At 35.6% G+C, this 197583-nt stretch carries 170 protein-coding genes, 7 tRNA genes, 2 rRNA genes, 1 other RNA gene and 3 pseudogenes; 75 read left to right on the forward strand and 108 right to left on the reverse strand.

Annotated elements, in window-relative coordinates; genetic code table 11:
- The coding region (locus tag A9G11_RS14355) for a DUF6216 family protein (RefSeq protein WP_218056052.1) at positions 1 to 496 on the forward strand (496 nt) is incomplete at its 5' end.
- 114 nt (positions 497 to 610) lie between these two features.
- Here A9G11_RS14355 and A9G11_RS04725 read toward each other — a convergent pair.
- Both A9G11_RS04725 and A9G11_RS04730 read right to left on the reverse strand, forming a co-directional pair.
- Positions 611 to 1348: a carbonic anhydrase gene (locus A9G11_RS04725; protein WP_065618364.1), complete on the reverse strand. Its 738-nt coding sequence runs from the start codon at positions 1346 to 1348 to the stop codon at positions 611 to 613.
- A gap of 289 nt (positions 1349 to 1637) precedes the next feature.
- Positions 1638 to 1713 (reverse strand) — tRNA-Asn (locus A9G11_RS04730).
- A gap of 150 nt (positions 1714 to 1863) precedes the next feature.
- Between A9G11_RS04730 and A9G11_RS04735 the strand changes: the two genes are divergently transcribed.
- Positions 1864 to 2439, forward strand: coding sequence for a TIGR00730 family Rossman fold protein (locus tag A9G11_RS04735; RefSeq protein WP_065618365.1), 576 nt, complete (start codon positions 1864 to 1866; stop codon positions 2437 to 2439).
- A 64-nt stretch (positions 2440 to 2503) separates the two neighbouring features.
- On the opposite strand, the gene fruA is transcribed toward A9G11_RS04735, so the two are convergent.
- From fruA to A9G11_RS04795, 12 genes are all read right to left on the reverse strand, one after another.
- Entirely contained in the window at positions 2504 to 4234 is a 1731-nt protein-coding gene (gene fruA / locus A9G11_RS04740; protein ID WP_065618366.1) for a PTS fructose transporter subunit IIBC, read from the reverse strand.
- An 8-nt stretch (positions 4235 to 4242) separates the two neighbouring features.
- On the reverse strand, positions 4243 to 5178 hold the full coding sequence (gene fruK / locus A9G11_RS04745) for a 1-phosphofructokinase (RefSeq protein WP_065618367.1): 936 nt from the start codon (positions 5176 to 5178) through the stop codon (positions 4243 to 4245).
- On the reverse strand, positions 5178 to 6374 hold the full coding sequence (gene fruB / locus A9G11_RS04750; RefSeq protein WP_065618368.1) for a fused PTS fructose transporter subunit IIA/HPr protein: 1197 nt from the start codon (positions 6372 to 6374) through the stop codon (positions 5178 to 5180). Before fruB ends, fruK begins: the two co-directional genes overlap by 1 nt.
- A gap of 210 nt (positions 6375 to 6584) precedes the next feature.
- Positions 6585 to 7607, reverse strand: a complete 1023-nt coding sequence (cra, locus tag A9G11_RS04755; RefSeq protein ID WP_065618369.1) for a catabolite repressor/activator — start codon at positions 7605 to 7607, stop codon at positions 6585 to 6587.
- 207 nt (positions 7608 to 7814) lie between these two features.
- Positions 7815 to 8570 (reverse strand): iron ABC transporter ATP-binding protein, encoded by a 756-nt coding sequence (locus A9G11_RS04760; protein WP_065618370.1) that lies wholly within the window; start codon positions 8568 to 8570, stop codon positions 7815 to 7817.
- Positions 8567 to 9538 (reverse strand): iron chelate uptake ABC transporter family permease subunit, encoded by a 972-nt coding sequence (locus A9G11_RS04765; RefSeq protein WP_065618371.1) that lies wholly within the window; start codon positions 9536 to 9538, stop codon positions 8567 to 8569. The genes A9G11_RS04760 and A9G11_RS04765 overlap by 4 nt, the downstream gene beginning before the upstream one ends.
- Positions 9528 to 10484 carry an ABC transporter permease gene (locus tag A9G11_RS04770; RefSeq protein WP_065618518.1) on the reverse strand — a complete coding sequence of 319 codons (957 nt, stop codon included), beginning with the start codon at positions 10482 to 10484 and terminating at the stop codon, positions 9528 to 9530. The genes A9G11_RS04765 and A9G11_RS04770 overlap by 11 nt, the downstream gene beginning before the upstream one ends.
- An 11-nt stretch (positions 10485 to 10495) precedes the next feature.
- A complete protein-coding gene (locus tag A9G11_RS04775; protein WP_141674347.1) occupies positions 10496 to 11449 on the reverse strand; it encodes a siderophore ABC transporter substrate-binding protein in 954 nt (317 codons plus the stop codon).
- A gap of 369 nt (positions 11450 to 11818) precedes the next feature.
- On the reverse strand, positions 11819 to 13261 hold the full coding sequence (gene glnG, locus A9G11_RS04780; RefSeq protein ID WP_065618372.1) for a nitrogen regulation protein NR(I): 1443 nt from the start codon (positions 13259 to 13261) through the stop codon (positions 11819 to 11821).
- A 12-nt stretch (positions 13262 to 13273) separates the two neighbouring features.
- A complete protein-coding gene (gene glnL / locus A9G11_RS04785) occupies positions 13274 to 14323 on the reverse strand; it encodes a nitrogen regulation protein NR(II) (RefSeq protein WP_065618373.1) in 1050 nt (349 codons plus the stop codon).
- A 78-nt stretch (positions 14324 to 14401) separates the two neighbouring features.
- The gene (gene glnA / locus A9G11_RS04790; RefSeq protein WP_065618374.1) at positions 14402 to 15811 is read right to left on the reverse strand and encodes a glutamate--ammonia ligase; all 1410 of its coding nucleotides are present in this window, start codon (positions 15809 to 15811) and stop codon (positions 14402 to 14404) included.
- A 308-nt stretch (positions 15812 to 16119) separates the two neighbouring features.
- Positions 16120 to 17580, reverse strand: a complete 1461-nt coding sequence (locus A9G11_RS04795; RefSeq protein WP_065618375.1) for an SEL1-like repeat protein — start codon at positions 17578 to 17580, stop codon at positions 16120 to 16122.
- Positions 17581 to 17710: 130 nt separating this feature from the next.
- On the opposite strand from A9G11_RS04795, the gene A9G11_RS04800 reads away from it, so the two are divergent.
- The 3 genes from A9G11_RS04800 to gpsA are packed head-to-tail and all read left to right on the forward strand — an operon-like array spanning position 17711 to position 19709.
- A complete protein-coding gene (locus A9G11_RS04800) occupies positions 17711 to 18151 on the forward strand; it encodes a rhodanese-like domain-containing protein (protein WP_065618376.1) in 441 nt (146 codons plus the stop codon).
- A 24-nt stretch (positions 18152 to 18175) separates the two neighbouring features.
- Positions 18176 to 18658, forward strand: coding sequence for a protein-export chaperone SecB (secB, locus tag A9G11_RS04805; RefSeq protein WP_065618377.1), 483 nt, complete (start codon positions 18176 to 18178; stop codon positions 18656 to 18658).
- A gap of 37 nt (positions 18659 to 18695) precedes the next feature.
- A complete protein-coding gene (gene gpsA / locus A9G11_RS04810; protein ID WP_065618378.1) occupies positions 18696 to 19709 on the forward strand; it encodes an NAD(P)H-dependent glycerol-3-phosphate dehydrogenase in 1014 nt (337 codons plus the stop codon).
- Positions 19710 to 19791: 82 nt separating this feature from the next.
- Here the strand turns inward: gpsA and A9G11_RS04815 are convergent, their stop codons facing one another.
- Positions 19792 to 20766 (reverse strand): ornithine cyclodeaminase family protein, encoded by a 975-nt coding sequence (locus A9G11_RS04815; protein WP_065618379.1) that lies wholly within the window; start codon positions 20764 to 20766, stop codon positions 19792 to 19794.
- Between the two features lie 198 nt (positions 20767 to 20964).
- Between A9G11_RS04815 and aas the strand changes: the two genes are divergently transcribed.
- The 8 genes and pseudogenes from aas (at position 20965) to A9G11_RS04850 (ending at position 29179) form a co-directional block, all read left to right on the forward strand.
- Positions 20965 to 23106: a bifunctional acyl-ACP--phospholipid O-acyltransferase/long-chain-fatty-acid--ACP ligase gene (aas, locus tag A9G11_RS04820; protein ID WP_065618380.1), complete on the forward strand. Its 2142-nt coding sequence runs from the start codon at positions 20965 to 20967 to the stop codon at positions 23104 to 23106.
- 15 nt (positions 23107 to 23121) lie between these two features.
- Positions 23122 to 24309 (forward strand): lysophospholipid transporter LplT, encoded by a 1188-nt coding sequence (lplT, locus tag A9G11_RS04825; protein ID WP_065618381.1) that lies wholly within the window; start codon positions 23122 to 23124, stop codon positions 24307 to 24309.
- A complete protein-coding gene (murQ, locus tag A9G11_RS04830; RefSeq protein ID WP_065618382.1) occupies positions 24296 to 25204 on the forward strand; it encodes an N-acetylmuramic acid 6-phosphate etherase in 909 nt (302 codons plus the stop codon). The genes lplT and murQ overlap by 14 nt, the downstream gene beginning before the upstream one ends.
- 709 nt (positions 25205 to 25913) lie before the next feature.
- Positions 25914 to 26292, forward strand: a pseudogene (locus tag A9G11_RS14750) (PTS sugar transporter subunit IIA); the annotation flags it as partial.
- A 53-nt stretch (positions 26293 to 26345) separates the two neighbouring features.
- Positions 26346 to 26888 (forward strand): annotated as a pseudogene (locus A9G11_RS14755) (PTS system mannose/fructose/N-acetylgalactosamine-transporter subunit IIB); the annotation flags it as partial.
- A gap of 22 nt (positions 26889 to 26910) precedes the next feature.
- On the forward strand, positions 26911 to 27711 hold the full coding sequence (locus A9G11_RS04840; protein WP_065618384.1) for a PTS mannose/fructose/sorbose transporter subunit IIC: 801 nt from the start codon (positions 26911 to 26913) through the stop codon (positions 27709 to 27711).
- 16 nt (positions 27712 to 27727) lie between these two features.
- Positions 27728 to 28639 carry a PTS system mannose/fructose/sorbose family transporter subunit IID gene (locus tag A9G11_RS04845; RefSeq protein ID WP_065618385.1) on the forward strand — a complete coding sequence of 304 codons (912 nt, stop codon included), beginning with the start codon at positions 27728 to 27730 and terminating at the stop codon, positions 28637 to 28639.
- Between the two features lie 165 nt (positions 28640 to 28804).
- Positions 28805 to 29179, forward strand: coding sequence for a DUF956 family protein (locus A9G11_RS04850; protein ID WP_065618386.1), 375 nt, complete (start codon positions 28805 to 28807; stop codon positions 29177 to 29179).
- Between the two features lie 27 nt (positions 29180 to 29206).
- Here the strand turns inward: A9G11_RS04850 and A9G11_RS04855 are convergent, their stop codons facing one another.
- Positions 29207 to 30094 (reverse strand): LysR family transcriptional regulator, encoded by an 888-nt coding sequence (locus tag A9G11_RS04855; RefSeq protein WP_065618387.1) that lies wholly within the window; start codon positions 30092 to 30094, stop codon positions 29207 to 29209.
- Between the two features lie 379 nt (positions 30095 to 30473).
- On the opposite strand from A9G11_RS04855, the gene A9G11_RS04860 reads away from it, so the two are divergent.
- The 8 genes from A9G11_RS04860 (at position 30474) to A9G11_RS04895 (ending at position 36362) form a co-directional block, all read left to right on the forward strand.
- Entirely contained in the window at positions 30474 to 31784 is a 1311-nt protein-coding gene (locus A9G11_RS04860; RefSeq protein WP_065618388.1) for a CitMHS family transporter, read from the forward strand.
- A gap of 21 nt (positions 31785 to 31805) precedes the next feature.
- A complete protein-coding gene (locus tag A9G11_RS04865; RefSeq protein ID WP_065618389.1) occupies positions 31806 to 33143 on the forward strand; it encodes an acyclic terpene utilization AtuA family protein in 1338 nt (445 codons plus the stop codon).
- Position 33144: 1 nt separating this feature from the next.
- Complete coding sequence (locus A9G11_RS04870; protein ID WP_065618390.1) at positions 33145 to 33447, forward strand: AtuA-related protein; 303 nt, start codon at positions 33145 to 33147, stop codon at positions 33445 to 33447.
- Between the two features lie 211 nt (positions 33448 to 33658).
- Positions 33659 to 33907, forward strand: a complete 249-nt coding sequence (gene rpsP / locus A9G11_RS04875; RefSeq protein ID WP_034900786.1) for a 30S ribosomal protein S16 — start codon at positions 33659 to 33661, stop codon at positions 33905 to 33907.
- Between the two features lie 23 nt (positions 33908 to 33930).
- Positions 33931 to 34461, forward strand: coding sequence for a ribosome maturation factor RimM (gene rimM, locus A9G11_RS04880; RefSeq protein ID WP_065618391.1), 531 nt, complete (start codon positions 33931 to 33933; stop codon positions 34459 to 34461).
- A 17-nt stretch (positions 34462 to 34478) separates the two neighbouring features.
- Positions 34479 to 35231, forward strand: a complete 753-nt coding sequence (gene trmD / locus A9G11_RS04885) for a tRNA (guanosine(37)-N1)-methyltransferase TrmD (RefSeq protein ID WP_065618392.1) — start codon at positions 34479 to 34481, stop codon at positions 35229 to 35231.
- 32 nt (positions 35232 to 35263) lie between these two features.
- The gene (rplS, locus tag A9G11_RS04890; RefSeq protein ID WP_034913735.1) at positions 35264 to 35614 is read left to right on the forward strand and encodes a 50S ribosomal protein L19; all 351 of its coding nucleotides are present in this window, start codon (positions 35264 to 35266) and stop codon (positions 35612 to 35614) included.
- 145 nt (positions 35615 to 35759) lie between these two features.
- Positions 35760 to 36362 carry a MarC family protein gene (locus A9G11_RS04895; protein ID WP_065618393.1) on the forward strand — a complete coding sequence of 201 codons (603 nt, stop codon included), beginning with the start codon at positions 35760 to 35762 and terminating at the stop codon, positions 36360 to 36362.
- 201 nt (positions 36363 to 36563) lie between these two features.
- Here the strand turns inward: A9G11_RS04895 and A9G11_RS04900 are convergent, their stop codons facing one another.
- Genes A9G11_RS04900 through lysA form a run of 4 tightly spaced genes read right to left on the reverse strand, consistent with a single transcriptional unit; the run spans position 36564 to position 42012 of the window.
- Entirely contained in the window at positions 36564 to 37967 is a 1404-nt protein-coding gene (locus A9G11_RS04900) for an amino acid permease (protein WP_065618394.1), read from the reverse strand.
- Positions 37968 to 38021: 54 nt separating this feature from the next.
- Positions 38022 to 39128, reverse strand: a complete 1107-nt coding sequence (locus A9G11_RS04905) for an alanine/ornithine racemase family PLP-dependent enzyme (RefSeq protein WP_065618395.1) — start codon at positions 39126 to 39128, stop codon at positions 38022 to 38024.
- A 19-nt stretch (positions 39129 to 39147) separates the two neighbouring features.
- Positions 39148 to 40560: an APC family permease gene (locus A9G11_RS04910; protein ID WP_065618396.1), complete on the reverse strand. Its 1413-nt coding sequence runs from the start codon at positions 40558 to 40560 to the stop codon at positions 39148 to 39150.
- Positions 40561 to 40614: 54 nt separating this feature from the next.
- Positions 40615 to 42012 carry a diaminopimelate decarboxylase gene (lysA, locus tag A9G11_RS04915; RefSeq protein ID WP_065618397.1) on the reverse strand — a complete coding sequence of 466 codons (1398 nt, stop codon included), beginning with the start codon at positions 42010 to 42012 and terminating at the stop codon, positions 40615 to 40617.
- 260 nt (positions 42013 to 42272) lie between these two features.
- On the opposite strand from lysA, the gene A9G11_RS04920 reads away from it, so the two are divergent.
- On the forward strand, positions 42273 to 43709 hold the full coding sequence (locus A9G11_RS04920; protein WP_065618398.1) for a sigma-54 interaction domain-containing protein: 1437 nt from the start codon (positions 42273 to 42275) through the stop codon (positions 43707 to 43709).
- Positions 43710 to 43726: 17 nt separating this feature from the next.
- On the opposite strand, the gene A9G11_RS04925 is transcribed toward A9G11_RS04920, so the two are convergent.
- Both A9G11_RS04925 and A9G11_RS04930 read right to left on the reverse strand, forming a co-directional pair.
- Positions 43727 to 44914 (reverse strand): NAD(P)/FAD-dependent oxidoreductase, encoded by a 1188-nt coding sequence (locus tag A9G11_RS04925; RefSeq protein ID WP_442902969.1) that lies wholly within the window; start codon positions 44912 to 44914, stop codon positions 43727 to 43729.
- Between the two features lie 169 nt (positions 44915 to 45083).
- A complete protein-coding gene (locus A9G11_RS04930) occupies positions 45084 to 45533 on the reverse strand; it encodes a DUF2846 domain-containing protein (protein WP_065618400.1) in 450 nt (149 codons plus the stop codon).
- A 334-nt stretch (positions 45534 to 45867) separates the two neighbouring features.
- On the opposite strand from A9G11_RS04930, the gene gltB reads away from it, so the two are divergent.
- Together gltB and A9G11_RS04940 are read left to right on the forward strand one after the other, a co-directional pair.
- A complete protein-coding gene (gene gltB, locus A9G11_RS04935) occupies positions 45868 to 50325 on the forward strand; it encodes a glutamate synthase large subunit (RefSeq protein ID WP_065618401.1) in 4458 nt (1485 codons plus the stop codon).
- 13 nt (positions 50326 to 50338) lie between these two features.
- Positions 50339 to 51751 carry an FAD-dependent oxidoreductase gene (locus A9G11_RS04940; RefSeq protein WP_065618402.1) on the forward strand — a complete coding sequence of 471 codons (1413 nt, stop codon included), beginning with the start codon at positions 50339 to 50341 and terminating at the stop codon, positions 51749 to 51751.
- 71 nt (positions 51752 to 51822) lie between these two features.
- On the opposite strand, the gene A9G11_RS04945 is transcribed toward A9G11_RS04940, so the two are convergent.
- From A9G11_RS04945 to mazG, 3 genes are read right to left on the reverse strand one after another with little or no spacing between them, the layout of a single operon-like run.
- Positions 51823 to 52515 carry a glutathione S-transferase family protein gene (locus A9G11_RS04945; protein ID WP_065618403.1) on the reverse strand — a complete coding sequence of 231 codons (693 nt, stop codon included), beginning with the start codon at positions 52513 to 52515 and terminating at the stop codon, positions 51823 to 51825.
- A gap of 43 nt (positions 52516 to 52558) precedes the next feature.
- On the reverse strand, positions 52559 to 52999 hold the full coding sequence (locus A9G11_RS04950) for a hypothetical protein (protein WP_065618404.1): 441 nt from the start codon (positions 52997 to 52999) through the stop codon (positions 52559 to 52561).
- Positions 52992 to 53795, reverse strand: coding sequence for a nucleoside triphosphate pyrophosphohydrolase (mazG, locus tag A9G11_RS04955; protein WP_065618405.1), 804 nt, complete (start codon positions 53793 to 53795; stop codon positions 52992 to 52994). Before mazG ends, A9G11_RS04950 begins: the two co-directional genes overlap by 8 nt.
- A gap of 161 nt (positions 53796 to 53956) precedes the next feature.
- Here mazG and A9G11_RS04960 point away from each other — a divergent pair, with 161 nt between their 5' ends.
- On the forward strand, positions 53957 to 55960 hold the full coding sequence (locus A9G11_RS04960; protein WP_065618406.1) for an OPT family oligopeptide transporter: 2004 nt from the start codon (positions 53957 to 53959) through the stop codon (positions 55958 to 55960).
- Between the two features lie 52 nt (positions 55961 to 56012).
- Here the strand turns inward: A9G11_RS04960 and A9G11_RS04965 are convergent, their stop codons facing one another.
- The 6 genes from A9G11_RS04965 to A9G11_RS04990 form a co-directional block, all read right to left on the reverse strand.
- Positions 56013 to 57170, reverse strand: coding sequence for a glycerate kinase (locus A9G11_RS04965; RefSeq protein WP_065618407.1), 1158 nt, complete (start codon positions 57168 to 57170; stop codon positions 56013 to 56015).
- A gap of 63 nt (positions 57171 to 57233) precedes the next feature.
- Entirely contained in the window at positions 57234 to 58115 is an 882-nt protein-coding gene (gene garR, locus A9G11_RS04970) for a 2-hydroxy-3-oxopropionate reductase (RefSeq protein WP_065618408.1), read from the reverse strand.
- Positions 58116 to 58153: 38 nt separating this feature from the next.
- A complete protein-coding gene (gene garL / locus A9G11_RS04975) occupies positions 58154 to 58924 on the reverse strand; it encodes a 2-dehydro-3-deoxyglucarate aldolase (RefSeq protein ID WP_065618409.1) in 771 nt (256 codons plus the stop codon).
- A 49-nt stretch (positions 58925 to 58973) separates the two neighbouring features.
- On the reverse strand, positions 58974 to 60308 hold the full coding sequence (gudD, locus tag A9G11_RS04980; RefSeq protein WP_065618410.1) for a glucarate dehydratase: 1335 nt from the start codon (positions 60306 to 60308) through the stop codon (positions 58974 to 58976).
- A 41-nt stretch (positions 60309 to 60349) separates the two neighbouring features.
- A complete protein-coding gene (locus A9G11_RS04985) occupies positions 60350 to 61687 on the reverse strand; it encodes an enolase C-terminal domain-like protein (protein WP_065618411.1) in 1338 nt (445 codons plus the stop codon).
- Positions 61688 to 61722: 35 nt separating this feature from the next.
- Entirely contained in the window at positions 61723 to 63054 is a 1332-nt protein-coding gene (locus A9G11_RS04990) for an MFS transporter (protein WP_065618412.1), read from the reverse strand.
- Positions 63055 to 63435: 381 nt separating this feature from the next.
- On the opposite strand from A9G11_RS04990, the gene garD reads away from it, so the two are divergent.
- On the forward strand, positions 63436 to 64974 hold the full coding sequence (gene garD / locus A9G11_RS04995; RefSeq protein WP_176701236.1) for a galactarate dehydratase: 1539 nt from the start codon (positions 63436 to 63438) through the stop codon (positions 64972 to 64974).
- Between the two features lie 91 nt (positions 64975 to 65065).
- Here garD and A9G11_RS05000 read toward each other — a convergent pair whose 3' ends face one another.
- On the reverse strand, positions 65066 to 66223 hold the full coding sequence (locus A9G11_RS05000; RefSeq protein WP_065618520.1) for a sugar diacid recognition domain-containing protein: 1158 nt from the start codon (positions 66221 to 66223) through the stop codon (positions 65066 to 65068).
- A gap of 95 nt (positions 66224 to 66318) precedes the next feature.
- On the opposite strand from A9G11_RS05000, the gene A9G11_RS05005 reads away from it, so the two are divergent.
- Positions 66319 to 68241 carry an ABC transporter ATP-binding protein gene (locus A9G11_RS05005; RefSeq protein WP_065618414.1) on the forward strand — a complete coding sequence of 641 codons (1923 nt, stop codon included), beginning with the start codon at positions 66319 to 66321 and terminating at the stop codon, positions 68239 to 68241.
- A 295-nt stretch (positions 68242 to 68536) separates the two neighbouring features.
- Here the strand turns inward: A9G11_RS05005 and A9G11_RS05010 are convergent, their stop codons facing one another.
- Positions 68537 to 69829 carry an MFS transporter gene (locus A9G11_RS05010; protein WP_065618415.1) on the reverse strand — a complete coding sequence of 431 codons (1293 nt, stop codon included), beginning with the start codon at positions 69827 to 69829 and terminating at the stop codon, positions 68537 to 68539.
- Positions 69830 to 69972: 143 nt separating this feature from the next.
- Positions 69973 to 71169 (reverse strand): L-talarate/galactarate dehydratase, encoded by a 1197-nt coding sequence (locus A9G11_RS05015; RefSeq protein WP_065618416.1) that lies wholly within the window; start codon positions 71167 to 71169, stop codon positions 69973 to 69975.
- A gap of 265 nt (positions 71170 to 71434) precedes the next feature.
- Here A9G11_RS05015 and A9G11_RS05020 point away from each other — a divergent pair, with 265 nt between their 5' ends.
- Positions 71435 to 72463 carry a LacI family DNA-binding transcriptional regulator gene (locus A9G11_RS05020; RefSeq protein WP_065618417.1) on the forward strand — a complete coding sequence of 343 codons (1029 nt, stop codon included), beginning with the start codon at positions 71435 to 71437 and terminating at the stop codon, positions 72461 to 72463.
- A 297-nt stretch (positions 72464 to 72760) separates the two neighbouring features.
- Here the strand turns inward: A9G11_RS05020 and nusG are convergent, their stop codons facing one another.
- The 11 genes from nusG to A9G11_RS05075 form a co-directional block, all read right to left on the reverse strand.
- Positions 72761 to 73306, reverse strand: a complete 546-nt coding sequence (nusG, locus tag A9G11_RS05025) for a transcription termination/antitermination protein NusG (RefSeq protein ID WP_065563741.1) — start codon at positions 73304 to 73306, stop codon at positions 72761 to 72763.
- Between the two features lies 1 nt (position 73307).
- Positions 73308 to 73709, reverse strand: a complete 402-nt coding sequence (secE, locus tag A9G11_RS05030; RefSeq protein WP_065618418.1) for a preprotein translocase subunit SecE — start codon at positions 73707 to 73709, stop codon at positions 73308 to 73310.
- Positions 73710 to 73844: 135 nt separating this feature from the next.
- Positions 73845 to 75029, reverse strand: coding sequence for an elongation factor Tu (tuf, locus tag A9G11_RS05035; protein WP_065618419.1), 1185 nt, complete (start codon positions 75027 to 75029; stop codon positions 73845 to 73847).
- Positions 75030 to 75214: 185 nt separating this feature from the next.
- Positions 75215 to 75290 (reverse strand) — tRNA-Thr (locus A9G11_RS05040).
- 3 nt (positions 75291 to 75293) lie between these two features.
- Positions 75294 to 75368: transfer RNA gene (locus tag A9G11_RS05045), tRNA-Gly, on the reverse strand.
- Positions 75369 to 75424: 56 nt separating this feature from the next.
- Positions 75425 to 75509: transfer RNA gene (locus tag A9G11_RS05050), tRNA-Tyr, on the reverse strand.
- Between the two features lie 32 nt (positions 75510 to 75541).
- A tRNA-Thr gene (locus A9G11_RS05055) sits at positions 75542 to 75617 on the reverse strand.
- Positions 75618 to 75782: 165 nt separating this feature from the next.
- The gene (gene adhE / locus A9G11_RS05060) at positions 75783 to 78479 is read right to left on the reverse strand and encodes a bifunctional acetaldehyde-CoA/alcohol dehydrogenase (RefSeq protein ID WP_065618420.1); all 2697 of its coding nucleotides are present in this window, start codon (positions 78477 to 78479) and stop codon (positions 75783 to 75785) included.
- Between the two features lie 309 nt (positions 78480 to 78788).
- On the reverse strand, positions 78789 to 79583 hold the full coding sequence (tcdA, locus tag A9G11_RS05065) for a tRNA cyclic N6-threonylcarbamoyladenosine(37) synthase TcdA (protein WP_065618421.1): 795 nt from the start codon (positions 79581 to 79583) through the stop codon (positions 78789 to 78791).
- 198 nt (positions 79584 to 79781) lie between these two features.
- Positions 79782 to 81137 carry a PFL family protein gene (locus A9G11_RS05070; RefSeq protein WP_065618422.1) on the reverse strand — a complete coding sequence of 452 codons (1356 nt, stop codon included), beginning with the start codon at positions 81135 to 81137 and terminating at the stop codon, positions 79782 to 79784.
- Positions 81138 to 81173: 36 nt separating this feature from the next.
- Positions 81174 to 81443: an ACT domain-containing protein gene (locus A9G11_RS05075; RefSeq protein WP_065618423.1), complete on the reverse strand. Its 270-nt coding sequence runs from the start codon at positions 81441 to 81443 to the stop codon at positions 81174 to 81176.
- 147 nt (positions 81444 to 81590) lie between these two features.
- Here A9G11_RS05075 and A9G11_RS05080 point away from each other — a divergent pair, with 147 nt between their 5' ends.
- The gene (locus A9G11_RS05080; RefSeq protein ID WP_065618424.1) at positions 81591 to 82805 is read left to right on the forward strand and encodes a pyridoxal phosphate-dependent aminotransferase; all 1215 of its coding nucleotides are present in this window, start codon (positions 81591 to 81593) and stop codon (positions 82803 to 82805) included.
- Between the two features lie 75 nt (positions 82806 to 82880).
- Here the strand turns inward: A9G11_RS05080 and A9G11_RS05085 are convergent, their stop codons facing one another.
- Together A9G11_RS05085 and A9G11_RS05090 are read right to left on the reverse strand one after the other, a co-directional pair.
- Positions 82881 to 83444: a hypothetical protein gene (locus A9G11_RS05085; protein ID WP_065618425.1), complete on the reverse strand. Its 564-nt coding sequence runs from the start codon at positions 83442 to 83444 to the stop codon at positions 82881 to 82883.
- Positions 83445 to 83556: 112 nt separating this feature from the next.
- Positions 83557 to 84315 carry a M48 family metalloprotease gene (locus tag A9G11_RS05090; RefSeq protein WP_065618426.1) on the reverse strand — a complete coding sequence of 253 codons (759 nt, stop codon included), beginning with the start codon at positions 84313 to 84315 and terminating at the stop codon, positions 83557 to 83559.
- A gap of 156 nt (positions 84316 to 84471) precedes the next feature.
- Between A9G11_RS05090 and queA the strand changes: the two genes are divergently transcribed.
- On the forward strand, positions 84472 to 85503 hold the full coding sequence (gene queA / locus A9G11_RS05095) for a tRNA preQ1(34) S-adenosylmethionine ribosyltransferase-isomerase QueA (RefSeq protein WP_065618427.1): 1032 nt from the start codon (positions 84472 to 84474) through the stop codon (positions 85501 to 85503).
- A 119-nt stretch (positions 85504 to 85622) separates the two neighbouring features.
- Here queA and A9G11_RS05100 read toward each other — a convergent pair whose 3' ends face one another.
- Complete coding sequence (locus A9G11_RS05100; protein ID WP_065618428.1) at positions 85623 to 86297, reverse strand: M48 family metalloprotease; 675 nt, start codon at positions 86295 to 86297, stop codon at positions 85623 to 85625.
- A gap of 140 nt (positions 86298 to 86437) precedes the next feature.
- On the opposite strand from A9G11_RS05100, the gene tgt reads away from it, so the two are divergent.
- From tgt to A9G11_RS05115, 3 genes are all read left to right on the forward strand, one after another.
- Positions 86438 to 87574, forward strand: coding sequence for a tRNA guanosine(34) transglycosylase Tgt (tgt, locus tag A9G11_RS05105; protein ID WP_065618429.1), 1137 nt, complete (start codon positions 86438 to 86440; stop codon positions 87572 to 87574).
- A 72-nt stretch (positions 87575 to 87646) separates the two neighbouring features.
- Positions 87647 to 87723, forward strand: a tRNA-Pro gene (locus tag A9G11_RS05110).
- A 40-nt stretch (positions 87724 to 87763) separates the two neighbouring features.
- Positions 87764 to 87885, forward strand: a non-coding RNA gene (locus A9G11_RS05115) — RtT sRNA.
- Between the two features lie 82 nt (positions 87886 to 87967).
- On the opposite strand, the gene A9G11_RS05120 is transcribed toward A9G11_RS05115, so the two are convergent.
- Positions 87968 to 88285 (reverse strand): MerR family transcriptional regulator, encoded by a 318-nt coding sequence (locus A9G11_RS05120; protein WP_065618430.1) that lies wholly within the window; start codon positions 88283 to 88285, stop codon positions 87968 to 87970.
- Between the two features lie 156 nt (positions 88286 to 88441).
- Here A9G11_RS05120 and A9G11_RS05125 point away from each other — a divergent pair, with 156 nt between their 5' ends.
- From A9G11_RS05125 to A9G11_RS05140, 3 genes are all read left to right on the forward strand, one after another.
- Entirely contained in the window at positions 88442 to 89632 is a 1191-nt protein-coding gene (locus tag A9G11_RS05125) for an MFS transporter (protein ID WP_065618431.1), read from the forward strand.
- Positions 89633 to 89708: 76 nt separating this feature from the next.
- Positions 89709 to 90374 carry a hypothetical protein gene (locus A9G11_RS05130; protein ID WP_081298424.1) on the forward strand — a complete coding sequence of 222 codons (666 nt, stop codon included), beginning with the start codon at positions 89709 to 89711 and terminating at the stop codon, positions 90372 to 90374.
- 58 nt (positions 90375 to 90432) lie between these two features.
- Positions 90433 to 91514 (forward strand): IS3 family transposase gene (locus tag A9G11_RS05140; protein WP_442902965.1). Its coding sequence is split into 2 segments (ribosomal slippage): positions 90433 to 90676 and positions 90676 to 91514, totalling 1083 coding nucleotides; the frame shifts between segments, so codons are not numbered across the junction.
- Positions 91515 to 91723: 209 nt separating this feature from the next.
- Here A9G11_RS05140 and A9G11_RS05145 read toward each other — a convergent pair.
- Positions 91724 to 92755, reverse strand: a complete 1032-nt coding sequence (locus A9G11_RS05145) for a LacI family DNA-binding transcriptional regulator (RefSeq protein ID WP_065618433.1) — start codon at positions 92753 to 92755, stop codon at positions 91724 to 91726.
- A gap of 306 nt (positions 92756 to 93061) precedes the next feature.
- Between A9G11_RS05145 and A9G11_RS05150 the strand changes: the two genes are divergently transcribed.
- From A9G11_RS05150 to rimL, 4 genes are all read left to right on the forward strand, one after another.
- Positions 93062 to 93505: a PTS sugar transporter subunit IIA gene (locus A9G11_RS05150; RefSeq protein ID WP_065618434.1), complete on the forward strand. Its 444-nt coding sequence runs from the start codon at positions 93062 to 93064 to the stop codon at positions 93503 to 93505.
- A 33-nt stretch (positions 93506 to 93538) separates the two neighbouring features.
- Entirely contained in the window at positions 93539 to 93811 is a 273-nt protein-coding gene (locus A9G11_RS05155; protein ID WP_065618435.1) for a PTS sugar transporter subunit IIB, read from the forward strand.
- Positions 93812 to 93831: 20 nt separating this feature from the next.
- Complete coding sequence (locus tag A9G11_RS05160) at positions 93832 to 95193, forward strand: PTS ascorbate transporter subunit IIC (protein WP_065618436.1); 1362 nt, start codon at positions 93832 to 93834, stop codon at positions 95191 to 95193.
- A gap of 327 nt (positions 95194 to 95520) precedes the next feature.
- Positions 95521 to 96072 (forward strand): 50S ribosomal protein L7/L12-serine acetyltransferase, encoded by a 552-nt coding sequence (rimL, locus tag A9G11_RS05165; protein ID WP_065618437.1) that lies wholly within the window; start codon positions 95521 to 95523, stop codon positions 96070 to 96072.
- A 602-nt stretch (positions 96073 to 96674) separates the two neighbouring features.
- Here rimL and yedE read toward each other — a convergent pair.
- The 14 genes from yedE to A9G11_RS05240 form a co-directional block, all read right to left on the reverse strand.
- A complete protein-coding gene (gene yedE, locus A9G11_RS05170) occupies positions 96675 to 97751 on the reverse strand; it encodes a YedE family putative selenium transporter (protein WP_065618438.1) in 1077 nt (358 codons plus the stop codon).
- 406 nt (positions 97752 to 98157) lie between these two features.
- Positions 98158 to 100371, reverse strand: coding sequence for a formate dehydrogenase subunit alpha (gene fdhF, locus A9G11_RS05175; RefSeq protein WP_081298425.1), 2214 nt, complete (start codon positions 100369 to 100371; stop codon positions 98158 to 98160).
- Between the two features lie 102 nt (positions 100372 to 100473).
- Entirely contained in the window at positions 100474 to 100974 is a 501-nt protein-coding gene (locus A9G11_RS05185; RefSeq protein ID WP_065618440.1) for a 4Fe-4S dicluster domain-containing protein, read from the reverse strand.
- A 10-nt stretch (positions 100975 to 100984) separates the two neighbouring features.
- Complete coding sequence (gene hycI, locus A9G11_RS05190; RefSeq protein WP_065618441.1) at positions 100985 to 101461, reverse strand: hydrogenase maturation peptidase HycI; 477 nt, start codon at positions 101459 to 101461, stop codon at positions 100985 to 100987.
- A gap of 1 nt (position 101462) precedes the next feature.
- Positions 101463 to 101870, reverse strand: a complete 408-nt coding sequence (locus tag A9G11_RS05195; RefSeq protein ID WP_065618442.1) for a formate hydrogenlyase maturation HycH family protein — start codon at positions 101868 to 101870, stop codon at positions 101463 to 101465.
- A complete protein-coding gene (locus tag A9G11_RS05200) occupies positions 101863 to 102663 on the reverse strand; it encodes an NADH-quinone oxidoreductase subunit B family protein (RefSeq protein WP_065618443.1) in 801 nt (266 codons plus the stop codon). Before A9G11_RS05200 ends, A9G11_RS05195 begins: the two co-directional genes overlap by 8 nt.
- Positions 102650 to 103213 (reverse strand): hydrogenase 4 subunit H, encoded by a 564-nt coding sequence (gene hyfH, locus A9G11_RS05205; protein ID WP_065618444.1) that lies wholly within the window; start codon positions 103211 to 103213, stop codon positions 102650 to 102652. Before hyfH ends, A9G11_RS05200 begins: the two co-directional genes overlap by 14 nt.
- Before the next feature lie 11 nt (positions 103214 to 103224).
- Positions 103225 to 104922, reverse strand: a complete 1698-nt coding sequence (locus A9G11_RS05210) for a hydrogenase large subunit (protein ID WP_442902970.1) — start codon at positions 104920 to 104922, stop codon at positions 103225 to 103227.
- A 44-nt stretch (positions 104923 to 104966) separates the two neighbouring features.
- Complete coding sequence (locus A9G11_RS05215) at positions 104967 to 106589, reverse strand: hydrogenase 4 subunit F (RefSeq protein WP_081298431.1); 1623 nt, start codon at positions 106587 to 106589, stop codon at positions 104967 to 104969.
- A 6-nt stretch (positions 106590 to 106595) separates the two neighbouring features.
- Positions 106596 to 107246 (reverse strand): hydrogenase 4 membrane subunit, encoded by a 651-nt coding sequence (hyfE, locus tag A9G11_RS05220; protein ID WP_065618447.1) that lies wholly within the window; start codon positions 107244 to 107246, stop codon positions 106596 to 106598.
- Positions 107247 to 107257: 11 nt separating this feature from the next.
- Positions 107258 to 108712 (reverse strand): hydrogenase 4 subunit D, encoded by a 1455-nt coding sequence (locus A9G11_RS05225; RefSeq protein ID WP_065618448.1) that lies wholly within the window; start codon positions 108710 to 108712, stop codon positions 107258 to 107260.
- A 17-nt stretch (positions 108713 to 108729) separates the two neighbouring features.
- Positions 108730 to 109668, reverse strand: a complete 939-nt coding sequence (locus A9G11_RS05230; protein WP_065618449.1) for a respiratory chain complex I subunit 1 family protein — start codon at positions 109666 to 109668, stop codon at positions 108730 to 108732.
- 9 nt (positions 109669 to 109677) lie between these two features.
- Positions 109678 to 111708: a hydrogenase 4 subunit B gene (gene hyfB / locus A9G11_RS05235; RefSeq protein ID WP_176701235.1), complete on the reverse strand. Its 2031-nt coding sequence runs from the start codon at positions 111706 to 111708 to the stop codon at positions 109678 to 109680.
- On the reverse strand, positions 111708 to 112322 hold the full coding sequence (locus A9G11_RS05240; RefSeq protein ID WP_065618450.1) for a 4Fe-4S dicluster domain-containing protein: 615 nt from the start codon (positions 112320 to 112322) through the stop codon (positions 111708 to 111710). The genes hyfB and A9G11_RS05240 overlap by 1 nt, the downstream gene beginning before the upstream one ends.
- A gap of 627 nt (positions 112323 to 112949) precedes the next feature.
- Between A9G11_RS05240 and hypA the strand changes: the two genes are divergently transcribed.
- The 10 genes from hypA (at position 112950) to selB (ending at position 125967) form a co-directional block, all read left to right on the forward strand.
- Positions 112950 to 113294 carry a hydrogenase maturation nickel metallochaperone HypA gene (gene hypA / locus A9G11_RS05245; RefSeq protein WP_065618451.1) on the forward strand — a complete coding sequence of 115 codons (345 nt, stop codon included), beginning with the start codon at positions 112950 to 112952 and terminating at the stop codon, positions 113292 to 113294.
- A gap of 222 nt (positions 113295 to 113516) precedes the next feature.
- Entirely contained in the window at positions 113517 to 114398 is an 882-nt protein-coding gene (gene hypB, locus A9G11_RS05250) for a hydrogenase nickel incorporation protein HypB (RefSeq protein ID WP_065618452.1), read from the forward strand.
- Positions 114389 to 114667, forward strand: coding sequence for a HypC/HybG/HupF family hydrogenase formation chaperone (locus tag A9G11_RS05255; protein ID WP_065618453.1), 279 nt, complete (start codon positions 114389 to 114391; stop codon positions 114665 to 114667). The genes hypB and A9G11_RS05255 overlap by 10 nt, the downstream gene beginning before the upstream one ends.
- Before the next feature lie 3 nt (positions 114668 to 114670).
- Positions 114671 to 115783, forward strand: coding sequence for a hydrogenase formation protein HypD (hypD, locus tag A9G11_RS05260; RefSeq protein WP_065618454.1), 1113 nt, complete (start codon positions 114671 to 114673; stop codon positions 115781 to 115783).
- A 5-nt stretch (positions 115784 to 115788) separates the two neighbouring features.
- A complete protein-coding gene (gene hypE / locus A9G11_RS05265; protein WP_065618523.1) occupies positions 115789 to 116799 on the forward strand; it encodes a hydrogenase expression/formation protein HypE in 1011 nt (336 codons plus the stop codon).
- A 31-nt stretch (positions 116800 to 116830) separates the two neighbouring features.
- Positions 116831 to 119122, forward strand: coding sequence for a carbamoyltransferase HypF (gene hypF / locus A9G11_RS05270; protein WP_065618455.1), 2292 nt, complete (start codon positions 116831 to 116833; stop codon positions 119120 to 119122).
- A 454-nt stretch (positions 119123 to 119576) separates the two neighbouring features.
- On the forward strand, positions 119577 to 121667 hold the full coding sequence (locus A9G11_RS05275) for a sigma 54-interacting transcriptional regulator (RefSeq protein ID WP_065618456.1): 2091 nt from the start codon (positions 119577 to 119579) through the stop codon (positions 121665 to 121667).
- A gap of 13 nt (positions 121668 to 121680) precedes the next feature.
- Positions 121681 to 123033, forward strand: a complete 1353-nt coding sequence (gene selA, locus A9G11_RS05280; RefSeq protein ID WP_081298426.1) for an L-seryl-tRNA(Sec) selenium transferase — start codon at positions 121681 to 121683, stop codon at positions 123031 to 123033.
- A 48-nt stretch (positions 123034 to 123081) separates the two neighbouring features.
- Positions 123082 to 124131, forward strand: a complete 1050-nt coding sequence (gene selD / locus A9G11_RS05285) for a selenide, water dikinase SelD (RefSeq protein ID WP_065618457.1) — start codon at positions 123082 to 123084, stop codon at positions 124129 to 124131.
- Between the two features lie 48 nt (positions 124132 to 124179).
- Positions 124180 to 125967 (forward strand): selenocysteine-specific translation elongation factor, encoded by a 1788-nt coding sequence (selB, locus tag A9G11_RS05290; RefSeq protein ID WP_065618458.1) that lies wholly within the window; start codon positions 124180 to 124182, stop codon positions 125965 to 125967.
- Between the two features lie 32 nt (positions 125968 to 125999).
- Here the strand turns inward: selB and A9G11_RS05295 are convergent, their stop codons facing one another.
- Positions 126000 to 126878 (reverse strand): LysR family transcriptional regulator, encoded by an 879-nt coding sequence (locus tag A9G11_RS05295; RefSeq protein WP_065618459.1) that lies wholly within the window; start codon positions 126876 to 126878, stop codon positions 126000 to 126002.
- 132 nt (positions 126879 to 127010) lie between these two features.
- Here A9G11_RS05295 and A9G11_RS05300 point away from each other — a divergent pair, with 132 nt between their 5' ends.
- On the forward strand, positions 127011 to 128321 hold the full coding sequence (locus tag A9G11_RS05300; protein WP_065618460.1) for a serine hydrolase domain-containing protein: 1311 nt from the start codon (positions 127011 to 127013) through the stop codon (positions 128319 to 128321).
- Positions 128322 to 129104: 783 nt separating this feature from the next.
- Here A9G11_RS05300 and A9G11_RS05305 read toward each other — a convergent pair.
- From A9G11_RS05305 to A9G11_RS05330, 7 genes are all read right to left on the reverse strand, one after another.
- Entirely contained in the window at positions 129105 to 129419 is a 315-nt protein-coding gene (locus A9G11_RS05305) for a type II toxin-antitoxin system RelE/ParE family toxin (RefSeq protein WP_218056056.1), read from the reverse strand.
- Between the two features lie 8 nt (positions 129420 to 129427).
- Positions 129428 to 129655, reverse strand: coding sequence for a type II toxin-antitoxin system ParD family antitoxin (locus A9G11_RS05310; protein WP_065618462.1), 228 nt, complete (start codon positions 129653 to 129655; stop codon positions 129428 to 129430).
- A 1024-nt stretch (positions 129656 to 130679) separates the two neighbouring features.
- Positions 130680 to 130770, reverse strand: a tRNA-Sec gene (locus A9G11_RS14360).
- A gap of 107 nt (positions 130771 to 130877) precedes the next feature.
- On the reverse strand, positions 130878 to 131654 hold the full coding sequence (locus A9G11_RS05315; RefSeq protein ID WP_218056057.1) for a class I SAM-dependent methyltransferase: 777 nt from the start codon (positions 131652 to 131654) through the stop codon (positions 130878 to 130880).
- Between the two features lie 870 nt (positions 131655 to 132524).
- A complete protein-coding gene (locus A9G11_RS05320) occupies positions 132525 to 133973 on the reverse strand; it encodes an APC family permease (protein ID WP_065618463.1) in 1449 nt (482 codons plus the stop codon).
- A 195-nt stretch (positions 133974 to 134168) separates the two neighbouring features.
- Positions 134169 to 135203: an alcohol dehydrogenase AdhP gene (gene adhP / locus A9G11_RS05325; protein ID WP_065618464.1), complete on the reverse strand. Its 1035-nt coding sequence runs from the start codon at positions 135201 to 135203 to the stop codon at positions 134169 to 134171.
- A 342-nt stretch (positions 135204 to 135545) separates the two neighbouring features.
- Positions 135546 to 136865 carry an MFS transporter gene (locus A9G11_RS05330; RefSeq protein ID WP_065618465.1) on the reverse strand — a complete coding sequence of 440 codons (1320 nt, stop codon included), beginning with the start codon at positions 136863 to 136865 and terminating at the stop codon, positions 135546 to 135548.
- Positions 136866 to 137161: 296 nt separating this feature from the next.
- Between A9G11_RS05330 and A9G11_RS05335 the strand changes: the two genes are divergently transcribed.
- Entirely contained in the window at positions 137162 to 138196 is a 1035-nt protein-coding gene (locus A9G11_RS05335; RefSeq protein ID WP_081298432.1) for a tagatose 1,6-diphosphate aldolase, read from the forward strand.
- 159 nt (positions 138197 to 138355) lie between these two features.
- On the opposite strand, the gene grxB is transcribed toward A9G11_RS05335, so the two are convergent.
- Together grxB and A9G11_RS05345 are read right to left on the reverse strand one after the other, a co-directional pair.
- Positions 138356 to 139006: a glutaredoxin 2 gene (gene grxB, locus A9G11_RS05340; RefSeq protein ID WP_065618467.1), complete on the reverse strand. Its 651-nt coding sequence runs from the start codon at positions 139004 to 139006 to the stop codon at positions 138356 to 138358.
- A complete protein-coding gene (locus A9G11_RS05345) occupies positions 139003 to 139629 on the reverse strand; it encodes a Pr6Pr family membrane protein (RefSeq protein ID WP_065618468.1) in 627 nt (208 codons plus the stop codon). Before A9G11_RS05345 ends, grxB begins: the two co-directional genes overlap by 4 nt.
- A gap of 293 nt (positions 139630 to 139922) precedes the next feature.
- Here A9G11_RS05345 and xerD point away from each other — a divergent pair, with 293 nt between their 5' ends.
- The 5 genes from xerD to A9G11_RS05370 all read left to right on the forward strand — a co-directional run bounded on the left by xerD (position 139923) and on the right by A9G11_RS05370 (position 146452).
- Positions 139923 to 140837, forward strand: coding sequence for a site-specific tyrosine recombinase XerD (xerD, locus tag A9G11_RS05350; RefSeq protein ID WP_065618469.1), 915 nt, complete (start codon positions 139923 to 139925; stop codon positions 140835 to 140837).
- A 26-nt stretch (positions 140838 to 140863) separates the two neighbouring features.
- Positions 140864 to 141562, forward strand: a complete 699-nt coding sequence (dsbC, locus tag A9G11_RS05355) for a bifunctional protein-disulfide isomerase/oxidoreductase DsbC (RefSeq protein WP_065618470.1) — start codon at positions 140864 to 140866, stop codon at positions 141560 to 141562.
- 75 nt (positions 141563 to 141637) lie between these two features.
- Positions 141638 to 143374 carry a single-stranded-DNA-specific exonuclease RecJ gene (gene recJ / locus A9G11_RS05360; RefSeq protein ID WP_065618471.1) on the forward strand — a complete coding sequence of 579 codons (1737 nt, stop codon included), beginning with the start codon at positions 141638 to 141640 and terminating at the stop codon, positions 143372 to 143374.
- Positions 143375 to 143490: 116 nt separating this feature from the next.
- Complete coding sequence (mpl, locus tag A9G11_RS05365; protein ID WP_065618472.1) at positions 143491 to 144885, forward strand: UDP-N-acetylmuramate:L-alanyl-gamma-D-glutamyl-meso-diaminopimelate ligase; 1395 nt, start codon at positions 143491 to 143493, stop codon at positions 144883 to 144885.
- A 70-nt stretch (positions 144886 to 144955) separates the two neighbouring features.
- Complete coding sequence (locus A9G11_RS05370) at positions 144956 to 146452, forward strand: bifunctional ADP-dependent NAD(P)H-hydrate dehydratase/NAD(P)H-hydrate epimerase (RefSeq protein ID WP_065618473.1); 1497 nt, start codon at positions 144956 to 144958, stop codon at positions 146450 to 146452.
- Between the two features lie 255 nt (positions 146453 to 146707).
- Here A9G11_RS05370 and A9G11_RS05375 read toward each other — a convergent pair whose 3' ends face one another.
- Positions 146708 to 148066: an L-serine ammonia-lyase gene (locus A9G11_RS05375; RefSeq protein ID WP_065618474.1), complete on the reverse strand. Its 1359-nt coding sequence runs from the start codon at positions 148064 to 148066 to the stop codon at positions 146708 to 146710.
- Positions 148067 to 148178: 112 nt separating this feature from the next.
- Positions 148179 to 148568, reverse strand: coding sequence for a hypothetical protein (locus A9G11_RS05380; RefSeq protein ID WP_065618475.1), 390 nt, complete (start codon positions 148566 to 148568; stop codon positions 148179 to 148181).
- 159 nt (positions 148569 to 148727) lie between these two features.
- Here A9G11_RS05380 and proS point away from each other — a divergent pair, with 159 nt between their 5' ends.
- The 3 genes from proS (at position 148728) to A9G11_RS05395 (ending at position 152693) form a co-directional block, all read left to right on the forward strand.
- On the forward strand, positions 148728 to 150449 hold the full coding sequence (gene proS / locus A9G11_RS05385; protein WP_065618476.1) for a proline--tRNA ligase: 1722 nt from the start codon (positions 148728 to 148730) through the stop codon (positions 150447 to 150449).
- 29 nt (positions 150450 to 150478) lie between these two features.
- Entirely contained in the window at positions 150479 to 151069 is a 591-nt protein-coding gene (locus A9G11_RS05390; RefSeq protein WP_081298427.1) for a dual specificity protein phosphatase family protein, read from the forward strand.
- A 160-nt stretch (positions 151070 to 151229) separates the two neighbouring features.
- Complete coding sequence (locus A9G11_RS05395) at positions 151230 to 152693, forward strand: beta-barrel assembly-enhancing protease (RefSeq protein WP_442902968.1); 1464 nt, start codon at positions 151230 to 151232, stop codon at positions 152691 to 152693.
- A 75-nt stretch (positions 152694 to 152768) separates the two neighbouring features.
- Here A9G11_RS05395 and A9G11_RS05400 read toward each other — a convergent pair whose 3' ends face one another.
- Together A9G11_RS05400 and rluC are read right to left on the reverse strand one after the other, a co-directional pair.
- A complete protein-coding gene (locus tag A9G11_RS05400; protein WP_065618478.1) occupies positions 152769 to 153431 on the reverse strand; it encodes a histidine phosphatase family protein in 663 nt (220 codons plus the stop codon).
- A gap of 23 nt (positions 153432 to 153454) precedes the next feature.
- Complete coding sequence (gene rluC / locus A9G11_RS05405) at positions 153455 to 154438, reverse strand: 23S rRNA pseudouridine(955/2504/2580) synthase RluC (RefSeq protein ID WP_065618479.1); 984 nt, start codon at positions 154436 to 154438, stop codon at positions 153455 to 153457.
- A gap of 146 nt (positions 154439 to 154584) precedes the next feature.
- Between rluC and dsbB the strand changes: the two genes are divergently transcribed.
- The 4 genes from dsbB to rapZ all read left to right on the forward strand — a co-directional run bounded on the left by dsbB (position 154585) and on the right by rapZ (position 157461).
- On the forward strand, positions 154585 to 155118 hold the full coding sequence (dsbB, locus tag A9G11_RS05410) for a disulfide bond formation protein DsbB (protein WP_065618480.1): 534 nt from the start codon (positions 154585 to 154587) through the stop codon (positions 155116 to 155118).
- A gap of 61 nt (positions 155119 to 155179) precedes the next feature.
- Positions 155180 to 155836: a bifunctional tRNA pseudouridine(32) synthase/23S rRNA pseudouridine(746) synthase RluA gene (gene rluA / locus A9G11_RS05415; RefSeq protein ID WP_065618481.1), complete on the forward strand. Its 657-nt coding sequence runs from the start codon at positions 155180 to 155182 to the stop codon at positions 155834 to 155836.
- Positions 155837 to 155916: 80 nt separating this feature from the next.
- Positions 155917 to 156513 (forward strand): XTP/dITP diphosphatase, encoded by a 597-nt coding sequence (locus A9G11_RS05420; protein ID WP_065618482.1) that lies wholly within the window; start codon positions 155917 to 155919, stop codon positions 156511 to 156513.
- A gap of 99 nt (positions 156514 to 156612) precedes the next feature.
- Entirely contained in the window at positions 156613 to 157461 is an 849-nt protein-coding gene (rapZ, locus tag A9G11_RS05425; protein WP_065618483.1) for an RNase adapter RapZ, read from the forward strand.
- A 3-nt stretch (positions 157462 to 157464) separates the two neighbouring features.
- Here rapZ and A9G11_RS05430 read toward each other — a convergent pair whose 3' ends face one another.
- Both A9G11_RS05430 and envC read right to left on the reverse strand, forming a co-directional pair.
- The gene (locus A9G11_RS05430; RefSeq protein ID WP_065618484.1) at positions 157465 to 158280 is read right to left on the reverse strand and encodes a divergent polysaccharide deacetylase family protein; all 816 of its coding nucleotides are present in this window, start codon (positions 158278 to 158280) and stop codon (positions 157465 to 157467) included.
- A pseudogene (envC, locus tag A9G11_RS05435) lies at positions 158277 to 159407 on the reverse strand (murein hydrolase activator EnvC); the annotation flags it as partial. The gene A9G11_RS05430 and the pseudogene envC, both read right to left, overlap by 4 nt.
- A 625-nt stretch (positions 159408 to 160032) precedes the next feature.
- Here envC and glyQ point away from each other — a divergent pair.
- From glyQ to ybaK, 4 genes are all read left to right on the forward strand, one after another.
- Entirely contained in the window at positions 160033 to 160965 is a 933-nt protein-coding gene (glyQ, locus tag A9G11_RS05440) for a glycine--tRNA ligase subunit alpha (RefSeq protein ID WP_065618486.1), read from the forward strand.
- Between the two features lie 10 nt (positions 160966 to 160975).
- Positions 160976 to 163054, forward strand: coding sequence for a glycine--tRNA ligase subunit beta (gene glyS / locus A9G11_RS05445; protein WP_065618527.1), 2079 nt, complete (start codon positions 160976 to 160978; stop codon positions 163052 to 163054).
- Between the two features lie 64 nt (positions 163055 to 163118).
- Entirely contained in the window at positions 163119 to 163943 is an 825-nt protein-coding gene (locus A9G11_RS05450) for a hypothetical protein (RefSeq protein WP_065618487.1), read from the forward strand.
- A 103-nt stretch (positions 163944 to 164046) separates the two neighbouring features.
- On the forward strand, positions 164047 to 164532 hold the full coding sequence (gene ybaK / locus A9G11_RS05455) for a Cys-tRNA(Pro) deacylase (protein ID WP_065618488.1): 486 nt from the start codon (positions 164047 to 164049) through the stop codon (positions 164530 to 164532).
- Positions 164533 to 164694: 162 nt separating this feature from the next.
- On the opposite strand, the gene A9G11_RS05460 is transcribed toward ybaK, so the two are convergent.
- The 4 genes from A9G11_RS05460 to A9G11_RS05475 all read right to left on the reverse strand — a co-directional run bounded on the left by A9G11_RS05460 (position 164695) and on the right by A9G11_RS05475 (position 167795).
- A complete protein-coding gene (locus A9G11_RS05460; RefSeq protein ID WP_065618489.1) occupies positions 164695 to 164967 on the reverse strand; it encodes an HU family DNA-binding protein in 273 nt (90 codons plus the stop codon).
- A gap of 173 nt (positions 164968 to 165140) precedes the next feature.
- Positions 165141 to 165734: a YjaG family protein gene (locus tag A9G11_RS05465; RefSeq protein WP_065618490.1), complete on the reverse strand. Its 594-nt coding sequence runs from the start codon at positions 165732 to 165734 to the stop codon at positions 165141 to 165143.
- Positions 165727 to 166800, reverse strand: a complete 1074-nt coding sequence (gene hemE, locus A9G11_RS05470; RefSeq protein ID WP_065618491.1) for a uroporphyrinogen decarboxylase — start codon at positions 166798 to 166800, stop codon at positions 165727 to 165729. The genes A9G11_RS05465 and hemE overlap by 8 nt, the downstream gene beginning before the upstream one ends.
- An 89-nt stretch (positions 166801 to 166889) precedes the next feature.
- Entirely contained in the window at positions 166890 to 167795 is a 906-nt protein-coding gene (locus A9G11_RS05475; RefSeq protein WP_065618492.1) for a LysR family transcriptional regulator ArgP, read from the reverse strand.
- Positions 167796 to 168001: 206 nt separating this feature from the next.
- On the opposite strand from A9G11_RS05475, the gene rpiA reads away from it, so the two are divergent.
- The gene (gene rpiA / locus A9G11_RS05480; protein WP_065618493.1) at positions 168002 to 168658 is read left to right on the forward strand and encodes a ribose-5-phosphate isomerase RpiA; all 657 of its coding nucleotides are present in this window, start codon (positions 168002 to 168004) and stop codon (positions 168656 to 168658) included.
- A gap of 80 nt (positions 168659 to 168738) precedes the next feature.
- Positions 168739 to 169980 (forward strand): phosphoglycerate dehydrogenase, encoded by a 1242-nt coding sequence (gene serA / locus A9G11_RS05485; protein WP_065618494.1) that lies wholly within the window; start codon positions 168739 to 168741, stop codon positions 169978 to 169980.
- Positions 169981 to 170156: 176 nt separating this feature from the next.
- Here serA and srlR read toward each other — a convergent pair whose 3' ends face one another.
- From srlR to srlA, 6 genes are all read right to left on the reverse strand, one after another.
- On the reverse strand, positions 170157 to 170936 hold the full coding sequence (srlR, locus tag A9G11_RS05490; protein WP_065618495.1) for a glucitol operon DNA-binding transcriptional repressor SrlR: 780 nt from the start codon (positions 170934 to 170936) through the stop codon (positions 170157 to 170159).
- A 102-nt stretch (positions 170937 to 171038) separates the two neighbouring features.
- Complete coding sequence (gene gutM / locus A9G11_RS05495; protein WP_065618496.1) at positions 171039 to 171404, reverse strand: transcriptional regulator GutM; 366 nt, start codon at positions 171402 to 171404, stop codon at positions 171039 to 171041.
- Between the two features lie 85 nt (positions 171405 to 171489).
- Entirely contained in the window at positions 171490 to 172269 is a 780-nt protein-coding gene (gene srlD, locus A9G11_RS05500; RefSeq protein ID WP_065618497.1) for a sorbitol-6-phosphate dehydrogenase, read from the reverse strand.
- Positions 172270 to 172279: 10 nt separating this feature from the next.
- Positions 172280 to 172648 (reverse strand): PTS glucitol/sorbitol transporter subunit IIA, encoded by a 369-nt coding sequence (locus A9G11_RS05505; protein WP_065618498.1) that lies wholly within the window; start codon positions 172646 to 172648, stop codon positions 172280 to 172282.
- A gap of 108 nt (positions 172649 to 172756) precedes the next feature.
- A complete protein-coding gene (srlE, locus tag A9G11_RS05510) occupies positions 172757 to 173761 on the reverse strand; it encodes a PTS glucitol/sorbitol transporter subunit IIB (protein ID WP_065618499.1) in 1005 nt (334 codons plus the stop codon).
- Between the two features lie 19 nt (positions 173762 to 173780).
- Complete coding sequence (gene srlA, locus A9G11_RS05515; RefSeq protein ID WP_065618500.1) at positions 173781 to 174329, reverse strand: PTS glucitol/sorbitol transporter subunit IIC; 549 nt, start codon at positions 174327 to 174329, stop codon at positions 173781 to 173783.
- A gap of 267 nt (positions 174330 to 174596) precedes the next feature.
- Here srlA and A9G11_RS05520 point away from each other — a divergent pair, with 267 nt between their 5' ends.
- From A9G11_RS05520 to mutH, 3 genes are all read left to right on the forward strand, one after another.
- On the forward strand, positions 174597 to 175133 hold the full coding sequence (locus A9G11_RS05520) for a Dps family protein (protein ID WP_065618501.1): 537 nt from the start codon (positions 174597 to 174599) through the stop codon (positions 175131 to 175133).
- 82 nt (positions 175134 to 175215) lie between these two features.
- Positions 175216 to 175764, forward strand: a complete 549-nt coding sequence (locus A9G11_RS05525) for an NADPH-dependent FMN reductase (RefSeq protein ID WP_065618502.1) — start codon at positions 175216 to 175218, stop codon at positions 175762 to 175764.
- A gap of 78 nt (positions 175765 to 175842) precedes the next feature.
- A complete protein-coding gene (mutH, locus tag A9G11_RS05530; RefSeq protein WP_065618503.1) occupies positions 175843 to 176511 on the forward strand; it encodes a DNA mismatch repair endonuclease MutH in 669 nt (222 codons plus the stop codon).
- A gap of 699 nt (positions 176512 to 177210) precedes the next feature.
- Here mutH and argA read toward each other — a convergent pair.
- The 5 genes from argA to aroE form a co-directional block, all read right to left on the reverse strand.
- On the reverse strand, positions 177211 to 178539 hold the full coding sequence (gene argA, locus A9G11_RS05535; RefSeq protein WP_065618504.1) for an amino-acid N-acetyltransferase: 1329 nt from the start codon (positions 178537 to 178539) through the stop codon (positions 177211 to 177213).
- Between the two features lie 1046 nt (positions 178540 to 179585).
- Entirely contained in the window at positions 179586 to 180785 is a 1200-nt protein-coding gene (locus tag A9G11_RS05540) for an MFS transporter (protein WP_065618505.1), read from the reverse strand.
- A gap of 282 nt (positions 180786 to 181067) precedes the next feature.
- A complete protein-coding gene (aroL, locus tag A9G11_RS05545; RefSeq protein WP_065618506.1) occupies positions 181068 to 181583 on the reverse strand; it encodes a shikimate kinase AroL in 516 nt (171 codons plus the stop codon).
- Between the two features lie 212 nt (positions 181584 to 181795).
- Entirely contained in the window at positions 181796 to 182149 is a 354-nt protein-coding gene (locus A9G11_RS05550) for an Aca2/YdiL-like domain-containing protein (RefSeq protein ID WP_065618507.1), read from the reverse strand.
- Positions 182150 to 182287: 138 nt separating this feature from the next.
- A complete protein-coding gene (aroE, locus tag A9G11_RS05555; RefSeq protein ID WP_065618508.1) occupies positions 182288 to 183118 on the reverse strand; it encodes a shikimate dehydrogenase in 831 nt (276 codons plus the stop codon).
- Positions 183119 to 183708: 590 nt separating this feature from the next.
- Here aroE and rpmB point away from each other — a divergent pair.
- Both rpmB and rpmG read left to right on the forward strand, forming a co-directional pair.
- Positions 183709 to 183945 carry a 50S ribosomal protein L28 gene (gene rpmB / locus A9G11_RS05560; protein ID WP_065557406.1) on the forward strand — a complete coding sequence of 79 codons (237 nt, stop codon included), beginning with the start codon at positions 183709 to 183711 and terminating at the stop codon, positions 183943 to 183945.
- Positions 183946 to 183960: 15 nt separating this feature from the next.
- Entirely contained in the window at positions 183961 to 184128 is a 168-nt protein-coding gene (rpmG, locus tag A9G11_RS05565) for a 50S ribosomal protein L33 (RefSeq protein WP_025314526.1), read from the forward strand.
- A gap of 457 nt (positions 184129 to 184585) precedes the next feature.
- Here rpmG and gltP read toward each other — a convergent pair whose 3' ends face one another.
- From gltP to A9G11_RS05630, 13 genes are all read right to left on the reverse strand, one after another.
- Positions 184586 to 185896: a glutamate/aspartate:proton symporter GltP gene (gltP, locus tag A9G11_RS05570; RefSeq protein WP_065618528.1), complete on the reverse strand. Its 1311-nt coding sequence runs from the start codon at positions 185894 to 185896 to the stop codon at positions 184586 to 184588.
- A gap of 90 nt (positions 185897 to 185986) precedes the next feature.
- Complete coding sequence (gene gyrA / locus A9G11_RS05575) at positions 185987 to 188680, reverse strand: DNA topoisomerase (ATP-hydrolyzing) subunit A (protein WP_065618509.1); 2694 nt, start codon at positions 188678 to 188680, stop codon at positions 185987 to 185989.
- Positions 188681 to 188778: 98 nt separating this feature from the next.
- The gene (locus A9G11_RS05580) at positions 188779 to 189357 is read right to left on the reverse strand and encodes an SIS domain-containing protein (protein ID WP_065618510.1); all 579 of its coding nucleotides are present in this window, start codon (positions 189355 to 189357) and stop codon (positions 188779 to 188781) included.
- 17 nt (positions 189358 to 189374) lie between these two features.
- Positions 189375 to 189746 carry a YraN family protein gene (locus A9G11_RS05585; RefSeq protein WP_065618511.1) on the reverse strand — a complete coding sequence of 124 codons (372 nt, stop codon included), beginning with the start codon at positions 189744 to 189746 and terminating at the stop codon, positions 189375 to 189377.
- Positions 189712 to 191577: a penicillin-binding protein activator gene (locus tag A9G11_RS05590; protein ID WP_065618512.1), complete on the reverse strand. Its 1866-nt coding sequence runs from the start codon at positions 191575 to 191577 to the stop codon at positions 189712 to 189714. Before A9G11_RS05590 ends, A9G11_RS05585 begins: the two co-directional genes overlap by 35 nt.
- Positions 191578 to 191597: 20 nt before the next feature.
- Complete coding sequence (rlmM, locus tag A9G11_RS05595) at positions 191598 to 192680, reverse strand: 23S rRNA (cytidine(2498)-2'-O)-methyltransferase RlmM (RefSeq protein ID WP_065618513.1); 1083 nt, start codon at positions 192678 to 192680, stop codon at positions 191598 to 191600.
- 46 nt (positions 192681 to 192726) lie between these two features.
- Complete coding sequence (locus A9G11_RS05600; RefSeq protein ID WP_065618514.1) at positions 192727 to 193677, reverse strand: Kdo(2)-lipid IV(A) acyltransferase; 951 nt, start codon at positions 193675 to 193677, stop codon at positions 192727 to 192729.
- A gap of 247 nt (positions 193678 to 193924) precedes the next feature.
- A complete protein-coding gene (gene thyA / locus A9G11_RS05605) occupies positions 193925 to 194719 on the reverse strand; it encodes a thymidylate synthase (protein ID WP_065618515.1) in 795 nt (264 codons plus the stop codon).
- Positions 194716 to 195585 carry a prolipoprotein diacylglyceryl transferase gene (gene lgt, locus A9G11_RS05610; RefSeq protein WP_065618516.1) on the reverse strand — a complete coding sequence of 290 codons (870 nt, stop codon included), beginning with the start codon at positions 195583 to 195585 and terminating at the stop codon, positions 194716 to 194718. Before lgt ends, thyA begins: the two co-directional genes overlap by 4 nt.
- Positions 195582 to 196154, reverse strand: coding sequence for an RNA pyrophosphohydrolase (rppH, locus tag A9G11_RS05615; protein WP_065618517.1), 573 nt, complete (start codon positions 196152 to 196154; stop codon positions 195582 to 195584). Before rppH ends, lgt begins: the two co-directional genes overlap by 4 nt.
- 115 nt (positions 196155 to 196269) lie before the next feature.
- Positions 196270 to 196824 carry a YgjV family protein gene (locus tag A9G11_RS05620; RefSeq protein ID WP_081298429.1) on the reverse strand — a complete coding sequence of 185 codons (555 nt, stop codon included), beginning with the start codon at positions 196822 to 196824 and terminating at the stop codon, positions 196270 to 196272.
- Positions 196825 to 197122: 298 nt separating this feature from the next.
- A 5S ribosomal RNA gene (gene rrf, locus A9G11_RS05625) occupies positions 197123 to 197238 on the reverse strand.
- A 132-nt stretch (positions 197239 to 197370) separates the two neighbouring features.
- Positions 197371 to 197583: ribosomal RNA gene (locus tag A9G11_RS05630) — 23S ribosomal RNA — on the reverse strand; the annotation flags it as partial.

The following is a 197583-nucleotide window of genomic DNA, read 5'->3' on the forward strand; positions in this document are numbered from 1 at the left end:
TATATCTATAATAATCAAAGCTATTTCATTTATAATCTTATTTATTATGTTTTTTGTTTGTTTAAATTTTATCTTCAAATCTTCAGCTTTAATTAAAGTTGGAGAAGATCAACCATGGTTTTGGGTCAACAATAGCAGTGCAAAAAGCTCTCAATTTGCTTGGATACCTTCTACTAATACGGATTGGTCATTAAATAAATCTATGTGTGAATCACATAAATTTGATATAAAGGAATGGTCTTATAAAGTAAATATGCCACTACAAACGGCAAAAATGATCTGTTCTCATTTTTCTAATGAAAGATCACAAAAAGACATATCAAAAATAATTAAAGAGCAAAATCACTTTTTTATTCCTACAAGCATAATACTTGTAATCATAATGCTTCTATTAATCAATGATTTTTGGAAATTGGTTAAAGTTGATGATCTAAAACAACAAATAAAAACTCAGAGAAAAAAACACAGAAAGAAACTTAAAAAGGAATTTTTTTAAACGTAAAATTTAAAAAATTTTTTATAACAATAAAGAAAATTAATTCACTTGAATTTAACTCATTCATCACTGGCTCTATAGAAAATTACTGCTTCAGAGCCAGTTAACAAATCATCAATCAATAATAACACGTCCGTTTAGAGGTTGTACCGGGCGGTTGTTGTCGTGGTGCATGATTGAGTGGAATTTTTCAATTTGTTCAGCAGATGCGTTGCCTTGTTGTTCTAATACTATCCATCTCACTCCTTCAGTACAAGGAGGCGTGGTCAAAGATCCACTAAATCGATAATAATCTAGTTTATTGGGTAATAACGCTTTTATATCAACGGATTGATTTAATGCTACGGTGCTTTCTGCTTCTGTTGGAATTTGTTGCCAAGCTTTTGCTAATTCAGCATTAGTTTTACCTTGATTGAACATAAGTGCTACAACTGTAAGCTCGCCATCTTTGTTTTTATAAACAAAATGGGCTTCAAATGGATAGCTTTTACCATGAATTTGGTTTTCACTTGGTGAATGGAAATGGAATTGTTGTAAAACAAATTTTTCATTATCCAATTCTAATGTATTATCTTGATTAACATTAATTTGAATAGTATGACCATTATTAATAATCTGTTGATTTCCCGATTTAAAACTTAATTTAAGTGGTTCGTGATTAGTTTTAAATGCATGGTCAATGTTAACAGGAGATTGGTTTTTACCATTTTCACAAGTTGAAAATTCAGGTGAAAGCTTACCCCAATATTCCGGTGCGCTTTGTCCTTCATAACCCCAATGTGAATCATGTTCAGCAGCTAAACAAGGTAGACTTGTTACCATTAACGCCATAATCAGTGTTTTTAGTTTCATTTTATCTCCGAAATACTCCGTACAATTTAGGTGGTTGAATTATACGCTTTTCATATAAACATTACTATATGGCCGTCTTTTATTATTAATCAAATAAATCAATTGGTTAAAATTTAAAGATAACAAACATTTGCCGTTAGAATATTTTTAAATGGGCTGCATTCAAGAGGTCAAAAAGTAGTTTTAATAGTGAGTAAAATAAGCGACGTTGTGTGAAGCAATGAAGAAAAATAATCTGTTAAATAGATATAAAAAAACCTGCCATAAGCAGGTTTTAAATAACTGAGATTGGCTCCTCCAACAGGACTTGAACCTGTGACATACGGATTAACAGTCCGCCGTTCTACCGACTGAACTATGGAGGAACACTTAACGGACGAAATATTATCGATTTATGACGATAATGTCAATTCGAAAAGCATTAATCCTACTCAATTGCTCAGCTTGTAAACAAAATGCATGCTGGATATGTTAAAATAAATAATAATATTATATGAAAGGTAAAAATAACGTTTATGAAAAAAAATATTTGTGTTTTTTGTGGTGCCAGTGAAGGCAATCGAGTGGAATATAAAACCCAAGCTGAACAACTTGGTGAGATATTGGCTAAGCAAAATCGACGATTAATCTATGGTGGAGGTAATAAAGGTTTAATGGGCGTGATTGCCAATGCAGTATTAGCGCATGGTGGTGAAGTGATCGGTATTATTCCTGAACGTTTAGTTAAAGCCGAAACGGCGCATCATGGGATCACTCGTTTAGAAGTTGTTGAAAATATGCATCAGCGTAAAGCAAGGCTCTCTGAGCTTGCTGACGGTTTTGTGGCAATGCCCGGAGGAACCGGAACATTAGAAGAGGTTTTTGAAATGTGGACAGCCATGCAAATTGGTTATCACGAAAAACCGGTCGCACTATTTGATACACTTGATTTCTGGCAACCTATGCTCGCTTTTTTACAGCACTCAGTCAATGAAGGATTTATCAGAGAGAGTTTTTATAATACCTTAATCGTTTCTGATAAAGCGGAATCGTTGCTACAAAAAATGGATGATTTTGTTCCGAGAGATCTACAGCGTTGGGTAAAAAAATAGTAGTCATTACATAAAAAAATCGCCATCTTACGATGGCGAAAAGCTTACTAGGCTAACCTTTTTTTCACACAACATTCTCAGGCTTTTTAATCATTGCGTAAGCAACACCTGCTATAACTGATCCGATTAGAATTGATAATAAATATCCACCAATAGGTTTTACAACACCAGGAATAGCTAAGGCAAATAATCCACCATGTGGGGTCATTAATTGCGATCCACAAGCCAGTGCGATACCCCCTGTAATGGCACCACCGATGATACAACAAGGGATAACACGCAATGGATCACGTGCTGCAAATGGAATCGCACCTTCTGAGATAAAGCATAAACCTAATACCAGTGAAGCTTTTCCACTTTCTTGTTCCGGTTTAGCAAACTTTTTACGTGCAACTAGTGTTGCAAGACCCATTGCTAAAGGTGGTACCATACCGCCAGCCATAACAGCTGCCATTGGTGCATAAACTTGAGAAGAGATTAAGCTAGTACCAAATGCGTAAGCGGCTTTGTTAATCGGTCCACCCATATCAACACACATCATACCACCTAATATAGCACCTAAAATAACCGCATTTGCTGTTCCCATTGAATTTAGCCATATTGTCACAACGTTCATTAACCATGCTATTGGGCTACCAACAATAAATTGCATTACAAGCCCTGTAACTAATGTAGCTAGTAATGGCACAATCAGAATCGGTTTTAAGGCTTCCATACTTTTTGGTAGTGGTAATTTTTTGGTAATTAATAGTGCTAAGTAACCAGCAAAATAACCAATAATAATACCGCCCAAGAAGCCAGCTTTGGTTGATACGGCTAGCAAACCACCTACAAGTCCTGGAGTGAGGCCAGGTCTATCGGCTATTGAAAAGGCAATATAACCCGCTAAGAGTGGTACCATAAGAGAAAATGCCAAGTCACCAATCTGTTTTAAGTGAGGTTCACCTACCAATTCTTGAACTAAGGCCTGTTTTACAACTTCAACACCATTTTCTATCACTGTTACCGTTTTTAATACTTCTTTAAACTCACCAAACGCAAACGAAAGTGCAATAATTAATCCACCAGCCACAACCATTGGTAGCATATACGAAACACCTGTTAATAGATGTTGGTAAAGACCTTTCTTCTCTTTGGCTGAACTAGCAACTGAATTACTGGAAGTTGGCTGATATACAGTTGCTTCTTGAAACGCTTTATCCAACTCTTGTGCGGTCTTTTTAAGCGCTGGACCTGTTTTGGTGCGGTAAAGTTTTTTGCCGGCAAATTTACTTAAATCGACATCAATATCACATGCAACAATAACCACATCGGCTGATGCCACTTCTTCAGGGGTTATTTCATTACCTACACCAACTGAGCCACGAGTTTCAACTTTACACCACCAACCACGTTTTTTAGCTTCCTCTTCAATGGCTTCTGCTGCCATAAAAGTATGTGCTACCCCTGTTGGACAGGCTGTAACGGCGACGATACGTTTTACATTATTTTCTGGGGTTGATGATGATCCACTTTCAGCAGTTTGTTCATAAACCACTGCTTTGCTTGGAGCATCAGTTAAGATCTGTTTTGGATTGGTAAAAAGATCATCTAACTCTTTTACAACATAGACTTTTTTACCAACAACGGCTTTGTCATTGATTGTTCCAGAACCAACAGCAATAATAATGTCTGCTGATGTTGCACTGTCAACTATATTGAGATTTAATGATTTAGCGACTAAAGCTAATTCTGCTTTAGCTAAACGCCCATTAACTGGACCAATATTACTACCTTCAACAATATATATATTCATGAATACTCCTATCCAGCAATTATTTCAATTTTATCTAGCATGTTGGTTACCGCTTGACGATCAGATATTCCTACACCAGCTTGACCGACCGATAAGGTTGCCACACTCGATGCAAAAACTAATGTGTCTTTAATAGATTGATTAGTCAGTAAACCATACATTAAGCCAGCTACCATTGAGTCCCCAGCACCTACCGTACTAACTACTTTCGATTTTGGTGGTTTAGCTAGCCATACTTCATTTTTCGTTACCCATAAAGCACCTTTACTACCGAGTGAAATGATGACGTTTTCAACACCTTCATTCACGAGTTCTTTGGCTGCAGCTTTGATCTCATTTAGCGTTGATAATTTTCGTCCAACCCACATTTCAAGTTCTTTATCATTAGGTTTAATTAACCATGGTTTAGCTTTTAAGCCTGCTACTAAAGCATCTCTGCTACTATCAAATACAATTTTTGGACAAATTGTTTTAACTTGTTTCATCCATTGAGTGAAGTTATCAAGCGATAAACCAGCGGGAAGACTGCCACTAATTGCCACCATATCCATCTCTTTTAACCATTCAAGTGAACTTTTAACGAAATTTTGCCAATCTTGATCACTAATGTTGAAACCGGAAAAATTAAGGTCAGTCACCTCGCTATTTTGTTCGGTCAATTTGACATTAATCCGTGTTTGTCCTTTAATAGTTTGGAATTTATCCACCACCCCTAAAGATTTAAACAGCAAATTGTAACCATCACGATTTTCTTTTCCTAAAAATCCTCCTACAGTTATTGGCATATCTAAATCAGATAATACCTTAGCAACATTGATACCTTTACCGGCTGGTAATAAGGCATTTGTTTGTACTAGATTTACTTCACCAAGTTCAACTTTTGGACAAAAGCCTAAAAGATCATAAGCTGGATTTAAAGTTATAGTTGTAACACGATAAGCCATTATTCCTTCCCCTCACCTAAACCACTTTCAATAGCTTTACCAATTGCATCAAGAGCTTGTTCGGCATCACTTCCTTCAGCAGTGAATTGTAATCGACTACCTTTTTTCGCGCCTAGAGCGACAATTTTCATCAAACTTGTTGCACTAACAGGTTCACCTTTACCATCTAAATTAGCCACTGTTACTTTACTGTTAAACTCTTTTACTAATTTCACAAGTACTGAAGAAGGGCGTGTATGTAGGCCATTTTCATTTAGAATGATAAATTCACGACTCAAACTATTGTTGCCTGATGAAGTATCTACCGTTTTAGTTGAGGTATTTTCTTCAATTTCAGGTTGATTAGAAGCTGATGATGCGTAGCCGGGTATAAGTAAATTAATCAGCATTTTTGAGTTAGCAGTAAGTAATTCCTCTAATTTTTGATTAACAACTAATGTGGCAATATGATTAACAATTTCTGCTATTGAATCATCTATTGCTGACATAGTAATCAGTAATTTAACCGGTTTACCATTTTCACTAATGTTACTTATCGTGCGACTGATAGCCATAGCATTTTTTAAATTACCTTCTTTGCTATCATTAAGCCAAACGCCATTACCTAAATAACTTGGTTTGTTATCTAGTACATTAACGATAAAATTGGAATTTACTGCATCTTGCTGTTTTAAACGTGAAGCATTGAGTGCTTGTAAAGTTGCTAACCCATCAGCTGGAATATCAAGTAAAATGGATGATTCTTTAATAGTGAACTGTTCATCTGCCTTACCTGTTAATATCGCTATCGCTTCATCAGCAGTTTTGATATTTTTTATTTTTTCTTCAACACCGTCTGCACCGAGTACATGAGTCAGTTGACGAAGGAGTTCTAAATGTTCATCAGAACTTGCAGCAATACCAATTGCTACATAGGCTTTTTCACCATCATCGCCCCATTCAACCCCAATTGGGAAACAAAAAACCTGTACACCGGTTTTTTTTACTAAATGGCGAGTTTTGGTGGTGCCATGTGGAATAGCCAAACCAATACCCAAATACGTCGCAGCTTGAGCTTCACGTTCCAGCATGCCATTGACATATCCATCCTCAACAAATCCGGCGTCAGTTAAGGCTGCCGCAACTTTTTTTATCGCTTCTGTTTTGTTGTCAGCTTGTTCATTTAAATGAATATTCTCTTTAACTAAATGAAACATAAAATAATTACCTCTGGGTTAAAATGTTGGGTCTTCTAAAATGACTCAGCAATTGTTAATCATTGATTGAATTTTATTGAATCGTTTCAGCAATAATGAATAGAAATAGCTTAATGATCAAATAAATTATTTCTATTAATAAGTAATATGTGATCTAGATCTGATTTTTAATTAATTTACCTTGAGGTTTTTCAAAATTAGCATTAATGACTATACTTGCTGTTTACGTTCACGACTTAAACTACCTCGATAAATTAATCGTCTTGGAATAACACTGGTTCCGGGATCGTAATTTTTATTATGTAAACAATTGAATAATAATTCTATCGCGACCTCTGCTATGACTTTGTGATCTTGAGAAAGTGAAATGACTTTACAAGGTAAAAAATCAAGTAACTCATTGTCACCAAACGTGGCAATAGTGAGTTTTTCAGGTAATTGACCGAATTTTTTCAATATGGCATCAATCGTTCCTTGTAATAGAGAAAATGATGTTGTGAAAATTCCGTCAGGAATATCATGCGTTTCTAACCATTGACTAAAAGCTATTTCAGCATCATGACGACTGTAATTATTGGCATATAAAAAATCAACTTTATTATTACTTTCCTTTGCCACTTCTTTAAATCCGTCTATTCGTAGCTGACTGACCGAAAGATTAGGTAAAGCACCTATATAAGTGACCGAACCCTTAACAAATTCGTTAAACACTCGCGTTAATTCCTTAGCATCTTGTTTATCTGCGCCAACAATATTGCGAAATTCGGTCGTCGATAATGTTCTATCTAATGCAAATAAAGGAATTTTATGATTTTCCCAATCATTATAAAAAGCATAGTCTTTAGCAGATTCAAATGAGGAAGATATAATCAGTGCATCTACCCTACGTTGTTTTAAATGTTTAACACACTCTTTTTCAATCTCTGGGTTATCTTCAGAACATGAGAGTAATAGTTGATATCCCTCTTTCCTGACTAATTGTTCTAAATAGTTAGCAATACGCGTATAACTGATATTTTCTAAATCAGGTATGATAATACCGATGGATCGAGTTTTACCGGCTCTAAGCCCTGCCGCAACTGCATTCGGTTGAAAATTATACTCTCTCACCACTGCCATCACTTTTTCGATAGTGTTATCACTAACTCGATATTCTTTGGCTTTGCCATTAACTACATAACTTGCCGTAGTTCTAGATACACCGGCTAAAAGCGCGATTTCTTCCAATTTCATAACTATTTTCTCGCAAAAAATACTGTCGGATATTTAACATGAATGGGAATAAATTGTAAACATTCATCTAGTTTTTACTTAATAAACAATGGTTAATTAAATCATGATTGATTAAAAATACCACATAATAAACCTTACCTTTACTCATATCGGCATAAATTAAAAAAGGTTTAGTCAACATTTAACGGATAATTGGCAATTTGATTATTAATAATAAATCGCAATTTTTTGATCGTGAATATTCTCTATTTTTACTGGGGTATCAAATATATCTTCTAGAATTTGAGAATTCATAATCTGTTCAGGTTGTCCTTGATAGGCTAATTCACCATTTTTCATAGCCAGAATATAATCAGAATAAACCGATGCAAAATTAATATCGTGAATCACTATTACAATGGTTTTACCAAGTTCATCAGCAGCTCGGCGTAATTGTTTCATCATTACAACAGCATGTTTCATATCAAGATTATTGAGTGGTTCGTCAAGTAATACATACTGTGTATCTTGACATAATATCATTGCCACATAAGCTCTTTGCCGTTGACCACCTGATAATTCATCTAAAAAGCGATCTTTAAATTCAGTCAAATTTAAAAAATCAAGTGCTTGCTTAATATGTTGATGATCATCTGCATTTAAGCGTCCTTTAGTATATGGGTAACGTCCAAATCCTACTAATTCAAAAACAGTTAGTCGGCTGGTAAACTGATTTTCTTGTCTTAGTACCGAAAGATAAGTGGCTAATTTATCACTAGGTGTAGTAACTACATCCATATTATGAATTCTAACTTGTCCCTCATCCGGTAGTAATAATCGGCTTATAATAGAGAGTAAGGTAGATTTTCCAGCTCCGTTAGCACCTATAATGGCAGTAATTCCCCCTTGCGAAATAGTCGCATTGACATTTTTTAATACCGAGATCGTTTGGTATTTTTTACTGATATTATCAATCTCTATCACATCGAAACCTTTTTCAATAATAAGAAAATAAATAACGCGCCACCTATAAATTCAATCACAATAGATAAAGCACCAACATGGTTGAGTATATGTGTAAGAAGTAATTGTCCACCAACAAGAAATATAATACCAAGCAAAAAGGCTGTTGGTAATAAAAAGCGGTGCTGACTGGATCCACTAATACTATAAGCTAAATTGGCAATTAATAATCCCAGAAATGTAAACGGTCCAACTAAAGCTGTTGATATCGCCACTAACACAGAGACGAGAAGTAAAATAATGGTAATACTTTTTTGATAATCGACGCCGAGGTTAATGGCATTATCTCGTCCTAACGCCAGTACATCAAAACGATATCGCATGCGCCATAAAAACAGACCAATAATAGTAGCTATTGCTAATGAAAATATAATTAATATCGGCTCTGCGCGCGTGAAGGTAGCAAAAATTCGACTTTGTAATATAGCAAATTCACTCGGTGACATTAAGCGTTGAAGTAAGTTTGAAAAGCTACGAAAAAGTGTACCTAAAATAATGCCGATCAGTAATACTAAATGTAAATTTTGCTTAAGTGCAGTAAATAATCCACGATATAAAAAGAGAGAAAACAATATCAGTAATAGTGATTCAAATAAGAATTTTCCGATGACTCCAACATTAACCATATCTTGTGCATCAATAAAAAAAATGACAATTGTTTGAATCAAAACAAATAAGGCCTCAAAGCCCATAATCGAAGGCGTTAAGATGCGGTTATTTGTGACTGTTTGAAAAAGTAAGGTAGATGTGGCAGAGGCAAAAGCAACTAAGATCATAGTCAATACAATCCACATGCGATGGAGTAAAATATAACTAATATTACCTTTTAAATTAAACATGATAAAACCAGTGATACACACAAGCGATACCAGTAACAATATTAATAATCTTTTTTGACTAGGAATATGGCGATGATGATTAATTAACATGACGTCTTTTACTCAACAATATTAAAAAAATAATCGCGCCAAGCACGCCGAGAATAACACTGACAGGAATTTCAAACGGATAACGGATAATGCGTCCAATAATATCGCAAACTAACACTAATCCAGCGCCAAAAAGACAAACCCAAGGAATGGTTTTTCGAACATTATCGCCGAATAATAAACTTACCATGTTCGGCACAATTAATCCTAAAAAAGGTAAAACGCCAACTACCACGACAACAATACCACCAATTAAAGCAATCACTACCAATCCTTGTAACATTACCCGACGATAATTTAGTCCAACATTAACCGAAAAGTCACGACCTAATCCCGCTACAGTAAACTGATCTGCACTCCAACAAGCAAGTATTGTCAATCCTCCGACTAACCATAATAGTTCATAACGTCCTTGTAAAATCCCTGAAAAATCACCCGATTCCCAGCCACTGAGTGATTGTAATAGATCATAGTACATTGCAAAAAATGTAGTAACTGCACTAATTACTGCTCCTAACATGATTCCAACCAGTGGGACAATAAGTGCTGATTTGAAGACTATTTTGCGTGAGATCGCCATAAAGAGCATAGTGCCTATCATAGCAAATATGCTAGCTACCACCATTTTAGTCATGACACTGACATCTGGGACTAAAACCATCACAACTAATAATCCTAAACTTGCCGATTGCGTAGTACCAACTAAAGAAGGTTCAACAAATCGATTTTGGGTTAAAAGTTGCATAATTAAGCCGGCAACACTCATTGCACTGCCGGCTAATAATAGGGCTAAGGTTCTAGGGATGCGACTTACAAAGAAAATTTGTTGCATGTTTTCATCAGTCAAAAGTCCTGATAAAGTCACATGCCCTGCTCCGATCGATAAACTTATTGCAGTCATTAGCAATAAAATAGTAATGCCTGCAATAAAATAAAATGATTTAATCATGCTCTACATCAATTAGATGATGTTTTTTGTAAAACTTCATTGAGTTGATCGAGCAAACGACTATAGGTTTGTATACCGCCTGCTATATACATAGAAGTAGAGTCTAGATAAATAACATGATTATGTTGCCAAGCAGCGGTTTTCTGGATTAGTTCATTATCTAATACTTGCTGTGCTGATTGAGCTTCTTTATTACCGATAGCATTATCTCTATCGAGAACAAATAGCCATTCTGGGTTGACACTTAGAATAAATTCAGAAGTCACTGCATTACCATGACGTCCGGCATCTTGAAAGGTCGTTGCTGGTTCAAAACCAAGCTGATCAAAGACAAAACCAAATCGTGATTTTGAACTATAAGCCGACATTTTGCCCCCATTAACCATTATCACTAATGCAGTACCAGCAGTACTGGTTTTAGGTTTAAGTTGAGCAATTTTCTGATTAAAATCATCTATTAACTTTTTAGCTTCATCTTCTTTATGAAAAATGGTGCCTAACTGCTGTGTTCGCTGAGTTAAACTGGTTAAAAAGTCTGTTGAATCAATATCTAAGGATATTGTCGGAGCAATTTCACTTAATTTATTATAGACATCTGTTGTACGTCCGCCGGCAACGATTAAATCAGGCTGTATCGAACTTAACACTTCATAATTTGGTTCAAAAAGAGTACCAACATTCGTATAGCTATTATTACTGTATTTGGATAAAAAATCAGGTAAGTGAACATCAGATTGAGGAACAGCAGTCACAGGGATATTTAATGCATCAATAATATCAAGCGTTGCAATATTGAAAACAACCACTTTTTGGGGATTATCAGGTACTTCCGTTTTACCTTGACTATGCTCAATAGTTATAGTTTTTACAGGCGTCTGTTTTTCTGCTTTATTATCACATGCGACTAAAGCTAGTAGTACGGTCAGTAATACTAAAAATCTAACTTTGATAAATGAATACATTTGATCTCCTCATTATCAGTTCTGAATGAAAACAGTATAAATGATAAATATAATTGTTATCATTTGCACTAAATTGTAACGAAAATCTTTGCTGTCTTCAATGAACTTTAACTATTTAGAAGAATGAATATAAACTTGGCGTTAATGATTTTGGTAGTGGCATTTTATCATCGATAATAATGGCACTAAACAGAATAAATTCACAATAATATAATATGCAGACAATCTCACCTATTTAATTAAAAAATTAAAAATGACATGTTAACCTAATTACTTTTTTGATAACCATTAAATAACTCCATGCCCTTTATTCATAAATGCGAGATATTTCGATTTCCTGTAATAAGTGAGCAAAACAGTAAGATGAAATTATATTGTCTCTTTTGCTAGCTCTTTAATTTTGCGCGTTAAGGTATTACGTCCCCACCCTAATAAATGGGCAGCATCTTGTTTATGACCACGAGTAAAATTAAGCGCACAATTTAATAAAATACGTTCAACATCAGTTACCGCCTCGGTCAATATGTCGGTTTTACCCGAAATTAGCGCCTGTTTCGCCCACTGTTCTAGTAAAGTTTGCCAATTGATTTCGGGTTGAATCGGATCGGCAATGGTTGTATTTATTTCATGCCTAACTGAAAACTTAGAGGCTGATAATTGTAGTAATTCAGGAGGGAGATCTTGAACTAAAATTTCTTTACTTGAAGACATGACGGTTACCCAGCGACACGTATTTTCCAGTTGTCTAACATTGCCCGGCCAATTGAACATACACAAAATATTTAATGCCTCAGGACTGAACACTTTACTTTCTACCCCTAATTCTTTGGCTGTCGTATGTAAAAAATGTTCAGCCAGTTTTGGGATATCTTGCGCACGATCTCGTAATGGTGGTAATAAAATACGTATAACGTTTAAACGGTGAAATAAATCTTCTCTAAATTTACCTTCCCGCACTCTGGATTCTAAATTTTGGTGAGTTGCAGCTATAATACGAACATCAACTTTAACCGGAGAATAACCCCCAATACGATAGAATTGACCGTCAGCAAGTACGCGTAATAATCGTGTTTGAACATCAAGTGGCATATCACCAATTTCATCGAGAAAAAGGGTTCCACCATTAGCCTGTTCAAAACGACCATGTCTAATGTGAGCAGCACCAGTAAAAGCACCTTTTTCATGACCAAAAAGTTCTGATTCAATAAGATCTTTAGGAATAGCAGCCATATTAAGCGCAATAAAAGGCGCGTTACAACGTGGGCTATGAGTATGTAATGCTTTAGCAACTAGCTCTTTGCCGGTTCCGGATTCACCATTAATTAGTACGCTAATTGATGATTTAGATAATCGCCCAATAATTCGAAATACCTCTTGCATTGAGGGAGCTTCACCAATGATCCCTGTCGAGGCTTTTGCTGTTGTATAATCATTTGGTTTTTGATTTTGACTTTGTAAGATAGCTCGTTCAACGAGTTGGATCATCTCATCAACATCAAAAGGCTTAGGGATATAATCATATGCGCCTCTTTGGTAGGCATTGACTGCTGCATCAAGATCCGAATGCGCAGTCATAATAATAACCGGTAGATTGGGTATCTGCTCTTTCACATAATGGAGTAAAGTAAATCCATCAAGACCCGGCATTTTAATATCTGAGATTAATACTGCTGGTTTTTGGGTATGGCTTGTTAATGCATCAATGACGTCTTGCCCACTGGCAAAACTGACACAGTTAAAATTAGCGTTAGTCAGTGCTTTTTCTAATACCCAGCGTATAGAACTATCATCATCAACAATCCAAACATTCATTCTAAATTCACCTCACTGCTTTATTGGCAAATAGACAGAAAATTCCGTATGTCCCGGCCAACTATTAAATTCAATTTTCCCATGATGCTGATCAACAATATTGCGTGCAATTGAAAGTCCAATCCCAGTACCTCCTTCATAACCACTGACCATTGGATAAAACAGTGTATCTTGTAAATGTACTGGCACACCCGGCCCATTATCTTCAATATCAATTCGGGCGCATAGTCGATAGCGCTGACCATGTAAGGTAACTTGAAAGGCTGTTCTTGTTCTAATAGTAATCGTGCCAGTATTAGAACCAATTGCCTGCAAAGCATTACGAATTATATTCAAAATCACCTGTTCTATTTGTTCAGAGTCATGAATAAGATCAGGTAAGCTTGGATCATAATCACGTACAATTTGAATATTGACTGGCTTTTCTAAACACAACAAAGCATAAATTCTTTCAATTGACCTATGAATATTTTGTACTTTTTGCTGTAAGCGTTGTTGTGGTCCAAGCAATCTATCTACCAGATTTCTTAATCTATCAGCTTGTTCAATAATAATTTGTGTATAATCTTGTAATTCGTTTTTAGGTAACTCTCGTGATAATAATTGCGCTGCACCTCGTAATCCCCCAAGTGGATTTTTTATTTCGTGAGCAAGACCGCGTATCAACTCACGAGCAGCACTTTGTTGAGCTTGTTGTAACTGTTCTTGACTTAGGCGTTTATGATTATTTAATGGCACCATTTCAATTAAAATACGACCTTTTTCTAACGACTGCGCGGTTAAAGATAGAATATGTAATTCGTTGTTGATGACTAAATTGACTTCATTATCTGTAAAACCTTGATTTTTTGATAATGCACTTTGCATTAATTCAATATCAAGCGAAAAATAATTCAGTAGATCCGGAAGATAACTTCCCAATATTTTTTTAGAACTTTGTGCAAATAGTTGCTGTGCCGCTGTATTGACATAATAAATATTGAGATTTTTATCAAGTAATAAAATACTTGTAATCATGGAATCGAGAACCAGATTAGCATCAGATTCATTATCAAATGTCATCGTAGGATTTCCGTCCTCATTAGAAACCACCGCCAATTAGCGGTGGATAAGGCTTTAAAGTTTTAAAATAATAGTTACCTAAAGGCTATAGTACAATTCAAATTCAACTGGATGTGGAGTCATTCTTACACGATCAACATCTTGACGTTTTAATTCAATGTAAGCATCAATAGTATCATTAGTAAAGACGTTACCACGCGTTAAGAATTCGCGATCTGCATCTAATGCATTTAATGCTTCTTCAAGTGAACCTGCAACTTGAGGGATAAGTTTAGATTCTTCTGGTGGTAAATCGTATAAGTTCTTATCCATTGCATCTCCCGGATGAATCTTATTAATAATTCCATCCAGACCAGCCATCAATTGAGCTGCAAAAGATAAATAAGGATTACCGGCAGGATCTGGGAATCGAACTTCAACACGACGAGCTTTCGGACTGGTTACCACTGGAATACGAATAGATGCAGAACGGTTACGAGCAGAATAAGCTAGCATAACAGGGGCTTCATAGCCTGGTACTAAACGTTTATAAGAGTTAGTGGCCGGATTAGTAAAGGCATTAATCGCTTTAGCGTGTTTGATAATACCACCGATATAAAATAATGCCATTTCAGAAAGACCAGCATATTTATCGCCAGCAAATAAGTTCACACCATCTTTAGATAATGATTGGTGGCAGTGCATTCCTGAACCATTATCACCAAACATTGGTTTTGGCATAAAAGTAGCGGTTTTACCATAAGCATGAGCAACATTTTGTACCACATATTTATAGATTTGTACTTCATCAGCTTTTTTAGTCAAAGTATTAAAACGACAAGCGATCTCATTTTGGCCTGCAGTAGCAACTTCGTGATGATGTGCTTCTACAACTAAACCTAGTTGCTCCATAATCATACACATTTCAGAACGAATATCTTGTGAAGAATCAACTGGAGGAAGTGGGAAATAACCACCTTTAACACCCGGACGATGACCTTTATTGCCTTCTTCGTATTTAGTACCTGAATTCCAAGCCGCTTCAATATCATCAATATGAACAAAGCTACCCGACATTGGTGAACCAAAACGGACATCATCAAATAAGAAAAATTCAGGTTCAGGTCCAAAGATAACCGTATCAGCAATACCAGATGATTTTAAAAACTCTTCAGCACGTTTAGCAATAGAACGAGGGTCACGATCGTAACCTTGTAATGTTGCAGGTTCTAAAACGTCACAACGGAGATTTAATGTCATATCTTCAAAGAAGGGATCGATAACTGCGCTTGAAATATCAGGCATCAATACCATATCTGATTCATTAATACCTTTCCAACCAGCGATTGATGAACCGTCAAACATTTTACCGTCTTCAAAAAAATCAGCATCAATTTGACTGACAGGAATAGTGACATGTTGTTCTTTACCTTTAGTATCAGTAAAACGTAAGTCAACAAACTTAACTTCATTTTCTTTAATTAGCGTTAAAACTTTTTGTATAGACATGAATCTTCTCCATTAAGGACAAATAATTGTTCAATTTAAAAGGCTATGTTTGCCAAGTATTTTGTTTAATGCAAATATGATGCCACTTTTTAACCATGATTTTTTAGTGGAATTATTGAACTGATAATAGCACAGTTATTGTCTTTGCACCAAAATAAAGCGCCAAGCACTAAAGCAACGCACCAAAATAGTTCAATGTTCTGCAAATTATTATTTTAATACCCTAAATTAGGAAGATATTATCCAATAATAGTCTATCTTAGCGATCTACCTGCTAAATTCAACAATAGCTACTAATAAAAATCTGATTATACGCTTTCCCTATCCCCCGAGATCGTTAGATAAAAGGTAGTTTTATCCCAATCATATTCGAGAGTTTCTTCTGAACCAAATACCACCATATAATTTAAATTATCTTTAGGATTAATAAAATAGGTTGACGGATAACCATTTGTTCCCCAATAACAACATATAAAACGGAGTTCACCTATCCCCATTGTTTCTGCGATATATTTATGCGCCTGTTTGGCATATTTTCCTTCGATTTTGTAAGTCACTTTAACCGGCCTGGTTTGTCCTTTATCATCGACTTCACAGCTAAGATATTGAAAAAAATCTGGGGCATTAGCATCAAATTCATGTAAAAAATCGCGACAAGTTAAATCGGGATCGTATTGAAAAGGACTAAAGAACTCAGGATGTTTAATTTTTAAATCACGCGGTGTTAATTTCTTCAATTGAGCAATTTGTTCATTAAATTGGGTTAAAGCCGCTGGCTTATCAGAAAATAAAGAGGAAAATAATGTTGTTTTTTGATTATTAGTTATATGATGACTACCAGAAACAACATCAACAAACATTAAATCCCATTGTTTTTGTTGCTGATTAATATACTCTTTTTTGTTTATTCCACTATCTATCATATCAGGATTATTACTATTAAAATCGAGATAACATTCATAATAGAGATCAATCGCTAAAGCGATGTTTTGTTCAGTACCCAGACCATTTAAAATAAGCCAAGCTAAGGTCGTTTGTATATAAAATTGGGATGACAACCCAAGTTCTTTTTTCATTAACTCCATACACAAAGTATAAGCGTTATGATAATCCCTCTTTTTTATATAATAATTAACTAATAGCGTTTGAGCACTTTTAGTATCATCGCTAAATGGCATTATTTTTTTCATTTTTTCGATGACTTTTAATGCCGATTGCATTTGATCCAACTTAACTAAATAGAGGTAGGTCAACTTTCTTAATGCTGGCAAATACTCTTGCTGTGCAGCTTTGAGAAACCAATCTTCGGCTCGTTGATAAAAATGTTGATTTAAGAAAATATTACCTAAATTGTATTGGGCTTTTACCACATTGGCTTCAGCAGCCTGAAAATAATATTCTATGGCTAAATCTAAATTTTTCCCCTTTGTTCCCAAATAACCGTTTTCATAGCAAAATCCGATATTATTTAATTCATTAAACACATTTTGATCTCCAGCATGATCTATCACTTGCTTAGTCCAATAACAAAAATCTTTATAATTTGTTGTTTGACATTGGTTATTTGCAAAAAATTGATTAGATGCACAGTTATTTTCTTTATCTTCTAGCCAGTAATGGGGATGAAATAGTCCGGCTAATTTTTTTTGTGCTTCTAGATCGCCTGCATGTGCTTGTTGCCAAATAACATCATATTCATTATTGGCAAAGGCTAAATTTGTTGAAAAATATAGAAATAAAAAAAAGAGTAGGAATTGCTTAATTTCCATTTTATTTTCCCTTATATCGAATAATCGCTATTACTATAAAACAAGATTTCTTATGTTGGTACTATATTTCATCGCGCAATATCGTTATAATCTCAACTTAAATTGAAAAAAATCAGGTAATCATTTAAGTATGGATTTTATTACTCTCGAAATTATACCTTTTATTAAAAATCACATGATCCTTTCTTTAGGTTGGATCGTTTTATTTATCGCTATTATCGTGATAACTATCAAAAGTAAATTATCAAAGGTTCAAATTATTAGTAATGCACAAGCTATCAACATGATCAATAAACAAGATGCTGTAATTGTTGATATCCGTTCGGCCGATAACTTCAAAAAAGGACATATCACCGAAGCTCATAATATCTTACCTATTGACATTAAAAATGCGAGTGCAAAAACTATTGAAAAGTTTAAAGAAAATCTCATTATTGTAATTGACGACAATGGATTAACCTCAGGTGGTATTGGTGAGATCCTCGTTAAACAAGGTTTTTTGCATGTTTTTGCATTAAAAGATGGTATTGCAGGATGGAATGGCGAGAATTTACCGCTAGTTAGAAAATAATATTATATAAGATAAGGTTTTATTATGACAGAACAAAACAATACACAACAAACCGAAACAGAATTTGCTATTCAACGAATCTATATTAAAGATGTTTCATTTGAAACAAATAACGTGCCAGAGATCTTCACTAAACAATGGCAACCTGAAATGAATATAGAATTAAATTCTGCATCACAAATATTAAACGAAAATGTATATGAAGTTGCACTACGTGTAACGCTAACAGTGAAATCACATGATGAAGTTGTGTATATTTGTGAAGTAACTCAAGCCGGCATTTTCTCAGCAGCAGGCTTTAATGAAGGACAACTTCAACACTGCTTAGGCGCATATTGTCCTAATATTTTATTCCCATATGCCCGTGAAGTGATTTCTAACTTAGTCAGTAAGGGAACTTTCCCACCGGTTAATTTAGAACCTGTTAATTTTGATGCCCTATTTATGAACTATATTCAACAACAGCAGCAACAAAAACAAACTGAATCAAGCGATACAATACAATAGTCATCGTTTAGTTCACGATAAATTAATTGGGTTATTTATGAAAAAAAATGCTGTAGTAACGGTAATTGGAGCAGGCTCTTACGGAACCTCTTTAGCTATCTTATTGGCTCGCAATGGTCACCCTACTTTGTTGTGGGGTCATGATCCTGATAAAATAGCGACCCTACAGCAAGATAGGCAAAATAAACAGTTTTTGCCTGATATCCAATTTCCAGCGCTTCTTGAAATTGAAGGTGATTTACAAACGGCTGTTTCAGCGGCACCTATTTTACTTATCGTGGTGCCTAGTCATGCCTTTGCTAGTGTGTTAACCCAAATTAAACCATTTTTACGTAAAGACAGTAAAATAGTATGGGCAACGAAAGGACTTGAAGTCGATACCGGTCGATTATTGCAAGATGTGGCACGAGAGATCCTTGGTGATAAAATTCCATTAGCGGTAATCTCTGGTCCAACTTTTGCTAAAGAGGTAGCATCGGGTTTACCTACAGCAATAACGGTTGCTTCAACCGATGAACACTTCTTAACCGAATTACAAAATCTATTTCATTGCAGTAAAAGCTTTCGTGTTTATAGCAGTAAAGACTTTGTTGGTGTACAACTTGGTGGTGCAATTAAAAATGTTATTGCAATTGGTGCCGGTTTATCCGATGGACTTGGTTTTGGTGCAAACGCTAGAACAGCTTTAATTACCCGAGGATTGGCTGAAATGATGCGATTGGGTGCAGTGCTTGGCGCCGATACTGCAACTTTTATGGGTATGGCTGGACTAGGTGATCTGGTGTTAACTTGCACAGATAATCAATCTCGTAACCGTCGTTTCGGTATATTACTTGGTCAGAACAAATCTATTCAAGAGGCGCAAGCAATTATTGCCCAAGTGGTTGAAGGTTGTAAAAATACCAAAGAAGTATGGATGCTTGCTCAGAAATACCATGTTGATATGCCAATCACAGAGCAAATTTATAAAATCTTATATGAACATAAAGATCCTAAACAAGCTGCAATGGCATTACTTGGGCGTTCACAAAAAGAGGAACTAAAAAGTTAGCTTTTATACGGAAACGTATAGTTAACCTGAAACATCTTTACAAAATTCTTTATTTGGCAATATGAATAATTAACAACCTATTTTATATATTAATGCCAATCCCTCTTTCTTTCGCTTTAAGGTAGATGTCATAACCTACATACACATCTAAAACGGCAGTACCAACGGTTTTAAATAAAGTTATTTGCTTGGCGTTTTGCCGACAAAGTTGGGGTTGTATAACTAAATCACCTAATTCTAAAAAATCACTTTGAGACACCAATTTTTGCTTAATTGGATCAATAATATCGCCAGCCTCTGCAAAAACTCCGTCTTTGGTATCAAGTACGCGAATATCTGCTTTTTTTACGATACTAGCTGGTATTTCATGCATTTCAGGTGTATAAGCACCCACGCCATTAATATGTGTACCGGATTTTACTTTATCTCCATTAAATGTCACAACTTTTGATGTTGTCACTGACGTGATAATATCAGCCTGACAAATATCATCATCTAAATGTTGTGAAAAATAGAGGTTTGCAGAGAAATGAGCAAAACGTATTTTCATTTGTTGAGTGAATTGCTTACCTTTCTCACTATCAATATCAAAAATGGCAACATCAGTTAATGGGCGAACCGTTAACATCGCTTCTAATTGTGAAATTGCTTGCCCACCAGTGCCAATTAAAACTGCTCGTTTAGCATCTTTACGAGCCAAAAGATCAGTCGCAGCGCCTTGCACTGCACCGGTTCGTAATTGGGTTACGAAAGTACCGTCAAGCATAGCACAAACTTCACCTGTTAGTGGATCTAACATCAACACTTGCGCAGGTACTGAAGGTTTTCCCAATTGTGGATTATCGGGAAAAACTGACACAATTTTAATTCCGACTATATCACTTCCTTTGATATGAGCTGGCATAAATAAACTTTGTCCTTTTTGCATATCAAAATTAATTCGCAGCGGAACATCACTATCACCTTGAGTATAAATTTTTAATGCTTGTTTATCAGCAGCTATCGCATCTTGCATACTATAAACTTTTTCGATCTCTTTCGCGGTTAAGATTAACATGTTAGCTCTCCATTTTTATTGAATGGTTATTTTACTTTTTTACTATTAATTGTCTATTTTTTAATATAATGCAAATTCCTAATGATTTAACCATTTGTTTAATATTAATAAAATACATAAAATTCACATAGCTTGTATATTTTGCATATTTTCACTATTATTAATTGGTGCAATTTTGCACGGAAATTGAGAAATAAGATGTTATTTAAAGTATTAAGATTTTTCTTAAAGATTTTATTTCATGTTAAAATTCATGGTAATCTCGATAATTTAAAACAAGATAGACTTCTAATCACTCCTAATCATGTTTCTTTCCTAGACGGTGTTTTAATTGGTGTATTTTTACCTGTTCGTCCAGTTTTTGCTATTTATGCAGGTTATATCAATCACTGGTTAGTTCGCTTAGCCAAACGTTATGCCGATTTTGTGCCTATGGATCCATTGAGTCCTATGGCAATTAAAAGTTTAGTTAGAGAGGTAGAGAAAGGTCGCCCAATTGTAATCTTCCCTGAAGGTCGAATCACCATAACCGGTTCATTAATGAAAATTTATGACGGTGCTGCTTTTGTGGCCGCTCGTTCTAAAGCCACGATTGTACCAGTTTGGATTGAAGGTGCTGAATTTACCCTCACAAGTCGTTTGAAAGGACTATTTAAACGTCATTTATTTCCTAAGATCACTATTAATGTCCTTGAACCCACTTCAATCCCTATGCCTAATGCAAGTAAAGCCAATGAACGTCGATATATTGCAGGAGAAATGCTTCATCAAATTATGATGAATGCACGCATGGCCAGTCGTCCTAAATTAACACTATTTGAAGCACTGCTAGAAGCACAAGTTCGCTATGGTGTTAAATCTCGTATGGTACAAGACCCAACAACCACCGAAGCGTCTTATCGTAATTTGTTAAAACAAATTATTGGGGTTAGCTGTATCATTGCTAAAATCACCAAAAGAAAAGAAAGGGTTGGGGTATTACTGCCAAATGCAACAATTACAGTTGCAACTATTTTTGGATTATCGGTTAAAAATCGTATTCCCGCGATGCTCAATTATACCGCGGGAACAAAAGGCATCATGTGTGCAGTGACTGCTGCAGAAATTAAAACCATTATTACCTCACGTAAATTCATACAAAAAGGTAAACTTGATTATTTACTTGACGAAATTAAAGGTGTTAAGTGGTATTTTCTTGAAGATCTTCGTAGCAGTTTAACTTTTGTCGACAAACTCTATGTTGTAGTTCATCAATATATACCTCGTTTAGTGCAACAATATCAATCAAGTGATGATGAAGCTTTGATACTCTTTACTTCTGGTTCTGAAGGTAACCCTAAAGGCGTAGTACATAGCCATGGTAGCTTACTTGCCAATGTTGAGCAAATTCGAACCGTCATTGATCCAACACCAGCAGATCGGTTTATGTCTGCATTACCACTATTTCATGCTTTTGGTATTACCGCCGGACTATTTTTACCACTATTTTCTGGTAGTCGAACTTTTTTATATCCTAATCCTCTACATTACCGCATGGTACCAGAAATTATTTACGACCAAAACTGTACTATATTATTTGGTACACCTACTTTCTTAGCCAACTATGCGCGTTATGCACATCCTTATGATTTCATGCGCTTACGTTATGTTGTTGCTGGTGCAGAAAAACTATCCGAAGCAGTACGTGAGCAATGGAAAGATAAATACGGTATCCGTATTTTAGAAGGTTATGGTGTGACAGAATGTGCGCCCGTTGTCGCTCTCAATGTACCAATGGCGTTTAAAAATGGTACAGTTGGTCGATTATTGCCGGGGATGATCTCCCGATTAATACCAATATCAGGCATTAGCAATGGTGGTGAGTTACAGCTCAAAGGTCCAAATGTAATGAAAGGTTATTTACGTGTTGAAGCACCCGGTAAACTCGAACCACCTGAAGCTATGGATGAAAATGGTCATTTAGAACGTGGCTGGTATGATACTGGAGATATTGTAGCAATCGATACAGAAGGCTTTATAACTATCAAAGGACGTTTAAAACGATTCGCTAAAATTGCTGGTGAAATGGTTTCTTTAGAAAGTGTTGAAGCTCTTGCTAAAAAAGTCGATCCTGATGCAATGCATGGTGCTACAGTCAAATCTGATGCATCAAAAGGAGAAGCTATTGTACTATTTACGACATCTAAACAGTTAAGTCGGGAACAACTTAATCAAGTAGCCCAAGAGCTTGGCATACCAGCTTTAGCCGTTCCTCGTGATATTCGTACCGTAAAAGAGTTACCATTACTCGGAACCGGTAAAATTGATTTTATCACATTACGAAAAATGGCAGACGAATAAACAAAAGGATGCCGTATGAATCAACATTCACTTTTTAGCAAAGGCATGGTAGCAACCATGCTGGCGCAATTTTTTTCAGCCTTTGCTGACAATGCACTGTTTTTTGCCATATTGGCCTTCATCAAGAATCTTCATTATCCGGAGTGGAGCCAATCAGTATTACAAATCGGTTTTGTTATCCCTTTTATTTTACTTTCTCCTTTTGTTGGCCAATTTGCCGATAGTATGTCAAAAGGTAAGGTTATGATGATCTCAAACTGCATAAAATTAGTCGGTGCAGGTTGTATCTGTATTAATATCAGTCCTTTTTTAGGCTATTTTTTAGTTGGGATTGGCGCTGCAGGTTATTCACCTGCCAAATATGGGATTTTAGGTGAACTAACTTCGGGCGATAATTTGGTTAAGGCCAATGGCTTAATCGAAGCTTCAACGATCGCAGCAATTTTACTAGGCTCATTAGCCGGTGGTCATATTGCCGATCTTAACATAGTTGCTTCTTTACTGGCTTGTGTAGTAATGTATGGATTGGCTGTGATTGCTAATCTTTTTATTCCTAAATTACCGATCGCAAGACAAGATATTAAGTGGAAATTTACCAGTATGATTAAAGACTTTGCTCATACAGTCAAAGTCATTTTCATGCATAAACAAGCTCGTTTCACCTTATTTGGTACAAGCTTATTTTGGGGTGCAGGTATTACATTGCGCTTTTTATTAATCAGTTGGGTTCCTATCGTGTTAGGGATCACCGATAATTCTACTCCAACCAACCTCAACGCAGTTGTTGCTATCGGGATAGTTATTGGTGCTGGGCTGGCAAGTACATTGATCTCAATGAATAACACCTTACGGTGTATTCCTGCCGGAATAATGATGGGTATTGCCGTTATTGCTTTTACTTTGCAAAGTCACATTGTCTCATCTTACATTTTATTAATTGTAATTGGTGCTTTAGGCGGATTCTTTTTAGTACCTTTAAATGCATTGATCCAAAAGATTGGTAGAGAGCTTGTGGGAGCAGGTAGTGTTATTTCAGTACAAAATCTAAGTGAATATGGCGCAATGATGATCATGCTTGGACTTTATTCTTTAGCTATTGCGCTTAATATCTCAGTTATTACCATTGGTGTTGGTTTTGGCTGTTTATTCGCTCTTGTTATCTTTTTATTATGGTTAGGATTAAAAAATAATGCAGCATCTTAATTTATCAAATATGTTAACCGAAAGTCGTAATCCGAACAGTGAGAAAATTGATAACTGTTCAACGCTTGAGATTCTGAAAATTATCAATCATGAAGATAAACAAGTTGCGTTAGCAGTTGAAAAACAAATTCCACAAATTGCCAAAGCGGTCGATATTATTAGTCATGCCTTTTCTAATCAAGGTAGATTAATCTATATCGGTGCTGGTACCTCTGGTCGATTAGGTATTTTAGATGCCAGTGAATGCCCTCCAACTTATGGCACACCGCCAGAACAAGTCATAGGATTAATAGCAGGTGGTCAGCCTGCTATTTTCAAAGCAGTGGAAAATGCAGAAGATAATCCACAATTAGCCATTAGTGATTTAAAAAATATCAATTTAACAGCCAAAGATGTGCTAGTTGGTATCGCTGCAAGTGGCCGTACTCCTTATGTAATAGGAGGAATGGAGTTTGCTAAAGCAATTGGTGCAACCGTCATTAGCTTATGCTGTAATCCAAATGCACCGATGATAACAACCGCTGATATTGCAATCACACCTGTTGTTGGCGCTGAAGTTATCACTGGTTCATCAAGAATGAAAGCCGGTACAGCACAAAAGTTGATCCTCAATATGCTAACCACCGCGAGTATGATTAAAATTGGTAAAGTTTATGGCAATTTAATGGTCGATGTTGAAGCAACAAATGCAAAACTAATTGAGCGACAAATCACCATTGTCATGCAGGCGACTGATTGCGACCGAAATACGGCAATTTTAGCACTTGAGCAAAGTAGCAGGCACTGCAAAACGGCAATTTTAATGATCCTTGCCAATCTCAATGCTGAACAAGCTAAACAAACGCTTAACCAACAAAATGGTTTCATACGCCAAGCACTCAAGCACAATGCTTAAGTGATTAGAATAACGCCGATTTACCAACTATATTTAATAGGTAAGCGGCATTGTATAAATTGATATCATATTAATTATTCACTATAAATTTTAATTAAACATCTTTTTTAATAAGCAAACAATAACAAATAAAGGTTAATATACAATCAATAAGGTAGAATGTAATTATCATTTAAGGTCAATTAAACCCCACCCTACCTAAAATCCCTTTCAATAAAATCTTATTATACAATTGATTATTAATAATAAAACATAACTGCCTTTCTAAACCAAACCGATCACCAGCAAAATTCTCCTTACTGTAAAAAAATAGTATGCATTATCAAATGAATGATCAATAATTAACAATATGTATAACATTATGTAATATTAAATAGAACACGATTATATTTTATATATTTCTAAACCATTTATGCAAATGCGTAACTAATTAAAAATTAACAATTTAATTATATTTTAGTTTCTGGTTTCGTTATGGTTTGATAATTAAATTTATAAAAAAATGGCATAGAAACATTTTTTACGGATTTAATTATGTCGGTATTTTCATTTGATATTTTTGCAAAATTAATGGAGGTTTAACTTTTTAGCTGAATAAAAATAGGCATTTATTTTATTTTATAAAATAACTAAGCAGAACTAATTTTGTCGATTCATTTTATAATAATTTTATATTATTCAATAATATAAATATTGGGAGGAAAATGGTATGGTAGGGATAATTCTGGCGACTCATGGCGAGTTTGCAGAAGGTATTCTACAATCAGGAACGATGATATTTGGAGAACAAGAGAATGTAAAAGCCGTTACCTTGCATCCAAGTGATAGTCCTGAGAGTTTGAAGGAGAGAATGTTAGCCGCAATAGCCACATTCGATAATCAAGATGAAGTCCTATTTTTAGTCGATTTATGGGGTGGTACTCCATTTAATCAAGCAAATAATTTATGTGGTTCACACAGTAATTGGGCAATTGTTGCAGGTTTAAATCTACCTATGTTAATTGAAGCTTATTCTTCACGTTTGTCAATGGAGAGTGCCAAAGAGATTGCTGGTGAAATTTTAGCTTCCGCTAAAGAAGGGATAAAAGCCACAGTTGAAACAACCTCTTCCAACCAAGCGACAAATCGAGCCGCTAATACGATCCCAGAAGGAACCGTGTTAGGTGACGGTAAAATGAAAATTGTACTTGCTCGTGTAGATTCACGCTTATTACACGGACAAGTTGCAACCTCATGGACTAAATCTACCAATCCAAATCGTATTATTGTTGTCTCTGATTCTGTTGCTAAAGATGATTTAAGAAAAAAACTCATCCAAGAAGCGGCCCCTCCCGGTGTGAAAGCCAATGTTGTACCTATTAAAAAGATTATTGAAGTTTCACGCGATCCACGTTTTGGTAATACGAAAGCATTACTTTTGTTTGAAAACCCACAAGATGTTTTACGAGCAATTGAAGGTGGTGTTGATATTGATGTTCTCAATGTTGGTTCCATGGCTCATTCGGTCGGTAAAGTGATGGTCAACAAAGTACTGTCAATGAATGCGGATGACGTAGATACTTTTGAAAAACTAAAAGCCAAAAATGTGAAATTTGATGTTCGCAAAGTTCCTAATGACTCTAAAGATAATATGGATGAGTTATTGAAAAAAGCGAAACAAGAATTAGCTGAACAAAAAAATTAGTTTTTAATTGAGGGATTATATTATGACGTTATCGATTATTTCTATCATTTTGGTGATAGTTATTGCTTTTCTAGCAGGTATGGAAGGCATTTTAGATCAGTTTCAGTTTCATCAACCTTTAGTTGCTTGTACATTGATTGGACTGGTAACCGGTAATTTAGAAGCTGGAATCGTATTAGGCGGTGCATTACAAATGGTTGCTCTAGGTTGGGCAAATATCGGAGCAGCAGTTGCACCTGATGCCGCGCTTGCTTCTGTCGCCTCTGCAATTATTTTAGTACTAGGTGGACAAGGTGTAGCCGGTGTGTCTACCGCTATCGCCATTGCGATTCCTCTTAGTGTTGCAGGGTTATTCTTAACCATGATTGTACGAACTATCGCCGTTCCTATTGTGCATATGATGGATGCCGCAGCCGAACATGGCAATATTCGTCGTATTGAATGGTTACAAATTCTAGGTATCTGCTTGCAAGGATTAAGAATCGCTATCCCAGCAGCAGCCTTACTATTTATTCCTGCACAAACCGTTCAAGAGATATTAAGGTCTATGCCTAAGTGGTTAAACGATGGTATGGCCATCGGTGGAGGTATGGTGGTTGCAGTAGGTTATGGAATGGTAATCAATATGATGGCAAGTCGTGAAGTTTGGCCATTTTTTATCATCGGTTTTGTAGTTGCAGCGCTAACACAATTAACCTTAATTGCTCTTGGTGCATTGGGTATAGCATTAGCAATAATTTATTTAAACCTCTCAGAACGAGGCAATTCATCAAATGGTGGCAATAAAGGTGATCCACTTGATGACATTTTGAATGATTACTAAGAGTTTGGAGAAAAAAATGACAAATAGAATTCATTTAAGCAAAAAAGATCGTTTAGTCGTAGCTTGGCGTTCAACTTTTCTTCAAGGTTCTTGGAACTACGAACGTATGCAAAATGGTGGTTGGGTTTACTCCATGATCCCAGCGATTAAAAAGTTATATACCACAAAAGAAGATCGTTCCGCGGCACTTAAGCGCCACCTCGAATTTTTTAATACCCACCCTTATTTAGCTTCACCAGTACTTGGTGTGACACTTGCTCTGGAAGAAGAGCGTGCTAATGGTGCTGCGGTTGATGATGTAGCCATTCAAGGTGTTAAAGTCGGTATGATGGGACCTTTAGCTGGTGTGGGAGACCCTGTGTTCTGGGTTACCGTTCGTCCTATGCTCGGCGCACTTGGCGCATCATTAGCATTAAGTGGTAACATTCTCGGTCCAATCTTATTCTTCTTATTATGGAATATTATCCGTTGGGGCTTTATGTGGTATACCCAAGAGTTTGGTTATCACGCGGGTGCTAAAATTACTGATAACCTTTCAGGTGGTTTACTACAAAAAATTACCAAAGGTGCTTCTATATTGGGGATGTTTGTACTAGCTGCTTTAATACCAAGGTGGGTATCAATTAAATTTCAACCCGTCGTTTCAACAGTTAAATTAGATAATGGTGCATTTATTGATTGGAATACTTTACCTGCTGGTGCTCAAGGTATAAAACAAGCGTTAACACAATTGCAAAATGGCTTAGCACTTTCTCAAGAAAAGGTTACAACATTACAAAATATTTTAGATCAGCTCATTCCTGGATTAATACCTTTATTGTTAACTTTTTTATGTATGTGGTTATTACGTAAAAAAGTTTCACCAATTACTATTATCCTCGCATTATTTATCGTTGGAATTGTTGGTCATGTGATTGGTCTGTTATAACCTTAACATCTTGTTAAGATATTTGGAAAGCATAGAGTTTCTGTAAAAACTATGCTTTCTAACTTTATCAAAAATAGCATCAATAATTATTAGCCATTTTTCATTACTTAACCGTTTTGTAAATGGCTATATCATGGATCACATCATAAACATGGAAATAAAAAGATGATTCAGTCATTAAATACCAAGATAGATTTAACGGTAAAAGCCACTGCTTTCACTGGCTTTACCGAGTATGGCAGTATTATGATTGGTGATAAAGCCTTTGAATTTTATCATCAACAAGATAGCCGAAAATATATTCAAATCCCTTGGGAAGAAGTTGATTATGTTATTGCATCGGTTTTATTTGGTGGAAAATGGATCCCTCGTTATTCAATTCAAACTAAACAAAATGGCACTTTTTCCTTTGCATCAAAAGATCCCAAAAAAGTATTAAAAGCAATCCGTGTTTATATTGATGGACAAAAAATGGTTAGATCATTAGTTTTTTTTGATGTTTTAAAGCGTGCTTTTTTTCATAAAAAAAAGAAAAGTTAGGGGTGATTACCCTAACCACAAAAGAACTTAATTTATATTGTAGTTACTTCTAATGAATTGATAAAATTTTTGAGCTTGTTTCGACAATTGCCTCTCTTTTTTCTTAATTAAATAGACCGCTCGTTTTAATGAAATATCTTTGAAAGGAATAATAGCAATATTATCGTGTTCAAATTGAAATAAGGTTAAACCAGTGGTAATACTTACTCCTTGATTAACAGAAATTAAACCCATCATTGAAGTTAATTGCCTCACTTCCATCGCATATTGGATATTGTATAATTGTGTAAGTTGATCAGTGTAAATTCGAATACTGGTTCCTTTTGAAAAAGCAATAAAATTTTGCCCTTCTAACTCTTTTAATTCTACAGATTTTTTCTGTGCCAGTTCATTATCTTTATGGCAAATTAAATAAAAATCATCTGAAAACAGTAGTTCAGCATGAATATCTTTTACTGTAGGGGTTCCTGCTGCAACTGCAATATCGGCAGAATTATCAATAATAGAGTGCAAACAACTATCCCATTGTGTATCTAAGATATCGACTCTAATTTTAGGATTTTCGGTATTAAATTTGGCGATCATTTGTGGCAACCATTTAACCGCTAATGAGGGTAAAACCGCTACAGTTACACTCCCTTCCTCGCCACTGGAATAACGCTTTATTTCACGAATAGTATTATCGTAGTTATGCATAAGATTTCTGGCTAATTCAATAAAATGTAAACCATCAATATTAAGTTGAACTTTCCGAGTATCGCGGTCAAACAATCTAAAGCCTACTTCTTGTTCTAAAGTTGCAATCAATGCGCTAAATGCAGGTTGAGATAAATTAACAATTTCCGATGCACGAGTAAAATTCTCTGTTTCAGCTAATGCGAGAAATGCACGTAATTGCTTAATAGAAATATTCATAATACAACTGATCTCTAAGTCTTTTCTAAATAGTAAAAATAGCAATTTTCATAAAATTAATCTGTACAGCCAATCTCTTAGCGTTATTGAACTGTATCATATTTTTTATTTATTTGAGCTAGTTATCAAAATCGATTTTTATTTTTTGTGACATTGGTACGGTCAAATAACACTCTATTTTTGATTATTATTATAACTAATTGAAAATATGCTTATTTTTTAACTAAAGATCTATAGAATTAAACAATTTATTTATCTGTAATGCAAATAAATAGCTTCTTATCATAACCACAAATAAATTCATTCCTTATTCAAATAATTGCCTTGATTTTACTTGTATATCATACGGTAAGTATTCATTTAATTAAGGAGATTATCTATGTTAGCACTCACCGGCATTTTAACAATTGTCGTTATGTTGTACTGCATAATGTCAAAACGAATGTCCCCTATTGTTGCATTAATTGTCATTCCCACGATCGGGGCATTAGTCGCCGGATGTGGTTTAGAAACGCCAAAATATATTGTAGCTGGCATTACAAAACTTGCCCCAATGGCTGCAATGTTTGTTTTTGCTATAACATTTTTTGGTGTTGTAACAGATGCAGGTATGTTTGACCCTATTATCAAACGCATTTTACGTTTTGTTGGTGCCAATCCTGTGAGGATCTTGATTGGTACAGGTATCTTAGCGCTAATTGCCCATTTAGACGGCAATGGTGCAGTAACCTTCCTAGTTACCGTACCAACTATGTTACCTCTGTTTGAAAAATTAGGAATGGATAAACGCATGCTAATCGGTATTACCGCATTAAGTGCAGGTGTTAACTTCCTACCATGGACAGGCCCAATGATTCGTGCAGCTAGTGCATTAAATATTTCCACTCATGATCTTTTTACTCCACTTATCCCCGCTCAAATTGCCGGGCTAACATTCATGATTTTCATGGGCTATTACTGGGGTAAAAAAGAGCAAAAACGCTTAGGACTAACCAAAGAAGCAATTCTTGCAAGTGGTGGTATTCAACACCATGAAAAAGAGTTAACTGAAGAAGAAAAGAAACTTCGTCGTCCACATCTGTTTTGGGTAAATATTGCTTTAGTTATTGCCATTTTATGCACTATGGTATTTACCCGTATTTCACCAACCGTCGCATTTATGATCGCTCTCACACTTGCATTAATGATCAACTACCCTAATGTTAAAATGCAGTCTGAACGAATTAATGCGCACGCTAAAGCAGCATTAATGATGGCAAGTATTTTATTTGCTGCGGGTGCTTTTACTGGGATCATGACTGGTTCAGGTATGTTAAAAGCTATGTCAGAAGCTGCGGTTCATTTCATTCCAGAGCATTTTGCCAGCCATGTGCCATTTATCACGGGTATTGTTTCTATGCCATTAAGCCTTATTTTTGACCCTGATTCATACTATTTTGGCATTATGCCTGTTGTTGCCAATACGGTTGAAATGCTAGGCGTACCTGGTATTCAAGTTGCTCAAGCATCAATTATGGGGCAAATGACGACTGGTTTCCCAGTTAGTCCACTAACACCAGCGACCTTCTTACTTGTTAGTCTTGCTGGAGTTGAATTAGCTGATCATCAAAAATTCAGTATCCCTATTTTATGGTTAGCAAGCATCATTATGACCGTTGCTTGTGTTGTTACTGGTGTGTTCCCGATTTAAATTTAACAGAGGTATTTAATTATGAAAACAATAAGAATTGGTTGTGGAGCGGGTTATGGCGGAGATCGTATTGAGCCAGCAGTAGAACTCGCACAAAAAGGGCAAATTCAATATTTAGTCTTTGAATGTTTAGCTGAAAGAACGATTGCAATAGGTCAAAAACAAAAACAGAGTAATCCTAATGCAGGTTTCAACGAATTATTAGAAGCAAGAATGCGTGCCGTTTTACCATTATGCGTTGAAAATAAAATAAAAATCATTACTAACATGGGGTCCGCAAACCCACAAGCTGCAGGTAAGGCTATTCAATCTATCGCTAAATCACTCGGTTTATCGGGACTAAAAATTGCTGTAGTTGAAGGTGATGATGTTTATCAATCTGTAGTTGATCAAGATCTTAAACTTGATGATATTGGCAAAAAGATTTCTGAATCTGATAAAAAAATTGTTTCAGCTAATGCTTATTTAGGTTGTGAAACATTAGTTGAAGCGCTCAAAGCTGGTGCTGATATTGTTATTACTGGACGTGTTGCTGATCCTTCACTATTTTTATCGCCAATGGTGTATGAATTTGGTTGGTCATTATCAGATTGGGATAAACTAGGTAAAGGCACTGTTGTTGGTCATTTACTCGAATGTGCAGGTCAAATAACTGGTGGATACTTTGCCGATCCAGGTTACAAAGATGTTCAAGGACTTGCTCGATTAGGTTTCCCGATTGCTGAAATCAATGAAAATGGTGAAGCTATTATTACTAAAGTTGCTGAAGCTGGTGGTTGTGTCACCGTTGATACATGTAAAGAACAGATGCTCTACGAAATCCATAATCCTCAATTATATATTACGCCTGATGTTGTAGCTGATTTTTCAAATGTCACTTTCAAACAAGAAGCTAAAGATCGTGTTGCCGTATCAGGAGCCACAGGTAAACAGCGAACAGATACCTTAAAAGTTTCTGTGGGTTATTTAGACGGTTTTATTGGTGAAGGTGAAATGAGTTATGCTGGACCGGGGGCAATAGAGCGAGGACAGTTAGCGCTAGACATAGTTAAAGAACGTTTATCTATTATTAACGCCAAAGCTGACGAATTGCGTTTCGATTTAATTGGCGTAAATTCGCTACACGGCAACAAATTATCACAAGATAGTAAACCGTATGAAGTAAGAGTGCGCGTTGCAGGTCGCTTTAAAAACAAAGCTGATGCATCATCAATCGGTAATGAAGTTGAAGCGCTGTACACCAATGGTCCTGCCGCCGGTGGTGGTGCGTTCAAATCTGTAAAAGAAATTGTGGCTATGGATTCAACTTTGATTGAACGTAAATCGGTCAAACCAGTTATCAATTATTTGGAGGTATAAGATGAAATTAAGAGAACTTGCACATTCACGCACCGGAGATAAAGGCAATATCTCAAATATTTCAGTTATTGCTTATGATATAAACAATTATGAAAAATTAAAGGCTGCTATTACCGCAGAAAAAGTAAAGGATTTCTTTTCAGACATTGTTAAAGGCAATGTTGTTCGTTACGAACTCCCTAATATTGGTGCCTTAAACTTTGTCATGTATGAAGCATTAGGAGGTGGCGTTACACGCACCTTAGCGCTTGATATGCATGGAAAAGGCCTTAGTGCAGCACTAATGGATATGGATATAGAATAAACACAACTTTTTCATTACCACTTTTTACCTTTCCAATCCCATCAATTACCATTGATGGGATTTCTCATTTTTTACAGTGTTAGATAACTATTTTACTTGCTATCACCTAGAAACAGCCATTGCACTTTTTGCCAGAAAGAGTATAATTCTGGGGCTTTGATTTTGTCCATGTTGGGCAGAAGAAAGATTATTTTTAATTTAAGAGGATGTTATGGTAACTATTCGTTTAGCTCGTGGTGGCTCTAAAAAGCGCCCTTTTTATCAAGTAGTTGTCACTGATAGCCGTAACCCACGTGATGGTCGTTTTATTGAGCGCGTTGGCTTTTTTAATCCAATTGCACAAGGTAAAGCAGAAGAATTACGTTTAGATCTAGATCGCGTAAATCATTGGGTTGGTTTAGGTGCAACCGTTTCTGATCGTGTTAATGCATTGATCAAACAAGCACAAAAAGCTGCTTAATTAAGTAATAAATAGTCACTGTAATGATGAATACTGAGAATCTAATTGTTGTAGGTAAACTTGGTTCAAGCTATGGCATTCGTGGATGGCTCAGGATTTTTTCGTTTACAGAATATCCAGATAGTATTTTTGATTACAAACCTTGGTATATTCAGCGTGCTGGAAAATGGCAAGAAGTAATCGTAGAAAGTTTTAAACCGCATAATCAAGATATGATTGTGAAGCTTGACGGTATCGATGATCGTGACCAAGCAAATGCATTAACTAATGCTGAAGTTTATGTTGATGCACAAAAGTTACCACCACTTAATGAGGGTGATTTTTATTGGAAAGATCTGATTGGTTGCCAAGTAAAAACAATCAACGGTTATAATTTAGGTCAAGTTACTGATTTAATGGAAACCGGATCTAATGATGTTTTGGTGGTTAAAGCAAATCTAAAAGATGCATTTGGTGCAACAGAACGTTTAATCCCTTTTGTTGAAGAGCAATTTATTAAACAAGTTGATTTAACAACAAAAATGATTGTGGTCGATTGGGATCCAGCTTTTTAATTAGTAAAGGTAAGAATATGTGGATTGGCGTTATTAGCCTTTTTCCCGAAATGTTTCAAGCTATTACTGGTTATGGTGTAACTGGTCGAGCCGTTAAAAACGGGCTGTTAACAGTAAATTATTGGAACCCGCGCGACTTTGCGCATGATAAGCATAAGACTGTCGATGATAGACCTTATGGCGGTGGCCCCGGAATGCTAATGATGGTGCAACCCCTTAAAGATGCAATTCATGCTGCAAAAGCAGTAGCTGGAAACGATACAAAAGTAATTTATCTTTCTCCACAAGGGCGCAAATTAAACCAACAAGGTGTTTGCGAATTGTCTCAAAGTGAAAAGTTAATTTTAATTTGTGGACGATACGAAGGAATAGATGAACGCGTGATCCAAACCGAAATTGATGAAGAGTGGTCAATTGGGGATTACGTACTGAGTGGTGGTGAATTACCGGCGATGACTATGATTGATGCACTAGCTAGATTTATTCCTGGCGTGCTACATCATCAATCATCAGCAGAAGAAGACTCTTTTGCAAACGGTTTACTTGATTGCCCTCACTATACCAGGCCTGAGGTGTTAGATGGTATGGCGGTGCCTGATGTATTAATGTCTGGTCACCATGAAGCGATTCGTCGTTGGCGATTAAAACAATCACTAGGACGAACTTGGTTAAGAAGAGAAGATCTTCTTGCAAATCTAGCTCTGACTGATGAGGAGCAATGTTTACTTACTGAGTTCCAACAGGAATACAGTAATAAGCAAAGTGATTAAAATTTCAGTATAACTAGTAAAGAGACAATATTATGAAAAATGCTATTATTCAGCAATTAGAACAAGAACAAATGAAAAAAGACATCCCGTCTTTTCGTCCGGGTGATACGGTTGAAGTAAAAGTATGGGTTGTTGAAGGTAATAAAAAACGTCTTCAAGCTTATGAAGGTGTGGTTATTGGAATTCGCAATCGTGGTTTACACTCTGCATTTACAGTGCGTAAAATTTCGAATGGCGAAGGTGTTGAACGAGTATTCCAAACTCACTCACCAATTGTTGATTCAATTACTGTGAAACGTCGTGGCCAAGTACGTCAAGCTAAGCTTTACTACTTACGCGAACTTCGAGGTAAAGCAGCTCGTATTAAAGAGCGTCTTAACTAATTTTTATCGGTTAGCGATAAAAAAACAATTACACTATATCAAATTAAATATGGTCACCTTTTAGGTGACCGTTTTTATATCTATTTAATGCCAACAATCGTTGACAAATTAAAGTAAATCCTAATATAAGCATAAAGGCGATACTATGGGTGATTATGTTATTGATATTCTTGCCACAACGTTAAAATTGTTTGCATTAATGACACCTCCTGCGGTGTTAAGTGCTTTTTTAAGTGGTACCAAGCAATATGATGAACAGCAAAGACGTAAAACTGCGCTTAAGACATCATGTGCAGTTTTCATTATCGGCATTATTTTGTTTTTCATGGGTAACGCCATGTTTAGCGTTTTTGGTTTTACACTTGATGCATTTAGAATCGGATCTGGTGCATTATTATTCTTAACAGCCGTATCTCTGATGAATGATTCACCTGAAAAAAATAAAATCAATAGCGATGAAGATATTAGCGTTGTACCTTTAGCGATTCCTCTTTGTATGGGTCCTGCCTCAATTGGTACTATTATAGTGCTAGGTACTGGTTCGATTGGTTTTGTACAAAATATGATTGGCGCATTTTCATTGTTGATTGCCTCTGCGGGGATCTATGCGATGTTGTTATGTGCTAAAAGTATTGCCAAAGTATTAAAAAATACCGGAATTGCTATTCTCGCCAAATTAACAGGATTATTACTTTCAGCCATTGCTGCTCAAGTAATTTTTACCGGTGTTGCTGCATTTTTAAAATGATTAATCTTACTTATCTTCTTGATATGGCATATTTACCATAATAAAGGTGACAAACTACATTACGTAATATTCAGCATCAATAAACAGTATTTTATTTGGCTAAATACACAAACAATATTAAAACGTAATAATGACATTAACTATTACGTTAGCACTAACAATACCAGATTGTTAGTGCTTGATACATGACCTACAAAATGATTAGTTGAAATTATTATTTATAATAATATTCTTTTTTTTATAAAAGAAATACGAAATCAAAATAACAACAACTAATATTAATTCAGATAATAAAATAAAATGCCCCGATTCACCAAACCAAACACCAATAATAATTACAATATTGACAATGATTGAAATGGCCGCTAACCATGGAAATAGTGGCGATTTAAATTTTATCATCTCCTTAGGATACTTACCGTTATTGACACCTTTACGGAATTGATACTGACACCAAGCGATAATGATCCACGCAAAACAGCCCACTTGACCAGTACTTGCCACTAAATAGATATAAAGCCTGTCAGCTGCAATATATTTAGAAAACAGTGAAACCAGTGCAATGGTTGAAATAAATAATATCCCTTTCGTTGGTACACCACGTTTGTTTACTTTGGAAAAAGATTTTGGTGCAAGATTATCTTGAGCCATAGACCATAACATTCTCGAACTAGCATAAATTGCTGAGTTTGCCGCTGATATTGCCGCACAAAAAATCACAAACAGCATCACATAGGAAGCAAAAGTGATCCCTGCTTTATTGAAAACCCAAACAAATGGACTAATTTCATTATGTTCTGTTCCATATGGATAAACAAGCGCTAATACAGCAATGGCTAATACATAAAATAGAATAATCCGAAAAGCAACACCGATAATAATTTTCGGTAACACTGATTGTGGTGACTGCGCTTCACCAGCTGCTGATCCAATTAATTCCACTCCCTGAAATGAATAAGTAACAATGGTCATGCAGATAAATATCGACAAAAAGCCATTAGGAAACCATCCATGTTCAGTTTTAAATGTAGGCAAGATATGTGTATCTTGATATTGCTGATAGAGTAAGTAAACACCTATACCAATAAAAGCAATAATCGCCAAAACCTTAATTGTTGAAAACCAATATTCACTTTCGCCAAAAGCGCGAACCGAAGTCAAATGCACTGAGGTTATAACAATTAATATAAGGAGACTAAAAAGATATATGGGAATTGAAGGAAAAACTTGATGAGCTATCATTGACGCAGCAGTTAAATCCGCAGCCATAGATAGAACCCAACTAAGCCAATATAACCAACCTATTGTATAACTCCAGATAGGATTGGGTATAAACATTAATGCATAGTGTTGAAAAGAACCGGCATGAGGGAATGCGCAAGAAAGTTCTCCTAAACATAACATCGTCGAAAGCATGATGCTTCCTGCCAATAAATAAGCAATAATTGTTCCTAAAGGTCCAACTGTGCTTAGTGGTGCTGCAATACCTATAAATAATCCTGTCCCGATAGATCCACCTAACGAAATCATCAATAGATGACGATTTTTTAGATTTTTCTTTAAATTACTGGGATAAGGACTTTCTTGAGATTCTGAGGTTGCCATGTAACCCGCCTAATGATCAATAAAAACTGCTGGTTTCCCAGCAGTTAACACGAATTAATAAATAAACCGTTTTTCTACACCACTTGTTTGACATGCCATTAGTAATGCAGTGTAATCAAGCTCAAAACCAATGATATCGCCAACACGCAATGTCTGAGTAACATCCTCAATATCGACTAAGGTATGATCACTAGTTTGACCTAAAATAGTAATGTTATCATCGATAGGAACACAATTTTCTACCGGAACATCTTGACGCCCAAAGGCAAGAAGCGCTCGTTTACGTGTACCGTGATCAACAAATGTTTTACTATTTAAAAAAGCATCTACACCTAATTCACCAACGGGAACAGTTGGTTTACTATTGAGTTCAATGATTTGGGCATATAATTTATAAAGATTACTACATGCTTTATCAACTGGTTTTTTAGAATGATGAAATTCATCTAAATATTTCATATCAACATACTCAATACCAAACTCATGTAAACCACCAATTCTCAAATGATTCAATCCTTTCGGCCAAATACCTTTGTCTAATAGATGATAACTAGTACAATTACCGGCCGATAGATATTTTATCTTAATATTGCAGGATTCTTCTACTTTACGAGCTATATGTAAGAAATCTTCACCATTTTTGACAGTAGGTAACACTGTACCATAGCAGTTAAAGTTAGTGCCAAGCCCATAAAGCTCAACACCAGGTAAAGATAGTATTAGTTTAACAGTATCAATAATTTCATCAATATGTTCAAACCAAATACCTTCACGTAAATCACCCATATCGACCATTAATAGCACTTGATGGATCTTTTGCTGTTTTACGGCTTCATCTGAAAGAGCCTGTATAACTTCTTTTTCACTATTTAAGCTAATATCAGCATATTTAACCACATCACTGATTTCACTTAAACAAGGGCTACGTAATAAACAGGTTTTACAATTTAATGCATCTTTCAGTTTCTTTAAATTGTAAGTTCTTGATTCAGCAATTACATCAATTCCACCGTCAAGAACCGCTTTGGCAGTTTCAACACAACCGTCAAATACCTTATTTACCGCCATCACTTCAATGCCGTGTTTCGCTAATAGATCTTTCTCAACACGAGCATTATTTTTTAATTTACGTAGATCAATTTCTAATATAGGTTTGTACATTCTATTACTCCTCTATATTTTATCGTTGTGCAAGACGATTACGTCGTTGCGCTCGATGATATATCCATTCAGCTAATACAATCGCTAATACTGCACCACCTACAATTTTAGCTATATACTCTACATAACCACCCATATCAATTTGAGCAGGTGGAATGAACACTAAAATCACTGCAAATAGCGTTGATAAAAAGCCTAAACCAGGTAAAACAATCGGCATTACTTTTCCAGGAATTTTAAAACTACGTGGTACATCTGGTTGAGTAATACGTAAACGATAATAAGCAATAAACATCACTAAGTATGGAATAAAATAACATATTGTTGTTAACGCAGTTAACATCCAATAAGCGGCTGCAATACTTGGTGATACAAAAGTTGAAAAACATAAAACCGTTACAATAATTGCTTGGATAATTAACGCAAATGCTGGTGTTTTATAGACTGGATGTAAACGACCAATGCGTTCTCCAAGTAAATTATCTTCTTTTGATGCTTCTTGTAACATATAGATAGGGCCAACTAACCATGAATTAATTTGTCCTAATGCACCAAAGAATAAACAAATAGCCATAACAGGTAATAACCAAGGCATATGTAATTCACCAGCCGCTGCTTCCATCGCCTGCATAACACCCGCAACAATATCAGTATCTTGAGCAGGTAACAAGGTATTAATCGCCCATGAACCAATCATATAAATACCCACAATTACCACAGCTGAAACTGCCATTGCTTTAGGGAAATCACGTTGTGGATTTCGGGTACGTCCTGCAATCATCGGTGCAACTTCAAGACCAGCAAAAGCAAACATCATACTTGATAAAAAGACAATTGTATCCCAACTGCTTAAATCAGGTAACCAATCACTTACGTGACTATAATCGGTTGCCATTGGATGACCAGTTAATAACCATACTATAGCTAATACAATAATAATCGCTGCCGGAATAAATACCCCAAGCCAAGCGCTTACACTATTGATAATCTTAGTCCATTGCATGCCTTTAATATTCATCAGCGTCAAAATCCAAAAGACAATCATGGAACCAACACCAATAAATACTTGATTCTGCGCTAACTCCGCACTAAACATATAACCAATTGCAGTAAAACCAAATTGCAACATTAGCGGGAAGAAAAGCACACAAGAAAACAGGAAGCAAACAACGACTATCCAGCCAATACGCTTACCAAAAGCTTCTTTAACCCAGACAAAAATCCCACCATCTTTCGGCCAGCCAGTTGAAAGCTCACCACAAACCATGGCTAATGGGAAGAAAAGACAAAACGCAGCAATTAGCCAAAGCAACATTGCCGACGCTCCATAAGGAGCAACATTAGGAATTTGACGTAAACTTAGTATTGCAATGACATTCATAAATACAATGTCTTTAATACCAAGTAAACTTGAATCTTTAGAATCACTCATAAATAACCTCAGATTATAATATCTGGAGCATTAAATGCCCCAGATAGTTCATGATTAATACAGGTCGTATCCAACCATATCTTCGTAAGTATCTTCACGGCGAATCAATCGATCTTTACCATCTTTATCTATCATAACTACAGATGTTCTTGGACGATTGTTATACACTGTTTGACTTTCAATGGTATAAGCACCTGCATCTAGGAAAGCAACAATATCACCAATTTGCGTATCTTTTGGCATTAAGAACTCTTCACCTTTAACACCTACATGGTAATAGTCACCACCATCACATAAAGGCCCAGCTAATTTGATGTATTCATCATGAGCTTCATTAATTTTAGAAGCATTGTAGACATAGAAGAACCAATCAAAATGTTGACTATCAGATAATACGCTGTAACCTGCATCAACAAATTTCCATTCAACATGCTCTTCAACGTTTCCGTCTAAATCGTAATTAGTTTTACGTTTTTCACAAGCAACTTCAGTAACTAAAACGCCAGCTGAACCTGTTACTTTTCGACCTGGTTCAATACAGATTTCAACATCAGTTCGCCATTTATGTACTTCACGGATTACTGCATCTGCGAAGTCTTGCGCGGTAATACCTGCATACATGTTATCTTGTAATGGATCACCATTTTCTTCATCATATTTATATGGAACTGGGATACCGCCACCTACGTTGATTAAATCAAATTTAATACCTAATACTTCTTCTAAACGACGTGATTCATCAACTAATACTTTGGTTGCTTTGGCAAAAGGTTCTGATTCAGGAACCTGATCCCCAACATGCATGTGCAAGCCACGTAAATGCACATAAGGCATTTTAAGAATACGGCGGCAAGTCTCTTCCGCTTGTTCTAAATCAATACCAGATTTGGCATGATATGCAGTAACTAACTCAGCATGAGTTGCTGATGGCACATTCGGTTCAACACGAACACAAACATTAGCAACTTTTTTCAAGCGGGTCGAAATTTCATCAATAATATCAAGCTCATATAAGCTATCTACGTTAATAATGTAAAGATCATTTTGGATTGCAAATTCTAAATCAACTGGTTTTTTAACGACGCCGTTGAAAACGATTTGACTACCACTAAAACCAATTTCTAAACATTTGCGTACTTCAAACATTGAGTTTGCTTCTGCGTAGATACCTGTATCTTTGATTGCTTTTAATACACCCATAACTGAACAAGTTTTTGAAGCATAGAAAATCTTAGTATTTGGATGTGCTTTAAAAGCCTCTTTTATTTCTTGAACATTACGGTCAATTTCTTTTTCAGAGAAAACATAAAAAGGAGTTGGATATTTTTTTGCTAACTCTTCCAAATTAACGCCATCAAAACATAATTTACCGTTGTCAGCACTGAAACGGCGATCTTTTGTTACAAGATCTGTGCGTAATTTGTTATAATTTGACATAATTGTGTCGGACATATGACCTCCAGTTAATTAGTACATTAAAAAGATATGTAAAAAGGTTTCTCACTTACAATGCAATCAGCATGCCAACTTATAAAACACTAATAATCAATTAGTTAACAAAATAATTACAAAAACAATATTAGTCATTAAGTATAAATTTTGTTTTTATGACGGAAATTTGTCGTTCTTGTTAGTGATGGTTGAAAGATATTTAAATACAAAAATCAAACTACATTGAGTAAATAATTCGAATTTCAAAAGGTACCAATATCATGATAATTGATCCTGAGTTATTACAAGCATTGGAAATTTTTAAACATTTCTTTGACTTAATACATCAGCCAATGGCCATTATCGATAAAGAAGGTAAATATATTTATTATAATCAGGAAAGCGCAGATCTTGACGGTTTTCCTAAAGAACAAGCAATAGGCAAACCACTGCTCAAAGTTTATCCTAATTTGAAAAAAGAAGATAGTACTATGTTGCAATCTTTGCTACAGGGGAAAGAGTATCAAGATACTTATCAATCTTATTATAATCATGTGGGTAAATTAGTCGATTATCTACATACTACTGTACCTCTTTATAACAACAAACAAGAGATCGTTGGTGCAGTCGAAATTGGACGCGATTTATCTACCGTTCGACAACTTCAAGATCAAGTATTTAATCTAAATAGTAAGTTATACCAAAATACCGAACAACCTCTACCAGAAATTATCTTTGCATCTAAAAAAATGCAAGAAGTTATCGATCAGACCAATATTTTAGGCGCGAATGATGTGCCTGTGTTAATTGTTGGCGAAACCGGTACGGGAAAAGAGTTATTTGCTCGCTTAATTCATCAAACCAGTCATCGTCGTGATAAGGCATTTATTTCTCTAAATTGTGGCGCTTTACCTACGACATTAATTGAAAGTACTTTATTTGGTACCGTTAAAGGTGCGTTTACCGGCGCTGAAAATCGTCAAGGGTATTTAGAATTAGCCAATGGTGGTACTTTATTTCTTGATGAACTCAACGCAATGCCACTGGATATGCAAAGTAAATTACTACGATTTTTACAAGAAAAAACCTATTGGCAATTAGGTGGCAATAAAGAAAAACACTCTGATGTCCGTATTGTTGCAGCCATGAATGAATCGCCTGCGGATCTATTAAATAGTGGTAAATTGCGCAGCGATCTGTTTTATCGTTTAAATGTCGGTTTGATCAAGTTACCTGCATTACGGGAAAGAACTGAAGACATACCTGTATTAGCAAGGTATTTTATTGATAAACATAAAAATGATGTAAATGTAGTCATTAGCGGAATTAGTGAACATGCACTGCAACAATTAATATCCGCACCTTGGCCGGGTAATGTGCGTATGTTAGAAAATGCCATTGTCAGAAGTATGGTACTGCAAAATGAACCGGGTGAATTACAACACATTACGCTCGATGATGAGTTATTTGATATCAATACTCCTTATCCACAAAATGAAGTTAATAGTAAACCTGAAAAAGCGGTAATAAATTATAGTGGCGAAAATAATAGTTTAACAGAACAAGTTGAAAGTTATGAGCGACAACTTATTGTTAATGCTTTAAATCAAGCTAATGGTAAAATCATTATCGCCGCTAAATTATTGAATATTTCTCGTACAACTTTGCAATATAAAGTAAAAAAATACAATATTCAGTTAGGTGTGCTTGATAGCTAGCAAAATAATGTTAGAAATTATAAATCAATAGCCTCAGCACAAGCAAAAGCACTGCTCCAGGCCCATTGAAAATTGTAACCACCTAACCACCCAGACACATCTACAACCTCACCAATAAAATAGAGGTTGGGTTGTGTTTTTGCTTGCATCGTTTTTGATGATAAGGCATCTGTACTCACGCCACCTAATGTCACTTCAGCAGTACGATACCCCTCTGTACCATTAGGAGTAATACACCATTGAGATAAAGCCTGATAAAGTGCTTGTTGTTGCTTACTATTAAGTTGTTTTACAGGTAGATCAGGGATAATGTTAAGTTGAATTAACACATCAACAAGCCGTTTAGGTAAAATTTGTCCTAAACAATTTTTAAGCGTCTGTTTTCGATTGTTTTCAAGTAACGGTTGAAACTGAACTGCAAATGACCAATCCGGCAACAAATTAATAATAATTGGTTCACCAGCTTGCCAATAACTAGAAATTTGTAAAATTGCAGGCCCGGAAAGTCCACGATGAGTAAACAGTAGATTTTCTTTAAAACTCATTTTTGTGTTAGAAACTTCAACAGGGATTGCTATTCCAGATAAAGTCGATAAAACATCTAACAATGGCTTATGTAAAGTAAACGGAACCAAACCCGCTTTTACTGGTACAACAGGTATAGCAAATTTTTCAGCTATTTTATAACCAATTGACGTCATACCGAGTGCAGGCATAGATAAACCACCGGTTGCCACGATAACCTTATCACTCTCAATAACACCTTGAGAAGTATGTAATTTGAATTGTTGATTATAGGACTCGATATTTTCAACTTGAGTTTGCAGCTTAAATTTAACAGAACCTTTTTGACACTCGTTAACTAACATATCAACAATATCTTGTGCTGAATTATCACAAAATAATTGACCATGATCTTTTTCATGATAAGCAATATGATATTGATTGACTAATTGAATAAAATCCCACTGCGTAAAACGCTTTAAGGCAGATTTACAAAAATGTGGATTTTGAGATAAATAATTTACCGACTCAATATTAAGATTAGTAAAATTACATTTACCACCACCGGACATTAAAATTTTTCGTCCGGTTTTTTTACCATTATCAACGACTGTAACATCATAACCTTTTTGCCCAAGTAACCCAGCACAAAAAAGCCCTGCCGCACCGGCACCAATAATAGTGATTTTAGTTTGCATAATGATTAATTATATTAATAGATAGGTAAAATTATAGCAGGAATAAAGATAATTATGTAAAACTTATATTTGAACAAAAAAGCTTAATCCCACTAGCTACTACCTGCGGAATTAAGCTGTTTATTATTTAAATTTCTCGCATAACTGTATACATTAAAAAGATAAAGTACAACTATTCTGTTTTGATTAACTTACTTTTCATTATGCTTTTTTTGCCGACACTTTCATCAACCTGTTCAAGGTCAGCCCCACCTACAAACACACCCATTTTTATAAATTGTCTAATAAAATAATTTTTTCCACCACTGGTCAAAATGTTCATACTATTATTACTAAACTCAGACTCTGTCTCAATAAGATGGGAACCTGATGGAACAACTTTATAAAAATAGGTTTTATCCGCTGTTTCACCTAAACGTACGCCATCAAGAAAAATAGCTTTCTTAAGAGCTTTACCAACAAAACTGTCTCTAAAAATATAAATTCCTGCAGAGTTATTATCAGGCAAAGCAAATTCTTTCGCTTCACTGTCTAATTTAGGATCAGCTAAATCTACTTTGGCAGAACACCCAATAAATAATAAACTTGCACCTAATAAAATTAGTATTTTAAAAAATTTCATAATATAAATAATTCCTTTTTAATCATGGTCAATTTCAATTTTTCGATATGAATAAAATTTATCTTACTAAAAAAACAAACATAATTATCATTAATAGCATTGAATATTAATAATCTGTATAACTTTAAATCAGATGATTACGAAATTCAACTAAGATAAAAACAATTTTGGCTCATTAGTTTCATTAATAACTTTAGTAAAAGTTATGAAAAGATTGACTTATAAGTAATATTTATTTGACCAAAATACTATTTTTCTTTAATTTCTCTGCCTATATAGGATAAAACCCTATACCTTCTCAAATTATAAAAAACGATTAATTAGAGGCAATGCTATGTTATATAACCAGCATCATGAAAAAGATAACTGCGGATTTGGTTTAATTGCACATATCGAAGGGCAACCAAGTCATAAAGTGGTGCGAACTGCAATTCATGGGTTAGCGAGAATGCAACACCGTGGAGCAATTTTGTCTGATGGCAAAACTGGCGATGGCTGTGGACTATTATTACAAAAACCAGATCGATTTTTTAGACTCATCGCACAAGATGCAGGATGGCGTTTAGCAACCAACTATGCCGTTGGTATGCTATTTTTAAGTCAAGATGAAAAAGAAGCACAAGCTAGCCGTGATATTGTCGAAGAAGAACTAGCAGAAGAAACGTTATCTATTTTAGGTTGGCGAGAAGTACCAATTGATAAAAGTGTCCTTGGTGAAATAGCCTTATCATCACTACCTAAAATAGAACAAGTATTTGTTAATGCTCCTGCTGGCTGGACTAAGATTGATTTAGAACGACGTTTATATATGGTACGTCGACGTATTGAAAAGCGAGTACAAGACGATACATTTTATGTTTGCAGTTTTTCTAATCAGGTAAATATTTACAAAGGGTTGTGTATGCCTAAAGATTTACCTAGATTTTACTTGGATTTAGCTGATCTACGCATGGAAACTGCCATATGTTTATTTCATCAACGTTTTTCAACCAATACTGTACCGCGTTGGCCTCTTGCTCAACCATTTCGTCATTTAGCCCATAATGGTGAAATCAATACCATTGAAGGTAATCGTCAATGGGCAAAAGCGCGTTCATATAAATTTAAAACTCCACTCATACCTGATTTACAAGATGCTGCGCCTTTTGTCAATGTGACTGGATCTGACTCTAGCTCATTAGATAATATGCTCGAACTATTCCTCGTTGGTGGTATGGACATTGTACGAGCTATGCGTTTACTGGTTCCGCCTGCATGGCAAAATAATCCTGATATGAACGAAGATCTACGTGCCTTTTTTGATTTTAATTCAATGCATATGGAACCATGGGATGGGCCTGCTGGGATTGTTCTATCAGATGGACGTTATGCCGCATGTAATTTAGACCGTAATGGATTACGACCTGCTCGCTATGTGATAACAACCGATAAACTTATCACTTGTGCATCTGAAATCGGTATTTGGGATTACCAACCCGATGAAGTAGTTTCTAAAGGACGTGTAGGTCCTGGTGAGTTACTGGTTATTGACACTGAAGAAGGACGTATTTTACAGTCTAGCGAAACTGATAACGACTTACAAAAACGTCATCCTTATAAAGAATGGATGACCAAAAACGTCAAACAATTAGTTCCGTTTGAAAGTTTACCCGATGATAATATTGGTTCTCGCGATTTCAACGATGCCACATTAGCCACCTATCAAAAACAGTTTGGTTATAGCTTTGAGGAGCTAGATCAATGCATTCGTGTTTTAGGTGAAAATGGTCAAGAAGCAACCGGATCAATGGGCGATGATACACCATTCGCAGTATTATCTAGTCGACCGCGCCTGATTTATGATTACTTCCGGCAAAAATTTGCTCAGGTAACTAACCCTCCTATTGATCCACTACGTGAAGCACATGTGATGTCGCTTTCTACTAGCATTGGGCGTGAAATGAACGTATTTGCCGAAGCGGAAGGACAAGCGCATCGTGTTTCCTTTAAATACCCTGTACTCGTTTATTCAGATTTACAACAACTAACAGCACTAGAATCACGTTACTACAAGTCAGAAACACTTGATATCACCTATGATATCGACGGTAGTTTACGTGATGCCATTGAACAGTTATGTGGTGATGCTGAAACCAAAGTACGTAATGGTACCGTATTAATTATCTTGTCAGATAAAAATATCGCGGCCGATCGATTACCTATTCCTGCACCAATGGCACTTGGAGCCGTACAACAACGATTAGTTGAGAAGAACTTACGCTGTGATGCCAATATTATTGTCGAAACAGGTAGTTGCCGCGATCCTCATCAATTTGCGGTACTTATCGGTTTTGGTGCAACGGCAATTTATCCTTATTTAGCTTATGAAACCATAGCGCAGCTGGTGGATAATGGTACGATTAAAAAGTCTTACCGCGAAGCGATCCTCAATTATCGTAACGGTATCAATAAAGGCTTATATAAAATTATATCAAAAATGGGCATTTCAACGATAGCCTCTTACCGTTGTTCAAAACTGTTTGAAGCAGTGGGTATTCATAATGAAGTCATTGAGCTTTGTTTTAAAGGGGTCTCAAGTCGCATTAATGGTGCTAATTTTGAAGATTTTGCCCAAGACCAATTTAATTTATCTAAAAGAGCTTGGCTACGTCGAAAACCATTAGAGCAAGGTGGATTACTAAAATTCGTCCATGGTGGTGAATATCATGCTTATAATCCAGATGTTGTACAATCACTACAAAAAGCTGTTAATAATGGAAGTTATGACGACTATAAATGTTATGCCGATATTGTAAACAATCGACCGATTGCAACATTACGCGATTTATTAAAATTAAATCCACCTGAAAATGTCGCCATTCCATTGGAGCAAGTTGAAAGTGAAGAATCACTATTCAAACGCTTTGACTCAGCAGCAATGTCAATCGGTGCGCTTAGTCCAGAAGCACATGAATCTCTTGCCGAAGCAATGAACACATTAGGCGGCTTTTCCAACTCTGGTGAAGGCGGTGAAGATCCTGCTCGTTATAACACCATAAAGGTATCGCGTATTAAACAAGTTGCTTCCGGACGTTTTGGTGTTACTCCTGGATATTTAATGAGTGCTGATGTGATTCAAATCAAAGTTGCTCAAGGTGCAAAACCAGGTGAAGGTGGTCAACTACCGGGAGACAAAGTCACACCATATATAGCTAAACTACGTTATTCAGTACCTGGCGTGACATTAATTTCGCCACCACCTCACCATGATATCTACTCAATAGAGGATTTAGCACAACTTATTTTCGATCTTAAACAGATTAATCAAAAAGCGATGATCTCGGTAAAATTAGTTTCTGAGCCGGGAGTCGGTACCATTGCAACAGGTGTTGCCAAAGCTTATGCAGATCTTATCACTATTTCTGGTTATGACGGCGGCACAGGCGCAAGTCCATTAACTTCGGTAAAATACGCTGGTTCACCTTGGGAACTTGGATTAGTTGAAACACAGCAATCATTAGTAGCCAATGGATTACGCCATAAAATTCGCTTACAAGTCGATGGTGGTTTAAAAACCGGTACTGATATTGTCAAAGCAGCCATTTTAGGAGCAGAGAGTTTTGGTTTTGGAACCGGTCCAATGGTCGCGCTAGGTTGCAAATACCTACGTATTTGTCACTTAAATAACTGTGCAACCGGTGTTGCAACCCAAGATGATAAATTGCGTAGTGAGCATTATCATGGCTTACCAGAAAAAGCGATGAACTACTTCCGCTTTATAGCTCGTAATACTCGTGAAATAATGGCTGAACTTGGTGTAAGTCGGATTGTCGATTTAATCGGTCGTACTGATTTATTGTTAGAGTTAGACGGAATTACCGCTAAACAACAAAAATTGAATTTATCAGGATTACTGGAAACGGCTACACCAGTTGAAGGCAAACCTGTTTACTGCATTGAAGATAATAAACCGTTTGATAAAGGTGTGCTTAACAAAGAAATTATAACCCAAACACAAGAGTGTGTTGATAATCGTCAAAGTAAGAGTTTTTACTTTGATATTCAAAATACCGATCGTTCCGTTGGCACTAGCTTATCTGGCTATATTGCTAAAAAATATGGTGATCAAGGTTTGGCTTCAGATCCAATCTCACTCAACTTTAACGGCACTGCTGGACAAAGTTTTGGCGTTTGGAATGCCAGTGGTGTTGATTTAACACTAACCGGCGATGCCAATGATTATGTTGGTAAAGGTATGGCCGGCGGACGAATAGTTATTCGACCACCTTTGGGATCTGCTTTCCTAAGCCACCAAGCAACTATTGCAGGAAATACCTGTTTATATGGTGCAACTGGTGGGAAATTATTTATGGCAGGTCGAGCAGGTGAACGTTTTGCTGTACGAAACTCTGGTGCAATTAGCGTTGTTGAAGGTATTGGCGATAATGGTTGCGAATATATGACAGGCGGAATTATTTGCGTATTAGGCAAAACTGGGGTGAACTTCGGTGCCGGCATGACAGGTGGATTTGCGTATATATTAGATGAAGATAGTGATTTCCATAAACGTATTAATAAAGAGTTAGTTGAAATATTAAATGTTGCCGATCACTCAATTCACGAAGAACATTTACGTGGTTTAATTATGGAGCATGCTCAACTTACGCACTCATCACGCGCTGAAGAAATTTTGGCTAACTGGCAAGATTTTGCTAAAAAGTTTGTTTTAGTCAAACCTAAATCAAGTGATGTAAAAGCATTATTAGGTCACCGTAGCCGCTCAACAGCCGAACTACGCGTTCAAGCACAGTAAGGAGAACACGAAAATGAGTCAAAATGTTTATCAGTTTATCGATTTACAACGTGTTGATCCGCCTAAAAAATCGTTAAACATTCGAAGAATAGAATTTGTTGAAATTTATGAAGGATTTTCAGCATCACAATCCCAAGCACAAGCCGATCGTTGTCTTGCCTGTGGTAATCCTTATTGTGAATGGCGATGTCCGGTTCACAACTATATTCCTAATTGGCTGAAATTAGTTAATGAAGGTAAAATTTTAGAAGCCGTTGAATTATCCCACCAAACCAATAGCTTACCAGAAGTATGTGGTCGTGTTTGTCCACAAGATCGCCTTTGTGAAGGATCTTGTACTTTAAATGCTGAATTTGGCGCAGTTACCATTGGCAATATTGAACGCTATATTACCGATGAGGCATTTAAAATGGGCTGGAAACCTAATTTATTAAATGTTGAAAAAACCGGTTTAAAAGTGGCTATTATTGGGGCAGGTCCAGCTGGTCTTGCATGCGCTGATGTATTAGTTCGTAATGGAATTACACCAGTTGTATATGATCGCCATCCTGAAATTGGTGGACTATTAACTTTCGGTATACCAGCATTCAAATTAGATAAAGAAGTCTTAATTAATCGTCGACATATATTTACTGAAATGGGTGTAGAGTTTCACCTTAATACAGAGATTGGTAAAACAGTACAATTAGCTGAATTAATCAATGAATTTGATGCTATTTTTGTCGGCACAGGTACTTATCAATCTATGCGAGCAGGTCTTGAAAATGAAAATGCTAATGGAGTATACGACGCCTTACCATTTTTAATTGCCAATACCAAACATATTATGAAACATGAACAAACCCAAGATGCACCTTACATTGACATGAAAAATAAACGTGTTGTAGTGTTAGGTGGTGGCGATACCGCCATGGACTGTGTTCGTACTTCTATTCGACAAGGTGCTACTGAGGTTACTTGTGCTTATCGTCGTGACGAAGCTAACATGCCAGGTTCAAAACGTGAAGTCAAAAATGCCAAAGAGGAAGGGGTACAATTCCAATTTAATGTACAACCCCTTAGCATCGAAATTAACAGCAATGGACAAGTCACTGGAGTAAAAATGGTACGAACAGAGCTTGGTGAACCTGATGCTAAAGGTCGGCGATCTCCAGTAGTGATTGAAGGTTCTGAGTTTGTGTTACCGGCCGATGCGGTGATAATGGCGTTTGGTTTTAAACCTCACGCAATGCCTTGGTTAGCAGAACAAGGGGTTGATTTTGATCAGCGAGGTCGAATCATTGCACCAGAAATTAATGGTTTCCAAACCACAAACCCTAAAATCTTTGCCGGAGGCGATGCAGTACGAGGCTCTGATTTAGTAGTTACAGCAATTAGTGAAGGTCGTAAAGCAGCTGAAGGGATTTTAGATTATTTAGAAGTATAATTCACAAATTAGATTAAATCTGAACACTCGCCCCATCTAACCTCAAGTGGGGCGATTTTTTATATCAATATTTATCTGTGTAAACGATAAGGTTCATCCATAACAACAAAATATTGTTCTTTCAATGCTTCACTTATCCAATCTTTAATCCCTTTTGTATGACAAATGGTATCAATATAATCAGCTAAAATTGAGCTTGTCTTTATATGATAGTTTTTCAATCTTAGACACATAGGCGCATAAAATCCGTCTGCTATGCTAAAATCACCAAACAAATAGTTTTGATTTGATGTGTTCGAGATCAACAACGAGGATAATAGATCATCTAATAACATGATTTCATTTTTTACTTCAGAATGATCGCGTAATATTATTTGCCCTACTTCAGGAAACTCAGCTTCAATATTCATTGGCAAATAATTTCTGATAGCTGGAAAACCTGAATGCATTTTAGCAACTAAACTTCGTGCCATTGCTCTGCGTTTAATATCAGTAGGCCATAAAGCTAAATCAGGATGTTTTTCAGCTAAGTATTCGCAAATAGCTAAAGAATCAGTGATCACAAAATCATCATCCATTAAAATCGGTACAGTTCCATACTTTGAAATTGAAGATAGCGTTGTTTTAAACAAAGAGCCTGCATCAAAGCTATCAAACTTAACTAGCTTTTCGTTAAAAGGAATATCAAAATACTTCATCACAATCCAAGGTCGCATTGACCAAGTTGAGTAATTTTTGTTACCAATATAAAGTGTATAATTCATGTTTGCTCTCCATTAACCAACACGTATTACTCTCATTGGTTTATTATAAATACACCACATGAGTACCTTTTTCCGGTTGGAAAGTGGATTTGCCAAATTCATCTAAGAAATAGGCAATATGATCCGCTTTATCGCCGAGCAAACGCCCTTTCACTTTGTTCCAGGTCATCAACACAATCATCGCATCAGGTTCACAGCAAATTAACATAGGTTGTTGAAACTCTTCATTCCAATAAAACTCACCACCATATATTTTATGTGCAGTAAGTAATAGATAACAACCATACTCTTGGGCGATCATATTGAGTTGTTCTTCAGGAAGACTAAAGTTTTTTTCGGCTAACTCGCTAACAATCATTTCAACAACAGTTATACTTTTTTCAGAATAATCAAGCTGATTAATACTCCAGGTTGGGCTGTGTAAAATAGCATTTTGCGCCCAGGCTTCTATTTCTTGATACAGTTCATTTTTCGGTTCAGTCATTTTTATTTACTTCGCTATTTGATTTAATCTGTTCGAGTTGTTTAACACTTTGCCACGCATCTTCCATTTCTTCAAGTGTTGCATCCATTAAAGTGCAACCTTTTTCTTTTAACAGGCATTCAACCTTCTTAAAGCGACGGATAAACTTTTGATTTGCTTTTTGTAAACAGAGTTCAGACTTAACTTTTAAGTGCCTTGCTAAATTAACCGTAGCAAAAAACAGATCGCCGAGTTCTTCTTCGATTTTATGTTGCTTTTGCACTGTTTGATTAATTTCCTGCTCTACTTCGCTAAGCTCTTCTTTTACTTTATCTAAAACAGGCTCTAATTCATACCAATCAAAACCAGCAGCCACACAACGTTTTTGTATTTTTTCAGCTTTCATCAAGGCAGGTATGGCATTGGGGATATCATCGAGTATGGAGTATTGTTCGCGCTCATCACGCTCTTTTTGTTTAAGCTGTTCCCAATTAGGTTTTTTAGTGCAACTTTCCGTAAATATATGAGGATGACGGCTGACTAACTTATCTGCAACAGCTTGGCATATGTCATCGAAATTAAAAAGACCTTGATCATTAGTTATATCTGCATAAAAAACAATTTGAAATAACAGATCACCCAGTTCTTTTTTAAGCTCATCATTATCTTGCTTATCAATCGCATCTAACACTTCATAAGTCTCTTCTAATGTATAAGGCTTAAGTGATTCAATAGTTTGTATACGATCCCATTCACAGCCATGTATCGGATCGCGGAGCTGTTTAACAATAGCTTGTAAGCGTTGTAGTGCGTTCACAATGCGTCTCTCTAGGTTAGATAATAAACATTATTATACTCAGTTTTGCGAAATACCGAGAAATTATGTTATTCAACAAATCATAATAATCGTAACACCTAACACTTAAAAGCTAATTAGGTATATAATGGCTATTTGGATTATTAACCTCATTAAATAATATGAATAATTTACGTGAACTGACATTACGTGGTACGATACTTGGTGCATTTATAACCATAATTTTTACTGCATCAAATGTCTATCTTGGTTTAAAAGTAGGATTAACTTTTTCTTCAGCTATTCCAGCCGCTGTAATTTCAATGGCGATTTTAAGACTATTCTCTGGATCAACAATTTTAGAAAATAATATGGTACAAACTCAAGCTTCTGCAGCAGGTACCTTATCTTCTATCATTTTTGTTCTACCGGGACTATTAATGATCGGCTACTGGCAAAATTTCCCATTTTGGTTAACTTTTGCCGTATGTGCAGCCGGCGGAATGCTTGGAGTGTTATTTTCAATTCCTTTGCGCCATGTAATGGTAGTCAAAAGTAACTTACCTTATCCTGAAGGTGTCGCTGCAGCTGAAATATTAAAAGCTGGCTCAAAAACAGATAATAATGACTCAAATGAAGGACTAAAAGACATTTTATTTGGTGGTGTTATTGCATCTCTAGTCAGTCTTTTTACTAATGGGTTTCGCGTTTTATCTGATAGTACTGCCTATTGGTTTACTGGTGGAAAGTCAATATTTCAACTGCCTGTAGGTTTTTCATTAGCTTTACTTAGTGCTGGCTATTTGATTGGTATTATCTCTGGTATCGCTGTATTGATTGGAACGATTATTGCTTGGGGATTTGGCATTCCAATTCTTAGCGCAATAAGCGATTATGATACTAGCTTACCTTTAGCTAAAGTAGCAATGGGCTTTTGGGCAAAAGATATTCGCTTTATTGGTGCAGGGACAATAGCTATCGCTGCTATTTGGACACTATTTACTTTAATTAAACCAGTAATAGAAGGATTAAAAACATCATTTAAAACCTTACGTTCTAATGTATCAAATAATGATATTGAACCAACAGAACGTGATTTACCACCTAAATCAATTTTCTTAATTATGGGTGGTATGCTAATTATTTTATTAGTTACTTTCTATTCCTTTATCTCTGATAGTGGTTTATCAGCTGGAGTTGCTTGGACTTTAGTTTTTTGTTCCGTTTTATTTGCCTTCATAATGGGCTTTTTAGTGGCAGCTGCTTGCGGATATATGGCGGGCTTAGTTGGCTCATCAGCAAGCCCTATATCAGGAATTGCTATTGTAGCCGTGATTGTGATTTCACTTATCTTGGTTGGTCTTGGTGAAACTAACGGCATGTTATCGTCGATTGAAGGAAGCAATTTTGCAACAGCACTAGCACTTTTTACCACCAGTACGGTATTAGCTGTTGCCTGTATTTCAAATGATAACTTGCAAGATCTTAAAACTGGTTACTTAGTACACGCAACCCCATGGAAACAGCAAGTTGCATTATTGATTGGTTGTGTGGTCGGAGCAATTGTTATTGCCCCTATTTTAGAGATCCTATATAACGCATATGGCTTTACTGGTGCCTTACCTCGTCCTGATATGGATCAATCACAAGTATTAGCTGCACCTCAAGCCACATTAATGACGACCATTACTAAAGGTATTTTTGCGCATCAGTTAGATTGGACAATGATTTTAATTGGGCTGGTTTTAGGTGCGATTATTATCATGATTGACCTCATGTTGACAAAAGCACATTGTAAATTCCGTTTACCTGCTTTGGCTGTAGGTTTAGGTATTTACTTGCCACCAAGTATTACCATGCCTATCTTTATAGGTTCATTGCTATCATGGATTATAAAACGTTATTCGTATTCAAACGCGAAAAAACAAAATATGAACCCAGAAGTAGAATACAAAAAAGTGGATCGTAAAGCGGCTTTAATTGCCTCAGGTTTAATTGTAGGTGAAAGCCTAGTCGGCGTTATTTTAGCAGTAATAATTGTCATTAGTATTACCAGTGGTGGCAGTGATGCTCCTCTTGCAATATCCGCTGATTTAGGTATGTTACCACAATATCTAGGTCTATCTGTTTTTGTAATAATTTGCTTGTTATTTATTCGCAGAGCTTTAACTGCAATTAAGAAGTAAAATTAATCAATTAATAAGTTAAATCCCTTTACCAATGGTAAAGGGATTTTTATTAATGATCATCTTTAAGGCTATGACCTAACTTTAATGTTAAAGCAATATTCATTGCTGAATTATAAAGATTAGCTTTTGCTGTTTGTGGATCTAGGGCTTCGGATAATGTTGAAATTTTAGATAAAATACTAAACATTGCAGTAATACCATAAGGATAAACCGCTTCTGCTTTATCCCCTATACTACCGACGATAGCAATAACTGGCTTATTATATTTTTTGGCAATTTGAGCAACGCCTACCGGTACTTTACCATTAACACTTTGATAATCCAAACGACCTTCACCGGTGATCACTAAATCAGCTTGTTTTACTAAAGTATCAAGATTGAGTAGATTGGTAATAATTTCAATTCCTGGTCGTAATTTTGCGTTTAAAAATGCTAATAGTGCGGCGCCCATACCTCCCGCAGCACCCGTGCCGGGGATCTGCTCAATATCGACATGAAGAGCTTGTTTTATCATACTAGCAAAATGTTTTAAATTCGAATCCAGTAATATCACATCTTCTGGAGAAGCTCCCTTTTGAGGACCAAAAATAGCCGAAGCACCATTTTCACCCGTTAATGGATTTGTTACATCACATGCGACCTCAAATTCACATGCCTTTAAACGATTATCCATTTGGCTTATATCAATTTTATCGAGTGCTTTTAACGATTCTCCACCATAACCAATCTGATTTCCAAATTTATCTAAAAGTTTAATCCCTAGCGCTTGTAGCATCCCAGCTCCACCATCATTTGTGGCACTTCCACCTATTCCTATGATAAATTTAGTACAACCTTGATCTAGTGCATCTTTAATTAATTCCCCGGTACCATATGAAGTAGTAATTTTTGCATTTCGCCTGTTTAGTGGTACTCGCTCTAATCCGCTAGCAGCTGCCATTTCAATAATAGCTGTATGTCCATCACCCGATATACCATAAAAAGCATTACCTTTTTCACCTAATGGATCGGTAATTGTTACGGTAACTTTACGTCCTTTTAATGCATCAACCATTGCATCTACTGTCCCTTCCCCACCATCAGCAACTGGTACTAGTGTATATTTTGCATGAGCATAAACTTGCGAAAATCCAGCTTTTATAATGTTAGCAACATCCGTGGCACTTAAACTTTCCTTAAAAGAATCAGGTGCAATGACAATCTTCATACTTTTCCTTACAAAATCAGCCAATGTTATTGAGTATGTTTCCATACTCAATATAATCAATAATTATTTAATTTCTATTTTTGCTAATGTTTCGTAGTAACGAGCTAAAGCACTATGATCACATCCTCCCATGCCATCAGTTTTAAGTGCTTGCATCATTTCCATTACAATTGCAGTAAGTGGTAATGAAGTTCCGACACCATGAGAAGTATCAAGTGCATTTTGCAGATCTTTTATGTGTAAATCAATTTTAAATCCTGGTTTAAAATTGCGATTTAATACCATTGGTGCTTTAGCATCTAAAACGGTACTACCTGCAAGCCCTCCACGAATAGCTTGATAAACCAATTCCGGATCTACGCCTGCTTTAGTTGCCAGTACTAATGCTTCGGACATGGCCGCAATATTTAGTGCCACAATAACTTGATTAGCGAGTTTTGTAACATTACCTGCTCCAATATCACCAGTATAAACCACAGAGCCTGCCATCGCTTTCATCAAATCGTAATGTTTATCGAAAATAGCTTTATCACCACCAACCATAACGGATAATGTTCCGTCAATTGCTTTAGGTTCACCACCACTCACTGGGGCATCTAACATATTTAAACCTTTTTTCGCTAATTCATCATGAATTTCACGACTGGCTAACGGCGCTATAGAACTCATATCAATAAGAGTCGTACCTGCTTTAGCACCTTCAACCACGCTATTTTCACCTAAAACAACTTCTTTAACATGAGGTGAATTAGGTAACATTGTAATAATCACATCACAAAGTTTAGCCACTTCTTTTGCATTTGGCGCACTTTGCGCACCTGCTGCAACGACTTCGTCAACTGAAGCTTGATTTTTATCACATACTACGAGTGAATAACCTGCTTTTAACAAGTTTTTACTCATCGGTTTACCCATGATACCTAAACCAATAAAACCAATTTTCATTTTATTCTCCTTTATTATTGCGATTAAAATAATATTAATTATTTTAGAAATTTATCTGCTAGTGCTTGTGTAGAACTTCTTAATAAACCTAGATCATTGCCTACTGCCACAAATGTTGCACCCATTTCGATATATTGACGTGCATCCGCTTCAATTGGAGCCAAAATACCACAAGCTTTACCTTTGTTTTTAGCAACATCGAAAACACGTTTTATTGCTTTTTGGACTTCAGGATGTTTTGGATCACCAAAATGACCTAATGAGGCGGATAAATCACTTGGTCCAACAAAAATACCATCAACTCCTTCAACTGAGGCAATGGCTTCTACATTATCAACGGATTGTTGGGTCTCAATTTGCACCATGACACAGATATTTTGATTAATTTTGGTGAAATAATCGGTAATCGTTCCAAAAGCATTACTGCGATGAGAAACAGAAACTCCTCTTACGCCTTCTGGCGGATAACGTGTATAAGATACTGCAAGTTTTGCTTGCTCAACAGTTTCAACATAAGGGATTAAAAAATTATAAAAGCCAATATCTAATAACCGTTTAATCAATACCTGATCATTCCATGCGGGACGAACAACAGGAGCGCTAACACTATCTTTTAATGCCATTAATTGAGGAATAAACGACAATACATCATTAGTGGCATGCTCCCCATCAAGTAATAACCAATCGAAACCTGCTAGGCCTAATATCTCTGTAGAGAGAGGATTGCCCAAAGCAGCCCAACAACCTATTAGTTTTTTCCTTGCCAACATATCTTGTTTGAATTGATTGTGGCATGTTGTTCTTTTCATAATTTACCTTCGTATTTTTTACTCAATCTATTATAGTAATCATTAAAGATTATCTAACCAAACATGGTTTTTTATTATCAAATTTCCATCCCGGAATCAAATATTGCATTGCAACAGCATCATTACGATTACCAAGTCCCATACCTTTGAATAATTCATGAGCCTTCATGACTTGATCCATATCGATTTCAATACCTAATCCTGGTTTTTCAGGAACTTTGATTTTACCACCCACAATTTGTAAAGGTTCTTTGGTTAATCGTTGGTTACCTTCTTGCCAAATCCAATGTGTATCAAGAGCCGTTGGATTGCCTGGTGCGGCAGCACCAACATGAGTAAACATAGCAAGTGAGATATCAAAATGGTTATTAGAATGCGATCCCCAAGTTAAACCAAACTCATGACACATTTGCGCGACACGAACCGAACCATTCATCGTCCAAAAATGAGGATCAGCTAATGGAATATCGACAGATTGTAGTGATAATGTATGCCCCATTTGACGCCAATCTGTAGCAATCATATTTGTAGCTGTAGGTAAACCCGTTGCTCGACGAAATTCAGACATAATTTCACGACCAGAATACCCTTGTTCAGCACCGCAAGGATCTTCAGCATACGTCAACGTATCTTTTAAATATTTACCTATTCGGATTGCTTCATCTAACAACCATCCACCATTAGGATCAAGCGTTACACGGGCATTAGGGAATTTTTTCTTAATAGCAATGACCGCTTCGGCTTCATCTTCTGCCGATAATACGCCGCCTTTTAATTTAAAGTCACGGAAACCATATTTTTCATATGTAGCTTCAGCTAAACGAGCAACGGTTTCAGGTGTTAATGCTTCTTCATGGCGTAAGCGGTACCAATCGCACTGATCATTAGGTTGGCTTTGATACGGTAGATCGGTTTTATTTCGATCACCTACATAAAATAAGTAACCAAGCATTTCAACTTCATCGCGCTGTTGGCCATCACCAAGAAGTGATGCAACTGTTACACCTAAATACTTACCTAATAAATCTAGCATTGCTGCTTCAATAGCTGTGACAACATGAATAGTAGAACGCTGATCAAAAGTTTGATTTCCTCTTCCTCCTACATCACGATCAGCAAATTGAGTGCGAACACGATTCATCACGTTTTTATATTGACCAATTGATTGACCAATAACCAGTGGTTTAGCATCTTCTAGTGTTTGTGTAACTGTACCAACACAAGGAACTTCACCTACTCCGGTATTACCCGAATTATCCTTAAGAATAACGATATTACGCGTGAAATAAGGCGCATGCGCACCACTTAAATTTAATAACATACTATCATAACCAGCAACCGGATAGACATGCATTTCCGTGATAATCGGTGTTGACGAACTCATAATAATTTACCTCTTTAATTTCCAATTTTTTTAAATCAATACTAACGAACCATACACGGACGTTTACGATCAAACTTCCATCCCGGAATCAAATATTGCATGGCAATACCATCGTTACGAGCGCCACTTGGTAATTTTTTATATAATTCATGAGCTTTAGTAACTTGTTCCATATCTAATTCAATACCTAAACCAGGTTTATCATGTAATTTAATCTTACCGTTGATAATTTGTAGGGGATTTTTAGTTAAATGCTCTTGTCCTTCTTGCCAAATCCAATGTGTATCAAGTGCGGTAGGTTTTCCTGGAGCAGAAGCACCAACATGACTAAACATTGCTAATGAAATATCAAAATGATTATTAGAATGACATCCCCAAGTTAATCCCCATTCATCACAAAGTTGAGCCACTCGACTTGCTCCCGTTAATGTCCAAAAGTGTGGATCGGCAAGCGGAATATCAACAGCCTGTAACATAATTGAGTGGCACATTTCACGCCAATTGGTTGCAACCATATTTGTTGCGGTTGGTAATCCGGTTGCACGACGGAATTCAGCCATGATTTCACGACCTGAATAACCATTTTCAGCCCCACAAGGATCTTCTGCATAAGTTAATACGCCATTTAATCCTTTACATAACCTTATAGCGTCGTCCAGCAACCAACCGCCATTAGGATCTAAGGTAATTCTTGCATCAGGGAAATGTTTTTTTAGCGCAGTAACTGTCTCTATTTCGTTCTCACCCGCTAAAACTCCACCTTTCATTTTGAAATCTTTAAATCCATAACGATCTTTAGCTGCCATTGCTAATTCCACAACAGATTGTGTTGTCATAGCTTGTTGCCGACGCAATTTATACCAATCATGCCCTTGTTTAGCAGGCTGATCATAAGGTAGATCTGTTTTCTTATCATCACCAATATAAAACAGATACCCTAAAACAGTTACCTCATCCCGTTGTTTACCCGGACCAAGCAACTCAGCAACAGGGACATTTAAAAACTGTCCCATAAGATCTAATAAAGCCGCTTCTAAAGCTGCTACAGCATTAACGCGTAATTCAAAAGTCCAAGCTCCTTTACCAAAAGTATCGTAATCAGTATCAAGATAACCTTGATGCATATCATTAACAATACGGTTAAGAATGGAAATAGGGCGACCTTCTACATGAGCGATAGCATCTTTTAATGCATTTTCAATTACTGTGCCACCAGGTGCTTCACCAACGCCTATATGACCAGCATTGTCTTGTAAAATAACTATATTTCGTGTGAAATAAGGTCCATGAGCGCCACCAATATTCATTAGCATACTGTCATAACCCGCAACCGGTATGACTTGCATTGAAGTAATAGTAGGAACTGATTGTGTACTCATAACATATTTCCTTTTAATATTTATAGGATATAAAATTAATCCTTTTTCTTTAATTCCATACGTTTAATTGGACCGACAATGATTAAATAACTAAATGCAGCAACAAAAGCATGACCTGCAACAAAAACTAAAGCCCATTCAAAACGACCTGTCCATGCAACGATATAACCGATAATAATAGGTGAAACAATACTTGATGCATTACCAAACATGTTAAACAATCCACCTGCAAGTCCACTCATTTCTTTAGGTGCTGTATCTGCCATTACCGCCCAGCCTAATGCACCAACACCTTTACCAAAGAATGCCATGGACATAAATAGGATAACAAGCGCAATAGAATCAACATAATTACAGAAAATCATGGTCATTGAGAATAACATACCCATTATAATTGGTGTTTTACGCGCAAAAGAAAGTGAACCAGTTTTTCTCATTAAAAAGTCCGAGAAAACCCCGCCTGTAATACCACCAACAAAACCACAAATTGCAGGTATAGCAGCAGCAAAACCAACTTCTTTAATATTCATACCTCGCTGAGTTGCAAGATAAATCGGGAACCAAGTAATAAAAAAGAAGGTTAAACAGTTGATACAATATTGACCTAAATAAACACCAAGTAACATTCTATTGGTTAGCAATTGAATTAAATAACTTAACTTTGGACCTTCCTTTTTCCCATTTGATTTTTTTTGATCCATATCAACTAAGGCACCGCCTTCAGTAATGTATTCAATTTCAGCTTGATTTGCCCATGGATGATCCTTAGGATTACGGATAATAACTAAAGTAACAATACTAATAAGAATACCAATACCACCCATGAAGAAGAAGACTGATTGCCAGCCATATTCATGAGTTAACCAACCCATAATAGGAGCAAAAATAACTGTAGCAAAATATTGAGCTGAATTAAAAATAGCTACTGCGGTTGCTCTTTCTTTTGCAGGAAACCAAGCGGCGGTAATTCGGCTATTACCAGGAAAGGAAGGAGCTTCAGCAAGTCCCATTAAAAAACGGAAGGTAAAGAGCATGATAATTGCCCAAGCGCCGATAAAAAAATGTACGGTGCCTTGCAATAAAGTAAAAATAGACCAGAAGAAAATACTACAAAAGTAAACGCGTTTTGAACCAAATCTGTCAAGCAACCATCCGCCAGGTAATTGCCCAATTACATATGCAATTCCGAAGGATGACATAACCCAACCCATTGCAGCAGCATCAAAGCCCAGTTCTCCTGACATTGCTTTACCTGCAATACCCAGCGTAGCTCTATCACCATAATTTATGGCGGTAACTATAAATAAAAAAACGACTGTCAGCCATCTGGCGTTAGTCTTTTTTGGTTTTATTTCATTTAGTTCCATGTTTTAACTCCTAACTGATTATTAATTGTGAGTTAGTATGGTTATTTAACATGAAAATATCATTGGGAAATAAAACAAAATAATAAATAAAAATCTATTTTTTTTTGTGCAAATAAACAAAATAATGTTATATCCTTCACAAAATTTTATAAAACCCTATTAATTTTGTGATATAAACCACTTTTTTTTGGTCAAATTCATAAATTTACTCTTTTTAAAAGATAAATAATTATGAATATTCACAATGCTATTTGTTTTATTCAGATTTAATATATTAATCAATAAACTTATAGAAACATCATTAATAATATTAATAAAGAGATGTTAGTAGATAAGTGTAGAATAATAGAATCTAATGGGAGCCAAGCAATGGAGCATCATATTACCAAACCACTCTACATTAAAATAAAAGAGATCGATAATGTAGCTATTGTGGTTAATGACAACGGATTACCTAAAGGTACTGTTTTTTCTGACGGATTAGAATTAATTGAAAATGTACCCCAAGGACATAAAGTTGCTTTAAAAGATATCGATCAGGGTCAAGAAATCATCCGTTATGGTGAAGTCATTGGTTATGCCAAAGTAGATATTAAAAAAGGAGGTTGGATCAATGAGTCTGTGACCCAAATGCCCACCGCTCCCGAACTACATGAATTAGCTATAGCAACTAAAAAAGTCGCGCCACTTCCACCTTTAGAGGGTTATACCTTTGAAGGTTATCGAAACAAAGATGGTTCAGTTGGTACTCGTAATTTATTGGGTATTACAATGAGTGTTAACTGTGTATCGGGTGTCGTGGAATATGTAGCAAAGATTATAGAACGTGACTTGTTACCAAAATATCCAAATGTGGATGGTGTTGTTCCTCTTATGCATCTCTATGGTTGTGGTGTAGCAATAGATGCACCAGCTGCTATTGTTCCAATTCGCTCCATTCACAATTTAGCTAAAAATCCTAATTTTGGTGGCGAAATTATGGTTGTAAGTTTAGGTTGTGAAAAACTTCAACCGGAACGACTTTTAAAAGGCACACCTGACACAATTCCGATCAAAATTCAAGATGATGATCTGGTGACCTTACAAGATGAGCATGGCTTTAAAGCAATGGTTGATCACATTTTAACAATCGCTGAAAAGCATTTACAACGTTTGAACCAACGGAAACGTGAAACGGTACCTGCATCAGAATTAGTGGTAGGTATGCAATGTGGTGGTAGTGATGCCTTTTCAGGTGTTACTTCAAATCCGTCCGTTGGCTATGCATCTGATCTATTAGTTAGATGTGGTGCGACAGTTATGTTTTCCGAAGTCACCGAAGTGCGAGACGGCATTCATTTACTTACACCAAGAGCCGCTGATGAAGAAGTCGGTAAAGCGTTAATTCGTGAAATGCAATGGTACGATGAATACCTCGCAGCAGGAAAAGTTGATCGAAGTGCCAATACGACGCCGGGTAATAAAAAAGGTGGACTAAATAACATTGTCGAAAAAGCCATGGGATCGATTGCCAAATCAGGAACAAGTACCATTGTAGAAGTATTATCTCCCGGACAACGTCCCTCTAAAAGAGGTTTGATTTTTGCCGCTACCCCTGCAAGTGATTTTGTTTGTGGCGCTCAACAAGTTGCTTCAGGTATTACCTTACAAGTTTTTACAACAGGACGAGGAACCCCTTATGGGCTAGCAATGGTACCTGTTATTAAGATGTCTAGTCGCAATATTGTCGCTGAACAATGGTTCGATTTAATTGATATTAGTGCTGGGGATATTGCCCTTGGTAAAGCAACAATTGAAGACATAGGTTGGCGTCTATTTCATTTAATTTTAGATGTTGCAAGTGGTCGTAAAAAGCCTTGGTCAGATCATTGGAAATTATATAATCCATTAGCTATTTTCAATCCTGCACCAATAACTTGATTTAAAATAGGCAATATAACTGTTGAGTCATTATCTCGTTTTCTATTTATAACAATCTTCTTAGTAAATTAAGGGGATTGTTAAAATTAGATCAGTTTCTATCTAATTGTAAGCCAATATATAAAAGTAACCTATCATCAAATTTATCTAGATTTAATCCAGTTAATCCAGCTATTTTATTTAATCGATATTCTAAAGTATTGCGATGTATAAATAGCTCTTTAGCGGTATTACCGCTATGTACATTATTTTTAAACCATGTTTGTAATGTTTTTTGTAACACACCATTATTATCACCCATTCTTAACTTTTTTAAGGGTAATAATAACTCTTCGGCTTGCCAATCATAACTTAATCCATGCAAAAGCACAGGTAAAATTAATTGCTGATAATAGTAATTTCGAATATCAGGCATTCTTTGCTTACCAATTATCATAGTCGTATGGGCGGTTTGATAGGATTTAACCAACGGATAAGGATGTTGATCAAAGTAATTTCCTAACGAAATTCGAATATCTAATTGAGTGGTATTTTTTATGTCTATAACAAGTTGTTCCAACTTTTTCTTATGTTCCAATAAATCCCAACGTCCATAACGGTTAAGTGCTGGGATCAAAACAACCAATTCAGTAATAGATTTAATTGCCACTAAATTATGTTTACTTAATATTTGTACTTGTGTTTGCAAATTTTGTAGCTCACTCATAGCGGTATCTATACCCAATTGCCCGCTGTCTACTTCTATCATGCCAACCACTCTAGGTAAATTTAGGTCGATATCTAAACGTTTGACCCATTGCACCATACTGTCTGGCAAAATTTCTTTATCGATTAATGTCAAAATAAGTTCTTCTTTTAAACGATTATCATAAGAAAGCTCTTGTAATAATTGCGTTTGTTCCATCATCATTTCAGCAGACATGCAGACCAGTTCGCCAAATTGACGTATATCTGAAGGTTCACCGGTTAAGCCTATTACTCCAACAATATGATCATTCAATTTTAATGGCAGATTAATACCGGGTTTTACTCCTTGCAGACGTTTTACCATGGTACTGTCAATTGAGACTATTCGTTTTTGTGAGATTGCCAGCATCGCGCCTTCGTGAATTTCACCAATGCGTTCTAAATCACCACTACCAATAATACAACCATTAGCATCCATCACATTGATATTGCAGTCGATGATTTTCATTGTTCTTTCAACAATTTGTTGCGCAATTTTTGGAGTAAGACTATAAGGACTCATTACCATATTGATGATCTTATTTTGATTTTGCATAAAGACAATTTTTTGTTAGCATAGCATATTTTATTTTATTTTGAATAATAGATAACAATATCATGATAGTCTTTGATTCCATCCAAGTACGTCGAGGTGCTAATTTACTTTTAGATAATGCATCTGCAACCATAAATCCCAAACAAAAAGTAGGATTAGTTGGTAAAAATGGTTGTGGTAAATCCACTCTTTTTTCGCTCATAAAAAGAGAAATACAAGCAGATGCAGGAACGTTAAGTATTCCTTCTCAGTGGCAACTTGCTTGGGTAAATCAAGAAACCCCTGCACTAGATACCCCTGCCATTGAATATGCTATTGACGGTGATCGTGAGTATCGACAATTAGAACAGCAATTAGACATAGCTAATCAACAAAATAATGGACAGCAAATTGCGTTAGTACATGAAAAACTTGATAACATTGATGCATGGACGATTCGTTCACGAGCTGCCACCCTTTTGCATGGGTTAGGGTTTTCTAATGAGCAATTGCTTCTACCTGTTAAATCTTATTCAGGTGGTTGGCGTATGCGATTGAATCTAGCACAGGCATTAATGTGCCGTTCTGATTTATTACTCCTTGATGAACCAACCAATCACCTTGATTTAGATGCCGTAATTTGGCTTGAAAAGTGGTTGACTAATTATCAAGGAACATTAATTTTAATTTCACACGATAGAGATTTTTTAGATCCGTTAGTTAATAAAATTATTCATATTGAACAAAAAAGCTTGTTTGAATATACCGGCAACTACTCTTCGTTTGAAATTCAGCGTTCTACAAAATTGGCACAACAACAGTCTCTTTATGAAAGCCAACAGCTTAAAGTTGCTCACCTGCAAAGTTATATTGATCGTTTTAGAGCTAAAGCAACCAAAGCTAAACAAGCACAAAGTAGAATTAAGATGTTGGAAAAAATGGAACTTATCGCTCCAGCTCATGTAGATAACCCATTTCATTTTAGTTTTCGACCATCTGAATTCCTGCCTAGCCCACTATTAATGATGGAAAAAGTCGTTGCCGGTTATGCTGATAAAATTGTATTAGAAAAAATTAAACTTAATTTAGTTCCAGGTTCAAGAATAGGTTTATTAGGTCGCAATGGTGCGGGTAAGTCCACTTTGATTAAACTCTTAGCTGGTGAACTCTTACCTAAAGAAGGACATATTAATTTAGCTAAAGGGGTACAATTAGGTTACTTTGCTCAACATCAATTAGAATATCTACGTGCCGATGAATCACCACTTTGGCATTTGACACAACTTGCCGATCCTAACATTACCGAACAAGAATTACGTAATTATTTAGGTGGTTTTGATTTCCATGGTGATAAAGTTAATGAGCCTGTGAATACATTTTCTGGCGGTGAAAAAGCGCGTTTAGTTTTAGCGCTAATCGTCTGGCAAAAACCTAATCTACTTTTATTAGACGAACCTACCAACCATTTGGATTTAGATATGCGTCAAGCATTGACCGAAGCGCTAATTGATTTTGAAGGGGCGTTAGTTGTTGTTTCACATGATCGCCATTTATTGCGTTCTACAACTGATGAGTTTTATCTGGTACATGATCATAAAGTAGAGCCATTTGCAGGAGACCTTGATGATTACCAAAAATGGCTTGCCGAAGAACAGAAAATTGAAAACCAATCTTCTGGGGATAATAACATTAGCAAAAATGAAACTGTCCAAAATATTTCAGCTCAAGATCGCAAAGAACAAAAACGTAAAGAAGCCGAATTACGCGCACAAATGCAACCCATTAAAAAGCAATTATTAAAAGAGGAACAAACAATAGAGCGTTTAACCGGGCAATTACAACTTATCGAACAACAATTAGCAGATCCTACCATGTATGAAATGGATAAAAAAACGGAATTAACTGCATTATTACTTAACCAGAGTCAATTAAAAAATGAGTTAGAAGAGTCTGAATTTAAATGGTTAGAGCTGCAACAACAATTAGAAGATTTCAATACCATTTAAAATGAGTTAGTAAGTCATAATCTTTCAAAGATTTTAATCAATTTAATATCAAGGTGACTTAACTAATAAGTATGAAACTGTTAATGGAATAATGTTATTTTCTTACTAAAAACAAATTGATTATTACTCTCTATTATCAAAATAAAAAATCACAGATCGCACTCTGTGATTTTCTTCTAAATTTGCCATGACCAACAAATATCTCAAATATTTAAAAAGTTAGAAGTAAATATACGCTGTTTAATGAGTTGTGGTGTATTGTTTTTAATTGTCGGTATTTTCATTAAAATTGATATTATCTTAAACTCAGTCGATTGAGGGGGCCGACAATAAATACATAAGAAATGACACCAATAATGCCCATTGAACCTACATATAAAATAGCCATATCAAAAGAGCCTGTAGCCGATAGAATAAAACCAATTACCAGTGGTGTGACAATACTTGCGCAATTACCACACATATTAAATACTCCACCTGCCATACCAAGAACTTCTTTCGGCGAGGTATCACTTAATACACACCAACCTAAATTACCAAAACCTTTGGCAAAAAAGGCAACACTCATCGCGGTAATAACTACCACATCAGAATCAGTATAATTAGCCATAATAATAGTACTTGAAAGTAACATTCCACAGATAATTGGTAGCTTTCTTGCAATCGTTAAATTATAGCCTTTTCTAATTAATAAATCAGAAAATGCGCCACCAGTTATTCCACCAATAAAACCCACAATGGCGGGAATTGCAGCCACAAAACCAACTTTTATAATTGACATGCCTTTAGCTTGATAAAGATAAGTTGGGAACCATGTTAAAAAAAACCAAGTAATTGATGTTAAACAAAACTGTCCGATGTAAACACCAATCATCATTCTATTAACACATACTTGTTTTAACTGTAATAATGAAATTTTGGTTTTTTTACTTTCTGAACCTAATTCAGGAATACCTCCCCCTTCTTTGATATAATCAATTTCAGCTTGATTACATTTTTTATGATGCATAGGATCTCTAATGTACCATAGCCAAACTAGACCTAAGAACACTCCTATGCCACCAATATAATAAAATACATAATGCCAACTCCATGTATGAAGTATAATTGTCATTAATGGTGTCACTACACCCAGAGAGATATATTGAGCTGCTTGATAGACAGAAGTAGCAAATCCTCTTTCTTTATTTGGGAACCACTGGACTGATAAACGACTGTTAGCAGGAAAGGCCGGAGCCTCAACTGCACCCATCAGAAATCTTAATACCAGTAATGTAATAAAGGGAAAGGCAAATAGATAGATTGTTCCTTGAAATACAGTGATAATTGACCACACAATCAGTGCAACACCATATACAATTCTAGAACCAAATTTATCCAGTATATAACCTCCCGGAATTTGCATTATTACATAAGCCCAGCCAAACGCAGAAAAAGCTAATCCCATCATAGCAGGATCAAACCCAAGCTCTTTACTCATAAATGGGGCTGCGACTGAAAGAGTAGCTCTGTCAGCATAATTGAACACTGTTGCTACAAATAAGAATATCAAAATAATATATCTAACATTAGTCTTTGTCTGTTTCATGTTTTCTCCTCCGGAGAATAGAATATTAACCATTCAATATTGGTAATTAATGTTGAAATGGTAATATTCTTTACCATAAGATTTTTTATCCTAAAGACCTAAAACCTTATTAAAACTAAATAAAAAACCAATAAACCAGAGTGTTATGGTTTTTTCCCAAACTCACACTTATCTACTGTCCATGCAAGTGCCTGTTCACTTAGGGTGAAACCGAGACCTAATCTATCAGAGACCCACATACGACCATCCTTTAATTCAAGTTGTTCATTAAATAACGGATTTAACCACTCAAAATGCTCTAACCATGGTTCTTGTGGGTAAGTTGCAGCTAAATGCAAATGAATTTCCATTGCAAAATGAGGTGCTAATTTTCTTCCATGTTTATGAGCTAGAGCCATAATTTGTAAGAATGGTGTAATACCACCAACACGAGGAGCATCGGGTTGAACAAAATCACTGGCATTACCTAAAATAAGTTGTTCATGTTCTCGATAACTTGTTAACATTTCACCGGTGGCTATAGGAGTGTCTAGTGAGGCTGTTAATGCGGCATGACCTTCAATATCATAGGCATCTAATGGTTCTTCAATCCAGACAAGATTAAATTCTTCCATTTTACGTCCCATACGTATTGCTGTTTCTCTGTCCCATTGTTGATTGGCATCAACCATTAACGGAAAATCGTCACCGAGTTCTTTGCGTACGGCGGTTAATCTTCGAATATCTTCTGCGGTATTGGGTTGACCTACTTTTATTTTTATACCGCCAATACCACTCTCTCGTGAGATCGCAACGTTTTTTATAACTTGATCTAAAGGAGTATGTAGAAAACCACCAGAAGTGTTATAACATTGTACCGAATCACGGTGAGCGCCAAGTAATTTAGCTAAAGGTAACTTCGCTCTTTTAGCTTTCATGTCCCATAATGCAACATCAAAAGGAGATATGGCTTGCACAGTCATACCACTACGGCCTACTGATGCTCCAGCCCAAAGTAATTTGGTATAAATTTTATCAATATCATTCGGATCTTCACCCAGTAGGTTATCAGCTAACTCTTTGGCATGAGCATATATACCCGGTCCTCCTGCGCGCTTAGAGTAACTAAAACCTATACCTTCATATCCATCTCGACTTCTAATTTCAGCAAAAATTATTGCTACCTCAGTTAATGGTTTTTGCCGTCCAGTTAGGACTTTAGCATCGCTTACCGGCGTAGCTAGTGGTAAAAAAGCTAAAGAAACTTTAACCCATTCAATACGGTCTGCCGTATCCGCAGCGGTTTTAGAATTAATGACTTTCGCGTATGAAACCGCATCAGAATTAGATTTTATTGACATACAAACTCCTTCTTTAATGATATAAAAATTATTGAGATTAATTTTACAAAATGATAACGCAATCATTTCATAAAATAATCATAACAAAAAGATAATTCATCAATTATTAAGATCTAGATCACAAAATTTAAAACTAACAATTAGTATCAAAATGATAACGCTGTCATTTTTTTTAATGTAAAGGAGTAACTCATAAAATGGATAAGATGTGATAAAATGAAGAGAATTTATCATGATTTACTTTTTTTGAAAGGTATCAAGAGTAATGTCTAAAAATAATAATTCGAATATTCTAAATGTGAAAATAAAAGCACCAACTCTTGAAGACGTTGCTCGCGTCTCTGGGTTATCACCTATTACCGTTTCAAGAGCTTTAAATAATCCACAAAAAGTGAAAAAACAAACTATAGAGAAAGTGAAAAATGCCGTAGAGTTAACTGGGTATATACCTAATATGTTAGCTGGTGGGTTAGTTTCAAAACGTAGTAAGTTAATTGCTGCTGCTGTGCCTCAAATAAATAACACTATGTTTGCTGATACAATGCAAGCAATCAGCGATCAGTTATCTCAACGTGGTTATCATATGTTACTGTGTCTAACCAGTTATTCAAAAAAAATGGAAGAGGAATTTGTTTCAGCTGTTCTTAGTCGGCGGCCTGATGGTATTGTTTTAACCGGTATTAATCACTCTCCTAGTTTAAAAAAGAAGCTATTAATCGCCAATATTCCAATTATTGAAACATGGGATTTTACGCCAACGCCTTTAGATATGTTGGTTGGGTTTTCGCATGAAAAAATCGGTGAGCATATAGGTGATTTTTTGTTAAACAAGGGTTATAAACAATTTGCAATGATTTGGGGAGATGATGAGCGAGCGGCATTAAGATTAAGAGGGATTATGCATAGTTTATCTAAAAGAAATATTAATGATATTTCTACTCATTTGATCCCAATGCCAGCAACTTATGAATCAGGTAGAAAAGGATTACAATACTTATTAAGTTTAAATAAAAAATTTGATGCTATTATTTGTAGTTCTGATGTATTGGCACAAGGTGCGATTTCAGAAGCAACTAAACGTAAAATTATTATTCCTCAAGAACTTGCTATCATGGGTTTTGGTGATCTAAATTTTGCCAAGCAAAATTCCCCTGCTATTTCAACGGTGTTTATCGATAAAGTATATATCGGTAAGCTCGCAGCCGATATGTTAGTGGACAGTATCGAGGGGAAAACCATAGCAAATAAAATAATCGATGTCGGGTTTAAAATTATCGAGAGAGAAACAACTTAGTTTCTATAAATAAGTTAAGTTATAAAGAATGGGGCTGTTTTGTATGTTTTTGGCTGTTTATAAGTTTATCTGTTAGTATTTTAATAAGCACATATATGCAAGTAAGTTAATTCTAATTATTAATAAAGCTGATTTCAGTTATTACATGTTTAGCAACAATCATTTAAGTATCCTAATAAGATTATTTTATTAAAGCTATTCACAATATTTAGAGTTATCAGATAACAGCTATTTCGCTAAAATGACTGAAAAAATGTCAAAAAAATCACAGAAATAATTCTGTGATTTTTTAACAATTTAGCTCTTTTCTACCTGGCTGAAATCTAATTCAACTGGTGTTGAACGACCAAAAATAGATACAGAAACTTTTAAACGACTCTTTTCGTAATCAACTTCTTCTACGACACCATTAAAGTCAGCAAATGGACCTTCATTGACTCGTACAAGTTCACCTGGTTCAAATAATGTTTTCGGACGTGGTTTATCTCCAACTTGTTGTAAACGGTTCATTATTGCATCAACTTCGCGTTGGCTAATTGGTGCTGGTCTGTCAGAGGTTCCTCCAATAAATCCTAGTGTTCTTGGCACACTTTTAACTAAATGCCAAGTTGCGTCATTCATCATCATTTCAACTAAAACATAACCAGGGAAAAATTTGCGTTCGCTTTTACGACGCTGACCACTTTTCATTTCAACGACTTCTTCAGTTGGAACTAATACTTCACCAAATGAATCTTCCATATTATGTAATTTGATATATTCACGTAATGATTGTGCAACACGCGCTTCATAGCCTGAATAAGCTTGAATGACATACCATCTTTTTTGTTGCGTTTCACTCATATTAACGTCCTATTGAGGTTAAATAAAAGACTATTGAACGGAATACAGAGTCCATTCCCCAAAGCGCTAAACCAACAATTATAGTAATAGCAGCAACGAGTAAAGTTGTTTGTACCGTTTCTTTACGCGAAGGCCATACAACTTTTCTTAGTTCTTTTCTTGACTCTTGTAAAAAAACATAAAATGTTTTCCCTTTTTTGGTTGTAAACGCAATCAATATCGTCAAAAGTGAAACTATAACAACCGCAATAATCCGGACGATTGTGTTAGGTTGATATATATCATTAGGTCCAGCAAAATAAAAATTCCCCCAGACAATAAACGCAATTAATACTAGAACCAAACCCCATTTGAATTTGTCTAGAATCGTGTTTGTATCTTGACTCTCGTTACTTACTAGCATATAAAACCTATGATTATGTTAATTACAATAATATCTATTTTCCAAAATGCTCTTTCGTTAAAAACATTTTGCTAAACAGACCAATAAGAAAGGGCATCGAACGATACCCTTTCTCTGAGTAGCAACTATTTTAAATTATTTAATAACCTTAGCAACCACACCAGCACCAACAGTACGACCACCTTCACGAATCGCGAAACGTAAGCCGTCTGCCATTGCGATTGGGTGAATTAATGATACTGTCATTTTGATGTTATCACCTGGCATTACCATTTCTACGCCTTCTGGTAACGCGATTGTGCCTGTTACGTCTGTTGTACGGAAGTAGAACTGTGGACGGTAACCTTTGAAGAATGGAGTATGACGACCACCTTCATCTTTGCTTAAGATATATACTTCTGATTCAAAATCTGTATGTGGTGTGATTGAACCTGGTTTTGCTAATACTTGACCACGTTCGATTTCTTCACGTTTTGTACCACGTAGTAATACACCTACGTTTTCACCAGCACGACCTTCGTCTAGTAATTTACGGAACATTTCTACACCAGTACAAGTTGTTTTTGTAGTTGGTTTAATACCTACAATTTCTACTTCTTCACCAACTTTGATTACACCACTTTCTACACGTCCTGTTACCACTGTACCACGACCTGAAATTGAGAATACATCTTCAATTGGAAGTAGGAATGGTTTATCAATGTCACGTTTTGGCTCTGGAATGTAGCTGTCTAATGCTTCTGCTAATTCTACAATTTTATCTTCCCATGCTGCTTCGCCTTCTAACGCTTTTAACGCTGAACCACGAATTACTGGTGTATCATCACCTGGGAAATCGTATTGAGATAGAAGTTCACGTACTTCCATTTCAACTAATTCTAATAACTCTTCGTCATCAACCATATCACATTTGTTTAAAAATACGATAATGTAAGGAACACCTACTTGACGACCTAATAGAATATGCTCACGTGTTTGTGGCATAGGACCATCTGTTGCTGCTACTACTAAAATAGCGCCGTCCATTTGTGCTGCACCAGTGATCATGTTTTTAACATAGTCAGCATGGCCTGGGCAGTCTACGTGTGCGTAGTGACGAGTTGGTGTGTCATATTCTACGTGTGAAGTATTAATGGTGATACCACGAGCTTTTTCTTCTGGTGCATTATCGATTTGGTCGAATGCACGAGCTTGACCGCCATATTTTTTAGCAAGTACAGAAGTAATTGCTGCGGTTAAAGTTGTTTTACCGTGGTCAACGTGGCCGATTGTACCAACGTTAACGTGGGGTTTTGTACGTTCAAATTTTTCTTTAGACATTTATCGTCCCTCAAATGTAATACAAATCGGTGGTGAATCACCACATTAACCAAGTATTATATTCTTAATGTCAATATAATACTAACTTAAAATTAGCTTTGAATGATAACAGATAAAGCTATCTAGTGACAAGCTTTATAGCAGTTAAATTCGATATTTTTAGAAGTTTAGGAGAGTAACAAGAATGGTGCTGATAGGCAGATTTGAACTGCCGACCTCACCCTTACCAAGGGTGCGCTCTACCAACTGAGCTATATCAGCAATTGGAGCGGGCAGCGGGAATCGAACCCGCATCATCAGCTTGGAAGGCTGAGGTAATAGCCATTATACGATGCCCGCATGTTCAAACTCGGCTACCTAAATGCTTCAATTAGCTATTGCTAATATTAGATATATGGTGGTGGGGGAAGGATTCGAACCTTCGAAGTGTGACACGGCAGATTTACAGTCTGCTCCCTTTGGCCGCTCGGGAACCCCACCCCGAATCTTTATAATTTTGTTTACTTAGGAAATGGTGCCGGCTGCCGGAATCGAACTGGCGACCTACTGATTACAAGTCAGTTGCTCTACCTACTGAGCTAAGCCGGCCTAAGTGGTGCGCATTATGGACTAGAATGTTTAACCTTGCAAGCAAAAAAAACAAATTTTATTTTGTTTGCTTAAAAAAAAATCAAAACTATAAAAAAACCCCGAAATAGGTAGCTATTTCGGGGTTTTGTTTGGTATATAACTAAGTAAATAAATTACCTTATATTATTTCTTTTTAGCTGTTTTTGATTTGCTGTTGGCAGCACCTTTAGCCGCTGTATGCACAGCAACATCTTCGCTAATATCCCCTTTATCTTCATAAACGCGTCCATAGTATGAATCTAAATAGATTTGTTTTAATTCAGCAATAAGTGGATAACGTGGGTTTGCACCTGTACATTGGTCATCAAATGCATCAACAGATAATTGATCAACCGCTGCTAAGAATTCTTTTTCAGGAACCCCATATTCTTTAATTGATGAAGGAATATTTAGGTCTTTCTTAAGTGCTTCTAACCAATTAATAAGTTTTTCAACTTTTTTCTCATCTTTGTCTGATGCTGCAGTTAATCCTAAGTGATCGGCAACTTCAGCATAACGTTGGATCGCTTTAGGATAACCATATTGGCTAAATGTACCTTGTTTAGTTGGTTTATTTGTTGCATTAAAACGTACTACGTTACACATTAACATGGCATTAGCAAGACCATGAGGCACATGGAATGCCGCACCTAATTTATGCGCTAATGAGTGACAAACACCTAAGAATGCTTGAGCAAATGCAACACCAGCTAAAGTTGCAGCACTATGCACTTTTTCACGAGCGACTGGATTTTTAGCACCTTCTTTATAACTTGCAGGTAAATACGCTTTTAACATACTTAATGCTTGTAATGCTTGACCATCAGAAAATTCATTCGCCATAATTGAAACATAAGCTTCTAATGAGTGAACCACTGCGTCATAACCACCAAATGCACAAAGTGATTTTGGCATATTCATCACTAAATCAGCATCAACGATCGCCATGTTAGGTGTAATTGCATAATCTGCTAATGGATATTTTTGTCCGGTTGCATCATCAGTAACCACAGCAAATGGTGTTACTTCAGAACCGGTACCAGATGTTGTTGTAACGCAGATAAGTTTGGCTTTTTCACCCATATGCGGGAAATGACATGTACGTTTACGAATATCCATAAAACGTAATGCTAATTCATCAAATTTAGTTTCCGGATGTTCATATAAAACCCACATGATTTTTGCCGCATCCATTGGTGAACCACCACCGACTGCGATAATAGTATCAGGTCTGAATGCAATCATTGCTTCGGTACCTTTACGAACAATACTTAAAGTAGGATCGGCTGCTACATCAAAGAAGGTTTCACAAAGAGCCCCTCTAGCTTCAAGTTGATCAGTGATTTGTTTAGTATAACCATTGTCAAATAAGAATTTATCTGTTACAACAAATACACGTTTTGCACCTTGATCAACAACTTCATTAAGTGCTACAGGTAATGAACCACGACGGAAATAGATAGAACTTGGTAATTTATGCCATAACATGTTTTCTGCTCTCTTAGCAATTGTTTTCTTGTTGATTAAGTGTTTCGGACCGACATTTTCAGATACCGAGTTACCGCCCCAAGAACCACATCCTAGTGTTAAAGATGGTGCTAAATCAAAGTTATACAAATCACCAATACCACCGTGAGCAGCTGGTTGATTAATTAAAATACGACAAGTTTTCATTTTACTGCCGAAGTAATCAATACGATCACGGTTACTATCTTGATCAGTGTAAAGTACAGATGTATGCCCCATACCACCCATTTCCACTAATTTTTCAGCTTTCTCAACAGCTTCAGCAAAATCTTTTGCTTTAAACATTGCCAAAGTAGGTGAAAGTTTTTCATGCGCAAATGGTTCAGATAAATCAACTTTAGTTACTTCACCAACAAGTACTTTTGCTGATGGTGGTACTTTAATACCAGCCATTTCAGCAATTTTAGCTGCAGGTTGACCTACAATATTGGCATTTAAAGCACCTTTATCGTTTAAAATAATACCTTGTACCGCTTTGGTTTCTTTAGCATCAAGTACATAAGCCCCGTATTCACCAAGCAATTGGCGCACTTCATTGTACACAGACTCAACCACAACAATTGCTTGTTCTGACGCACAAATCATACCGTTATCAAAGGTTTTAGACATAAGTACTGAAGCAACAGCACGTTTTAAATCAGCGCTTTCATCAATAATAACTGGCGTATTACCTGCTCCAACACCCAATGCAGGTTTACCTGAACTGTACGCGGCTTTAACCATACCCGGACCACCTGTTGCCAAAATAGCAGCGATATCAGGGTGATGCATTAAGCTATTGGATAATTCAATTGTTGGTTCATCAACCCAGCCTATAATATCTTTTGGTGCGCCAGCTTTTACGGCTGCGTCAAGTACTATACGAGCGGCTTCAATAGTTGATTTTTTAGCACGCGGATGAGGCGAAAAAACAATCGCATTACGCGTTTTTAAACTAATCAATGATTTGAAAATAGCAGTTGATGTTGGGTTAGTTGTAGGAACAATACCACAAATGATACCTAAAGGTTCAGCTAAAGTAATTGTGCCATATTGTTCATTTTCAGCCACTACGCCACAAGTTTTATCATGACGATATTTATTTAAGATGTACTCAGCTGCAAAAAGATTTTTTATAACCTTATCCTCAACAATTCCCATTCCTGACTCTGCAACCGCTTGCTGTGCAAGAGGGATTCGAGCTGCGGCTGCGGCTGTTGCAGCCGCTACGAAGATTTTGTCTACCTGTTCTTGTGTATAAGTTGAATAAGTTTCCTGAGCTTTTTTTACTCGTACCATTAACTCATTTAACTCATTCATATTAGTTACTGCCATAGATTTCTCCTTGAAATTAAAAAATAAATCTGGATCGTTTGGCGTTTTTGAATTTTTCTAATACTTATGTGTAACATCAAAACGAAATTGACGATATCCTAAATCAGTTTTTTACTTTATACAATAAGATATGAACAAAAAATAATGTTATTGGTGAAAACAAATGTTTTATTTTTCAGAAGTAGAAAAAAAATCTTGATCATTGCTTTTTAAATAAAAAAAATAGTATTCAATATAAAAAAAGCCATAATTGAACATGGCTTTTAATAAAATAGTGAAATATTTAACTGCTAAAATAGAAGAAACCGATTATGTGTGACATAATTTTGCTAACACATAACTAACAGCGACAAAACCAAATGTTGCGGTGACTGTGGTAATCGCACCGAATCCAGATTCACAATCCATTTTTTTGGGACCGTCTGCAGAACTTTTCGAATAACAGATCTGACCATTCTTAGCTGGGTAAGTCAGCTGTTCACTTGAATATACACATGGTATAGAGTATTTACCTTTACTGTCTTTATTAAGCTTAAAATCATTTTTTAACCTTTCACGTAATTTAGCCGCTAAAGGATCTTGAATGGTTTTCGCTAAATCAGAAATTTGAATTTTTGTCGGATCTTTTTTTCCTCCCGCACCGCCAATTGTAATCACTTTTAACTTTTGTCGCTTACAATAAGCTAATACGGCCGCTTTATCACGAACACTGTCAATTGCATCAATAATGTAGTGATAACGGGGCATTAGTTTTGAGCCTAAATAATCACTGACATTGGTGGCATTGATAAAATCATCAATTTGAGTCACAACACAATCTGGATTAATTTGTAAAATTCGTTCAGCCATAACAGCTGTTTTCGCTTTACCGATATTGGATTTTAAAGCATGAATCTGGCGATTAGTATTAGTAACACATACATCATCCATATCCAGCAATGTAATATGACCAATGCCACTACGTGCAAGAGATTCAGCAATCCACGATCCTACACCACCAATACCAATCACACAGATATGGGCTTGTGAAAAACTTTGGAGTGCTGATTCACCATAAAGTCTTGCTATACCACTAAAACGTTGAAAATAAGATTCTGAATTCATAAGTGATTATTGATAGTATTTATACTTAAACACCATCTTCTCCTGAAACTTTTTTACAAAAAATAATTGCGTGTAATTATGTCTAATTTTATTTTACTTGACTAGAACACAATTGAATATGTAGACAATCAATTTTGTGCCTAAAATAAGAGTAGTATTTAAAAAGATGCTACCAAAATAAGTAGCATCAATGGTAAATTAGTTTTTAAACGAATGAATCGGTGCAGGAATTCTACCACCTCGGTGAATAAAATCGTAAGAACTGAATTGGTTAACAGGCATCACAGGTGCATGACCAAGTAATCCACCAAATTCAATATTATCACCTACGCTAAGACCTACTGCCGGAATTATGCGTACCGCGGTAGTTTTATGATTAATAACACCAATTGCCGCTTCATCAGCAATAATAGCCGAAATAGTTTCAGCAGGAGTATCGCCAGGAATGGCAATCATATCAAGCCCAACGGAACATACACAAGTCATAGCCTCGAGTTTTTCAAGATTTAATGCACCATTATTTACTGCATCAATCATTCCCGCATCTTCAGAAACAGGAATAAATGCACCGCTTAAACCACCAACATGACCACACGCCATAACGCCACCTTTTTTAACGGCATCATTAAGCATAGCTAGTGCCGCAGTGGTTCCATGGGTACCGACTGCTTCAAGTCCCATTTCTTCTAAAATATGAGCAACAGAATCACCTATCGCTGGTGTTGGTGCTAAAGATAAATCAACAATACCAAATTTTACGCCTAAGCGTTCAGAGGCTTCTTTACCCACTAATTGCCCCATACGGGTAATTTTAAATGCTGTTTTCTTAATAGTTTCAGCGACAATGTCAAAAGATTGACCTTTAACTTTTTCCAATGCGCGCTTAACGACTCCTGGACCGCTAACACCAACATTGATGACACAATCAGCTTCACCTACCCCGTGAAATGCACCAGCCATAAATGGATTATCTTCAACTGCATTAGCAAACACGACTAATTTTGCACAAGCCATACTACTATTATCGGCAGTCAACTCAGCAGCTTCTTTAATAATTAGCCCCATCTGTTTTACGGCATCCATATTAATACCAGTCTGTGTTGATCCTACATTAACTGACGCACATACTCGTTCTGTCTGAGCCAGTGCTGCTGGGATTGATCTGATCAGGATTTCATCGCCTTTATGATAACCTTTTTGCACCAGAGCTGAAAATCCACCAATAAAATTGACTCCAACAGCTTTTGCCGCTACATCAAGAGTTTTAGCAAATTCAACATAATCTTTATCATCACTCGCACCGGCAATTAATGAAATAGGAGTGACAGAAATACGCTTATTGATAATAGGAATGCCAAATTCAGAAGAGATATCTTCCCCGACTTTGACAAGATTTTTTGCCAATCGCGTAATTTTTTCATAAATTTTTTGACGTGCTTTTTTACCATCACTATCAATACAATCAAGGAGTGATATACCCATAGTTATTGTGCGGATATCGAGTTTTTCTTCCTCGATCATTTTAATCGTTTCGAGGATCTGCTTAGTTTCCATCAATACTATCCTTTTTTAAAAGTATAAAATATCAAATTATAAACGATGCATTGCATCAAAAATTTCTTCACGTTGAATATTCACTTTTACCTTCAATTTATCGCCAGTTTGCGTTAATGCCGTTTTAACTTCATCAAACGATACTTTAATTTTTGATAAATCAAGTAACATAATCATGGTAAAATACTCATCCATAATGGTTTGAGAAACATCCAAAATATTAATATCTAATTCATATAATCTTTGACTAATACCAGCTATAATCCCCGTTTGATCTTTACCAATTACCGTTAAAATGGTTTTCATAACACTCTCCGCACATATTTCATACAATTAAAAAATATTTATTAAGCTAGATATAATAACATCTTCAAAAATTATCGAAATAGGAGTAGATTGTTTTTTCCACAAAAATTTTAAAAATTATTACGATAAACCAGAAGGGCGATATATATGATAAATTTTCAAAAATCCAATAAATTGGATCATGTTTGTTATGACATTCGTGGACCAATTCTTGAGCATGCAAAAAAATTAGAAGAAGAAGGCCAAACAATTCTTAAACTCAACATTGGAAACCCCGCCCCGTTTGGTTTTACTGCACCCGATGAATTACTTGCTGATATCATTCGCAATTTGCCATTTTCACAAGGATATTCTGATTCCAAAGGAATTTATTCTGCGCGTAAAGCGATTATGCAACATTATCAAGCTAGAGGAATTACTAGCTTAGATGTTGAGGATATTTATATTGGTAATGGGGTATCGGAACTTATTGTGCAATCTATGCAGGCTTTACTAAACAGTGGCGATGAAGTACTAGTTCCTATGCCGGATTACCCTTTATGGACGGCAGCTGTAAGTTTATCAGGTGGTAATGCTATTCATTATGTTTGTGACGAAGAAGCAAACTGGTCTCCAGATATAGACGATATAAAAAGTAAAATCACACCAAAAACCAAAGGATTAGTGATTATTAATCCCAATAACCCAACAGGAGCAGTTTATAGTAAAGAAGTGTTACTAGAAATAGCTGAAATTGCTCGCCAAAATAATTTAATTATTTTTGCTGACGAAGTTTACGATAAAATTCTATATGATGACGCAGTACATTACTCAATTGCAGCACTCGCCCCTGATTTATTTGTGGTTACGATGAGTGGTTTATCCAAAACCTACCGAGCTGCTGGATTTAGGCAAGGTTGGATGGCGCTTTGTGGACCAAAGCACCATGTGAAAGGCTATATTGAAGGCTTGAATATGTTAGCTTCAATGCGTCTATGTGCTAATGTACCAATGCAACATGCTATTCAAGGCGCACTTGGTGGTTACCAGAGTATTAATGAATTTATAGTTCCTGGTGGACGACTTTACGATCAGTGTATGTTAGCTTGGCGTTTACTTAATGACATTCCTGGTGTTTCCTGTACCAAGCCACAAGGTGCTTTGTATTTATTCCCTAAAATTGACCAACAAAAATTTAATCTTCATAACGATCAAAAACTAGTTTTAGACTTTTTATTACAAGAGAAGGTACTATTGGTTCAAGGCACAGGTTTTAACTGGCACAAACCAGATCATGTCCGAATTGTTGCCCTACCACACACGGGAGAATTGCAGGATGCTATCCAACGTTTTGGGAATTTTTTATCTAGCTATAAACAATAAAAAAATAAATTGTTAACAATAATGATTAAAAATAAAAAACCGATAATATCGGTTTTTTTATTATCTGGTTTTATTTTATAAAACGACATCCGTACCTTCTAAGATTTTTTCAATTTTTTTGGTACTAGAATCTAACGCAGGTAAAAGCTCTTTTTCAATATGATCTATCTGCTCTTGTAGTTGAGTGACACCGACGGATATCGCGATATTACCTTTGGCTATTTCATTATGAATACGATCCACTTCACGATAAAAACGCTGTGCATCACGTAGTAATTCTGGTGGTGTGCCTAATGTGGTAGATGAAAATTTCATATTTTCCCACACCAATGTATAAAAACTTAACGGATCAGTTCGAGCGCCGAAATAATTACTGTCTTGACATTTAACCAGATAGGCTTTCAAGATACTTATATTATCTGTCAATTCATACTGTAACGATTTTTGCAGATAATAGTTATCTTTGTAGCTTTTCATATTGTCAAATTGAACAGCTTGTTTATAACCTTGATTAGCAGCTAAATAAACCCCAATCACAGTTGCAAGAAGAATAAAAATTTGACTTATCCAAAAGCTAGCTTTTTTTATTTCCTCATTCGCATCCGACTTTACTTTTGATTCTAATTTATCAGATCCCATTATTTGCTCCTGATATTTATTTACTATTCGTAGTTTATAATCTTTCAATAATACAAAAAAAGCGCCACTGATTGTGTCGCTTTTTATCATTTATCACACATGTGATGTTATTTTATTTCTTTAAATTTGCAATTTTATTACGGATATTCTTCGCACGATCTGATGAAGACGGATGACTACTTAATATTGAAGCATCACCACCACCTAATTTATCAAATGCAGTTGCTAATCCTTCTGGATTGATCTTCTTATTAACTAAGAAATCAAAAGAGTAGTTATCAGCATCTTTTTCTTGGCTTTGTGAGAATTGAGAATTGATTACTGCTGATGCTAAAGCACCTAATTGAGATTTAGATACAGAAGCTACTGCCGCATTTCCTGATGCAGCTGCTGCATCACGAGCAATTTCTGTTGCATAAGCAATTTGCATTGCTTTTTTACTATGACCTAAAGCAACATGACCTAATTCGTGACCTAAAACACCTTGAATTTCATTGTCAGTCATCATATCCATTAAGCCTGTATAGACACGGACACAACCGTTAGCCATAGCCCAAGCATTAACATCTTTAGTGATGTATACTTTATATGAAATTGGAGTACCATTTAAATTATGGCCGAGAGATTTAGCAATTTTATTTAAACGTTTGGTATAAGCACTATTTGCTGGTGCAACTTTTGATTGAGCATCCATTTGCGCGCAAGATTTTGCACTTAATGATTTCACATCAGCATCACTTAATGTTAGAGCATCAATAGATTTCATGCCAAGATTAGTTATACTGTCAGCACTCATGCCTTTACAACCAACTAGTGACATTGCAGCAACTATAGGTAATGCAACTAACAATGTTTTTTGATGTTTTTTCATACTATTTTCCTTATATCAATAATAATTCGTTTCACGCTAACTTCTGTTAGACAGTTGAAATTTTAGCGCAACTTAAATAATAATCAACAAATAATTACTTGCGAACTCATTAGGTGAGCTTTAGACTAGTGCCTCATTTTTGAATGGTAACCAATTATGCAACTATCTGATTTTAATTTCACATTACCCAAAGAGCTGATTGCCAAGCATCCATCACCCACCAGAAGCGCCTGTCGACTTTTATCCCTTGATGGTAATACTGGCAAAATTGAACACGGAATATTTACCGATATTATCGATAAAATAAATCCAGGTGATTTGCTTGTTTTTAATAATACTAAAGTGATCCCTGCTCGTTTATATGGAAAAAAAGCATCGGGTGGAAAAGTTGAAATTCTGATCGAACGTTTATTAGACAACAACCGAGTGCTTGCTCACATTAAAGCATCAAAAGCCCCTAAAGCAGGTACAGAACTATTTTTAGGTGAAGATGAATCCATTAATTTAGTTATGCTAACAAGGCATGATGCTTTATTTGAACTACAGTTCCCAGACGATGTACTAACTATTTTGGACAAAATAGGACATATACCATTACCTCCTTATATAGATCGTCCCGATGATGATGCTGATAAAGAGCTTTACCAAACTGTCTATAGCGAAAAACCGGGTGCGGTCGCAGCACCAACAGCAGGTCTTCATTTTGATGAACCTTTATTAGAAGAACTCAAACGTAAAGGTGTTGAAATGGCATTTGTTACTTTGCATGTTGGGGCTGGTACATTTCAACCTGTAAGGGTTGAAAATATTGCAACTCACATTATGCATGCTGAATATGCCGAAGTCCCTGAATCTGTAGTTAATGCAGTAGTCGCTTGCAAAGCGCGTGGTAATAAAGTTATTGCTGTCGGTACAACTTCTGTAAGAGCGTTAGAAAGTGCTGCAAAAAAAACCGGAAAAATAGCACCCTTTTTTGCCGACACACAAATTTTTATCTATCCAGGCTATCATTTTAATGTAATAGATTCATTGATCACTAACTTTCATCTACCTGAATCTACGTTAATTATGCTAGTTTCTGCCTTTGCCGGTTATGAAAATACGATGAACGCCTATCAACAAGCTGTCAAAGAACAATATCGATTCTTCAGTTATGGTGATGCAATGTTTATCACTGGTAGAAAATAAGACGAATATCACAACGTCATATGCAATAAAACCTTTAAATATAAAAAACCAATCAAGCTTATCTAAAATTTAGACTTGATTGGTCTTTACATAACTAACCTTATTTTTAGTAACTACTATTAATTCAATTTTTGCAGAATATTATTAATTCTTCTTAGTGTTGATGGATGTGATGTCGGATATTCTGTTGAGTGAATTGGTATTTTTACTAACATATTAATTAATCCTGTTGGATCTATTCCGGCTTCCTTTAACAGCGCTAATGCGTAATTATCTGCTTCAATTTCATATTGCTGAGCAACCTCTTCTTTCATAATAATAACCGTTTCATTGGCTTTGTTGGTGATCTCAATATAAGGAGCCTGCTGAAACGAGCTGACTGTATGTTTTAGTGCTATATGTGCTTGTTCATGTGCCAATACAGCTTGCAACTCATTATCAGATAATAGCTTAATTAAGCCACTATTGACTCTGATACAACCATTTGCTGTAGACCATGCATTAGGTTCTGAATCCAGATAAACTTTATAATTTAATTCAATATCGTTTACCGTTTTAGGTAAAGTTTGCGCAATTGAACTTAACCGTTGGCTAAGCGTGTGATGATAATCCGGAATCATAGCCAGCTTATCAACTTCAATGCAAGCTTTTTCGCTGATTGCCAAAATATCTTGTTCAGATAAATTCTGAATCTGTTCAGAAGTAACGAGTAAAGGTTTGCTTTTATGCTTATGTTGACAACCAACTAATAACGATAAAAGCAAACATATTAATGTTAAAGGAATATAATTCAAAATATTCAAAACCCCATAAGATATTGTCTATTCATGTGTGTCGCGATAAACTAAGCGCCGCAATTAATAATACGATTGCGTATTATAACAACAATTGGCGCCAAACTGTTTATTTGGTCGCATGAGGTTAACATAAAAAAATGAAATTTGAACTAGATAATATTGACGGATTAGCGCGTCGAGGACGAATGAAGTTTGATCGTCGAGGCATTGAATATACTGTTGAAACTCCAGCTTTTATGCCTGTTGGTACTTATGGTACCGTCAAAGGTATGACGCCAGAAGAGGTTGCAGCAACGGGCGCTCAAATCTTACTGGGTAATACTTTCCATTTATGGTTACGTCCTGGACAAGAAATCATGCGTAAACATGGTGATTTACATGATTTTATGGGTTGGCATGGACCTATTTTAACAGACTCTGGGGGATTCCAAGTTTTTAGTTTGGGCGAAATTCGTAAAATTAAAGAAGAAGGTGTTCATTTCCGTAATCCAATTAATGGTGATGCAATTTTCTTATCACCTGAAATCTCCATGGAAATTCAATATGACCTTGGTTCTGATATTGTTATGATTTTTGATGAATGCGCACCTTTTCCAGCCGAATGGGATTATGTTAAAAAATCAATGGAAATGTCATTACGTTGGGCTAAACGTAGTCGTCAACGATTTGATGAATTAGGTAACAAAAATGCCCTATTTGGTATTGTTCAAGGAGGAATACATCAAGAACTGCGTGATATCTCAATTAAAGGATTAACTGAAATAGGTTTTGATGGCTATGCAGTAGGTGGATTAGCCGTTGGCGAACCTAAAGCAGATATGCACCGCATATTAGAAGGAACATGTCCACAATTACCGGCAGATAAACCTCGTTATTTAATGGGTGTTGGTAAACCAGAAGATTTAGTCGAAGGCGTTCGACGTGGTATTGATATGTTTGACTGCGTCATGCCAACCCGTAACGCACGTAATGGTCACCTATTTGTCACTAACGGTATAATCAAAATCCGTAATGCCAAATACAAAGATGATACTACACCACTTGATCCACATTGTGACTGCTATACCTGTAAAAATTACACCAAAGCTTATCTTCATCATTTAGATAAATGTGGAGAAATTTTAGGTGCAAGATTAAATACAATCCATAATTTACGTTATTACCAACGTTTAATGGCTGAAATTCGCGATGCAGTCGCAAACCAACGTTATGAAGCGTTTGTTAGCGAATTTTATCAACGAATTGGAAAATCTTCAGCACCTTTATCTAAATAGGCTATTAATCACATAATTTTTAATAGTAACTATTGACACCTTACTTTTAGCGCAGTATTATGCGCTACCTAACGGCGAGTAGCGCAGCTTGGTAGCGCAACTGGTTTGGGACCAGTGGGTCGGAGGTTCGAATCCTCTCTCGCCGACCAATTTTAAATAAAAAGCCTGCTCTAGTGAGTAGGCTTTTTTTGTTTAGATTACTTTAAACAGATCCGAACCAACAGAAGGTTCGAGCCGAGCGCAGCGAGACAATGTTGCTTTAGCAACAACCCGTAAGGTGATCCTCGCCAATACTCCGCTATTTCACACAATTTCAATGATATTCAAAAAACCTTTGATATCAGAAATTAGTTAACTACTATTGTGCTACTTTTATTTAGTATCAAACATTGTTCACTGCTCTATTAATTTCAAATCGATTAAGTCCATTAAAGAATTTATGTTTTTAAGACGCTTTTCAACTTTTGCTGCTGCACCATCAAGAGAATAACCATCGTCGATAAGTTCTTTAATTAATATCGCTTTCTTTATATCAGCTAAAGTAAATTTGCGTATAGCTGAATTCGGGTCAACGGATGTAATTATTTTCTTTTCTTCCCAATATCTCAGTTGTCTAACTGAAATTCCCGTCATATCAGATACTTCTCTAATGCCTACTTTCACTTGAGAAAGAAAATCATTGTAAGAATTCGATAATGTTGTTTTTTTCAAAGCTAATGACCCTCTTATTTAAGACTGTTTATATTTTATCACAGATCTCATTTTTTCTGAAGCAAATCACCATTTATTGACATAATGAAGCATTAATTGTAGTATAACTACAATTATAGTGTTTTTACACCAATCAATGCGTTTTTAGGTGATACCATGGGTAATGAAAAAATAGCAAAAAGTACAAGCTTTATTAGCTTAAGCCTTATTCCTTTTACTGCACTGTGTGTTGTTACACTTCTCTATATATTTCTTCCCGTTGCAGTTAATTTAGCTAGTTTTTTATCTGTATCACAAGAGAGTATTGCTCCACTGACAACTTGTTTTGGTATTTTCTATGCTTTAGGTTTTCTTTTTTGGGGAGCTTTATCTGATAAATTTGGTAGAGAAAATATCATACAAGGAGGACTTTTATCACTTTCTATAATTACTTTTATACTTCCTTTATATCCAAACTATAGCTATTTACTTTTAATGCGGTGTTTACAAGGTTTTTTTGCATCATCTTTTCCACCTGTAATATTAGCGTGGTTAGCTGAGAATCTGAAAGAAAAATATCGTAAACGTGCAGTATCATTAATTAGTTGTTCTTTTCTTTTAGCTGGAACGCTTGGACAGTGGTTTGGAGCAATTATGATACAAACTTCTATTAATTTATCTATGTATATTTTAGGAACTATTTATATACTCAGTGGCATTATGTTCTATTTTTTGAGTAAAAAAATAATTAAAAATAGAGTTAGTCAATCATCAAAAAAAGTTTCTTTGATTAAAATATTATGTCAAATTCCTAGTGTATTGTTTGATATACAATTACTAAAAATTTATGGTAGTGCTTTATTGGTACTAATGAGTTTTGTTTCTTTATATGTTTATTTAAATACTTCTAAAGGTGATATATCAATCAGTATTGCTCAATTAAGACTAATTGCCACTATGGGAATGCTTGTCTCATTATTATCATCATGGTTATTTTCAAAAATGGCTGTCACAAAAGTACTAGCGATTTCTTTGTTATTAATGTCTGTTACATTTGCTATGCATTTTTTAATTATCTATAGGTTCATTTTTTCTATAAATTCTTTACTACCTTTAGTTCATTTAATTTATGTTGCATCTATTGCGTTAGCTATTCCATCAATGATTACTTGCTCATCATTATTCTCAGCACAACAAAATAGAGGAGTGGCTGTTTCACTTTATACGTGCATCTTATTTGTTGGTGCTAGTCTAGGATCGCTACTCCCAAACTACATCAATATGAATTTTTCAGTCTTATTCATTACCGCTATGTTATTCATTATAGGACTTAGTGTATCAAAAATTAAACAAAGCATTTGTTCTTAAAAATAGTATTTGAGTTAATCGAATATGTTTACCTAATAATTTCTTATGAAAAAAAATTAATATGAGGATTATTAATATGTCATTCCATAATTTCGTAACCTATCTAATAAAAACAACCTTTCTGGGTTTAGTCGTAACATCATTTACTGCAAATGCTCAAGATCTGCAAATTAAGTCTATTAATTTAAGTCAGGATAATATGAATACAGAATTTAAAATTTTACTGCCTCCTAATGAATACAATTTTCTTCCAACGCTACACAAAAAAGGATTGCATAACGGAATTGATGTGACTCTTTATAGATATCAACCAGAAGGAAAATTTGTTTTGGATCACCAGCATGTTTCTATTTTACAGAATGATAAAGGTAAGTTGGAAGGGTTTGTAAGATTACTTCCTCAATATAAAGTATCTGGTAAACAGGTAAGTAAAGATAAGGCAAAAAATATTGCTATGAATTTTCTTCAACGTTTCGCCCCAGATCTTGTAGACAAATACAAAGTTAATTGGATTGATGAACACACAGAAGAAATTTTGGTTAACAATGAAAAAACCATTATTTCTGGTATGAAGGTTAAATGTCGAAATGAAAGAGATGGTTTATATTTTTGGGTTGTGATAGCTCCAGATGAATCAGTCATGATTTTTGAACGTGATATTGAATGGGATTTTTTGCGAACCGGGAGAAAAACTGAAAAATGGTTACATGATAATTGGTTAGTTAATGTAAATATCCCCTAAAATAATACAGCAAACAAGTAGAAAATTCTCTATGATAAAAGCAAAAGAGGATTTGTATATGAAAAAAATGACTGAACACCAAATTGTATCTATTTTAAAAGAAGCTGAAGCCGGCATTCCGGTTAAAGAGCTTTGCCGAAAATATGCCATAGGTAACTCAACTTTTTATAAATGGCGAGAAAAATACGGCGGTATGGAAACCTCGGATATCAAGCGATTAAAGGAATTAGAAGCAGAAAATCGTAAGCTTAAACAAATGTTTGCCGAATTGAGTTTAAAATCACAGTTGCAGGAAGAAATCATAAAAAAGCTGTAGTGCCAACTGAGGCTCGTAAGGCATGGGCAAAGAAATTACAAACCACTAAATGCCTTACTATAGCCCTGAGTTGTGCCATTGTTGGCTTAAGTCGCTGTGCTTATTATTATCAACCTAAGTTACAGGATGATTCGATGATTATTTCAATACTCAATACGATTACCGACCAACATTTACGTTGGGGTTTTCCTAAATGTTTTAACCACATCAGAAAGCTTGGTTATAAATGGAATCATAAACGAGTATATCGGGTTTATTGTGAATTAAAACTGAATATCAGGATAAAGCGGAAAAAACGTATTCCACCACGAAGTTCGGAAAAGTTATCCGTTGCCGATAAACAAGGTAAATGTTGGTCAATGGATTTTATGAGTGACAGCAGTCAAAATCAACATAGATTTAGAACTTTCAATGTTATTGATGACTTTAACCGAGAAGCATTAGGTATAGATATAGCGGTGTGTTTACCGGCGAAAAGAGTGACCCGTTATCTCGATAAACTGGCTGAGTATTATGGTTATCCATTAAAAGTAAGAGTAGATAATGGACCAGAATTTACCGGAAACGTATTCAATAATTGGGCTGACGCACACGGCATAACTATAGATTACATCAATCCGGGGTGTCCTTATCAAAATGGCTATATTGAACGATTTAATCGTACTTATCGAACAGAAGTATTGGATTTATATCTTTTTAACAACCTGAAACAAGTAAGGAAAATAACGGAGGAGAGGTTAACCATTTATAATACAGAAAGACCCCATGAGGCATTAAACAATATGACGCCGATTGAATATAAAACACTAAAACACCCAGAGTAATTTTCTACGTCAATTGTGTACTAAGAATGGGGTATTTACATTAAAAATTTATAAGAAATTATTATGTTAATAAATAAGGAGTTTTAGCAAATAAATTTATTATCACATAGTGAAGTTTTATCAAATCTCTATTCAATTTAAGCTAAGATAATGTATTTAAAATAAGAAATCTTCTAATAAATATAAGTTACCTTAACTTTAATAAGAAGCTATAAACTAGCTCGTGATTTAATTTCAGGAGATAACTGCGATAAATCCGTTTCATTATAGTCGATATCTGCTTCCAGCTGATTTAACAGTAAAGTAGCGGTATATTCACCAATTTGTTTAGATGGAAGAGAGACGGTTGTTAATGGAGGAAAACTCACCTGACTAAATTCATTATCACCAAATCCACAAACAGCTAATTGATATGGCACGCGAATATGTCGCCGTTGACACTCATAAAGCACACCACATGCTAATTCATCTGTAGTACAAATTAACGCATCAAGTTCAGGCCAATTTAAAAGTATATCCGGAAGCAATTCACTACCTGTACTAAAATTAGCCGGTTTAGCTGCATTTATGATCCGATCTGTGGGTAAATGATAAGCCAACATAGCTTTATGCCAACCATGTAAACGTTGTTGAAAAAGGTGATGTTGTTGATTAGCACAGAGCAAACCAATATGTCGATAACCTTTTTTAATCACGTGTTCGGTCAGCATATGCATTGCCCGACTATCATCCAATCCCACATCAGTATTGGTTAATTCTTCTGACTGTATACCAATATTCATTATTGGTATTGTTTTATGATGTACTATTTGTCGAATAAGTTCATCATTTTCAACATAAAAAAGGAGTACAGCAACCAGATTATGACTATATAATGTATCTAATAATTGTGATTCACGCTTATAATAATGATATGACTCGATAATCAAGGTTGTATAACCTTGTTTTGCTAAAGTTGTTTGCAAAGTATTAAGCAAGATCTTTGCTGAGTGATCATAAATTTTACTGGTTATAACGGCAATCAATCGATTTGAGGAAGCTGACGCCAATAAACTTGCAGCAACATTGGGTCTATATCCTAATGCATCTACTGCCGATTGAATTTTTGTGCGAAGCTTATCGGAAACTCTTTCCGGTGTACGTAAAGCACGTGATACCGTCATCGTACCCACGCCTGCATATTTGGCAACATCAAATAAGGTTATCTGTCCTGTACTCCTGCGTTTTTTTGTATCCTGCATCTCTCTTCCCGATTGAATTTAACCTAAGCATTCATTTTTATAAATCTTACATCAAGTGTTATAAGGCGTCCCATTATTACGCTTAAACACATGTAATAGAATAAATTTACTCTTCTTATAATATTATTATGTCAAAATAATTATTTTCTAATCAATTCATAAAAATGTTACCTTCGTCACAAAATTAATCAAATTTTAAATAATTTTGATAGCGCTATCACATTTCTTGTATTTTTTGATTTTTATTATTTCACAATATGGTAATTTCTCCGCAAGTCTTAAAACAACTGGTTTGATGGAGGATAAATGTTAGGTAAATGGTTAACTAACCAAACAGTTAATATTGTTGATTCAGTTAATGATTGGAAAGAAGCAATACAGCTTTGTGCGGCGCCTTTATTAAAAAATAAGGCTATTACCCCAAATTATATTGATGCTATTTTTCAGCTACATGAATCAATAGGACCTTACTATGTGTTGGCGCCAGGAATTGCTATGCCACATGCAAGACCTGAACAAGGGGTCAATCAATTAGGTTTATCGATGTTGTTAGTAAAACAAGGTGTTAAATTTAATTCAGAAGATAATGATCCAGTCTATTTAATCACTTTATTAGCTGCAAGTGATAGTACTAGCCATATTGATATGTTAACTCAATTGGCAACGCTATTCGGAAACACTGATGATATGCAGACAATTTTTAATGCTCAACATAGTGATCAAATTTTGTCTGTGATCAATCGTTATTAAAATTTAATAGAAATTAGTATAAGGATAATCAAAATGAAAATTATGGCAGTTTGTGGTTCAGGTCTTGGTAGTAGTTTTATGGTAGAGATGAACATTAAAAAGGTACTTAAAAAATTAAATATTAATGCTGAAGTAACACATGCCGATCTTGCTTCAGCAACACCAGATCAAGCCGATCTATTTGTTATGACTAAAGATTTGGCTGCCAGTTCAGGTATTCCAGCAGATAAATTAGTTGTTTTAAATAACATTATTGATATCAACGATTTAGAAGCAAAACTCGTTGAATATTTTGCTAAGCACTAATCTAATAATGAGGTAATGCTATGATTCAAGGAATCGTTTATTTTGTCGTTGATATTTTAAAAGTACCAGCGGTATTAGTTGGGGTCATTGCAATGGTCGGGCTTATTGCCCAACATAAATCATTTGCTGATACCGTGAAAGGAACCATCAAAACCATTTTAGGTTTTTTAGTATTAAGTGGTGGTGCAACTGTTGTAATAAGTGCAATTACTCCATTAGGTATGATGTTTGAAGAAGCGTTTAAATTACAAGGTATTATTCCTAATAATGAAGCGATTGTTTCTATGGCATTAAATGAGTATGGTGCAGCAACAGCATTAATTATGGCATTTGGTATGGTCGCAAATATTGTGGTTGCTCGTTTTACTCGTTTGAAATTCATTTTCCTAACTGGTCACCATACATTTTATATGGCTTGTATGATCAGTATTATTCTTACAGTAGCCGGTTTTAAAGGTTGGCAATTAGTGTTCACTGGCTCTTTAGTTCTAGGATTAATCATGGCGTTCTTCCCTGCATTAGCTCAGCCACAAATGCGTAAAATTACCGGTAATGATGATGTAGCATTCGGTCACTTTGGTACTTTGGGTTATGTATTGGCTGGTTGGCTTGGACAACTTGCAGGTAAAGGCTCTCGTTCGACAGAAGAGATGAATTTACCTAAAAATCTGAGCTTTTTGCGAGACAGTTCGATCTCAATCTCTTTAACGATGATGATCATTTACCTTATTTTAGCAATATTTGCCGGTGCTGATTATGTTGAAACCAATTTAAGTAAGCATGACAATTATTTAGTTTACGCAATTATAGAAGCAATTACTTTTGCTGCTGGTGTATTTATTATTTTACAAGGTGTGCGATTAATTTTAGCAGAAATTGTTCCAGCATTTACGGGGTTCTCAGAAAAACTAGTGCCTAATGCTAAACCTGCGCTTGATTGCCCGGTCGTATTCCCTTACGCACCTAATGCAGTCTTAATTGGTTTCTTATTTAGTTTTATTGGTGGATTAGTTGGTTTATTTGTTTTAGGACAATTAGATTTAGTGTTAATTTTACCGGGTGTTGTTCCACATTTCTTCTGCGGTGCAACAGCGGGAGTTTTTGGTAATGCCATGGGTGGTCGTCGTGGTGCAATGCTAGGAGCTTTTGCCAATGGTTTATTAGTCACCTTCTTACCTGTCATGTTACTACCGGTATTAGGATCACTTGGCTTTTCAAACACAACTTTCTCAGATGTCGATTTTTGTGGTATTGGTATTATCTTAGGAAATATGGCGAAATGGTTTAATAAAGATATCATTATGCTTATTATTATCGCAATTTTTGCCTTACTGGTTATATATAACTACGCAGCCAAGCCTCGGGAGAAAAATGATGACTAGATTTTAACAGATAGTTATTAGGTTATTAAAATAAAATATTTTGCCAGACACATTCGTCTGGCTTTTTTTATCACTATAGCTTTTCTTATTTTCTTCGGTTAACTTTAAGAGTTTCTATCAATTAGTGTTGTATCATTTTACACTATTACCATTGTGAAATAGCTTATAAGATATTGCTATACCTAATTGTTTACATAAATACATTAAGACAACTATAGGGTTAAAGATGTTATTATTTGGCTTTGCGTATAATCATTGCACAATATTAAACTATTTTATTACCTAATAAATTAATAATGGTTTTTTGTTTTTTTAAAGGGATGAACAATGGAGACTAACGAACAAGAGAACCTGTATGTTAATAAACATATTTACTTAAAATCACCCATTAGAGAATACGCTGGTAAGCTATATAATATTATCAACGTTAATCGGGACTATTTTAGTCAATTTATGGCTTGGCCTAAGTTTGTGACTAATGAAACGGATACCGCAAATTTCTTAGATAAATGTGTAGCCGAACATCAAAAGAACATTGCCAAAACCTATGTGATTCTACACGATGATGATCCTGTTGGATTACTTTCGTTTAATCAAATTGATAAAGCCAATAAAACGGCTTATATCGGTTATTGGTTAGATAGCCGAGTGCAAGGGAAAGGGATTATGACACAGGCAATTAAGGTTCTCACTAACTTTTATGCAGAACATCGGATTATTAAACGTTTTGTAATTAAATGTTCTGTAGATAATAGCAAAAGTAATCAAGTTGCGAAAAGATGTGGTTTTAGCTATGAAGGAACGCTTAAACAAGCTGAGTATTTAAATGGAATTTACCATGATCAGAATATTTACGGTTTAATATCCTCTTATTTATGAATTATCTATCTAATCAATAGTGTGATCATTCATTGATGCCAATTCATTTAGATAATACTATTTAAATGATTTTAGAATAAACGGTAACGACTATTACTTGGGTTTCTAGCTCTGATAATACTATTTTCATCTTAATGCACAACTTTAATTTCTCTTTTGAATTCAGGCTCGTTTTTATACTAAAACGTATAGCTGACCTGAAACATCTTTACAAAGTTTAATCCATATTATATGAGCTATTGCATGAATATCTATATTGAATAAATTACAGTTATCACAAGACTTTCCCGTAAAATTAGGTAATTAACATAAATATCATAAAATTATTAACCCTGATCGTGTACTTTTTATCTTTAATGTTAGGCTAATACACACTATCTTCGACAACAACATAGAAAAAATAATCAAGATAGTTGGTAACACAAAGTTATTTCGCCATAAAAAATGCTTAATTTTCAATAAGGGCGCTTGTTTGTTAAGCATCAGTTGTATTTTTATTTATGATAAAGATGTTACTATCTGAAAGGACGATAATTAAGATATCAATAAAAAAACCTGCTCAAAGCAGGTTTCTTTATTAAGTATTACTAAGTTATTTCAACTTAAGCAGTTGCTTTCAAACTACTAAATAATTTACAGTTAGCAGCACCAATAAGTGATAGTACGACAAAGCCAATTATAACAGCTATCTGACCATTAACCGGAACCCCTGCTGGTGATGCAGCAATACCAAAGTTATGTGCTGTGGCACCGGCAACTAAAAAGCCTAATACCGCAATAGCTGCATCTGAATTCCCTTCACCCGCCATAACTAACTGTCGCAATGGACAACCACCAATTAATATTGAACCATATCCGACCAACGCCATACCCAAAAAGTTCCAAACAAAATCAGTATGTGCTATCGGTTGATTTTCAAATCCTAAATTAAAGTTACCCACCACTAAATTAGCAATGAGTGCAACAACAAATATTGCAATATAGCCTGATAATAGAGTTCCACTTCTGAGTAATATCACATTACGAATACCACCAGACATACATAAACGACTTCGTTGTACAAATGCGCCAATAACCAAACCTGATACTAACGAAATCCATATTGGTGCATGTAAGGCGCCCGGACCTTTACTACTAAATAAAATGAAAGCAGGTCGAACTAACAGAAAGACTAACAACATTACAGCTATAACAGGCATAACCAAACCATTAGCCTTAGATTGACTAACTGATGCACCTAGAGAATAACCTTTAGTCAAAAATAAGCAACCAATACCAATACCAACAATAAATCCCGCTAAACCAACAAGTGCATTAAGATCTCCCGCTGCTAAACGTAATACCATACGTAATGGACAACCTAAAAAAACTAATGCACCAATCATAACAAAAAAGGCAATAACAAAACGTAATAATGGCGCACTACCACCACTAGCCTGAAATTCTCTTCTTCCCATGGTCAATATAAAAGATCCTAATATAAATCCAATAATTTCAGGTCGTATATACTGAACTGCTGCCGCATTATCTAACCCTAGCGCACCAGCAGTATCACGTAAAAAACAAGCGGCACAAATCCCCATATTTGGCGGATTTCCGAGTTTCATTAAAATAATTGCAATAAGACCAATTAGTCCACCTGTAATTATTAAAAGTAATAAACTTTTTTTATTTTCCATATAAATAATCCTATACCTACAGATTGTTAATAATAATTGAATATAAAATTTCAATAATATTCGTCACTGTGTAGTTAATCTTTTCATCATATTATTAAATTATATTTATAACTTAATAAATTAGAAATATACAAAGCATAGGAAAAGAGAATATTAACCCCAAAACTAAACTTTATTTAACTAGCAATTAAAACTACATTTTGCTGATCGCATATCAATCAACAAAGGACGATTAATTACACTTTAACTTCAATGGTTGTTTGTATCAGGAGATGACAATAGATAGAGAAAGGAAGTGAACTAAGTAGTAATAAAACATTACTACTTAGTTAGATTTCATCACGACATGAATATGAGTGATGCTATTTTAATATCACTTAATTAACAATTTAATCTTGTCTCCGAACTATTTGGCATTAATCATTGCTGCCGGAGAAAGGTTAGTTGTTAATGTGCCATTCTCTGTTTCCTGACGTAAACGATATTTAAGTTGACTATACTCCTCTTTTACATAGCGTTCTGCCGAAAGTTGATCTTCAATGGCCATAACCCGTACTGGTACATATTTATACTCTGGTGTTTTGGTTATCTTACTAAGATTTTCACCAACTAACTCATTACAAGCACCAATCCACCATTGGTAGGTCATATAAACAGCGCCTTTATTGGTTCTATCACTCACTGAAGCCCGTGTAATTACTTTACCGTGATGAGATTCAACCCAAACCAATTCGTCATTTTCTATATTCAGTTCTCTTGCATCAGCAGTATTCATCTGAATATAACCCGGTTCATCGGCAAGTGCAGCTAAAGCACGGCAGTTACCCGTCATTGAACGACAAGAATAATGACCAACTTCACGAACTGTTGCCAATACCAGTGGGAAGTCACTGCTGGTTTTTTCAACCGGCGGCGCCCAATCACAGGTAAAGAGTTGTCCTTTGCCATTCGGTGTATCAAATTTCACTCCTCCTTGACCATCGTCATATAAGTAAGGAGATCCCGGTGAATCTAAAGTTGGACAAGGCCATTGTATATATCCTAAGCCACCATTAGCATCGAGTTTTTCATAAGTTGCACCATAATATTTTGGACATAATTCCCGCAATTCATCCCAAATTTCTTGTGTATTGTTATAATGCATCGGATAACCTAGTTCTGTTGCTAACAGGCTAATTATTTGCCAGTCAACTTTAACATCACCTTCTGGTTCAACCGCTTTATAGAAGCGCTGGAATCCACGATCCGCTGCAGAATAGACACCTTCATGTTCACCCCAAGTTGTTGCCGGTAAAATAACATCGGCAGTAGCAGCTGTTTTGGTCATAAAGACATCTTGCACAATAAACAGTTCAAGTTCACTAAATCCACGCCTTACTGCTGATAAATCAGGTTCGGTTTGTAGTGGATCTTCACCCATACAATAAAATGCTTTTAATTTCCCTTTTTCAGCATTCATGGCAACTTCACTTAAATAAGCGCCTACTTTATTTGGTAGTGATTCAACTCCCCAAGCTTTAGCAAATTTTGCTCTAATTTCATCATCAGTAACATTTTGATAACCCGGGAATTGATTTGGTAATGCTCCCATATCACAAGCACCTTGTACGTTATTTTGACCACGTACCGGAGCTACCCCTGTATTAGGACGTCCAATTTGACCGGTTAATAATGCTAAACTGGCCAATGCGCGAACCGTTTCAACCCCTTGATAGAATTGACAAACACCCATTCCCCAGAATATTCCTGATGCTGGTGAGGTGGCATACATTCGTGCGACCTGTCGAATAACATCCGGCTCTATTCCTGTTACCTCTTGTACCGATTCCGGCGTATAACTTGCTACAATTTGTTTAAGTTCGTCAAAACCATCGGTATATTTTTCAATAAAACTATGGTTAATCAGATCTTCTTCTATAAGTACGTGAGCTACTGCATTTAAGAAAGCAATATTACTTCCATTTTTTAATGGTACGTAAAGATCAGCAATACGTGCTGTTTCAATCTTTCTTGGATCACATACTATTACTTTCGCCCCTTTCTCTTTTGCACGGACAATACGACGCGCAATAATTGGATGAGACGTTGCTGGATTCCAGCCAAAAACAAAAATACATTTAGTATCCTCAATCTCAACGATTGAGTTACTCATGGCACCGCCACCTACTGAAAGTTGCAGACCTGCAACAGAAGGACCATGTCAGACCCTAGCACAGCAGTCAACGTTATTAGTACCAATTACCGCTCGAGCAAACTTTTGCATCACGTAATTGGTTTCATTACCAGTACTACGCGATGAACCAGAACACATAATTGAGTCTGAACCATATTTTTCTTTAATCGCTTTTAATTTACTGGCAGTAAAACTGATTGCTTCTTGCCATGATACAGGCTCAAGTTTGCCACCTTTTTCACGGCGTATCATTGGATTACGTAAACGAGGGGTTAAAATTTTAGTATCATGAATAAAATCCCAACCATATAACCCTTTCAAACATAATTCGCCTTCATTTGTTAACCCATTAGCGCCTTCCGCGCCTATTACACGGCCATTTTGGACATGCAAATTAATTTTGCATCCCGATGCGCAATATGGGCAAACCTCTATTACTTTTTTCATGTTAGACTCCTTAAACATTATTACGACCTAACAAAACCTTAACTTAACATCTTATTATGGCCTAATAGATTATTTAACAGAGTGTATAATTGTCGATTAACGTCAATTGACACGCTCTTGTAATTCTTCCAATTTATTCACTGTATTAAGCGATAATGCTTTAGTCGGACATGCTTTCACACATGCTGGACCTGTAGCATTACTACTACATAGATCACACTTCATAATTTCAGCTTTATATTTTACTCCAAATGGGTAACCATTTATGGTAAGAGGTACTTGTCGCATTTTAATTTCTATAGCACCATATGGACAAGCAAGTACACAGGTTTTGCAACCAATACACTTATTTTGTAATACCCTGACACTATTATCTTGCTCAACTAAAGCACCATTCGGGCAAGCTGCAACACATGCAGCATCTTCACATTGACGACACATAACTGGGACCGTCACCTTATCTGTAATGGTTATTTTTATGCGCGCATTAAAATGAGCAGATTCTAGCGTAGTTAACTCTTCATTATGGGAAAGCACGCACGCCACTTCACAAGTTTTACAACCGATACAAGCATCAATATTAGCACTGATAAACTGATTCATAATTATCTCCCTAATTTAATGCAGTAAATTCAGTCTTTAAACAATTGGATTTGAGTGCTTCATAAATCTTGTCAACGCCTTGTTTCACCTTTTCGGTCATCGGATAGTAAAAACCAACTATATCCGGCTGTATACCTAAAAAATGAATCACTGGTATATCTTCTTTTAATTGATCTACTAAGAAAGTTAGTGGCATATTGTGCGTATTCATCAAAAACATCTCGGCAATTAAATCAATATCTACAAAACGGATCTCACCAGGAGTTAAGCCCATTTCGGTTGCATCAACAATCAATAGTTGTTCCGGTTTTAGTTGTCGAATTTGATGCACCACATTTTCGGGCGCACTACCTCCGTCAATAACAAGCCATTGGTTAATTGGTTGCTGTTGTAGCTTTTCAGCTAAAAGTGGCCCTGCACCATCATCTCCCATCATACTATTACCAACGGTCAGGATAACGCCTGTAAATTGATGATTGATATTCATACTATACCACTCTTTTAATCATTAAATACATAGCTGGCTCTTTAGTTATTGCTTGCAATAACTGTAGTAATGTTTCAGTCCACTCTTTATAAGGTGATACCATTTTGTCGCGTTGTTGGATGAAAGCATTCGCTAATAAATTTACATGGGTAATATCAACCGTGATTTCACCAAACTTTATTAATCTGGCCAGCTTAGCATGTGCTTCAAGATCTGCTGAGATATAATCAATCCAGCGCATATATTCATCAGTTGGACAGGTTAATACACTTTTTAAACAATCTATTACACCGACATGATGACCTATTGCTAAAGAGTAATACATCACCTGTTCAGCTTGCGGAGGAATATCCGTTTCTTGTTCAACAAATTTCTGATTAAGTGAATAAAATAACACCTGATCAGCCATGATATTCTCCTTTTAGCATGCTAAAAAATACAGTTTGTAAATGATTAACCACTTCAGTTAAACGAGGATCTCCTTCCGCATCGAGCCACTGTTTTAAATTTGCTTCGAATTCTGTCGGTGAATTATTTTCGAGCAAAGACATAATTTTATCGCTAATCAGTTTTCCTTGATAATAACCAACCAGTTTTCTCGCTTCACGCTCAACAACCACACGCGTCTCGACAGGTATATTAGGATGAAGGACTTTAACTTGTTCATTACTGGTTTGATCATAAGATTGACCTTTCAATTTTTGCTCTAATAAACCAAGCGCCACAGCAAAACCATAAATGGTAGCCGCAGGTGTTGGTGGGCATCCGGGTATATAGACATCAATTGGTACAATCTTATCACTCCCTCCCCAAACACAATACAAATCATGGAATATGCCGCCACCACAACCACACGCACCATAAGAGATACAAATTTTAGGATCTGGCGCACTATGGTAGGCACGTAAAGCCGGCATACGCATTGATCGAGTTACTGCTCCGGTAAAGAGTAAAATATCTGCATGGCGTGGAGAAGGAACAACTTTGATTCCGAAACGTTCAGCATCAAAAAGCGGGGTAATAGCAGCAAAAATCTCGATTTCACAACCATTACATCCACCACAGTCAACACGATAAACATAGGCAGAGCGCTTAATTTTTTTAAGTAATGTCTCTTTAAGTTTACTGATCTGTTCATCAACCACAATAGGTTTTGGCGTATAGTGCAAATGACTATTATCGTCAATATTATTCAGATTCATGTTTTACTCCTGATTGGACATACTTACCTAATTGCACATCACTTTTATTAACAATGTTTTGGCGACGTTTACACTCCGGACAAGTTTCAAACTGTTCTTGCCTAGATAATACTTCTTGTTCATCTAACCCAGCATGAACTAATAAAGCCATGACATAATCGATCTCTTTTTGAGGTGCAAAAAAACGCTGACAAACACGGCATTTAGCCAATGAAAAGGTAGCGCGTTCATATAAATCGGCTTTATTCATCACCGCTAATTCAAACTCTTGCGATAATTCAATTGCTCGTGTAGGACATACTTCTTCACATCGCCCACAAAAAATACATCGTCCAACAAATAATTGCCATTCTCGCTTACCGATTTTTGTATTTGTTTGCATAGTTAACGCATTAGCAGGACAAGCTGCGGTACAAGCTCCACAAGCAATACACTGATCGGGGTCATAATGAGGTTTCCCTCGAAAACCGAGGGGAACATCAAGTGGTTTAAACGGATATTTAACCGTTGTATCACCTACTTTACGTATTATCTTCAACAGTTTTAACATCTTCATATCCTCTATGGTTTTACTGGCGAATTAACACGCTCAATACCATAACGCTCAATCTCTTTATAAGGTACGGTAACAGATTTTTGTTTACGCACATCGACCAATGTCACCCGGTCAGTACAGGAATAACAAGGATCTAAACTGCCGATAATCAATGGCGCATCGGACACGGTATTACCTCGCAACATATATCGTAAAACAGGCCAATTAGCATATGTTGCCGCTCTACAACGCCATCGAAATAGTTTTTGATTATTGCCCGTCATACTCCAATGGACATCTTCACCACGCGGAGCTTCAGTAAAACCAAGAGCAAATTTATGTGGTTGATAGGTAAATCCTTCAACTAATAAAGGGCCACTTGGTAAATTATCTAGTGCATACTCGCACATCGCTATCGAATCGAGTGTTTCCCCAACACGAACCATTACACGGGCTGCCACATCGCATGAATCATAACTAATCAAACTTTTAGGTAATAAATTATAACCTGCAAAAGGGTGGTCAAATCTGACATCTCGTTTGAAACCACTTGCACGAATCATAGGACCTACCGGACTAAAATCTCTGGCAATTTTCTTATCTAAAATACCAACCCCTTTAGTACGTTGTTCAAAATTAGGTGTCCCAACTAACATTTCGACAAGTTCTATCACCTCTTTACGCATCTCTTGTAATACTTGTATTGTTTTAATACGTGCATCTTTAAGGATATCTCGTCTGATACCACCAATCAGATTCATACCATAGGTTTTTCTTGCTCCAGTTAGCAGTTCGGCTAACATCATAGCTTTTTCTCGCACCCTGAAGAATTGCTGAAATCCACCATCAAACCCCGTGAAGTGGCAACTTAACCCTAAATTTAATAAATGACTATGTAGACGTTCTATTTCTAGCAATATACAGCGGATCATCTGTCCACGGGCTGGCACTTCAATACCTAAAGCATTTTCAACAGAATTAGCATAAGCAACACTATGAGCATAACCACAAATACCACAAACCCTATCAGCCAAAAAAGTCACTTCGTTATAACCCATACGATTTTCAGCTACTTTTTCCATACCTCGATGCACATAGAACAATCGATAGTCAGCATCAATAATCTGTTCACCGTCAACAAATAATCTAAAATGTCCAGGTTCATCTGAAGTAATATGCATAGGACCAATTGGCACTATACGATTTTCTTTATCACCCAACTCATTTAAGAAAGGATAAGTGTCATTATTGGTTGTTGGAGCAGGACGTTGGCGATAATCCATTGTATCTTTGCGTAATGGATATAGGTCATCTGGCCAATCATCGGGTAACACAAGACGGCGAGCGTCGGGAATACCAACTGGCGTTAAACCATACATATCTCGAACTTCACGTTCTCCCCAAACTGCCGCAGGCACTAATGGCGTCACAGAAGGAAATTCGGCGCTAACTGGATCAACTAACGCTTTGACAACCACCCAACATTTTTCACCTTCTTCCATTGATAACGCATAATAAATGGCAAAATGACCATTCAAAGATCGTTCATCATTACCAAAAAGTACAGGTAACCATCCACCTAATTCATAATAAAGATAAGCCACAATTTGCGGTAAACTATTTAAATCAATCGTCACAGTTAACTGATTATAAGTTTGGCGCTCTACCTCTTTTACCGCATGAGGGAAACGATTCCTAACCTGAGTAATATAATTATCACCCAGCAACTGTTGATTTTTAGACTGATTATTTAATACCGTTTCTAGCGTCACTTTATACTCTCCTGTTGTAATGAGTCTAAAACAATTCCTGATGTTTGAATGATATCCCTTGACTGATAAGATAAATGTTGTTTTCCGGGTGATACCTCTTTTTTGTGAGGTGAAGGAGATTGCTGATTATGAGTAAGTACAATTGTTGTTGCGTTATTGATTAGCTGCTGAACTGGTTTAGGTATACATATACCCATTACTAACATCATAATCAGTAGCAAAGCCATTGGTAATGTAGTTAATATTCCTAATTCCCCTTTTACCACTTGTTCTGGAGCTTTGAAAAATGTTACTTTAGCGACCATACGCACTAATCCGGCTAACACGACCGTTAATAACAACAATAATAATAATGCTAACCAAATAGAACTGGTTTTAAGTGTTGCAACAATCAACATAAACTCACTAACAAATACATTAAATGGAGGCATGCCACCTAATGCTAAAGCGCCTCCAGCAAATAACACAGCGGTAAACGGCGCTACTTTTAATAAACCTTTTACGGTGAAAATATCTCGAGTCCCATACTTCAATAACACATTACCTGAACCACAGAATAATAGTGTTTTTGCTAAACTATGATTAAGGGTATGTAACAATCCGGCAAAGATACCAAATGGTCCACCAATACCAATAGCAATAGCGACAATACCCATATTTTCAACACTTGAATAAGCGAGTAAACGTTTCATATCACGCTGAACAATAATAAAAAATGCCGAGACGCCAACTGATAAGAAACCAAAAATTAATAATAAGTTACGTGGGAAACTGCCATCAATTGAACCACTAATGATAATGTAATAGCGTAAAATCACTAATAATGCACAGTTTAGTAATACCGCAGAAAGTAAAGCACTGGTAGGACTTGGAGCTTCACTATGCGCATCGGGTAACCAAGCATGCATAGGAAATAAGCCCATTTTGGTACCGAAACCAAGTAGAACAAACACAAAGGCAAGATGCATCAAGGTATCATCTAATATGTGAGGCAGTTTGACCACTTCAGTCCAATAAATAGCCATACTTGGATCTACCATTACATTAGCGGCATTTGCATAAACAAGTATGGTGCCATACAGACCGAAGGCAACGCCGATAGTACAAACTATAATATATTTCCAAGCCGCTTCAAGAGATGATTTTTGACCATATAAGCCAACAAGAAAAGTAGAGCTTAGCGTTGTTGCCTCTATTGCAACCCACATCAAAATCAAGTTATTTGTGGTAATAGCAATGAGCATCGTAAATAAAAACAGATGGAAAAAACCATAGTAATAACAAAGTGTTTTAGCAGAAACTTCGCCATATTTAACTTCATGGCTCATATAACCTACAGAATACAATCCTGTTATAAAACCAATGATAGCTAAAATAGCTAAAAAGAGTCCTCCAAGTGTATCAACATGCCACCATAAATTATCCGATAAAATTTGACCTTCAAGATGTATTTTATATAGTACACAAGCTGACATTGACACTAAGGCTATCAAACCTAGCACATTAATACCGTGTACTACTTTAACAAGACTGTTACTTGCTAAACTGCACATAAAACAGATCATTGAAAAACATAACGGTATAATTAACAGTGAATATAACATTAATGTATCATTCATCATGATCTATCCTTTCAATGTATTAAGTTTATTGGCATCAAGTGTATGAAGTACACAATAAATACGCCTTGCAAAATAACACATCACAACCACGGCAAAAATTGCATCGGTTGTAATTCCAATTTCCACGAGCTTTGGTACTCTATTTGCAAGTAACGCTAACGTTAAACTCGCTCCATTTTCCATAAGGCAGTAACCAAAAATTTGTTTCAGAATATTACGTTGGCTAATAATACACATTAATCCAATTAAAAAATGACCTAATGAAACGGCTAAAACTGGCTTTAATTCGCTGACTAAAGGCAGTTTTACTGGTTGGACCACAAAATGACAAGCCAACATAATTAAAGCGGCAAAAATGACAATAACTGGTACAGGTAAAATTCCACCTTCAATATTCGCTTTTTTCATTTTCCGATATGTCAAAAACACTATCAAAGGTACCAATATGACCTTGGTTACGATTGCTGTGAGCGCCCAACTATAAAGTTCACTGGCTGCAAAATAATTACCAATGGCAAACATTATCATTACTAAAACTAATGACTGTAAACCATACATTACAATGGTGGTGGATATCGGTCGTACAATAATGATCAATATAGAAGTAACTACTAGTAAACCAGCAAGATTATTGATAATAAAAGATCCCGTCATAGTAAACTCCATTAATTAAGCCAGAGAACAGCAATTACACTGGAACATAGTGACATTATTATTAGGATCACTAATACTATTTTCATAGCCAGTGGTACAGATGTCGCATTAGCAACTTCTTCCGATGGTTTACCTAATACGCTTTTACCAAACCAATGCAAAAACCAAGCAAAGCTCGCCACAGATTCTATTACGACAATGACAACGAGTGTCATAATTAGCCAATTATCAGAGGACAATGCAAAACCAGCAGCAAAAATTGGATATTTACTGAAAAAACCATTAAATGGCGGTACACCAGTAATAGCTAACGCGGCAACACAAAATCCTATTCCCAATAACGGCAACGTGCTTAATATCCCTTTTAGTTTTGGTAACATTCTGGTACCACAGGTATAACTGAGTGCGCCAGCAACTAAGAAGAACAAGCTTTTCGCAAAAGCATGGTTAAAGATATAAGCGATACCCGCTTCAAAAGACATTGAGCCATATACTGTTCCAAATCCGTAGATCGCCAGTGATAACGCAAAAAAGATATAAGATAATTGGGTAATGGTTGAATAAGCCAGCAAGCGTTTTAAATCAGTCTGAGGTAAATACATAACAAAACCGTATATCAAGGTAATTACCGCCATTATCATTCCTATTTCACCAATGATAATTGGGATATTTCCCGCTGACATAATTGAACGAGCAAAAATATAAACACCAACTTTTACCATTGAAGCGGCATGTAAATAAGCACTCACAGGCGTTGGCGCCTCCATTGCATCTGGCAACCAAACATGCAATGGAAGTTGTGCAGATTTGCCCCATGCGGCAAATAATACACCGCACAAAATCACGATTTTAGCTTCTGCACTTAAATCAGATAAGGCATTCAGTGAGAACGTACCCGATTCAAGAAATAACCAAGCCGCTGCTACGTATAACCCTAAAGAAGCGACATGAGTTACTAATAGTGCTTTCATCGCTGAATGTTGTGATTTAGGTGTTTGATAATAACCAATCAATGCCCATGAACAACCACCGGTAATTTCAAAGAATAACAATTGCCCTAATAGCGTAGAAGATAATACTAAGCCGGCCATTGCTCCGATAAATACCATTAAAAAAGCATAGTAACGGGTCGATCCTTCATGAGGATGTTCACGATTATTTTTGGTTAAATAGGCGGTTGAGTAGAGACTGATGAGAAAACCTAAAAAGACAACGGCAAAACATATCAATGTACTGACTTTATCAATTACTACTCCAAAGATAGCTGTTTCACCGATGTTTAAAAAAGTATAGGTTTGCGTCATTTGACCGGCTTGAAAAAACTGCCAACCGAGCCACACCGTACCACAAGAAGCGAGCAATGAGACAAACACACTAAAAATGCGTGCAAATGAGTAAGGTGAACATGCAATAATTAATGCACCAATAAAAGGAATCAGGATTGTCGCTAAGGCAATATATTCCATCATATTTCCCGTTCTCCCTATAAACCTGTTAAATAAAACACATAGGCTAATACTGATATACCAAACCCAGCCCATGTTACGTTAGATGTCAATAAGAATCGCCCACGACATAAACAGTTTTCAAATATACTGGCTAATACAAATACTATGACCAATTTGACCAAATAACACAGTATTGCAAGTAAATAATTATCAGGTGAAAAAGGAATAAAGACGACAATAAATAAACTAGCAAATACGACTTGCTTAAGGCTGATACTCAATTTAATTAAGGCAAAACCAACACCTGAATATTCAGAGAGAGGACCTTCTTGTAGTTCTTGTTCCGCTTCTGCATAATCGAAAGGAATTTTGCCCATTTCAATAAATACCGCAAACGCACAGGCTAACATGGCTAATATCGCAGCGGTTGGGGTTGCTCCACCCCATTGTGAGATAAATTTTATCCCCATAAAACTGATATTCGTTGAACCAGCGATCAAAGCAATAACAATCAAACCTAAAATTAAAATAGGTTCAACCAAAATACCTAACATAAGTTCACGACTAGCACCTAGACCAGCAAAAGGACTACCTGAATCAATACCTGAGAGTGAAAAGAAAAAGCGGAATAAGGCAAATAAGTAGATAATGACTATTAAATCACCCACCATAGACATTAATGAATCATACGCCATTATCGGTATAATCATGGCAACAAGTAGCATAGTCCCAATTAATATAAGCGGAGTTACCCTAAAGATAATCCCTGCATTAGCCGGTGACATCTCTTGCCGACTAAATAGTTTTATAATATCGCGATAATCCTGAAAAATACCTGCACCACGACGAGACTGCATACGCGCACGGATCTGGCGAGAAATCCCCGACATTAATGGCGCCAGTAATAGTAAAAAAATAGCTTGCAACAATCCTATAACTGCCCAGAATGGAGATAACGCATCAATACTTGGCATTTTTTTCTCCTATATTACGGTCACGAAAAGCAAAATGATTAAGGTAACAATCACATATAAGGCATAAATCCGATAATCACCTTGTTGAATTCGTTGAACATTTCGACCAATAATTTGTACAACATTAACAATATTATTCACAATTTTTACATCCCATATTGGTTCAATTCGTTGTGCCAATACAGTTGTTTTTTGCACCATAGCTTGCATATATTTACCAATACTTAATTTTCTTCTTAAGGTATAAAGTGGTGCAAACATAAATCGTAGTGGTTGTGTGAAATTACCCGCTGTTTGAGCCATATCAATTTCATATTGATAACCACAAGCCCAAGGATCGTCATTATTTCTAAACGGTAAGCGTTGAGGCTTAGTAAATATGTAAATCAATAAAGGCAAAATTATTAGCGCTATTAACAATATAAATATAAGAATAGGAGAAACAGTCGCCTGATAAGCATCGCCAGCAACTAACATTGTTCCATTACTTGTAATGTGATCTAAAACGGAGGTATTTAACTTAGCCAATTGATTAGCTATAGATGACATCAAAGGGATCATTAAAAAAGCCCCAGCACCAAGAAAAATACATAAAAGTGCCAAAGCTAACATTGGAATAGTCATTAATAATGAAACTTCTTTAGCTTGCTCTGCTTGAGGACTTCGAGCTTTACCACAAAAACAAATACCATAAACTTTGACAAAACACATGGCTGCGAGCGCACCAGTAATAGCTAACATAACAATAGCAATTGGCCCTGCTAAGCGTAGAACAATACCTTCATTCATACTCATAGAGAATAAAGATTGATAGGTATACCATTCACTGATAAAACCATTTAATGGAGGTAACGCTGATATCGCCATACAACCAATTAAGAAAGCCATAGCCGTTAATGGCATTACCTTAGCGAGTCCACCCATTTTATCCATATCTTTAGTATGCATACGGTAGATAACCGCGCCAGCACCTAAAAAGAGCAATCCCTTAAATACAGCATGATTTAACAAGTGATAAAGCGCACCAACAAAACCCAATACCGTTAATAGCGGTAAGTTGGTGGCAATACCTATCATTCCGGCGCCAACACCCATTAAAATAATACCAACATTTTCAACCGTATGATAAGCAAGTAACCGTTTGATATCATGTTCTGCCAGAGCATATAGCACACCTAGAACAGCAGAAACCGCACCAAACGCTAACACTAAAACACCCCACCATAGTTGCGTGGCACCAAGCAAATCAACCGAAACTTTGATAATACCAAAAACCCCTATTTTAACCATGACGCCAGACATTAGGGCTGAGGCATGAGACGGAGCTGCTGGATGTGCTTTAGGCAACCATCCATGAAGCGGAATCATACCGGCTTTAGCGCCAAAGCCAAAGAAGGCCAATAAGAACACCAGTGACGCCATTAATGGCGATACAGGGCTGGTTCTAAACGATTCAAAATCAAGACTTTTGGTTTGTAAATAGAGTAAGAAAAAGGCAACCATAATCAGAACAGAACCGATATGTGCAATTAAAAAGTAAAGTAAACCTGCATTAACGGCTTTTTCATCTTGTTCAGTAATAACTAAGAAGTAAGAGGCTAGAGACATAATCTCAAAGAAGATAATAAAATAAAAGGCATTATCCACAACCATTAGTACTACCATTGCAGCAATAAATAGGTTAGTAAAAAAGCCAATACCATAAGCGCCTTTACCGCGATATTCTTGAACATAAGCAAATGAGTAACAAGATGAAGCCATAGCCAATAATGAGATCACCGCTATCATAAATGCAGAAAGACCATCTATTCTTAGTGTACAATTAGCAAAAGTAAAAGGAGTCCATAAGGTATAAAGATGAATTCCCCCTTCAATTAACACCGGAATGATTACTACCAAACCAAGTAACCCGGCTAATACCCCAGCAATACCTGAAACAATAATTGCTGCACGCTCTTGTTTTGCTAATAATAAGGATAATAAACCACCAACAACGTAGATTAGGATTGAGATTAACAGCATATTAAAAGGATATGGCATTACAACTCTCCTTCCGGCAAACCTGCATTGGCAGTGTTAATTAATGAATCTTCAAAGGCTTCGCGTTTTAGCCGAGATGCTACATTCAACGTTTTATCTGCAATTAAATACAGTGCATCAGTTGGACAACTTCTGATGCAAGCAGGTCCTGCTGGATCAAAAGAACAAAGATCACATTTTACGGCAATCATTTTTCGACCAGCATTCCAGGCTAAAAATGGATTCATTGAAGGTGCGCTAGCAGGTAAATCACTTAATTGTGACTCTGGGACATAATTTTCATAACATTCAGGTAAAGCTTCTGGTTCACTAGCTGCCGGCGTAATAGCACCAAAAGGACATGCTAATCCACAGAGTTTACAGCCAATACAAGTACTCTCATTGAGCATGATTGAATTATCTATTTTAACAATGGCATTAACCGGGCATACTTTAGCACATGGTGCATCTTCACAATGGCGACATAACACTGGCGCAGTACCATTATCATCACGCATTACGGTTAACCGTGCATGGGCAACTAAACCAACCTTTTCATGAGTCTGAATACAAGCAGCCATGCAAGTATTACATCCAATACATTTTGTGGGTTCTGCGATCACAAAACGATTCATGAATATTCTCCCTGCGATAACATTAATATTAATACTAGGTTATCTAATGCAAGAATCATACCAAGATAGCTCTATTAATTTATAATAGCAATAAAATACGCAAAATCAATTAGTTACCCGGATAAAACAAAATAGAAAGGCAGTTAAATCATCACAAATACATTAAAACCCTCAACATGGTCTAATCCCTTTTTTTTATGTGGTTATAGCCCAAAATACCCTTATAAAAAGTGTCGATATTATTTCGTCACTTCATTGTCGATTTCGTCAAAAATGTCGAAATCTGCTTAAAGCAAATTGTTGAAACAGATATCATTTAAAAAAACAAGATTAGTTAGTTACAGCGAATAACCAAAAATAGGCGAAATGTAATAATATTATTTATCTAATTAATTAAACAAAACAAACAAGGTTTGACAAATTTAAGATGAAGTCTTAATAAAATAAAATTGGCAAATTTTATCGATTGCTAAAAAACGGTAATCAATAACATAAATAATAAATCTATCAATTTATTTAAATGGTATATTTATTGCATAAATTTAATTAAACAATTACTACAGCCAGACGATAACTAAATAGTTATTAAAAGTGTTACTGACTAGGAATAATAAACAGAGTTAACCAATGCATGAACTAACTTTATGTTATCAAACTCATGAACTAATAATGCAAGAAGCTAAATTACAAAAAGCGAAAAGTATCACTGCGATTTGGATTGAAATAGGAGCTTTATCTTGTATTGAACCAGAAGCAATGCGCTTTTGTTTTGATTTAGTTTGTCAAGGAAGTATAGCTGAGGGCTGTCAATTACACCTTGAACAAAAAACGGCTACAGCTTGGTGTACATCATGTCAAAAACTTATTTCCGTGAAAAATGCTTTTATTGCTGTTTGTTCAGAGTGTAATTCGCCACTATCGAAGGTTGATGCCGATGATAAAGTATGGGTGAAAAGCATACAAATTAAGTAGTACATTGTGCAATTTCAAGCTGATTGGGTATATACTCGTGAGCGTTAACCATACTTTTATCAATACCGGTTATCTGTAGATTTGCTTTTGAAGTTGCTTTTTTAATGCTGATGTTTAACTAAAAGTGACCAAACTAAAAAATCAGCTTGGTAATTCAACAATCACTTAAGTATCCAAAAATGGCTTGAGTGTAGATCCTAAGATGAGAAATAAGGAGAATTTATGTGTATCACTTGTGGATGTGAATCTCATAACTCGCCTGTGAGCGAAGAGCCAAATCACGCACATCACCATGAACAACATACCCACCACGAACCTCAGGTTATTCACCACCATTACTATCATAATGGTGATGTTCATCATCATTATCATATTACCGCTGACGAACATACTGCTAAACTATTCATTCCGCACAACGATCAAGATCACGAAGATAAACAGAACAATAACCAGCAACGTTTAGTTGAAATTGAAAAACATGTCTTAGCTAAGAATGATCAGATTGCCGAACATAATCGACAACACTTTGCTGAACGACATATTATTGCACTTAATCTGGTATCAAGTCCTGGATCAGGAAAAACCACACTATTAACCGAAACGTTAGGCTATCTATCAACTAAATATCCTTGTGCGGTAATTGAAGGTGATCAGCAAACTTCAAATGATGCAGATCGTATTGCCCAAACTGGGGTACCTGTTATTCAGGTTAATACGGGTAAAGGTTGCCACCTTGATGCTGACATGGTACATAAAGCAGCACATAAACTACCGCTACCTGAAAATGGTTTTTTATTCATTGAAAATGTGGGTAATTTAGTTTGTCCAGCCAGCTTTGATCTTGGGGAAAAACTAAAAGTAGTGGTGATGTCAGTCACTGAAGGTGATGATAAACCCCTTAAATATCCCCATATGTTTGCCGCAGCTGGCTTGATGATCATTAATAAAATTGATTTAATCAATTACGTTAATTTTGATATACAACAATGTATTACCAATGCCCGACGGATTAATCCTAATTTAGCTGTGATATGTTTATCTTGCATTGGTGGCGAAGGTTTATCAGATTGGTTTGAATGGTTGGAGACTCAACAATGTGTATAGGTGTGCCTTGTTGTATTAAAACGATTGATCCCGATCATCCTAATCAAGCAGAAGCAGAAGTTAATGGTATTATTTGTAATATTGATATATCACTTATTAGCCATGAACAAGACCAAAGTTTAATTGGTCAATGGGTGCTGGTGCATACTGGTTTTGCCATGAGTAAACTAGATGAAGAAGAAGCACAAAACACGCTTTTAATGCTAAATGCAATGCAAGAAGAAGAAGCCGATGTAGCTGTCTTATTCCAAGCGCAAGACAGGTTTTAAATTATGCAATTTATTGATGAATATCGTGATCCTCAGCAGGTTAAACAGCTCTTAATCAGGATTAACACATTAATCAATCAAACTCATTACTCAGCAGAAAGACCATTACAAATAATGGAAGTATGCGGTGGTCACACTCATGCAATTTATAAATTTGGATTAGAAAAACTCTTACCATCACAAATCGAATTTATCCATGGACCAGGTTGTCCTGTTTGTGTATTACCAATGGGGCGCATCGATAGTTGCATTGAAATTGCTAAAAAACCAGAAGTCATCTTTTGTACATTTGGTGACGCAATTCGCGTTCCCGGACGTAATGGCTCATTATTACAAGCCAGAAAAGAAGGTGCCGATATCCGACTAATCTACTCCCCGCTTGATGCATTAAAGCTAGCTAAACAACATATTGATAAACAAATTGTACTTTTTGGATTAGGTTTTGAAACAACGATGCCCGGCATGGCATTAACCTTAAAACAAGCCAAACAGCAACAGCTGAAAAATTTTAGTCTATTTTGCCAACATATAACTATTATGCCTACACTGCGCGCCCTATTACAGCAACCAGATATATTAATTGATGCATTTTTAGCTCCCGGCCATGTCAGTATGGTTATTGGCATACAACCCTATGATTTTATCAGTGACAAATATCATAAGCCCGTTGTTGTTAGTGGTTTTGAACCGGTAGATATTTTACAAAGTATTGTCATGATATTAGAACAGATTATAGAACAGAGCATCAGAGTGGAAAATCAATACCGTCGAGTAGTGCATGATAATGGCAATGCACTTGCCAAAGAGGTAATGAATGAGGTATTTACCTTACAAGGTGATGATGAATGGCGTGGACTTGGTATTATCGCTAATTCAGGCGTAAGGCTTAATCAAGACTATATCGAATTTGATGCCGAGCAACGCTTTGGTTTACAAAGAAAAAAAGTTGCCGACAACCCACAATCTCGTTGTGGTGAAGTGTTAACAGGACGTTGTAAACCGATAAATTGTCCACTTTTTGGCAAACAGTGTACCCCTGATTCAGCATATGGGGCGTTAATGGTTTCATCGGAAGGGGCTTGTGCCGCTTATTATCAATATCGACAAGGTGAATGATGACAATAAACACAATTTCGCTTATGCATGGTAGCGGTGGTTTAGCTAGCCAACAACTTATAGATAATTTGTTTATGCAAGCTTTTAATAATGAAAAATTAGCAAAGCGAGAAGATCAAGCTCGCCTGTCATTAAGCGATTTAAATCTAACCGGAGATAAGCTAGCATTTAGTACCGACAGTTATGTTATTGATCCAATAATTTTCCCGGGTGGAGATATCGGCAAATTAGCAATTTGTGGCACAGTCAATGATTTAGCTGTGAGTGGAGCATATCCTCGTTATTTATCTTGCGGATTTATTATTGAAGAAGGCCTACCTATTGAATTATTGAAACAAATTGTCACAAGCATGGCTGAAACAGCTAAAATTGCCGATGTTGAAATAGTGACTGGTGATACCAAAGTCGTCCCTAAAGGCGCCGCAGATAAGTTGTTTATCAATACCAGTGGCATAGGTGTAATACCTTATCATCTTGATTGGGGAATGCATAATATTTGCCCAAAGGATAATATTATTGTCAGTGGTACATTAGGCGATCATGGTGCAACAATTCTCAATGAACGCGAAAAATTAGGTTTAATGGGTAACTTATTGAGTGATTGTGCGCCGCTGAATCAACTTATCGATCAGTTACGCACAATAGACGGTATCCATGCATTACGTGATGCGACTCGTGGTGGTGTTAATGCGGTATTACATGAGTTTTCTCAAGCCTGTGGTTATGGTATGAAAATACAGGAAGCCGATTTACCTCTTAGCCCTGTTGTACGAGGTATTTGTGAGTTATTAGGACTTGATGCACTTAATTTTGCAAATGAAGGAAAATTAGTTATTATCGCATCTGCATCGGCCACACCTACCGTATTATCAGCATTACATCGCCATCCATTAGGGATCAATGCTAAATGTATTGGAACAGTTACCCAGCAGCAACAAATATTATTGTGTGGTCTATATGGTGTAGAACGGTTACTTGATTTACCTAGCCAAGAACCTTTACCACGAATATGTTGACCATTTACCAACCTAAATATTGAAGGAAAAAATGACATATAATGGTTGTGAGATACGAGTGAAAGGCAAAGTACAAGGTGTCGGTTTCCGCCCGTTTGTCTGGCAATTAGCAACTGAACTTAGATTTTTCGGTAATGTGAGTAATGATAGTCAAGGTGTACTTATCCATTTGTACTCACACCCGCATGAAACTAACCATTTTATTAAGCAACTCAAACAACGCTGTCCCCCTTTAGCTAAAATTGACAGTATTGCTATTGATCAATATCAATGGCATCAACCCCCAAACCAATTTACAATTATTCCCAGTCAAAACGGCAAGATAGATACCTTAATTGTCCCTGATGCGGCAACATGTGAAAGTTGTATTCAAGAATTAAATACCACCGATGATCGGCGTTATCACTACCCTTTTATCAACTGTACTCACTGTGGCCCACGTTTTACTATTATTAAAAAAATCCCTTATGATAGACCCAATACCATAATGGCTAAATTTAAGTTATGTCCAATATGTCAGCAAGAGTATGACGACCCACATGATCGCCGATTTCATGCTCAACCGACAGCCTGTCCTGATTGTGGTCCACAGATATGGGTGAGTTCAGCTAACGGCAACGTTTTAGCTGAAAGAGCAAGATCTATTGATTTTATTGTTAAGAAATTAGAGCATGGTCATATTATCGCAATAAAAGGAATCGGTGGTTTTCACCTAGCTTGTGATGCTTTGCAAGATCAGGTGGTACAACAACTACGACAACGAAAATACCGCCCTCACAAACCTTTAGCGATAATGTTACCCAATGAAAGCTGGCTAAGCCAATGCGTTAGACCCGATATTGATCTAGCTAGCTTAGTTCAACAACTTAAAAGCCCGGCTGCGCCAATTGTTCTTGTCCCTAATCATCCAAATAGCCCGATAAGCCAATATATCGCACCAGATCTAAATGAAATAGGCATTATGCTACCATCAAATCCGTTACATCATCTTTTATTGCAACGTTATCAAAAACCATTGGTGATGACTTCTGGGAATATCAATAACCACCCTCCAGCGCTTACTAATGAACAGGCATTATCAACATTAAAAACAGTAGCAGATTATTGGTTATTACATGATAGAGACATTATTCAACGCGCTGATGATTCAGTGATCAAAATCAACGCTAATAAACTTGAAACATTCAGGCGCGCAAGAGGTTATGTACCCGATGTAGTTGATGTACCGATTGATTTTAACTCATCGTTATCAATCCTTGCTATGGGAGCCGATCGCAAAAATACCTTTTGTCTATTAAAATCATCACAAGCGATAGTAAGTCAACATTTTGGTAACCTTACAACACCTAATATCTCACAACAATATCAAGATACGCTCAATTTATGGTTGAAGATTTATCAACCAAAACTTGATTTAATTGTCGTGGATGCACACCCAAATTACGTTAGTCACTCACTAGGATTAGCGCTTAGTCAACGCCTAAATATTCCTCTTCTACCTGTCTATCATCATCATGCCCATATTGCTGCTTGTTTGGCTGAACACCATTATCCTTTACAAGGCAAACCAGTTGTTGGCATTGTACTTGACGGTTTAGGCTATGGATCCAATCAGAGCTTATGGGGCGGTGAATGTTTAATCACTGATTATAAAAGTTGTCAACATTTTGGTGGTTTACCTGCGGTAGCCTTGCCGGGAGGAGATTTAGCCGCCAAACAACCATGGCGTAATTTACTTGCCCACTTAATTAAGTTTGTCGATAACTGGTCACAAATAGCAGAAGTAAGAAATATTCCTGCTGAAAATATTGGATTACTTAGCCAAGCAATTCAACAAAATATTAATTGCCCGCTCGCTTCATCTGCAGGTCGCTTATTTGATGCGGTAGCAGCAGCACTTGGCATTGCACCAACTCAAATCAGCTGGGAAGGCGAAGCCGCTTGTAAATTAGAAAATATCGCTCGCCAGTATCAAGGTACTTGCCCTACTATAGCGATACCACTAAATGATGATATGACTCTTGATCTCAAGACATTTTGGCAACAATGGTTAAATCTTGAAGCCACAACTGCGGAGCGTGCCTATGCTTTTCATGTTGCTTTAGCCAATGGTATGGCAAAACTTGCCAAAATAGCAGCCCAACAACATCAGCTTTCAACGATAGTCTTAAGTGGTGGAGTAATGCATAATCAGCTTCTTCGTCAACTTATACAACAAGCACTACCTAATTATCAATTACTCTTTCCGAGTAAATTCCCAGCGAATGATGGCGGTATTGCTTTAGGTCAAGCCATAATTGCCAGCGCATTAAATAAACCTTAATCAATTTCGATGAGTTATATAACTGAAATTAATTGCAGGTAATTCTCAACGAAACTTAGCCAAGATGAAGTAATTAAATCCTCAAAAGATTAATAACAGATGCAACTTAAGGAACTAATCGTTCATTTTTGCGTTGCTACTTTTGCCCATAATGGGGTTAAGAACCCTATAATCAATTGACAGAATGAATCGATATGGAATAACAAAGACAAAACATCAATATTAATTTTTATAAATCAATATATTAAACAATTAGTTTATATCTTATCTTTAGTAAAGATCATCTTTTATCATGGTTGAACAATAAACTTATCACACAAACAAGCGCAATAAATAATCACTTATTCAATAAGGAATATAATAAACAAGATGAATTAATGGACGTTTATTCCCAAATAACCCTATTTTTTGTATACTATTATGGTCTGAAACAAATTAATATGGTTACCGACAAGTGCAAGCGAAACATCAATTTTTTGATATATCCTCGATAAATCAGGCAGTTTTTGCTTGTCTGGATAATATCAACAAATTATGTAAAAATTTTGTTGATCTTGATCGTATAAATATCATCATTGAAACGTTGTCACCTTCTACATTAGCCCTCTTTCATATTGATTGCCAAACTGAACAAAAAGGGGTATGGTCGCAAAGTTCAGCAAATAATGACAACGTTTTTCATTGTGAACTCTCCTCCATACCTATGCACTATAACCATACTACTTACTCTCTTTTTTTAGCCGATACTATTCCTGCAATTTATTATCAGGATGTACAAAATTGTTACCATTTTTCTTTATACTGGTCGGATGATTGCCATTGTGCTTTACATTTTTTGCGAACGAATGATAACGGTTTTACTGCTGATGAGATCAACACCCTACAACAATTAGCCGAACTGGTAGCAAAAATCGTGACTAATTTATTGGCTATTGAGCAAATAAATAGTGAAAAAAAATTTTATGAGCATGAACATTTAAGAGATCATATTTTAGTTAACATTATCAATACAGCAATCTCTATCCGAGATTTAGAAAAAATGCTTAAATTGGTAGCACAAGAGATCATCGAATTTTTCAATATTGATTATATTGGCTTGGTTGTTCCTACAAATGGACAAGCTCAACAGCAACTTTATTCTACTTTTCGTCTGTCGGATACCAAGTTTAGTCAACAATGTACATCACTTAATTTACCGCAATCTTTTATTAAAAAATTAGCCACCTCCCCAACTTTAGAAATATATTCTATTGAAGAATTACATGCACAATATAGTAAAAATACGATACTAAGTATGATGTTAGATGTAGGGCTAAACAGTTTATATTGTCTTCCTTTAAATTTAGCCAACAAACAGAAAGGAGCGCTGTTAATAGCGCATCGTCATGCTGATATTTTCAATTCGGATAATATTGATTTATTTAAACGCATCGCCGACCGTATCACTATTGGTGTTGACAATATTGAAGCTTATCAACATGTATCAAACTTAAACCATTCATTAACTAACGAAAATCGTTATTTATCAGAAGAGATCCCTTTATTTGATTCATATAAGGATATCGTTGGTCAAAGCAACGCCATTCAAAGAGTATTAGAACAAGTTGAAATGGTTGCTGATAGTACTAGTTCAGTTTTACTATTAGGGGAAACAGGAACAGGTAAAGAGTTATTTGCTAAAGCGATACATCAGCGCAGTTCACGTCGAAATAAAAGGATGATCAAAATCAATTGTTCTGCCGTACCTGCAAATTTATTGGAAAGCGAATTATTTGGTCATGAACGAGGTGCATTTACCAATGCTAATGCACAACGAATTGGACGCTTTGAACTTGCTCATGGCAGTACATTATTATTAGATGAAATTGGTGATATTCCATTGGAGTTACAACCTAAATTATTACGCGTTTTACAAGAGAAAGAGATAGAAAGACTAGGAAGTAACAAAACAATCCCTATCGATGCACGCGTGATTGCCGCCACCAATTGTGATCTAGAAAAAATGGTAGCAGACAGAACCTTTCGAGCCGACCTCTATTATCGCTTAAATGTATTCCCAATTCATATTCCTCCTTTAAGACATCGTAAAGAGGACATTCCGGCACTAGCACAATTTTTTACTCAAAAGTTTGCTCATCAAATGAAACGAGACATAGATAGCATAGCTTCATCAACACTACAACAACTATGCGATTACGATTGGCCGGGTAATGTGAGAGAGTTAGCCAATGTTATAGAGCGCGCGGTTATTTTAACCAAAGGTCATAGCTTAAACATAAATATGCAATCTTTTTTGGTTAATGACCACCCTATTTTAGAAACACCGATTATAAGAAAAGTACCACAACCGGATTTAGACAACAATCATTTTAGTCATAATGACTTAGTACAGCGAGAAAAAATCATCCAAGTATTAAAAGAGACAAATGGCATTATTGCCGGACCCAAAGGTGCAGCGATAAAATTAGGTCTTAAACGAACCACGTTACTATCGAGAATGCAAAAACTCAATATTTCAGCCAAAGAAGTTATACAAGAAGAATGATAGGGAAGTATTTATGAGGCAATTATCACAGATCCCACCAATTGAGAAACTACTTAATCTCCCAGAAATTGCGAGCTATCACACTATATTAAGCCGTACTATAGTTGCCCAGATAGTAAAAAGCCAAGTGAGTATATATCGCGATGAAATAGTTCAAACTCACCAAGTTGTTGAACTTAACACACTGATAGAGAGAATTTTAGCTAAATTAGCCTACCAAAATCAAATCCGCATCCAACCAATTATCAACGCAACAGGTATTGTAGTACATACTAATCTTGGCCGTTCGCCATTACCTCAAGCGATTTGGCAAGAAGTTGGTGATATTGTTTGCAACTACTCTAACCTTGAATTGAATTTGCTTAACGGTAAACGTGGTAATCGTATGGGAATGTTAAGCCAAGTTTTGCAAGCTTACTTTGGCGGTGAAGCTAATATAATCGTCAACAACAATGCTGCCGCATTGCATCTTATTTTAAAAACCTTTGCGCAAGGTAAAGAAGTTATTGTCTCGCGCGGGGAACAAATTCAAATTGGTGGAGGATTTCGTATTCCAGATATTCTGGCTGATTCAGGGGCAATCTTACGCGATGTAGGTACCACCAATATTACAACTCTTGATGATTATTTAAATGCCATTAACGACAATACCGCTATAGTACTAATCGTTCATCAATCTAATTATTATATTGAAGGATTTAGCCAACAAGTGGACATTAAACAACTGGCAGCCAGTTTACCTGAACATGTTATGTTAGTTGTAGATCAAGGTTCAGGTAATCATCTCTCTGCAATACCAAGCGAATTACCGATCAATAGTTATCTGAAAATCGAACCCGATTTAATCTGTTTTTCTGGAGATAAGATCCTAGGAGGTCCACAATCCGGTATCATCTTAGGTCGAAAAGATAAGATCGAAAAACTTGCCAAACATCCTATGATGCGAGTATTAAGACCAGGAAAAGAGACTTACGCATTATTAGAAAAAATATTAATTCACCGTCTAAATCGAGATGGTAAAGCCGATAATCGAGTCGAATCCCTGATTAACCAACCCATATCATGGCATCAATCCAGAGCTAAACAATTAGTCGATATTGCACCAGGAAAATTAATCTTGAGGCCAACTAAATTTATGGTAGGTGGAGGCAGTACACCGCGTGCGCAATTTGATACTTGGGCTGTTGCACTCAATAGTCGTTTAAGTGCAACGACTTTAATTGAACGTTTACGTGAACATACCCCTCCCATAATTGGTGTGGTTCAAAATGATCAGGTACTACTTTATCCGGTCACCTTATCTGATGATGAACTATTAATAGTTAAGGATTGTTTGATGACGTTAACTGCAAAGACCGACTTTTAACTATTCAATCAAGATCACTTTTGCTAATGATACTCAAAGGAGTAAACAATGGAAGAAATCAAATTAACCCAATTTTCGCATGGCGGAGGATGTGGTTGTAAAATATCCCCTGCGGTATTAACTGAATTATTAGCTAAGGTACCGGTAGGCCCGATACCACCAGCATTATTAATTGGAACAGAAACATCAGATGATGCAGCTGTTTACCAGTTAAATGATACGCAAGCAGTAATTGCCACGACCGATTTTTTCACCCCTATCGTTGATAACCCTTTTGATTTTGGTCGTATTGCCGCAACCAATGCTCTATCTGATATTTATGCTATGGGAGGAACGCCAATTATGGCATTAGCCATTGTCGGAATGCCTCTTGATAAACTACCTAAATCTGCTATCGGTGACATTTTAGCAGGTGGAGCCGATATCTGCCGTCAAGCTGGTATTCCTATTGCTGGTGGACACTCGATTGATATTCTTGAACCTGTTTATGGCCTAGTCGGCATAGGTATGGTTAATCCGCAACAACTAAAAAGTAATGCTGCCGCCCAAGCTAATGATGTATTAGTATTAACCAAACCTTTAGGTATTGGCATGTTATCCGCTGCACTCAAAAAAGGCCAACTTGATACAAACCACTATGTGGAATTGATAAAATGGACTACCACACTAAATAAAGTGGGGGCAGAAATCGCTAATATTGATGGTGTACATGCCATGACGGATGTCACCGGCTTTGGCTTAGCAGGTCATCTACTTGAAATGTGTCGAGCAGCCAAATGTCAGGCACAGATCCGTTTTGAGCAGCTACCATTTTTAGCAAGCGCACTCAATATTGCTAAACAAGGAACCGCAACCGGCGCTTCTAATCGAAACTGGCTAAGTTATGGCGATGCAATAAAGTTAGCGGACTCATTTGAATTATGGCAACGTAACTTACTTACCGATCCACAAACTTCTGGTGGATTATTGATTGCTTGTAGTGAAAACGCACTACCACAAGTGCAAGCAACCATTGAACGTTCACAAGGAAATCAAGGCTTTATTATCGGTAAAATAGCACGTTCAAATGTGATTGGTGAAGTTTTAGTTAATAGTTAATTGTTGATGTGGGAATAAAGATCAATAAATGTTGGTAAAGGAGATTGTATGAATGCAGTTATTGGAACAGCGGGGCATGTTGATCATGGTAAATCATCTTTAATTGAAGCCCTCACTGGCATTCATCCTTCTCATTTACCACAAGAAATTGCTCGCGCCATGACCATAGATCTTGGTTTTGCCTATTTTACCACTCAAGATCAGCAAAAAATCGGTATTATCGATGTTCCCGGCCATGAGCGTTTTATTCGTAATATGGTCAAAGCTGTATGGGGGCTAGACTTAGTATTATTTGTGGTTGCAGCTGATGATGGTTGGGCTACCTTATCAACCGAACATCTGCGCGTTATTGCAGCAATGGACATCAAATCCTGTATTTTAGTTATCACTAAAGCTGATCTCGCCGATGAACAACGCCTTAGAGAAGTTGAAAATGAGGCTTTAGAGCATTTTATAACTGAAATGGATATGATCCCTGATGTCGTCTCTGTAAGTAGTTATACCGGTAAAGGTATTGACACCTTAAAGCAATTGATTATTGATAAAATTAATCATTTACCAAAAAGAGAAGATTTAGATAATCAAGCTCATCTTTATGTCGATCGTGTTTTCTCAGTCAACGGCATAGGAACAACCGTTACCGGAACCCTGCGAGGTGGAGAAATTAACGTAGGCGATGTGTTAACGCTATTTCCCGGAGAACATGCAGTAAAAGTTCGTTCCCTACAAAGTTATCATTCCCAACTTAACAATGCCAAACCCTATAGTCGAACAGCTATAGGTTTAAAACAGCTCAACCGAAAGTTAGTTACCAAAGGAAGCTGCCTAGTTGCCAATCCACAAGCTATTACTATCAGTACGGATTGGATTGTGCAATTAAACCCCAATTTTAGTAGCTCACTAAAAAAACAAAGTATTGTTGAGGTGGCTTTAGGCACAGCTCATGTATTAGCTAAATGTTATGTTTACGCTGAAGGAAAGCTGGCACGACTCCAACTGGTAGAAACTATACCCGCCTTTTGGGGACAGCCATTATTGTTGATTCAACATGGTGGTAGCCATATTATTGGCGCAGGACGTGTAGTTTGGCTACAAAGCATAGATAGTAAAAAACGCAACCAATTGCAAACTATTCTCACACAGCTTTCAATTAATAGTGCGAATATGCTTGATGCACAAATTATGTTACAACTGGCTCTCAATGGGTATAGCCAACAAAAAGCAGGTGTAACGCCACCACAAGGAACCCTCAACTTTGGTACTTGGTGGATCACACCTGAAACCAAAACTTCACTAAAACAGCAATGTGATAATTACTTAAATAGTGTCGTGCATACCGTTTCAGTGGATGAATTAGCTCGAATAACCGAATATCCAATTACCTTAATTGAACTGGTTGTACACGAAGCCTGCCAAACTAAACAATGGCAAAAAATTGATGGTAACATCACTACGATAAGTCAGTTACAAGACAACCAATTACCCGCAAATCAACAGCAACTACTTGACGATATTACACAGGCTGGTGAACAAGGTTATGATTCAGCTAAAACTACCATTGTTGGTGTACGCCGTTTATTGCGCACTTTAACTGAAAAACAGCTCATTGTACCTACTGAAAATGATCTGTTTTTTACACAAGAAATCTATCAAAATATTGTTCGCAAAATTATGTTGGGTCGTAAATTATCACAACGATTTTCTGTCGCTGATGCACGCGATTGTACCGGATTATCACGCAAGCAACTTATCCCATTACTCAATCGCTTAGAGCGTGATGGTTGGGTTAAACGGGTTGATAATGAACGAGAAGTAATAAAAGAGTTTTTAGCTTAAAAACTGCATCAAATTAGGATCACCAATATTTATTACAACATAACACAATTAACAATATCTCGAATAATTTGGGTGAGTTCTTCGTTTGCAGTCGGTTTCCAGATCACCACCATGCATAACATTACACCTTTATCGCCAAGCTCAGTTGTTAAACGCCTGACCTCTTTATAAGGCTGCTCAAATAGGTGTGTTGGTAAAAAACTCCATCCTCTTTTCTGATTTAACTGTTCTTTCAAAAGTTCAATATTAGTAATATGTTGTACTGCATCAGATATTTGAATGATTTTCTTTAAATGATTTGGAACTTCAATCAATGGAATAAGCTGATTAAAAGAAGCGAGCGTGGATAAAGAGAGAGGCGATTTTGAATTGATAAAAAAATCTTTATGAGCATAGATACCTAGCTCAATCATGCCAATGGCGTACCACTTAAAATCAGCACTAATAATACGATTGGCTGCCGGATAAATACCAATATCCACAACCTCTTCTAGTAACATTCTCTCAGCTTGACATCGCTCAACATTCAATAAATTAAGTTTAATATGGCGTTGTTCAAAATAATCAATTAACTGTTCCATAAACAATAATGGAATAAAACAGTCATAACAAATAGTCAACGTTTGCTTAAGCCTCGTTGGCATTTGCATGGCTAACTGATCGAACAAATTAGCCTCATGAAGAAATAGACGAGCCTTAGTATAAAGTTGCTGTCCTTCAGTCGTCAGTTTAATTGGACGCTTACTTCGATCAAATAATGAATAGCCCAAGTTAATTTCAAGAGAATCGATTAATTCACTCACAGTAGTACGACTTTTTTGCAGTTTTTGTGAGGCAAAGGAGATGTTTCCTGTTTCGCAAACACAAGCAAAAGCTTCAATTTGCGCTAGAGTAAAATGAACTGTAGACATGTCAACCTCTCCTACTAATGACGGTTTACCCTACAGTAACCGATTTTAACAAAATAGTAATCTTTTTTAGAATAATTTAATAACTCATAAATTGAGTTTAGTTAGTAAAAGAGTATTTAAAGGAGAGTCACAATGAAAATAAAAGTAGCTTTACTTGCTACCTGTATCGCAATCGCTTTACCAGCAAGTGCAGAAATGGTTGACTACAGCAAACCTATGGTTAACGCTTGTAATGTTGCCGGATTAACTTGTCCGGATAATGTAGATAAAACAATCCCAGCGGTTAAAGACATGTTGAAATGGGATCAGCAAGACCGTGTAATCGGTTTTCGTAATGATTATCGCTCATACACAGGAGATGTCTTTAAAGCAGGTACTGGCAATCCAATTCCACGAGATTTAAAAGATTTATCCGATGTTAGCTATGATTATCAAAACCACACTTACAACCTTAATGACTATCTGAAACGTAATGATGTCGTGGGTATGCTGATTATTAAAAATGGTAAGGTTGTGTGGGAGTATTTAGGCAAAGGGAATGATAAAACTACACTCTGGACATCTCGTTCAGTGGGCAAATCAGTTGTTTCAACACTAGTTGGTATCGCTTTAAAAGAGGGTAAAATTAAGTCATTAGATGATTTAGTGGTTAAATACAACCCTGATGTTAAAGGTACTGTATGGGAAAAGGTCACAATTAAACAGTTATTACAGCATACTTCGGGTGTTGAATGGGGTGAAGATTACACCCAACCTAAATCAGACTTTGACCAATTGACACAATGTGAAGCACAAAAAGCAACCTACAATTGTGTCAATAAACTGGTTAAATCACCTACGCGTAAAGCCTATGCTAAACCGGGCGAAGCTTGGGCTTATTCATCCGGTGGTGCATGGTTACTTGGTGATACCTTAGAAAAAGCAACTGGTGTCTCAACCGCAACTTATTTACAAGAAAAAATTTGGCAACCTTATGCAATGGTAAGAGACGGTGTCTGGCATAGCTATGTGCTAGGAAAACATGATACCGGCGCTCATGGCTTTAATGCAACGCTGGAAGATTGGGGTAAATTCGGTCTATTTATAGCCAATAACGGCGTATTACCGAATGGAACCCAAATATTACCTGATAATTGGGTGAAAGAAGCAAGAACATGGAATCAAGCTAAAAACTCTGTCACCGCTAAACATCCTGAAGGTAGTTATGGCTATGAGTGGTGGAATAATAGTATTCCAGATAGTTATCAAGGAAAATATACCAACAAATTAAAATCCACTGATACACAATGGGCATTAGGTATTTTTGGGCAAATTATCATGGTAAATCAGCCAGAAAATCTTGTTATTGTTCAATGGTCAACTTGGCCCGAAGCGGAACCATCTTTTGATGCTCAACCGCTTGAAGCGGCATTAATGTTTAATGCCATTGCCGATAAATTATAGTTAAGCTAAAAGCTGTTGGTGTGATCTGATAACCGGATTATATGCTTTCAATAAATAAAAACCTTTCTCGAAACTTTCTACTTAATTATTAAGTAGAGAGTTTCTAACCAACTTATCACCCTCATTAATACGCCTTTTATGCCGATTTTATCTTAATTACCCTATGGATAAATATAAACATTTTGGATAATGTGCAGAAACTCTACAAAATTTATGTCACTTATTAGCAAGCGCTATCATGGAGATATTCACACTAATAACTCAAATTAAAATCGTTAGTCTTAGCACATTGTGGATATCGAATTGATTCCTTTTAATATATCAGTATCGAAACAGAAAGTCGGCGTTATTAAGATAACTAATTGATTAATAGAGCTTAATAGGATTTAATAGACGGGAAGTTTAATTGGTATGGCGGAAGAGGCAGAGAAAACGAAAATTCCCAACCAACTTCAACTTATTTATTTTATGCAAATTATTCATAATTCGCCTTATCTATAAATCTCTGTTCTACCTTTAGGTCTACCTTTTGAAAATGAATTGTTTTGAACTGGTATGGATTAAAGTAATAGGATGTTCAAGCAAAATCAACCTGAGTTCTGAGTGTCACAAATTATTTATTTGCTGACTATTTTAGCTTCTTTTTTGGTGGAATTAGTTGCCTTGTCATGGAGCATCATCCTTGATGGTTTATTATACCGCTACGAATGCCTACAAGAAAAGTATACCGTTGCAACTATGACAAAGTTAAAATAATAACACCCATTACTGAGCGTTATTATATTAAGATTCAAACATCCATGATGGAATTTGTCGACTACTATGCAAAACACGGTAGATATGAATGTATTCGGCTTTCTCAATGTAAAAAATAATATAAGGAAAATCTGTGAGCGCCCAAGTTTTTAAATTGGGTATATTTAACTCATAGGCAAAGCGGTTTGAGCCAATAGCTGGATGGTCACTGATATTACCGTATGATTTCATGAGTTCATGATAAAACTTGTTACCTAATACTTTAGATTTTTCCCTATAATAATCGATAGCCTGTTCAACATCTTGTTCGGCTTTTATTTGATAGATAAGCGTTTTTGCCATTATCTAGCCTATTCTTCTATTCTGCGTTTTAATGAAGCAAAATAGTCTTCATCAATGACTGAACCTGTTGGTGAATTGATCCCTTCCATAATTAAATCTCTCAATTTTTCACGCTCAAGATCTTTACGGATGAGTTCTTTTACATATTCACTATGAGTACTATAAAGGCCTTTTTTAACTTTTTGCTCAACGTGAACACGTAGTGATTCAGGTATTGAAATATTCATTGTACTCATTTTAGATACCTCTCTAATGATTTTGGCAAAAATTGCCAATCATGATTAAAATCATAATATATTTTGAATATAAAAACTATTTATTTATGGCTTATAAATAAAAGCAGAATATGATGCGAATTATATAGATGCCCATAAATCTGGTTGGAATAACAAAAACATGCAAAAAAGTGGCAATCTACACTCAGTCATTATGCTTTAACTATTATTGAAAAATTAACTGTATTAAGCATGGATACAAAATTAGTTTCATAACTATTATGAACACATTTGGTATACCAAAACTGAAACAGCTAGCCGTTCATGTGGTCGTATTGAAGCAATAACATTAATAAAAAATATTTCCCAATTATCCAATAGTAAATATATTTACTCGGTTCCACGTAATAAACAATTATCTAATATGTCATCAACAGGCACACTAAGATGTATGAATTTTGTTCATATTACTCAACATGGTTTCCGTTCATCTTTCGAGATTGAACAGGAGAAACGACTCATTACTTAAGAGAGATAATAGATCATGCGTTAGCACATCAGTTAGCTGTTAAAACTGATTCTGCTTACCAACGCGGTGATTTACTTGAAAAACGTTCAAACCTGATGGCTGATTGGCTGCAATTTTGCAAAGGTAGTTGATATGCCAATACGATTGATATTTTTGCTCAATAATCGAGTACTATTTATTTCACTTAAACTTGGGGATTGTTACCTAATGTTATCTTAATTTGATTTACTCTAGGTAAGAATGAATTTGTTGATATTATCAATATAACATAATGTTATGGAATAAAAGTCATTAGGAGTATAAGCCCATGTGAAGAAATAATACTAGACTAACGTCCAATTAAAAGAAAAAATTGAGCTAAGTTCAATGTTGATTCAGAAAAACCTACTGCATACAAATTAGACAATTACTATAGCCATTTGATAATCATTAATAATTTCAAAATGAGTAAAAAGATGGATAGAGGCTTAATGTTATTAAAAACTTCATATTTTCAAATAGGTTAAATTGAAAAAATGGCGGAAGAGGCAGGAATCGAACCTACCCCAGCCGATAGGCTGACAACGGTTTTGAAGACCGCGAAGACCACCAGATCTCATCAACTTCCATAACAATAAGTTCATTAATAATAACATAGACTAGCCCAAGATTGTCAATTGAATTAACGAATGAGTCTTAGCTAGTTTTTTGGGATATAAATTATATCGTGAGAAGCTATTTCTCAGCACAAATCATAAACATTGGGGTGGAGTGATAATTAAGTAATTCATCTTTATCCCACACTTGTTTTGAGATATCTGTCTCAAGATAAATCTTACTAAATCCTAAATCAATTAAGGTTTGCATATCCCATTGTGGTCTTAATACCTGACTTAATGGTAACAATTTAGCAATCCGTTCCATTTCTGTCGTATCTGTTTGTAAATAATGGTCTACAATACCTTGGCTAAGCGCATTATGACGATCCGCCTGATAGGCTAAATAACGATGATGATCATATAAAAAAAGATACCAATTAGCATCAAAGTTTAATAATCTTCCCCCTTTATTTAACACTCTTAACCATTCTTTGTAACCATTTAATGGTTTCTCCAAACCCCAAGTTACATTTCGCATGACCACTAAATCAAAGCTATCATCAGCAAAAGGAAGTGAATGAACATCAGATAAAACAAAGTCGATTTTTACTTGATAATTATCCGCATTTTTTTCAGCTTGATCTAACATTGCCTGAGTTACATCTACCGCTGTTACATCATGACCAGCTAATGCTAAAGTAATCGCCATAAAACCCGGCCCGGTTCCCAAATCTAATATTTTTAAAACCTCTTTTTTGGGGGCATGTGACAAAATCAGTTTTTGCCAAATAGACCTTTTTTGCGTGGCAAGTTCATCCTGATTGGTTTGACTGTAACCTTTTGCTCGTTTACTCCAATAAGCTACAATAGCTAATACTAGATCTTCGTTTTGATGATTATCTATTATTGGCACTCACTTTCTCCCCATATTTTTTATTTATAATTATCAAGATGATTGATCGGTTTTATTTACACCTGATTTTGTCGATGAATACAACTGACATTTTTTATCCACAAAATAAAACGTCATTATAACATTAGCTTACATGAACGTGATATTAAGCTGTTAAGTGAAAAAATAAATAACCGTTTAATATGAACCAACCCTGTTATAACTCAGTTAGTCGCTAGATGTTGCATTAAAAGAAAAATGAAACGGTATAGACTCCTGAATATTTTTTACAAAATATGTAGCTGATTATATACAAACCAACCCGTTATAACTCAGTTAGTCGCTAGATGTAGTATCAAAAGAGAAATAAAACGGTATAGACTCCTGAATATTTTTTACAAAAAATGTATCAGATTCTATATAAACCCACCCTGTTATAACTCAGTTAGTCGCTAGATGTTGCATTAAAAGAGAAATGAAACGGTATAGACTCCTGAATATTTTTTACAAAAAATGTATCAGATTCTATATAAACCAACCCTGTTATAACTCAGTTAGTCGCTAGATGTTGCATTAAAAGAGAAATGAAACGGTATAGACTCCTGAATATTTTTTACAAAATATGTATCAATTTCTATATAAACCAACCCTGTTATAACTCAGTTAGTCGCTAGATGTAGCGTCAAAAGAGAAATGAAACGGTATAGACTCCTGAACATTTTTTACAAAAATGAAGAGTAATTATTGTTATAACTGGCAAATATTATAGGCGAGTCGCTAGCTGTTAATTCAAGAAAATAAGCATTAAATGGCAGGGATCTCTGTACTGATGACTAAATTCGATGCTCCGCCAACTTGTGTTGGCGGTAACCATGCATTAAAACGGTTAATTTATTTACTTATAATAGTGCCATAGCCCATTAATAAGGCAATAACCGCTATAACACCAATAGCAATTGTATATTTAGTTTTAACTTTGTATTTTTTAACTTCACCAAGTGCAAGCTCTACACCTTTGTTTTTCTTGTCATAATAAAAATACATTGGCAAACCAATTAAAGTGAGAATTATTGAGGCAATACCATTAATAGTTTGATTAATAAGCATGCCGTAAATCACATAAACTGAACCTAAAATAGCAATAATTGGAATAATAGGATAACCAATTACTTTATAAGAACGAGGAATATTAGGATATTTTTTTCGCGCAATAATCACGCCAATAAAGGTTAATAGATAAAATACCCAAATAGAAAACATCGAAATTTCGGATAAACGATCAGCATCAAGTAAGGCTGAGTATAAGAAAGAAAATACAACCAAAATAATAATCGCATTAACAGGCGAACGACTATCATCATCAATCGTACTTAAATAGCGGGCGCCAATAATTGTTCCTCGTTCACCCATACTAAAAATGGTGCGTGATAAAGTCATAATATAGCCATTAATACCCCCCAAAATAGAGACCATAATGCCAACTGCGACTAAATTACCACCTAAATGACCAAACATTTGTTGAGATGCAACCGCTGAGGCATCATGTCCAAGTGAAACCATTTCTTTAACAGGGAAAATTTTAAACAACGCAATATTAATACATGCATACACGATCACTAAAAAGATAATACCCAAAATAATTGCTTTCGGTAATATTTTAGCTGGATTACGAATTTCACCCGCTACAGAGGCTACTTGCGCCCACCCGTCATAAGCAAACAGTGTGGCTAAAATAGCAACAGCAAACGGCGCTGAACTTTCAATCCCTTGCCCACTCGCGCTAAATAATGCCACTTGCCCATTACCTTTCCATAATCCAAATATTGCCAATAATAGTATAGGGATAAGTTTACACACAGTGGCGATAGTTTGCAGATACCCTGCCTGTTTTACACCAATAGCATTAACAAATGCGATAAAACCTAATACACCAGCACTAACCGCCATTCGATAAGCGCCATCAATTTGGAATAATAAACAAAATACCGAACTAAAATACCCAACTAGCGCCCCAACTAAAGAAGGTGCAAATAGAACCGTAATCATCCAGCCATACAGGTGAGAAACTTTAGCGCCATAAATCTTTTCAAGATAAACAAGGAGTCCGCCTGTTCGTGGAAACATTACGCCTAACTCACAAAGCGTTAAGCCTCCACAAATTGAAAAAACGCCACCAATAATCCATGCTAATAAAGCATAATGATAGTCACCTGCAACTTCTAATACTGCCGGTGGTTTCATAAATGCACCTGCACCTAAAACCATTCCAACAACGAGTGATAATGCTGAAACTAGACCAAGATCTTTTCGCAATTTATTTTCTAAATTGTGATCTGACATTAAAATGCCCCTTTGAAATATTTAATATAATTTTGTAAATTCTGCCTATAATAGGACTTTATGAATAAAATACAAGAAACATTGCGATAAGATAAGTAAAACACATTAAAAATCAAAACAATATAGATTTAACTTAAATTTAATCAGACAAAAAAACCAGCACTAAGCTGGTTTTGTGAATAATTAATAAGTTAATTATTTATTTTTTTTCATTTTCATATCAACGACCATTCGACCTCGAATTTTACCGGCTTTCATTTCTTCGATCATATCGTTAATATCTTCAAATGGACGTTTTTCAACAATTGGTACAACTTTACCTTCTGCACTAAATTGGAACGCTTCTGCAAGATCTTCACGCGTACCAACAAGTGAACCTAAAACTTGGATACCGTCTAACACAGTTCGTGGAATGCTTAGATCCATTGTTTCAGAAGGTAAACCTAATGCAACCACACGACCTAATGGGCGTACTGAATCAATTGCTTGATTAAAACCTGTTTTCGTCACTGATGTAACCACTGCACCATGAACACCGCCACCAGTATGCTCTTTAATATATGCACCAACATCAGCAACTTTTTTAGGATTTATCACTAAATCAGCACCTAATTGTTTACACAATTCTAATTGGCTATCGCTATTACTGATCGCAACGACTTTATTGTTAAATACTTTTTTACCATATTCAACCGCCAAAGTACCAAGACCGCCAATACCAAAGACCGCAAGCCATTGTCCCGGTTTAGTATTTGCTACTTTTATGCCTTTATAAGTTGTTACACCGGCGCAAGTCACACTGGTTGCTTGTGCTGGATCAAGACCTTCTGGTACTTTAACCGCATAATCGGCTTTAACGATGCATTGTTCAGCCATACCACCATCAACACTATAACCTGAATTCAAGGCATTACGGCAAAATGTTTCATTACCAGAAATACAGAACTCACATGTACCACAACCAGCATGGAACCAAGCAATACTAACTCTATCACCTACTTTCAGACTTTTCACGTCAGGAGCAATTTTAGTTACAATACCTACACCTTCATGACCAATAACACGTCCTGGTTTTTTACCAAAGTCACCAGCAGCGACATGAAGATCGGTATGACAAAGCCCACAATACTCGACATCAACCAATGCTTCTCCAGCCTCTAGAGGGCGAAGCGCAATATCTTTGATTTCAACTTGTCCATCGCATTCTTGTTTAACAACAGCAGCTTTCATTTTTCTCTCCTAGATAATATTAAAGTTAAAACATAACTGTTGTTATTTTAGCCTAATTATTTTTATAAAATATGAGTAATTTCACAATTTTATGAAAAAAATTGATTTTCTTTGAATTTTGATTGAAACGCATAGCTAACCTGAAACTTTTTAACAAAAAATGGTCGATTTTTTAACTAATTGATTCGCTATCGAGGTAAACAAGAATTTTACGAAGAACAATACAATAGTAAAAAAAGATTAATAAAAAAGGAACAACGCAAAACTGTTGTTCCTTATATTGTTATTATCTTTTAGTTAATAAGGTTGACACGATAATTTGACTATCTGTATCAAAATTGATTATGAGATATCTTTAGCAACGTATCGTTGACTATTGTTATTAATTAACAAAAATAATCCAATAAATGCACCTAAAACAAATAATGTCACGACATAAAACGCTGGTGCCATTTTACTGACAAAATCATCAAACAACGAGATCAGTAGTGGCGTTAATCCACCAGCAATTGCATATGCCATATTAAATGAAAATGACACACCACTATAACGGATCTCTGTTGGGAATACCTTCACCATAAAGTAAGCAAAAGAACCAACAACACCCACACCCAATCCAGCCAAAGGATAGGTAATAAAGAGAAGATAAGGATTACTTAAAGATAAATAGAAAATAGCAATCATAATTGCAGCAATGCCACAACCTATAGCCAGAACTTTACCCATCGCAAATCTATCCATCATCATACCGTAAAAGGTACAACTAATAATAAGACCAATAATGGCTAAGATGTTTCCTTGTAAAGCATCAAGGGCAGAAAAGCCAAACTGTTTTTGTAACAAGATTGGTGTCATTAACATAATAACCATGATACCGGCAGATAATACCCACGTAAGTAACATCGATAATATAGTTTGTGGCAAATATTGAGTGATTACCGTAACTACAGGCAATTTTTTAGAAAGCTCTTGCTGTTTACGTTTTTGTATAGCCAAAAAAATTGGCGTCTCTTTTAACCAACGGCGTAAATACATCGCAATCAAACCAAAAATACCACCAATGATAAAAGGGAGCCGCCAACCCCAATCAATCATTTGCTGAGGTGTAACGTTTTTATTGATAACGGTTGAAACTAATGAACCAAGTAAAATCCCTAAACTTAAACCACTGGTTAGAATCCCACAAGCCAAACCAATTTTGTTTTTTGGTACATGTTCGGCAACAAAAGTCCATGCGCCCGGAACTTCTCCTCCTACGGCTAAGCCTTGACACAATCGCATAACTAAAAGCAATAATGGCGCAAAAATACCAATAGCACTATAAGTAGGTAAGCAACCGATAAAAAGTGTTGGTAATGCCATAAGCAAAATACTCAGTGTAAACATGCGTTTGCGACCAAATAAATCACCAAAATGCGCCATGACAATACCACCAAATGGACGAATCAAATAACCAGCAGCAAAAATACCAAATGTTTGTACTTGGCTTAACCATGCTGGCATATCATTGGGAAAAAACAGATGACTAATAGTCATTGAAAAAAAGACAAAAATAATAAAATCATAAAACTCTAATGCACCGCCTAAAGCCGAAAGCGCTAGTGTTTTATAATCTTGATTGTTTAAACTGGTTGAAGGTGACAATGTTTCTGAGTTTGACATGATTATCCTTGTAAATTTTTGTTTACATATAGTCTCGTATTGTGTACTAATATACCTGAACCCTATTTTTTTTAAAAGTAATTATCAGCCTTTATTAGTATTCTAATTTCATTACATAAAAATTAAATAAACTTAAAATAAATAAATAACTTTCAGTGTGTTAACAATAATCAAAAAGGTTCAATAATTAAAAAAATATTTAAATTTAAAACTAGCACAAATGAATAATAAATGGTCATATAAAAAAAATACAATGAAGGTATTTTCTAATTAATATGGAGAGCTATAAAATGGCTATAAAACGTATTTCTCGTGGCAAGTTTACACGTATGCAACAATTGTCAAACCAAGATGGCGTAATTGCGGCTCTGGCAATTGATCAGCGTGGCTCAATGGTCAAGATGATGGAATCGGCTGTTGGCAAAGATCGTTATCACGTCGATATGGTCTATGAGTTTAAAGAGCTAGTTTCACAAGAGTTAACAAAATATGTTAGTGCAATTTTATTAGACGAACAATATGGCTTTAAAGGTATGGCAAAAAAGAATAAAAATGCCGGTTTAATAATGTCATATGAAAAAACGGGGTATGACGCCAGTACTCCAGGTCGATTACCAGATATATTACCAGAAGACTCTCTACAACGTTTATTGAAAAAAGGCGCCGATGCAGCCAAAGTCCTTGTTTACTATAATCCAGATGATCCTCAAGATATTTTAGATAAAAAACACGCCTTTTTAGAACGCTTAGGTAACGAAGCAAGAGCTGCTGATATTCCTGTTTTTGTTGAACCAATTGTCTATGATAATGTGATTACTGATGATAAAAGTCCTGAATTCGCTAAAATTAAACCGCAGAAAGTCATTAATACTATTAAAGAATTTACCAAAGATCAGTATTACATCGATGTATTAAAAGTTGAAGTTCCTGTGCTATTTAAAAACGTAGAAGGCTTTAACGACAATAATGTTGTTGTTTATTCTCAAAAACAAGCGGCTGATTACTTTAAACAAGCAAGTGATGTTGCTACTCGTCCTTTCATTTATTTAAGTGCCGGTGTACCGACTAAAACCTTCCATGAAGAGTTGATTTTTGCAGGCGATAATGGCGCTAAATATAGTGGTATTTTAGGTGGTCGTGCGACTTGGTTTGAAGGTGTAGCTGCCTATGCTAAAGACGGTAAAGAGGGCTTACGACGTTGGTTAGATTCTACTGGTCGTGAAAACGTTGAACACCTAAATAAGATCTTAAAACAATATGCAACCCCATGGTATGATATTTATGGCGGTCTTAATAATATTGAAGTTATTGATCTCACTTTAGGTAATTAATTCAATCAATATTTTTGTGTTTGAATAAAACTAAATTGTAATAAATTTATACGAGAGAACAGGGTTTACTCCTATTTTCCCACTCTCTCTACCAACAGTCCCGTCGACAGGTGTCGACGGGACTTTATACCTCAAAACAAGCAATTCAGTTTTTATATGCTATATTGCCCTTTCAAAAAACAGATCAACCTGACTTAGCTTTGACATTGATTGTAGGTAAGATCTAATTTTATCTGGAAAATTGAGTTCCTTAACACACGTCAAATTACGCAATACAGGAAATAGACAGATATCATCTAAAGACAAACTACCATTACAAGCATCAGGGGAAATGATAAAAGGTTCGAGTCTATCCAAAATATTTGAGACAGCGGAAACCAGTGTATCGGTTTGCGCCATACAATCAGCAAATGCGCCCATTTTATTGCTTTTACTTGCAACAAAATCATTGATCGCGCTTTGCGTTGCAAATTCAGCAAAACCCATTTTTATATAACGTGGACACTCTAAACGGTAATCATACTGTTGGAACTGTTTAATTAATTCGGCAATTTCAGGCGATCTAACCCCAGTTAAAATAGGTTTTCCACCATAATTATGGTCGATATAATCAACAATATCTAAGCTTTCTAGTAAATAGCTACCATCATCTTTTTGTAAAATCGGTACCATTTTTTCGCCAATCATACGCTCAGGCGTTTTAAAATCATCACTTAATAATACATGCAATTCAACCGGCACCTTTTTAAGGCCGAAGATCATTCTAGCTCTTGCACAAAAAGGACAGTGTTCATAAATATATAGTTTCATTTTCGTTTCCTTAAGCGTTCAATAACCCATAAAAGAAAAACTAATCCCAGAAATAATCCGACAACCATACTTACTGCTAATAATGCTTTTGGATAACCGATTCGCGTGACATTTATAAAAGGATACGGATACTGATTAGTAAAGTAACCCCGAACAAAAATATAAACGCCATAGGTCAGCATTGATAATAATGAACCGATTATTACGTTAAAATTGATTCGTCGAAATGGTCCCCAAATTAACCAACTTAAAATGCCTAAAATCGGTAACACAACATGTAAACTCTCATTGGTAAACGTTAATATTGCATTAGGCGGTCTATGAATCGCTCGTAATATGAAGTTGTAAACTAGTGCCGTGATAATCACACCAACCAGACCATTTAAACGAATCACTTTAAAACTAAATCGATTACAATTAGGTTTAAAAACCAGCCACAAACAACTGAGTGCTAACATAAAATTAGATAAGACTGTAAAAAAGCTATAATAAAAAACCAATCGACCAATGGGCGTTGCCGGTTGCCAAGGACGAAGTTGCACATGCCAGTAAATATAACTCTCAATACCAATAACAGTAATAGCCAATACAGCAATAAAAAGATTAATACTTCGATTTAACATAACAAACATTTGATAAATGAACTAATAGCATAGTATATCTTGAACAAGATAAAAAATACAAAATAGATTAATAAGTTATTCTATTAGTGTTTAAACTATCTTGTAAAAAGATTTCAGGTTAACTATACGTTTTAGTATAAAAGAGGGAAATTCTGATATTTTGCTGACGATAAATCTAAATAAACAAAAATAAGTAAGTTAATAATAAACCTTTTATTAAATTAACAATGACTGTTACTTATAGCTACTTGGTATATAATACCTAGCATTTTTTAGTATTGAGATAACTTTTGATGTCAGAAAAAAATAGGTCATCACCTGATAAAATGCTGATTGAACAATTTCTGGATGCATTGTGGTTAGAACGCAATTTGGCGGAAAATACCATCGTCTCTTATAAGCTCGATCTGTTGGCATTAAGTCAGTTCTTACAATCACAGAAAGTCACTTTACTTACCGCCCAAACATTGCACTTACAAGATTTTTTAATGCAACGGGTAACTAATGGTTATAAAGCGAGTAGCTCTGCACGATTGCTTAGTGCGACGAAACGTTTTTTCCAATATTTATATCAAGAAAATTATCGTACCGATGATCCTTCTGCTGTGTTATCATCACCCAAATTACCCAAAAAATTACCGAAAGATTTAACAGAATCACAAGTTGAAGCTTTACTTGAATCGCCAAGTACTGACGATCCTATTGAGTTACGTGATAAAGCGATGTTAGAGGTACTTTATGCAACAGGATTGCGAGTATCTGAACTGGTTAATCTGGAAATTAGTGATGTCAGTTTACGTCAAGGTGTAGTTAGAGTAATCGGTAAAGGTAACAAAGAACGTCTTGTTCCGTTAGGTGAAGAAGCGGTTTATTGGCTCGAATACTATTTTAAATATGGTCGTAATGATCTTTTAAAAAATGGACCAATTGATATACTATTTCCTAGTCGATTAGGAAAAAAAATGACGCGACAGACATTCTGGCATCGAATAAAATATTATGCCATACTAACAGGCATTAATATTGAAGCCCTTTCACCTCATGTTCTACGTCATGCTTTTGCAACCCATCTGCTTAATCATGGTGCGGATTTGCGCGTTGTGCAGATGTTATTGGGTCACAGTAGTCTATCTACTACTCAGATTTATACACATGTTGCCACAGAAAGGTTAAAACAGTTACATCGTAAACATCATCCTCGAGCATAAAGCTCATATCAATTAAGGATAAATGAATGAAAAAATTACTATTGGGTTTAGCATTAATTTCAACATCTGTACTAGCAGGTAATAATGACATTACCAAAACACTGGGAAAGTTAGGATATGATGCGAAAGATATAAAAATTTATAATATTCCGGTAGATGGCTTAAAAAAAGTCATCACACCTGAAGGCCTTATTTATGTTTCCAATGATGGTAAATATGTAACACAAGGTCCAATTTATAGTATCGAGAGTGGGGAACCGGTAAATATTGCCAATAAAGAAAATGCTAAATTAATAAAAACAATTGATAAAGATGCGATTGTTTATAAAGCCAAGAAAGAAAAATATGTCATTTCTGTATTTACCGACTATACTTGTCACTACTGTAAGTTACTCCATGAAAATATTAACCAATATTTAGATGCGGGCATCTCGGTACACTATTTTGCCTTCCCTCGCGCAGGTGTTGATAGTGACGTAGGTAAAAATATGCAATCTATTTGGAGCGTAACTGACCGCAAAACTGCTTTTGATAATGCCTATAAAGGTAATACTATTGCTAAAGCTAACAGCATGGTACCTTATGTCAGTCAACAATTTAACATAGGTAAACAACTCGGTATTAGTGGTACACCAGCTATTGTTTTATCTAGTGGACAACTTATTTCTGGTTATGTCCCCGCAGACAAATTACTTGAAATTTTAGATAAAAAAGCAGCTCAATAGTTGCAAATAAATCAATCAAAAATCAAATTCAAACTTAAAAATATATGTTAGCGCCTATGCGCTAACATTTAACATATGAATAAAAATAAATTAGTACATCGCAAGTTACCAGAATCTTTACCTGAGTTTTCAAAAGACATTCCGTTATTACTGCAACGAATTTATGCTTTGCGTGGTATTACATCCATGCAGCAGCTAGATTATGGTACCCGCAATTTACATAATTACGATACACTAAATGGTACTGAACGTGCGGTTGAAATTTTGTACTCAGCCATGAAAAATGAGCAACGTATTGTCATTGTTGGCGATTTCGATACTGACGGTGCGACCAGTACAGCACTAGCTGTCAAGGCGTTGCGAAAAATGGGGTGTCATTTTGTCGATTATATTATTCCAGATCGGTTCGAAGACGGTTATGGTTTAAGTATTGCTGTGGTCAAAAAAGCGCTGTTACAAAAAGCAGATTTAATTATTACCGTTGATAATGGTATCTCAGCGGTTGAAGCGGTTGAGTTTGCAAAACAGGCTAATTTAATGGTAATCATTACTGATCACCATTTATGTCCAGAGCAGTTGCCTCAAGCTGATGCAATAATCAATCCTAATTTACCAGATTGCACTTTTCCATCTAAGCATCTAGCTGGTGTTGGTGTGACATTCTATTTTATGCTGGCACTACGGGCAAAATTAAGACAAGAAAACTGGTTTGTAGACAACAAAATAGCAGAATATAACATTGCTAATTTATTAGATTTGGTTGCATTAGGAACAATAGCTGATGTCGTTAAACTTGATCATAATAACCGAATCTTAGTGCATCAAGGTGTCAACCGTATTCGCTCAGGTTATTGCTGTGACGGGATAAAAGCACTGTTACAAATTGCTAAAAAAGATCCTGCTTCTTTTTCATCGACCGATTTGGCATTTTATATTGCTCCAAGATTAAATGCTGCGGGAAGAATGGATAATATGTCTCTTGGTGTTGAATTATTGCTATGTGACAATTACGATCAAGCGCTCAAACAAGCAACCGATCTTGATACATTAAATAGTGATCGTAAATTAATTGAACAGACTATGCATAAAGAAGCATTATCATTTATTCAAGAAATTAAAAAAGAAAAAACCACTATTCCTAATTTGCTGGTGGTTCATCATCCGCAATGGCATCAAGGTATTATTGGTATTTTATCTGCTCGTTTAAAAGATAAATATTATCGACCTGTCATCTCATTTGCTTCTACACAAGATGGTTTTTTAAAAGGATCTGGGCGATCAATTTTAGGGGTTCACCTACGCGACCTATTAGATGAATTAAATCAACTTCACCCTGATTTAATAGAGAGTTTTGGTGGTCATGCTATGGCGGTAGGCTTAACCATTCGTGAAGAGAATTTGGCACTTTTTACTAGTTACTGTGAAGCATTACTAAATGAACGGTTAACCAATGATTTATTTGAACAGATCATAGAAACCGATGGTGAAATAGAAAACCAAGATTTTACTTATACCATAGCGAAACAGTTAAAAGAATCCGGACCTTGGGGAGAAGGATTTTCTGAACCAATTTTTGATGGTGAATTTATTATTCATCAACAAAAATTGTTTGCTCAAAAACACCTCAGATTAGTATTAGAGCCTAAAAATGGTGGTTCCCTCATTGAAGGTGTATATTTTAATGTCAATTTACTTGAGTGGCCGGATCAATCAATAAAAAAAGTGAAATTAGTTTATCATTTAGATGTTGATGAATTTAGAGGTAACCAAGTTGCAAGATTAATGATTAGGCATTTATGGCCTATCGCATAAGCAATCAAAATTGATTATAATTACCAAGATTTCTAAAATTAAATCAAGTTCTGCCGTTCAAAATAATACTGGTAGTAAAATTCATCAATAAATTCATACAAAATTAAGGATTTAAAATGCATATTCATATTCTCGGAATTTGCGGCACATTTATGGCAGGAATTGCATTAATCGCTCGTTCATTAGGCCACAAAGTAACAGGTTCAGATAAAAACGTTTACCCACCTATGAGTACACTTTTACAAAAAGAAAAAGTAGACATCATTGAAGGGTACGATCCTAAACAACTTACTCCAACACCTGATTTAGTGATCATTGGTAATGCTCTGTCACGAGGTAATCCATGTGTTGAGTACATACTTGATAATAATATTCCTTATATCTCTGCACCTCAGTGGTTACATGATAATGTCTTGCGAGATCGTTGGGTCATCGCCGTTGCCGGTACACATGGTAAAACAACCACTGCTGGCATGATCAACTGGATTTTAGAACAACAAGGCTACCAACAAGGCTTTGTCATTGGTGGTGTACCGGGTAATTTTGAAGTTTCAGCACGATTAGGAGAAGGTAATTTCTTTGTTATCGAAGCCGATGAGTATGATTGCTCATTTTTTGACAAACGATCTAAATTCATGCACTACTGTCCTAAAACATTGGTGATGAATAATTTAGAATTTGATCATGCAGATATTTTTGATGATCTTAGTTCAATTCAAAAACAGTTTCACCATTTAATACGTTTAGTACCAAGTAAAGGGCTTATTATTTCTCCACAAGAAGATGTGAACTTAAAACAAGTTTTAGCTAAAGGTTGTTGGAGTAATCAATCATTTACAGAGTCTGAAACAGGCTGGCAAGCACAACGTATCTCAAATGATGCCAGTCATTTTGCAGTCTATTTAAATAGCCAAAAAGTAGGCGAAGTTCATTACTCATTAGTTGGTGAACATAATATGCATAACGCATTAATGGCAATAGCGGCTGCGCATAACGTAGGCATTGAACCAACGGATGCTTGTTCAGCACTTAGCACTTTTATCAATGCCAAACGACGTCTCGAACTTTATGGCAAAGTAAATGATATCGAAATTTATGATGATTTTGCTCATCACCCGACAGCGATTTTGGCAACATTGGAAGCATTACGCAGTAAAATTGGCGCAAATCGCCGCATTTTAGCTGTACTTGAGCCTCGCTCAAATACCATGAAATTAGGTATCTCAAAAGATGAACTTGCGCCATCTTTAGGTCGTGCCGATGAAGTATTCATCTTCCAACCTGAACAATTACCTTGGTTAGTCGCGGATGTGGTTGATGCTTGCATTCAACCTGCTTACTGGTCAGGCGATATTGATTTGTTAGTTGAGCTGATCACCAAATCAGTTAAACCAACCGATGCTATTTTAATTATGAGTAACGGTGGTTTTAGTGGTATTCATAAAAAGATTTTAGAGAGCTTAGAAAAGCAGCAATTAAAAGAGCAGGAAGATGAGCTTCCACTCATCTAAATATCACACTAACATGTGATTGTATGATTTTGCCACATAAGTGGCAGATCATATTAAGTAGGAGGTTGTTATGCAGTACTTAGTTACCTCATCTGAAATGAAGCATTTTGATACACAAACTTCGCAAACAATTGGCTTACCTTCATTAGTATTAATGGAACGAGCTGCCTTAGCCGTAGTTGAACAACTCAAAAAAGGTCAATTTAATTTGCATAAAGTGGCTGTTGTTTGTGGTTATGGTAACAATGGCGGGGACGGTATTGCCATTGCGCGATTACTCAAATTACAACATATTAATGTTATCATCTATTTAGTTGGCGATCCTAATCTCGCTTCACCAGAGACCAGACAACAAATCAACATTGCCCAACATTACAATATTACTACTATCACACAATCCCCTAAAACCTTGGTTAACTATACAACCATTGTTGATGCGCTTTTTGGCATTGGTCTAAATCGCAATATAACCGGTGATTTGCTGCAGATTATTAAGCTAATTAATCAAAGTAATGCCGATATCCTCGCTGTTGATATTCCATCAGGGATCTGTGCTGATACCGGAAAAATACTTGGCGCTGCAGTAAAAGCCAAACAAACCGTCACGTTTGCTTACCAAAAAATCGGTTTTACACTCTATCCGGGACATGAATTTGCCGGAGAAATAATCATTGCTGATATCGGCATTTATGCTGATAAAAAGCCAGAACACTATACCTATAATCATCATGACTTAGCCCGTCTGCTACCTGATAGACAAAATTACAGCAATAAAGGCAGTTTTGGCAAAGTACTAGTGATTGCCGGTTCGCAAAATATGTGCGGTGCAGCTTATTTATCGGCTAAAGCAGCCTATAAAGTTGGAGCCGGGTTAGTACGTATTTACACACCTGAATGTAATCGTGATGTATTGTTAAGTCAATTGCCAGAAGTACTATTAACGCCATATATTCCAAACCAAATCGACTCAGACCAACTTAAACAATTAATTAATTGGGCTTCGGTCATTGTAATAGGTCCGGGTATGGGCATATCAACTGACACTCATAAGATTTTATCTTGTGTATTAGCAAGTGCTAACATACCTATTATTATTGATGCCGATGCACTTAATACGTTAGCAAACGATATAGATTTACTCAAACAAGCACACACCACCATTATTATCACACCACATTTGGGTGAAATGGCGAGATTAACTCTGCAATCGATTGATACTATCAAAAATAATTTAGTTGCAACTGCCAAAGCGTTTGCTGAAAAAAATCAGGTAATTTGTGTATTAAAAGATGCTAAAACCATTGTGGCAACGCCACAAAAGCCAACCTATATTAATCAATCAGGCAATAACGGTATGGCGACAGGCGGAACGGGTGATGTGTTAACCGGTATTATAGCGGGATTAATTGCTCAGCATTTACCTGCCACACAAGCTGCCCCAGTAAGTGTTTACTTGCATGGTTTGATTGGTGATGCTGTGGCTAAAAAATTAGGTAAACACAGTATGTTAGCCAGTGATATTATCGACGGAATTAGTGACATATTAAATAATCAAACCCTATCATGATATGACTACTATATCTCGGACTCGCAATTAACTATTTTTCTATTATTGCAGACAGGGTTTGCTGTTTTAATGACGTTAACTAAAATATATCGGATAGCGGTTCATGCGCATAAAATTTCTTTTCACTATTTATTGGCAAAATAACCCGTCATTCCGTTATCTTTTTTGCTACTCACTTTGCTATTGAATGACTCCAAGCTTAATTTGGTATAAAAATGTAGCATAAAGATAACGCTTTATAAGCTACATTTATACTTAACTACAATGCACAGTGATCGCTAGACCTCCTCGAGAAGTTTCACGATATTTAGCATTCATATCTTTACCTGTTTCATACATGGTTTTAATCACTTTATCAAGTGAAACAATTGCAGCACTGGTTCTCCTTAATGCCATTCGCGTTGCATTAATGGCTTTTACCGCAGCGATCGCATTACGTTCAATGCAAGGAACTTGCACTTGCCCGTCAACAGGATCACAGGTCAAACCTAAATTATGTTCCATTGCAATTTCAGCTGCCATACAAACTTGTTCTGGACTTCCCCCTAATAGCTCGGCTAAACCAGCTGCTGCCATTGAACAAGCAACGCCAACCTCTCCTTGACATCCAACTTCCGCACCTGAAATAGAAGCATTATTCTGATACAGCAATCCAATGGCACCACAGGTTAAGAAAAATCGAATATAAATATCTGGCGTAACCGGATCGATAAATTTGTCATAATATGCAAGTACAGCAGGAATAATGCCACAAGCGCCATTAGTTGGTGCAGTAACAACGCGTCCACCTGCTGCATTTTCTTCACTGACGGCAAATGCAAACATATTAATCCAATCAATAATAATCATCGGATCATTATTATTTTTACTGGTTGATAACTGACGATAAAGCGCATTAGCTCGACGAGGTACTTTTAATGCTCCCGGTAATAATCCTTCCGTGTGCATACCACGTTTAATACAATCTAACATCGTTTGTCCAACAGTAGTGAAATAGCTTTCAATCTCATCATGACTATGTAGTTGTAGTTCATTTTTCAACATAATGCTGGAAATTGACAAGGAATTGTCATCACAATAATGCAATAATTGTTCAGCAGATGTAAAAGGATATGGTAATTTTACTGAGCTTTGTTCTGCTTGTCCAAACAAGGCTTCATCAACAATTTTACCCCCACCTACCGAATAATATGTTTGACTCAAAAGCACTTTTTCATTTTGATAAGCTGTCAATTTCATACCATTTTCATGCAAAGGTAAAAATGAAGAATGAAAAACCATGCTATCTTGGTCAAAATCAACAAAATATCGACCATTGTAAATAGATAACTGGTGGCTCTGATTCAAATTCTCAATCACTGCTGGGATCTGATCAATATTAACGGTATCTGGCTTTTCGCCGGTAAGACCCATAATAATTGCAATATCGGTATGATGTCCTTTACCTGTAAGTGATAAAGAACCATAAATATCAGCAACAATTTTCGTTACTGACGACATTTTTTTATCTTGAATAAGTTGATCGACAAAAGCCTTACCGGCTTTCATTGGTCCAACCGTATGCGAACTTGAAGGACCAATACCTATTTTAAATATGTCAAAAACCGAACCCATGTATTTCCTTTAAACTTATCTATTTTATTTTGTATGATAATGAACAAAATTGTATGAATAACGGAGGGTATATTATGGTGCTACGCAGGCAGAATCAAGCTTTGAATATAGGTTAATCCAGAACCGAATCATAATAACAGATAATCCCAGTGTCCAAATCCTGAATTTCTAATTCGCCACCAGTCAAAATCTCACCCATTGAAAAAAAACTTGGTTTTTCTTTCAACGTTACTTTACCTATAAGTTTATCATCTATATACATTAATCCGTCTTTATTAATCGTACTATCACCGGGTTCTAGCAACCCTCCACCACAAGGACACTCTTTATCCTTATAATTCGGATAGTCATCTTTATTACAGCCATCACCTCGCCAAACAATATCTGAAATCTCATCATAACTGAGATCCATTAAATAATATTTGGCGATTTTAACTGGATAATACAGTAAGACCAAAGCAAATATAACATACAGTAGGTGATCAAATTTTAGTTTCTTCATGATTGTATGATTTTCCTTTTCCCTGTTGCTAATTTACAATTAATCTTTCAAGATCACAATAATTACCAATAAAATTACTTTAGTGTTGAGCTTGGTACTGCTAAACTAATCAACATTTTTATTATATAAATAAGTTTATTATTTTTTCGGGATAAATTCATGCGAACCAGTAAATATCTTCTTTCTACTTTAAAAGAAACCCCAGCTGATGCTGAGGTGGTAAGTCACCAATTAATGTTACGTGCCGGGATGATCCGCAAAGTTGCAGCCGGTTTATATACTTGGCTTCCTACCGGTTATCGGGTACTAAAAAAAGTTGAAAATATTGTACGTGAAGAGATGAATAGAGCCGGTGCCATTGAAATCTTAATGCCGGTTGTTCAACCAGCGGATATCTGGCAAGAAAGTGGGCGTTGGGAACAATATGGTCCAGAGCTATTACGAATAAAAGACCGCGGTGACCGTGATTTTGTTTTAGGCCCTACGCATGAAGAAGTGATCACCGACTTACTCCGTAATGAAGTAAGCTCTTATAAACAATTACCGCTTAATATCTATCAAATTCAAACTAAATTCCGTGATGAAGTCCGTCCACGTTTTGGTGTGATGCGTTCCCGTGAATTTATTATGAAAGATGCATATTCTTTTCATACTTCACAAGCTTCTTTACAAGAAACCTATGACGATATGTATCAAGCCTATAGTGCAATTTTTACGCGTGCAGGCTTAAATTTTAGAGCTGTTCGTGCAGATACCGGGTCAATTGGTGGAAATTGGTCACATGAATTCCAAGTATTAGCTGATAGTGGTGAAGATGATATCGTCTTTTCAACTGAATCTGATTATGCTGCCAATATTGAAATGGCTCAAGCATTAGCTCCAACGAAAGAACGTTTAGCTCCAACTAAAGCAATGGAGTTAGTTGCTACCCCAAATGCAAAAACAATTGATGAATTAGTTGAACAATTCAATTTACCGATTGAAAAAACCGTTAAGACCTTAATGGTTAAAGCAAGTAAAGAGAGTGGTCATCAATTAGTTGCTCTATTAGTTCGTGGTGATCACAGTCTAAATGAAATTAAAGCCGAAAAAATTGATATCGTTGCTTCACCACTTGAATTTGCAACCGAAGAAGAGATTCGATCGCTAGTTAATGCTGGTCCAGGATCATTAGGTCCAGTTAATTTAGATATGCCAATTATTATTGATCGCGATGTAGCTGTAATGAGCGACTTTAGTGCTGGCGCCAATATTGATCATAAACACTATTTTAACATCAATTGGCAACGTGATGTTACCCTACCTCGTATTGAAGATATTCGCAATGTAGTTGAAGGCGATATCAGCCCTGATGGCAAAGGGACATTACAAATAAAACGAGGCATTGAAGTAGGTCATATCTTCCAACTAGGTACTAAATACTCAGAAGCGATGAAAGCGACAGTGCAAGGCGAAGATGGCCAAAACCATGTCATGATTATGGGATGCTATGGCATTGGTGTAAGCCGAATTGTGGCAGCAGCAATTGAGCAATGCCATGACGAACGAGGCATTGTCTGGCCGGAAGCTATCGCGCCATTTAGCGTAGTAATTATACCAATGAATATGCATAAATCCGGAAAAGTACAAGCTACCGCCGAAAAAATCTATGCGGAGTTACAACAAGCCGGTATTGAAGTATTATTTGATGATCGTAAGGAGCGACCAGGGGTAATGTTTGCTGATGCGGAACTTATTGGCATTCCACATACAATTGTGATTGGCGAGCGTAATCTTGATAATGGCGAAGTTGAATATAAACACCGAGCCAAAGGTGAGAAAGAGATGGTAAAACTTGATGATATTATTAAATTGATTAAAAATCGCTGTAATGTTAAGTAAAAATTAAGAGTTCAATCATTAATCGCAAAATGAAAAACAAAACACAACAATGGAAGCCTTGTTACTATGACATAATAGCTAAAATTGCTAGCTTTTTATTGTTGTGTTCGTTATTACTTCTTATCAATAGTTGCCAATCACGAATTAATCCAAATATGAATAATATGTTACCCAATAATTTCCATAAAATTTCAAGTGATGTATTTAGATCAGAACAGCCTTCAATAAAACAGATGCAATATCTGGATAAATTAGGATTCAAAACTGTGATTAATTTACGATTATGGCACAGTGATCAAGATGAAATTAACAACACGGGAATTTCAGAAGTTTGGATTAAATTACGAGCTGGGAATATCACCGACGAAAAAATGATAGAAATACTTCAGGCTATCGATAAATCACCCAAACCAATATTGATTCATTGTTGGCACGGTAGTGATCGTACGGGGGTGATTGTTGCCATGTATCGTTTAGTTTTTCAAAACTGGACTAAAGAACAAGCAATTAATGAGTTAATGCAACCTAAATTCGGTCATCACTATAATGTCTACCCTAATATTGTGAAGTATATTGAAAATGTTGATATTGAAAAAATGCGATTAGCTGTAATTCAATAGTTGATTTTTATCAATAATCTGTCTCTATCACCCCCTATTTTTTATCAAAAAATGTCACGAACTTCATTAACAACTTATTTTGAAGAATTTAATGATAAATTCAAAGTGATCATGTCTGTTTTTTAAGCTAAAATAATTTCACCTGAATCAGAGATCTATATTGGTTAGAATGATGTTAAAAAAAACCGTCGCACTTATACTGTCTACTTCCTTATTCATGCAAAACGCATCTTTAGTTTATGCTAATAACATAACCCTTCCTGATATTGGAACCGCTGCCGCTTCAACATTAAGTATTGGGCAAGAAATGGAAATGGGTGATTACTATATGCGGGTATTACGAAACAGCGCACCAATAGTCGATGATCCTGTTTTAAAGCAATATATCAATGATTTGGGTAAAAAGTTAGTTTCAAAATCTGAATCGGTACAAATGCCTTTTCATTTCTATATCATGAGAAGTGATATACTCAATGCGTTTGCTTTTTTTGGTGGTAATGTTGTTATCCATTCGAAACTTATATTAGATACAGATAATGAAAGTCAATTAGCTTCAGTTATGGCGCACGAAATTGGTCATGTTACCCAGCGCCATTTAGCCAGAGCAATTGAAGCTCAAAATCAAAATAGCCCCTATGTATGGGGAGGAATATTAGGATCAATACTACTTTCTTTAGCCGTTCCTGAAGCGGCAATACCAAGTATTACAGGTGTAATGGCCGGTTCAGCACAAAGTCAGATTAGTTTTACCCAAAGTAACGAGCAAGAAGCAGATCGCGTTGGCTTACGAACGTTAGCAAAAGCCGGATTTAATCCTTATGCCTCCGTTGAGTTTATGCAAAAATTAGCTGACCAAACACGTTTTATGAGCAAACCGCCTGAAATTTTACTTACGCACCCTTTGCCGAATAGTCGTTTGACGGATATGCGTAATCGCTCAATGCAGTACTCGAAAAAGGATCTTACTCCTTCGCTAGATTATTATTTGGCTAAAGCACGGTTAGCCGTTTTGTTAGATAGGAATAAAAATACTGGTAAACTTTTAATTGAAGATTACAAAAAACTCAATAATGAACAAGCTAAAGTTGCCCTTGTGTACTGCGGTGCGCTTGCCGATTACCGAACAGGTGAATATCAAAAAGCCAAGCAACAACTACAACCGTTATTAGATAATGATCCCAATAATATTTGGTATATTGATTTAATGACAGATATCGACTTGGAACTCAATAATAATGCTGCCGCAATTAGTCGGTTACAAACAGCATTGAAAAAAGCCCCTAACAGTTCAGCTTTACAATTGAATTTAGCGAATGCCTATGTAAAAAATAATAATTATCAACAAGCAGTTAGCCTGCTACATCGCTATACCTTCGATAATAATGATGATGTGAATGGTTGGGACTTACTGATAAAAGCCTATGGAGGACTTCATTCAAGGGCTCAAGAAATGAGTGCCAATGCTGAATTATTAGCATTACAAGGACAGTTCAAACAGGCTATCCAATTATTACAAAATGCGAAAGGCCAAACTAAAGGCAATCAAACAATGATATCTAAGCTTGATGCCAGAATCAGTCAATTACAACAATTACAAAAACGCTATGCTACCTATCAGCGATAATGATTACGTTGTTTATCTTTTCTCGGCAAGTGAATAAGATTGTCTTTGCCGAGAAGATAATCAATAAGACCTGAATTATTTACTGGTTAAGTGATCGACATTATTGTAATACTTAAGTGTTAACTTTCCGTCTGGCTGATCATTATCTTGTCGATAATTCACCAAACTGATACTTGTATTTAAGGTGCGAGGAAAATAGTTTTGATCACGATGAAAACGCCAATCACCACCATTTAACACACAAAGTAATAACCTTAATACAGTACCATGAGAAACAACCAAAATATTACCTTTATCTTGTGGTGCATTTTCAATAACAGTATTCAAACCACGTTTGACACGCTCTAATACTTCTAAATAGTTTTCACCTTTATTTATTGAGGCATCAAATTTAGCAGGATCATTTAAATAATAAGTAAATTCGGGGATCTCTTTTTTAAGTAATGGTACAGATTTACCTTCCCAAATACCAAAATCCATTTCACATAAATCAGCAAGTTCAAAGGTAGGAATTGCCATACTATTTTCATTAACAATATAATCTCGAGTCTCTATAGCTCGTTGTTGAGTACTGGAATAGGCTTGCATGAAAGGAACATTTTTTAAATATTTACCTGTAATTTCTGCACCCAAAATCCCCTCTTGCGTCAATGGCGAATTTTGTGATCCTTGCATCTGATCTTTAATATTCCATTCAGTTTGACCATGTCTAATTAAGTATAAATTAAGATCTTTCATTTGTACTGACTACCTTTTTTTATTTAAAATTCTGTTTGTTGATATTTGTTATTTCGAATCTGGGTTAAACAAGCTTGTAGTGTCTCATCCATTGGTGCATGTAATTGCATCTCTTGCAAAGTCTTAGGATGAATAAATTTTACATTCGCTGCATGTAAAAAGAGTCGATTAAGTTTAGTATTCATTAACTGTGCATCAAACTGACTATCACCATAACGGTCATCAAAAGCTATTGGATGATTAACATATTGAGTATGAACACGAATCTGATGTGTTCGACCAGTCACTGGACTGGCTTTGATAAGTGTTGCAAAATGAAATCTCTCTTCAACTTTAAAGCGTGTTTCTGAAAGTTTACCTTCTTTATCTACTTTGACAACTCGCTCTCCACTTTTTAGTACATTTTTTAGTAATGGAGCTTGCACCACTTTACATTCAGAAGGCCAATCGCCTTTAACCAGAGCCAAATAATTTTTTTGCATCTGTTTTAATCGTAATTGCTCATGTAGTGATTTTAAGGCTGAACGTTTTTTGGCAACTAATAACACCCCTGATGTTTCGCGATCGATTCGATGCACTAACTCTAGAAATTTTGCTTCAGGTCTTAATGCCCGTAATCCTTCTATCACACCAAAACTCAGACCACTACCGCCATGCACGGCAATACCAGAAGGTTTATTAATCGCTAATATGACTTCATCTTCATAAATTATTGCTTTCTCAAGTTCTGCAACTTTATTAAGTTTTGTCGAAATTTCTGGTGTAGTTCTTTCTGCTATTCGCACAGGTGGAATCCGAATTTGATCTCCTACATTTAATTTATATTCAGGTTTCGCTCGCTTTTTATTAACTCGTACTTCACCTTTTCTTAATATCCGATAGATCATACTTTTAGGTACACCTTTTAAATGTGTAATCAAAAAGTTATCGATTCGTTGCGTCGCATTTTCCTCGGAAATAGTCACAAATGAGACCTGTAATTTTGTTTGTGGTGCGTTTGAGTGCATAAGAGATGATTAATCCGCTATCAATAATTAAAAGTCGTTTACATTATTTCAAAATAAACTACACTACCACTAAATAAACATAGATAGATTATTTTCAATATAATTAAAAGTTAAGATTATAACGGAATATGGAGGAATAAAATAGTATGTTATCACTGCTTAATCAATACTCAAAAGGAAGAGGTGCTTGGTTTTTACTCTTTCTTTCAACCGTTATTTTTGAGTCTATCGCATTATATTTTCAACATGTATTAAATCTTGCACCCTGTACACTTTGTATCTATCAACGTTGCGCTATTTATGGGATATTGCTAGCTAGCATTATCGGTCTTATCTCCCCTCGTAATCTTGTGATCCGGTTGATTGCTATTTTTGTGTGGTTATTTAGTGCATTAAAAGGATTTAACTTATCGACTTTCCATGCTCATCTACAATTTGAACCAAACCTGACAGATACTTGTTCAATCAATGTTAACTTTCCCTCTTGGTTACCACTCGATAGTTGGTTTCCGAGCATGTTTAAAGCATATGGCTCTTGTTCTGATAAGATATGGACATTTTTAACCATTGAAATGTCACAATGGATGATTATCATATTTTCTTGTTATTTAATTGTTGGTTTAGCTGTTCTCATTTCACAGCTATTTTCATCAAATAAACACTCTCTATGGAGTAACTAGCGTTTTTTGTTGATTTTGTTAAAATAGGTGACAATTTTACTTTACAAATTGTCACTTATAAATGCTTTTGGAATATCATCCCCCTATCGATCCCTGGCTTTCTATTTTATATCAAGATGATCACATAGTTGTTGTTAACAAACAACCGGGAATATTATCTGTTTCAGGTAATAAACCTCAATTTATTGATAGCATTATTCATCGGTTACAACAAAAATATCGCTATGTTGAATCTGTACACCGATTAGATATGGCTACAAGTGGCATCATGGTTGCCGCTCTATCGAAATTAGCAGATCGCGAAATCAAAAAACAATTTCGGGAAAGAATTCCCAAAAAGCACTATATTGCAGTTGTATTCGGGCATTTAGAAAATGATACCGGCTCAATTGAACTACCCTTGATTTGTGATTGGCCTAATCGACCTCGACAAATGGTTGACTTGGAAAATGGTAAACATGCTTTAACCGAATATCAAGTGCTTGCGCGTAATGACGATAATACTACGCGGGTTAAATTGTTACCTTTTACTGGACGCTCTCATCAATTACGGGTACATATGCAAGCTATTGGACATCCTATTTTAGGTGATAAATTTTATGCACATCCGGAAGCTTTTTCGATGTCAAAAAGATTGTTATTACATGCACAACTACTTACTTTTAATCACCCCAAAACCGGTGAAAGTATGACCTTCACTTGTGAACCTGATTTTTAAAAGAGAAGCTAACCTTATGCATGGTAAAGGCTTTTACTGATGTAGGTATTTGACAGAATCATTATATTAAGGAAATTAATATGCAAAAAATTGTATTAGCTACTAATAATCAAGGTAAAGTCAATGAGTTACAAAAATTATTGGCTGATGCAGGCTTTGATATTTGCGCTCAAAGTGAATTTAATGTGCCTGATGCCGAAGAAACCGGTCTAACTTTTGTTGAGAACGCTATTTTGAAAGCCAGACATACAGCCAAATTAACCGGTCTTCCTGCCATTGCAGATGATTCTGGTTTAGCGGTTGAAGCGCTCAATGGTGCGCCAGGGATCTATTCAGCTCGTTATGCAGGCGAACATGGCAATGATAAAAGTAATAATAAAAAATTGCTGCAAGCGTTAGCCGACATTCCTGAAGAAAAACGTTCAGCTTATTTCTATTGTGCGCTTGTTTTTATGCGTCATGAAAATGATCCTACCCCTATCATCTGTTTAGGCAAATGGAATGGTATTATCTTACATGAAGAGCAAGGTAATGGCGGTTTTGGTTACGATCCTCTTTTCTATGTACCCGAACTTGGTTGTACCGCTGCTGAATTAACTAAAGAGCATAAAAGCCAGATCTCTCATAGAGGGCAAGCGCTTAAACAGTTGATAACTAAGCTAAAAACTGAGTATTAATCCAAATAAAGGCGTTAATACTATTATTTTTAATTGCAATTGTATCTTTAGAAGTAAAAAGTATATACTTAAACAATCATTTATCTTGGAGTTGATACTGTGATTCTAATGATAGTTAGCGGTCGTTCTGGCTCGGGAAAATCAATTGCATTACGCGCACTAGAAGATATGGGATTTTATTGTGTCGATAATATCCCGGTAGTTTTGTTACCTCAATTAGCCGATTCATTAAAAGATAATAATACTCCGGTTGCAGTGAGTATTGATATCCGTAATTTGCCTGCCAACTTTGATTTTAATCATGATATTTTTCAGCACTTACCTGATTCAATTACACCTGAAGTTATTTTTTTCGATTGTAGCCGTAATACCCTTATACGCCGTTATAGTGAAACCAGACGAATACATCCATTAGCTAATCAACAATATTCTTTGACCGAAGCGATCGATCTTGAGGAGAAATACTTAGAGCCACTAAAAGCACATGCAGATTTAATCATTAATACCGATAATCTTTCTGTCCATGAATTATCAGATATTTTACGATCTCGAATTTTGGGCAAAAAAGAACGTGAATTAACCATCATTTTTGAATCTTTTGGCTATAAGCATGGTTTACCTATCGATGCTGATTTTGTCTTTGATGTACGTTTCTTACCTAATCCTCATTGGGAAGTAAGTTTACGTCCTTTAACCGGATTAGATGAAGCTGTACGAAATTATTTATCTAAATATCAAGAAGTGACAAATTTTATCTATCAAACTGCCAGTTACTTGCAACAGTGGCTTCCGCTTTTAGAAAAAAATAATCGTAGCTATTTAACCATAGCGATAGGTTGTACCGGTGGTCAACACCGTTCTGTTTTTATTGCTGAACAGTTAGCTGAATTTTTTAAAGCACAAAACAAACAAGTACAAATTCGGCATCGAACGTTAGAGAAGAAATAGTTGTTATTCTTCAGTAGGATAGCAGGACAATATATCTTCCATCCAGCTACTGTATTTCTCAATAAGATCTTTTAATGTGATTTGTTGTTCTGCTGGTAATGATGAAGGATTTATCAAATGACTGACTTTGATTAATTCTACATCATCAGGTAAATTGGCTAACTTCATTGTCAAAACATTGAGCGTTTGTTGGTAAGGATGCCCTATTGCAATAGCATAGCCTTTTTTACGGGCAATGGCGATGGCCAAATCAATTTGTCTGGCAATCGCACTCTCTTTTCGTTCATAGTCAAGGAATACATCTCGCGTAACTAAAGGAATATTATAAAAACTTGCTGCTTTTTTAACTTGTGACTTCGCAACTGTTTTACTATCAAGGAAAAACAGAGAATAGTGGCTTAACGCTTTCATAACATGTTGCATTCCATTTAGATTTGATGTCATCAAACTCCCCATATGATTATTTATTCCGATAGCATAAGGCACATGTTTGACAGCTTTGGCAATAATATGTTTAACCTTTTGTTCACTCATATAGGGAAACAAAGTATCTTTCTCTAATGGTTGTTTACTGATTGGCGCCATAGGCATGTGGATCATCACATCATTACCATGATCATGCGCAAATGTGGCAATATTGGCAGTATTAGAGGAACTAGGTAATACGGCCACCGTAATATTTGGGGATAATAAAATAAATTGTTCTTCTATTTTGGGGTGATAACCAAAATCATCAATTACTATTGCTAATTTTGCCGCCCATACAGTTGATATATTTAATAACAAACTAATAATCAATGTTTTAACAACAAACTTCATTGTTTCAACCATCCACTTGGATCGAGTGCTTTACCATCACGACGTATTTCAAAATATAATGCCGGTGTATTTTGCCCACCGCTTGAACCAACTAACGCAATCGCTTGTCCACCTTGAACTTTATCGCCCACATCAACAAGTAAACGTTGATTATAACCATATAAGCTCATATCACCTTTACCATGCTCAAGCGCTACCACAAAACCATAACCTTGTAACCAACTCGCTAATATAACTCGTCCATCGGTAATCGCTTTAACTTGTACACCATCTTTAGCGTTAATCACCATACCTTTCCAACGTAATTCACCTTGCAACGCTTCCCCAAAATGATGTGCTACTGTACCGCTTACAGGCCAATTAAGTTGATGTTGAGGCTTACCAATACCACTAATTCGAGCCATTAAAGCCTTTTCATCTGAATTAAGCGTATAATTATTATTCTTTTGTTTGGCTTCAATATTTTCCGCTTGCTTTTCATCTTCTTCGGCTAAACTTCGACTTTTCTTTTCTGCTTCAATAATTTTTTCTTGGAGTTTAGCTTCATTTTCACGAAGTTCAGCTAATTTTTGTTGATTGACCTTCATTGATAATTCAAGAGATGAAATGGTTTTTTGTCGATCGTTACGATTTTTTTCAAGTTGTACTTGTTCTTCTTTCTGTTTATTTTTTAATTCTGTCTGAGAGGTTCGCTTTTTTTGTAAAATCTCTTTTTTCTCATTTAATTGTAATTGGGTTTCGCGAAGCGCGTTGATTTGTTGTTCTCTAGCGTTATTAATATAGCCATAATAGTTGATGATACGCTCATTACGCTCACTTTGTTCAGCAGAAAAAAGGAGCGCCATACCTGTATTTTTCCCAAGTTTGAAAGCACTTTCCAGTTGTTTGGCAAGTACACTTCTTTGTTGTTGTTGTTTAATTACCAATTCATCAATCTGTTTGACTAAATAATTGATTTCATTATCAAGTTTTTTTAAAGAGAGGTTATTTTTTTCAATGGAGGTAAGTAGTTTAGCTATTTCCGTTTCTTGGACTTTAAGATCATTCATTAATTGTGTACGTTCTTTTTTCTGTTCTGCTAATCTTTTTTCTTTTTCTAAAATAGAAGAACGTAAAGATTGTAACTGTTGATTGTCATCAGCATACAAAAAATTAATATTTAATAATCCAATTAAAATGATAACCAGAAATTTTTGATAAATAGACATGGTGTTTTATTTATACTTTTGGTGTATTACTTAACTACAAAGTTAAACTCCACTATACCGAGAAATAAGTAAAGATGCAAAATGAAAACTAATTGCCATTTATTTGAAGATACCATGACTTAATCGATTAAATTAAACGCGAGCTTTGCTTACATAATGAATTAAGCTTAAACAATAAATGACAAATTTTTATATTCTATTTGAGCGAAAATTAATCTTGCTGTTGTTAAGCGAGTTCAATGATTTCATTAAGATCAAAACTACTTCTGGTTTCTTGTACAAAAATCAAACTACTTAGTAAAAACCATACATCATTAGCTATCATACTAAACATTACTAGTGTGAATGTGTCATATATATTTTTCAAACTTCCGGTTTATGAGTTATTATATCTTTTATTAAACAACTATCTAATAAGTGTCATCTTAAACTAATATAAGACAACACAATTTTATTAGATATTTCACAATAACTAATAAAAAGTATAAAATATAGCAATTCTTAATCTATCACAATAATTCATCTAACACATAAAGATAACATCATGCAAAAGTTTAATGTCAAAACCTTTCAGGGTTTAATCCTTACCTTACAAGATTACTGGGCTAATCAAGGTTGTACGGTGATCCAACCATTAGATATGGAAGTGGGTGCAGGTACATCTCACCCAATGACTTGTTTACGCGCACTTGGGCCTGAACCCATTAATGCTGCTTATGTTCAACCATCTCGTCGACCAACCGATGGTCGTTATGGTGAAAACCCGAATCGATTACAACATTATTATCAATTTCAAGTTATCTTAAAACCCTCACCTGATAACATCCAAGAGCTTTATTTGGGATCACTTAAAGAACTTGGTTTAGATCCAACAATTAACGATATTCGTTTTGTTGAAGACAACTGGGAAAACCCGACTCTTGGAGCATGGGGTCTTGGTTGGGAAGTTTGGTTAAATGGTATGGAAGTGACACAATTTACTTATTTTCAACAAGTAGGTGGACTTGAATGTAAACCAGTAACAGGCGAAATCACATATGGACTAGAACGTCTTGCAATGTATATTCAAGGTGTAGATAGTGTTTATGATCTGATCTGGAGTGATGGCGCTTTTGGTAAAACCACTTATGGTGATGTATTTCATCAAAATGAAGTTGAACAATCTACTTATAATTTTGAATATGCCAATATTGATTTTTTATTCTATTGTTTTGAGCAACACGAAAAAGAAGCAAAATTACTACTCGAATTGGAAAAACCACTTCCGCTACCCGCCTATGAACGTATTTTAAAAGCGGCTCACTGTTTTAATTTACTTGATGCTCGTAAGGCTATTTCGGTAACAGAAAGACAACGTTATATATTACGTATCAGAGCATTAACTAAAATGGTTGCTGAAGCATACTACGCATCACGAGAAGCGCTTGGATTCCCAATGTGCCAAAATTCATGTTCAAACACAATTGCATCTAAGTAGGAAAATAAACATTATGCAAAAAACATTTTTAGTGGAAATTGGTACAGAAGAGTTACCTCCAAAATCACTGCGCACGTTAGCTGAGAGCTTTGCAGCTAATTTTATAGATCAACTTGATGGTGCTAACTTAGAACATGGTGAAGTACTTTGGTATGCATCTCCACGCCGCTTAGCCTTAAAAGTATTAAATCTTAATGATACACAACCTGATAGCCAAATTGTTAAACGTGGGCCTGCTGTAAGTGCAGCTTTTGATGCTAATGGTCATCCAACTAAAGCAGCTGAAGGCTGGGCGCGAGGTTGTGGAATTAGCGTTGATCAAGCTGAGCGTATCCAAACCGATAAAGGTGAATGGTTGTCCTATACCCACAATCAAAAAGGCCAACCAGTGGTTAATCTTTTATGTGATATGGTCAAAGCTGCATTAAATAAATTACCTATTCCAAAACCAATGCGATGGGCGGCTCGTCAAGTTGAATTTATCCGACCTAGTCACACTATTACTATGTTATACGGTAGTGAACTTGTTCCCGGTACTATTTTAGACATCGAATCAGACCGTATTATCCGAGGACATCGCTTCATGGGGGAACAACAATTCACTATTGATAATGCGGATCAGTATCCGGATATTTTAGAACAACGTGGTAAAGTGATTGCTGACTACGATAAACGTAAAGCAATAATCAAACAACAAGCAGAGGAAGCTGCAACTAAACTTAATGGTAAAGCTGATTTAACAGAGAGTTTGCTTGAAGAAGTCTCCTCATTGGTTGAATGGCCTGTAGTGTTAACCGCAAAATTTGAAGAACGATTTCTGGATGTTCCGGCAGAATCGCTTGTTTATACCATGAAAGGCGATCAGAAATATTTCCCAGTTTATGATAAACAAGGCAAATTATTACCTAATTTTATTTTTGTTGCCAATATAGAATCAAAAGATCCACAAGTCGTGATCTCTGGTAATGAAAAAGTAGTTCGTCCTCGCCTTGCTGATGCTGAGTTCTTTTATAAAACCGATTTAAAACAACGATTAGAAGATCGTCTCCCTCGCCTTGCAACAGTTTTATTCCAACAACAACTAGGTACAGTTAAAGATAAAGCTTTACGCATAGAAGCATTATCAGGTTTTATTGCTGAAAAAATTGGTGCTAACATCGAGCAAGCTAAACGAGCTGGGAAACTAACTAAATGTGATTTAGTTACCAATACTGTTTTTGAATTCCCTGAAACGCAAGGTATTATTGGACGTCATTTAGCAATCAAAGATGGGGAAGGAATCGAAGTAGCAACGGCTATTGAAGAGCAATATAAACCTCGTTTTTCAGGTGATGAACTACCTAGTACTTCGGTATCTTGTGCTGTATCTATTGCAGAGAAGATAGATACACTAGCTGGGATTTTTGGTATTGGTCAATTCCCTAAAGGTGACAAAGACCCATTTGCTCTTCGCCGTGCAGCTATTGGGATTTTAAGAATTATTGTAGAAAAAAATCTGCCACTTGATCTGGTCGAATTATCTGGTTTTGCCGTCTCACTCTATGGTGATAAACTGACAAACAAAAATGTCGTGCAAGATATAGTCAGTTTTATGCAAGGTCGTTTTCGAGCTTGGTATCAAGAACAAGGTTTTGCTATTGATACTATCCAAGCAGTATTGGCACTCAATCCGACTAAACCTGCTGATTTTGACGCTCGTGTCAAAGCGGTTACTCATTTTAGAACATTACCTGAGTCCTCTTCATTAGCCGAATCCAATAAACGTGTATCAAATATTTTATCCAAAGCTGGGATAACGATACCTGAAAAAATTAATGTTTCATTATTAGAAGCTGGCGCTGAAGGTGAATTAGCCAAACAAGTGGCTATTTTGACCGATAAACTAGAGCCATATTTCTTAGATGGACGTTATAAAGATGCATTAGTCGAACTATCATCCCTTAAAACATCGGTTGATGCTTTTTTTACTTCAGTCATGGTAATGGCTGATGATGAGCAAATTAAACTTAATCGATTAGCGTTACTAAAGAAATTACAAAACTTGTTTTTGAAAATTGCTGATATTTCACAATTACAATCGAGTTATTAATTATAAATATATTAAAACTTCGGTAATTAACCATTACTATTAATAAAAATAAAGGACTAGAAAAATGCAAAAAAAATTATCCTTCCCACTACTTTTTAACCAAACTTATCAGTTTATTTGCAGTAAGCTTTGGCAAGTCATTCTTATAAGTGTTATTGTAGGAATAGTATTTACTTTGATTTCTAAATTTTTCTTTACTTATTCTGTAGTAAGTATTTTGCGGTCACAAGTGGTTATGGGATCAATGTCATACTCTATTAGCGCGGCCTTCTCAAGTTTGCTTCGCATATTGTTGATCCTTATGGTTATAAATGTAATCTGTCAAACTATCAATATATTAGCCGTTTCAGTATTATCATCCAATGGTAAATTAGAAAGCAATTCATTAATATCTAAAGCAACTTCAACTTTTTTAAAACTGCTTGGATTTTGTCTTGTTTACTTATTAATCATGTTTGTTGTCGCCATATTTTTCATGTTATTTTTATTAGCATTGTCTCCAATATTGCCACCAAAACTACTAACGTTGCTAGTTATAATTAGTGCTATAGCAATCGTATTGTATATCCAGACTGTTTATGGCTTTTTTATAGGATCAGTCACTGGACCTACTTCAAAAAGTTTCTTCCAAATTTTTACAGAAACTCATCGAGCAATCAAACAATATTGCCTTGCCGGTTCCCTAATCGTTCTTGGAAACTTTTTTTGTCTTTTACTGATTAACTGGTTATTGTCCGATATCCCATATGGTGAATTTTTAGTATCACCAATCACTAATTTTATTGGTATTTTCGTAATTTACTTTTTTTATCAAGCATATATCACTCTCAATGAAAAAGAACCGGTATTAGAAAATACCGATACTACAAATAATCAATTAATTATTTAGTCAAAAAATCAAAGAGTAAAAACGGTTACCAACTCTGGTTGGTAGCCCTCAATAAAATGTAGTTATTATCGAATTGATATAATTAAATAGATTGGATATTAGCATGACACCCGCCATTAATTTACTCAAAAAGTTAAAAATCAGATTTAATATTCATCAATATGAACATGACCCTAATGAAACACATTATGGACAAGAAGCAGTTAATAAGCTCGACCCAACGTTAGCGATTGTCGCTGGGCAAATATTTAAAACACTGATTGTTAGTTTAAACGGAAACAATAAAACATTAGCTGTTTGTGTATTACCCGTCGATTCTCATTTAGATCTAAAAAAAGCAGCTAAAGCATTAGGCTGTAAAAAATTAGACTTAACTGAACCGAGTTTAGCGCAAAAAATAACCGGATACTTGGTGGGAGGAATTAGTCCATTAGGTCAGAAAAAACAGCTACCTACATTAATTGATTTAACTGCAAAGCAGTTCCCTACAATGTTTATTTCAGGAGGGAAACGTGGACTTGAAATTGAAATTGCCCCACAAGACTTATCAACGATATTACAAGCTCAATTCGTTGAAATAATATCTTAACCTTTTTAGCAATTAGCAATAAAAATTCGTTTTATTAGTCATGTAGAGATAGAAAATTGATGAAGGACGAAGAAAGGGGATATTCTTAAATTATCCAAGGTTATAAGCTTAACCTTATGACCTTGGATAATATCAAGCAAAACAAATTAACAGAGAAAACAATTATTTAATTGCTTCTTTTAAGCTCTTACCAGATACAAATGCAGGAACTTTGCTTGCTGCGATTTTGATCTCTTTACCAGTTTTAGGGTTACGACCAATACGAGCTTTACGCTCATTAACTTTGAATGTACCAAAACCAACTAATTGAACTGTTCCACCCGCTTTTAGTGATTCAGTAATAGCAGCTAATGTTGCTTCTAACGCAGTTTTCGCTGCAACCTTAGTAATATCAGCTTTGCTAGCAATAGCATCTACAAGTTCTGTTTTATTCATGGAAATATCCTTACATAATTGTTTTATAGTTAAAGTTAACATAATAAGCAAAGTTAAAATCCGACTTTGCCCCTGTAAACAGTTTAGATTACATTAATGTTAAATGTAGTCTATATTTCTCCAATGTTAAAGAAAAATTTAGTAAAAAGTAAAAAAATAGCCGTTTGATTGATTTAACTGCTCAAAAAAACACCAATATTACTGGTTTTTGCTGATCTTATGTCAGCCTTTAATCCTTTAATAAGATCTAACATCTCATTATTTTCATCACGTAATAATCGAAATATTTCCCATTGAAGATCAAATTCATCAATCACATCGGGTAAATTTTGTTGTTCTTCTTCAGAAAGTAGAACGTTAGCTTTGGTCATTTCAAATTCAGCAATCGTGTTAGCTGAAATACGACTTACTTTGGCTGTATGTTCAGCTATTTCGCCACTTATATAAGAGTGCAAAAGTTCGCTGAGTGCTTGACAAGCATCTATAGCTGGATAAACCATATAAGGGCTTTCATCACTTACAGATGGAATAATTGCTTCTAATTTTTCTAATTGCAAATCAAAATTGATTTTTACATTTTCAACTAACAATGATTCCCAAATTAAATCGAGTATTTTTTTATAACTTTTAGCATCTTCTTCATTTTGCTGTTGTTGACAATAAAACACAAAATTAGGATACATTCGTTCACATAAGCAAACCATAAATAAACGTTGTTGCCATACAGGCAATTTTTCTATTCTTATTTGAATAGGATTTTTAATCATAATGAAACCTTTTAGACTGATGATGTACCGCATGAATAAAATGTTGTACATGTTCAATAGGGATATCTTGGTGAATACCATGCCCTAAATTAAAAATATGTCCATTGTGAGAACCAAATTCACTAAGTACTGCTTCAACATTGGATTCAATGGTTAGCTTGTCTGCATACAAAACAGATGGATCTAAATTACCTTGCACAGCAACTTGACCTTTATTGTTGATATGACTTAAATCAACAGTCCAATCAACACCAATCGCATCACATCCGGTTTGCATAATGCGATCTAACCATAGTCCACCACCTTTGGTAAACAGCGTTACAGGAATATATGACATCACATCTTGGCTTTTAACACCTCGAGTCAACTGAGATAAAATCATCTGCATATAATAGAGTGAAAACTCCTGATAACAGTGATGACTTAATGCCCCACCCCAAGTATCAAAAATCATAATTGATTGCGCCCCAGCCTTGATTTGCGCATTTAGATATAATGCAACATTGTTTGCCAGTTTTTCAAGTAATAGATGTAGCGACGTTGGGTCGCTGTACATCATTTTTTTAATTTTAGTAAATGTTTTACTGCTACCACCTTCAATCATATAAGTTGCCAAGGTCCAAGGGCTACCTGAAAAACCAATCAACGGCACTTTGCCCTTTAACTCTTTTTTAGTAAGACGAATAGCATCCATTACATATTTAAGTGATTGTTCAGGATCTAAAAGAGGTAACTGTTTAATATCATCTAAACAAACAATTGGTTTGGTAAATTTAGGGCCTTCACCTGTTTCAAAATGTAAACCAAGCCCCATAGCATCAGGAATCGTTAAAATATCCGAGAAAATAATAGCAGCATCAAGTTCAAACCGATTTAATGGTTGCAAAGTAACCTCACAAGCGAGTTCTGGTGTTTGACACATCGTCATAAAATTACCCGCTTTTGATCTGAGTTGACGATATTCAGGTAAATACCGCCCAGCTTGACGCATCATCCACACTGGTGTGTAATCTACAGGTAAACACTGTAAAGCTCGCAAATAGCGATCATTTTTTAATTGATTCATATTATCGGCTCTTTAAGTTAACAACACATCTTGTAAAGAAGTTTCAGGAAAACCTAACGTTTTAATATAAAATTAGCAAGTTTTATCTATTATTTACGATCTTTTGGTTGTGATAATGAACTTTTTGCATAGTGAATCAGTGTTTCAGAAATATTTTGCATTACGCTGCTTTCTGGAGCAAAACGATGCCAATACAGCATTCGTCTTTGAAATAATCCTTCTGTAAGATTAATTAACTCGCCTGTTTTTAATTCTTTCTCAACTTGTAACATAGGCAACATACAACAAGCCGATCCTTGTTTAGCTAGCTGAACAAAAGCTTCTGATGAACTTGTGATATGACATATAACACTACCTGGGGTAAGATTAAAATTTTCTTGTAAAAAAGCTTGATGCATGTCATCCAAGTGGTCAAAAGCAACCGCTGGCGCTTTTAATAATGATGAGCGAGTCACGCCATTGGGAAAATATTTTTTGGCAAATTCAGGGGAAGCAACAAAAATATAGTCCAGCGCACCTAATAAATCTGATAGGCAACCCGGCAAAGGATTTGCTTGAATACTAATTGCAGCAACCACCGTACCTAAACGCAATAGCTCTAAAGTATGCTCTTCATCTTTGACTTGTATATCAAAGCGTAAAATATTTTTATCTAAAACAGGTTTTAGTGCTGGTAACAACCATGTTGCTAAAGAGTCTGCATTAATAGCAATAGATAATGATAATGGTGTGGCATTTTGCTCATTATCACCCAACCATTGTTGTTCAAGTAATTCAACTTGATGCAATAGTCCTAAGAGATGTTCCCCTTGTTTTGTAGCTTTAGGGGGAATAGTTCTGACCAGTAATTGTTGACCGAAAAAGCTCTCTAGTTGCTTTATACGTTGTGATACCGCAGGTTGTGTAATACACAATTTATCCGCTGCTCTTTCAAATCCCCGTTCTTTTATTACCGCATCTAATGCTTGGAGTGCTCTATAATCTGGACGCTTCATAATCTCTTTTTAATGATTTAATCATTGCTTGGATATTCAAGCCATTTCAATATATCGAAAAGTCATAGCTATATCTAATACTTAATATATTTTTTAAAACCTAATGATTTTTGCTTTCCAATTGGTTACTATGCCATATCTACAAAAATTTTGCTTTCAAAATTTTATGTTTAATCAAAAAATATCTTCAAAAACGCGGTGATGTTATGACACAAGATGAATTAAAAAAAGCGGTGGGTTGGTCAGCATTGAAATATGTCAAACCAGATTCATTAGTCGGAGTAGGGACAGGCTCAACAGCAGCACATTTTATTGATGCATTAGCAACCATTAAAGATCAAATTAAAGGAACTGTATCTAGCTCTATAGCTTCAACTCAAAAATTAAAAAGTTACGGTATTCCAGTACTAGATTGTAATGACGTTGATAGTTTAGATATCTATGTTGATGGTGCTGATGAAATTAATCATCATATGCAAATGATTAAAGGTGGTGGCGCGGCTTTAACGCGTGAAAAAATTGTTGCAGCATTAGCTAAACAGTTTATTTGTATTGTTGATGAATCAAAAGTCGTTGATGTATTAGGCAAATATCCATTACCGATAGAAGTGATCCCCATGGCTCGTTCATATGTAGCCCGTGAGCTTTTTAAATTGGGAGGTAAACCAATTTATCGACAAGGTGTCGTAACAGATAATGGTAATGTTATTCTCGATGTTCACGATCTGGTTATTGCAAAACCTATTGAATTAGAAAACCGAATCAATAATATTGCCGGAGTAGTTACCGTTGGACTATTTGCTAGCCGAGGAGCTGACATAGCATTAGTTGGTTCTAGCACAGGTGTCAAAGAGATCAAATAATATCATTTATGACTTTATCATGATGGTTATTTATCACTATAACTACCTGTTTATCTTATTAAAAGAAAAGAGAGGAAATAATGGTTGTTCAGGCTTTAACTAAAGATGAAAACAAATTTTTATTACTTGAAGGCGTTCACGCTAGTGCCATAGAAACTTTAAAATCAGCCGGTTATACCAATATCGAATATCACAAAGGTGCATTATCGCCTGCTGAACTCAAAGCTGCACTTAAAGATGTCCGCTTTATAGGCATTCGTTCACGAACACAGTTAACTAAAGAAATTATTGAAGCAGCCCCTAAACTAGCTGGTATTGGTTGTTTTTGTATTGGTACTAACCAAGTAGATCTCGATGCAGCAACCGTTAAAGGGATCCCTGTTTTTAATGCACCTTTTTCAAATACCCGTTCAGTTGCCGAACTTGTTTTAGCTGAAGCTATTTTGTTATTACGCCGTGTTCCCGAAGCTAACGCTAAAGCTCACCAAGGAAAATGGAATAAGATTGCAACCGGCTCTCATGAAGCACGCGGTAAAAATCTTGGTATTATTGGCTATGGTCATATTGGTAGCCAATTAAGTGTTCTGGCTGAATCATTAGGGATGAATGTTTTCTTTTATGATATTGAAACTAAATTACCATTAGGAAATGCAAAACAAGTTTCAACCATGAAAGAATTACTTGCTATGTGTGACATTGTTAGTATGCATGTTCCTGAAAATGCAACCACAATTAAGATGATTGGTAAAAATGAAATCGATCTAATGAAAGACGGCTCAATTTTAATTAATGCATCACGTGGGAAGGTTATTGATCTTGATGCTTTAACACAAGCATTACTTAGTAATAAACTTAGTGGCGCGGCAATTGATGTTTTTCCTAGCGAGCCTGCTAGTAACAGTGATCCGTTTCAATCACCATTATGTGAATTTGATAACGTCATTATTACACCACATATTGGTGGCTCAACCACTGAGGCGCAAGAAAATATTGGCATCGAAGTAGCAAGTAAACTTGCTAAATATTCAGATACTGGTGCTACACTTTCTGCCGTTAATTTTCCTGAAGCGTCCTTACCTATTCCAGCTAAGAGTGCATCACGCTTCTTGAATATCCACCATAATCAACCTGGTGTATTAACCGCTATTAATACATTATTTGCCGAGCAGGGTCTAAATATTTCTGGGCAATATTTACAAACCGATCCTAAAATTGGTTATGTGGTCATTGATATTGATAGTGTAGAACAAAATAAAGCTGAAGAGTTATTAGTCAAGCTAAAAAATGTACCAGGCACTATCAGAGCCAGATTATTATTTTAATATTAATCTAGTTAAAAATGATGATTCACTCATTGATACTGAATCAGTGAATAGCTATATTGAGTACGGATCTTAATTTATTAAAGTCGATTCGTACTTAATTTTATTAAGTTCTATCCATAAACGGCATGAATGACAACTTAATATAAAAAGTAGCGGTTAAATTTACTTTTTAGTTATTTATCTTGCACTTTAACTTTAACAACATTAATCCCTTTTTGGGTTAATGCTTGATAATATCTATCATCCAAATTCTCATCAGTAATAATAGTATGCACTGCACTTAAATCACACACGACATTAGGACTTCGACGACCAAATTTTGATGAGTCAACTAATAAAATTAACTTAGCCGCTGCTTTACTCATTGCAACACTACCATGGTAACTCTCATTAAAAGTAGTAACACCACCGACTAAATCAACACCGTCTGCACCCATAAATAGTTTATCAAAAGTGTAAGATTCAAAGGCTGCTATAGCCGAAGCATTATTACTATGGAAAGAAGCTGATTTACGACGAAAGGTACCACCGGTTAATATAATTGTTTGATCATTATCATTAGCAACCAACTCATTAACCATATGTAAACTGTTGGTCATGATAGTAAGATTATTAAATTTAGCTAGCATGGGGATCATCTGGGCAACTGTACTACCGGCATCAAAAATAATTGAATCACCTTCATGAATCAGTTTTGCCGCCTCTTGTGCTATAGCTTTTTTGGGCAATGTATTTATATAAGTCTTATGATCAATCGCTCTATCGCCTATTTCTCGATTCAACATCGCCCCACCATAAGTACGCAGAACTAAGCCACTTTCATGAAGTTGCGTAAGATCTTTACGGATAGTGGTACCGGTTGTTTTAAAATGCTCAACTAGCTCATCAACACTTACTTGCCCATGATTTTGTAGATATTCTAAAATGGCTGTTTGTCTTTGCCTTACTTTCATGATTATATTCCACTGTGATTATTAGCGAACAAAATAACTTTATGTTATAAAATATTATACTTTAAAATGAAAGAAAATACTTTTCAAAATAAAAGTTAAAAATTATTTTTTTGCTGTTAATGCTACGGCTAATGCATTTTGACATGCAAGATCATTAGGAAAAATATTTTCTGGAATGATTTCAGCGACAGATAATCCATGCAATTGATTAATCGGTTTGGGTAGAGCAAAGACAGTGATCCCTTTCATTAATATAGAATCAATAACTACTTGATTTTCATCTAGTGAAATAGCAATTAATACTCTAGGTTTAAATCGTTTGGTTTGACTACGACCAACCCCCAAATAAGTCCCTTTTTTCATCGCTAAAAACGCATGATTAAAACGGCGAATTTGAAACCAACTAAATATAATCTGCGTACACCAAGCAATTAAAGCAATTACAATTAATGTGGTAGTTATATTCATGTTAGTCTCCATTATCGATTTATTTTTAATCTAGCTAAATTAAAAAGTGCGAAAATCCCAATTGAATTTTCGCACTTTATTTAAACTAGAACATTACTTGCCCACCAGTAATATTAATTGATTGCCCTGTGCAATAAGAAGCTTTATCACTAGCATAAAATAACAATACATTTAAAACATCTTGATAATCACAACCACGTTTAAGCGGTACTTTATCGATATAAACTTGCTCTACTTGGCTTTCTGGAATACCTAATTTTTTCGCATATTGTGGCAATAAAGATTGGAACATTGGTGATTTTAATAAATTACCAAGCATTAACGAGTTAACCGTAATACCATGATCAGCCAGATCTAATGCCAAAGATTGTGTTAAACCAACCCCACCAAATTTAGCTGCGCTATATCCTGAATTATGTTTACTGCCAACTTTGCCAGATTTTGAATTAATTTGAATAATTCGACCATGAGTATTATGTTTAATCATCAATTTAGCAAATTCACGCGCACATAAAAAATAGCCGGTTAGATTTACATTGACAGATAGTTGGAAATCATTCAATGCAAAATTAGTAATTGGTGCTGCTTTAGCGACGCCTGCACTATATACCAATAAATCAATATGTTTAAACGTATTTTCAACATCATTAGCCAATTTAATCACACTATCTTCACTGGTTGCATCAACTTTAAAACCCTTGGCTGTACCTGCACCATGTTTTTGATTTATGGCTTCCGCGACTTTATTGGCATTATCACTGTTCAAATCAGCAACAACAACTTTATATCCAGCATCAGCAATACCTTTACATAGGAATTCACCTAAAGTTTGTCCACCACCAATAACCACTGCTACTTGTTTCATTTTCTGTTCCTTAATCACTTAAAATTTTAATTTCATCACCAACAAAAAGTTGAGTTGGTTGCTCACCTTCAACATGAACCGTTCCCGGCAATTCAGCTTGGTGATTACCATCAAACCTTAATGTGATGTGCCCTAATTCGCGAAAGTTGACATTGGCAACGTCACCAACAGAAGTAATGTTAAATACATGCTTACCTAATTGAAGTGTCTGCCCTATTTGTATCTCATGTTTTAAATCATCATGACTATGGATAAAACAGTAATCCGCTAAATCTGAAGGCGCACCTTCTTTGAATAAGATCAGCATGCCGTCAGCTAGAGCTTCTTGCGCAAACTCACCAATTTGATTTATTTTTGAATGATAGATAACGTTTGACATCATTAACCTTCTTAATATTTATACTTAATCTAAGCTTTTTACTTTTACTTTATGCTTACGAGTGAAATAAGAGGGATGCGATGCATCCCTTAATCTTTTTAAAACGATTTATTGATAGATAAATAACGACACAACCCAAGCAATTAACACGGTTGGCGCACCTGTTAAAAATCGACTAACAAGTACTGATGGAACCCCAACACGAACGGTATCTTGTTTTGCTTCTGCCAGTGATAACCCTACAGGAATAAAATCACATGCTGCTTGAGCGTTAATCGCAAATAGCGCTGGCAATGCTAAATGAGGTGGAATATGACCTAGCCCAATTTGCACCCCAACTAAGGTACCAATAACTTGTGCAATAACCGCACCTGGTCCTAAGAAAGGAGAAAGTAATGGGAAAGAACAGATCAACGCCAAAATGACCAATCCAATTGGATTATTAGCCAGTGGCACTAACCCATTAGCAATAAAATCACCTAATCCTGAGGCAATAATTATCCCAATTAATGCTGACACAAAAGCCATAAAAGGTAGGATGGTTTTAAGTACAGTATCAATCGTATCGCGACCTGCTTGGAAAAATACCGCTACACCTGATCCCATACCGATACCAATTTTTGCTAATAAACCGTCACTCTGTTCTGTAATTTTTTTACTGCTATCATAATCTTTAAATTCTGAGGTTTTATTTTCAACAACGGGGTCTGCCTGAACTGATGATGTTTCCTCACTACCCGCCTCTTTTTCAATAACTTTGATATTATTAGCTTTCACCGCTGAAACATAAATATCTTCAACAATATATTGCGCTAGAGGACCAGACTTACCTGTGGCATGAATATTCACAGTCGGTACACGATTTTTAGGATAAATACCACAACGCAATGTACCACCACAGTCAATAACCGCTACACCAATTTCATCTTTCGGTGGCTCTCCTTCTTTAAAGCCATCAATTGCTTCCCATCCTGTTAATTCGACTAATGTATCTACAATTGCCGGTCTTGTACCTGCTGCAATGTAGACAATTTTTTTGCCTGCAATGATAGGAAGTTCTAAAGGTCCACCCCAACCAGCTTCACCTCTTTCAATACGAATAAATTTAGCCATTTTGTTTTCCCTTTTATTGTTATAGATGAACTTTTCTATCTAATTTAATACCCATTTTTCTTTCAAAAATGGCTGTACAAAAGTCAGTGATCCAACCTCTAAAAAAGTTAGTGATTAAACCAACTAAGAAATAGCTCACTGCCAGAGGACCTAAAGGTAAACCTAATTTAGTTAAACCAGCTGCGATCCCTAAATAAACAAAAAGTTCACCGGGATTTACGTGTGGGAATAAACCATTCATTGAGTGACAACTATAAGAAGAAGCCGCATAATAACTTGGTTTGTAAAACTCAGGCATAAATCGCCCTAAACTTAATGTCATCGGATTACAGAATACAAAAGTCCCGATTAATGGTAAGAAAAAATAACGTGAAACAGGATTCCCTGCACATGCTTGTGCTAAACGCTCGATACGATCTTGTCCTATGAATTTAATTAAAGCATTCATCACTACCAGTAATGAAATTAATAATGGTAAAATTGCTGTTACCATTCCCACAAATACTTCGCCACCTTTCTGGAATAAACCGATAAACCATTCAGCGCCAAATGAAATAGCATCAATCATATTATCTCCTATTGAGTTAAACTTCGGATAAATATTAGCAATTTTAAAAAGTAAAAACTTTTAACTGGATCACAATTTGAAATATTTTCTTTTATTGTGAAAGAAAATATTTCAAATAGATATAAAAAAGTAATCAATTAAAAATAATAGATTGTTGATATAGCAGTAATAGTCAAAAATAGCTGATTTTTATTGGACTTTACTATTTAGTTGGCGTAATTTGATATAGCACAGTTATTTTATTATTCAATTTGAGGAGAAAATATTATGGCTAAAAGTATGAGTTCTGCAAAAAAATTACAACAATCAGCTATTTTGTTTCCAACTGATTTAGGCGAAAAAGCATCAAAAGACATTTCAGGAGCAATGAATTCTGTGCTAGCAGATGTTTTTGCTTTATATCTTAAAACTAAAAATTTCCATTGGCATGTAAGTGGTCCTCATTTCCGTGATTACCATTTAATGTTAGATGATCATGGTGAAGAATTGTTTGCTATGACTGATCCTATTGCAGAACGTGTTCGTAAATTAGGTGGAACTACTTTACGTTCAATTGGTCATATTTCTAAATTACAAAGTATTTCCGATAATAATGCAGATTTTGTAGAACCTTCAGATATGCTTGCTGAACTTTGCCAAGATAATATTAAACTCACAGCCAGAATGCGTGAAGCTCACGATATCTGTGACAAATATAACGATACTGCAACAGCAAGTTTAATTGAAGAATGGATTGACCAAACAGAAAGACGTGCATGGTTCTTATTTGAAACTGGACGTAAAATGGACTCTTCAGGACATTAACTGTTTTCAGTTTTATATCAATAATAATTATCAAAAGAGACACTTATGTGTCTCTTAATTTAATAATTAGTGGGGATTGAAGATGAGTAAAAAAATAGCCGTTTTAGTCGGAAGTTTACGTAAAGATTCTTACAATTTAAAAGTTGCAAAAGTTTTTCAAAAAATTGCACCACCATCACTTTCATTAAATATTATTCAAATTGGTGATTTGCCTTTATATAACGAAGATATCGATAATCAAACACCACCAACCGCATACACCCGTTTCCGACAAGAAATAGCTGATTGCCAAGGCGTTATATTTGTCACACCTGAATATAATCGTGGCTTACCTGCTGTAATAAAAAATGCTATAGATGTGGGTTCACGACCTTACGGGAAAAGTGTCTGGTCAAAAAAACCTGCAGCTATTGTTTCCGTTTCTCCCGGCGCTATTGGTGGATTTGGTGCCAATCATCAGTTACGTCAATGTTTGGTATTTTTGGATATGCCAACATTACAACAACCTGAAGCTTATTTTGGTGGTGTTAACACTGCTTTTGATGCTAATGGTAATATAACTGAAAAAAGCAAAGAATTTCTTTCATTAATTATTAATGCTTATGCAAACTGGGTTGAAAAGTTAAGCTAGTTGATATTTGTTTTTACTATACACAGCCAAGATCATGGGCTGTGTAGATAACTAATTGATAAGTTTTATATTCCTTAGATGACTGTATTTTTTCCAACTTCTGAACAACAATTATTACATCGGGCCAAATTGGTAGCCGGTTACACTTTTGGCGAAATAGCAAAATATCTGAATATGCCAATCCCAGATAATTTAAATAAACAAAAAGGCTGGGTTGGCAATTTAATCGAAACTTTTTTAGGTGCCAATGCTGGTAGTAAAGCTGAGCGTGATTTTGCTAATCTCGGTATTGAACTTAAAACTATTCCTGTTGATAAATATGGTAGACCTTTAGAAACCACCTTTGTTAGTGTCACACCTTTAATGGCAAATTACGGTGTGATTTGGGAAACAAGTCATGTTAAATATAAATTAACCAAAGTGCTTTGGATCCCAATTGAGGGGGATAGAGCAACACCCCTTGCAAATCGCAAAGTTGGTCATCCGATTTTATGGACACCAACACCTGAGCAAGAACAGCAACTTAAACAAGATTGGCAAGAGTTAATGGATATGATCGCACTTGGTCAAGTTGAAAAAATAACTGCCCGTTATGGAACCTATCTACAAATTAGACCTAAAGCTGCCAATGGTAAAGCACTTACCGAAGCTATTGGTGAAAATGGCCAAATTATTTTAACTCGCCCACGAGGCTTCTATTTAAAAAAATCGTTCACAATGCAAATACTACACAATGGTATTAATTAAACTGCTTTTTTCATAAATCAAAGCAGTTATTTCAAAAAAACACATATAATTAACTTTAATCATCCTATTAATTAATAATAAATTTCCCTCACTCCTCTTAGCAAATTCTATCCCTCCAAAGTATTTACCTACGACTTACTTGCCGATCGATGATGAATTAGCTAATCAACTTATTGATTGAATATAAGTGAATCATACCTTGATGATCCTTATATCTCGATTAATATTGGTAACAATATAAAAACAGCCTCGATTCTTCGGTAGATATAGTTAGCGATGTCGTTTTATTACTACAGCAAAACTACCAAAACACTTAAATCGCTCTGTGTTATTTTCTTTCCTTTAATGGGTACTTATAACTATTTTAAGCGTTATAACTTACCTAGTCACAACGCTATTTGATAATTCTATTAGCGGTATTAAAAGCCAATTATTGCCATTTTTTCAATGATTGCTAGGTTATATAGCACCTGATCTTGCATTAATTTTTTACTGTTTTAGATGTAAAAAAAGTAATTTTTGTTGATTCAGATTTTACTGTTGATGACTGATCATCGAATTTGTTTCCGTGGGTTTTACTGACTAGTCAGACTTTTTGTATAAACATTATCAATATAATCTGATTGATATTGTTAATTGACAAACCATATGACAGTTTAGAAAGTCCGTTTTACTAACGGACTTTTATCGTTCTAAGATTTAAAACAAATCTAACATTAAAATTTTTGAATTGCGTTGATAGTTATAGAGTTGTTTCTTTTTGATAGGTAGATCATCAACTTCAGCAGGATTAAAGCCTTTTTCCCTAAACCAATGAATACTGCGTGTTGTTAGGACAAATATCTTCTCCAGCCCGAGATTTCGCGCACTATCGGTCACTTTTTCAATCAGTAAATCTCCTCGAGATGAATTACGATAATCTGGATGTATTGCAACACAGGCCATTTCGCCCATTTTTTCTTCCGGATAAGGGTAAAGAGCAGCACAACCAATGGTCATATTGTCGCGTTCAATTATGGTGAATTTATCAATTTCTATCTCTAACTGTTCACGTGAACGTTTAACTAAAATACCTTGTTCTTCAAGCGGTCGAATAAGTTCTAAAATGCCACCAATATCGTTAATGGTTGCCGAGCGAATTTGTTCCGAATGTTCCATTGCAACTTGAGTACCAATGCCATCCCGTGAAAATAATTCCTGTAAAATAGAACCGTCAATTAAATAGCTGACTAAGTGACTTCGTCGTACACCATTTCGGCAAGCTTTAGAAGCTGCACGTAAAAAGCGCGCTTCGCTCGACAAATGTTTGCCTTGATGTTCTTTATAATTAACATAGTTATCTGCATCAATAGGAAACAGGTCAGTAATGACACGCCCTTGTTCATCAAGTACCCCCTGCTCTGCACAAAAACTAATTAATTTATCTGCTTTTAACCGAATAGCGACTTCAGCTGCAACATCTTCAGATGATAAATTAAAACTTTCACCGGTAACGGAAACACCAACTGGACCCAATAATACAATGGAACCACGTTTCAATTGTTCATCAATCGCCTCGTTATTTATACGGCGAATCTTACCAGTATGACAATAATCGATACCATCTTCGACTCCAAGTGGCTGCGCTATAACAAAATTACCACTTACCACACTAATATGTGCGCCTTGTAAGGGCGTATTATTTAAGCTCATTGATAAACTTGCGGTAATATTGAGTTGTAATAAACCAGTAACTTGCTTAACAATATCAAGGGTAGATGCATCGGTGATTCGTGTGTTTTTATAATATTTAGGCTCTATATTATTTTTTTTGAGTGATTCATCGATCTGATTTCGTGCGCCATTAACGATAACAAGTTTAATGCCCAGACTATAAAGCAAACCGATGTCGCTAATAATATTTGAATAATTATTGCTTTTTAACACCGCCCCTGTTAATAAAATAACAAAGGTTTTTCCATGGTGAGCATTTATATAAGGTACTGAATGTCTTAATCCTTCAACTAGCTCTGTTGTTCTTTCTTTCATTTTCACAGACACCTTTTAATGAATATTTATTCATATTTTTTGTATTTTTATTTATTTTTACACGAATAGCAAGCATTTTTTAAAAATTTGATAAGGCAGAAATATTTTTATCTTAAATTTAATAATTAGCATGAATATAAAGATGTTTCAGGTTAGCTATACGTTTTAGTATAAAATTAAAAAGCGAGCCAATTACAGTCACGCTTTTATTCATTAATTGCTTAATTAACTAAAGCAGTGACATTATTCTTCTCTTAAATTTGATACCGACGATGAATGTAAAGATGTTTCAGGTTAGCTATACGTTTTAATATAAAAATAAAAAGCGTGCCAATTTCAGTCACGTTTTTATTCATTAATTGCTAATTAACTAAAGCAGTGACATTATTCTTCTCTTAAATTTGATACCGACGATGTATGTAAAGATGTTTCAGGTCAGATATACGTTTCAATATAAAAATAAAAAACGTGCCAATTACAGTCACGCTTTTATTCATTAATTGCTTAATTAACTAAAGCAGTGACATTATTCTTCTCTTAAATTTGATACCGACGATGAATGTAAAGATGTTTCAGGTTAGCTATACGTTTTAGTATAAAAATAAAAAGCGTGCCAATTACAGTCACGCTTTTATTCATTAATTGCTTAATTAACTAAAGCAGTGACATTATTCTTCTCTTAAATTTGATACCGACAATGAATATAAAGATGTTTCAGGTTAGCTATACGTTTTAGTATAAAATTAAAAAACGTGGCAATTTTAGTCACGCTTTTATCCATTAATTACTTAATTAACTAAAGCAGTGACATTATTCTTCTCTTAAATTTGATACCAACAATTAATGTAAAGATATTTCAGGTTAGCTATACGTTTCAATATAAAAATAAAAAGCGTGCCAATCATGGTCACGCTTTTTGTCATTAATTGCTTAATTAACTAGTTGTCTTTATTAAAAGTTAAAAAGTTATTTTGAATATTGCCATTTTTATGCACAACTTTAATTTTTAAATAAATGAACCTTAGCAAAGTTATATGCACTCCAAACTAAATCTTTTTCATATCAATAACTTTAGTAAATCGTAAATAAACAATCAAACCTAATACAGCACTTAAAAAGGCCATAGAAAAGTCAGTTAAAATGGCATAACTAACGTCTATTTTTGCTAGCTTTGGTACAACTCGTGGAATAATAAAAAAAGATAATCCACTGAGCGTATACATACAGCCTACAGCAAGACCTTTACGTGCAGGAAACATTTGTTGCATAACCACCAACGTTAATTGTAAAACGCCACCTGCTGCAGTAAATCCCATTCCGATTGCGGTAATAAGACACATTAGCGGAGTAATATTAAAATAGAAAAGGATCAACACTAATGCCGATAGTGTAGGGAGTATAATGATACAATTAATTGGTTTTAAAAAGCGTTTTACAATATAAGCGGTAACAAATACTGAAATAATTGAAGCTGAACTATAGTAGCTAATAAGTTGTTTTGCTTCAATATCACTCATATTAACGCCTTGAGTTGCAATAGCCGGAAGCCACTGCCAGATAATGACAAATGTTGCGGTTGTAGTAAATCCCATAATAATGAGTAATATACCTTCAAATTGAAAGTTAGGCTTGCCAATAAAATAATTTTCGGCGTCGACATTTCCTCTTATGGCCGTATCTTTGTGTGGAAATTGTTTAGGTAATAAACATAAACCATTTATGATTAAATAAGTAGTAAATCCAATAAATGCCCATCCATACCATAATTGATTTTTATAAAAAAAAGTAACGATAAATGGTAATATAAGACTACCTATTGAAATAAACGCTTTGATTAGTACACTTGCTGAACCAGCTGATCCCGGAAAGCATTCGGTTAAAGTAGGCATAGAACCTGTATCTAAAAAAGAGTTACCAGCACCAACCACAATAGCTAAACAAAAAGCAATGTTCACGTCAGTACAGAAAGTCATTCCAATAAAGAAAATAGCATAACAAGCCATACCAATATAAATAAAGGGTTTACGCCCAAATTTATCGGATAATAGACCTCCTATGAACATTAATAATATTTTACCAATGCCGATACCGGAAGCGACAAAACCAAGTCCGATTAAATCGGTATTAAGTTGTTTTGATATATCTCCAGAGAATTGCATAAGAACAATCAATGCCATGCTTTGTATAATATAATTAGCATAAATCGATCCGACAATTCCGTAAGAATTGACTCGTTGAGTATCCATTTGTTGTACTCCATAAATGATAAATTTAAAAACTTAAAATTTTAATTGTATTTAAATATACAAGTTTCAATATTAACCTTAAGGAGATAAAGATAACTTTATCTCTAAATCTCTTTATTGTTGATGTGAATTTATTTGTAAAAATAAAACCTAACAATAAATAATTTCATAAACAAAGTTATCTTATAATAAATAAGAAATTAATTCCTTTTTATTTAGTTAAAAAAATACCACGTTGTACGTGGTAAGTTAAAATAGATTTAGATTGAGTCAGGCGTTAGCTTAATTGCTATGTAGTAATTCAAGCATTTGCGTAAGGATTAGATTTTCATCTTGATTTACATCAATAATATGGTGTGCAGCATCATGATATAAGGGTAATCGGTCAGCTAACACTTTTTCCATTTCATCGGCAATAGATAAACCTGTTAAAGAGGGTCGCTGTGCTACATTAGGATCTTTCATTAAACGCGCAGCCAGTGTTGATGCAGGTGCAGATAAAAAGAAAACAATGCCATGTTGTTTCATAAAATCACGGTTTTGCTGGGCTAATACCATTCCACCACCAGTAGCAATCACGCGATTAGATTTAGTTGTATCAACAAGGACTTGGCTTTCTCTTGCTCTAAAACCTTCCCATCCCTCTTTTTCAACTATTTCAGCAACAGTTCTTTGCGTTGTTTCAAGTAAATGATGATCTGTATCAATGAAAGAATATGATAACTTATTAGCGAGCATCTTCCCCATGGTTGTTTTACCAGCAGCACGAGCCCCGACTAAAAAAATGGTTTTATTCATGTTTGTTCCTATCAGATTTACAGATCGTAAAATATTTTATCTATGCTAGTGATTCACTTTAATTTTTGCAATAAATTTTTTACATAATGTTAAATAAAAAAAACAGTGTTGATTTTTATTGAATAAATTTATTCTTTTATCATTATATTGTAAATAAAGATTTACATATCAATTAAGTTACTTGATATAACCTAAGTGCAGTAACTCTATGATTAACAAAGTTCTTCTAAACCTCGAAAGTAAAGTTCAGTTGCAATAGATTGATGTAGTCGCCACTGAATAACATCAAGTTTAGGATTCACTTTTTGAAATTCGGCATAGGTCATAAAGTAACGAATAGTATTACTACCGACCCGATCATTAATACTACCAATAATGATATTTATTTTTTCTGTGCGAACTTTTTTTAGTTTTTGCATCTCACTTGCAACAAATTCTGGTACAGGAGTAATACCTTGTTCCCAATCATGCCATGTTTTTGTATCGGTTTTACCTATATATTCACATGCTTCTGACACTTTTAACATAAGAAATCGACGATAGGCTTGTAACTCTAGGTTAGTCATAAATGCTCCTTAAATACACTCTTTTTTTGATACATTTTTTAAGCGGATATGTCAAAATCATTAACGACTTAAAAAAACAACGGTTTTATGTATATTAGATACACATCCAATGTAAGAAATTAGATGTGTATATCATACTTATTGTTTAGCTAAAGCATCAATAACGGCTTGTTTGGCATTATCAGATAGTTCTTTACCTGTCCAAATCTTAAACTGTGCATTAGCTTGACCGATAAACATATCGCGACCAGAAATTGATTTCCAGCCAGCTTTTTCCGCTTCTTGTCTAAAACGGGTATGATAAGGTGTGTACACTATATCATATGCGACACCTTTTCCTTTAAACCAAGCTTGCTCGTAAGCGGTTTGATCTTCAAATTTACCTTGCATACCTAATGGTGTTGAATTGATAATAATTTGCGCTTCAACTTTACTTCGATCTTCCCAATCTACCACATTAAGATCGAACTCTTTGGCTAATGCTTCAGGTAAATCTGAAACGATATCGGTGACAGTAATGTCGGTATAACCAAGATGTTGTAGACCTACCACAGCAGCGCGTGCAGCACCTCCGGCACCCAATAATAAAACTTTATGATAATCGGCAGGTAGTTTTTGTTGCTTAAGCGGTTCCATAAAACCAATAATATCGGTGTTATCACCACAAAGTTTATCACCATCCCAATAGACTAAATTAGCTGCACCAGCTTTTTTTACATGATCGGTAACATAATCTAAGTAAGGAATAATAGTTTGTTTATGTGGAATAGTGACACATAAGCCGCGAATATTTAATAATCTTACTGATTTAAAAAGTGTTGCAATTTCTTCTGGTGGTGTTGGGAAAGAAACTAATACCGCTGGTATGCCATAATCCTGAAAAGATGTTGTGTGGATAAGTGGACTCAAACTGTGTCCTAGTGGATAACCAATAATGCCGTATATGCTATATGGAGTAAACTGACTCATACTATCTCCTTGAAAGTTAGAAAATCAGACAGAAAAATATCATCCATAATATTAAAGCATATTTCATATTTAATAGATATATTGGATAGTTTTTCCAACATCTTAAATGAGCTTACTATTCTGTTTTATTGGAAGTTGTTATTAGATGAAAATAAATTCACCTTTTTTGTGGTGCAATTTTTAGCATATTGGATATTGAGATGCATAAATTGAATAAATCAATCACATGATGAAGTATAATGTTAGATGCGAATAAGTATACTTGTGTATTTGATTTAAATTAGTACTATGATGATCTTCTTTCATGGATTTAAACAAGTTGCAATACTCAAGAATTTTAAATAAGAAGCGTACTTTTCTTTTATTTAAAATTACTTCGATAAAACTTATTTTTTTATCTTGATATAAGATAATACTTGAGAATATTTGCATAACAGCGTATACTTCGCTACCTCATTATTATGGGTGTAGTGTGAGAGGTTAGACTGCTTCTCAAATAGAACTGCAGCAAACTAAAAGCCTGACGAGGTTAATTCCATTAACATATTACGCCCAAGGCTTAAGCATAGAAATTTCGGAGAATTATTGACATGTCACGAGTATGCCAAGTAACAGGAAAAAGTCCTTTAGTAGGGAATAATCGTTCTCATGCGATGAATGCTACTAAACGTCGTTTTCTACCAAACCTTCAAACTCACCGTTTTTGGGTTGAGAGCGAAAAACGTTTTGTAAAATTGCGTATATCAGCGAAAGGTATGCGTACTATCGATAAAAAGGGTATTGATGCAGTTTTAGCTGAACTTCGTGCCCGTGGTGAAAAGTACTAATAAGGAAACACAATCATGGCTAAAGGTGTACGCGAAAAAATTAGATTAGTTTCTTCTGCTGGTACAGGTCATTTTTATACCACTAGCAAAAATAAAAGAACTATGCCTGAAAAAATGGAGATCAAAAAATATGATCCTGTTGTTCGTCAGCATGTGATTTATAAAGAAGCTAAAATTAAATAGTTTTCATATACAATATATGACATAAAAAACCGACAATCGTCGGTTTTTTTATACCTCAATGATAGATAACTGTTCATAACTATTTTGCACTGCTACAAATCAACTATCTTAATCGCTATCATTAAAGCAAGTTAATTTCCTTAAATTTACCATCATATTAAAGCTCGATTTAACTGATTAGTAAAATAACCTACATAATAATCATGAATGAGTATACATAATGATAGCTGATGTTAGTTTCTAGAAAAAAGAGATAATGTGTGAACAAATACTTGTGATAGGCAATGAATATACTAAATAATAGTGATAATTAATAAATAACTGTTTTTTAATATCTCTTACCTATTTGTAGGTTTTCTAAAAAAAACTACCCGTCTGGCAGGTAGTTTTAGTTGATTCCTGAAATTAATCTTTATTACAAATAGCGTAAACACTTAAATCTAATAAAGCTATTTGGTTATTTTAGATAGTGTTGTTCATAAGCTCTAGCCTTTTTATCATCAAAAAGATGTTCCCAACGTGCAATAACAATTGCAGCTAAAGCATTCCCAACAACATTAACCACTGTTCTACCCATATCTAAGATACGTTCAACTCCCATAATATAACCGATTCCTTCGAGTGGAATTCCTACACTGCCAAGCGTAGCTGATAAAACCAAAATTGAAGCGCCTGGTACTCCGGCAATACCTTTTGATGCTATCATTAAGGTGATCACAATAATAACTTGCTTGGTGATAGTTAAATCCATATGGAAGAGTTGTGCAAGGAAGATAACAGTAATACTTTGATAAAGTGTTGAGCCATCTAAATTAAATGAATAACCTGTTGGGATAACAAAACTGGTTATAGCTTTAGGTGCGCCATAAGCTTCCATTTTTTCAATAATCTTAGGTAAAGCTGTTTCCGAACTGGCAGTCGAGAAAGCAATAATGAGTTCTTCTTTTAAGATTTTTAATAAAGTGAAAATATTGAATCTACATAATTTACACACTACGCCAAACACCAATATTGTAAAAATAATCATGGCTGAATAAACAGTCAAAATCAGTTTAAACAGTGGTAATAAAGATTCAAATCCATATTTAGCCACAGTTACTGTGATAAGCGCAAACACCCCTATCGGCGCATAGCGCATGATCATATTGGTTACTTTGAACATTGTGTCAGAAACAACTTTCAAGAAGAATACGAAAGGTTCACGTTGTTTACTCGGTAAGGACATTAGACCTAAACCAAAAAAGACGCAGAAAAAGATTACTGGTAAAATTGCACCATCAGTCATTGCTTTAAAGATATTAGCTGGGATCATGTCTAAAATCATGACGATCAAACCATGAGGTTTACCGCTTAGCTCTTCACTCGCTTTGGCATACTTGCTTATATCTGCCGTTGCAAGTGTTGAAGAATCAATACCTGCACCCGGTGCAAAAATATTGCCCCAGAAAAGACCTAATAAAATTGCAATAGTGGTAATAATTTCAAAATAGAGTATTGTTTTAAAACCTAAAGTTCCTAATCGTTTTGAACCACCAATACCCGCAATACCTAGTGTTAAGGTACTAAGAATAATAGGTAATACGATCATCTTTATTAAACGAATAAAAATATCACCAGCTGGTTGAAATATATTTACTATTGAAAATTGATAATATTCATGTAACGAGTGATCTGGATCAGATAGTTGAAACAAATAAGCACCGGCAAAAATACCAAGAATTAAAGCAATTAAAATTTGCCATGCTAGATTGGTCAACATTTTTTTCAGTAAAAATGACATCAATTCTATTCCTTATCAAGGTTTTCTAAAATAAAAAAGGATTAGTGAGTTTTACTAATCCTTTTAGATAATTAAAAACTACTCTTCCGACTCCTGTGCTGAGTCATTTTGCTCATCATGCTGTGATAATTCCGTTTCTTCTTCATCCTCAGTTTCGGCGATTCGCTGTAATCCAACAACTTTTTCGTTTTCGGCTGTTCGAATAAGCATCACACCTTGAGTATTTCGTCCTACAATACTTACTTCTGCTACACGAGTACGAACGAGGGTACCTGCATCAGTAATAAGCATAATTTGATCGGTTTCATCGACTTGTACCGCACCTACCACAGCACCATTTCTTTCACTAACTTTGATAGAGATCACACCTTTGGTCGCACGTGATTTAGTTGGATATAATTCTTGTTCGGTGCGTTTGCCATAACCATTTTGCGTTGCAGTTAATATAGCACCATTGCCACGAGGAACGATGAGGGATACAACTTTATCATCACTATCAAGTTTAATACCTCGTACACCGGCTGCCGTTCTTCCCATACAACGAACTTTATTTGCCGGGAAACGTACAACCTTACCATTTGCAGAAAATAACATAATATCTTCTGTATTTGAGATCTCACTGACTTCTTCATCTTCGGTTTCAGTTTCATCAATAACTACATCATCATTGAGTTCTTCATCATCTGGTATAACTGAAGGGTCGTTACTGGTTAAATCAACGCCAATGAGTTCATCATCATCACGTAAATTAATCGCAATAATACCACCTGTTCTTGGACGGCTAAATTCAATTAAGGATGTTTTCTTAACTGTACCTTGCGCAGTAGCCATAAATACGCAATGCTCTTCACCAAACTCCCTAACAGGTAAAATGGCCGTAATGCGTTCATTGGTTTCTAATGGTAGCAAATTGATAATTGGGCGACCTCGTGAGCCTCGGCTCGCTTCCGGTAGTTGGTAAACTTTCATCCAATATAATCGGCCACGACTTGAGAAACATAGAATGGTATCGTGCGTATTTGCTACTAATAATTTTTCAACAAAATCTTCTTCTTTAATTTTAGTTGCAGATTTTCCTTTACCACCACGACGTTGTGCTTCGTAATCTGAAAGTGGTTGATATTTAACGTAACCTTGATGTGAAAGAGTAACAACCACATCTTCTTGTGCAATCAGATCTTCAATATTAATATCGGCACTACTTGCAGTTATTTCGGTTCTTCTGGCATCTTGGAATTGATCGCGAACCGCTTCAAGTTCTTCGCGAATAACGGCCATTAATCTTTCTGGATTGGCCAGAATATGCAGTAATTCACCAATTTGTACTAATAACTCTTTATATTCATCCAGAATCTTTTCATGCTCAAGACCCGTTAAGCGATGTAAACGAAGTTCTAAAATGGCCTGTGCTTGCGCATCAGACAAATAATAATGACCATCGCGAATACCAAATTCCGGTGGTAAATCTTCTGGTCTTGCTGCATCATCGCCCGCTTTTTCTAACATCGCTGCAACATTACCAAGTTGCCATGCTTGAGCGAGTAATTTAGTTTTGGCTTCTGCTGGTGTAGATGCAGCTCGAATTAATTCAATAACAGGATCGATATTAGCAAGTGCAATTGCTAATCCTTCTAATACATGCGCTCGTTCACGCGCTTTGCGTAATTCATAAATGGTTCGACGAGTCACCACTTCACGTCGGTGAAGTACAAAAGCTTCAATCATATCCCGTAGGTTTAAGAGCTTAGGTTGACCTTGATGCAGAGCCACCATATTAATGCCGAAGGAAACTTGTAACTGTGTGAGTGAGAAAAGGTTATTTAATACCACTTCACCAACGGCATCTCGTTTGATCTCAATAACAATACGCATGCCGTCTTTGTCAGACTCGTCACGTAAAGCAGAAATACCTTCTACTTTTTTATCTTTTACTAATTCTGCAATTTTTTCGATCAGTTTTTTCTTATTAACTTGGTATGGAATTTCATTAACAATAATCGTTTCTCGTCCACTATGATCATCTACTTCAATGGTGGCTTTAGAACGGATATAAATAATACCACGACCAGTACGATACGCATTTTCAATCCCTTTACGGCCATTAATTAATGCTGCGGTAGGGAAATCTGGACCATGAATATGCTCCATTAAACCATCAACTGATATATTTTCATCTTCGATAAAAGCAAGACAACCATTAATTACTTCAGATAGGTTATGTGGTGGAATATTAGTTGCCATACCAACCGCAATACCTGAAGATCCATTAATTAATAAGTTAGGTATCCGAGTCGGTAATACATCGGGGATCATTTCTGATCCATCATAGTTAGGTGAGAAATCAACCGTTTCTTTATCTAAATCAGTAAGTAACGCACCAGCAAACTTTTGCATACGTATTTCGGTATAACGCATAGCAGCTGCTGAGTCACCGTCAACCGAGCCGAAATTACCTTGACCGTCAACGAGCATATAACGTAATGAAAATGGTTGAGCCATACGTACAATGGTGTCATAAACAGCTGAATCACCATGTGGATGGTATTTACCTATTACATCACCGACTACACGAGCCGATTTTCGGTAAGGTTTATTCCAATCATATCCAGCTTCATGCATGGCAAATAAAACACGCCGGTGAACTGGTTTTAAACCGTCACGTACATCTGGTAAAGCACGTCCAACAATGACAGACATTGCATAATCAAGATAAGAGGATTTCAGTTCATCTTCAATATTAACGGGGGTTATTTCTTTGGCTAGTTCGGTCATAACACCATGATCTCGTATAAATTTAAGTCTTCAAAATAGTGTATAATTATAGCATAACATTCATTATTAAGGCAGAACTAAACTGTTTTTATTTAAATTTATTCAGTGTGATTAAATAATGTATTTTCAATTAATTGGCATAAACAATTTAAAATCATAGCATGCATTTCATAGGCCATCACTTTTTTATAAGACGGAACCCTGATTTCAATATCATTTTGTCCTAACAAGCCAATTACCTCACCACCGTCAAAAGCTGTTAATACAACTATTTTCATATCTTTAATTACAGCTTCTTGAACCGCTCGAATAATTGATCGGCTGTTACCTTGACAGGTAGACGCAATTAAAATATCACCTTGTTGACCTAATGCTTGAATTTGACGTGCATACACTTCTTCATGATTAGCTATAGCGCTTAATAATACATTATCTGAAACTAATGCAATGGCTGGAATGCTAGGTCTTTCTATATTAATACTTGTGATTAGTCGTGATGTAAAACTTTGAACATTGGCAGCAGAAGAACCATTGCCACAACTCATAATTTTATTACCATTAAGCAGACCGTCAACAATAATTCTTGCCGCTTTTTCTATTGAAGAACCTAATGATTCAGCCATGACAATTTGAGTTTGGATACTTTCCGTAAAATAATTTTTAATTAAATCTTGCACGTTTTTCACCTTAAAAATTAAAACGCATTAATAATCCATTGTTGTGTCTTACCTGTAATAGCAAAAACATCAAATCGAAACTCAGTATCTTCAATATTTATATTGTGTGACATCATCCAGATTTGGGCTGTTTGCTTAATTTTTGCCTGTTTACTTGGTGTGATGGTCGTTTGAGCATCACCAAAATTAGCATTTTTGCGATAACGAACTTCAACAAATACATAACATGCCTTATCAAGCATGACTAGGTCTAGTTCACCTAGATGATATTGGTAATTTTGAGCAAGTAAAATAAGCCCTTGCTCAATTAAATATTGGCAAGCAATATTTTCATAATGCTTACCAATTCGTTGATTATTCACTTTTTGGCGTGGTTGGATCTTCACCATAAGTATATTGTTGCCAGGATAATGATCGTGTTATTTCACATTGGTCAGTCGTTGATAATTTACCAGTCATTCCATCTAAGAAATTAGTTTGATGTGAGTCTAACTGGTTGTATCGATTCGCTAATCGCCATGCATCAATCCCCATTGCATATAATCGTGTTAATGAATAATCTTTCTGGATATTACTTGGTATAGTTATGCTACTATTTGGTTCGTTAACAATCATAGGAATATCAGCGTACTGTGTTTGATTCATATCATAGTAAAAATCTTTAGATGCATTAACGATATGGCTTTTAGAACTTGAGTAAAGTGTGATTGATGATGGTGTATTACCCAGAGATTTGCTTGCGCCCATATCAAGCATAGGTTTAATAAGTGTAAGTTCATCATAGGAAGCATAAATATAAACTGAATCAAAACCTTCAGCCTCACCAGTTGGTAACGTTGAATCAGAGCTCATACCATTAATCAATATAGGATCTCCAGTAAGACGAATACCTGAATTGTGATTCATATTAGCACTTAATGATTTAGCATTACCGAAATACTGCACATAGGCTTGTGAGCTATTTCCTGATAATTGTAACCACTGTTTGGCAAAACTTTGTGCAACACGTTGTCCTAAATCATTTTGCGGTACTAATAATAATGGACGATATTTGTTTTGAGCATAAATATGTTCAGCAGCATCTTTTGCTTCATCTTCTGGTGATAGGGCAAAATAACACATTTTTTTTGCTGAGGTAGGACTATTATCTACTTTATTTAATGCTAAAACAGGTATAGATGGTGCTATCTGTTTAATTTTATTTACTTCATCTTTTAATAGCGGACCAACAATCAATTCAACATTTTGTTCTTGTGCTTGCTGTATTAATGAGTCCATTGATGCTGTTGAAGTATCGAGAACAACTACATTTTGTTGTGGTTCGTGTGGATAATACTTTATCGCGTCCCAATACCCTTGTCGAATTGTTTCACCAAATATACGTGAAGAACCGTTTAATGGTAGTAATAATGCCACTTTTTTAGCATCGACATTATCAACACTGAGCATTTGTTCACCAGTCAATACGGTAAGGATCTCTTTTGCTGGATGCTGTGGATATTGCATCAACCAATTGTTAATAGCTTGTTTTAAGGAGTCTTTTTGCCTTTGAGCTTTGTCAGCAATTATCTCTGGGGTATCATCTTCTTGAGTTACTGGCGCTTGGCTATTACTTTTATACGCATAAGTTAAATCAATCCAACCACGTAGAATTGTTTCATTTTCATAAACTAATATTGCTCGTATTTGATCTGAACTTAACTTACTTAAAAAACTCCAGGTATCATTAATCACTTGTCTTTTTTGACGATCTTGAGCATTGTTTGCCAACTCAATATAATCATGAGCTTGAGCATTAATATCTTTCTTTTTACCGTCTAAAGCCAATTTAATTGTGTAATAACGATATAGTTGAGAATTAGTCATACCTTGAACAGATAATCCACTTAGGCTGAATGATCGCCCTGTTTTAGTTGCTATCTCTCCTTGTGATAATAACTTATCTGTTTGTTGTTCTGCACTTAGCGTACTTGGTAACTTAGATAGTAATTCATTTGCTAGTGAAAAGTTATTTTCTTTAATTAATGCACGAACAGCTAATAATTGCCAATCAGTTTTGGTTGAACCAGAGCTAGAGTTGGCTAACGATAGATAATAACCAGAATTTTTGCTGTCATCATAGTTAGACACTTTTTTGGATACGAAAGTATTACCGCATCCAACCAGTAACGTAAATAATCCATATACTAATATGGTATAAAAAAGCCGTTTTAAATTCATACCTATTCTCTTGTAAGTTGTTATCCCCAAATTCGCTGTACATGAACGGTTACTTCTTCCCGGTCATGATAAAGCTGTTTAGCCTGTATTTGCACATTGATTTGTTTATCATTTAATTCATCATTTAGCAATTGCAAATTTTGTTTTACTTCTTCATAACGTTTTTTCATTGGTAATTTGAGATTAAAAATAGTCTCTCTACACCAACCATTAATTAGCCAGTTGGCAATCAATTCTGTCACTTTCGTCGGTTTTTCAACCATGTCACATACTAACCAGTAAATATTATGCTTTTTAGGCACAAATTTAAAGCCGTCTTCACGATAATGTTTAACTTGACCGGTTTCCATTAATTTTTCATTCATTGCTCCATTGTCAACCGCATAGACCATCATACTACGTTTCACAAGCTGATAAGTCCAACCGCCGGGGCAGGCGCCTAAATCAACTGCATTTAATCCACCTTTTAATCTTTCATCCCATTCTTCATAAGGAATGAAGATATGAAAAGCCTCTTCTAATTTTAATGTAGATCGACTCGGTGCATCTGCGGGAAATTTTAATCTGGGGATCCCCATATAAAAAGGCGAATTGTTTTGACTATAAGAGTAACCAACATAACAAGAGTTATTATTAATAAAAAACAGATGAATAACAGGTCGTGACGGATTTTCAACTTTTAATAAAATACGTTCATTTCGTAAGGCTTGCCTGAGTGGAACCGTAAATTTACGACAAAAACCAGCAAGCTCTTTTCCTTCATTGGTATCAGCTACTTCTACACGTAAATCACCAGCTTTGTCAATACAACCTGATAAAACTTCAATGATTGGAGATATGCGGTCATTTAGCGGTAAATGGGTTAATAAATCCCCTGCAACAAACATTTGTCGAGCAAAGATTAAGGTTCTAAAAGAGAGCGTCTTGAGCAGAGTTTGTGCTTGGTTATCTTGATAACATTCAAAAACAACATAACCACTGTTTTCTTTAACTTTAGCAAAGCCATATATCTCCCTTTGCGAAGCTTTATCAGTGATCTCTGCTGCACACTCTTTTTCAAATCCAGAACGACAGTACAAGATAATTTTGTTTAGTTTTTGCATAATTAGTATATTTAAACTTGTTTTGTTAATCCTATCTATCTTTTTCTCAGTCAGATTGGACTTTATCGGTATAAAGTGGTGCTTCACCTTCTGGCCGTGTTTTAAAACGACGATGTAACCACATATATTGTTCAGGTGCTTTTAATATCTCTTGTTCAATAGCTTTATTCATAAAGGTAGCGGCAAGTACATCATCATCTATTGGATAATTTTCAAGCTCAGGGGTAACATAAACTGTGTAATGACCATTTTTTTCTCGCTTAGGAGTAAAAGGAATAACCGCCGGATTGCCAAGCTTAACTAAGATGCGTGTACCAATTGTAGTGGCAGCTTTTTCAACTGAAAAAAGTGGTGCAAAAACACTATTTTTAGGGCCATAATCGTGATCAGGAGCATACCATAATAGTTCACCATTTTTTAACGCACGAATCATGCCTTTAGTATTGTGGCGATCAAGCATATATTTATTTGATTTTAAACGACCTTTAAGCTGAATATAATCCATAACTGGATTATCATTAGGTCGATAAACTCCAACACCTGGATGACTCATTCCTAAAATTCTAGCACCTAACTCAAGTGTTAAAAAATGGATGCCAATAAGTAGGACTCCTTGACCTGACTTTTGAATTTGCGTGATATGATCATCGCCAATAATTGAAGATTGTTTAGCTAATCGCTTATCAGACCAAAACCAAGCTATACCGGTTTCGAAAATCGCCAGTCCCGTTGAGATAAAATTTTCTCTTAACATTATTTCCCGTTCTTGTTTAGATTTTTCAGGAAAACATAGTGCAAGATTTTGTCGCGCAGTTTCTTTACGCTTACCAATTAATTTCATGGAGAGTAAACCCAATCCTTTACCTAATTGATAAATAACAGGGTAAGGCAATAAAACAATTAAATATAAAATACCTATGCCAAACCACGTTAACCAATAACGTGGATGTAATAAACGTTTAGTAAATACTGGATAAACTTCTTGATTTTGATTCATATTAGGATCAAGTAATTATTCAAAACAAAGTTGATTATTATATACTAATCTTGATTTAAGCGGCAGAAAAAATAGAAAGGGATTAGTAAAGATAGCTGTATTTTTTTCAATTATAAAATGAATTTTCTAGTTTATTCAGCTTGAAATCAGGGATTAGCCTAGCTAATCCCTTTAATTATATTTATAGATTTGTATAGAAGAGTAACATACTAAAAGGTATAGTTCTCCTGAAACTTTTTGACAAAGATTAAATAGCGACTGGCGCTTTAATCGGAGGATAAGGATCGTAATTAATGATTTCAAAATCCTCAAACTCATAATCAAAAATTGTTGGTGGTTTTCGTTTAATGACCAGTTTAGGTAATGTCCTTGGCTCCCGACTTAATTGTAAATGTGTTTGTTCCATGTGATTAGAATAGAGATGAGTATCACCACCGGTCCAAACAAAATCACCGACGTCTAAGTCACACTGTTGAGCTATCATATGTACTAACAGTGCATAACTGGCAATATTAAACGGTAATCCTAAAAAAACATCACACGAACGTTGGTATAGTTGACAAGATAGTTTACCTGCAACAACATAAAACTGGAAAAAAGCATGACATGGAGCTAATGCCATTTGATCTAATTCTCCAACATTCCATGCCGAGACAATTAAACGACGAGAATCGGGATCTTGTTTGATTTGCGAAATTAATTGAGAAATTTGATCGACTTGACGACCATCAGCCGTTCCCCAAGCACGCCACTGTTTACCATAAACCGGACCTAAATCACCATTTTCATCAGCCCATTCATCCCAAATAGTAACTTTATTATCATGTAAATAAGCTATGTTGGTATCACCTTTCAAAAACCAAAGTAATTCATAAATAATTGAACGTAAATGGCATTTTTTAGTAGTTACTAATGGAAAACCATTTTGTAAATTAAATCGCATTTGATGACCGAAAATAGATAATGTGCCGGTTCCTGTTCGATCTGATTTAGCTATGCCTTCATCTAAAATTTTCTGCATCAGCGCTAAATATTGTTTCATTTTTTACTCACTTTGTTATTTAATCTATATGCATATAAAATAATTAAAATACCACCTAGGATCATTGGTAAACACAAAATCTGCCCCATACTGATGATGTTTAAAAATAAACCTAACTGTTCATCTGGTTGTCTGAAAAATTCAATGATAAATCTAAACACCCCATAGCAAAGTAAGAATAGCCCTGAAACAGCTCCGGTTGGTCTGTGTTTGCGTATAAATAGATTTAATACAATAAATAAAACAATTCCTTCAAATACCATTTCATAAAGTTGTGAAGGATGACGAGGTAATATGCCATTTAATTGTGTATAAAGAGTTAGCCATTCAGGATGTGACTGTACAAACATAAAATCAGCATGAGCTGAAGTAGGAAATAACATTCCTATAGATGAATGAGTGACTCTTCCCCATAGTTCACCATTGATAAAATTACCAAATCGTCCAAACATTAGTCCAATAGGAACTAATGGAGCAACAAAATCAGCTACTTGCATAAACGTTTTACCGTTCTTTTTGGCAAAAATAGCAATCACACAAAGCGCACCAATTAAACCACCATGAAAGGACATTCCTCCTTCCCATACTTTAAATAAAACAAGGGGATCTTCTATAAAAATTTCGAAATTATAAAAGAAGACATAGCCTAATCGTGCGCCGATAAAAAGACCAAGAAATCCCCAAAACAGCAAATTTTCAACTTGTGTTGTACTCCACTGATTATTGGATTTTTTTGCACGTCGTTTTGCTAAATAAAGTGCGCCTAACACGCCAAATAGGTACATTGCTCCATACCAATGAAGGGAAATCGGACCTAGTGAAAAAGCAATGGGATCGAAATTAGGAAATTGTAAATATTGATTCATTTTTTAACACGCTGTTTATTTTTTCGTTTATGGGCAAAAAAGTTAAATCGTTTCTTTTTTGGAGTATTTATGATCGGTAATTCTAATTCTGTCTGTATGGTAAATACTGGTAATGAAAACTCTTTCATTGCTTTGCGATAGACATCACGTTTAAAAGCAATAACTTGCCTAATAGGATACCAATAATTTACCCATTTCCAATCATCAAATTCGGGAGTTGGAGACACATTAAGATTGATTACCGATGTATCAGAAATTAATTCTAATAAAAACCACTTCTGTTTTTGACCAATACAAACTGGCTGATTATCCCAACGAATCATTCGTTTAGGTAATTTATATCGTAACCAACCATTAGTAACGGATAAAATTTTAACATCTTTTGGAAATAATCCCACCTCTTCATTTAATTCGCGAAACATTGCCTGCTCAGGCGTTTCGTTTGGTTTTATTCCGCCCTGAGGAAACTGCCAAGAATTTTGTCCATACCGACGAGCCCAAAGTACTTGACCATACCTGTTACAAATAACTATTCCTACATTTGGACGGTAGCCATCATTATCGATCACTGACTACCTCAAAAAAAATTTATTTTTATATAGCTAAATTGTTTCATACATACAGCAATAAATAAATAAAAAAATGCGAGTAATCGAGTAAATATCTCTATAATTAAGCTATTTTTTATCTATTCTTAGATAATTTAATTATCGTGACTATATTAATTATAGCAAATGTCACCTCTATAGCTAAACTTCCCAAAGAGTCTATCCATAAGCTATAAATAATCCATAAAGCACTACTGAGTAAGATAAGTAATCGCATTTGTTGTTGATGAAAACGAAATAGTGCAATAGTTACCAGTGTTGTACCAATAACCGATAAATAATGAATAAATTGCGTCCAATCTGGAGTAGTTAGAAAATAAAATATCCACATTAACCCAATAAAGAATAGCATTACTATCATATTTTTTGTGTAAGCTGAAGCTATGTTTCTAAATATATTAACAATATTAAGAATAGCTGCTGGATAAGATTCAGGACCTAATAAATAGAAATGAATAGTCATAATAATATTAACAATCGTTAGTTGCCAACGAAAGGCACTATCTTTACGTTGTAAAAATGCACTCACACCTACAAGATAACCTAATATGCCAATCAACTGTGGGATTGTCATATATTTTTGAATAAAATCAGAATTAAAAATTTGATATATAAAATTTAAATTATCCATTATTCGCTCCCTAGACCAATGGATCTGACAATTTCTGATTTATTGATAGTGAATTATCCATGTTATCTTGATTGGTAATAAAACATCAGTAAAATTACTTTTTCGCAACCTACTAATTTATGATTGCACTCAAAGTAATTAACGTATGAATTATTTCACCCTATCTTATCTAACCTAGCACAATTGACCTTATTAGCCATGTGATTAAAATCTTGTCACTTACGCTTCTTTATTCTTTCTTATTCTCACCAGATACAAAAAAGCCCAGCATCTCTGCTGGGCTCTCGCTTATTTATTAGTCTGGCGGCACCCTACTCTCACATGGGTAATACCCACACTACCATCGGCACTACGGCGTTTCACTTCTGAGTTCGGCATGGGGTCAGGTGGGACCACCGCGCTATTACCGCCAGACATATTCTGTATACTCTCTTTTCTTCGTTAATGTGTTCGTTCGCTTTCTTACTGCTATCTGCAACACATCAACACAATCCGGAACAAACTGCTTCTTTCTCTACTTCGCGCTCCAAAACAACTCCGAGTTGTAAGGTTAAGACTCTCGGTTCATTAGTATCAGTTAGCTCAATGTATCACTACACTTACACACCTGACCTATCTACGTCTTAGTCTCAAACGGACCTTACAGATTCTCATCTGGGAAAACTCATCTTAAGGCTAGTTTCGTGCTTAGATGCTTTCAGCACTTATCTATCCCGCACGTAGCTACCGGGCAATGCAATTGGCATCACAACCCGTACA

Origin of the sequence: Gilliamella sp. wkB108 (genome assembly GCF_001690195.1) — a bacterium.
Classification (GTDB): domain Bacteria; phylum Pseudomonadota; class Gammaproteobacteria; order Enterobacterales; family Orbaceae; genus Gilliamella; species Gilliamella apicola_L.

Coding starts and splice junctions, on each gene's coding strand:
- A9G11_RS04725 (WP_065618364.1), bottom strand. CDS start 1,348: ATGAAACTAAAAACACTGATTATGGCGTTAATGGTAACAAGTCTACCT.
- A9G11_RS04735 (WP_065618365.1), top strand. CDS start 1,864: ATGAAAAAAAATATTTGTGTTTTTTGTGGTGCCAGTGAAGGCAATCGA.
- fruA (WP_065618366.1), bottom strand. CDS start 4,234: ATGAATATATATATTGTTGAAGGTAGTAATATTGGTCCAGTTAATGGG.
- fruK (WP_065618367.1), bottom strand. CDS start 5,178: ATGGCTTATCGTGTTACAACTATAACTTTAAATCCAGCTTATGATCTT.
- fruB (WP_065618368.1), bottom strand. CDS start 6,374: ATGTTTCATTTAGTTAAAGAGAATATTCATTTAAATGAACAAGCTGAC.
- cra (WP_065618369.1), bottom strand. CDS start 7,607: ATGAAATTGGAAGAAATCGCGCTTTTAGCCGGTGTATCTAGAACTACG.
- A9G11_RS04765 (WP_065618371.1), bottom strand. CDS start 9,538: ATGTTAATTAATCATCATCGCCATATTCCTAGTCAAAAAAGATTATTA.
- A9G11_RS04775 (WP_141674347.1), bottom strand. CDS start 11,449: ATGTATTCATTTATCAAAGTTAGATTTTTAGTATTACTGACCGTACTA.
- glnG (WP_065618372.1), bottom strand. CDS start 13,261: ATGAATGTTTGGATTGTTGATGATGATAGTTCTATACGCTGGGTATTA.
- glnL (WP_065618373.1), bottom strand. CDS start 14,323: ATGACATTTGATAATGAATCTGATGCTAATCTGGTTCTCGATTCCATG.
- glnA (WP_065618374.1), bottom strand. CDS start 15,811: ATGTCTATACAAAAAGTTTTAACGCTAATTAAAGAAAATGAAGTTAAG.
- A9G11_RS04795 (WP_065618375.1), bottom strand. CDS start 17,580: ATGGAAATTAAGCAATTCCTACTCTTTTTTTTATTTCTATATTTTTCA.
- A9G11_RS04800 (WP_065618376.1), top strand. CDS start 17,711: ATGGATTTTATTACTCTCGAAATTATACCTTTTATTAAAAATCACATG.
- secB (WP_065618377.1), top strand. CDS start 18,176: ATGACAGAACAAAACAATACACAACAAACCGAAACAGAATTTGCTATT.
- gpsA (WP_065618378.1), top strand. CDS start 18,696: ATGAAAAAAAATGCTGTAGTAACGGTAATTGGAGCAGGCTCTTACGGA.
- A9G11_RS04815 (WP_065618379.1), bottom strand. CDS start 20,766: ATGTTAATCTTAACCGCGAAAGAGATCGAAAAAGTTTATAGTATGCAA.
- aas (WP_065618380.1), top strand. CDS start 20,965: ATGTTATTTAAAGTATTAAGATTTTTCTTAAAGATTTTATTTCATGTT.
- lplT (WP_065618381.1), top strand. CDS start 23,122: ATGAATCAACATTCACTTTTTAGCAAAGGCATGGTAGCAACCATGCTG.
- murQ (WP_065618382.1), top strand. CDS start 24,296: ATGCAGCATCTTAATTTATCAAATATGTTAACCGAAAGTCGTAATCCG.
- A9G11_RS04840 (WP_065618384.1), top strand. CDS start 26,911: ATGACGTTATCGATTATTTCTATCATTTTGGTGATAGTTATTGCTTTT.
- A9G11_RS04845 (WP_065618385.1), top strand. CDS start 27,728: ATGACAAATAGAATTCATTTAAGCAAAAAAGATCGTTTAGTCGTAGCT.
- A9G11_RS04850 (WP_065618386.1), top strand. CDS start 28,805: ATGATTCAGTCATTAAATACCAAGATAGATTTAACGGTAAAAGCCACT.
- A9G11_RS04855 (WP_065618387.1), bottom strand. CDS start 30,094: ATGAATATTTCTATTAAGCAATTACGTGCATTTCTCGCATTAGCTGAA.
- A9G11_RS04860 (WP_065618388.1), top strand. CDS start 30,474: ATGTTAGCACTCACCGGCATTTTAACAATTGTCGTTATGTTGTACTGC.
- A9G11_RS04865 (WP_065618389.1), top strand. CDS start 31,806: ATGAAAACAATAAGAATTGGTTGTGGAGCGGGTTATGGCGGAGATCGT.
- A9G11_RS04870 (WP_065618390.1), top strand. CDS start 33,145: ATGAAATTAAGAGAACTTGCACATTCACGCACCGGAGATAAAGGCAAT.
- rpsP (WP_034900786.1), top strand. CDS start 33,659: ATGGTAACTATTCGTTTAGCTCGTGGTGGCTCTAAAAAGCGCCCTTTT.
- rimM (WP_065618391.1), top strand. CDS start 33,931: ATGATGAATACTGAGAATCTAATTGTTGTAGGTAAACTTGGTTCAAGC.
- trmD (WP_065618392.1), top strand. CDS start 34,479: ATGTGGATTGGCGTTATTAGCCTTTTTCCCGAAATGTTTCAAGCTATT.
- rplS (WP_034913735.1), top strand. CDS start 35,264: ATGAAAAATGCTATTATTCAGCAATTAGAACAAGAACAAATGAAAAAA.
- A9G11_RS04895 (WP_065618393.1), top strand. CDS start 35,760: ATGGGTGATTATGTTATTGATATTCTTGCCACAACGTTAAAATTGTTT.
- A9G11_RS04900 (WP_065618394.1), bottom strand. CDS start 37,967: ATGGCAACCTCAGAATCTCAAGAAAGTCCTTATCCCAGTAATTTAAAG.
- A9G11_RS04905 (WP_065618395.1), bottom strand. CDS start 39,128: ATGTACAAACCTATATTAGAAATTGATCTACGTAAATTAAAAAATAAT.
- A9G11_RS04910 (WP_065618396.1), bottom strand. CDS start 40,560: ATGAGTGATTCTAAAGATTCAAGTTTACTTGGTATTAAAGACATTGTA.
- lysA (WP_065618397.1), bottom strand. CDS start 42,012: ATGTCCGACACAATTATGTCAAATTATAACAAATTACGCACAGATCTT.
- A9G11_RS04920 (WP_065618398.1), top strand. CDS start 42,273: ATGATAATTGATCCTGAGTTATTACAAGCATTGGAAATTTTTAAACAT.
- A9G11_RS04930 (WP_065618400.1), bottom strand. CDS start 45,533: ATGAAATTTTTTAAAATACTAATTTTATTAGGTGCAAGTTTATTATTT.
- gltB (WP_065618401.1), top strand. CDS start 45,868: ATGTTATATAACCAGCATCATGAAAAAGATAACTGCGGATTTGGTTTA.
- A9G11_RS04940 (WP_065618402.1), top strand. CDS start 50,339: ATGAGTCAAAATGTTTATCAGTTTATCGATTTACAACGTGTTGATCCG.
- A9G11_RS04945 (WP_065618403.1), bottom strand. CDS start 52,515: ATGAATTATACACTTTATATTGGTAACAAAAATTACTCAACTTGGTCA.
- A9G11_RS04950 (WP_065618404.1), bottom strand. CDS start 52,999: ATGACTGAACCGAAAAATGAACTGTATCAAGAAATAGAAGCCTGGGCG.
- A9G11_RS04960 (WP_065618406.1), top strand. CDS start 53,957: ATGAATAATTTACGTGAACTGACATTACGTGGTACGATACTTGGTGCA.
- A9G11_RS04965 (WP_065618407.1), bottom strand. CDS start 57,170: ATGAAGATTGTCATTGCACCTGATTCTTTTAAGGAAAGTTTAAGTGCC.
- garR (WP_065618408.1), bottom strand. CDS start 58,115: ATGAAAATTGGTTTTATTGGTTTAGGTATCATGGGTAAACCGATGAGT.
- garL (WP_065618409.1), bottom strand. CDS start 58,924: ATGAAAAGAACAACATGCCACAATCAATTCAAACAAGATATGTTGGCA.
- gudD (WP_065618410.1), bottom strand. CDS start 60,308: ATGAGTTCGTCAACACCGATTATCACGGAAATGCATGTCTATCCGGTT.
- A9G11_RS04985 (WP_065618411.1), bottom strand. CDS start 61,687: ATGAGTACACAATCAGTTCCTACTATTACTTCAATGCAAGTCATACCG.
- A9G11_RS04990 (WP_065618412.1), bottom strand. CDS start 63,054: ATGGAACTAAATGAAATAAAACCAAAAAAGACTAACGCCAGATGGCTG.
- A9G11_RS05000 (WP_065618520.1), bottom strand. CDS start 66,223: ATGAGTCCTTATAGTCTTACTCCAAAAATTGCGCAACAAATTGTTGAA.
- A9G11_RS05005 (WP_065618414.1), top strand. CDS start 66,319: ATGATAGTCTTTGATTCCATCCAAGTACGTCGAGGTGCTAATTTACTT.
- A9G11_RS05010 (WP_065618415.1), bottom strand. CDS start 69,829: ATGAAACAGACAAAGACTAATGTTAGATATATTATTTTGATATTCTTA.
- A9G11_RS05015 (WP_065618416.1), bottom strand. CDS start 71,169: ATGTCAATAAAATCTAATTCTGATGCGGTTTCATACGCGAAAGTCATT.
- A9G11_RS05020 (WP_065618417.1), top strand. CDS start 71,435: ATGTCTAAAAATAATAATTCGAATATTCTAAATGTGAAAATAAAAGCA.
- nusG (WP_065563741.1), bottom strand. CDS start 73,306: ATGAGTGAAACGCAACAAAAAAGATGGTATGTCATTCAAGCTTATTCA.
- secE (WP_065618418.1), bottom strand. CDS start 73,709: ATGCTAGTAAGTAACGAGAGTCAAGATACAAACACGATTCTAGACAAA.
- tuf (WP_065618419.1), bottom strand. CDS start 75,029: ATGTCTAAAGAAAAATTTGAACGTACAAAACCCCACGTTAACGTTGGT.
- adhE (WP_065618420.1), bottom strand. CDS start 78,479: ATGGCAGTAACTAATATGAATGAGTTAAATGAGTTAATGGTACGAGTA.
- tcdA (WP_065618421.1), bottom strand. CDS start 79,583: ATGAATTCAGAATCTTATTTTCAACGTTTTAGTGGTATAGCAAGACTT.
- A9G11_RS05070 (WP_065618422.1), bottom strand. CDS start 81,137: ATGGAAACTAAGCAGATCCTCGAAACGATTAAAATGATCGAGGAAGAA.
- A9G11_RS05075 (WP_065618423.1), bottom strand. CDS start 81,443: ATGAAAACCATTTTAACGGTAATTGGTAAAGATCAAACGGGGATTATA.
- A9G11_RS05080 (WP_065618424.1), top strand. CDS start 81,591: ATGATAAATTTTCAAAAATCCAATAAATTGGATCATGTTTGTTATGAC.
- A9G11_RS05085 (WP_065618425.1), bottom strand. CDS start 83,444: ATGGGATCTGATAAATTAGAATCAAAAGTAAAGTCGGATGCGAATGAG.
- A9G11_RS05090 (WP_065618426.1), bottom strand. CDS start 84,315: ATGAAAAAACATCAAAAAACATTGTTAGTTGCATTACCTATAGTTGCT.
- queA (WP_065618427.1), top strand. CDS start 84,472: ATGCAACTATCTGATTTTAATTTCACATTACCCAAAGAGCTGATTGCC.
- tgt (WP_065618429.1), top strand. CDS start 86,438: ATGAAATTTGAACTAGATAATATTGACGGATTAGCGCGTCGAGGACGA.
- A9G11_RS05125 (WP_065618431.1), top strand. CDS start 88,442: ATGGGTAATGAAAAAATAGCAAAAAGTACAAGCTTTATTAGCTTAAGC.
- A9G11_RS05130 (WP_081298424.1), top strand. CDS start 89,709: ATGTCATTCCATAATTTCGTAACCTATCTAATAAAAACAACCTTTCTG.
- A9G11_RS05145 (WP_065618433.1), bottom strand. CDS start 92,755: ATGCAGGATACAAAAAAACGCAGGAGTACAGGACAGATAACCTTATTT.
- A9G11_RS05150 (WP_065618434.1), top strand. CDS start 93,062: ATGTTAGGTAAATGGTTAACTAACCAAACAGTTAATATTGTTGATTCA.
- A9G11_RS05155 (WP_065618435.1), top strand. CDS start 93,539: ATGAAAATTATGGCAGTTTGTGGTTCAGGTCTTGGTAGTAGTTTTATG.
- A9G11_RS05160 (WP_065618436.1), top strand. CDS start 93,832: ATGATTCAAGGAATCGTTTATTTTGTCGTTGATATTTTAAAAGTACCA.
- rimL (WP_065618437.1), top strand. CDS start 95,521: ATGGAGACTAACGAACAAGAGAACCTGTATGTTAATAAACATATTTAC.
- yedE (WP_065618438.1), bottom strand. CDS start 97,751: ATGGAAAATAAAAAAAGTTTATTACTTTTAATAATTACAGGTGGACTA.
- A9G11_RS05185 (WP_065618440.1), bottom strand. CDS start 100,974: ATGAATCAGTTTATCAGTGCTAATATTGATGCTTGTATCGGTTGTAAA.
- hycI (WP_065618441.1), bottom strand. CDS start 101,461: ATGAATATCAATCATCAATTTACAGGCGTTATCCTGACCGTTGGTAAT.
- A9G11_RS05195 (WP_065618442.1), bottom strand. CDS start 101,870: ATGGCTGATCAGGTGTTATTTTATTCACTTAATCAGAAATTTGTTGAA.
- A9G11_RS05200 (WP_065618443.1), bottom strand. CDS start 102,663: ATGAATCTGAATAATATTGACGATAATAGTCATTTGCACTATACGCCA.
- hyfH (WP_065618444.1), bottom strand. CDS start 103,213: ATGTTAAAACTGTTGAAGATAATACGTAAAGTAGGTGATACAACGGTT.
- A9G11_RS05215 (WP_081298431.1), bottom strand. CDS start 106,589: ATGAATGATACATTAATGTTATATTCACTGTTAATTATACCGTTATGT.
- hyfE (WP_065618447.1), bottom strand. CDS start 107,246: ATGACGGGATCTTTTATTATCAATAATCTTGCTGGTTTACTAGTAGTT.
- A9G11_RS05225 (WP_065618448.1), bottom strand. CDS start 108,712: ATGGAATATATTGCCTTAGCGACAATCCTGATTCCTTTTATTGGTGCA.
- A9G11_RS05230 (WP_065618449.1), bottom strand. CDS start 109,668: ATGCCAAGTATTGATGCGTTATCTCCATTCTGGGCAGTTATAGGATTG.
- hyfB (WP_176701235.1), bottom strand. CDS start 111,708: ATGCCATATCCTTTTAATATGCTGTTAATCTCAATCCTAATCTACGTT.
- A9G11_RS05240 (WP_065618450.1), bottom strand. CDS start 112,322: ATGAATCGTTTTGTGATCGCAGAACCCACAAAATGTATTGGATGTAAT.
- hypA (WP_065618451.1), top strand. CDS start 112,950: ATGCATGAACTAACTTTATGTTATCAAACTCATGAACTAATAATGCAA.
- hypB (WP_065618452.1), top strand. CDS start 113,517: ATGTGTATCACTTGTGGATGTGAATCTCATAACTCGCCTGTGAGCGAA.
- A9G11_RS05255 (WP_065618453.1), top strand. CDS start 114,389: ATGTGTATAGGTGTGCCTTGTTGTATTAAAACGATTGATCCCGATCAT.
- hypD (WP_065618454.1), top strand. CDS start 114,671: ATGCAATTTATTGATGAATATCGTGATCCTCAGCAGGTTAAACAGCTC.
- hypF (WP_065618455.1), top strand. CDS start 116,831: ATGACATATAATGGTTGTGAGATACGAGTGAAAGGCAAAGTACAAGGT.
- selA (WP_081298426.1), top strand. CDS start 121,681: ATGAGGCAATTATCACAGATCCCACCAATTGAGAAACTACTTAATCTC.
- selD (WP_065618457.1), top strand. CDS start 123,082: ATGGAAGAAATCAAATTAACCCAATTTTCGCATGGCGGAGGATGTGGT.
- selB (WP_065618458.1), top strand. CDS start 124,180: ATGAATGCAGTTATTGGAACAGCGGGGCATGTTGATCATGGTAAATCA.
- A9G11_RS05295 (WP_065618459.1), bottom strand. CDS start 126,878: ATGTCTACAGTTCATTTTACTCTAGCGCAAATTGAAGCTTTTGCTTGT.
- A9G11_RS05300 (WP_065618460.1), top strand. CDS start 127,011: ATGAAAATAAAAGTAGCTTTACTTGCTACCTGTATCGCAATCGCTTTA.
- A9G11_RS05305 (WP_218056056.1), bottom strand. CDS start 129,419: ATGGCAAAAACGCTTATCTATCAAATAAAAGCCGAACAAGATGTTGAA.
- A9G11_RS05310 (WP_065618462.1), bottom strand. CDS start 129,655: ATGAGTACAATGAATATTTCAATACCTGAATCACTACGTGTTCACGTT.
- A9G11_RS05320 (WP_065618463.1), bottom strand. CDS start 133,973: ATGTCAGATCACAATTTAGAAAATAAATTGCGAAAAGATCTTGGTCTA.
- adhP (WP_065618464.1), bottom strand. CDS start 135,203: ATGAAAGCTGCTGTTGTTAAACAAGAATGCGATGGACAAGTTGAAATC.
- A9G11_RS05330 (WP_065618465.1), bottom strand. CDS start 136,865: ATGTCAAACTCAGAAACATTGTCACCTTCAACCAGTTTAAACAATCAA.
- grxB (WP_065618467.1), bottom strand. CDS start 139,006: ATGAAACTATATATTTATGAACACTGTCCTTTTTGTGCAAGAGCTAGA.
- A9G11_RS05345 (WP_065618468.1), bottom strand. CDS start 139,629: ATGTTAAATCGAAGTATTAATCTTTTTATTGCTGTATTGGCTATTACT.
- xerD (WP_065618469.1), top strand. CDS start 139,923: ATGTCAGAAAAAAATAGGTCATCACCTGATAAAATGCTGATTGAACAA.
- dsbC (WP_065618470.1), top strand. CDS start 140,864: ATGAAAAAATTACTATTGGGTTTAGCATTAATTTCAACATCTGTACTA.
- recJ (WP_065618471.1), top strand. CDS start 141,638: ATGAATAAAAATAAATTAGTACATCGCAAGTTACCAGAATCTTTACCT.
- mpl (WP_065618472.1), top strand. CDS start 143,491: ATGCATATTCATATTCTCGGAATTTGCGGCACATTTATGGCAGGAATT.
- A9G11_RS05370 (WP_065618473.1), top strand. CDS start 144,956: ATGCAGTACTTAGTTACCTCATCTGAAATGAAGCATTTTGATACACAA.
- A9G11_RS05375 (WP_065618474.1), bottom strand. CDS start 148,066: ATGGGTTCGGTTTTTGACATATTTAAAATAGGTATTGGTCCTTCAAGT.
- A9G11_RS05380 (WP_065618475.1), bottom strand. CDS start 148,568: ATGAAGAAACTAAAATTTGATCACCTACTGTATGTTATATTTGCTTTG.
- proS (WP_065618476.1), top strand. CDS start 148,728: ATGCGAACCAGTAAATATCTTCTTTCTACTTTAAAAGAAACCCCAGCT.
- A9G11_RS05390 (WP_081298427.1), top strand. CDS start 150,479: ATGAAAAACAAAACACAACAATGGAAGCCTTGTTACTATGACATAATA.
- A9G11_RS05400 (WP_065618478.1), bottom strand. CDS start 153,431: ATGAAAGATCTTAATTTATACTTAATTAGACATGGTCAAACTGAATGG.
- rluC (WP_065618479.1), bottom strand. CDS start 154,438: ATGCACTCAAACGCACCACAAACAAAATTACAGGTCTCATTTGTGACT.
- dsbB (WP_065618480.1), top strand. CDS start 154,585: ATGTTATCACTGCTTAATCAATACTCAAAAGGAAGAGGTGCTTGGTTT.
- rluA (WP_065618481.1), top strand. CDS start 155,180: ATGCTTTTGGAATATCATCCCCCTATCGATCCCTGGCTTTCTATTTTA.
- A9G11_RS05420 (WP_065618482.1), top strand. CDS start 155,917: ATGCAAAAAATTGTATTAGCTACTAATAATCAAGGTAAAGTCAATGAG.
- A9G11_RS05430 (WP_065618484.1), bottom strand. CDS start 158,280: ATGAAGTTTGTTGTTAAAACATTGATTATTAGTTTGTTATTAAATATA.
- glyQ (WP_065618486.1), top strand. CDS start 160,033: ATGCAAAAGTTTAATGTCAAAACCTTTCAGGGTTTAATCCTTACCTTA.
- A9G11_RS05450 (WP_065618487.1), top strand. CDS start 163,119: ATGCAAAAAAAATTATCCTTCCCACTACTTTTTAACCAAACTTATCAG.
- ybaK (WP_065618488.1), top strand. CDS start 164,047: ATGACACCCGCCATTAATTTACTCAAAAAGTTAAAAATCAGATTTAAT.
- A9G11_RS05460 (WP_065618489.1), bottom strand. CDS start 164,967: ATGAATAAAACAGAACTTGTAGATGCTATTGCTAGCAAAGCTGATATT.
- A9G11_RS05465 (WP_065618490.1), bottom strand. CDS start 165,734: ATGATTAAAAATCCTATTCAAATAAGAATAGAAAAATTGCCTGTATGG.
- hemE (WP_065618491.1), bottom strand. CDS start 166,800: ATGAATCAATTAAAAAATGATCGCTATTTGCGAGCTTTACAGTGTTTA.
- A9G11_RS05475 (WP_065618492.1), bottom strand. CDS start 167,795: ATGAAGCGTCCAGATTATAGAGCACTCCAAGCATTAGATGCGGTAATA.
- rpiA (WP_065618493.1), top strand. CDS start 168,002: ATGACACAAGATGAATTAAAAAAAGCGGTGGGTTGGTCAGCATTGAAA.
- serA (WP_065618494.1), top strand. CDS start 168,739: ATGGTTGTTCAGGCTTTAACTAAAGATGAAAACAAATTTTTATTACTT.
- srlR (WP_065618495.1), bottom strand. CDS start 170,936: ATGAAAGTAAGGCAAAGACAAACAGCCATTTTAGAATATCTACAAAAT.
- gutM (WP_065618496.1), bottom strand. CDS start 171,404: ATGAATATAACTACCACATTAATTGTAATTGCTTTAATTGCTTGGTGT.
- srlD (WP_065618497.1), bottom strand. CDS start 172,269: ATGAAACAAGTAGCAGTGGTTATTGGTGGTGGACAAACTTTAGGTGAA.
- A9G11_RS05505 (WP_065618498.1), bottom strand. CDS start 172,648: ATGTCAAACGTTATCTATCATTCAAAAATAAATCAAATTGGTGAGTTT.
- srlE (WP_065618499.1), bottom strand. CDS start 173,761: ATGGCTAAATTTATTCGTATTGAAAGAGGTGAAGCTGGTTGGGGTGGA.
- srlA (WP_065618500.1), bottom strand. CDS start 174,329: ATGATTGATGCTATTTCATTTGGCGCTGAATGGTTTATCGGTTTATTC.
- A9G11_RS05520 (WP_065618501.1), top strand. CDS start 174,597: ATGGCTAAAAGTATGAGTTCTGCAAAAAAATTACAACAATCAGCTATT.
- A9G11_RS05525 (WP_065618502.1), top strand. CDS start 175,216: ATGAGTAAAAAAATAGCCGTTTTAGTCGGAAGTTTACGTAAAGATTCT.
- mutH (WP_065618503.1), top strand. CDS start 175,843: ATGACTGTATTTTTTCCAACTTCTGAACAACAATTATTACATCGGGCC.
- argA (WP_065618504.1), bottom strand. CDS start 178,539: ATGAAAGAAAGAACAACAGAGCTAGTTGAAGGATTAAGACATTCAGTA.
- A9G11_RS05540 (WP_065618505.1), bottom strand. CDS start 180,785: ATGGATACTCAACGAGTCAATTCTTACGGAATTGTCGGATCGATTTAT.
- aroL (WP_065618506.1), bottom strand. CDS start 181,583: ATGAATAAAACCATTTTTTTAGTCGGGGCTCGTGCTGCTGGTAAAACA.
- A9G11_RS05550 (WP_065618507.1), bottom strand. CDS start 182,149: ATGACTAACCTAGAGTTACAAGCCTATCGTCGATTTCTTATGTTAAAA.
- aroE (WP_065618508.1), bottom strand. CDS start 183,118: ATGAGTCAGTTTACTCCATATAGCATATACGGCATTATTGGTTATCCA.
- rpmB (WP_065557406.1), top strand. CDS start 183,709: ATGTCACGAGTATGCCAAGTAACAGGAAAAAGTCCTTTAGTAGGGAAT.
- rpmG (WP_025314526.1), top strand. CDS start 183,961: ATGGCTAAAGGTGTACGCGAAAAAATTAGATTAGTTTCTTCTGCTGGT.
- gyrA (WP_065618509.1), bottom strand. CDS start 188,680: ATGACCGAACTAGCCAAAGAAATAACCCCCGTTAATATTGAAGATGAA.
- A9G11_RS05585 (WP_065618511.1), bottom strand. CDS start 189,746: ATGGTGAAGATCCAACCACGCCAAAAAGTGAATAATCAACGAATTGGT.
- A9G11_RS05590 (WP_065618512.1), bottom strand. CDS start 191,577: ATGAATTTAAAACGGCTTTTTTATACCATATTAGTATATGGATTATTT.
- rlmM (WP_065618513.1), bottom strand. CDS start 192,680: ATGCAAAAACTAAACAAAATTATCTTGTACTGTCGTTCTGGATTTGAA.
- A9G11_RS05600 (WP_065618514.1), bottom strand. CDS start 193,677: ATGAATCAAAATCAAGAAGTTTATCCAGTATTTACTAAACGTTTATTA.
- thyA (WP_065618515.1), bottom strand. CDS start 194,719: ATGAAACAATATTTAGCGCTGATGCAGAAAATTTTAGATGAAGGCATA.
- lgt (WP_065618516.1), bottom strand. CDS start 195,585: ATGAATCAATATTTACAATTTCCTAATTTCGATCCCATTGCTTTTTCA.
- A9G11_RS05620 (WP_081298429.1), bottom strand. CDS start 196,824: ATGGATAATTTAAATTTTATATATCAAATTTTTAATTCTGATTTTATT.